The organism is Sphingomonas sp. TDK1, from assembly GCF_001650735.1.
In the GTDB taxonomy this organism is placed as follows: Bacteria; Pseudomonadota; Alphaproteobacteria; order Sphingomonadales; family Sphingomonadaceae; genus Sphingomonas.
This window is the reverse complement of sequence record NZ_LXVY01000044.1, coordinates 113,956-335,297: the sequence shown is the minus strand read 5'-3', so window position 1 is coordinate 335,297 and position 221,342 is coordinate 113,956. Positions and strand designations below refer to the sequence as shown.

The following is a 221,342-nucleotide window of genomic DNA, read 5'->3' as shown; positions in this document are numbered from 1 at the left end:
AGATGTGTATAAGAGACAGGTGCGAACACCGGACGGTTACGATAGCCCGATTAAGAGGGCAAGATAAAAGCGGTGCCTCCAAGCGGCCCCGAAAGTGGCGACTGCACGTCGTTTTTGATGGAGGCATGCCCATGGCGATGCCTCCATCGGAAAGGCTTGGTCACTGGAATGTCAGCATTTCTGCGGCTTTCCGGCTCCCCCGAATGGAGGCCCTTGAAGGGCTGCGCTGGCGCACCCTCATCTGGCGCTTTCCAGCATGGGACAGCGTCATGGCCGAGGATCCATTCGAGCTATGGTTGGGGCGGGTCGGCGCGGATCGACCGTTCGCGCACCAGCTTCGCAAGGCGACCAATCTCGCTGGCGGCGCAGCACGATCTTCCGCTGCGCGCGCCAGGCATTTCGATGGCAGCAGGATCGGTCGCGGTTCGGGCGTGGGCCGGGTACTTGGGTCTTCCGATCGCTTTGCCGGAATTCGGGCGCGCCGGGTCGTCGTGAAAGCGCGCTTCGTGAAGCTGGCCGGCAAGGGCGCGAAGGGCGCTGTAGCGCACCTGCACTATCTGCAGCGCGACGGCACCACGCGCGAGGGTGAACGCGGCACGCTCTATGCTGCTGATCACGATGTTGCGGACGGCAAGGCATTCCTCGGACGCAGCACTGGCGACCGGCACCAGTTTCGCTTCATCGTCGCGCCCGAAGATGGCGTGCAATATGACGACTTGAAACCGCTGGTGCGCCGTTGGATGGCGCAGGTCGAACAGGACCTCGGCACGAAGCTCGACTGGGTGGCCGTCGACCATTTCAACACCGGTCATCCGCATGCCCATGTGCTGGTGCGCGGGGTCGACGATCGTGGCCAGGATGTGATCATCGCTCGTGAGTATATCAGCCAAGGGCTCGCCGCGCGGGCGGCGGAGCTGGTCAATCTCGACCTCGGACCGCGCACCGATCGTGAAATTTTCGAGGGGCGTCAGCGCGAGGTCGGCCAGGAGCGATTCACCAGCATCGACCGCAGGTTGCTGATCGCGCGTGAGGCCGACGGGCTGGTGCCCTCCTGGCATGGTGACAGCATCGAGCAGGGGCTGCGCGCAGCGCGCCTGGGCACGCTAGCGCGGATAGGACTAGCAACCGAGGAGGTGAAAGGGCGCTACCAGCTCGCCGACGATCTGGAAGCAACGCTGCGTGACATGGGCCGACGTGGCGACATCATCGCGACCATGCACGCGCAGCTGAAGGCACGTGCGCCCGAAGTGCATCCGCAGGACTATGCGATCTACGAACCAGCCGAGGGCAAGCCGCTGATCGGCCGTGTCGTGGCGACGGGACTGGCCGACGAGCATCGCGACCGCCATTACCTGATCGTGGCAGCGACCGACGGGCGCAGCCACTATGTCGAGCTGGGCAATCGGTCGCTCTCGGAAGTGAGCGATCGCCCCGAGATTGTGCGGGTGTCGCCGGTCATCGCTGGCATCCGCGACGTCGATCGGACGGTTGCTGAGGTCGCTGCCGCCAATAGCGGCATCTACAGCGTCGACGGGCATCTCCGCCACGACGTCAGTGCCAGCCAGCGTTTCGCCGAAGCGCATGTCCGGCGGCTGGAAGCGTTGCGACGGGGCGGGGGCGAGGTCGAGCGCATGCCGGACGGCAGCTGGAAGATCGGCGCCGATCATCTCGACAAGGTGCTGGCCTTCGAGCGACGGGCGGCTGCGGCACGGCCCGTTGAGATCGAAACGCTTGCCGAGCGCCCGGTCCTGGAACTGGTCCGCCACAACGGCGTGACCTGGCTGGACGAGCAGCATGTCGCGAAGGAACCGGAGGCGCTGGGCGGCGGGTTCGGGGCACAGGTGCGGCAGGCATTGGTGCTTCGCCGCCAGTGGCTGATCGAGGAGGACCTCGCCTGGCGCGATGGCGATACCGTCCGCTTCCGCGCCAATTTGCTGACCGACCTGCGCCGTCGCGAACTGCGACAGGTGGCGGATCAGCTCTCGAAGGAAATGGGTCTCGGCTATGCCGAGCATCGCGATGGCCCGATCGAAGGCATTTATCGCAAGGCGGTGCAGGTGGGCGCAGCGAAATACGCGGTGATCGAGAAATCGCGCGAATTCACGCTCGTGCCGTGGCGGCCCGTGCTGGAGAAGCAGATCGGTCGCACCGTTTCCGGCATCGATCGCGGCGGCACGACCAGCTGGACATTCGGTCGCCAGCGTTCGGGGCCAGAGATCGGCGGGTTCTGAGAATCCCCGAAGAGGTACGGCGATTCACCAGCGAGGACCTGTAACGGAAGCGTGAACAGGCGGATTCTGCACCACATGCAGACCCGCAAGACCCGCCACCAATTCTATCTTCCCGACGAACTGTCGGCGAAGCTCGACGCGATGGCTGCGCAGCCGGGGTCGTCGAAGACTGCGATTCTGACCGACGCGCTGACCGCATGGTTCGATCGCCGTGCCGGCCATGAACTCGACCAGCGCTTTGGTCCCCGGCTCGACCGCCAGAACCGCGCCGCCGACCGGATGGAGCAGAAGCTCGACTATCTGACCGAAGCCCTCGGGCTCTTCGTCCGCCACCAGCTCACCCTTACGGCGCACCAGCCGGCCTTTGATACCGAGACGCAGCGTCTCGGCCGGCTTCGCTACGACGCCTTCGTCGAGCTCGTCGGCCGTGCAATCGCCCGAGGGGACACGAACAACCGCATCGCCAACCGTCAATCCCCAGAAGTGGGGAGGGGCAGATGAAGGAGCATACCATGCGCCCTACGCCGCGCCGGCCGAATGCCGATCTGTTGCCCATCACGCTGCGGATTGCTGATGCCTGCCGCATCACCGGCATCGGCCGCTCCAAGTTCTACGAGCTGATCAAGGCTGGTGAGATCGAGGTGATCAAGGTGGGGGCGATCACTCTCGTGCCGATGACCAGCATTGATGCGCTGCTTCAGCGTGACCGTCCGGCTGCGTGCGATCAGGCCCGCCCGCCCTTGGCCGAAGTGAGGCACCCATTTTTGGCCAACGCCATTCTGACGGCGAGCCTTGCCTCGACCCCAGAGGCGGTTCGGTGCGATCTTTCGACAGCGGACGAGGGGAGGCGCAGGAAAGCTGAAGATGGCATTGTAGAGCGTATGATCTTTGCGCTCTATGATCGAGACGACGGGGCCGGCGTGGATCGTTCATCCCACCTTACGCCCTCTCGTTGACATAGCTTTGGCTCCGGCCTCTCCTATGGAACATTTCTAAAGCTGACCTGCGAGATAAGACTCAATTTTGGACTTTGCTGCCATTCAAAAGCCACGGGCAGAACGTCAGCTCTTGTCTGGAGCAGTCATTTGGCGTTCGCCCGAGTGGCATTGAGAGCAACAGAAGCTGGCCCGTTAGCATCTCCGCTCACTTTTCCGGCCAGACTTAGGCCGCACGTTCGGCCGCCGCTTCGTTCGCCGGGACCGCGTCCTTGCGAGCTTCCCAGGTCGCCACAAGAAAGGTCGCCATCGACCCTGCAAGATTGACCGCCAGTTCGGCGTGGCGCGGCGCGGGCTTCGCCTTACGCGGGCCGCTGCTGTGTGCGTCGCCGAGCCTGTTGCGCAAGGCACCGAGCGATTCGACGATCGACTGGCAGTTGCCGAGGATCTGCTTGAAGACCGGCTCGCTATGCCCGTCCGGCGCCAAGTTCAGCGCCTTCGATAATTTTCGGTAGAGCTGCGGCAGATCGTCCTGATCCGTTGCCGGCGCCTCCAGCGTCGGCGCGAGATCGTCCAGGAGCCACCGGAAGACGTCTTCGAGCAGCGTGCGCGCCAGCGTGATGGCGCCTGCCGGATCCGTCGCGCGACGATCGAGCGCCGCCTCCCAGCGCGCATGGACCTGCTCGGGCTCGAATCGCGCGAGCGTCCCGGAGATGCTGGCTTCGGCCGGCGAACCAATCGCGGCCGCTTCGACCTTGTAGATCACGCTTCCCGACAGGCGGCCCGCGCGCTGCAGGCGATAGCCGTCATGGCGCAGATGCTCGTTAATGCCTTCTACCCGCGCCAGCTGGACCGTATCGGGGACAGTGGTCGGATGAACCAGCGCTTCGAGTACGCGAAAGAACAGCACCTTCGAGCAGTCGATCAGGCCGAGATGCTCGAGCAGTTCGCGATTGCTCCAGTCGTCGTTCCTTACCGTGTGCTGGAGGACATCCTCACGCAGGCTGCTGTGTTCGCCCCAATCATTCTGAAAAACCGACGGCATCGCGCCGAGCGGCCAGATCGTCTCCAGAAAGGTCAGCTCGTCATACTCGCTGCAAAGATACTGGCCGTCGAAGAGACTGATGATCCGGCGCCGCGTCAGCGCCGAGACCATAGGCCCGTCAGCTTCCTCGGCCTTGGCGAGCAATTCCGACAAAGCGAAATCCGCCTCTTCGGCCAGGAGCGCGTGGATCATCGGCAGCAGCTTGGGCGCCGGCACCTCCATCAGCCGGGAATGCGCATATTTGAACTTGCTGCGCATCGCCTCGTCTTCCGTCCCCGCCTCAAGACCGAGCCGTACGCACAACGCGGGCACGTCGTAGGCCTTGGCACCGGCAATGATCTCGGCCGCGCGTGTACGGATCGCTTTGATCAGGGACGGATCGGCCCCCATGCCTTGAAACCCTCTTTCACCGGACGAAGCACAGACAGGCGCGTCCATTCATGACGATCGGTCGAGCGTGAGGACGTGAAAGGTCAGCGAAGGCGGTAGCCGTCCATGTCCTCGCTCAGCGCCGCGAGCTGATCGAGCGCCTCATTGCGGGTCGCATCACGCTTGATTCGATAGGCCTCGATATCGGCCGCGCGCAGCCTGCGATGGCTGCCGACCTTGACCCCGGGCAAGGTGCCGCCATCGACCAGGCGTACGACATATTGTCGGGAGACGTTAAGTCGCTCGGCCGCTGCCTGCGTCGTCAGCATCTCGTCGTCGGCAACCACCGATACCTGCCGGCCTTCCGCCATGAGTGTAGCGGCGCGCGCCATGACGTCCGCGAGCGACGCTGGCAGTTCGAGCTGACGCCCAGTCGCGTCGATGACATGCACCGTGGTGCGCGCCTTGCCCTTGCTCCCGGTCGCGAACATGCCCGCTAGGTGCGTCACCACTGTCCGTTCGCCATGGGCAACCGATTTGCGACCCTTGCGGGACTCGGAGGTTCGGACATCTGCCATGGAGGTCAATATGGCGAACAAACGACCCAAACGCAACCAACAGGAGGTGAGGAGCAGGTCGACGACTGGAGCACATCGGAGCACGTGTCAGCACAGGTTAGCACTGTAGCATCACGGAGTACATAGCCGCCTCGCCTAAACCACGGGCAAGCCTCAGAAAATTGATCCCCTGTCGCCGCATATGGCGTACCGCCTGCAAGCCTCGTGACTCACATGAGTCAGCTTACTAAGGTTGAAACGCCGGTTCGATGTCGGCCAGCCGGCGTGATGCCTTGCGTATGGCTCTATTTGTACTGGAAATCAATGAGATAATCCGATCACGAAATCAAAGTGAGGATTGAAGCGATGGCCACATTGAAGGGGAAAGCAGTTCGCTCCAAGGATATCGAGCTGCGCGACACCTATTTCGAGGATGCGGCCGAGCGGCTGTGGGATCGCGGCAAGCATCATGGGTTCGCGACCGTGCCTAAGACGATGCCGCTCCTCATGCGGGCGCTCGACGAGCTCTCCAAGGGGAAGCCGCTGGGCTACACCTATTTCGCCCTGTTCTGCGCGACTTGGGACAATGGCTTGGTCCGGCTCGGCCGATCGACCTGCCTTATGCCTCCGGCTTTACCGGCCCGCGCGGTGTGCGCGGCTGGCAGGAGCGTATGAAGCTGCTGGAGAGTTTCGGGTTCGTGGAGATCCGCCCGAGGGGCGGACAGAAGTTCGGCCTGGCCTTCCTGCCCAATCCCAACATCGTGCTGCTCGACCTGTGGGAGAAGAAGCAGGCGCAGGGGAACGGACCCTTTGATCCCCCCGGTCTCGGCGGGCTGCAGGATGCGACCATGAGCGCCTTCCTCGAGCGTGCGATCGACGTGGGAGCGAACGACGTCACGCGCAAACACGCCAAAATCAATGCGGCGAAGCGCAGCGCAGCCGAGGACGAGGCCGCGCAGCCGAGGACGAAACGGGTCCGGACCGCGAAGTCCGCGAAGGAATAGACAGTCATGCTTCTGGCTGCGGTTCTCGACGCCAATGTGCTTTTCCCCATGATCCTGCGGGACACGTTACTGCGCGTGGCAGCGGCGGGGTGTTTCCGGGCGCATTGGTCCGAACGGATTCTCGATGAGATGTCGCGCAACCTGGTCGAGGATCACCGCGTCACGCTGGAGAACGCCGAGCGCTTGCAGCGTCAGATGGCGACCGCGTTCCCGGACGCGGCCGTCGAGGACTGGGCGCTGCATGAGGGTGCGATGTCGAACGATCCGAAGGATCGGCATGTCGCGGCGGCGGCGGTTGCGATCGGCGCGGACCTGATCGTCACCGCGAATCTCAAGGATTTCGTCCCGCTGCCCGACGGCCTGCGCGCGATCGGGCCGGACGCCTTTCTGTGCGATCGGTTCCTGGCCATGCCTGAAGCCATGCTGGCCGCGCTCGATCGGCAGGCGGCCGGGTATCGCAATCCCCCGGCCGGACGTGCCGAACTGCTCGACTGGCTGGAGCGCGACGTGCCCGATTTCGTGGCTGCCGTCCGAGCGCAAGAGGCCATCGGAGGGGCGTAAGCTCAATTTCTTTCGAACCCCAATCGGCTTCCACGATGCCTATGTTGCGACGCCAAGCCAGAAGACCGCGCGGGCGGCCTGGGGCAGCGACGCGGACCTGCTCGCGCGCGGGAGCGCCGAGCACAGTCCGGAGGTCAAGCCGGAGACAGGTCTTGCGCTAAGCAACCTCTGACCAAGCGGCCGACGCTTCCAAGATTTAGGCGATCCGCGCCGGGGGCCACTTCCCAAAATATGGCATCGAGCAAACATGGCGTTGCAAATACATAAAGATGTCATTCTTCCCACCCGCCGCCCAGCGCCAGGAAAAGGTCGATCTGTCGATCGACGACGGTTGCGCGGGCGGTGGACAGGCTAGCCTGGGCATCGGCGTACCGGGCCTGTGCGTTCAGGACGTCGAGGAAGGGCGTGCGGCCGAACCGCTGGAGCCTTTCGGCATCACGGCTGGCATGGGCGGCGGCGCCTTCCGCCCGCTCCAGATCCCGCAGCCGGTCCGTCGCCCGCGCATATGCCGATAGCGCCGTCTCGGTCTGCTGCAGCGCGGTCAGCACGGTGCCATCGAAGCCCGCGAGCGCAGCGTCGGCATCGGCACCGGCCTGATCGATCCGGGCACGGACCGCTTTCCTGTTCGGGAACGACCACGACACGAGCGGGCCGAGGCTGAACCCGAACGAAGTCGATCCCAAAGCGCGGCCTACCGAAGCAGCGGTGCCTGTCGATCCACCGATGCTGACCTTCGGGTAGAGTTCGGCCTCCGCGATGCCGATGCCCGCAGTGGTGACCGCGAGCACGCGCTCGGCCCCTCGCACGTCCGGGCGACGCCGGAGCAGCATCGCACCGTCCCCGACCGGGATCGGCCGCGCCAGCGCCGGGATCGCAGCGCAGGCCTCGAGCTCGCGTGGATAGTCGGAGGGCGTCCGGCCCATCAGCGCGGCCAGTTCGAACAACGCTGCCTTTCGGTCCGCAAGGATGTCCGGAAGGGCTGCCTCACTGGCGAAGGCGGCGGCGCGTGCCCGGTCGATGTCGAAGCGCGTGCCGCGTCCCCCACGCGCCGTGCGCACCGCCACCGCCAAGGTCGCGCGCTGGATCGCGGCCACCCGGCGCGCCGCTGCCAGGGCCACGCCATCGGTGCAGACCCGTGCATAATTCCGGGCAATGGCTGCCGCGACCACAACGCGCACCTGATCGCGCGCCGCCACCGCCGCCTCTGCTTGCGCCGTAGCGGCCTCGATCCCGCGCCGGATACCGCCCGCGAGATCGAGCGGGTAGCTGGCATCGAAGCCGAGCGCATAGCTGAAAGGCGCCGGCAGGGCGGCAGTGGGGCCGCCGATCCGACCGCCCGACGCCTGGCCGCTCAGGCCGGTGCTGACGGTCCGTGCGGCGGCGGCTTCGCGAACGATCGCGCTCGCGCGGCGGAGATTCGCGTCGGCAGCGCGCAGATCGGTGTTGGCGGCCAGCGCCTCCTCGACATAGCCGTCGAGCCGGGGATCGCCGTAGAGCCGCCACCAGCGCGGCGGCAACGCGGCCTGCGATACGCTCATATCCTTGCTTCCCAGGAACGGTGCCGCCGCTTCGGGTCGGTTGACGATTGCGGCCGGGGGAATGCGATAGTCCGGCCCGGCGACACAGCCGGCGAGGAGCAGGGCGGGGAGGGCGGTGAAGACACGCTTCACGACCGCCGCCCTCCTACCGGCGCCGCGACGGCGGGAAGAAGCTCCACCGTCGCCGTGCGTCCCGCGATCAAGCGTGTGCCGGCAGGCACCCGGTCGATATGCACGCGAACGGGAATGCGCTGGGCAAGCTGAACCCAGGAAAAGGTCGGCGCGACTTTCGGCAGCAGATTGCCGGTATCGTCGCGCTGATCGTCGGCGATCGCGGCGGCGATGCTCTCGACATGTCCGGCGATCTCGCCATCCTCTCCCATCAAACGGACGCGCGCGCGGTCGCCGATCGCCACCCGGCGCAGCTTGGTCTCTTCGAAATAGCCCTCGACCCGAAGCGAGGCCGTGTCGACCAACGCCATCGCCTGCGTGCCGGCGGCAAGATAGTCGCCGGGGTGGATGTCTAGGTTGGTGACGATGCCCGCCACGGTGGCGCGGATCTCGGTCCGCTCGATATCGACCTTGGCGACATTGCGGTCGGCGATGGCGCGGGTCAGCGCGGCCTCCGAGGTCCGGACCCTGGCAGCGCTCTGTTCGCGCGCTTCGGTCGCGACGAGGTCGCCCAACGCCACGTCGCGGCGCGCCTCCTTACGCGCCTGTTCGAGCTGCGCTCGCGCCTCGGCAATGGCGGCATCCGCGCGCTCGATCGTGGCGGCGAGGCGCGGCCGGTCGAGCACGATCAGGAGTTGACCGGGCCGGACGGTCTCATTGTCGCGGACCATTACCTGCGTCACCAGTCCACCGACATCGGTCGAGACGCGAACGACATCCGCGCGGATGCGGCCGTCGCGCGTCCAGGGCGTCTGCTGGAGCCGGTCCCAGAGCTGCCAGGCGACCAGCGCGGTAATAGCGACGACGGCAAGCGTGATGCCGTAGCGCGCTAGGACGGAGAGAATGGACTTCATAACAGGGTTCCGGTCACAGGCAGGCCCGCAGGAGCAGGCCGTAGAGGAGGAGGAACACGGCGAGCTCGGTGAGCGCCGGCAAGGCGAGGCGGCGCGACAGGCCGGTGACGGCGAAGAGCCGCAGCAGGAGCACTGTCGCGATAAGGGCAAGGCAGGCGAGCGCCAGCAGTCCCGGCACCAGCACGCCCGCGATGTCGAGGTCGGGGATCATGCCGCGCGCTGCGGATCGGTTGTGGCCGCCAGCGCAAAGCGGAGGTCGAGCAGCGGATCGAGCAGCCGCAACCTGCCTTCGTCCGCATCGGCCGCGACGCGAGCGATCAGTGTTTCGAGGCGCTGGTGCAACGCCGCCACCGCGTCGGCATTATCATCGCGGCTGTTTGCCAGTCCTTCGGCGAGCGCCCCGAGCAGTTGCCGTGCGTGTCGGTCGATCGCGTCAGAGGCAGGGACCAGCGCGCGATGCAGCCGGGCAACCGCATGCCCGATGCGAAGATAGCGGAGCATCGCATCTAGTGTGTCGGCGCGAAGGCGCGTCGACGCGGCAAGCCGCGGCAGTTGCAGCGCGGTGCGATCCACCATCAGGCTCGTCCAGCCGGCCTCGGCCGGGCCGTGGCCGCGCGCGCGTCGGGCGACGTCGCGGCGGCTCAGCCACAGCAGGCGGTCGATCGCCGCATCGGCAGGCACGGTCTGGAGCAGGGTCATGCTTGCGGCCCCGAACCCGGTTGCCACGAACAGCGCCACGCTGCCGTTGAGGGCATCGGCGAAATCGGCGCTATACTGTGCACCCAACCCGGAGAGGATCGGGATCGTCAGCGTGATGCCCAGCGCCATATAGGCCGTGGCCGGCCGGGGCTGCAGTGAGCCGCCCCACAGAAACGCGGGGGCGAGCACGACGACCAGCATCGGGAAGTCGGTGACGCGCGGCAGGATGATGAAGCTGTAGGCCAGGCTCAGCACCACACCGTAGAGCGAGCCCAGCATGTATTTGCGCACATTCGGCGCAGGCGCGTCGACATTGCCGAACAGCGCGCAGGTAACGCCGAGCACCGATACTGCCAGCCCACCGTCCGGCCAGGCCGACCAGATCCATAGAAGGCAGCCGGCAAGGATGCCGAGGGTTGCACCGATCGCGGCACGTGCCGCCATAAGCGGGTCGCGGTGATGGACATAGCCCGTTGCCGGCATGCCACCGAACCGCGATGCTCGATTTCGGGCCGGGCGGGCGTTCGCGACTTCGCGCCCGAGCAGGTCGCCCTCGTGGAGCAGCCTGACCAGTTCAGCGAGGTGGCCGGCGAGATTGCCGGCGAGCAGCTGTCCCCCTTGCGCCGGTTCGGCATAGGTTTCTGCTCGCAGCTGATTCGCCCGGTCGATCAGATGGGGCGCGGTGGCGTCCGTCTCGGACGAGGGCGCCGCGTCGATCCACTGGCCGATGTCGTGCCGCAGCGCCGCCAACGCTTCGTCGTCGTGAATCGCCGCCAGCCGCGCCTCGATCTCGGTCGCCAGCGGGAGCAGCCGCGCCAGCCGATCGTGGAGGTGCCGCAACGTCGCACGGCGTGGGCGGGCGATCGCCGGGTCGTAGGGGAGATGCATTGCCAGCCCGTTCAGGGCGAGCAGATCGAGCGCCAGCCGGTGGCGGTCGGCCTGCTGTCGCGGGTCCGTTTCGCCGCGCAGTAGGTCGCCGGCCAAACGCCGTGCATCGCGCAATGTCGCTGTCACCTTGGCCACGAGTTGGCCGGTCATTGGCCGGGGCAGCAGGAAGCGGTGGATCAGCACAGCACAGAGAATGCCAAGCCCGATTTCCTGCACGCGGACCAGCGCGGTGTCGAAGATCGCGTCCGGCTCGGCGACGGCGGGAAAGCCGATCAGGCTGGCGGTATAGCCGGCCAGCACGAAGGCATAGGCGCGCGGCGTGCGGTCGAGCAGCGACAGGAACAGGCAGAAGCCGATCCAGCCGGCCAGCACCAGGCTGCAAATGATGGGCTCGGCGACAAAGGTAGGAAGGATTACCACCGTCGCCGCAGCGCCGATCAGCGTGCCCACCATGCGGTAGACGCCGCGGCTGAGCGACGCACCGGCCGAGCCTTGCGACACCAGATAGGCCGTGATGATTGCCCAGGACGGGCGGGGAAGCCCGATGCGCAGGGCGATATAATAGGCCAGCATCGCCGCCGCGAAGGTCTTGGCGGAGAACAGCAGCGCCTCCGCATCGGCGCGCAGCGCCGGCGCGCGCAGGAACGTGCCGATCGGCGGCAGCGTCAGTCGCGGCCCGACCCAACCATAAGTGTAAAACAGCCAGATACCCATCGGCTTGTTGATAACGATTCTTAGATCGTTATAAATTCGGTATCCTGACAATCAGTCCCTGAATTCGGTCAATCGCATGCTGTCCCCGCAACCCGCCATCGCCGCCTTCGATCCTGACGCGACCGACCGGCCTGCGATTGCCCGCAATCTCGATTTCGCGGACTATGCCGCAGAGGTGCCCGCGCATGTGCACCGCAAGGGGCAGATGATCTTGGCGCTGCATGGCGCGGTCACTTGCACCGCGGACGACCAGCTCTGGATAGTACCGCCGAACTGCGGAGTCTGGATTCCGGGGGGCACGCCCCACAGTGCCCGCGCCACGCTCAACGCGCGGCTGAGCTATCTGTTCGTCGAGCCGGGGGTGGCAAGCCTGCCGGACCATTGCTGCGCGTTGTCGATATCCCCGATGATCCGCGCGATGATCGATCGACTGACCGAGGAAGGCGCCAGCTATCCGCCGGACGGCCATGCCGCACGGCTGGCGCGCGTGCTGCTCGATGAATTGGCCGAGATGCCGCACGAACGGTTCAATCTGCCGGTTTCGACCAACCCGAAAATCCGGACCATTGCCGATGCGCTAACGTCCAACCCGTCGGACCGCGCTACACAGGCGGAATGGGCGAAGCGCGTGGCGTTGGGCGAACGGTCATTGTCACGGCTTATGATCCGCGAAACCGGTCTCACCTTCGGTCGCTGGCGCCAACAGCTGCATCTGATCATCGCGCTTCGGGAGCTGGCAGGAGGGGCATCCGTGCAAGGCGTGGCTGCGGATCTGGGCTATGAGTCCGTCAACGCGTTCATCACCATGTTCCAGAAGGCGTTGGGCAGTACGCCCGCGCGCTTCTTCGCCGGAAGGCGGCAGAATCGGGCTTAATCTTCAAGATCGCGGAGCGGACCAAGATCTGACGGGAGGATAGGTCCGACGTGCGCTTTCAGCCACGTGCGTCCGCACGTGCATATTTGACGTATATTTGACAAGTTTGCTGCTGATCCAGCTAAGCCATTGAAAAATAGCGAACCCGACAGGATTCGAACCTGTGGCCTCTGCCTTCGGAGCGCGCGCTGTAGAGCCGGACAGCCGCTGGTATGCTCAACGATGGAAGGTGGGCGGGCATCAGCAGAAGCATCCGTTCCGGAGCGCAGCCGGTCGGAGCTATCCTGTTGCAGCTGCCTGACCTCGACGCTCATTCATCGTACGCTGCGCTGCAAATTGCACCGGAACAGTAGCGAACGGCACCAGAAGGTCACTGATGCGCGAGACCGGAAAGGCGGAATGTAGCGGCTGACCCCGCATAGGCTGATCTGGCGGGCGGAGGCCCGCATGACCCCTACCAAACTGCTCATCGGACAGATCCTGATCGTGCTCGTCATCGTGTCGGCGGGGGTCTGGTTCGCGACGCAGTGGGCCGCGGCGGAACTGGCGTATCAGCCCGAACTGGGCCGGCCCTGGTTTGTCGCCTTCGGGCGTCCTTTCTATCGACCCTGGGCGTTGTTCGGCTGGTGGTTCTCGTTCGAGGCCTATGCCCCGACGATCTTCGAACAAGCTGGCGCCATTGCGGCTACGAGCGGTTTGGTCGGGTGCGGGGCAGCAATCTGCGGGTCCCTCTGGCGTGCCCGTCAGCGGCGCCATGTCACGACCTACGGCTCCGCCCGCTGGGCAACCGTTCAGGACATTCGCGCCGCTGGGCTTGTCACGGACGCCGGTGTGTTCCTCGGTCGCATGGGTCAGCAGTATCTGCGCCACGACGGCCCCGAGCACGTCATGGCGTTCGCGCCGACCCGGAGCGGCAAGGGCGTGGGCCTGGTCATACCCTCGCTGCTCGGCTGGACCGGCTCGGCGGTCGTCCACGACATCAAGGGCGAGAACTGGCAGCTGACCGCCGGCTGGCGCCAGCGCTTCTCGCATTGCCTGCTGTTCAATCCGACGGATGCGCGCTCGGCGCGGTACAATCCGCTGCTCGAGGTCCGTCGCGGCAAGGATGAGGTCCGCGACGTCCAGAACATCGCCGACATCCTGGTCGATCCCGAAGGAGCGCTGGAGCGCCGGAATCATTGGGAGAAGACCAGCCATTCGCTGCTGGTCGGCGCGATCCTCCATGTCCTCTACGCCGAGGAGGAAAAGACGCTGGCCCGCGTCGCGTCCTTCCTTTCCGATCCGCAGCGCAAGTTCACCGACACGCTGGACCGGATGATGACCACCAATCATCTCGGAACCCCGGAAGCGCCGGCGGTGCATCCGGTAGTTGCATCGGCGGCACGCGACGTGCTGAACAAGTCCGAGAACGAACGCTCCGGCGTGCTGTCGACCGCCATGTCGTTTCTCGGCCTCCACCGGGATCCGACGGTCGCGGCCGTCACGTCGCGCTGCGACTGGCGCATCGCCGATCTGGTCGAGGCAGAGGCGCCGGTGTCGCTCTACCTGGTGGTGCCGCCCTCGGACATCAGCCGCACCAAGCCGCTGATCCGTCTCGTGCTCAACCAGATCGGCCGTCGCCTGACCGAGCATCTCGAAGCCGAGAAGGCCGCCAAGACTGGTGGCCGCCACAAGCTGCTGATGATGCTCGACGAGTTCCCGGCGCTGGGGCGCCTCGACTTCTTCGAGACCAGCCTGGCGTTCCTCGCCGGTTATGGCGTCCGCGCCTTTTTGATCGCCCAGAGTCTCAATCAGATCGAGAAGGCATATGGCGAGCACAACGCCATCCTCGATAACTGTCATGTCCGCATTGCCTTCGCGACCAACGACGATCGCACGGCGAAGCGCATTTCCGATGCCCTTGGTACCTCGACCGAGCAACGCGCGATGCGCAATTATGCCGGGCATCGGCTGGCGCCCTGGCTCGCCCATGTCATGGTCAGCCGGCAGGAGACGGCGCGGGCGCTGCTGACGCCCGGCGAAGTCATGCAGCTGCCGCCGACGGAGGAGCTGGTGCTGGTGGCGGGTACACCGCCGATCCGTGCCACCAAGCTGCGCTACTACAAGGATGCAGTCTTCAAGGCCCGGATCCTGCCGCCGCCTGTGCTCAGTGATGGCGATTATGCCGATCGGCCTGCGCCGCGGGCGAATGACTGGGCCGGCGTCGTCCGTGACACGGATACGCGCCTCGCAGGAGGTGCGGCAGAGCAGCGCGAGGATGAGGACGGTGGGCGCGAGCAGGCGCGTCATCCTGGGCAGGAGCTTCCTGCGAAGCCGGCGGTAGAACCCACGCCCACCGAGGTGCTCGGGCTCGGCCAGGACGAGGACGATCCGGCTGCCGACCAGCGTGCCATGGACCGCGCCGGTGCCTCCGGCATCGCGCGCGCCGCCTTCGCGATGGACGCAGGGGCGGATGGTACCGGCGGGCATCGGGCCGGCGACCTGCAGTTGGAGCTGTGACCATGGTCGAGAAGGTCCGCCACCAGCTCTTCCTGCCAAAGCCGCTCAGCGATCGGCTGGAGGCCCTTGCGGCGAAGCCGGGCGCATCGAAGTCTGCGATCCTCGCGGATGCCGTCACTGCCTGGCTAAACCGGCGCGGCGTGTCCGAACTGGAGGAGCGTTTCGGCCTGCGGCTGGACCGCATGACGACGGCGATCGGCAGGATCGAACGGAACGAGCACGTCCTGCTCGAGACCCTCGCACTGTTCGTCCGCTACGAGCTTGCGATCCACGCGCCGCTTGCCGATAGCGACCAGGCGGGTCGCGCCATGGGGGCGAAGCGATTCGAGGCGTTCGTCACCCAGGTCGGCCGGCAGGTTGCGGCTGGCCGCAGGACGATCGGCGCCTCGGAGCCCGGCCAATGACCGCCGGTATCGCCAGCGACCGGCGCCGCGCGATGCTGCGAACAGCCATGGGCCCGGTGATGGCCGCAGCGCTCGCCGATCCGCGCGTCACCGAGATCATGGTCAACCCGGACGGCGCGCTCCGCCTGGACCGGTTGGGGGAGGGGCGCTCCGACACCGGCATTCGCATGGAGGCCGCGCAGGTCGAGCGGATCATCCGGCTTGTCGCGGCGCATGCGCGCGCCGAGGTGCATGGCGAGGCGCCGATCGTGTCGGCGGAACTCCCGCCCCACGAAGAAGGGCAGGCAGGGGAGCGGTTCGAAGGCGTGCTGCCGCCGGTGTCCACCGCGCCGTGCTTCTCGATCCGCAAGCCGGCCGAGCGTCTCTACCGGCTCGACGACTATGTGGCCGACGGGGTCATGACGCGGCTGGCCGCCGACCGGCTGAAAGCCTGTGTCCTCCTGCGCCACAATATCCTGATCGCCGGTGGCACCAGTTCGGGCAAGACCACGCTCGCCAATGCGCTGCTCGCCGAGATGGCGTGCCTCGACGAGCGCATCCTCCTGATCGAAGACACGCGCGAGCTGCAGAGCCCTGCCCCGGACACAGTCGCGCTGCGCACCCGGCCCGGGGTCGTGACCATGGCGGACCTCGTCCGCTCGACCCTCCGGCTGCGCCCCGACCGCATCATCGTCGGTGAGGTCCGCGGGCCCGAGGCACTCGACATGCTCAAGGCGTGGAACACCGGCCACCCCGGCGGCATCGCCACGGTCCACGCCAATAGCGCGCTGTCCGCGCTCACCCGCATCGAAGGCCTGGTGCAGGAGTCGGTGATCACCGTGCCGCGCCAGCTCATTGCCGAGGCGATCGACGTCATCGTGTTCGTCTCCGGCCGCGGTCTCGACCGGCGTGTCTCGCAGGTCGCCCGCGTCGCCGGGCTCGACCCAGACACCGGCAGCTACGCGCTCGCCGACCTTCTCTTGCCCTCCAGCCCCGAAGGAGATTGATCATGCAATTCGCCAAGATCCCTGCACGCCGCGCGCGCCTCGTCGAGCTTGCCGCCATCGGCATCGCATTTGCCACCTCGGCCCATGCCGCGGGGTCGGGGATGCCGTGGGAAGAACCGCTCCAGCAGGTGCTCGAGTCGGTCCAGGGGCCGGTCGCCAAGATCGTTGCCGTTATCGTCATCATCACGACCGGCCTGTCGCTGGCGTTTGGCGAGAGCAGCGGCGGCTTCCGGCGGCTGATCCAGATCGTGTTCGGGCTGTCGATCGCGTTTGCCGCCTCCAGCTTCTTCCTCAGCTTCTTCAGCTTCGGCGGGGGAGCGCTGGTCGCATGAGCGACACCGGCCAGCACCTGCCAGGCTTCGAGGCGCCGATCCATGCGAGCCTGGGATCGCCGATCCTGCTCGGCAGCGCCCCGCGCGGGCTCGCGATCGTCAACGGGACCGTCGCCGCGGCGGTCGGCCTCGGGTTGCAGCAGTGGTTGGCCGGGCTCGTGCTCTGGGCCGTCGGGCACAGCATCGCCGTGTTCGCTGCGCGGCGGGACCCGGACTTTGCGCCCGTCCTGCTTCGCCACCTCCGGCAGAAGGGATATTTCGCATGCTGAACCTCGCCGAATATCGTCGCCGCGCGGATCGGCTGATCGATCATCTTCCCTGGGCGGCGCTGGTCGCTCCCGGCGTCGTCCTCAACAAGGATGGCAGCTTCCAGCGCAGCTTCCGCTTCCGCGGACCCGATCTCGAGTCCGCCACCGAGGCCGAGCTGATCTCGGCCTCCGCGCGCGCCAACAATGTGCTCAAGCGGTTCGGCAGCGGCTGGGCCCTGTTCTTCGACGCCGAGCGGCGCGAGGCGGGCGCCTATCCCGACAGCGATTTCCCCGACGCCGCATCCTGGCTTGTCGACCAGGAGCGGCGGGCGGCCTTCCTCGTCGAGGGCGCCCATTTCGAAAGCTGCTACCACCTGACCCTGGTCTGGCTGCCGGCGCCGGACAGCGCCGAGGCCGCCGGACGGACGCTGGTCGAGCGGCCCGATGCCGGGTCGGGTCGGGACTGGCGGGGGGCGCTGGCGCACTTCATCGCGGAGACCGATCGAGCGCTCGACCTGTTCGCGAGCTTCATGCCCGAGGTTCATGCGCTGGACGACAGCGAGACACTGACCTTCCTGCACGGCACGATCTCGACGCGGCTGCAGGATGTCGCTGTGCCGGAGACGCCGATCTACCTGGACGCGCTGCTCGCCGATACGCCGCTGACCGGCGGGCTGGAGCCGCGACTGGGGGACCACCATCTCCGCACCCTGACTATCCTCGGGTTTCCGAGCATGAGCCGCCCGGGCATCCTCGATGCTCTCAATCACCAGGACTTCGCCTATCGCTGGGTCACGCGCTTCATCGCCTTGGACAAGGGCGACGCCACCAAGGCGCTGACCAAGATCCGTCGCCAGTGGTTCAACAAGCGCAAGTCGATCACCGCGCTGCTCCGCGAGGTGATGTACAACCAGCCATCGCAGCTGCTCGACACCGACGCCGACAACAAGGTGGTCGATGCCGACCTGGCGCTCCAGGTGCTGGGCGGCGACCATGTCGCCTTCGGCTACCTGACCACCACCATCACGGTCATGGACACCGATCGCGCCCGCGTCGAGGACAAGGTCCGACAGGTCGAGCGGATCATCGGCGGACTCGGCTTCACCTGCATCCGCGAGGGCGTCAACGCGGTCGAAGCCTGGCTCTCGTCGCTGCCGGGGCAGGTCTATGCCAATGTCCGCCAGCCGCTCGTCCATACGCTGAACCTTGCCCACCTGATGCCGCTGTCGTCTGTCTGGCCGGGACCTAGCCGCAATGCGCATCTGGATGGCCCGCCGCTGCTCCACGCCAGCACCGCCGGGTCGACGCCGTTCCGGCTGTCGACCCATGTCGGTGATGTCGGGCACATGCTGGTGGTGGGGCCGACCGGCGCGGGCAAGTCGGTGCTGCTGGCGCTGATCGCGCTCCAGTTTCGGCGCTACGCGGACGCGCAGGTCTATATCTTCGACAAGGGCTTCTCGGCGCGTGCCACCGTGCTGGCGATGGGTGGCGCGCACCATGCGCTGGGAATGGGCGCCGAGGCCGGCGACACGCTGGCCTTCCAGCCGCTGCGCCGGATCGACGATGCCGCCGAGCGCAGCTGGGCTGCCGAATGGATCGCGGCGCTGCTCGCGCACGAGAAGGTGCTGGTCACGCCCGAGGTCAAGGACGCGGTCTGGTCCGCGCTGAGCAGCTTGGCGTCGGCGCCGGTAGAGGAGCGCACCCTGACCGGGCTGGTGCTGCTGCTCCAGTCGAACGCGCTGCGCACCGCGCTTAGCGCCTATACGCTCGAAGGTCCCTATGGCCGGCTGCTCGATGCGGCCGAGCAGCAGTTCGCTTTCGCCGATGTCCAGTGTTTCGAGACCGAAGCGCTGATGGGCCAGGCCGGCGTGGTCGCCCCCGTGCTGACCTACCTGTTCCACCGACTGGAGGAGCGCTTCGACGGCCGACCGACGTTGCTGATCCTCGACGAGGCCTGGATCTTCCTCGACCACCCCCTGTTCGCCGCGCGCATCCGCGAATGGCTGAAGGTGCTGCGCAAGAAGAATGTCGCCGTGCTGTTCGCGACCCAGAGCCTTGCCGACATCGCATCGAGCAGCATTGCGCCCGCCATTCTGGAAAGCTGTCCGCAGCGCATCCTGCTGCCCAACGACCGGGCGATCGAGCCCCAGAGTCGCGAGGCATATGTGCGGTTCGGGCTCAACGACCGGCAGATCGAGCTGGTCAGCCGCGCCACGCCCAAGCGGCACTATTACCTGCAGTCCGCACGCGGCAATCGGCTGTTCGAGCTGGGGCTGGGGCCAATCGCCCTGGCCTTGTGCGGCGCCTCCGATCCCGGGACGCAGGCCCGCATCGACGCGATGCTCGCCAAGGGCGGGCACGCCGACTTCGCCGCGCGCTTCCTCGTCGATCGCGACCTCGACTGGGCCGCCGAACTGCTCGCCACCTTCCCCGACCGCGAAGAAAAGGAGTGATGTGATGCGTATCCGCACCCGCAAATATCTGGTCGCGAGCGCCCTGGGCCTCGGCACGGCCGGATCGTTCGCCATGGCGCTGACCTGCACGCCGGCCCGCGCGCAGTTCACCGTGTTCGATCCCAGCAACTACAGCCAGAACCTGCTGACCGCCGCGCGCACCCTCCAACAGATCAACAACCAGATCCAGTCGCTCCAGAACGAAGCGACCATGCTGATCAACCAGGCGAAGAACCTGACCCGGATCGACTTTCCCGAGCTTCAGGCGCTCACCCAGACGCTGCAGCAGGTCGACCGGCTGATGGGGCAGGCGCAGGGGATCCAGTTCCGGGTGTCGGGGCTCGACCAGCAGTTCCGCCAGCTCTTCCCGCAGAGCCTCTCGGCGGCGCTCCGGACCAACGCGCAGGTCGTCGCCGCGCGCGCCCGGCTCGATACCGCCATGGCCGCCTATCAGCAGACGATGACCGTGCAGGCGCAGGTGACCGAGAATGTCACGGCCGATGCCCAGGCGCTGAGCGGGATCGTCGCCAAGAGCCAGGGCGCCGAGGGCGCGCTCCAGGCCCAGCAGGCGACCAACCAGCTGCTGGCGCTGGCCGCCAAGCAGCAATTCCAGATCCAGAACATGATGGCCGCGCAGTACCGCGCCGAGGCGATCGAGCAGGCGCGCCGCGCGCAGGCCGAGATCGACGCGCGCGCGGCAACCCGCAGGTTCCTCGGCTCCGGCTCGGCCTACACCCCCAGGTAGCGCCGCCGGTCAGGGCGGTGGCGGTCTTGCCTCCCGCCGCCGTCCGCCGCGGGGCGGGGCTCTCACCCCCGGTCCCGCCTCGCGGCATTCCTCCAGCGCAGGACATCGCCACCGTGAACGACCTCAACGTCATCGATCGCTTCCTGGCCGCGTTCACCCGCTACATCGACAGCGGGTTCGGTCTGCTTGGCGGGGATGTCCGCTTTCTCACGGCTACCCTGATCGGCATCGACATCACACTTGCCGGGCTGTTCTGGGCGATGGGCGGCGAGGACAATGTCATCGGCCGGTTCCTGCGCAAGATCCTCTATATCGGCGCCTTCGCGTTCATCCTGAACAGTTTCTCGACGCTCGCCGACATCATCTTCCGCTCGTTCGCGCAGGCCGGGCTGACCGCCGGTGGGGGCACGCTGTCCGCCGAGGATCTGCTTAAGCCCGGTCGTCTCGCCGGCACGGGCTTCGCCGCCGCATGGCCGCTGCTCGACCAAGTGTCGCAGCTGATGGGCTTCACGACCTTCTTCGACAATTTCCTGACGATCGCGGTGCTGCTGTTCGCCTGGGCAGTCGTGATCCTGACCTTCTTCCTGCTCGCGGTGCAGATGTTCGTCACGATCGTCGAGTTCAAGCTGACTTCGCTCGCCGGCTTCCTCCTTGTGCCCTTTGCGCTGTGGAACCGCACCAGCTTCCTCGCAGAGCGGGTGCTCGGCAATGTCGTCTCGTCCGGCATCAAGGTAATGGTGCTCGCGGTCATCGTCGGCATCGGCGCCAATTTCTTCAGCGAGTTCACCAGCGCGCTGCAGGGCCAGGAGCCCGATATCGGCCAGGCGATGAGCCTGATGCTCGCCAGCCTGACCATCTTCGGGCTGGGGATCTTCGGACCCGGAATCGCTTCGGGCCTCGTGTCCGGTGCGCCGCAGCTCGGCGCGGGAGCAGCGCTGGGCACCACGGTCGGCGCGGCCGGCATGGCGATGCTTGCCGGGGGTGCTGCCGTCGGCGGTGCCCGCATGCTGGGCGGGGCCGCGCTGGGGGCCGTCCGCGCAGGCACCGCGATGGGATCGGCTGCTTCCACGGCCTATACGCTGGGCAAGGAAACCGCTGTGGCGCCGACCATGTCGGCGGGGCTGGGCGGGGTGGCCCGTGCCGCCGGCAATGCCGCACGCGGACGGGTCTCCAGCGCGCTGGGGCTAGGGGAGGCGGCGTCGCGCGGCCGGGCAGCAGCCTGGAATGCGCTGAATCGCACCGGCGGCGATACCGCCTCGCAGTCGGCCGCCGAAGAAGCCGTGCCTGCATGGGCCCGCGCCATGCAGCGCCAGCAGACCATCCGTCATCACCGCCAGGTCGCCTTGCACGCTCTCCAGCAGGGCGATCGCGGCGGCGCATCCGCCACTCTAGACATCAAGGAAAGGGACTAGCTGATGGTCTTCAGACGCGCCGTCCAGCGCTATGGACGAACCCCCGAACCGGAGACGCCGTACCAGCGAGCCGGGCAGCTCTGGGACGAGCGGATCGGCTCGGCCCGCGTGCAGGCGCGGAACTGGCGGTTGATGGCGTTCGGGTGCCTTGCGCTCGCCACCGGCCTGTCGGGTGCGCTCGCCTGGCAGTCGGCGCAGAGCCGGGTGACGCCCTATGTCGTCGAAGTCGATCGGCTGGGGGAGGCGCGTGCCGTCACCGAGGCCGAGGCCGGGTACCGCCTGACCGACCCGCAGATCGCCTGGCACCTGTCCCGCTTCATCGCCAATGTCCGCGGCCGCTCGCTCGATCCGGTGCTGGTGCGTAAGGACTGGCTGGACGCTTATGACTTCGCCACCAAGCGCGGTGCGCAGTTCCTCGGCGACTATGCCCGCGCGGCCGACCCTTTCGGGGCCATTGGCGAGAAGACGGTGACGGTGCAGGTCACCAGCGTGGTGCGGGCATCCGATCGCTCGTTCCAGGTCAAATGGACCGAGACCGCGTTCGAGCGCGGCGCCGAGGCCGGCACGTCGCGCTGGACGGCTATCCTGACCGTCGCAATCACGCCGCCCAAGGATGCTGACACGCTCCGCCGCAATCCGCTCGGTGTCTATGTCGATGCGATCGACTGGAGCCGGGAACTGGACGCGCCGGCCGCCCCGAAGCCGGCAGCCACGCCGATGCTCCCGTCGTTCGCCCCCGCCTCGGCGCCGACCAGTCCCCCAGTCGATCCCGCTGCCCCGGCGCAGCCCAGGAAGGAGGTCCAGTCATGAAGCTTTTGCTCGCCCTAACGGCGGTGTTCCTCGCCATGGAATCTGCATTGGCCCAACATGCACCGCCGCCTCCGGCCAAACCGATCCCGGCGCCGACCGCCACCGCGTCCCCGCCTGCCAAGCCGCCGGTCCGCAAGCAGGTGCGCAAGTCTTTCAGCCCCGGCGCCGCGCGCGTCGCTGCTGCCAATCGCGCAGCTACCCAGCAGCCGCAGGCCCAGGGGTTCGTCAACGCGGTCCAGATCTATGCCTTCAGCGAGGGCATGATCTATCAGGTTTATACGGCGCCGGGTGCCGTGACCGACCTTGCCTTGCAGCCGGGCGAGAACCTCGTCGCTGTCGCGGCGGGCGATACGGTCCGCTGGGTGATCGGCGACACCAACAGCGGCACCGGCGCCGACAAGCGCACGCATATCCTCGTGAAGCCCTCTGCGAGCGGCCTTGCTACCAACCTCGTCATCACCACCGATCGCCGCAGCTATCATCTCCAGCTTACGGCCACCTCGCGGACCGCCATGGCCGCCCTGTCCTGGACCTATCCTGCAGACCAGCTGATCGCGCTCCGGCAGAAGGAAGCCCAGGCCGCTGCGGTAGCCCCGATCGCTGCGGGCCTGTCGGTCGACAGCCTGCACTTCAATTATTCGGTGACTGGCGACAGCCCGGCATGGCGCCCGCTCCGCGCGTTCGACGACGGGCAGCAGACCTTCGTCGAGTTCCCCGCCAGCATCGCGGTCGGCGAGGCGCCGCCGCTGTTCGTGATCGGCGCGGCGGGAGAGGCCGAACTGGTCAACTACCGGATACGCGGACGCTTCTATGTCGTCGACCGGATCTTCGAGCGCGCCGAACTGCGGCTCGGCACCGGCAAGCAGCAGGTCGTCCGCATCGACCGGGTCGGCGAGGTCGCGGCACCGAAAGGCAAGCGCTCATGAGCGATGATGCTGTCCCGCCAACCCCAAAGTTCGACCCCGAATCGCTGGCGATCCGGGTCAAGCCGCCGCGCGCCATCCGCTTTCGGCGCGGCGTGATCATCGCTATCGCGGCACTGGGTTCGGTCGCCCTTGTCGCCGTGGCATGGAGTGCCTTGGGATCGCGCCTGCGGCAGGCGGTAGCCGAGCGGAAGGAGCTATCGGAACCGAGCAGACAGCCGCCGCCCGATACCTTGAACCGCCTGCCGGCAAGCTATGGTGATGTTCCAAAGCTCGGGCCGCCGCTGCCAGGTGACCTGGGGCGCCCCATCCTCGAGCGCCAGCGCCGCATGGCGGCCGAGGTGGAGGCGAATGACGCGGACGGGCCGGGGAGGGTGGAGGCACAGGCCGCGGCGCAGGAGCGCGAGCGGCAGCTTGCCGAGCTGAAGGCAGCACGCGCATCGGGACTACTGGTGCAGAACCAGAGCAGGCCATCGGCGCCGGTGTCAGCGGAGATCGCTGCTCCGCCGACACCCGTGACCACGGAAGCGCCAACGCTGGCAATCGACCCGGAGCGCGATCCCAATGCGCAGAGCCGCAAGGCCCAGTTCATCGCCACGCGCGACACATTGGCTGACACCAATCCGCACAGGCTGGAAGCCGCGCCGTCCCCCTATCTCCTGTCGGCCGGCAGTGTGATCCCGGCGAGCCTGATGTCCGGTCTGCGGTCCGATCTGCCTGGCCTGGTGACGGCGCAAGTGACGGCGAATGTGTTCGACAGTCCCACCGGGCGCATCCTGCTCATCCCACAAGGTGCGCGGCTCGTCGGGAGCTACGACTCCGTGGTCGCGTTCGGGCAAAAGCGTGCGCTGGTCATTTGGCAGCGCATCCTGCTGCCGGACGGCAGCTCGCTCCGGATAGACAACGTGCCGGCGACCGATGCCTCGGGCTATGCCGGCCTGCAGGACAAGGTGGACTTCCACACCTGGACGCTGCTCGAGGGGGTCGCGCTGTCGACCCTGCTCGGCGTAGGCTCGGAGCTGACGGTTTCTGGTGACAGCGATCTGGTCCGGGCGATCCGACAGTCAACGCAGCAGAATGTCGCACGCGCGGGCGACCAGATCACCTCGCGTAATCTCAACATCCAGCCGACGCTCACAATTCGCCCCGGCACGAACGTGCTGCTCGTGGTCCACAAGGACCTGGTCCTCGCGCCCTGGCGCGGATAGGAGGCCGACATGCCTGATTTGAAACTGGCAAAGCTACCGGATCGAAAGCCCGTCAAGCTGGCGATCCTCATCACTCCCGACCTGCACCAGCGGCTGCAGGACTATGCTGCGCTATATGCCGACACTTATGGGCAGAAGGAGGAGATAACGGATCTAATCCCGGCCATGCTGGCGTCCTTCCTCGATAGCGATCGGGGGTTCCTGCGGGGGCGTGGAGCCAGCCGGTGACATCCGGACCAAGCGGTGGAAGGCTCGTTGCTGGCCAGCTTGCGATTTTCGGCCCTGCCGGAAGCGGAGCCGATCTCGCGAGAGTGTCCGATCCCATAAGAACGTTCGTCGAAAGGAGCGGAGGGGCGCGTATGGACGCGCCCCTCCGCGTCGGCCGGCCTATGACTGCCAGCCTGGCGGGCTCCGTACGGGTTCGCCGTCATCCCCGCCACCGCCCTCGATCCGCCCCACCGTGCGGCGTCTCCGGCGGTCCCCGCGCTTATTGGGTCCGGGTCCCCATCATCCCGCTACTCCGCCGCCTCAGCTACGGGCGCGATCGTCTCGATTTCCCCGATCGTTTGAAGTTCCTTCAGGTATTCGGGCCGGTGCTGGGCGATCCACCGCACGATTCGGTCGTTCCCGAGCAGCGTGCGGACATAGGCACGCGCCACTGTAAGATGCAGCGTGTCGACGCCGTATCGATCTTCAACAGACTTGACCTGCATCTGGAGACCGACAAGCTCTCGCTCCATTCGGGCCATCTGTTCGCTGGAAACGGACGCGGGCCGCTTTGCGGGAACATGCACCAACTGATCTTCCGCCGTGGCCGCGAGCATTGCTTTGGCGAACACGACCGTGAAGTTCTGCTGTCCCGTCATGAGCTCTGCGGCCTCGATCTGCCGTATCGGGGACATGCGCCGGAGGACGTCGAAGACGGCTATCGGGCAGGGCGCGTCTTTCAGGATGTCGATGACCTCGCTGCAGATCCCATTTAGCATCCGCGAGCGCCGATGGATGGATGCAACCTCCAGTCCAAGGGCTTCCGCGATCTTCGCTTCCGGCACGCCCCGCTCGATTGCGCGTCGGACCATGCGATGTTCCTGGATTGCCGCCAGACGATTTATTCGCTTGTTGTAGGTGTAGCTCTCATCATCCGTCGAGATGATGCAATCCACCTCGAGTACTCCAAGATCGCGCAGCGCTTCGATACGTAGATGACCGTCAAGCAGCAGGAACTTGCCGCTCTGCGTCGGATTGGGAGCAACAACCGGCGCCTCGACAAGCCCGATCGCGCGGACCGAGCTCATAATCTGAGCGTACTTCTTGCTCTCCTTCACGCCTGAGCGGAGCGCTTTGAGCGGGATCAGGTCTGACAACAGGATCCGCTTCGTTTCGTCCTGGAAGGAAAGCTTGATCGGGTGGCGCGAGGTCATGATAGGCTCTTTCCATATACACGTGCCGCCAACGCCCTAGGCATCGTGTCCAGTCCTTCAGCCCTCAGCAACGTCCCGAAGCTTTCCTCGCTGACGAGATCCTTCAGCGCTTCGATGACGAACAGCAGGCGCGCCTGGGTAAAATCCGACTTCTTGACCAGGACACGCTGCTTCTCCGCCTCCTGTTGATAGAGGCGCACCATCTCCGTCGCGGTGATGCGCCGCCGTGCGGTGCGCCTTCCCAAGCCGCTGTCGGGAACGCCCCGGCGCTGTCGCAGTCGCTGATCGAGCATTCGGCGAACGGCGCTCAGCTTCTTGCCTTTCAGCTTGCCGCCTTCATAGGCTTCGAGCAGCAGGCCCTGGGCATCTTCGGACTGGGCCCGGGCTATGTCGATCGCCAGGCTCACCGGGATCAGACCGGTCTCCACGGCCGCCAACAGCCGCTCCTCCCCACGTTCCAGAAGCTGACCGATCATGTTCGCCCAGCTCGGCGTGCAACCGATCTTCTCCGCAATCTGCACATCGTTGTACCCGCGGCGACGCAAGGAGCCGATCTCGTGCATGATGTCGATCGATCGATGCTGCCGGCGCGCAATGTTTTCGACCAGGCTCATGACCAGGCATTCGTCTTCTTCGGCGTCGATGACGACCGCCGGAATTTCCGACGCGCCGAGCATCCGCAGTGCTTCCAGTCGGCCTTCCCCGCAGATCAGATCGAACGTGTCGCCGTTACCGGTCGGATTGCGCCGGACCGTTACGGGGCGTTTAAGGCCGATCGCGTCGATATTGTCGACGATCTCGCGATGCTGCCGCCGGTTGCGGGCCCTTGGGTTGAGCACGTTGATCCGATCGATCGGTATCGATGCGATGCGCTGAGCATGTCTGGGAACGGTCATGCCGCCACCGGAAGGCGGATGCGCCTGGCGAGTTCGTAAAGGGGGTCGAGGGTCTCAAAGCGATAGGCGTCGAGCGACAGCCCATTTTCCTCAGCAAGGCGCACGTCTGCACTGGCCCTGTCGATGCGGGGGAAAAGATAAAAATCGAGGGGGCCTTCGTTGCGGGCGTCCATCCGGATCGCAACGGTGATGTCGGGTGCAACGCTCGTGTCGAAGCGGATATTCCACCGCAGCGACCCCGCCTGGGTTCGCCTGCAGCGCGCGATGAGGATCGAGACGGACATCTCATTGTGCACCGTAAGGAGCCCGTCGGCTGAAACGCGGGACACTGGTGCTCCGACCGCTGCGAATCCATCGACGACTTCGTCGATGACCTGCGGGTGCATTCGCCTGAGGGCCTGGTTGATGGCGATGTAACGATAGTCGCGTCGCGGCCGATATCCGACCAGGCTGTATGCTCTCAGCAGGCTTCCGAACCGCGAACGATAGCTGCTGCTGGACGGCAAACCGTCAGCCTCGTCGATGATCATCCCGGACAGCAGGTTCTCGGCTTGGAACAGGCTTCGAAGGCCCTCCAGCATCTCTTCGTCGCTCAGCCGGAACGCACGTGCCCTGATGATCGCCTGCGCCGCTTCGAACAGATCCCTGTCGATCAAGGCAGGGAACGCATCTTCGGCGCGGATCCACATGGCTGGATCGTTGCGGACCCGCTTCTTCTTCAGCTTGAAGGAAACGCGGTTCCAGACATTGTTGCCGATGTACTTTTCATTGATGAGTATCTGGTGGACGGCGCCGCGGGTCCAGGGGCGGCCGAGATCCGTGACCAAGCCCCGCTCGTTCAGAGCCGCGGCGATATCGCGTTCGCCCAGCCGATCATGCACGAATGCTCGGTAGATTTCGCGGACGATCGCGGATTCTTTGTCCGGACCGGGGGCCAGCACCACGCGGTCCGTATGGATGCTTTTCTGCTCGCCACGCTCGAGTTCACCCTTGATAGCGCCCGATTGGTCGACGAGCACCCGGCGCAGCCCGAAGCCCGCTGGGCCCCCTTGCCGAAAACCGAGTTCGATCAATCTGCATTGGCCGGCGAAAACCTTGGTAGACAGTTCCCGGCTGTATTCCCCCGCCATGGCCCGCTTAACGCCTTTGACGATCGTCGAGATTGGACTTCCATCATTCTCGAACTGTTCGGCGCAATAGTGAACGGCGATCCCAGCGCGGCGGCAAATATACTCGTAATAGGCGCTCTCGTCGGCATCCTGAAAACGACCCCACCGGCTGACGTCGTAGACGAGTATTGCTTGGTAGTCTGCGATACCGGCGCTGACTTCATCGATGAGGCGTTTGAGTGCATCGCGACCATCGATGCGGAGACCGCTCTTGCCTTCATCTGCGTAGGTTCGAACGATCGAGAAGCCTCGCGCGGCGGCGTAGTGACGGATGGCCTCCGCTTGGTTTTCGGTGGAGTAGCGCTGATGGTCCGTCGACATACGGACATACTCGGCAGCCCGCATACGGGTCGGTTCGTCTGAATGCTGGGTCTGCGGGACTAGCCAACTCTCCACGCACTGGACCTCACTGTTCATCGTGCGGCGCGGTGCCTGACGATTCCCGGGTTGGTTGGACGCAGGACTGATCCCGCACGTGTGACGACATAGCGGGAAAGGAATGGAAAGGTGTTTCCGAAAACGGGCAGCAATTTACATTCCGGCAGCGACGAGGCCGATCTGGCGCTACTGATTTCGCGGGCGCTATTGGCAGAACTGGGTGCAAGCCACCGGGCAACGAAAACGGCGATGGGGTGGACAGGTGCAAGCGAGCGGACGGTCAAACACTGGCTGGCGGCTACCCACGTGCCCCAGGGGAACCACCTTGTGTCACTCGTCCGGCACTCCGATCAGGTTCTCGGCGCAATTCTTGTGGCGGCGGGTCGAGGAGATTTGCGGATTTCGCTGGAGTTGAACTTGGTGCGGGTCAAGCTTCTGGAACTTGCCGCATTGCTTGAACGCGCTTGAAGACAGAGGGGCCCCTTTCGATCAGAAAATCGAGAATCGACCGCGAATCATGCTTCAGGAAGTACCAAAATGGTTCGTGGGGCGAGGGTTCGTGTCCGGGTTTCGGACCGAAATTTTTGGTGGGCCACGAGTGGGCCACGGCATTTTGGGGATTTGAAAAGTGGCGGTTTTCTGGGGTTTCTGGAGGTAGATGTGAGTCCGGCCAGGGGCTTGCAATGCGCTTGGTCGATTTCCGCTCCCGACCAGATCGCGACGTTCGTTTTGGTGACGCGAACGTCGCAAATTGACAAGAGCCGTCATTCGCGCGCTGCGCGTCGACGCGCGAGATCCTCGAGCCACGCGGGCAAGGTCTCATAGGTCGGCATTGGATCGTCGGCGGCCATGATCAGTGAGTGCGACCATAGAATGTCGGTGTCATAGTAGTGGCGGCAGTCCATCGCGCCATCGACTTCCAGCCAGTGGCTGGCCTCGGGGAGCAGTTCGGTCGGCAATGGATGGCGCGCGAACGGGTTGTGAAAGACTTCCAGTTCGGCACACCATGGTTCCCAACCCTTCGAGCGCGCCGGGCTTGCGATCATAAAAGCGCCCGTATCGCACACAGCGGCCAACATGCGATTGCATGCCGCGCGTCAGCGCGACGCGATTGAATTTGCTGAGCGCGCAGGCGTTGGTGAAGATGACCGCTGACAGCTCGGCATGGGCATTATTGCGGAACAGCCCTGCCGGAAATTTCGAGGGACCAAGCAGGCGTTTGACCTCATAGCCAGCGGCGACGCGCTTGCCGTTGATCTCGATCGGTTCAGCTCGACATGCTCGACGCCTTCGAAGCCGATCGCCAGCAGCGCCGGGCCGCCAAGCCCTACTTCGGCCACGCACGCCGCCAATCGCTCGACGCTCGCGACAATGCGGCCTTCAAGGTCGCGGCCATCTACCATGATCTGAGGATCATCATCGATCCGTGATCCGATCGTCGCCTCCAGCTCGATCGCGCCCGGTCGCACGAGTCGCATTCGCCAGCGCGACTCGGCATTGGGCTTGCCGACCCCGCGCGGTACGTCGGCGCTCCACCATTGATCACCAGCGGCATCGGTCACGACGCGCGCGTGGACGTCAGGCGCAATGCTCCATCCGTTTGTGGGGCCGTCAAGACAGGTCACACATCCAAGACTCATCGTGGAAACGGATTATACCAGGTTGCGCGGATAAGAACCCATCGCTGCCCCATATCGTCACCCCGGCGAAAGCCGGGGTCCATTGGGGTCTCGCTGTCGGCTTTCACTGTGACCGAGAGGCGAATGGATCCCGGCCTTCGCCGGGATGACGGCGTGCGGCATGGTGAGTCCGCCTCAATGCACGTTGGTATTAGATCTCGGCGTTCACGCCAATGCAGCCGGACCGACAGTCGAGTTTTAACCGGGTGCCAACCATCGCCAAGCTGGCAGAGACATTGCCGCTCTCTTCAGGGGGAGCTATCACGTCGAGGCATGAAGCCGAGACCTGCGAGCAACGCGACGATCAGGTGGATGCATTGCGACGGCGAACGACCGTTTGGGCATTGGTATATTCAAGTAGCCCTTCCACGCCGCCTTCCACCCCGAGTCCCGATTGCTTCATCCCGCCAAAGGCAGCGAGGGGGCTGAGATGCTGGGTCTCGTTGATCCACACCGTGCCGCTGGCGATCCGCCGTGCCACCGCGAGCGCGGCATCCTCGTCGCTGCCCCAGACCGAGGCGCCCAACCCATAGTCGCTTGCATTGGCGCGGGCGATCACCTCGTCGATATCGCGAAACTTCACTAGCGGCAGCACCGGGCCGAACTGTTCCTCCTGGACGATCCGGCTCGTTTCGGGCGGATTATCGAGGATCGTCACCGGGACGAAATAGCCTGGTCCTTCATGCGGCGCGTCGCCGGTCAGGAAGCGATAGCCCTGCTCGCGCGCATCCGCGATCAGATCGAGCACCCGGCGATATTGCACGGCATTGTTGATCGGCCCCAACTGCGTTCCCTGCTCGGCACCGTCGCCCAACCTCACCGTGCGTGCATAGGCGACCAGCGCGTCCTTCAGGCGATCATAGACCTGCTCGTGCACATACATGCGCTTGGTGGCGATGCAGACCTGCCCGTTATTGGCGAAGGCGGCCCAGAACAGCCGCTCGGCCAGCGCCTCCACATCCGCATCGGCCAGCACGATCGCGGGATCATTGCCGCCCAGTTCCAGTGTGACGCGCTTGAGCGTCGCCGAGGCGCTCTGCATGACCCGGCGGCCGGTGGCGGTCGAGCCGGTGAAGCTCACCTTATCGATGCCGGGATGTTCGGTCAGCCAAGGGCCGAGCCGGTCGCCGCCGCTGATGGTGTTGAGCACGCCGGCGGGCAGGATCGCCGCCGCCAGTTCGCCGAATTTCAGCGTCGTCAGCGGCGTGAAGGGCGAGGGTTTCAGCACTACGGTGTTGCCCGCCAGCAGCGCCGGGCCCAGCTTGAACATCGCCAGCACCATCGGGAAATTCCACGGCGCGATCGCGCCGACCACGCCGATCGGCACGTGCCGCGTCTCGCTGTAGCGTTCGGCGCTGTCTTCGTTGACGGTTACGGGCAGGTCCAGGGTCGCCGCCCCTTGCAGCCAATAGGCGGAGGCGAGGATCTCTGTACGGGCATCAGCATGAGGCTTGCCCTGCTCCGCGGTCAGGAGGCGGGTGAAGCCGTCGATTTCGGCCATCAGCGCATTGGCCAGTTGCTCCAGCAGCGCGCGGCGCGTCGCGATTGGCGTGTCGGCCCAGCCCGGGAAAGCCGCGCGTGCCGCAGCGACGGCCGCATCCAGTTCGGCGCGTGTGGCGTCGGGGGCCTGCGCGATCGGCGCCTCGGTGGCCGGATTGAGCACGTCGAACCGGTGCTCGCCGGCAACCGCGCGCCCACCGATGGTCATCGAAAACAGCCCGTCAAACTGCATGTCACTCTCCTGTGCGTCGGCGCGATGCCGGGGCCGCGCTCTTGAATGGGGGCGTATCAGATCGCCCGGCGCTTGCCGCCCGCAGCGCAAGAAATGTCAAAAAGCGCGGCAAGTCGGTGCAACGCGCTGGGCGGCGGGCTGGGCTACACCCTCGAGTGGAAGAGGCCGCAACAGAGCCTCATCGAAAAATGGAGAGGCACCATGAAGGCCAGCATCATCGCTGCGCTGCTTGCAGGGGTCGCATCGATACTTCCCGTGTCGGCCTATGCGCAGTCCGCAGCGGACACCGACCCGGCTGCACCCGATCAGACCACGCCGTCGGCGCAGGCGAGCGCGGCGGGCGACGGGGAGATCATCGTCACGGCACAGCGGCGGGCGGAATCGATCCTCACCGTGCCGATCGCCATTTCGGCGATCGGGGGCGACACGCTGGCCAGCAAGGGAATCGTCAACTCCGCCAGCCTGGCGACGGCGGTGCCGAACCTTCAGGTCAGCAGTCCCTATGGATCGACCCAGCCGAACTTCTCGCTGCGCGGCATCAGCGTTGCCAACGAGTACAACTCGAACCAGGCGTCGCCGATCGGCGTGTATGTCGACGATGTCTATCTCGCGAGCCGCACCGCGCACGGCATGGGCCTGTTCGACATGGAACGTGTAGAGGTGCTGCGTGGGCCGCAGGGCACGCTGTTCGGCCGCAACACGACCGGCGGCGCGATCAACTTCATCACCAAGACGCCGACGCTTAGCGGCAACCAGGGCTATGCCGAGGCCGGCTACGGCAATTTCAACACCGTCACTGCCCAGGCCGCGATTGAAGCGACGATGGTGGAAGATGAACTGGGCGTGCGGATCGCCGGCAACTATGTGAAGGGCGACGGCCAGATCCAGAATGTCTATCCCGGTGGCCGCGATGCCAATTCGCAGGACACGCTGCAGGGCCGCGCGACCCTGCGCATCCGGCCGGGCAAGGGGCCGCTCGACATCAAGCTCAAAGTCTATGGGGGGCGCGATCGCGCCAGCCAGGCTGCCGTGCAAGGGCTGCTGCCCTATCGCAGCGGACTCGATTTTTTCCAGGTCAACGAGAACCGCATCGGCCTGAACAAGACCGAGGCCTATGGTGGATCGGCGACGATCGCCTACACCATCTCGCCGGCGCTAACCTTCACCTCGATCACCTCGCGCGACGGCGGCAAGCAGAATCTGCAACAGGCTGCCGACGGATCGCCGCTCGATATCCTCGACATCAACTGGCAATCGAAATTCCAGCAGTTCAGCGAGGAGGCGCGCTTCAACTATGATGCGGGCAAGCTGAAGCTGGTAGGCGGCGGCTTCTATGGCTGGGACGAGACGATCACGGACAACACGTTCAACATCGGCCAGGCGATCGCGCCGACGATCAACGGCGGCTTCTTCCAGCATTATCGCCAGGTCCGCCGCTCCTATGCGGTGTTTGCACAGGGCGATTATGCGCTCACCCCAAAGCTGACCCTCACGCTCGGCGCCCGCTATACCTGGGACCGCAGCCAGTATCGCGACGGCTATGCCTATCTCTTCGCCGGCAATGTCGATGGTGCCCGGACGCCGCTTGCGACGACGGTGCCATGCCCCACCGTGCCTGGCACCTGTGCCTACAACCCCGCAGCGCGCTACCAGCTTGATGGCCGTAACAATGCGCTCACTGGGCGGGTGTCGCTCAGCTATACCTTCGACAACGGCACGCTCGTCTATGCCAGCTATAATCGCGGCTATCGCTCTGGCGCGTTCAACGGCGGCGGCTATACCTCGTCGGCGGGCATCAACTACATCAATCCCGAACGGGTCAACGCCTATGAGGTGGGCCTGAAGGGCCGCTATCTCGACAATGCACTGACCCTGTCGATGGCCGGCTTCTACTATGACTATCGCAACCAGCAGGTGCAGGACACGCGGCCGGGACCGGTCTCCTTCCTGGTCAACGCGCCCAAGGCCGAAGTCTATGGGGTGGAGGGCGAGGCGCGGCTTCGCGTGGCGCCGACGCTGACCCTGAACGCTGCCGCCGGCTATCTCCATTCGACCTACAAGGAACTGACCCTTCAGGGCACCAACCTGTCCGGCAACGACCTGCCGTTCGCGCCGCGCTTCACGGCGCAGGCGGGGGCGGACCTGACCCTGTTCCGGCGGGGTACCACCGGCCTGACCCTTTCGCCCAGCGTCGCCTATTTCTCACGGCAGTATTTTTCGCCGTTCAACGCGGTGAACGCCGTGGGCACGGCGCAGCAGAACCGCGAACTTCAGCAGGAAGGCTATGCCAAGGTGAACCTAACCGCCGCACTTACCGTCGACCGCTTCACCTTCAAGGCATTCGCCAACAACCTGCTCAACGCGCGCACCTATGCCTATGGGCTCGATCTTCGCGGTGCCGGCTTCCCCTACAACTTCCTGGTTCCGGCGATGCCGCGAACCTATGGCCTCTCCGCCCGGGTGAGTTTCTGATCATGGCAACATTGCTGCAAGCCGACCTGAAGGATCCAAGCCTGTACGAGGCTGGGGTTCCCTGGGATCTCTTCGCGGCGCTGCGCCGCGAAGATCCGGTCCACTGGACGCCCGAAACCGATGGCGACGGTTTCTGGTCGGTGCTGCGCCATGCCGATATCGTCGAGGTATCGCGCCAGCCCCAGCTATTCTCCTCGGCGCACGAAAATGGCGGGCACCGCATCTTCAACGAGAATGAAGTGGGGCTCACCGGCGCAGGGGAGTCGGCGATCGGCGTACCGTTCATCTCGCGCGATCCACCGGTACACACCCGCTACCGCAAGTTCATCATGCCTGCGCTGGCGCCGGGCCGGCTGGGCGACATCGAGACGCGGATCCGCGAGCGCGTGACGCGGCTGGTCGACGCGATTCCGCTCGGCGAGCCGGTCAATCTTGTACCGCTCCTGTCGGCGCCGCTGCCGTTGATGACACTGGCCGAACTGCTCGGCGTGTCGGGCGATCTGTGGCCGAGCCTTTATGATTGGACCAACGCCTTTGTCGGCGAGGACGATCCCGAGTTCCGCCAGAGCCCCGAGGCGATGGCCGCAACCCTCAGCGAATTCTTCGCCTTCGCGCAGGAGCTGTTCGAGGCGCGCCGCGCCGAACCCACGTCGGACATCGCCTCGCTGCTCGCCAATGCCGAGATCGACGGCGTACCGGTGCCGTTCCGGGATTTCATCGGCAACCTGATCCTGGTGCTGGTCGGCGGCAACGAGACCACCCGCAATTCGCTGAGCCACAGCGTCGCGGCCTTTTCGGCAAACCCAGACCAGTGGCAGGCGATCCGTGCCGACCGCAGCCTGCTCAAGACCGCGACGGCGGAGATGGTGCGTCATGCCAGCCCGGTGATGCACATGCGCCGCACCGCGATGGAAGACACGGTCATCGGCGGGCAGAAGGTGGCGAAGGGGGACAAGGTGGTCCTCTGGTACATTTCCGCCAATCGCGACGAACAGGTGTTCCCCGATGCCGATCGCTTCCTGGTCGGACGCAAGGGCGCGCAGCATGTCGGTTTCGGATCGGGGCAGCATGTCTGCGTCGGCTCGCGGCTGGCGGAGATGCAGTTGCGCGTCGCCTTCGACATGCTGGCGGATCGTGTTACCTCGTTCGAGGTGCAAGCGCCGCCGCGACGGTTCCGGTCGAATTTCATCAACGGCCTCAAGAACCTCGACGTCATTCTGCGGCCTGCCTGAGGAGAGGTGCGATGGCGAACCGGCCGATGAGCAACGAAACCATCATTGCGGATACGATTGGCCGAGCGCCCGATCGCAGCGTGAACATCGGCGCCTGGCAATTCGCCCGCTGGCGCCAGTTCATCGGCAGCTACGAGCTGCCCGCGCTGGTGGATCCGGTGTTCGTCGTCCATGTCGGCGGCAAGCCCGATACCCGGTTGTGGGAAGCCGACCATTGGAGCGCCTCGCGCTCGATCCCGGGCTGCGCGACGATCGTGCCCGCGGGATGCCGCACCGGCTGGCGGATCGACGGGGAGCTGGACGTCGTCACCGTCTCCGTGCCGGTCGCGCAGTTGCAGGACCAGAGCGCCTATAACCAGTTCCGCGAGATGCGCTTCGCCTTTGCCGATCCGCTGGGCATCGCATTGACCCGGCAGATTCTGGGAGAGCTCTACGGCGCGCCCACGCCCGAACGCACCGCCTATATTGGCACGCTGCTCGATGCGCTGAAGGCGCATACCCTGCGCGGAACCACGCCGGGCACCGAGGGCGCGTTCCCCAGCGCCGACTTCTCCGCCTATCGCATCCACCAGATTATGAACGATATTCTCGCGCGACCCGAAGCCGAGCACAGCCTGGAGGCGCTCGCCGCCAAGGCGGGGCTGACGGCGTCGCACTTCTGCCGCGTGTTCAAGCGCGCGACCGGCATGTCGCCGCACCAATATGTGATGAAGGCGCGGCTCGACCGCGCCCGCGATCTGCTGGGGCAATCCGACCTTTCGGTCGCGCAGGTCGCCGACATGACCGGCTTCACCAGCCAGAGCCACTTCACCCGCGCCTTCCGCCAATATGCCGGCCAGACGCCGAGCAGCTGGCGACACCCCTCCCAATAATCCGAGGAAAGCATGCAGACACTCGCCGCCGTTGCCCGTGAACCCCATGGGCCCTTTTCGATCGAGACGGTGGCGGTGGAAGCGCCGCGCGCCGGCGAGGTGCTCGTGCGCATCGTCGGGGTTGGCCTGTGCCATACGGATCTGGTGTTTCGAGACCAATTCGTGCCCTATCCGCTGCCGGCGGTACTAGGCCATGAGGGCGCGGGGATCGTCGAGGCGGTGGGAGAAGGGGTGACGGACCTGGCGCCCGGCGACCGCGTGGTGCTCGGCTTTTCGAGCTGCGGCCACTGCCCGCGCTGCGACGAGGGGTTGCCCAGCTATTGCCGGGAATTCCCGCCGCTCAACTATGCGGGGATGCGGCTGGACGACGGCTCCAAGGCCTATGCGAACGGCGACGAGGCGATCGCCTCGCACTTCTTCGGCCAGTCGAGCTTTGCGGGCCATGCGGTGGTGCGCGCGCGAAACGTGGTGAAGATCGAGGACCCGGAGGCGCCGCTCGAAATCCTCGGGCCGCTCGGCTGCGGGTTTCAGACCGGGGCGGGCGGCGTGATGCGCTCGATGGCGTGCTCGGCGGGGTCGAGCATCGCGATCGTCGGCGGCGGGCCGGTTGGCCTCGCCGCGGTTATGGGTGCCGTGATCCAGGGCTGTTCGACGATCGTGCTTATCGAGCCGGTTGCCGCGCGGCGCCAGCTTGCGCTCGACTTGGGGGCGACGCAGGTGATCGATCCCGCCGCTGGCGACGTGACCGAGGCATTGCGCGCCTTGCTGCCGGACGGCGTCGACTTCGCCTTCGATACGAGCGGCCGGGTGGAGGCGATCCAGGCGGTGCTCGGCGCCCTTACGTCGCGCGGGATGCTCGGGCTGGTCGGCGTGCCGCCGCGCGCCGAGGATGCGCTGACGATCAATCTTGCCGGCATGATCACCTATGGCCAGCGGGTAGTGGGAATCATGGAAGGTGACAGCGATCCGCAGCGCTTCATTCCCGAGCTGGTCGCCGCGCATCGCGCCGGGCGTTTCCCGTTCGACCGGCTGGTGAAGACCTTCCCGCTCTCCGCGATCAACGAGGCGATCGACGCCCAGAAGCGCGGCGAGTGTGTGAAGGTGGTGCTGATCCCCTGAATCGCGAAGCCCCCCGTCAGACGGCGGGGGGCATGTAGCGCTCGCGCAGCAGCCGCTTGAACAGCTTGCCGGTGGGTTCGCGCGGCAGGGCGTCGGTGAAGTCGATCCGGCGCGGCGTCTTGACCGGGCCGAGTTCCTGCCGGGCGAAGGCGCGCAGTTCCTCGACCAGCGCGGCGTCGGCGATCGCCGAGGGGGCGGGCTGCACCACCGCCAGCACCATCTCGCCCATTTCCTCGCACGGCACCCCGATCACCGCCACGTCGGTGACGGCGGGATGCGTGACGAGCAGGTTCTCGATTTCCTGGGGGTAGATGTTCACGCCCCCCGAGATGATCATGAAGCTCTTGCGATCGGACAGGAACAGATAGCCGTCGGCATCGACATGGCCGATATCGCCCAGCGTCGCCCAGCCGCGCGCGTCATGCGCTTCCGCGGTCTTGGTGGGATCGTTGAGGTATTCGAAGACGGGGCCGTCGCTGAAGAAGATCGCGCCGGTCTCCCCTGGCGGCAACTCGCGCCCCGCCTCGTCGAGCACGTGCAGTTTGCCGAGCACCGCGCGGCCGACCGATCCCGGTTTTTCGAGCCATTCCGCGCAGGAGAGGGCGGTGATTCCGCAGCATTCGGTGCCCGAATAATATTCATGGACGATCGGCCCGACCCAGTCGATCATCGCCTGTTTGACCGGCACGGGGCAGGGCGCTGCGGCGTGGACCACCGCGCGGAGCGACGAAAGGTCGTGCGCCGATCGTATGGCCTTCGGCAGCTTCAGCATCCGTACGAAATGGGTCGGCACGAAGGTGGCGTGGGTGATCCGGTGGCGCGCGATCAGGCGCAGCGTTTCCTCCGCATCAAACCTCGCCATCACCACCACCGTGCCGCCGAGCTGCTGCACCGCCATCGCCCAGCGTAGCGGCGCGGCATGATAAAGCGGGGAGGTGGAGAGATAGATGGTGTCCTCGCCCATGCCGTACAGCGTAGTGCCCATCCGCATCAGCGGCGTCTCGGCGCCGATCGAGCCGGTGGGCAGCGCGGGCTTCACGCCTTTCGGGCGGCCCGTGGTGCCCGAGGAATAGAGCAGGTCGGTGCCGGCGCTTTCGTCGGCGATCGGAGATTGTGGGTGCAGCGATGCCGCCGCCCGCCAGTCGCCCAGCCGGTCGTCGCTGCCGGTCCAGCGATAGGCCACGAGTTCCGGCAGCTCGGCAAGCGCGGTGCGGGCGAGCTCGGCATGCTCCGGGGAGGCGAGCAGCAGCCTCGCGCCGCAATCGCGCAGGATATAGGCGATGTCGCGCGGGCTCAGCTTGTTCGAGATCGCCGTCTGGTACAGCCCGGAACGTTGTGCCGCCCAACCGAACACGAAGACTTCGGGCGCATTGGCGAATAGCGTCGCAACCACGTCGCCGCGTCGCAGCCCCAGCGCGCGCAACTGCCACGCGCTTTGGTTTGACAGCGCGTCCAGGGTGCCGAAGCTGATCGTCTCGCCGGTTTCGGCCAGCACTAGGGCGGGCCTGTGCGGATGGCGCGCGGCATGATCGGCCGGGTGCATCGTTCCTCTCCTTCACTGTTCTGCGAGCGAGGAACCACGCGCATGGTCGGGGCAGCAACGGGCGCGCAAGAAATGTCAAAATCCGCGCATCGCCCGGGCAAAGCCCAAAGGACCACCGTCCGCTATTCCGGTTCCAGCGGCAATCCGGCCAACGGATGCCGGTGGAGAGGCGATGTGATTCTCACCGAAGACCAGCGACAGATCCGCGACTCCGTCCGCGCATTCGCGCAGGAACGCATTCGCCCGGACAGCGGAAGGTTCGAGGCCGAGGGCGGCTTCCCGCCCGCATTGTTCCGCGACCTGGGGGCGATGGGCCTCATGGGCATGACCGCGCCGGCCGAGTGGGGTGGAGCGGGAGCCGATAGCGTCGCCTATGCGCTGGCGCTGATCGAGCTCGCCGCGGCCGATGGCGCGCTTTCGACCATCGTCTCGATCCAGAACTCGATCCTGGTGAACGGGCTGCTGCAGCATGGATCGGCGGCGCAGCAGGCACGCTGGCTGCCGGCGCTGATCGCGGGAGAAGCGATCGGCGCCTTCGCGCTTACCGAAAGCGAAGCGGGCTCTGATGCCGCCGCGATCCGCACCCGTGCCACCCGCGTCGATGGCGGCTGGCGGATCGACGGCGCCAAGCAGTTCATCACCTCGGGGCGGATCGCCTCGGTCGCGATCGTGATCGCGGTCACCGATCCGGCGCTAGGGCGCAGGGGCATCTCCGCCTTCCTCGTACCAACCGACACGCCTGGGTTTTCGGTCGACAAGGTCGAACACAAGCTGGGGCAGGGGGCATCGGACACCTGCGCGCTCCGGTTCGATGCCTGTGTGGTGCCGGAGGATGCGCTGTTCGGCGCCGAAGGCCGGGGCTATGCGCTGGCGCTGGCCAATCTGGAAGCCGGGCGCATCGGCATCGCCGCGCAGGCGGTGGGCATGGCGCAGGCGGCGCTCGCCATCGCGACCGGCTATGCGCGCGAGCGCCGCAGCTTCGGCAAGCCGATCCTCGAACACCAGGCGGTAGGCTTCCGTCTTGCAGATCTCGCCACCCGGCTGGAGGCGGCGCGGCAGCTGGTGCTCCACGCTGCTGCACTGAAGGATGCCGGTGCGCCGGCGCTGGAGGCGGCGTCGATGGCCAAGCTGTTCGCCTCGGAGACCGCCGAGGCGGTGGTCTCGGGCGCGCTCCAGACGCTGGGCGGCTATGGCTATCTGGAGGAATTCGGCATCGCCCGCATCTATCGCGACGTCCGCGTCTGCCAGATTTACGAGGGTACGTCGGACGTCCAGCGCATGGTGATCGCCCGTGGCCTCTGAACGCGACGCAATTGTGGTGGCGGGCCATGCCCGCACGCCGATGGGTGGGTTCCAGGGTGCCTTCGCGCCGCTCGGCGCAGTCGATCTCGGCGCGGCGGCCGTGCGCGCTGCAGTTGCCCGAGCAGGTGTTGCCGATACGGCGGTCGAGCGCATCTATATGGGCTGCGTGCTGCCGGCGGGGCTCGGTCAGGCGCCGGCGCGCCAGGCAGCGCGCAAGGCCGGCCTGTCGGACTCGGTCGAGGCGACGACGCTCAACAAAATGTGCGGATCGGGCATGCAGGCGGTGATCCTCGCTGCCGAGACGCTGGCCGCCGGCGCTGCGGACTGCATCGTCGCGGGCGGCATGGAGAGCATGACCAACGCGCCCTATCTGCTGCCCCGGCATCGCGCGGGCGCGCGGATCGGGCATGGCCGGGTGCTCGATTCGATGATGCTCGACGGGCTGGAGGATGCCTATGCCCCCGGCAAGCCGATGGGCGCCTTCGCCGAGGAGGCGGCGCGCCATTATGGCTTTGGGAGGGAAGCGCAGGATGCCTTCGCGCTCGAAAGCCTCGACCGCGCCCAGCGCGCCGTCGCGTCGGGTGCCTTTGCCGGCGAGATCGTGACCGTCCCCGTTCCGGGCCGCAAAGGGACGATCGAGGTCGCAACCGACGAACAGCCCGGCAATGCCCGGCCCGACAAGGTCCCGTTGCTGCGCCCGGCCTTTTCGCAGGACGGCACGATCACCGCCGCGAGTTCGGCGTCGATTTCCGATGGTGCGGCGGCGTTGGTGCTGACGCGCGTGGACAAAGCGGATCGGCTTGGCCTCGTGACGCAAGCCCGCATTGTCGCGACCGCGGCGCATGCCCATGCGCCCGAATGGTTCACCACCGCCCCGGTGTTCGCGGTCCGCAAGGCGCTCGATCGCGCCGGCTGGACCGCTGCCGAGGTGGACCTGTTCGAAGTGAACGAGGCGTTCGCGGTCGTCGCCATGATCGCGATGCGCGAGCTCGGCATCGATAGCGACCGTATGAATGTGAACGGTGGCGCGACGGCGCTCGGCCACCCGATCGGCGCCAGCGGCGCGCGGATCCTGGTCACCCTGATCGCCGCGCTGCGCGCCCGGGGCGGCCGGCGCGGCATCGCTTCGCTGTGCATCGGCGGCGGCGAGGCGACGGCGGTCGCGATCGAACTGATCTGATATCGAGGAGGAATCGACAGCATGGACATCAACGGCGTTCCCGCCATCGTCACCGGCGGTGCATCGGGACTTGGCGGCGGCACCGCCCGCAGGCTTGCCGCTAGCGGCGCGAAGGTCGCGATCTTCGATCTCAACGCCGATCTCGGCACGGCGTTGGCGGCGGAACTCGGCGGCCATTTCGTGCGCGTCGACGTGACCGACGCGCAGGCCGTGGCCAACGCCATCGCGGAGGCGGAGGCGGTCAACGGCAAGGCGCGCATCCTGGTCAATTGCGCCGGCATCGGCCCGCCCGCCAAGGTGATCGACCGTGATGGCAATGCCCTGCCGCTCGCGTCCTTCTCGAAGATCGTGACGGTCAATCTGGTCGGCAGCTTCAACGTGCTGTCGAAGTTCGCCGCCGCCCTGCACGCTGCGGACCCGATCGGTGAGGAGCGGGGCGTGATCATCAACACGGCCTCGGTCGCGGCCTATGACGGGCAGATCGGCCAGGCCGCCTATGCGGCCTCGAAGGGCGGCGTGGTCGGCATGACGCTGCCGATCGCGCGCGAATTCGCGCGCTACGGCATCCGAGTGATGACCATCGCGCCTGGCATCTTCTGGACGCCGCTCCTCGAAACGCTGCCGGCCGAAGCGCAGGCAAGCCTGGGCGCACAGGTGCCGTTCCCGTCGCGGCTGGGCCAGCCCGACGAATATGCCCGGCTGGTCGAGGCGATCGTGACGAACCCGATGCTCAACGGCGAGACGATCCGGATCGACGGTGCGATCCGCATGGCGCCGCGATGAACCCGCCGACGCCGCGCGCGGCCGAGATCGGCGCCCGCGTTGAAGCGTTCGTGCGCGAGCTGGTCGTGCCCTTTGAGCGCGATCGTCGCCGCGACGCCCACGGCCCCAGCGATGCGATGGTCGCCGAGCTGCGCCAGCTGGCCCGCGCGGCGGGCGTGCTGACGCCGCATATCCTCGCGGACGGCACCCATCTCACCCAGCGCGAGACCGCATACGTGCTGTGCCTGTCTGGCCTGTCGCCGCTGGGGCCGGTGGCGCTCAACACCGCCGCGCCCGACGAAGGCAATATGTACCTGCTCGGTAAGGTGGGCAGCGCCGAGCAGAAGCGCCGCTTTCTCGATCCGATGGTGCGTGGCGAGGTCCGCTCGGCTTTCTTCATGACCGAGCCGGCGGAGGAAGGCGGCGCCGGATCCGACCCGTCGATGATGCAGACCACCGCGGTGCTCCACGGCAACCATTGGGTGGTGAACGGGCGCAAGGCGTTCATCACCGGCGCGCAAGGTGCGGGGCTGGGCATCGTCATGGCCAAATCCGCCGATGGCGCCTGCATGTTCCTGGTCGACCTGCCCGATCCGGCGATCACGATCGAACGCGTGCTCGACACGATCGACAGTTCGATGCCGGGCGGCCATGCGGTGGTGCGGATCGACCATCTGCGCGTGCCCGCCGACCAGATGCTTGGGCATAGCGGCGAAGGTTTTCGCTATGCTCAGGTGCGCCTGGCGCCGGCGCGGCTGTCACACTGCATGCGCTGGCTGGGGGCGTGCATCCGCGCGCACGAGATCGCCACCGACTATGCCTGCTGCCGCCAGGCGTTCGGCAAGCTGCTTATCGACCATGAGGGCGTCGGGTTTCAGCTCGCCGACAACCTGATCGACCTCAAACAGGCCGAGCGGATGATCGACTGGTGCGCCGGCGTGCTCGATGCAGGTGAAGCCGGCGGCATCGAAAGCTCGATGACGAAGGTGGCGGTTTCCGAGGCGCTGATGCGCGTCGCGGATCGCTGCGTGCAAGTGATGGGCGGCACCGGGGTGACCGGCGACACCATCGTCGAACAGGTGTTCCGCGAGATCCGGGCTTTCCGGATCTATGACGGCCCCAGCGAAGTGCATCGCTGGAGCCTCGCCAAGCACATCAAGCGCACATGGAAGGAGCGCGCATGACCGCGTCCAGCATCACCGTCGAACGCGACGGTCCGCTTACCATTGTCACGCTCGCGCGGCCGGAGGCGCACAATGCACTCCACGCTGGGGCGCACGAGGAACTGGCGGGGGTGTTCGACGCCTTCGCCGCCGACCCCGATCAATGGGTGGCGATCATCACCGGCACCGGCGAGAAGGCGTTCTGCGCCGGCCATGACCTGAAGCAGCAGGCGGCGGGCGGCGGCCTCAAGACGCCGCGCAGCGGCTTTGCCGGGCTCACTGCGCGGTTCGGCATGACCAAGCCGGTGATCGCGGCGGTGAATGGTGTGGCGATGGGCGGCGGCTTCGAGATCGCGCTCGCCTGCGACATCGTCGTTGCACACGCCCGGGCGGTGTTCGCGCTGCCCGAGCCGCGCGTCGGGCTGGCGGCGCTTGCCGGGGGCATGCAGCGGCTGCCTCGCGCGATCGGCCTCAAGCAGGCGATGGGAATGATGCTCACCGGCCGGCGGGTCTCGGCCGAAGAGGGGATGCGGCTGGGCTTCGTCAATGCGGTGACCGAGGGCGATGTGCTGGCGCTCGCCCGGCAATGGGCCGCGGACATCCTGGCCTGCAGCCCGATGGCAGTGCGCGCTACCAAGGATGCGGTGCTGCGCGGGCTGGAGACGCCGGTAGAACGGGCGATGGCCGAGCAATGGTCCTATCCCGCGCTCGCGGCGATGCTGGCATCGCAGGATGCGGTGGAAGGCCCTGCCGCCTTCGCCGAGAAGCGTCCGCCGGCCTGGAAGGGGTGCTGACCATGGCGACCCCGCTCGATCAGGCGAGCAATGCCGGCACCACGCCGGTGCGCGAGGGGCACCGCTTCGACGAGGCCGCGCTCGCGCGCTGGATGGCTGCGGAAGTGGAGGGCTTTGCCGGGCCGCTCGTCGTCGAGCAGTTCAAGGGCGGCCAGTCTAACCCGACCTATCGGCTCTCCACGCCGAAGCGCCGCTATGTGCTGCGCCGCAAGCCGCCGGGCCCGCTGCTGAAGGGCGCGCACGACGTGCTGCGCGAGGCGCGCGTGCTCCGCGCGCTCGCGGGATCGCACGTGCCCGTCGCGGCGGTTGTCGGTGTCTGCGCCGACGAAGCGGTGATCGGCTCGCCCTTCTATGTGATGGACCTCGTGGAGGGCCGCATCTTTTGGGACGCGACCTTCTCCGATGTGCCGGTTATGGAGCGCTCCGCCTATTTCCATGCGATGAACGCGACCATCGCCACGCTGCACCAGCTCGATCCGGCGGTGATCGGGCTGGCCGATTACGGCAAGCCGGGCAATTACTTCGCACGCCAGATCGGCCGCTGGACCCGGCAATATCTCGACGACATCGACGCCGGCCGCGATGCGGACATGGACGCGCTCGTTGCGTGGCTGCCCGCGCACATCCCCGAAGGTGACGAGACCCGGCTGGTGCATGGGGATTTCCGTTGCGACAATCTGATCTTCCATCCCAGCGAGCCGCGGATCGTCGCGGTGCTCGACTGGGAGTTGTCGACACTCGGCCATCCGCTCGCCGATTTCGCCTATCACGCGCTGATGTACCGGATGCCGCCGGATATCGTCGCGGGGCTGGGCGGGGCGGACATCGCTGTGCTGGGGATCCCGGACGAGCAGGCCTATGTCGCCGCCTATTGCGCGCGCACAGGCCGCGCCGGGCTGCCCGACTATGACTTCTACGTCGCGTTCAATTTCTTCCGGCTGGCCGCGATCTTCCACGGGATCAAGGGACGGGTGATCCGCGGCACGGCGGCCTCTGCCCATGCCCGCGAACGTGCTGCCAGCTTTCCCCGGCTCGCGCGCCTCGCGCGCGCCGCGATGGAGGCGTGCCAATGAGCCCGATCCTGCTCGAACGCGATGGTCCGGTGGCGCAGATCCGGCTCCATCGGCCCGAGGCGGGCAACGCAATCAACCTCGCGCTTGCCGAGGCGCTGGCTGAGGCTGCGGTCGAGGTGGCGGCCGATGCGACGATACGCTGCGTGGTGCTGACCGGTACCGGCCGCATCTTTTGCGCCGGGGGCGACGTCGCGGCGATGGCAACCGCGGGGGCCGAGGCGCCACGCCTGCTGCGCGGGCTGATCGATCCGCTCAACCGCGCGATCCTGACGCTGATGACGATGCCCAAGCCGCTGCTGGGAGTGGTCAACGGCGCGGCGGCGGGCGCCGGGCTCAGTCTCGCGTTGATCGGCGATGTCGTAATCGCCGCGCACTCGGCCCATTTCACCGCTGCCTATACCGGTGTGGGCCTAACCCCCGATGGCGGCATGAGCTGGTTCCTGCCGCGCCTGATCGGCCTGCGCCGCGCCCAGGCGATGATCCTCACCAACCAGCGGCTCGATGCCGAGGCAGCGGAGCGATCGGGCCTCGTCACTGCCACCGTCGACGATGCAGCGCTGGCGGAGGAGGCGGCGGCTTGCGTCGCCCGGCTGGTCGCCGCGCCCGCGGGAGCACTGGGTGCAGCGCGCGGACTGTTGCTGGACGGCGGAGCGGCATTGCTGCGCGACCATCTCGAAAGCGAGGCCGCCACCATCGAACGCAGCGGCGCACAGGCGGAGGCCCAGGAGGGGTTCGCCGCCTTCGCCGCCCGCCGCAAACCGAATTTCCAGGGAGTCTGAGCATGGCCGAAGCCTATATCGTCGAAGCCGTTCGCACCGCCGGCGGCCGCCGCAACGGTCGCCTCGCCGGGGTGCACCCCGCCGATCTCGCCGCCACCGTGCTTAATGCGCTGATCGATCGCAGCGGGATCGATCCGGCGGCGGTGGACGACGTGATCCTCGGCTGCGTCACCCAGGCGGGCGAGCAGGCATTTGCCTTTGCCCGCAACGCGGTGCTCGCCTCGAAGCTGCCGGCCAGCGTGCCGGCGGTGACGATCGACCGGCAATGCGGCTCGTCGCAACAGGCGGTCCACTTCGCGGCGCAGGCGGTGATGTCCGGCACGCAGGACGTGGTGATCGCGGCGGGCGCCGAAAGCATGACGCGAGTGCCGATGTTCTCCAACCTGTCGTTCCACCAGCGCGAGGGGATCGGCATCGGCCCGGTCAGCCCCAGCATCGCCGCGCGCTTCGGCGTGCGCGAGTTCAGCCAGTTTCAGGGCGCGGAAGCGATCGCGCGCAAGCATGGCTTCGATCGCGAGACGCTCGATCGCTATGCGCTCGAAAGCCACCGCCGCGCCGCCGCCGCCACCGATGGCGGCGCCTTTGCCGACGAGATCGTGCCGGTGCCGGTCGACGGCGGCCTGCATGTTCGAGACGAGGGCATTCGCTACGATGCGACGCTGGAAGGCATAGGTGGCGTGAAGCTGTTGCAGGAAGGCGGCGTCATCTCCGCTGCCAATGCGAGCCAGATCTGCGATGGGGCGAGCGGCGTGCTGGTAGTGAGCGAACGCGCGCTGAAGGCGCACGGGCTGACGCCGATCGCGCGGATCGTCGACATGACCGTTACCGCCGGCGATCCGGTGATCATGCTCGAAGAGCCGTTGTTTGCCACCGATCGTGCACTCGCCAAGGCGGGGCTGTCGATCGACGATATCGACCTATACGAAGTCAACGAAGCGTTCGCGCCGGTGCCGCTCGCCTGGCTGGGCCATGTCGACGGCGATCCCGCGCGGCTGAATGTTAACGGGGGGGCGATCGCACTCGGCCATCCGCTCGGCGCCAGCGGCACCAAGCTGATGGCGACGCTGATCCACGCGCTGCGCGCGCGCGGTAAGCGCTATGGCCTGCAGACTATGTGCGAAGGCGGTGGCATCGCCAACGTCACCATCGTCGAGGCGCTGTGATGGCCCTCCGCACGCGAATTACCGAGCTGCTCGGCATCGAGCACCCGATCGTGCAGGGCGGCATGATGTGGGTGGGGCGGGCGGAGCTTGCCGCTGCCGTGTCGAACGCCGGCGGCTTGGGGATGCTCACCGCGCTGACCCAGCCGACACCCGATGACCTTCGTCGCGAGATCGATCGTTGCCGCGCGATGACCGATCGGCCGTTCGGGGTGAACTTGACGATCCTGCCCGCGGTCTCGCCGCCGCCCTATGCCGAGTATCGGCAGGCGATCATCGACAGCGGCGTCACCATCGTCGAGACCGCCGGCCATCGCCCGCAGGAACATGTCGAAGCGTTCAAGGCGCGCGGCATCACCGTGATCCACAAATGCACCGCCGTCCGCCATGCCCTTTCGGCCGAGCGGATGGGTGTGGACGCGATCTCGATCGACGGGTTCGAATGCGCCGGCCATCCCGGCGAAGACGATGTGCCTGGTCTGGTCCTGATCCCGGCCGCTGCCGATCGGGTGCGGGTGCCGATGCTTGCGAGCGGCGGCTTTGCCGATGGGCGCGGGCTGGTCGCAGCGCTGGCGCTGGGAGCGGAGGGCATCAATATGGGCACGCGCTTCTGCGCGACCGTGGAAGCGCCGATCCACGATGCGGTCAAGCGCTTCCTTGTCGACAATGACGAGCGCGCGACCAACCTTATCTTCCGCCGTTTCGGCAATACTGGACGGGTGGCGAAGAACAGCGTGTCGGATGCGGTGGTCGCGCGTTCTGGCGCGCCGGACACGGTGTTCGAAGATATCCGCCCGCTGGTTTCCGGCGCGCGGGGACGGACAGCGCTGGAAACAGGCGATCTCGATGCCGGACTCATCTGGGCGGGGCAGGTCCAGGGGCTGATCCATGACGTGCCGACCTGCCGCGACCTGATCAGTCGGATTGTCACCGAGGCGGAAGCCCTGATCGCTGGCCGGCTGGCCGCATGTGCAACCGTGGAACATGGGGTGGAAATCACATGATCCGCCAGTTCACCGTTATCGGCCGCGACGGAGCGCCATGCGCGCTCCCTCTCAGGTACCAGCACCTCATCCTCCCCAAGCAACTCGCCAGGGATGACGGCCAATCGGTAGGCACCCTCCACCCCAACTGCGCTATCAAAAGGCCGAGCGAGCACGGCGAACCGATCGGCGGGGGCCGGCGCGTCGCGAGCATGGTCGATGACCGCGCGAACGACGCCGCGAAAATCCGCCCAGCTTTCCGAACGCCGAATCCACGTCCTCGACATGGCCGACCATCCAGGACGGTGTACTATGTTCCCGATAGACGAGAGCCTGGATGATGAGCTCGCCACCTCCCTCGTGCTCACCGCGATCGGGTTCGGTGGTTTGGACGACGGACAGTTTCCAGGATTCCCTTAATCAGAATGCGTTAGTGTTTTCTCGGCGGTGGTCATTTCGGTCTGAAAAAGCGTTAGCGAATCACTTTTGCAAAGTACCAAATGGTTTCGGGCGAGGGTTTGTGTCCGGGTTTCGGACCAGATTTTTTGGTGGGCCACGAAGGGGCCACGGATCGCAGGCTCCGCTAGAACCCACGCTTTTCTGCGGGCTACAGCGCCAGATGTGAGTCCTGTAAGCGCACCAGTACATATTGAGAACATTGTAGAAAACCGCGGAAAACTGCGGTAAAATGTCTCCTGCGGGTCCCGTGGTTTCCCATTTTGTTCCACCGTGGCCCACCCAAAGTGGGCCACGAATCGGTGGGCCACGGAGATCGCAGGAAGGCGTGGCCCACCATGCTTACGAACGTCGAGATTCGCGCCCTGAAGCCTACGGCACGTCCGTTCCAGGTTCCGGACGGCGAGGGCTTGTATCTTCTCGTGCAGCCTTCCGGGGCACTGTCGTGGCGGTTTCGCTACAAGGTGTATGGTATCGAGCGGAAGCTGTCGCTTGGTAGCTTCCCCAAGGTTACCCTCCAGCAGGCGCGCCAAAAGCGAGACGAGGCGCGCGCCGAGCTCGCTGACGGCTTCGATCCGGTCGAGCAGAAGCGACAGAAGCAGCTTGAGGCGGAACTGGCAGCGAAGACCACCTTCGAGCTGGTCGCCAATGAATATATCGAGAAAATGGAGCGGGAGGGAAAATCGGCGGCGACCCTCAAGAAGGCGCGCTGGTTTCTCGAACTGCTGGGCGGGATCGCCCGCCGGCCCATCGCGGCCATTACGCCGCACGAGTTGCTGGATGTCCTAAAGCGCGTTGAACGTCGCGGGCATCATGAAACGGCGGTGCGGCTGCGCTCCTTCGCAGGTCGCGTGTTTCGCTATGGCTTCGCGACCCTGCGTACGGAGAAGAACCCGGCAGACATTCTCCGGGGTGCGCTCACCGTTCCACGCGTGAAACATCACGCGGCGATCGTTCAGCCGAAGAAGGTCGGGGAACTGCTTCGCGCGATCGAAGACTATCAGGGGCGCCCCGAAACGCTCTACGCGCTGCGGATCGCACCGCACGTGTGCCTACGGCCGGGTGAGCTCCGGCAGGCGAAATGGAGCGAGATCGACTTCGCCGAGAAGGTGTGACGCGTGCCTGCGGAGCGTATGAAGAGGAAGCAGCCGCACGCTGTGCCGCTATCCCGGCAGGTGCTGTATCTGCTTCAGGATCTGCGGTCGCTTGCCCGCTCAAGCGAATTCCTGTTTCCCGCGCTGCATACGACGTTGCGTCCGATCTCCGACAACACGCTGAATGTCGCACTTCGGCGCCTGGGCTTCGAGCATGACGAAATGACCAGCCACGGCTTCCGCGCCATGGCGAGCACGCTGCTCAATGAATCCGGCCTTTGGCACCCCGATGCGATCGAGCGTGCATTGGCGAACGGCGAAAGGGATCGTGTCCGGGCAGCGTACCACCGGGGGCTCATTGGGATGAGCGGGTCCGCATGGCGCAGTGGTGTTCTGACTACCTCGATCAGCTTCGCGTCGGCGGTGCGGTGATCAAAGCCGAGTTTCGCAAACGCGGATAGACGGAAGTTTGCGGTGACCTGGCCGGTTTGGAATGGCCCTTCGATCAGGCTGCTTGCAATACGCTTGGCCGATTTCTGGTCGCGACTAACTCAAGACGTTCCCGACCAGCGCGCGACGTCCTCCTTGTCCTCCAATCTCGCGACTAAGTGTTGATTTCGCACTCCACCACCCCCCCCTCATTATCCGGTGCTATCAGCGCCGATGTTGAGCGTCGCCCTCGCGATGACGGCTTGATGTGAGCCATGTTTCCGCAATGCGCCACGCCCGCTCATCGTCAACATCGATCCATTCAAGATCGCTGCAATCTTTGATGCCGGCGGCCCCGTCGGATGCCAGACGCCGCATCCCTTCGGTGAGAGATGGCTTTTCCAGTCCGCGAAGTGCATCGAAGAGGCCCTTGCCGACGGTGAAGACGCCTGTGTCGAAGCAATCGTAGAGGGCCAGGCCCTTGCCGATGCCGACCAAGCGATCGCCCTCCGTCTGAACGCATGTCACATCGTCAAGATCGACCCAATCGTTATCGAGCCGACGATCGATCCCGAGCGACGCACCGCCGCCCGTCGCGGTATCCGCCATGCGCCGGTAGAATTGCGGTTCGACCAGGTGATCGCACATCGCAAGGATCGCCTCCGCACCGTTCAGCAGGGGCTCCGCTGCGAGCAACGACGACCCGTTGGGATGCCGGTTGTCTTCTACCCGTACGGTCTCGACACGGATCGGCCAGTCGTTCGCCGCGACATAGGCTTCGATCGTCTCGGCCTCATAGCCGACGACCACGATCGTGTGCGCAAGCCCCGCCTGCGCCATGCCGAAGACGGCGTGGGCAAGCAGGGTCTGCCCGTCAACGAGGCAAAGGGGCTTGAGCGGCGCGACAGCGCGAAGGCGCGAGCCTTCGCCTGCCGCGAGAACAATGCCGGTGTCGATCATTCCGCCGCAACGGCAATGAACTCGTCGACTGCGCGCGCTGCCAGATCATCGGTCATCTGGAAACGCGGGTGCTTGCAGAAATAGGCCGATGCCGCATCGATCGGCCCCGCCAGGCCGCGATCCTTGGCCAGCTTGGCGCACCGGATCATATCGATGGCGACGCCGGCACTGTTGGGGCTGTCCTCGACGGAAAGGCGCAGCTCGAGGTTCATCGGCACGCCGCCGAACATCGTGCCTTCCATCCGCAGGAAGCAAACCTTGTTGTCATTCTGCCACGGCACATAGTCGGACGGGCCGATATGAACATTCTCGTCTTCCAAACGCTCCGCCGCGACCGACTGCACCGCCTCGGTCTTCGAGATCTTCTTGGAGGCTAGACGGCGGTGATTCGACATGTTCAGGAAGTCGGTGTTGCCGCCGGTGTTGAGCTGATAGGTCCGCTCCAGCTTGACGCCCCGCTTGGCGAACAGATCCGTCAGCACGCGATGCACGATGGTGGCACCGAGCTGCGCCTTGATGTCGTCGCCGATGATCGGCACGCCAGCCTTGGTGAAGCGTTCCGCCCATACGGGGTCACTGGCGATGAACACCGGGATGTTGTTGACGAAGGCCACACCCGCCTCGAGCGCGCATTCGGCGTAGAACTCGCTGGCAGCCTGCGAGCCAACCGGCAGATAGTTCATCAGCACATCGGTCTTGGTCTCGCGCAAGGCGGCAACCACTTCCGCCTTGGTTGCTTCGCGCTCGCTAGAGAGCAGGAAGGTCCGATGATCGTCATAGTCCGCCATATGCTCGGCGACGCCGTCGAGAACGTGCCCCATCTGCACCTTCGTCCCGGTATGCGGCACGGTTTCGCAGAAAATCGCGGTGCAATTGGGCTTGGCGAAAATCGCTTCCGATACGTCCTTGCCGACTTTCCGTTGATCAACGTCCCAAGCCGCGACGACACGGATATCATTCGGCTTATAGCCGCCCAAGTCCCAATGCATGAGCCCGACGGTCTCATTTGCGCCCTCGCGATAGTAGGAAAGCCCCTGCACGAGAGAGCTGGCGCAGTTTCCCACACCAACGACGGCGATATTGATGGCCGACATTACTTATTTATTCCTTTGATTTTTGAAGAGCGATCCATCGATACTGTTCCGAGGCGATTTTCGACCATGCGATGCTGGAATAGTCCGAAGACGAGGATGATGTTCAGTGGAACGAGTTCGAACCACCAAAACAGGCGTGGGTTGCCGACAAGGCAGGCAAGGAAAATCGCATAGACCCGAACATTGGCGGACAGCAGGCTCATCAGCCGCATGGGCTTGGCGGCCAGGGCTCCATAGGTCGCCGCAAGGTCTGCGGGAGCACGGTGATGCTGCAGTACGTCGTCGAATCGTGCGGCGACACGATCCAGCATGCCCCAGCCAAAATCATACAGGCGAATGAGCGGATTGCGGCTCGGCGCAGGAAGCGCGATCATCGCCACCGCCTTGCAACGACGGTGAAAGCGGGTCCGTTCGCTCTCGTACAGGTTTGACTGTACCATGTGGGCAACGCCGGCGGCGACCGCCAATGCCCAGCCTTCCAACGTGCCGATCGACAGGGCCAGCGAAACATAGATCAGGATGAAAACGCCATGGTCACACAACCCGTCCAGCACGCGCCCTAGCGGACTCGCGGTGCCGGTTGCGCGCGCGATCATCCCGTCCAGGCCATCGGCGACGAGCCAGCCGACGGACAGCAGCAAGCCGGCAAGGGCGAACGGCCAGATTTTCCACTGCGCGTAGGCGAGCGCCGCCACCATGCCCAGGGCGAGCCCGCCCAGGGAAACGGCATTGGCAGAGATCCCGCGCGCGAGGAACCAGGGCAGCAGGCGGCGCGCTGCTGGATGGATAATCCACAGGTTTGTCGGATCTTCTATCCGACGGTCTCGTGACAGGTCGGTGATGGCAAGTGTCATTGAAGCGTAATCTAGGGGTTAGGGTGCCCCTTCAGCAAGCGATTTGCAGCGGCCCGTCACCGACGCTCAGGCAGGCTCCCAAAGGCGGTTGCGGCGGTGGTCTGTATCCGGTGCCCGCCGGTCCACGGATTGGCGGTGACTTTCGTTGGAGTTTGCTGATAAGGAACGATTTGCGCCTGCCAAACCCGCCCTTTCGACATCTCCGGACGGTCGGAATGTCGGCGACAGTCGACCCATATCCGTGCCGAATGCAGCGAGACACACTGCCATGAATGTCCAATAATGGGTGTTTCTACTCTGATGGCGGCGCTGCTTGTGGCCAGCGGCCCCGCAGAGGCGGGCGCGGCAGGCACGCCGGACGAACTAATCGCGGTGCCGGTCCTTTCCGTTGTATTGCCCGCTGTGGATGCCCAGTCCACCGAGTCGGCGCAAACCACGGTTGCGCCGAGTCAGACCGCGCCTCAGGCCTCCAGCGCTGCACCCGAGCCGGGGCAAGCCACGGTTGCGCCGAGTCAGGCCTCGTCGCAAGCCGACGGCACCGCACCCGAGCAAGCCCCACAGGCGAATCCGGAAGATGTCGAAATCGTCGTCAGCGCGAGACCGCGTCCGCCCCGCGAGGATCCTCTTCAGGAAGTGAACCTGAAGACCTATGCCGTCGTGCAGGCGGCCGACAAGCTGGTCGTCGCACCCGCGGCCAAGACCTATTCCAAAATAGTACCGTCCTTCATCCGCGCCGGATTGCGGCACTTTTTCAATAATTTGAACGAGCCGGTCGTTTTCTTAAACTATCTCCTGCAGCACAAGATCGGGAAAGCATTCGAGACGGTTGGGCGCTTTGGAGTCAATTCCACGCTCGGCATTGCCGGCGTGGTCGACGTGGCAAAGAAGAAGCCCTTCAAGCTCCCCAAAAGACGCAACAGCTTTGCCAACACGATGGGCTTCTATGGCATCAAGCCGGGGCCCTTTCTTTTCCTTCCGCTCATCGGACCGACGACGGTGCGTGATCTCGTCGGCCTTTCGGTAGACAAGCTTTTACTACCCTCGACCGTCGGGAAGCCCTTCAACCGCGTCTGGTATACGTTGCCCGCCACCATCATCGGAACCTTGGACGACCGGGTTGAATTCGCCGATAAGTTGCAGAAGTTCCGCGATTCGTCGGATCCATATGCGGCCTCGCGCGCATCCTATCTCCAGTCCAGGCAGGCGGAAATCGACGCGTTGCATGTTCACGGCCATCGCAAGCGCAGGCCGGAGGTGCAGCCGGACGCGCCTGCAACGCCGCCTCCCCCGAATGGCACCAAATGACCGTTGACGGGTGGTCGGCTGAGGCACCGGACGCGCAGAGTTCTGAGGGAAATCGACGGCTCCATCGCGGAGCACTGGCGGTGGGTGGCGGGTTCGCGATCAAGTTCGGGGCCCGCATTTCGTTCTTGTTGGTCGCGGCCGTCCTATATGGCGCCACGCTTTACGGTGCGTACAGCGTCGCGCTCGCCATCGTCGAGGTTTCCATTACCATCGGCGGGGCGGGCATGAAGACCATGCTTTTCCAGATCCTGGAAAATACGGAACATTCGACGTCGCCGGGTGACCGTCTGCTCGAAACGGGCCTGATCGTCGTCGGCGTCAGCGCGCTGGTAACGACGCTGATCGTTTCATGCATATTGCTCTTGCCAGGGCTGGGACTGGTTGGCTGGACCCTGTTGTGGATGGCGCCGCTCATCACTGGGCAAGCGTTGCTGGATCTCCTGCTCGCCGCCACACGCTGGCAGGGTCTTGTTCGCTACGAGGTGCTCTGCAGAAGCATCATCGAACCCTATGTGGCGGTTCTGATATCCGTGGTCGCCTTCTGGTTTGGCGCCCCGCAATTCGGCCTCGTGATAGGCTACGCCGCGGGGACGCTTGCGGCAATTGTCGTTGCCCTGTCAGCAGTGCTGCGGAGCTTTAACATGCGAGGCGTGACCATAAGGCCCTCTGATTTTCAGCAGCTGTTCAGCACGATGCGCCACAACAGCTGGGTGACAGGGACGGACTGCGTCACCGCGCTTGCAGAACGCGCAGACCTGTACATCGTCGGTTTGATGTTGGGCGATGCTCCGGCAGGCGTTTATGGTGTGGCACGGCAGGTCTGCACACCGCTTCGGCAGGTGCGGCAGTCCTTCGATGCGCTGTTGACACCCATCGTTGCGCGGGAGTTGAGACTTTCCGGACTCGGCCCGGCGAGGCGTACCATCGCTGGCGTGAGCAGGAAGATATTGGATCTGCAGTTGCCGACCTTTCTGCTGATCGCCGGCATGGGAGCGGCGATACTCCGTCTGCTGGGCGGCTATTATCCTGCCGCCTATGCTCCAATGCTGATCCTGTGCCTTGCCGAGATTCTGCAGGCCAGCTTTGGCATTGCCGATCTGCTGTTTGCGTATCGCGCACCGGGGCACGGGCTTTTAGTAACGGTAGCAGGCGCAGTAATCGGCATAGTGGCTTCCTTTCTCCTGGCAAGTTTCGGGATGGTCGGAATCGCCTCGGGGCTGTTGTTGGGATACATCGCCAGGGCCTTGATCCGGCGGAGGATGATACATTTACTCTTTGCCGTTTCCTCCCCGCTACGACCGCTGATCCCGACAGCCATCGCCTTCGCTGCTGGCGGAGCAGTGGTGCTAATAGCGGTCGAAATCTCCTATCTAACGTCGTTAGTGCCTGCTATTTTCTTTACGGCTGTGGCGGTAGCCATTTTCTTTACGACGCGAAATTTCGTGGAACGTGGATTTCATCTTCGGATGGTCTGACGAGTGGATGAACGTATCTTTTCCTATCTTGGGAGCCGGTGAGGGGTGGTTGCAACTATGCGCCAGCCAAATTTCCTATCACGTACCCGTCGACCTTGTGACCGGCGTTCTGGCGTGGACGGCGCCCGACGAACGTAGCTGCGCGATACGCGGTCGTAGTGCGTTCATGTGTTAGCGGCTCCCGTAGCGTTGGAGCTTTCCCTCGCTTCCTGTCTTTCGATGAGTGACCGCGGAGGCTCTAGGCGTCGACTCCTGGCAAAACCTGCCGTTCGCCACGTAATGCAGTAATGGCGGATTTGTCCCAAATAGCGCCGGTCGATGTTTCCGGCAGCAGTCGACCACCCTAAGCCATTCCGATGTGAAAGCCGGAATGTCGCCTCACGCCGGAACCGGCCATTCGTTCTGCCATATTCTCTCTATCTCATCCGTTTCGCCGGATAAGTGTTTTCACCGCGAAGCAGAGCAAATCCGGTGATTGCACCGTCGTTGCCGCGTTCGAAGCGGATCGACATGTCCTGTGCGGTCATGAAGAACGACGCCTTCGATTCCGCGAACATCTCCATGCGTTTGGCCCCGAACAACTGGCTTTGAAAATACAGGCGGTCTCCTTCGGCGATGACGTGCGCGGGCAGGTCCAGCAGTTGATAGTCGCCCGCAACCTGCATGTTGACCGCCGCGTCACCGGGAAGCGCGGCTTTCTCGACCACCTTGAAATCGGGCCAGCCATATTCGGCGGCAATGCTGGACAGGATTTCCGCGATCAGCGCCGCGCCGGTATCGCTGTTGGTCATAACGATCGCGCCCTGGCCCGCGCGGGTGTACCCATATAGCTGGGATCGGAAGCCCATGGTGCCGCCGCTATGGCTGAAGCTCGTCCGGTCGCCCAGCGTCTCGACGAAGAAGCCAAGCCCATATTCGCCCAGGCCGCGCGTCAGCATGGTGGTCGTCATCGCGCGCGACAATACAGCGTCGGACTTCCCCGCTTCCGCCTTCTGCACCTCGAGCACCACACGCGCCAGATCACTGGGCGTGGTCCACAGGCCTGCCGCGGCGGATTCAGGATAGTTGTGCCATCGGCCCGCGATGGCCGTGCCGGCGCCGACATAAGCAGTGGCGGCCAGGTCGCGCCGGGTGTCAGGCAACGGCACGGCGAAACTGCTTTCGGACATTCCCATCCGATCCAGCACCGCCGCCTGCATGTATCGGTCAAAGGGCTGGCCGCTGGCTTCGCTCATCATGACCTGAACGACGGTGTAACCGCCTCCCGAGTAGCGCCAGGCGCTTCCCGGAACCAGATCGACACGGACCGGATCGGAGTTGGCGGGTGGAACGCCGTCCAGCACTTGCACCAGCGTCGGAAGCGCCTGCCCCTGCGCGTAGCCCATGAAGCCGTGGACGGTGAGGCCGGCGCTGTGATTGAGCAACATGCGTAGGGTAATCGCCTTTTGGCGGGCAAGATCGTTCTGCGGGATCTTCCACGCGATAAGCTGGCGGTTGGCCTCTTCGTCCAGCGACAATTTACCCTGCTCGACAAGGCGCAAAGCCCCGATGGCAGTGATTGCCTTGCTGATCGAGCCGGCCTGGAACAAGGTTTTTGTTGTCGCCGGCCGCTGACTGGCAATGTCGGCCATGCCATAGGCGCGCGCCCATTCGATGCGACCATTGTTGATCAAGGCGATGCTGACAGCGGGCACCTGATAAAATGCCATGCGCTCGGCCAGCGCCATCTTCTGATCCGGTGCGCCTTTGATTACCACGGGCGCCGAAAGCCCCTGTTCCACCCGGCCGATTCTGGCTTGGACCGCCGAGGGTGGCACTTCGTCGGAAGCAGATGGATGGCTTTCCTGCGCGGTTGCGCACGGGCTCCACAGCAGGAGCGCTGCGCAGGTCAACAACGAAGACGTTTTCATGCAGGATTTGCCATCGCAAGGGAGAGGCCGGGCGAGATGCGTGGCGCAATAGCTATCTGACCGCTGCGTACGCACACCGCTTCGTTGCATCGCCTGCATGCATTGTCAAAGCAGCCCTGGAGCATTCACAGTGGGTGTGCGCCTGCGTTTCGCGAACATCTTGAAATGAGAGGTGTGGTCCCGGGACCCGGCGACAATTCCGACAGCAGGCGACCACCATGTGCCGCCCCCAGCCTCCGTTACAACGACAGCTCCTGAGAATAGCTGCCATTGCCATTCCTTCCATTTGTTCGGCAGCAGCGCGCCTCAATCTCGATCGTTCGAGGTGTTGTCGCGCCGTCCCGATAGACGTCGTTGCTCATACGCTGCTTGCGGCTTTCAAGCTGGCACTTCTGCCGAGCGGCGCCCAACGTTGCTGGTGAGGAAGCGTTGAGCTTCATCCCTTTTCGGCGGCGGCCCGGGAAGCGCATTGCCAGTCGGGTTGCCGCGCAGCTTTATGGCGGCTGGTCGTCCAAAGCGCCACCAGGCCCATCAGCGATGTCACGGCGCCTGCCAGCGCCACGGCCGGATAGCCGAGTCCGGCAGCAATCACGCCGCCCCCCAGCGCGGCACCGAACGCATTGCCAAGATTGAATGCGCCGATATTGACCGCCGAGGCGAGGTTCGGGGCGTCTGCTGCCGCCGTCATAACGCGGACCTGTAGCGGCGGCACAAGCGCAAAGCTTGCGACACCCCACAGGAAGATCAGCACCGCGCTCGGGCCGGCCTGCGGCATCAGCAGGGCGAAGGCGATCAAGATGGCGGACAGACATCCCAGCGTGATCAGCAAGGTGCGGTCGACCGAACGATCGGCGAACCGGCCGCCCAGCCAGTTGCCCGCCGTCAGGCCCACGCCATAGAGCATCAGCATCGCGGTGATGAAGCCCAGCGACGCATGCGTCGCGTCGCGCAGGATAGGCGTGATGTAGGTGAACACGGTGAACATCGCGCTCGATCCGATCACGGTTAGCGCCAGCGCACCCAGCACCCGCTTGCGGGCGAGTACCCGCAGCTCTGCGAGCACGTTGCCGCCCGCGGGTGCAGGGAGGGCAGGCAGGGTCACGCGAAGTGCGGCCATCGTGAGCACGCCGAGGCCGGCGATGCCCCAGAAGGACGCGCGCCACCCGAGATGCTCGCCGACCCAGGTGGCGAGCGGCACACCCACCACATTGGCGATGGTCAGCCCCATGAACATAGAGGCGACCGCGCTGGCCCGGCGCTCGGGTGCGACCAGCCCTGCCGCCACGACCGAACCCACCCCGAAAAAGGCGCCGTGGTTGAACGAGGTGAGCACGCGCGCGACGAGCAGCAGCGCATAGCTGTCGGACACCGCCGCGAGCAGGTTGCCCGCGGTGAAGATGCCCGCCAGGCCGATCAGCAGCATCCGCCGCGGCACCCGGCCGGTGGTCAGCGTCATCAGCGGCGCGCCGAGCATCACGCCCAGCGCATAGGCGCTGATCAGCAGCCCCGCCGCGGGGATGGAAACCTGCAGATCCTTTGCGATGACGGGCAGCAGCCCCATCGGCGCGAATTCGGTGACGCCGATGCCGAAGGCACCGACCGCGAGGGCCAGCAAGCCGAGTTGGTTCTTCATACGAGCCTCGGTGCCAGGCGGGCAAAGCCCTCCTGCTGGCGATAGGGGGTATGCGGATAGGGTGGCAGCACCTCGCTTGCGCGATCGAGCGTGGCGATCTGCTCCGCGCTGAGCGCCCAGCCGACGGCACCGAGATTCTGGCGAAGCTGCGCCTCGTTGCGCGCGCCGATGATCACCGACGACACGGTGGGGCGCTGGAGCAGCCAGTTGATCGCGATCTGCGGCACGGTCTTGCCGATCTCGGCGGCGACCGCTTCGAGCGCATCGACGACGCGGTAGAGATGCTCGGCCTCGACGGGCGGCGCGAACTGTTCGGTCGCATGCAGGCGGCTGCCGTCGGGGATCGGGCGATCGCGGCCGATCTTGCCGGTCAGCCGGCCCCAGCCGAGCGGGCTCCATACCAGCGCGCCCACGCCCTGGTCGGCGGCAAGCGGCATCAGATCCGCCTCATAGGCGCGGCCGATCAGCGAATAATAGACCTGGTGCGCCACCAGTCGCGGCCATCCATGGCGCTCCGCCACGGCCTGCGCCTTCATCACCTGCCAGCCGGGATAGTTGGACACACCGGCATAGCGAACCTTGCCCGACGCGATCAGCAAGTCGAACGTGCCCATCACCTCCTCGGTCGGGGTGGAGGCGTCGAAGGCGTGGAGCTGGAGCAGGTCGATATAGTCGGTGCCCAGCCGGCGCAGCGCATCCTCGACGGCCCGGATCAGGCGGGCGCGGGAGGCACCCCAATCCTGCGAGGCGTCGCCCATCGGTAGTCCGGTCTTGGTCGAGACGAGCACCGCGTCGCGGCGGCCGCGGATCGCCTCGCCCAGAATCTCCTCCGAGGCGCCACCCGAATATACGTCTGCAGTGTCAAACAGCGTCACGCCGGCATCGAGGCAGATGTCGATCAGTCGCCGTGCCTCGGCCGCATCGCTCTGGCCCCAGGCGCTGAACAGCGGCCCCTGGCCGCCGAAAGTGCCCGCGCCGAAGCTGAGCGCGGGCACGCGCAGGCCCGATCGTCCCAATTGCCGATATTCCATGCTCACCATCCTATTGCTTGTTCGGAGGCAAAGATGGACGGTGCGGCAGTGTCGGTGTAGCTGGAGCGAACGCGAAGGATTTGTGCAATGGACGCAAAGATGAGCGGCGGCAGCGACCGGGCGCATGCGCTCGCACTGTTCGCTGCGGTGATCGAGCTAGGCAGCTTCTCGGCGGCCGGCCGGAAGCTAGGCATGAGTCCTTCGGCCGTGGCGCGCGCAGTCGACCGCATCGAAGCGCGACTGGGCGTGCGCCTGCTGCTGCGCTCTACCCGGGCGCTCACGCTCACCGCCGAGGGCCACGCCTATCTGCAGGCCGCGCGCCGGATTCTCGCCGATCTCGACGACGCGGAGCAGCAGATCGCCGACCAGGGCAGTCCGCGGGGGCGACTGCGGGTCAGCGCGGCGCTGTCACATGGGCGGCTGTGCGTGGTGCCACTCCTTGGCGAGTTCGCCGCGCTGTACCCCGACATCCTGATCGACATCGCATTGACCGATACGCTGGTCGACATCGCCGCCGGGCAAGCCGATGTCGCGGTGCGGTTTGGACCGTTGCCGGACAGCTCCCTCACCGCCCGCAAGCTTGGCGAGACCCGGCGGGTGATCGTCGCCGCGCCCAACTATCTCGCGCGGCACGGAATGCCGCAGGTGCCCGAGGACCTGTTCGCCCATAATTGCCTGAATTTCAGCTTTCGTCGTTCCGAACCCGTTTGGCCGTTCCGCCGCGATGGCCATGACTTCGCGCTACCGGTGCGCGGTGGATTGGAAGCCAATAATGGCGAGACGCTCGGGCAGCTGGCGGCAATCGGGGTCGGCATCGCGCGGGTGGGTGCCTTCAGCGTGGTCGAGGAGATCGCAAGCGGCGCGCTTGTGCCGCTCCTCGAGGCGTTCAACCCCGGCGACGTCGAGCAAATCCACGCGGTGTTCGTGGGCGGGTCGAATGTGCCGGCGCGGGTACGGGTGTTCGTAGACTTCTTGGCCGCCAACCTCCGATAGCGCCTTGCTCTAAGCCAAGTACGTCGCGGCGTTCAGCGCTCAGAAGCAACCTAGCAGATTACGACCAAGAACCTCCGGCAGCTCCCGACCCAGACTGTGCGAAAACGCAGCAGAAGTGGTAATGTGGTCCGACAGTTTGGAGGGGCGGATGGGTCGCTTCATTGCCGGCGCGGATCGTACGCAGACGACGCTGTTTCCGCCATGCATGGACGATTGGATCGAGGAGGAGAATCCCGTTCGGGCGGTCGATGTCATCGAGTGGGCGCAGGACAGGGGTGGTCGGCTACAATGTTCAGGTGGCGGTAGACACAGACCACCATATCATCGTCACGCACGAGGTGACGAACGTAGGAACCGCTCGGGCGCAACGCAGCGGCATGGCAACCAAGGCCAAGGCAGTTCTTGGCATAGAGCAACTCGATGTGGTGGCCGATCGCGGCTATTTCTCCAGCGAACAGATACTCGCCAGCGAACAGGCCGGCGTCACCGTCACTCTGCCAAAGCCGTTGACCTCACAGGCCAAGGCTGCGGGACGGTATGGCAAGCAGGATTTCGTCCATATCCCCGATCAGGACACGTATCGCTGCCCAGCCGGCGAGGCGCTGACATACCGCTACACCAACTTGGAAGTGGGTTTGACGGTAAGCCGATACTGGACAAGCGCGTGCCCAAGATGCCCCCTCAAGGCGCGTTGCACACCGGACCCGGAACGTAGGGTCACACGTTGGGAACATGAGCACATACTCGAAGCCATGCAGCAGCGCTTGGACGCAAACCCCAACGCAATGCGGGTACGGCGCCAGACCGTCGAACACCCCTTCGGCACGTTGAAGTCGCGCATGGGTGCATCGCACTTCCTCATGAAAACCAAGCGTCACGTTTCAACCGAGATGGCGCTCCACGTTCTCGCATATAACCTGACCCGCGCGCTCAGCATCCTCGGGGCCCGGAAGATGCTAACCGCAATTGCCACCTGAGTGCGCGTCGCTCGATGGGCTTGCGCGTCTTTGCGGGCGTGCCTTTGATCGCGTCACGCCGTTTTCACACAGCCTGGAGCGGAAGCTGTCGCTTGGTAACTTCCCCGAAGTAACTCTCCAACAGGCACGCGTGGAGCTCGCCGACAGCTTCGATCCGGTCGAGCAGAAGCGACAGAAGCAGCTCGATGCGGAACTGGCGGCGAAGACCACTTTCGAGCTGGTCGCCAATGAATATATCGAGAAGATAGAGCGGGAGGGAAAGTCGGCGGCCACCCTTTAGAAGGCGCGCTGGTTTCTTGAACTGCTCGGTGGCGTCGCCCGCCGGCCGATCGCGGCGATCGCACCGCACGAGCTGCTGGATGTCCTGAAACGCGCTGAACGTCGCGGGCATCACGAGACGGCAGTGCGGCTGCGCGCCTTTGCGGGCCGCGTGTTCGGCTATGGCTTCGCAACGCTGCGCACCGAAAAGAACCCGGCGGACATTCTCCGGGGTGCGCTGACCGTTCCGCGCGTGAAGCATCATGCGGCGATCGTTCAGCCGAAGGAGGTCGGGGAACTGCCTCGAAGACGATAGAGGGCGCCCCGACACGCTCTTCGCGCTGTGGCCCGCTCTGCACGGCGAGGGCCCGTATCCGGTTTTCGGACCAGATTTTTGGGTGGGCTACGAAGCACTCGCGGATCGGGAATTCGCCGGCGCTCACGCTTCTTTGGGGGACACCGCCAATGGGAGTCCCACGAGCTTTCGACTTAAGACGCTTCCGCACACGGTCGGTAGTCATGCCTTTACCGGCGTACGTGGCGATCCAAAGCGACGAGCGCATCGCAAGGGCGCAGCTTTTCCTGAAACCAGCAAATCCTGCCGCACCACTGACAACACGCCGCTACTCCTATGGGGTGTCGGCATTCTTCCTTGTCAGTGCTTCCCGCAGCCGCTCGACCGCTTCGGCTGCGGTCGGTGAAAGGCCGGGTGCGGCTTCGAGCAGGCTCGCCTTCATGCCAGGGTCCCAGAACAGCGTGATATGTTCGGCGGTCGCGGCAGCGGCCTCCGCCTCGCCCATCGTCACGAAATTGGCTGCGATCTGATTGGCCATGCGAATGAGCGGATCGTGCTCCCTCATTCGGCCGCCTCGGTTTCGATCCGGCGCGAGCGGGTGGCGAGCGCCTCATAGTCTTCCTGCCAAGCGCTGGGCCCGTTGGAGGCCGAAACCTGCACCGCCGTTACCTTGTATTCCGGGCAATTGGTCGCCCAATCCGAATAGTCGGTGGTGATGACATTGGCCTGGGTCGCAGGGTGGTGGAAGGTCGTGTAGACGACGCCCGGCGCCACGCGATCGGTGACGACGATGCGCAGGGTCGTCTCACCCGCCCGGCTGGCCAGGCGGGCCCAGTCGCCGTTCTTGAGTCCCCGATCCTCGGCATCCACCGGGTGAATTTCGAGAAGATCCTCGGGATGCCATACCACATTGTCCGTGCGCCGCGTCTGCGCGCCGACATTATACTGGCTCAGAATCCGCCCGGTGGTGAGCAACAGCGGAAAGCGCGGGCCGGTCTTCTCGTCGGTCGGGATATAGTCGGTGACCACGAACTTGCCCTTGCCACGCACAAAGCCGTCGATGTGCATCACCGGCGTGCCCTCTGGCGCGGCTGCGTTGGCGGGCCATTGGATCGACCCCATCGCGTCCAGCCGCGCGAAGCTCACGCCGGCGAAGCTCGGCGTCAGCCGGGCGATCTCGTCCATGATCTCGCGGGGATGGGTGTAGTGCCAGTCGAGACCCAGCGCATTGGCGAGGCGCTGGGTCACTTCCCAATCGGCCATGCCGTTCATCGGCGTCATCACCTTGCGTACGGGCTGGATGCGACGCTCGGCGTTGGTAAAGGTGCCATCCTTTTCGAGGAAGGTCGAACCGGGCAGAAAGATGTGCGCGTAGTTCGCCGTCTCGTTCAGAAACAGGTCGTGGACGATGACGCATTCCATCGCGGCCAGCCCGGCCGAGACGTGCTGGGTGTTGGGATCGGACTGGAGAATGTCCTCGCCCTGCACGTACAGCGCCTTGAACGTGCCGTCGACCGCGGCGTCGAGCATGTTGGTGATGCGCAGGCCCGGTTCCGGATCGATGGCGACGCCCCATGCATCCTCGAACAGCGCGCGGGCGGTCGCGTCAGACACGTGCCGATAGCCGGAAAGTTCGTGGGGGAAGCTGCCCATGTCGCACGCCCCCTGGACATTGTTCTGCCCGCGCAGCGGGTTTACGCCGACGCCCTCGCGCCCGATATTGCCGGTCGCCATCGCAAGGTTGGCGATCGCCATCACGGTCGACGAGCCTTGCGAGTGCTCGGTAACGCCCAGGCCATAATAGATCGCCGCATTGCCGCCGGTGGCATAGAGCCGTGCCGCCTCGCGCAGCGCGGCGGGATCGACCATGGTCACGGGTGCCAGCGCCTCGGGCGCGTTGCGCGATTGCGAGACGAACTCGGCCCAGTGCTGATATTCGTCCCAGTCGCACCGTTCGCGGACAAAGGCTTCGTTCGCCAGCCCCTCGGTCACGATGACGTGCGCCATTGCGGTCAATACCGCGACGTTGGTACCCGGCCGCAGCGGCAGGTGGTGTGCCGCCGCGATGTGCGGGGACCGCACGATGTCGATCCGGCGCGGGTCGATCACGATCAGCTTCGCGCCCTCGCGCAGCCGCCGCTTCATGCGGCTGGCGAAGACCGGATGGCCGTCGGTCGGGTTGGCGCCGATGATCAGGATGACATCGGCCTGCATCACGCTGTCGAAATCCTGGGTGCCCGCGCTCGTCCCGAAGGTGGTCTTCAGCCCATAGCCGGTCGGCGAGTGGCACACCCGTGCGCAGGTATCGACATTGTTGTTGCCGAACCCGGCGCGGATCAGCTTCTGGACGAGGAAGGTTTCTTCGTTGGTACAACGGCTCGAGGTGATGCCGCCGACCGCGCCGCGCCCATATTTTGCCTGGATGCGGCGGATTTCGGATGCGGCATGGGCGAAGGCTTCGTCCCAGCTGACTTCCCGCCAGGGCTGGTCGATCGACGCGCGGATCATCGGGTTGAGGATGCGTTCCTGGTGGTTGGCATAGCCCCAGGCGAAGCGGCCCTTGACGCAGCTATGCCCGCGATTGGCCTTGCCGTCCTTCCACGGCACCATCCGCACCAGCTGCTCGCCGCGCATCTCGGCGCGGAAGGTGCAACCGACCCCGCAATAAGCGCAGGTGGTGACGACGCTGCGGTCCGGCGTGCCGATTTCGACGACCTTGCGTTCCTGCAGGGTCGAGGTCGGGCAGGCCTGGACGCAGGCGCCGCACGAGACACATTCCGACGAAAGGAAATTGTCCGCGGCGGTACCTGCGGAGATTTTCGACGCGAAGCCGCGCCCGTCCATGGTCAGCGCCAGCGTGCCCTGGACCTCGTCACAGGCGCGGACACAGCGCGAACAGGCGATGCACTTGCTGGGATCGAAATCGAAATAGGGGTTGGACAGGTCTTTCGGCTGGTCGCGGTGATGTTCGCCCGCATAGCCATAGCGGACCTCGCGCAGGCCGACCGCACCCGCCTGATCCTGCAGCTCGCAATCGCCATTGGCAGGGCAGGTAAGGCAGTCGAGCGGGTGATCGGATATGTACAGCTCCATCACGCCCTTGCGCAGCTTGTGCAGCGTCGGCGTCTGGGTGCGCACCACCATGCCGGGTTCGACCGGCGTCGTGCAGCTGGCGGGCGTGCCGCGCCGGCCGTCGATCTCCACCAGGCACAGCCGGCAGGATCCGAATTGCTTCAGACTGTCGGTGGCGCACAGCTTGGGGATGGCGGTGCCCAGTTCGGCCGCCGCGCGCATCACCGTGGTGCCGGCGGGCACGGTGGTTTCGCGGCCGTCGATGGTTAGCGTGACGCTGGTCGACGCGTCGGACGCGGGGGTGCCGAAATCGGCCTGGGGTTCATAGCCCATCCTGTTGCTCCAGCCGCGCACGATCGTTGCGGCGATTCAAGGTGTCGGGAAGAGGGGGACGGCGCCGCATCGCGCGCGCGGATCCGGTTCGTGAGGTTTCGATCATGCTGTCGCCTCGGCCAGGCGAAGGCCGAAATCCTCGGGGAAATGGTTGATCGCGCTGAGCACCGGATAGGGCGTGAAGCCGCCAAGGGCGCAGAGCGACCCGAATTTCATCGTCTCGCACAGGTCGGCGATCAGCGCGAGATTGGCGTCCGGCGCGTCGCCGGCGATCACCTTGTCGAGCGTCTCGCGCCCCCGTACCGATCCGATCCGGCACGGCGTGCACTTGCCGCAGCTCTCCGCCGCGCAGAATTCGAAGGCGAACCGCGCCTGCTTCGCCATGTCGACCCGGTCGTCGAACACGGTGATGCCGCCATGGCCGATCAGCCCGTCCACCGCCGCGAACGCCTCATAGTCGAACGGCGTGTCGAAAAGCGCGGGTGGAAAATAAGCGCCCAGCGGCCCGCCGACCTGCACCGCGCGAACCGGCCGGCCGCTGTCCGTGCCGCCGCCGATGCGTTCCACCAGCTCGCCCAGCGTGATCCCGAACGCGGTCTCGAACAGCCCGCCATGCTTGACGTTGCCCGCCAGCTGGACCGGCATCGTGCCGCGCGACCGGCCCATGCCATAGTCCGCATAGGCCTGGGCGCCCTGCGCCAGCACATAGGGCACCGCGACGAGGGTCAGCACATTGTTGATCACGGTCGGACAGCCGAACAGCCCCATATGCGCGGGCAGGGGAGGCTTTGCCCGCACCTCGCCGCGCTTGCCCTCCAGGCTGTTGAGCAGCGAGGTTTCCTCGCCGCACACATAGGCACCTGCCCCGACACGCACCTCGATCTCGAATGGCGCGACGATCGCGGCGGCGAGACGCACCGCCGCCTGCATCTTGGCGATGGCATGCGGATATTCGGAGCGGATATAGACGAAGCCCTTGTCGGCGCCGACCGCCAATCCCGCGATTGCCATGCCTTCGATCAGCAGGAAGGGGTCCCCCTCCATCACCATTCGGTCGGCAAAGCTGCCGCTGTCGCCTTCGTCGGCATTGCACACGATATATTTATGCGGGGCCGCCGCGCGGGCGACGGTGCTCCACTTGATCCCGGCCGGGAAGCCCGCGCCGCCGCGGCCGCGCAGGCCCGACGCGGTCACCTCCGCGACGACCGCCTCCGCCCCCATCGCCCGTGCGCGCTCGAGACCGGCCCAGCCTCCCGTCGCGGCATAATCCTCAAGGCTCAACGGCCGTGTCCGTCCCGCGCGCGCAAAGGTCAGCCGGGTTTGGGCGGCGAGGAACGGATGCTCGGCGATGCGGCCGATGCACAGTGCTTCCGCTTCGCCCGCCAGGATCGCCGCGACATCGCCGACGCCGACTGGCCCATAGCCGACGCCGTCAATGTCGACGAGCGGCTCCAGCCAGTGCATGCCCCAGCTCGAAGTCCGGACCACCGCATGCCCGCGATCGGCGAACGCCTGCGCGACCGCGTCCGCCCCGCATGCGAGCGCAAGCGCGTCGTCCGAGATGCGAACCTGCATCACAGCGCTCCGATCAGCGCGGCGACCTTGCCGCCGTCGAGCCGCGCATGCACCGCGTCGCCGACCATCGCGTTCGGTCCGACCGAGCACAGCCCCAGGCAATAGACCGTCTCCACCCGCACCCGCCCGCCGGCGACGCGCTCGGCTTCGGCTGCCAGCGCGTCGCTGCCCCGCGCCTGGCAACTTTCCGCGCGGCACAGCTTGATTGCCGGACGCGGATCGGGGGTGCGGCGAAAGTCGTGATAGAAGCTGACGACACCGGACACCTCGGCGCGGCTCAGGTTGAGATGCTGCGCGATGGTGCGGATCGCCGCTTCGGAGACATGGCCGAAGGCCGCCTGCACGTCGTGCAGGATCGGCAGCAGGGCATCCTGCCTAGGGGGGTGCGCGTGCAGAATGTCGTCCAGATCAGCCATCGTTCCTCCACCGGCGACTGTGTCGGGCGGTGGCGACAAACTCAAATCAAACTTGGCGATAAGTGATAGCCATACTCTATCAAGCCTGGGTCAGCTTCTGCGCGACGGCTAGCGCGGCCCGCGCGACCGGTGCCATCGGTTCGGCGGCGGCGACCAGCATGCCGATGCTGTTGGTCTGGGGCAGGTCGGCGATCGGGATCAGCCGCACGCCGGTGTCCGGCGCGATGAACGCCGCATGGCTGTCCGTGACGATGCTGTTCAGTCCGCCATGCGCCACCAGCGACAGCAAGGCGAGATAGGAATCGGTCGTCGCCACCGGCTGCACCTGCACGCGCAGCCGCGCGAAATGAGCGTCGAGGATCCGGCGGTTCTGCATCCCCTGATGCAGCAGGCAGAGCGGTTCGCCGACCGCCTCGGCCAAGCTGACGCTGTCCTGCTGGGCGAGCGGGCTTCGCGGATGCGCGGCGAGGCAATAGCGTTCGTGATAGAGCGGCGCCGCCGTCACCCCGGCGGGGGCGTCGCCGGTGAGATAGGTCAGCCCCGCGTCCAGCTCGAATCCCGTGATGCCGCGAAGGATATGGTCCGAGGTCAGCTGTCGGATCGCGACCCGCAGGTCGGGATAGTCGGCCGTCAGCGCGCGCAGGAACCGCCCGGTATAGGGCATGGCGGCGGGGATGCAGCCCAGCCGCATCTCGCCGCGCAGCGACCCGGCCGCGTCGATGGCGAGGCGCATCTCGTGGTGCGCGGCGACCAGCCGGCGCGCATGCGAAAGGATCGTCTCGCCCTCGATCGTCAGCGCCACGAAGCGGCGGTCGCGCTGGACCAGCCGCTTGCCCAGTTGCGCCTCTAGTGTTGCGATGGCCGTCGACAGGGTCGGCTGGGTTACGTTGCAGCGCGCGGCGGCGCGCGCGAAATGCTGTTCCTCGGCCAGCGCGATGAAATATTCGAGGTGCCGCAGTTGCATCACCACCATCGCTAGGGGGGATCCCGGGCGTCGTAAAGGGAAGCGGCGGTGTCAGTCCTCGGGGGCGATGACGACCCGCAGCCCTGCCACCGCCGGGGTCAGGCGAATCTGGCAGGCGAGGCGCGAGGTCGCCTGACGATGGCTGCTGCTCTCGAGCAGATCGTTCTCGTCTTCGCTCGGCGGCGGCAACGCGGTAGCGGAGTCCGCATCGACATAGACGTGGCACGTCGCGCAGGAGCAGCAGCCCCCACACAGCGCCAGCAGCTCATCGATGCCCTGCTCGCGGATCGCTTCCATCAGCGTCAGCCCGTCTTCGGCCTGTAGGGCGCGCTGCGTGCCGCTGCGATCGGTGACGAGGATTTCAGTCATTGGAGGCGTTCCCGCTGAGCCGTTGCCCATGCCAGTGGAGATGGTCGGCCATGAAGGTCGAAATGAAATAATAGCTGTGGTCGTAGCCGGGATGGATGCGAATGGTCGCGGGCTGGCCGGTGCGCTTGCAAACGTCTTCGAGCAATTCGGTCTTCAGCTGCTCGGCAAGGAAATTGTCGGCACCGCCCTGGTCGACCAGCAGATCGGGCAGGCGTGCGCCATCCTCGATCAGCGCGCAGGCATCATAGGCGCGCCAGGCGCTACGATCGGTGCCCAGATAGCCGTTCAACGCCTTCTCGCCCCAGGGGCAGTGCATCGGGCTGACGATCGGCGAAAAGGCGGATACCGAGCGGAAGCGGCCGGGGTTGCGCAGCGCGATGGTCAGCGCGCCGTGCCCGCCCATCGAATGGCCGGTGATTCCCTGTCGCTGCATGTCGACGGGCAGGTTCCGTGCGACCAGCTCGGGCAGTTCGCGTTCGATATAGCGCCGCATTTGATAGTGGCGGCGCCAGGGCGCCTGCGTGGCATCGACATAGAAGCCGGCGCCCTTGCCGAAATCATAGGCCGCGTCATCGGGAACGTCGTCGCCGCGCGGCGACGTGTCCGGCGCGATGAAGATCAGGCCGAGTTCGGCGCAGACACGCCGAAACTCGCCCTTTTCCGTTACATTGGCATGGGTGCAGGTCAGCCCCGAAAGATACCATAGGACCGGCAGGCGCGCACCGGGCGCATGCGCCGGCACGAACGCCGAAAAGGTCATCGGGGTACCCGTCGCCTCGCTCTGGTGGGTGAAGACGTGCTGCGTCCCGCCAAAGCTGAAATTCGAACTGACCTGCTCCATCATATGGCCTTTCAGACGAAGGTGTAGGCGCAGATCTTGTTGCCGCCCGGATCGCGAAGATAGGCAGCATAGGCGCCGGGAAGATGATTGCGCGGTCCCGGCGCGCCCTCGTCGGTGCCACCCGCCGCCAGGCCTGCCGCATGGAAGGCATCGACGTCCGCCGGGCTGGCAGCGGCGAAGCCGATCGTCACGCCGTTGCTGGTCGGCGCCTGGCCGTTGCCGGGGCGGACCAACAGGAACGCCGGCTTGTCCTTGCCGTAGAGCATCCAATTGCCGTCGTTGAACGGCCCGAGATTCTTCACGCCGAGCGACGCCAGCGCCGCGTCGTAGAATTTCACCGACGCGTCGAGGTCCTTTGCGCCGAGCATCGTGTGCGAGAAGACGCCGTCACCAGAAATAACCGACATTTCGTATCTCCATCAGTTGGGAATTAGTACACGACGACGCTGCGGATGCTCTCGCCCGCGTGCATCAGGTCGAAGCCCTTGTTGATTTCTTCGAGCGACAGGACATGGGTGATCATCGGATCGATCGCGATCTTGCCTTCCATGTACCAGTCGACGATCTTCGGCACGTCGGTGCGGCCCTTGGCGCCGCCGAACGCGGTGCCGCGCCAGTTGCGCCCGGTCACCAGCTGGAAGGGCCGCGTGGAAATCTCCTTGCCCGCCTCGGCCACGCCGATGATGATCGACGTGCCCCAGCCGCGATGGCAGGCTTCGAGCGCGGTGCGCATCACCTCGGTGTTGCCGGTCGCGTCGAAGCTATAGTCGGCGCCGCCGTCGGTCAGTTCCAGCAGCTTGGCGATCGTCTCCTCGCGCGAAAGGCCCTTGGAGTTGAGGAAGTGGGTCATGCCGAACTGCCGGCCCCAGGCCTCGCGCTCCGGGTTGATGTCGACGCCGATGATGCGGCCGGCACCGGCCAGCTTCGCGCCCTGGATGACGTTGAGGCCGATGCCGCCCAGGCCGAACACGACGACATTCTCGCCCACCTGCACCTTGGCGGTGTTGACCACCGCACCGACGCCGGTGGTGACGCCGCAGCCGATATAGCAGCTGGTCTGGAACGGCGCGTCCTCGCGGATCTTCGCCACCGCGATCTCGGGCAGCACGGTGAAGTTCGAAAAGGTCGAGCAGCCCATGTAATGGAAGATCGGCTTGCCCTTGTAGCTGAACCGGGTCGTGCCGTCGGGCATCAGCCCCTTGCCCTGGGTGGCGCGGATCGCGGTGCACAGGTTGGTCTTGCCGCTGAGGCACGACTTACACTGGCGGCATTCCGGCGTGTAGAGCGGGATGACGTGATCGCCGGGCTTCACGCTGGTCACGCCGGCGCCGACCTCGCGGACGATGCCGGCGCCTTCATGGCCGAGTACCGAGGGGAAGATGCCTTCGCTGTCGAACCCGTCGAGCGTGTAGGCATCGGTATGGCAGATGCCGGTCGCCATGATCTCGACCAGCACTTCGCCGGGCTTCGGTCCCTCCAGATCGAGTTCGACGATCTCCAGCGGCTTCTTGGCTTCGAAGGCGACGGCGGCGCGAGTCTTCATGATGGTCTCTCCTTGGCTCGACCAGCTAGCATTATCCCACCGGTGCGATAATATACTCATTTCGCAAATGAGTATGCCATTTCGAGGGGTAATATGCGCCAATGGGCCGGGATCGAGGAGTTCGTGGCGGTCGCGCGAACGGGCAGCTTCACCGCAGGCGCAGCGCGGCTGGGGATGTCGCCGACGCATGTCAGCCGCGCGATTATTGCGATCGAGCAGCGGCTCGACGCGCAACTCCTCTATCGCACCACCCGCACCGTCCGCCTGACCGACACGGGCAGGGCGTTTCTCGAACGCTGTGAGCGAATCCTCCGCGAGCGGGACGAGGCGTTCGCCCTGGTCGGGGGCAAGGGGGAGCCGCAAGGCGAACTGCGGGTCACCTGCTCCACGACGATGGGGGAACGGTTCGTGGCGCCGATCCTGCGGCGCTGGTCGATCCGGCATCCGCGGCTGTCGCTCAACATCGAACTGACCAATCGAGTGATCGATCTGGTCGCGGAGGATTTCGATCTGGCCATCCGCACCGGCAGTGTCGACGATCCGCGGCTGACCAAGACCCGCGTGGCATCGCGCACGCTCTATACCTGCGCGGCGCCCACCTATCTCGCGCGCCGCGGCACCCCCCGCGACATCGCCGATCTTGCGGAGCATGAGTGCATCATCGGCAGCGCCTCGACCTGGCACTTCCGCGCGACCGGCCAGGCGGTGCTGCACCGACCGACGGGAAGCTTCCGCTGCAACAGCGGGCATGCGGTGATCGAGGCATGCGTATCGGGGCTCGGCATCTGCCAGCTGCCCGACTTCTATATCCTGCCCTATCTGCAGCACGGCATGGTCCGCCTGGTGCTGCCGGAGGCGCAGGCCGCGGACGAACCGATCTGGGCGGTCTATCCGCAGCACCGCCACTTGCTGCCCAAGGTCCAGCAAGCCGTCGCCACGCTGGTGCACGAACTGGCTGCGGCGATGAACCAGCCGCACTTGCGCGACCTTGCGCCGGCCTAGGTCGGCGCGCCGACACATGCGGCAGCCGTGAATACGTATTCTGGATAAGCCTGAGCAGCGCGGCGCGCTAGCCGATTCTCGGGCTCCTGGCGCTGGATCGGACGACCAGCGTGCCTTCCACCACCGAGTGGGTGATGCGTTCGGGTTCGTCGCGAAGTTCGCGGATGATGTCGATCGTCCGATCGACCATGGTCGCGACCGGCTGTGCGAACGTTGTCAGCGAGAAGGCGGGCCAGGCCGCGATCGGCACGTCGTCAAACCCGACGATCGAGATGTCGCGACCGGGTTCCAGCCCGAATTCGAACCGCGCGACGTTGAGCGCGGCGATCGCCATGTGATCGTTGCAGCAGAAAATGGCATCCGGTCGATCGGCGCGGGTCAGCAGCCGTCGCGTCGCCGCGGTAGCGGGGTCATGCTGGAAATCGCCGCGCTCCTCAATCGGCTTGGGCAGCCCATGCTCTTCGAAATACGAAAGAAATCCGTGCTCGCGTTCCCTGCTGGTCGAGCTGCCGGCAATGCCGCCCATGATGGCGATGCGCGCATGGCCTCCCGCATGCAGAAAGGCGGCGAGCGTGCGTGCGCCGACAATGTTGTTGCCGACGACGGAAGACACCTCGGGATCGTCCGACCGCCGGTTGAACAGGATGACGGGCACCTGCGCGCGTCGGCATTGTGCGGCCAAGGCCGAGGTCAGCGTGGCGGAAAGCAGAATCAGCGCGTCGAGCCGGTAGTGCAGCACTTCCTGGATTTCGGCGTTCAGCGTCGTCGAAAGGTCGATGGGGAACAGAAGGAGGCGGTAGCCGGCCCGTTCCAGCGCGTGGGAAAACAGTTCCAGCGCCTCGGCGAAAAACGGGTTGCGCAGATTGCCGACGCCGATGCCGACGATGTTGGACCGGCCGCTGATCAGCGAGCGCGCGATCAGATTGGGCTGGTACCCAAGCCGCTCGGCGGCGGCGAGAATCTTCGCGCGGGTGCCGGATGCGACGCTCGCGCCCGGCGTGAAGGCGCGCGACACGGCCGATTGCGACACGCCGGCCTCGCGCGCCACGTCGTGGGCCGTCACCAGCGACCGCGTCCCGTTGTTCTTTTTTCGAACGACCATGCCTCGTCTTGCCGACACATGCCTTCAGCATCAAGTCCCCCAGGGCGCATTGCATACGCTTGCAAAGCGTCGCGATCAGCGGTAGCGAGGCACAAGAGGTGCCGGAAGGGCGCCCGGCTGGAGAGACTCGTGTTCGAACCATTTCCCGGTAATTACATTTGGAACCTGGGCGTGAACCTCGCGCTGATCGGCGGCGGCAATCACGGCGAAGTCGATATCGCCTGCCGCCCGATCCGGGAGGCTGCGGCGCAGGGTGCGGATGCCGCGACCGCCGCCTTTTTCGAAAGCTGGCTGCGCGTCGCCAACCAGCTGGTGGCGAATGCCGCCGTCGACGAAAAGGCTGGGCGATCCTGGTCCGCGGCGGCCAAGCTGTTCCGGGCCTGCGGGTATTTCCTCAACGCCGAGCGCTTGCAGGCCCGCGACTATGCCCCGCGCTGGCAGGCCTATCGGGATGGTCTGGACTGTTTTCGGCGCTCGATCGAACTGGGCGGGGACCCGGTCGAATTCGTCGAGATCCCCTATGGCGACAGCACCTATCCAGCGCTGTTCGTGCGCGCCCCGGCCACCGCCCAGGGCCCGGCGCCCTGCATCGTCAGCTGCAACGGGCTGGATAGCATGAAGGAGCAGATCTACGGCAACGGCTTTGCCCAGGCGCTCGCGCGCCGCGGTATCTCTACCTTGCTGCTCGACCAGCCCGGGACCGGGGAGGCTCTGCGCCTGCGCGGCCTGACCGGGACGCATGCCGCCGAGCGCTGGGCCAGTCCCGCGGTCGATTATCTGTCGACCCGATCCGATGTCGATGCCGCGCGGATCGGCATGTTCGGCCTGTCGCTGGGCGGCTATTACGCCCCCCGCGCCGTCGCCTTCGAGCCGCGGTTCAGCCTGTGCGCGGTGATGGGCGCCAATCACGATTGGGGCGCGATGCAGCAGCGGCGCATGGCGCGCGAGGGCGAAAACCCCGTTCCCCATTACTGGGACCATGTGATGTGGGTGTTCGGCCAGCCCGACATCGACAGTTTCATGGCCTGGGCACCCAACATGTGCCTGGACGGCGTGGTCGAGAAGATCGTCGCGCCGTTCCTGGTCACCCATGGTGCGGGCGACCGGCAGATCCCGGTCGAGCATGCCCATCGCTCCTACGATCAGGCGACCGGTGCGCGCGAACGCGCGCTGCGCATCTTCACCGAACAGGATTTCGAGATCGAGCATTGCGGCGCCGACAACGGCACGGTCGCCCGCGACTTCATTGCGGACTGGATCGCCGAGCGTTTCGGCGGCCGTACCGGCTGAACGGAGAGGAACAATGGCGATATTGGGCGTAGAAAGCGTCGAGTTCGGGGTGGATGATCTCGAACGCTGCACCCGCTTCTGGCAGGATTTCGGGCTCAACCCGGTGGCGCAGGACGCGGCGGAAAGCATCTTCGACGTACCGAGCGGCTCGCGGATCATCGTCCGCAAGGGCGACGATCCCCGCCTGCCGCCGCGCAACTTTCCGGGCAACGGCATTCGACGCACGATCTGGGGCGTCGACACGGCGGAAAGCCTGGACCGCTATGCCGAGCGTCTGGCCGCGCGCGTCGACGTGCAGCGGGAGGCGGACGGCACGATCCTGTTCCAGACGCCCGACGGCCAGCATTGCGGGCTGCGGCTGTGGAGCAAGCGCCCGGTCCTGTCCAACCCCGATCCGGTCAATGCGCCGGGGAACATCAAGCGGCTGAACCAGTGGCGGCAATGGCGCCACAAGGCGATCCCGAAGACCATCAACCATGTCGTCTTCTTTTCGCCGGATTATGTGAGCGCGTTCGAATTCTACCGCGACGTCCTCGATTTCCGCTACTCGGATCATAGCAAGGGCGTCGGCATCTTCGCGCGTGCGGACGGCACCAACGAGCATCACAGCATCTTCTGGGTGAATTGCGACCTGCCGTTCGCGCCGGACCAGCATGGTTTCATGCACATCGCCTTCGGCCTCGACGATATCGACGAGGTCATGCTGGGCGCCAATCTGATGGAGCGGCGCGGCTGGAAAAATAACAGCATGAACAGCTCCGGCGGCATCTCTCGTCACCGGATCTCGTCGGCGATCTATTATTATCTCGACAATCCGAACGGCGGCGAGGCGGAATATCACGCGGATACCGATTATCTGGATGACAATTGGGTACCGCGCGCCTGGGACTTCAAGTTCGGATCGCTGCTGTGGTCTGCGAACACCCCGCCGATCTTCGCGGCCGACAACATCCCCTGGGACGTGACGTTCGACCAGGACCAGCGCTCGTTCGAGCCCTACCGCAAGCATTTGTCGAACCCGGAAGCGGCGCGGCTCGCCGCGCTGACCCCGGACGACGAACACGCCCTCTGACGAAGGAAAGAGCATGGCCGAGAGCTTTCGACGCATCGTTACGACGCATGATTCCACCGGGCGTTCCGTCGTCCGCAGCGTGGACACGCTGACCCCGCAGCCCATCGCCGGCGGCGTCGCCGATTTCCAGCTGGTCTGGACGACGCCGACCGTTCCCGCGGACAATAACGGCGACGACGACGGCGCCGCGCGGGAGGCCGGCCTCACGCTGCAGGGCGGATCGGTGATCCGCATCGTCGACATGATGCCGGGCCAGGCGTCGCCGATGCATCGCAGCTTCTCGATCGACTATGGCATCGTCCTGTCGGGTGTGCTGGAGTTGGAACTGGACGGCGGCGAGGTCGTCGCGCTCGGTGCGGGGGACATCGTCGTCCAGCGCGGCACCAACCATCTCTGGCGCAATCCGTCGCCCGACACGGTCTGCCGGATCGCGTTCATCCTGATCGAAGCCGCGCCCGTCGTCGTGGACGGCAAGGTGCTGGAGGAACTGCACCCCTGATGGCCCAGCGGCACATCCTCGTCACCGGGGCGAACGGCTTCATCGGCAGCCGGCTGGCCACGCAGCTGATGGAATCGCCAGACTTTGCGGATTGTCGCTTCACGCTGCTGGATCTGGCGCACGCGACGCCCTCCACGGATCCGCGCGTGCGGCAGCTCGCCGGTGACCTGAGCGACCCGGCCACTCTGGATTCGGCGATCGGGGGGCGGGCGGACCTCGTCTTCCATCTCGCCGGGATTCTGGGCGGGGCTGCCGAACAGGACTATGCGCTCGCCCGGCGGGTGAACATCGACGCAACGCTGACTCTGCTGGAGCGGCTGCGCGACGCCGAGAATCCGCCGCGCGTGGTGTTCGCCAGTACGATCGCCGTGTTCGGACCTTGCGGGGGCGCGCCGATCGACGACGATACCCTGCCGCTACCGACGATGACCTATGGCGCGCAGAAGCGGATGATCGAAATCGCCGTGGAGCAGTTCAGTGCGCGCGGCTGGATCGACGGGCTGGCCCTGCGCCTGCCCGGTATCGTCGCGCGCAAGGATGCCGATGCCCGGCTGAAGTCCGCCTTCCTCAACACGATGTTCCACGCGTACGAGGCGGGCCGCGACATCGTCCTGCCGGTGTCGCCCGACGGCACGACCTGGCTGATCTCCGTGCCGGCGTGCGTCGAGGCGTTCGTTCATGCGGCGCGCTTGCCGGGCGGCACGATCGGCGCGCGTCGCGCTTTCACCCTTCCGGCGCAGCGCGTACGGATCGATGGGCTGGTCGCGGCACTGGCACGCCGCTTTCCGACGAGCCACAGCCAGGTAACCTATCAGCCGGACGCAGCGCTGGAACAGTTGTTTGCGCGTCAGCCGCAACTCACGACCGCCTTGGCCGACGCGCTGGGGTTTTGCCATGACGGCGATATCGATCGGCTGGTGGCACGCGCACTTCAGGCCTGATCGTCACCTCGAGCACTAAAAAAAGGGGGTTCCGCCGCAAGCGGAACCCCCTTTTCCATGGGCCATGCGGCCCGCTTCAGAAGTTGAAGCGGGCGCGGGCACCCACCGTGCGCGGCGGGCGGATCGAGGCAAGCACCATGCCGCCGGGTGCGGCCAGTGCATTGGCGGACGAGATGAACGGGTAGCGGAATGCCTGGGTCAGCACCCCCTCATTGGTGATGTTGCGGACATAGGCGCTGATCGAGAAGCGGCGGTTCTCGGTGGTGTAGCTGAGGTCCGCATCCACCGTCGCGTAGCTGTCCTGCTCGGTCGTCGGAATGAACTCGATCGACAGGTACGAGCTCGATGCGAACTGCCCGGTGACACCGGCGGTAATCCGCGCGCCGCTCGCAAGGTCGAAGTCGTGGCTATAACCGGCCGTGCCGGTCCAGGTCGGCGACCGCACCAGCTGGAAGCCCGCGCAATCGACCTTCTGCGCGCCGTTGACCAGCGGGCCCAGCGCGCAACCCGTTGCCGGCGGGCCGAAGACCGCCGTGGGATGCGTATACACGAAGGTGTCGTACTTGCTCTTGTTGTACTGCACCTTGAGCGTGAGGGTGTCGTTCGGGTCGGGCCGGAACTGCACGTCCACATCGGCGCCGTAGCTTTTCGCGCGGCCGGCATTCTCGGTCACGAAGGTGAAGAAGCCGGGCAACGTCGTCGGCGCGAGATGCGCTTCCTGATGGTCGCGATACTTCCAGTAGAAGGCCTCGATGTTGAGCTGCAGCCGGTTGTCGAGGAACCGGTTCTTGATGCCCATGTCGAACGCGGTCAGCTTTTCCGGCAGGAAGGTGTTGGGGGCCGGCGCCGCGAAGAAGCCGCCCGATTTGAAGCCGGTGCTGACATTGCCGTACAGCATCGAGGCCGGTGCCAGATCATATTCGAAGCCGGCCTTCCAGGTCCAGCTATTGTAGCTCAGGCGGCCGCCCAGCTGCACGTCCAGCCGGCAGAACAGCGGCGGGCTGGGCGTGGAGGGATCGAACACCGCGGTGCCCGAGCACAGGGGCGGGGCTGCGTTGGGAAAGCCGTAGGAACTGGTGAGACCGGCCTGCCGCTTGCGCTCATAGGTGTAGCGCAGGCCGCCGGTGAGGCGGAGCGCATCCAGCACGCGCAGCGTTGCCTGGCCGAAGCCCGCATAGCTCCGGATCTGGGATGCGAAGTTGGGCACGGTCTGCGCGTTTACGCCTTGCGAGACATATTGCAGGCGACGGCCGTCGATGTTGCTCTGTTCCTCGTTGAAATAATAGCCGCCGATGACCCATTTCAGCGCCGGGGTCTCGTTGGACAGGCGTGCCTCGACGCTGGTCTGCCGATCATGTTCGTCGTCGTTGACCTGGAAGCCGGGGACATAGGTGCGGTCGGACAGTTTGGCGTCGCGATAGGCGGGAATCAGGGTCAACGTCGCCGGGCCGAACTTCCAGCTGAGCTCGCCGGAGATCGCGTAGACGTCGATCTTTGCGAAGCCGTCGTCGGCGAATCCGGTCAGCAGGCCCCCGATGCCCGGCTCATTGCGGACGATACGGACCACGGCCGGGTCGCTGATCCCGCGCCAGCGGCTGCCGGGCAGGCTGGGATTGAGGACCGAGCCGGCGCCCTTGCCGCCGACGCCCTGATAGCTGCCGGTCAACAGCAGCGACACGTCGGCGTTGGGCTCCCAGAGCAGGTGCACGCGCGCGCCGCCCGAATGGTCGTCGTCATAGCCGTTGCTGAGATAGCCGTCGCGCCGCGTGATCTGTCCCGACGCGCGCAGCGCCGCCGTTTTCCCGATCGGCAGGTTGAGCGCGGCGGTCGCGCGCCACAGATCATAATTGCCGACTTCGCCTTCGGCGAAGCCGCTGACCTGGCCGAGGCGGGGGCGGGCGGTGAGGAAGTTGATCGCGCCGCCCGATGCGTTGCGGCCGTAGAGCGTTCCCTGCGGCCCCTTCAGAACCTCGACCCGGTCCAGGTCGTAGAGCGCGCTGCGGGTCGCCCAGCCGCGCGACACATAGACGCCGTCGATGTTATAGGCGACGGCGCCCTCGGCATAGCTGTTGGCGGCATAGTTGCCGACGCCGCGGATATAGGTCTGGGGTGAGTTGCCGCTGGTCGCGACCGACACACCCGGCGCGATCGCGCTCAGATCTTCGGGCTTGCTGATGCCGCGCCGCGTCAGATCGTCTGCCGAGATCGCCTGAATCGAAAGCGCCGTGCGCTGCACATTCTCTGCGCGGCGCGAGGCGGTGACGATGATGTCCTGAACGCCAACCTGTTCGTCGGCCGGCGGCGTCGCCGGCGGAGCCTCCTGGGCCAGGGCCGCGCCCGAGCTGAACAGGCAGGTGGTTGCGAGTAACCGGCGAATCATGATCCTCTCCCATTTTTTTGATGCATTATCGGGAGAGGGCGGCAGAAGCCGCATACGAAACCATTTCCTCTCCCAGCAGACGTTCTTTGCGCGTCGGCTTCCCGTCACATAGCACGTTTTTCATGCGGTGGAATACGTATTCATTTTTTATTGCAATCTGCCCTTCGTTGCGACAAGAAACGTCCAGACGCCTCCCGCTGAGAAAGGCGCTTTTGAATGCAGATGGAGAGAGGCCTGTGTCGTTTCTGAAAAACACCTGGTATCTGGCTGCCTGGTCGGAGGAAGTAGGCGCCACGCCGCTTGCCCGTACCATCGCCGATGTGCCGATCGCCCTGTTTCGAGACGAATCGGGGGCCGCGGCCGCCGTGCTCGATATGTGCCCGCATCGTTTCGTGCCGCTGTCGCGCGGCCGCGTCGAAGACGGGGTGCTGGTGTGCGGCTATCATGGCCTGGGCTTCGGCCGCGACGGCGCCTGTCGGCGCAATCCGCACGGTCCGATCGTGTCGTCGCTGGCGGTGCGGGCATTCCCGCTCGTGGAGCGGCACGCCGGGCTGTGGCTGTGGCTGGGGGATCCCGCCGCGGCCGATCCCGCGAAGATCCCCGATCTGAGCTTCATCGATCAGACGCCGCCCGAGTCCCGTGCTTCCGGCTACCTGGTCAACACGGCCAATTATCTGTTGATGGTCGACAATATCATGGACCTCAGCCACGCCGACTATCTGCATCCCGATACGCTGGGCGGCGGCATCAATACGCGCACCAAGGGCAAGGTCGAGGAGCAGGGCGACCGCGTCACCATTCGCTGGCACGCGGACAACGAGCTGCTGCCGCCGGTCCAGAACGCCTTCCTGCCGGAGCCGGGCCAGCGCGCCGATTTTCGGAACGAAGTGACCTGGCACCCGCCCGGCGTGATGGTCCAGCGGCTCGCCTTCGGCCCGACGGGGCGCATGGCCACGGAAGGGGCCGATAGCCTGACCGTGCATGCCATGACCCCTGAGAGCAAGGATCGCACCCATTATTTCTTCTGCCACACCAGCGATGCGCTGCGCGGCAATCCCGGGCTGACGCCGCAGATCCGGGCGGTGCTGCTGGCCGCCTTCGGAAACGAGGATTCGCCGATGCTCGCCGCGCAGCAGGAGCGGATCGGGGATGCCGATTTCTGGTCGCTCAAGCCGGCATTGCTGCCGATCGACACCGGGGCGGTGCAGGCACGCCGGCGCATGGACCGATTGATCGCCGAGGAGCAGCGCGCCTGAACAACGCTCCGGCGGGCAGGAAGATTCACGGCGGACGATGCGACGGGGCGGCACCCGAATGCCGTGCCCCGTCGACGACAGCACGAACGCAGGACGGTCGTCCGATCCGCGACGCGCACGAAGAGAAGGTACGGAAAGCATGATGAACGAACGACGCCATTTCCTCGTCGTAGGGGGTGGTCCTGGCGGCATGGCGGCCGCGCTCTCGCTGCGTCAGAACGGCGCGGACGTCGACCTGATCGACATCGATCGGGAGTGGCGCGCCGTGGGTGCGGGAATCACCATCACCGGCCCGACCCTGCGCGCGTTCGACCGGCTGGGGGTGCTGCAGGACGTGGTGGCGTCCGGCTTCATGTCGAATCGCGTCAAGTTCTTCACGGGCGACGGCGTGTTGATGCACGAGATGCAGACGCCTTCGCTGGAGCCCGATCTCCCCCCGGCCGGCGGGATCATGCGGCCGGAACTGCACCGGATCATGGCGAGCCATGTCCGTGCCCATGCCGTGGACGTCCGGCTCGGCATCACCGTGGATGCGCTGGAACCGCGCACGGACGGAGTCGACGTCTGGTTCAGCGACGGTAGCACGCGGCGCTATGACGGCGTCGTCGGCGCCGACGGCTATCACTCGAACCTTCGCGGCATGATCCTGCCCGAAGCGCCCGCGCCCCAGTTCACCGGGCAAGGCTGCTGGCGGATGGTCGCGGAACGGCCGGCGGATCTTACGGGGGCGGAGATCTATTTCGGGCCCGGCTACAAGGTCGGGGCGAACCCCTGCTCCTCCGAGCATTGCTATGTGTTCGTGACCACCGCGATGCCGGGCAATCCGTTCATCGCCGACGATGCGCTCGCCCCGCACATGCGCGCCTTGCTGGCGCCGATCGGCGGGACCCGCATTCCGGACATGCTGGCCGCGATGGGCCCGCACTCCCAGGTCAATTATCGTCCGCTCAACGCCTTGCTGCTCCCGCCGCCCTGGCATGTCGGTGCGATCGGATTGATCGGCGACGCGATCCACGCGACCACGCCCCATCTGGCGTCCGGCGCAGGGCTGGCGGTGGAAGATGGGCTGCTGCTCGGCGGCTATCTGGCGCAGGCGGACGATGTCGAGGCAGCCTGGCGCGATTTCGAAGCGCGGCGCTGGGAGCGCGCACGCATCGTCGTCGAGAACAGCCTGCAGATCTGCCGCTGGGAATTGGAGGGCGGCCACGACCAGGACGTCGCGCGCCTGATGGCCGAAAGCGTCGCGCAACTCGCAAAACCGATGTGAGGCTGCCGGTTCCCCGCCGGCCGCTTCGGTGCCCGCGGTCGACCGTCAATCAGAAGGAAAGATGCCATGACGGATTTCGCGGAAGGCCAGCAGCGGCTGGCGGGCAAGGTGGCGGTAGTGACCGGTGCTGCGGCGGGCATAGGGCAGGGCTGCGCGCTGATGTTCGCGGCACAGGGTGCCACGGTCTATGCGCTGGATATCGACGAGGCGGCGGTCAGGGCGACGGCGGCGCAGGCCACGGGGACGATCCACGCGCACAGCGTGGATCTGCTCGATGAAGCCGCGACGCGTGCATTGATCGACGACATCGGCGAGCGGGAAGGCCGCATCGACGCGCTGGTGCCCGCAGCCGCGGTGTCGCGGTTCCGCTGGATCGAGGACATGACGTTCGCCGACTGGCGACACACGATCGCCGGCGAACTCGACATCGTCTTCCTGGTGACGCGCGCGGCATGGCCCTGGCTGAAGCGCAGCGCAAAAGCCTCGATCGTCAACTTCGCTTCGGCAAATGCCTATATCGCGCTCAACGGATCGCCCGCGCTGGCGCATTGCGCGGGCAAGGGCGGCGTGCTCGCGATGACGCGCCAGCTGGCGATGGAGGGGGCGCCGCACGGTATCCGCGCCAACAGCATCTCGCCAGGCCTCATCCTCTCGCAACAGACCCAGAGCTATATGGCGACCGACCCGACCTTCGAGGCCGAGGCGACCAAGCGCATGATGATCAAGCGCATCGGCCGGCCGCAGGACATCGCCTGGGGTGCCGTTTGGCTGGCGTCGGACGAGGCAAGCTATGTGACCGGGGCGGACATTTCGATCGATGGCGGCGCCACCGCCTGGTGAGCCGCCGTCTTCATCCCCATCACGAAAGGAACCTCTGACATGAACGACGCCTATCGGCTCGACGGCAAGACCGCGGTGGTTACCGGCGGCGGCGGCGGGATCGGCAGCGTGACCTGTGCGCTGCTCGCCGCCCGCGGCGCGCGCGTGGTCGTCGCGGATATCGATCTCGATCGCGCGCAGCAGGTTGCGCAGGCCATCGACGGGGCGGACAGCCTGGGTGTCGACCTTGCCGACGCGCAATCCATCCAGTCCGGGATGGCGCAGGTGGTGGCGCGGCACGGCGGCGTCGACATTCTCGTCAACAACGCGGCGATGCTCGATCCCGAGGTGGCGATGAAGGACATCTCCGTCGAAACGATGGACGTCGATGTCTGGGACCGCATCTTCGCGGTCAACATGCGCGGGACGATGCTGATGTGCCGCGAGGCCCTGCCGCACCTGCGCGCGCGGCGTGGCAACATCGTCAATGTCGTGAGCAACCTCGCCCTACAGGGCCATGTGCTGCAGGCGGCCTATGCCGCGTCCAAGGCGGGCGTCGTGCAGCTCACCCGTTCGATCGCGGCGAGTCATGGGCGGCAGGGGGTGCGTTGCAATGCGGTGGCGCCGGGCATGACGCTGACGCCGGCGCTCAAGGCCAATTTCCCCGCGCCGCTCCGCAAGCTGATCGAGGACGAAACGTTGAGGGAGCAACTGGGCGAACCCGAAGACATTGCGGAGGCGATCGCCTTCCTCGCTTCCGATGCCGCGCGCAACTTCACCGCGCAGGTGCTGGTCTGCGATGGCGGGCAGTCGAGCCATGTGCCGGCATTTACCGGCTTCAGGGACGCGCTCGGCCTCTGAGCGCTACGGTGCGCGCCCGCGTCCCTCTGGGCTCGTGCGCGCACCGCCGCCGCTTGCCGACTCGCCGCAGGGTGACGCAGGACCGATTTCTTGTCATTCGGGACGCCATGCCGACCCGATCCCCCGCTTCGCGCGCGCCCGAGCCGTTCGACCTCGGTAGCTATGTGCCCTTCTATCTCAGCGCGATCTCCAATCGATGGACGTCGACATCGTCGCGCATCTACCTGCGGCGCTTCGGCATCGGCATCGTCGAATGGCGGGTGCTGGCGGCGCTGGCGGCGAAAGGGCAGGCCAGTTCGCTCGACATCGTCAATCTGGTCGGTCTCGATCCCGCGTCGGTCAGCAAGGCGATGCGAACGCTGGAGGCGAATGGACGCGTCGCACCGGTGCAAGGGCGATTCGCCGGTCGGACCAAGCCCTACCACATGACGCCGGACGGGATCGCGCTGTTCGAGAAGGTGCGCGAGGCCGCCCGCGCGCGGGAAGCCCAGCTGCTCGCCGGCTTGAGCGAGGCCGAGCGCGGCGAGTTCCTGCGGCTGCTGCGCAAGATTCACGAGGGATTGCCGCAGCTGTCCGAGGAAGCGCAGTTTTAAATGGACATGCTAATTTAGCATACTAATTTAGCCACAAGCGCGATGCCGCGCAGGTTGGGAGAGGATGGATGGCTGTTGCGACCATCGAGAGCGCACGGGTGCCGACGATCGACATCGACGTCTTTGGCGAGGAATTTCTGGCGGACCCTTATGGCTATCACGCGCAGGTGCGCGATGCCGGGCCCGTATTCTATCTCCGCAAATACGGCATTTACGGCATGGCGCGGCACGCCGAGGTCAGCGCCGCGCTGAAGGACTGGCAGACATTCATCTCCTCGCGCGGGGTCGGTCTCAGCGATTTCGCGACCGAGAAGCCGTGGCGACCGCCGTCGCTGCTGCTGGAAACCGATCCCCCGGTGCATGATCGGACGCGCCGGCTGATGAACCAGGTGGTCAGCCTTGCCGCGCTGCGGAAGCTGCAGCCGCTATGGCAGGCGGAAGCCGACGCGCTGGTCGACACCTTGCTCGCGCGGCGAAACGTCGACGGCGTCACCGATCTTGCCCAGGCCTATCCGCTGCGCATCTTCCCGCCGACGATCGGTCTGCCGGAGGAAGGGCGCGAGAATCTGTTGTCCTACGCCATGGCGACGTTCAACGCCTTCGGTCCGCGCAACCGGGTCTTCACGGACTCCGAGGCCGCCGCCGGTCCCGCTGCCGCCTGGGTGGCGATGGCGTGCAAGCGTGCGAACCTGTCCGCATCGGGCTGGGGCGCGGACGTCTATGCCGCCGCCGATGCGGGTGCGTGCACCGAAGACGAAGCGGAGCGGCTGGTGCGCTCGTTTCTGTCGGCGGGCGTGGACACGACGATCAACGGCATCGGCAACATGCTCCACGCCTTTGCCCGGCATCCCGAGCAATGGGCCAAGCTGCGCGCGCAACCAAGCCTGGTGAAGCGGGTGTTCGACGAGGCGCTGCGCTGGGATTCGACGGTCCAGACCTTTTTCCGCACCACCAGCCGCGCGGTGACGGTGGGCGACGTGGCGATCCCCGAAGGCAGCAAGGTCCTGTTGTTCTTCGGTGCCGCCAACCGCGATCCGCGCAAATGGGACGATCCCGAGCGGTTCGATATCGAGCGCGTGGCGAGCGGCCATCTCGGCTTCGGCTTCGGGATCCACCAGTGCCTGGGGCAGATGGTGGCGCGGATGGAAGCCGAGGCGGTACTCAACGCCTTGCTGCCGCGGGTACGGCGGATCGAGCTGACCGGAGAGCCGGTCCGCATTCTCAACAACACGCTGCACGCCCTCGGCTCGCTGCCGATCGCGCTGATCCCGGAATAGCCGAGGCGCGTCGCGTGCCGACCCGGGCAACAGCGGGTTTCGGGTTTTGAATCGCTTTCCAGGCCAAGGAGCAGTGGATGCAATATGATGTGGTGATCGTCGGCGCGGGCCATGGCGGCGCGCAGGCGGCGATCGCGTTGCGGCAGAACAAGTTCGACGGCACGATCGCGGTGATCGGCGACGAGCCCGAGCTGCCCTATGAACGCCCGCCGCTCTCCAAGGAGTATTTTTCGGGCGAGAAGGCGTTCGAGCGTATCCTGATCCGTCCCGCGGCCTTCTGGCAGGAACGCAGGGTGGAGATGCTCCTCCAGCGCCGTGTCGTCGCGGTTGATCCCGCGGCGCACCGCGTCACCACGGCGGACGGCGCGACGATCGGCTATGGTCGGCTCATCTGGGCAACGGGCGGCAGTCCGCGCCGGATCGGCTGTGCCGGCAATGATCTGGCCGGGGTCCACACCGTGCGCACCCGCGCCGATGCCGACCGGATGCTCGCCGAACTCGACGGCGTCGCGCAGGCGGTGGTGATCGGCGGCGGCTATATCGGGCTGGAGGCGGCGGCGGTCCTATCCAAGGCCGGCAAGAAGGTCGTGCTGCTCGAGGCGCAGGACCGCGTGCTGGCGCGCGTCGCGGGCGAGTCGCTGTCGCGCTTCTACGAGGCGGAGCACCGCGCGCACGGCGTCGATGTCCGGCTGGGCGCGGCGGTGGACGGTATCGAAGGCGACGGCAAGGTCAGCGGCGTGCGCCTGGCGGACGGCGAGGTGATCCCTGCGCAGATGGTGATCGTCGGCATCGGCATCGTGCCCGCGGTCGAGCCGCTGCTCGCGGCGGGGGCGGCGGGCGGCAACGGCGTCGCGGTCGATCCGCAATGCCGAACCTCGCTGCCCGACATCTTCGCGATCGGCGACTGCGCGCTGCACGCCAGCCGCTTTGCCGGCGATACGCCCATCCGGCTGGAATCGGTGCAGAACGCCAATGACCAGGCAACTCTGGTCGCCAAGACGATGATGGGCGAGGCGGTCCACTATGACGCGGTGCCGTGGTTCTGGTCGAACCAATATGATCTCCGCCTGCAGACCGTCGGCTTGTCGACCGGGCATGACGCCAGCGTGCTGCGCGGCGATCCTGCACGCCGCAGCTTCTCGGTGATCTATCTGAAGCAGGGCCGGGTGATCGCGCTCGACTGCGTCAACGCGACCAAGGACTATGTCCAGGGGCGCAAGCTGGTGGTCGAGCGGCACGCGCCCGATCCGGCAAGGCTGGCGGATCCCGACACGCCGCTCAAGGACTTGGGCGACGGCTGAGCGGCATCAGCGGGACCGCCACGGACGTGGATCGGCAGCGGCGGCGCGGCGCTGCCGCTTCGCTTGCGGACCCGGGATCCAGGCGGCAAGACGGCGCCTCCCTTCCGGAGCCTCATCCTTGTCGAAGCCAGCGCGTCCCAACCCCAATGCCAAGCAACAGGCCGCCGAAGCCCGCTGCGCCGCCATGGTGCATCATGCGCGGACGCTGATCGCCGAGCGTGGCGTGGAAAGCATGAGCGTCAACGAGGTTCTGCGGCTTTCCGGCGGATCGAAGGCGACGCTCGTCAAATATTTCGGCGGTCGGGATGGCCTGATCTCCGCGGCGATCGACCAGGAGGTGGAAGGCGCCATGGCCCTGCTGCGCTTCGCCGATCCCGAGACGGCCAGCCTGCCGTTGGCGGACGGGCTCCGGCAGGTGCTGGGCGGCGTGCTGCGCTTCTACATGCTCCCCGCCTCGCTCAAGCTCTACCGCGCGGTCGTCGCGATCGGCGTGCGCGAGCCGGGTACGGCTGCGGCATTCTACGATCACGGCCACCGCGTCCTGGTCGACGCCATCGCCGCGTTCCTGCGCGGGCACGCGGCGCCGACGAAGCGCGAGACCGCCGCCTTTGCGGACATGGCGGACCAGATTCTCCACGCGATCCGGGCCGGCTTGCATGAGCGCGCCGTTCTCGGCCTCGAGACGGCGGCAGTCGAGCAGGCGACGATCGACGCGCGGGTCGGGCGGGCGCTGGACCTGTTGCTGCCGGGGATCGAGGCCGCCCTGCACGATTGACAGCCTGACTCCTATTTTATATGTACCATCGGTACATATAAAATAGGAGAGTGAGATGAGCTGGTTGCGCAACGCCTGGTATATGGCGGGCTGGGCCGAGGAAGTCGGCGATGCCGGCCTTTCGCGAAAGATTCTCGACAAGCCCATCTTCCTGTTCCGCAAACAGGACGGCACGCTGGCGGCGCTGCAGGATCGCTGCCCGCATCGCTTTGCGCCGCTCTCGCGCGGCGGGCGCGACGGCGACAATGTCGTTTGCGGATATCACGGCCTCACCTTCTCCCCGGAAGGCAAATGCGTGCACAACCCCTTCTCCGCACGCATTCCCGCCGGCTCCGACGTCGCCGCCTTCGCCGTCGAGGAACGCGACGACATCGTCTGGCTGTGGGGCGGGGCACGCGAGGATGCCGATCCGGCGTTGATTCCAGACTTCGCGTTCGTGCCGGACTCGCCGCACAGCCGCACCATCCGCGGCTACACGTTGATGCAGGCCAATTACGAATATGGGACCGACAATCTGCTCGATCTCTCGCACATCGAGTTCGTGCACCGGGGAACCTTCGCCGGGGGTGGCGTGATCTTCGCCGGCACGCACAAGGTGGAGGTGGACGGCGATACGCTGCATTCGAACTGGTGGATGCCGAACATCGCCCCGCCGCTCGCGGCGCAAGGGGCGTTTCCGCCGGAGGCGCGCGTCGATCACTGGCTGGACATGCGCTGGAACGCGCCGGCCTCGATGCGGCTCAACGTCGGCGTCGCCCCGCACGGCGCGGGGCGCGAGGCCGGGTTCGAAGTGCCGCAGGCCCATATTCTCACCCCCGCGGACGAGCACACCACCCACTATTTCTGGTCGTCGACGCGCGGGAACGATCTCGACAATCCCGAGGTGGACGCGATGCTGACCGCGCTGTTCCGCGAGGCGTTCGATCAGGAAGACAAGCCGATCATCGAGGCCGCCTATGCGAATGTGCGCGGGCGCGATTTCTGGCAGGAGAAGCCCCTGTCGCTGGGCATCGACCAGGGTGGCACGCGCGCACGGCGGATGCTGGAATCGATGCGCGCGCGCGAAGTGGCGGCGGTGCCGGCCTGATGGTTCGGTGAAGCACGGCCGGCTGGGCACAGCCGGCTGCGTGCGCCGTCCGCATTTAGAACGGATCGTCAGAAGACGATCGCTTTTCATCGATGCGCTCGGAGTGCATACATATGGAAGAAGCGGCGGCCCCGGCGCAGGCAGGGGACCACAAGCCGCTCATCCACGAGAGGAGCTTTGAGATGGTAGCTGCGACCACCGGCCCCAAAACCGCACCGCCGGCCTCCGCGTCGACCGCGGTGCCGTGTCCGCCGATCGCACCCCAGGCGACCAAGGTCGCGCCTTCCCCCTGGACCTTCGCCATGGCGCATGGCGTCGCGCTCTGTCGTCTGTAACCTGGTGCACCGACGAAACGGCCCTGCGGTTTGGTTCCCGCAGGGCCGTCTCGGGGGTGTTCGATAGAGATCTTAGAAGCGGAGGCGCATCGCGGCCGATAGCGTGCGGCCGTTGATGACCCGGGCGTTGACGATCCCGTCCGCGGGAATGGAACCCTGGGTAGTTTCGGTCACGCCGAGGGTATTGAACAGGTTGCTGCCGTTCACCGAGAAGGTGATCCGTTCGATCGGTCGATATTCGATGAACGCGTTGACCGTAGTGAAGGCCTGCATTTTCAGCTTGTTGACATCCTGTCCATAGCTCGAACCGGTGTAGACGACCGAGGAGCCGAAGGTGACGGGACCGAGGTCCACCACCGGCATCGCCTGCGCGATCAGGCTGGGCTGATGCCGCGGCGTATTGCCGGCGAGCGTCGCGTCGGTGCTGTCGTTCTGGATTTCGGCATGGGTATAGGTCGCGGCCGCCGTGAGGCTGAACGGACCGTGCTGGTAGCTGCCCTCGAATTCTGCACCATAGGTGCGGTAGCTGCGCTGGAACGGCTCGACCGCCAGCACACCGTTCGCGCCGGCCTTGATCTGGAAGTTCTGCTCTGCGGTCTTGGCCAGGAATGCCGTCAGGTTCAGCGTCAGCGCATCGGTGCGGAACTTTACGCCGGCTTCGGCCTGGCGAACGGGGTCGTACGTGTCCTTGTTGCTCGCGGGCTTGCCGGTGACGGCGTTGATGATCGGGGTGAAATAGAGCGTGTCGGCAAGCGCGCGGGCGCCCTTGCTGTAGCGGGCGAACACCGCGAGATCGTCCGCGATGCGGAAGTTCACGCCCATCGAATAGCTTACATAATGATAGCGATAATCGATGGGGGCGGGCTGATCCGCCTGGATCCCGTCCGCTACCTGTTCCGGTATGCTGATGACACCATCGCCGTTGATGTCGATCGGACGCCAGCGCGTACGACCGCCCCCCAGCTCGGTGCCGAAGCGCTGCCCTTTCACGCTGCCGCGGTCGTAGCGGACGCTGCCGCCGATCGACAAACGACCCTTGTGGAAGTTCAGCGAGCCGTAGGGGGCGGTGATGTCATAGTCGACGTCCGCGTAGCGATTGCTGATCGCCGTGAACGGGAAGGTGCTGAACGCCGCAATGCCGCCTTGGGTCAGTTTCACTCCGCCGGCGGTACGAAGATCCAGCAGCGCGGAGTTCGGTCCGGCGAAATCCTGATACGCCACGTCCATCGACAGGATCGTGGTGAAATTCTGCAGGGATTTGTACACCCCGCCGGTCAGGGTCAGATCGCCGCCGCCAACCTTCCAGACGCGCGATGCGCGGAAATCGTTGACGAAATAATCGGCCTTGGGGCTCCCGCCGTTCAGCAGCGCCGTATAGGCGGCTAGGCCATTGCCGTTCAGCGTCGCGGCGTTGGTGATGGTCTCGCCGGCGCGCGGGCCGGTGGCGAAGCTGAACTGCGCACCCGGGCCGCCGAAGAGCGCCGCCAGCGCCGGCGCGGACGTCACCAGCACCGGTGTGGCGCCGCCGACGCGGCTGCTATTGCTGCTGTAGCGCATGCGATTGAAGAACGTCCATGCGGCGATGTCGAACTTGGCTTCCAGGCCAAGCGCCGCGGATTTGACGCGCCACGCCTGAGACAATTCGCCGCGCACGATCCTCGGATCGACGCCGACGCTGAGCACGGCGGGCAAGTTCTTCGAGATGGTGTTGTTCACCCGCGGGTCGAAGCCCGCGATCGGCGTGTAGGTCGGGTCCGAATCGCTGCCGGTCACCCGCATCGGTCCGGCGACATAATTGGCCTCGCGATCGTCGAGCAGCTTCGCGTTCAGGCGAACATAGCCGTTCGCGAACTCGCGGGTGACGTTCAGCTTCACCTGTCCGCCATGGAGGCCGCTGGCGGCGGCGTCGCGCGCACCCGCGCCGCTCCGGTAATAGCCGCCCAGGTGAAAGCGCAGATTGCTCGACAGGCGACCGCCATATTCGAAATCGCCGCGCTTGCTGTCGTAGTCGCCGATTCCGGTGCTGAGCTGGATCGTGCCGCCTTCCTCTTCTCCCGTCTTGGAGATGAAGTTGATGACGCCGCCGGGAGAATTGGAGGCGAACGTCGATGCCGACCCGCCGCGGATCGACTCGATCCGCGCGAGGTTCAGATCGGGGCGGACCAGCATGTCGTTGAAGAGCTCGACAAAATCGCCGAATTCGAGAACCGGCAGCCCGTCCTCCTGGAACTGCAGCCATTTGGAGCCCGTGCCGGCGAGCGGCAACCCGCGAATGGTATAGTTGGCGTGGCCGCCATTGCCGGAGTCTTCCACGCGAAGCCCTGGCACGGTGCGCAGCACTTCTGCCAGTGTGCGCCCGCCGATTTCCGCAACCCGATCCTCGTCCATCGCGCTGGTGGAGATGGCGCTGTCGAGCAGGTCGCGCCCTTTCGCGACGCCGGTGGAGAAGACGACCTTTTTGGCGGATTGCGGGGTCTGTTTGTCGTTCGCGTCCGCCGGGGGCGGCGTGTTCGGCGTAACCGACTCGGCCAAGCCGGGATTGGAAACGACCAGAAACGCCACTGACGCTAGTAATGCCACTTTCATGCAATCCTCCCGCAGTTCATTTGCTTGCAGGCGGAGGTAACGCGAGATGGCTGTCAAACCTTACAAAGGCGGCTCGGAATCATACGTATGCAGAAAAATTTCCGGTGATATAAATATTATAATAGCGGGTCTGCGCGTGTGGCTGCGCGCGCGGCCTGCCGGCTTCTTAGGGCGCGGCCCGAAAACGGAACCTTGCGCTGGCGGCAAGAGGCGCGCCGAGGATGTGCGCGCTGCCGCCGGCGCTATACGCTTCAAGGAATATCGCCAATTTCCGCGCCTATCGGCCAGTGGTTCGGCCGCTGCAGCAATTGATAGTTTGTTCGTCCGAACCCTTCCGCCGGGGAAATAGGATCGGGAAGAGGGTCCTTCGGAGCGGGCGGGACCGCCCGTGACTCTCGATATCCGGCCTCTCCCAAGGCCTTGCACGGCGTGCAACCGTATGCATTATTGCTTGCGCGGTGCCGCTGCTCTGCTAAGTCGGATCGTGTCATGCGGTGTGCGGCAAGGCTGAAGACATGGTCTGCATGTCGATGGGCTCTCGCCGGCCGCCGAGGGGCAAAAAGCACCCTTCGCCTCTTGCCCGACGGCGTCCGTCCGAGGGCGACGACTTTGCCTGAAGCGCCGGGCGGGGCCGATCGGGGTTGCGTGCCGGCGGACGAAGGGCGGAGGCGCCATGATATGGGAGAGGTCCGATGAGGCTTGCGACACTGCGTGATGGAACGCGCGATGGGCAGCTGGTGGTCGTTTCGCGCGACCTGACCCGCACCGTGGCGGCGAGCGATGTCGCGGGGACGCTGCAACAAGCGTTGGATCAGTGGGCGACGGCCGCGCCCGCGCTGCATGCGCTGGCGGATGCGCTGGAAAATGGCGATGCCGAGGGCGCCGTGCCCTTTGACCAGGCGGCGGCGATGGCGCCGCTGCCGCGTGCCTGGCAATGGCTCGACGGTTCGGCATATGACTGCCACGGCGAACTGATGGCGAAGGTGTTCGGCCTGGATCCGACGCCGATCGATCGCCCGCTCATGTACCAGGGCGTATCGGACCATTTCTACGGCCCGCGCGACGAGGTCCCGTTCGCCTCGGAAGAGGACGGGATCGACTTCGAGGGGGAGTTCGGCGTCATCGTCGACGAAGTGCCGATGGGGACGTCCGCCGAGGCAGCCGCCGCGCATATTCGTCTGGTGGTGCAGATCAACGACTGGTCGCTGCGCAAGATCGCGCCCATCGAGATGCGAACCGGTTTCGGGTGGGTACAGGCCAAGCCGCCCTGCGGTATCGCGCCGGTCGCGGTGACCCCGGATGCGCTGGGCGCGGCGTGGCGCGACGGCCGGGTCGACCTGAACCTGCTGGTCGATTGGAACGGGGCGCGCTTCGGTGCCGCCAACGGCTATCCGATGTCGGCTTCCTTCCCCGAACTCGTCGCCCATGCGGCGCGCACCCGTACGCTATGTGCCGGGACGGTGATCGGTTCGGGCACGGTGTCCAACGCCAATTTCCGCGAGATCGGTTCCTCCTGCATCGCCGAGCGACGGGGCATCGAACTGATGGACGAGGGCCAACCCCGCACTGCGTTCATGGCGTTTGGCGACATTGTGCGGATGGAGGTGCGCCAGCCCGACGGCGCGCCCGTTTTCGGTATTCTCGAGCAAAAGGTGGTGCGGGCGCGATGATCCGTGAAATAGCGCAGATCGAGATCGACCCCGCCAGGGCCGACGACTTCGAACAGGCGGTGGCCGGCGCGGAACCCTTGTTCTGGCGCGGCGGCTGTCTCGAATTTTCGTTGCATCGCTCGATCGAGAAGCCCGGCCGATATCGGCTGCTGGTCGGCTGGGAGTCGGTCGAGGCCCATAATGTCGATTTTCGCGGTTCGCCCGATTTTCAGCACTGGCGCGCGGCCGTCAGTCCCTTTTTCCTATCGCCGCCCGAGGTCGAGCATCTCGATCAAATCCTTCCTCGAACGCAGGGTTGAAACATGGCCGAGTATTTGAAGCGCGGGACGAGCGCCGAGGTTCGCGCGGCGGCGGACCGAAAGGTTCGGGATACGGTCGAGGCGACGCTTGCCGATATCGAAGCCCGCGGGGACGCCGCGGTTCGGGATCTCTCGATCAAGTTCGACGGATGGGATCGCGAGGACTATCGCCTGTCGCAGGCCGAGATCGACGACTGCCTCAACGCGCTGACCGCGCAGGAGATCAAGGACATCGAATTTGCCCAGGCGCAGGTTCGAAACTTTGCGCAATACCAGCGGGAAAGCGTGAAGGACATCGAGGTCGAGACGCTGCCGGGCGTGGTGCTGGGCCACAAGAACATCCCGGTCAATGCGGCCGGCTGTTACGTGCCGGGCGGGAAATATCCGCTGCTGGCGTCCGCCCATATGAGCGTCATCACCGCGAAGGTGGCGGGGGTCCCACGTGTCATCACCTGCGCGCCGCCCTTCGAGGGCAAGCCTGCCCGCGCGATCGTCGCCGCGCAGGCCATGGCGGGCGCCGATGCGATCTACGCGCTGGGTGGTATCCAGGCGGTGGGCGCGATGGCGCTGGGAACCGAAACGATCGAGAAGGTCGACATGCTCGTGGGGCCGGGCAACGCCTTCGTCGCCGAAGCCAAGCGCCAGCTCTTCGGGCGCGTCGGCATCGATCTGTTTGCGGGGCCGACCGAGACGATGGTGATCGCCGACGAAAGCGTCGATGGTGAAATCTGCGCGACCGATTTGCTCGGCCAGGCCGAACATGGTCCCGACAGCCCGGCCATTCTGATCACCAACAGCCGCAAGCTCGCCGAGGAGACGCTGCGCGAAATCGAGCGGCTGCTGCACATCCTGCCGACCGCCGACATCGCCGCCCGCGCCTGGGAAAGTTACGGCGAGGTGATCGTCTGCGACGATTATGAAGAGATGTGCAAGGTCGCCGATTTCTACGCGAACGAGCATGTTCAGGTGATGACCAGGGATCCCGACTATTTCCTGAAGAACATGACGAACTATGGCGCGCTGTTCCTCGGGCCGCGCACCAACGTCGCCTATGGCGACAAGGTGATCGGGACCAACCACACGCTGCCCACCCGAAAGGCGGCGCGCTTCACGGGCGGTCTGTGGGTCGGGAAATTCCTCAAGACCTGTACCTATCAGCGCGTGGAAACCGACGAAGCGTCGGCGCTGATCGGCGAATATTGCTCGCGCCTGTGCGCCCTGGAAGGGTTTGCGGGGCATGGCGAGCAGGCCAATGTGCGCGTGCGCCGCTATGGCGGTCGCAACGTGCCCTATGCCGGTGCCGCCGAAGCATTGGCACCGGTGCGATGACGCTTCCGCAGACGCCGTCCTTGCGCCTGGACGGCCGTCGAGCCGTCGTCACGGGGGCGGGGCGGGGCATCGGCCTCGCTCTCGCCGCCGCCTTGGGGCAGGCGGGGGCGGCGGTGACGCTGGTCGCGCGCTCGCCGGACGAAGTGGGGAGCGCCGCAGCCGCCATCGAGGCCGCCGGGGGCAGGGCGGAGGCGGCCCAGCTGGATGTTGCCGATCTGGACGCGGTGGCAGAGTTTTTCGCCGGCCGGCCGGCGTTCGACATTCTGGTCAACAACGCCGGCACCAATCGCCCCAAGCCGATATGGGAGGTGACTCCGGCCGATTATGACGCCGTTCTCGACCTCAATCTTCGGTCTGCCTTCTTCGTCGCCCAGGCCGCGGCAAAACGGATGGTCGAGGCCGGGACGCAAGGCAGCCTGATTCACATCGGCAGCCAGATGGGCCATGTCGGCGGCCCGAACCGCTCACTTTATTGCGCGTCGAAATGGGGACTGGAAGGGTTGAGCAAGGCGCTCGCGCTTGATCTGGCCCCGCACGGAATCCGTTCGAACACGATCGCGCCGACCTTCATCGAAACGCTGATGACGGCGCCGTTCCTGCGCGACGACGGCTTTCGCCGCAGCGTGCTCGAGAAGATCAAGCTCGGCCGGCTGGGCCGGGTGGAGGATCTGATGGGAGCTGCGGTCTTTCTGGCATCCGATGCATCTGCGTTGGTCACCGGAACGAGCCTTATCGTCGATGGCGGCTGGACGGCGGACTGACGGGGTTCGTATCGATTGCGTGCGCAGCCGTGGGTAGATGTATGAAGGCCTGAATGCCCCAACCACAGGCGGCTTGTTCGACCGGCAGGCCGTCCGCTGCGCGCCTCCCACAGGCGGAGGATTTCGGCATCCGCGTGCCGGCGCCTTGCCCGGCAGGCTTCGGGCGGCCGGAAAAACGCCGCTCAAACGCCTTTCGGTCGCAGGCGTGCCCGACACGGAACCTCGTGCAGCGCCCGCGACAGATGCCCCCGGGCTCAGGCGGCGTCCGCGACGGCGACTCGCATATCACCGAATGCCTCCGCCACGACCTGATCGATCTGTCGGACGATGCCCCGGGTAAGGCCGGGCGGCACCGTCACGGTGAAGCCGCGCGCGACCAACCCGTCTATCGCCCAGCGCACGCAATAGTCTGCGGCAACACCGATGACGGTCACATCCGTGACGCCGTGCGCCGTGAGCCCGGTGAAGAACGCGTCGCGGGCACCTGTCTGCCCTGTCTCCATGGCTTCGATGACGACATCGGGCTCCGCCCACATGTCGAACACCCCCTTCTCCAGCCGGTAGACCGGAATGCCCGGGGGTACGGCGGCGGCATCCAGCACGTTGCGCCATCCCGGCGTTCCGAGAACGCAGTGCAACGGAAACTGCTCGGCCTCGGGAGAAGCGGAATAGTGTTCCAAGCTATGGGTATCGAAGGTGAAAAGCACACCTGCGGTGTCCTTGGGGTCCAGCGCGGCGAGCCAGCGCTGCATCGGCGCGATCAGCGCCTCTGCGCCCTCCACGGCGAGCGCGCCGTCGGCGAGCATGAAGTCTGCCTGGGTGTCGACCACCACAACGAAGCGGGTCATCCTTACATCTCCTTCCGCCGGTATCTGGAGGATCGCCGGCCAATACGCAAAGTCCGACCCGCATCGTGCCGGGCAATGCCCCTTCCGCATGCCGCCGAAGGTGGAATGGGGGCGATCAGACGGGCCGACGCAATGCCTGCGACAGGTCTTGGGGGGAGCTCGATCCGTCGCTGGATCTCCAGCGGTTGCAATTGATGTCAAAGCGGGAGCGGCTTGGCCGCCCCTCCAGACGAAACGAAGTCCCGGCGATTGGCGCATTTGGCCGCTCCGTCATGTACAGCGCACCCGCAGCGGGTGTGGGGCCATTTTGCCGTGCAATAGGCATCACCTTCGGGCCATCTACCGGAAGCTTCAGAAAAATTTCTGACTGTGCAAGCGCAGCAAAAACCGGACCACCTACCTGTCGTCTTCGTATGCATTTACAAAATATTTAGATTCTTTTTCATCAATAAATGTACGTATTTGCGAAATTTGCAAAGTAAAATACGTATACGATCGCCTTTGTGGATGATGTTGCAATATGTGTCCCTTTAAAAGCTCATTAACATAGCGGATGCTAGCGGGCGCCCATCGCAGCACCCGGCGATGGGTGTGTGCAAGCGACGAAAAGTCGCTGCTGCGTTAAAGGGATGGGCTCGATGATTTTGATGAATTCCGCAATTTCCACGCTGCGGTATGGCATTTCGACTGCCGCGCTGCTGACCGCGATCGCCGCTCCGGCATATGCGCAGGACACGACGCCGGCCCAGGTTGCGGACACTGCCGCTCCCGTCGCCGATCAGGCGGCAGCGCCGGAAGCGCAGGACCAGCAGGCCCCCGCGGAGCCCGCTTCGCCGGCCGCCGGTGGCCAGGGCGCCACGATCGTCGTCACCGGCACGCTGTTCCGCGATTCGAACGCGAGCTCGATTTCGCCCGTCACCGTGCTGAGCTCGGCGACGCTGCAGCGCGCGAACATCACGACCGCACAGGACGCGATCCGCTCGGTTTCGGCGGACAGCGCCGGCTCGATCTCCACCGGCTTCCGCAACGGCTTCTCCGCCGGTGGTGCCGCCGTGTCGCTCCGCGGCCTGGGCGTGTCGTCGACCGTGGTGCTGATCGACGGCCTGCGCTCCGCCAACTTCCCGCTGAACGACGACGGCCATAACGCCTATGTCGACCTCAACTCGATCCCGTTCAGCATCGTCGACCGCATCGAAGTGCTGAAGGACGGCGCGTCCTCCACCTATGGCGCGGATGCGATCGGCGGCGTCGTCAACCTCATCAGCAAGAAGAACTTCAAGGGCCTCGAAGGCTCGGTGCAGGGCGGCACGACCGGCCATGGCGACGGTTCGCACTATCGCGCGACGCTGACCGGCGGCGTGGGCGACTATCGCGAGCAGGGCTGGAACTTCTACCTGAACGGTGAATACACCTATGACGGGTACATCACCAATCACTCGCGCGGCTATCCGTTCAACACGCTGGACCTGCGCCCCAGCGGCCTCGACGATCGCAACCGCAATGACGACACGATCACCGCGCAGAACCCGCAGGCAGTCGTCACCCGCGTGCGCCAGACCGATCTGAACAACCCGCTGTCCGGCCAGGTGGGCGCGCCGATCAACGGCCAGTATCAGCTGCTCAACCCGAATTCCTGCCCCTTCGGCACCTACACGGTCGCCACCAAGGACGAGCAGGGCACCGGCTGCGCGCACAATATTCCCGACGAATATTCGATCATCCAGCCGAAGCAGCAGCGTTACTCCGCGACCGGGCGCCTGAGCGTGCGGCTGAGCGACAATTGGGAGGCGTTCGCTTCCGGCAGCTATTCGCACTCCGAAGTCAGCATCATGGGCACGCCCTCGGGCATTCGCCAGACCCAGCCCTTCGGCGGTTCGGCGGCGCTCGCGTCCAGCAGCCCGGGGATCGTGCTGCCGGTCTATGTCTGCGCGTCGGGCGTGAACTGCGCCACGGCTGCAGACCGGAAGCTGAACCCGAACAACCCCTATGCCGCCGCCTATGCGAACGACCCGAACAACGGCGCCGCGCGCATCTATTATCTGTTCGGCGACATTCCCGCCGGCAGCTTCCGCTATGTCGACGTGTTCCGTACCACCGCGGGCATCTCGGGCGATCTCGGCAACGGCTTCAAGTTCCGCCTGAACGGCGTGTACGCGCGTGACAATTTCAGCGTGACGCAGCGCGGCTTCATCAACATTCAGGGCCTGCTGAGCGCGATCAACACCGGTGCGTACAACTTCGTCAATCCGGAGCAGAACACGGCGGCGGTACGCAACCTGATCTCGCCGGAGCGCACGACGCCGTCCTATTCGACCGTCGCCACGATCGGCGGCTCGCTGATCAAGTCGCTGATGGAGCTGCCGGGCGGCACGCTCAACATCGGCGGCGGCTTCCAGATCCGTCGCGAGACGCTGATGAACCGCAACCAGAATGCGGACCTGTCCTATTATGCGCTGACCACCTCGTCGGCGCAGGGGCACCAGACGGTGACCGCCGGCTTCTTCGAAATCGACGCGCCGTTCACGCGCACGATCGACCTCAACGTGTCCGGCCGCTACGACCATTATTCGCAGGGCTACAGCCACTTCTCGCCCAAGGTGGGCGCGAAGTTCACGCCGATCGAGCAGGTGTCGTTCCGGGCGACCTATTCGCAGGGCTTCCGCGCACCGACCTTCGCGGAATATAATCCGGCCAGCAGCTATGCGGGCTTCTCGTCCTACACGCCGGATCCGAAGTCGGCCTTCGTGCTCGCCCACCCGGGCAACGCCGCCTACACGACCACGTACAACATCGGCAGCGGCGCGACGGGCAATCCGAACATCCTGCCGGAAGTGTCGCGCAGCATCACGCTCGGCACGATGCTGAAGCCGACGCGCTGGTTCAACATGACGGTGGACTATTACAACATCAAGAAGTCCAACCTGATCGTCAGCGGTCCGCTGCGTGCCCAGGCGATCGAAGCCTATTACGGGCAGACCACTTCGGCCGCCGGTTGCGCCGCGCTCGCGGCGGTCGGGCCGGGCTACAAGTGCAACATCATCGATGCGCCGGATCCCATCAATCCGAACGCGCTGCCGCGCCTGCTGGTGTTCGACGTGCCCTATGTCAACGCCAACTATCAGGTCAGCTCGGGCATCGACATGCAGGCCACCGCGAACCTTCGCGTTGCCGACAACGTGCGCCTGATCAGCCGTGTCGACGTCACCCGCGTGCTGCGCCTCGACCTCGTCACGCCGTCGGGCGTGGTGCAGAAATATGCCGGTACGCTTGGGCCCTACCAGCTCTCCTCGGGTGGCGGCACGCCGCGCATCCGCGGCAACTGGCAGAATGCGCTTGAAATGGGCAAGTTCTCGCTCACCGCGACGACCTATTATGTGGGTCGGATCAAGCAGGTCGCTGCCGATGACATCAAGCCGGGCGCCAATGGCGCGATCGACCTTTCGTGCGCCAACACCAAGGCCCCGATCGTCAAGGGCGGCGACAAGAGCTACCAGTGCTACATTCGCCCGTTCATCTATGTCGACCTGAACGCGGCGGTGAAGGTTAACGACCAGTTCCGCTTCTTCGTCAACGTCCAGAACCTGACCGATGCGCGCGCGCCGCTCGCTTCGGGCGCCTATACCAGCAACCCCAACTACCTCAGCAGCTGGCATTATGCGGGTCTCGTCGGTCGCAACTTCAGCGCCGGCGCAAACTTCAGCTTCTGATCCGATGTCCACCGGGACGGCGCGCGCGTTGCCCCGGTGGTGAAGACCGCAGCGCCCTTCGCCCGCCCGGCCTCCGCCGGTGCAGGCGGAGGGCGTTTCGCGTTCCGGGGCGGCGGTTAAGTGGCGCTGTCGCCGATCGGCCAATGGGCATCGAACCACGGGCCGATCAGCCCGGCGACCACCTCCGGACGCTCCACCGGCAGCATGTGGCCGGCATCCGGCACCACATGCAGCACCGCTTGCGGCGCGAGGTCGCGCATGTCGGCATGCTGCGCCGGGGGCGACCAGCGATCCTGTTCGGCGGCCAGCAGCAGCAGCGGCGCCCGATAGGATCGTAGCGGCGACACGGCATCCGGCCGGGCCAGCAGCGCTGCGATCTGCCCCTCATAGCTCTCCCGCGCATTCGCGGCGACCATTGCGCGCAGATCGGGCATCAGCGCCGCCACCTGATCCTGGGGCGCACCCATCATCGGCGGGAGCCAGGCATCTGCCAGCGCCGCCATGCCGTCGGCGCGGGCGCGATCGATCAGGATCTGGCGGTTGGCGGCCTCGCCCGGCGCGGGCGGATGGACGCCGGTATTGGCAAGTCCCAGCCCGACCACCCGATCCGGCGCCTGCCGTACCGCTTCCAGCGCGACCCTGCCGCCCATCGAATGGCCGATCAGCACGAGCGGCCCGGGCACGGACTGCAGCACCTGCGCGGCCATCGCTTCGATGGCGCGGAATCCGGGAAAGGCCAGGATCCGCGCGTCGACATGCGCGGGCAACGCGTCGCGCACCGGCTGCCAGACGCGCGCGTCGCACAGCAGACCGCAAAGCAGCACAAGGGTAGGGCGGGGTTGGGCATGCATTGGTACGAAGGCTCCTGTCAGGGTCGCGCCGAGCGGATGGCAATGCCGGCGACAACGGCATCGCCGCCGATCGGCTCGAAGTCGAGTGCCAGCCGGCCGCCGCTGCTGGTCACGGTGAAGCTGCGCGTCACCGCCTTGTTCGCGCCGCCTGCCGCCTGCATCGGCGCGAGGGCATCGATCACCCGCTTGCCGTCGGCCAGGACGGCGAAGCTGCGCGTCGCGCCCTTTGCCGCATCCGGCTCGAAGCTGGCGATGGTGACGGCCCAGTCGCCGTCGGGCAGCGGCACCTCATAGCCGAACCGGCCTTCGCGATAGCTGCCGAACAGCGCCGGGATGTCGGTGCCCTCCACCTTGGGGGGCGGCGCGAAGGGGTTGCGGCCCGCCAGCACCTTGGCGGTGCCGCCGCGGAAGAAATTGTCCGAGCCGTAGCGGTTGCCGCCCATCGTCCCGCCGACCAGCGCGCCGGAGTCGATGAACACCCCCCGGCGCGGATCGGGCGCGGTCCAGTCCAGCGCGTCGCTGATCTGCTTGCCGCCGATGGTGGCGGTGGCGACGAGGTGGTTGGCGCCCGGCGTCAGCGCCACGCCCGGCCACAGGCAGATGCGATCTGGGCACGCGACCTCGCCCACCGGCTTGCCGTTCAGCGACAGCGATACGCGATCCGCATTGGAATAGCCGCGCACATCCACCACCGCATAGGCGCGATCGGCGTAGCGCCGTCCGTTCAGGTGAAGGACAGGGGCGGCCGACCAGCTGGCCTGGAGGAAATAGAAGGCGTCCTTGCGCGTCTTGCGGTCGTAGGAGACCAGCCCTTTGGTGTTGATGTCGGTCGCGTCGCCTTCGTTGCGCATCGTGGTGGCAAAGTCGAACAGGTTCCACAGCCAGCTGGCGGCGAGGTATTTCCGCTGGGCAATCGCCTTCCAGTTCCGTTCGATGGCGAGGCTCTGATATTCCTCCGGCTGCGGCCGGCCATAGGCAGCGACCGGGCCGCCGAGCGCATTGTCGCTATGCTGGGTCATCGCGCCGCCCGCGCCATATTCGCTGAGCCCGATCGGCAGCGTCGGATGCCGCGCATGCATCGAATCGAGCGCCGGGCCGATGCCGTCCAGATCGCCATAATACCAGCCATAATAGCGATTGAGCCCCATCACTTGGGTGATGCCGTTGAGGCTGGGCGCGCCTTCCATCGACAGGATGGAGGGCGTATCCTCGCAACAATCGGCATAGACGGTGGGGCGGCTGGGATCCTCGGTGCGCGCCAGTCGGTCGAGCCGGCGCAGCATCTCGCCGGACTGGGCCGGCTTTGCCGCGCCGCCCTTGCGCATGGCGTCGATCGCGGCGCCGATATCCGCCTCGTTGCCGACCGACCAGAGCAGGATCGACGGGTGGTTGACGTTCTGCCGGATCAGCTCGCGCAGCTGCTCCTCGGCATTGGCGATCGTCGCGGCCGCCGGGGCTTCGCTGGGGTCGACATTGGCTTGATGCACGAAGGGCAGCTCCGCCCAGACGACCATGCCGGCGCGATCGGCTTCGTCGCTCCATTCCTGCGCGTGCTGATAATGGGCGTGGCGGAGGGTGTTCGCCCCGATCTCGATCGCGAAGGCCATGTCGCGGGCATGGTCCTCCGGCGTGAGCGCCCAGCCCTTGCCCTGCACGTCCTGGTGGCGGGAAACGCCGTGCAGCGGCGTCACCTTGCCGTTGAGCAGGAAGCCCCGATCGGCATCGAAGGCGAAGCTGCGGATGCCGAGCGGCTGGACCTGCCGATCGATCACGCGGGTACCGTCGCGCAGCTCGCTGACCACGCGGTAGAGATAGGGATCGTCGCGCCCCTGCCAGAGGTGCGGCGCGGGGACGGTAAGGTTATGCGCCACCGCCAGCGCCTCGCCCGTGGCGAGCGTGACCGGCGCGCGGTCGGTAGCGACAGGCTTGCCGGCGGCGTCGTGGATGGTGGTCACCAGCGTCAGCGCGCGGCGTCGCGTGCCGAGATTGCGCAGCAGCGTCTTGGCGGCGACCTCGGCGCGTTCCGCCGAGATCCGCGGGGTGTGCAGATACACGCCCGGCCCACCATGATCGGCCAGATCGATATGCGCATCGTCCACCGCCAGCAGGCGCACGCCGCGATAGATGCCCCCCTGCACGAAGAAGTCGCCGCCCAGCGGGATCACATGCTCGGTGCTGCTGCCGGGGGCGGAAGCACTATTGTCGGCGCGAACGGCGAGGCTGTTGCCGCCCGGCTTGAGCACGTCGGACACGTCGAGGCGGAAGCGACCGAAGGCGCCGGCATGGGTGCCGACATGGCGGCCGTTGACCCAGATATCCGCGATCTTCGAGACGCCGTCGAATTCGAGAAACAGGCGGCGGCCCTTCAGCGCGGCGGGAACGGTGATGGTGCGCCGATACCAGCCCTTGCCCTGGCGCATGTTCGCGTCGGGCGACCGCGTGAGCGCATAGGCACCCACCTTGTTCCAGGTGTGCGGCACGGTGACGGGAAGCCATGCCGCATCGTCGAAGCCGGGCGCGGCCGGGGCCTCGTCGGCAGCGCCGAACTGGAATCGCCAGCCCTGGGAGAGATCGAGAACGGTACGCGGATCGCTGCTGGCAGCCTCGCCTCGCGCGCGCGCCGGCGCCTGCGCGACGGCGGGAATCGGAAGAAGGACCGCGCCGCAGCCGAGCAGGGCAAGAGCCATGGGCGCACGCTTCAACATCGTCATCTCTCCCCCATCTGGTGCCGCCCAGCATTCTGGTTCGCGGATGCCGCACGCGCGGCGCCGCCAGCATGCAGCCCGCGCGCAAGGAATCAAGCGGCGCGTTGCTTGACGCTGCGGAGGGTAGGATCTTGCAGGGCCCAACCGGACCTAGGGCGCGTTCCCGGCGCGCGGATGGGCAGGCGAGGGGGCGGCCCCGTCCCCGCTCCAGCCGTCCCCGCTCCAGCCGCCCCCGATGCTGCGCGTCACCGCGATGAAAGCCGCCAGCCGGCGGAAGCGGAGATCGACCACATCCAGCCGCGCGGCGAGCAGCGTCCGCTCCGCATCGAGCTGCTCGAGATAGGAGGCATAGCCTGCCTGATAGCGACGGCGGGCGGCGCGATAGGCCTGCTCCAGCGCCGTCACCTGGCGTTCCGCCGCCGCCTGCTCCTCCGATACCCGCTGGAACGATGCCATCGCGTCCTCGACTTCGCGGAAGGCCTGCAGCACGGTGGCCTTGTAGGCATAGGCGGCCTCGTCGCGGCGGGCCGCCGCCGCATCCCGCCCTGCGCGAAGCGCGCCGCCCTGGAAGAGCGGGGCGAGGATCGAGCCGCCTGCCGAGAAGAGCGAGATGGGATCGGCAAGCAGCGTCGACGCCACGCCCCCCAAGCTGCCGGCAAGCTGTACCCGCGGCAGGAAGGCGGCACGGGCGGCCTGCAGGCGCTGGTCGGCGGCCGCCAGGCGGCGTTCCGCCGCGGCGATGTCCGGTCGCTGCCGTACCACCTCCGATGGAAGCGCTGCCGGTACCGTAAGTTCGGGATCCGGCGAAGCGGCGGTGCGGGCGATCGCGCCGGGCGCGTCGCCCACCAGCTGGCGGAGCGCATTTTCCTGCTGCGTGCGCGACAATAGCGTCGCCGGCTCCAGCCGGATCGCCGCTTCCAGCGCCGCTTCCGCCTGCTGGTCCTCCAGCCTGGAGCCATAGCCCGCGGCGAACCGGCGCCGGATCAGGTCGCGCTCCTGCCGACGCTCGGCGATCGTCTCGCGCACGATGGCCAGCCGGGCATCCGTGGCGCACAGGCGCACATAGCTCTCGACCACCCCGGCGATCAGCGCGATGCGCACGGCATCCCGCGTGTCCGCGCTGGCGAGCCAGTCCGCCCGTGCGGCCGCAGTCCCGTGCCGAAGCCTGCCGAACAGGTCCAGCTCATAGGCGGTGTCGATCTCGACCTGCCCCCGCTCCTGATCGACGCCGAGGCCGAACGGGCTCACGCTGCGCGCGCTGCTGCCCGTCCCGGCGAGCGCCGCGCTGGGGAGCGCTGCCGCGGCGGTGCTGCGCAGCTGTGCGCGTGCCTGCGCGATCCGGGTAGCGGCGATCTGCAGATCGGTATTGCCGGCAAGCGCGCGTTCGACCAGCGCGTCCAGCGCGGGATCTCGAAAGGCGCGCCACCAGTCCGCCGTGGCGGGGGCACCGGGCGCGGTGTCGCCGCGCCAGCCCAGCGGCACCGGGGCGGCAGCGTCCGGGGGTGCCGGCCGATCCGGCCCGGCACAGGCCTGGAGCAGCAGCAGCGCCGTCACCCCAGCCGCGATGCTGCGTCGCTTCATCGCCCGCCCGCCGTATCGATGCGGGTTTCCACCGACATGCCCGGCCGGAGACGCTCGGCCAGGGGCTGGCCGGGATCGACGGTGATCAGGATGCCGATCCGCTGCGGCACCTTCACGAAATTGCCGGTGGCATTGTCGGGCTTCAGCACCGCGAATTCCCAGCCCGTTGCCGGTGCGATCCGGGCAACATGGCCGTTCAGATGCTCTCCGCCCAGCGCATCCACCCGGAAGCGCACGGGCTGGCCCGGACGCATATGGCTGGTCTGCGCTTCCTTGTAGAGCGCGATCACCCAGCGATCGGGCGGCACCAGCTCCATCAGCGCGGTGCCGTTGGTGACATATTGGCCGCGCCGCACATGGATTTCGCCGAGCTGCCCAGCCTCGGGCGCGCGGATCACGGTATGCAGCAGGTCGATCTCCGCGAGTTGCAGCTGCGCCCGTGCCGCCTCGACCTGCGCGGCGAGGCCGCCGCGCCCCACCTCTACGGTTTTCAGATCCTGCTGGGCGACGCGGGTGTTCGCGGTCGCACGGCGCACGCCCGCCTCGGCCTGCGCAAGGGCTGCCGCAGCCTGGTCGCGCTCGCGTAGCGAGATCGATCCGTCGCCGGCCAGGTCGCGCGCACGCGCCATGTCGGCCTTGGCGCGGATGAGCTGCGCCACCGCATCGGCGGCGGCGGCGTCCTGCCCGGCAATCTCCGCCGAGCGGGCGGACTGCGCCTGGCGGCTGTTCGCCAGCGCGGCGAGCTGCGCATCGAGATTGGCCTGCGCCTGCGCCACCCGCGCCCGGTAGATCGCATCGTCGATCAGCGCGAGCACCTGCCCCGCCTTCACGGCCTGATAGTCGCGGACCAGCACCTCGGCGACATAGCCGCTGACCTGCGGGGCGATCACGGTGGTGCGGCCGCGCACCAGCGCATTGTCGGTCTTCTGCACGCTGCCGGTGAACGGCCCGATGCCCCAGAGCTGGAGCACGGCGCCGATCGCCACCAGCAGCGCCAGCGCGCAGAGCGCCGTCACGACCGGGTGGGGTCGGGGCGGATGCCACACATCGGCGGCGGTCGCAGGTGCAGGTGCAGGTGCAGGTGGGGGCGGGGGCGGGGGCGGCGAGGCGGCGTTCTGGCTCATGGCGTGGCTCCGGCGGGCGGCGCGGCACGGAGTCGGCGCGCTTCCTGGACAAGGATGAAGAGGGCGAGGAAGGCCGCGAGCGCGAGTGCGAGCAGCGTCACCACCCAGAAGGTGTCGTTGAAGGCGAGGATATTGGCCTGGGCCTGCAGGGCGCTGCCCAGTCGCGCGCCTGCCTGCGCGGCGGCGGCGGCGGGATCCGGCAGTACCGGCGCGATCTGCGCGTCGCTGGCGGCGATGCGCTGTGCGGCCAGCGGGCTGCCGGTCGGCAGTGCGTCGGAAAGGATGCCGGCGTGCACGCGCGCGCGGATGGTCTGGACGCTTCCCAGCAACGCCGCTCCGGCAAGTCCGCCCAGATTTTGCGTGGTGCTGAACAGCACGACGAAGCTCACCAGATAGGTCGGCCCGCGTCCGCGCACATGGGCGATGCCGAACAGCAGTGCCGGACCCAGGAACAACACCGTGCCGATGCCGAGCAGCGACTGGCTGAGATAGAGCTGCGTCGCCCGCGTATCGCTGGTCGAATGCGTGTCCAGCCACGCCCCGAGTGCGATCACCAGCGCCGACACCAGCATCATCGGCAGCAGCCGGTCCGGCTGGGCCAGCCATGCCGCCAGGGCAATACCGCCGATCATCGCCACCAGCACCACGGCGAAGAGCCCGTGCATCTGGTCGTTGGTAAGCCCGCCGAGCGCCAGCAGACCGACCGCCGCATAGGTCTGCTCGGTCAGCGCGATCCGGACGACCAGCGCGATGCCGGCGATCAGCAGGATGTCGGCGGTGCCGAACCAGCGTATCTGGAGCAGCGGCTGCGCGCGTCGATCCTCGATCCACAGGACGAGGCCGAGCAGCAGCAGCGACCCCGCCACCATCCAGCCCAGCCAGGGCGCGTCGGTCCACCAATAGAAGCGGCCGAACGCCAGCGCGCTGCACCCCAGCAGCATGCCGGCCATGGCAAGCACGATGGTGAGCGCGTCGAGCGGCTGGAACGCCTTGCTGCGGTCGGTAGGGGGCAGGGGCAGCAGCGTCGTGAGTGCCCAGGCGGCGAGGGCCAGCGCGAGCTCGATCCAATGCACGCCCGCCCAGTGATCCGATGCCACGCTCTCCAGCGGCACCATCCGTGCCAGCGGGATGGCGAGTTGCGGCAGGCTGAACCCCACGATCACCGCTGCCGGCCGAAGCCGAAGCGGGAAGACCTGGAACACGCTGTACAGGCCCAGCGTGGTGAGCCCGCCCGACGCGACCCCGCTGATCGCCCGGGCGAGGATCGTGGTCCCCAGCGAGGGAAAGCACAGCGCGATCACCTCGCCCAGGATCAGCGTGCCGAGGATCGCGTGCATGCAGGCGGGGATGCCGAACTGGATCCGCGCTTTAACCAGCAGCAGGTTGGCGGTGGCGTTGAACGCGACGAATACCGCGAGCAGCAGGTTCGCCTCGGCCACGTACAGCCCCATGTTCCCGGCCATCGAAAACAGGTTGGTGGTGATCAGCGCGTTGCCGAGCCCGCTCGCCATCGCCAGCACCATCGCCGACAGCGCATAGACGCAGCGATTGCCGAACGACAGTCGCGGCGAATAGGGCGCGCCGGGGAAGAGCGGGTGTTCTTCCGGCGCGAAGATGTAGCTGCGTTCGACCATGGGCTGCGCGGCGCTCCGGTGGGGCGCCGCCGTGCCAAGTCACGGCCGCGCCTTTCCCCGCCATCTTCCCGAGCGCGCGGCCCGATCCAAGCTATCCCTGAGTTTGCCTCTCCCGGCGGAGCCACGAGGTGCGGCCGCTTCGTGCGGCCCCGCCGCGGTCAGCGAGGCTCGGCGACCAGCCCGTGGCGCACCAGCATCGCCTGCGGATCGGCATCGCGGCCACGGAAGGCGCGGAAGCTGTCCGCCGCCGGCCGGCTCGCGCCGCGCGCCAGCACTTCGTCGCGGAAGCGATCGGCCGTCGTGCGGTCGATCAGCCCGGCCTCGGCGAAGCGCTGGAAGCCGTCCGCCGCCAGCACTTCGGCCCAGAGATAGCTGTAATAGCCCGCCGCATAGCCGCCCGCGAAGATATGGCTGAAGGCATGGGGGAAGCGGTGCCATGCCGGCGGGCGCACCACCGCGACCTCGTCGCGCACCGCCTCGATCACTTCCATCGGGTCGCTGCCCAGCGTGCCCAGATGGAGCAGCAGGTCGAACAGCGCGAACTCGATCTGGCGCACCACCGCCATGCCGGAAAGGAAGCGTCGGGCGGCGATCAGCTTGTCGAACAGCGCGTCCGGCAGCGGCGCGCCGGTCTCGTGATGGCCGGACATGCCGCGCAGCACGTCGCGATCCCAGGCGAAGTCCTCCATCAGCTGGCTCGGCAGTTCCACCGCGTCCCATTCGAAGCCGCTGGTGCCGGCGATGTTCGGGCGATCGACGCGGGTGAACAGGTGGTGCAGGCAGTGTCCGGTCTCGTGCAGCAGCGTCACCACTTCATTGTGGCTGAGCAGCGACGGTGTCTCGTCGGTATTCGGGGCGAAGTTGCAGACGAGATAGGCGACGGGCACGCGGTGGACATTGCCGTCGTTCAGCCGCGGCCGCGCCTGCGCCATCCAGGCACCGCTGCGCTTGCCGGCACGCGCGTGGAGATCGAGATAGACGCCCGCGAACACCGCGCCGCTTTCGTCCGCGACATCGTAATAGCGGGCGTCCGGATGATAGACCGCGACATCCTCCCGCGCCACCAGCCGGATCGCGAACAGCCGTTCGAGCAGCTGCTGCCATCCGCTGATGACCCGCTCGACCGGGAAGTGCGCGCGTACTTCCTTCTCGTCCACGGCATAGCGGGCCGAGCGCAGCCGGTCCGAGGTGAAGGCGATGTCCCAGGGCTGGAGCGTCTCGATTCCCAGCGTCTCGGCGGCGAAGGCGGCAAGCTCGGCGACCTCGCGTTCGGCGGCGGGCTTTGCGCGCTTGCCGAGATCGCGCAGAAAGCTGAGCACCTGGCCCGCATCGGGCGCCATCTTGGTGGCGAGCGACCGCGCTACCGGGTCGGAGAAGCCGAGCAGCTGGGCCGCCTCGCGGCGCAGCGCGAGCAGGCTGGCGATCCGCGCCGAATTGTCGAACTGGCCGGCATGGGGCCCCTGGTCGGAGGCGCGGGTGCCATAGGCGCGGTAGACGCGCTCGCGCAGGCCGCGATCCTCGGCGAAGGTCAGCACCGCGATGACGCTGGGCGCCTGCAGCGTCACCACCCAGCCGGGCAGGTCGCGCGCCTTGGCCGCTTCGGCGAAGATCGCCAGGTCCGCAGCCGAGATGCCGGCGAGCAGCGCGGGATCCTCGACATGCTCGAACCACGCATCGGTCGCATCGAGCACGGCGTTGCCGAAGGCGGTGGACAGCGCCGAAAGCTCGACCGAGATCGCCGCGAACCGCGCGCGCGCCTCCGGCGGCAGGGCCACGCCGGAGAGGCGGAAGTCGCGGACCATATGCTCCACCGCGGCGCGATCCGCCACGGGGCGGGCCGCGAAGGCATCGGAGGCGGCCAGCGCCTCCAGCACTTCGTACAGCGCGGCGTTCTGCATGACCTCCAGCTGATAGGCGACCAGCCGCGCCTGCCCGGCTGCATAGGCCTCGCGCAGCGCCGGCGTGTCGGCCACGCCGCGCAGGTGCGACACGGTGGACCAGAGGCTGTCGATCGCGGTTTCCGCGCGCTCCAGGGGGAGCCAGACCGCGTCGAAGCTGCGCGACTGGCTGGCAGTCACGGCGCGGACCGCCGCTTCGTGCTCGGCGATCACGGCATCGAGCGCCGGCGCGATCGCGTCCGGCTGGATCTCTCCGAAGCGCGGCAGCGCCAGCGTGTCGAGCAGAGCATTGGTCGTCATCAGGTCGTCCATCCTCGAATCGCGGCGGGAGCGCCCGCCCGGTGCCGGTGTCGTCCGGCGTCGAGGCGATGTGGTGGGAGCGTTGCCGCCTGTCCAGATGGCCATGCGCATCCCCCCTTCCCGAACGGCAAATTGTATGCCAAGGATACAGTGAGCACAGCGACGGAGAGGATCGGATGGTCACCAAGGACGGCGTTTCGTACCGGGTCGAGGATCGCATCGCCTGGGTCTATTTCGCCCGGCCGGACAAGCGCAACGCGATGAACCCCGCGCTCAACCGGCGCATGGCGGAAGTGTTCGACGAGCTGGAATATCGCGACGATGTCGGCGTGCTGGTGCTGGGCGGCGAGGGGAGTGCCTGGTCGGCGGGCATGGACCTCAAGGAGTATTTTCGCGAGACCGAGGCGCAGGGGCTGGGCGGAATCCGCAAGTCCCAGCGCGAAAGCTATGGCTGGTTCCGCCGGCTGCGCTGGTTCCAGAAGCCGACGATCGCGATGGTGAACGGCTGGTGCTTCGGCGGCGGCTTCGGCCCGCTGTTCGCCTGCGACCTGGCGGTGGCGGCGGACGAGGCGCAGTTCGGCCTGTCGGAAATCAACTGGGGCATCCTGCCCGGCGGTGGCGTGACCAAGGTGGTGGTCGACCTGCTGCCGATGCGCGACGCGATGTGGCTGACGCTCACCGGCGAGCTGATCGACGGCAAGCAGGCCGCCGCCTGCCGGCTGGTGAACGAAAGCGTGCCGCTGGAGCGGCTGGAAGCGCGCACCCGCGAGATCGCCGAGCTGCTGCTCAAGAAGAACCCCGTGGCGCTCAAGTTCGCCAAGGATGCGGTGCGCCGGGTCGGCAACCTCACCTATGACGAGGCCGAGGATTATCTCGTGCGGATGCAGGAGGCGGCCAATTTCCACGACAAGAGCGAAGGCCGCAAGGAAGGCATCCGCCAGTTCATCGACGAGAAAAGCTACAAGCCCGGGCTCGGCGCCTATGACCTCAATCGCAGCTGAACGGCGCGTGGATGCGCCGCAGCAGCTGGAGCAGGGTCGCCCGCTCGGGCTCGTCCAGCGCCGCCAGCACCGGCACCTCGGATTCGCGAAGGCGCGCGATCATCTGCGGCAGTTGCGTCTCGCCCTCGGGAGTCAGGTGCAGGGCATGGCTGCGCAGGTCACGCCCCGGCCGGCGCTCGACGAGTCCGCGATCGACCAGCAGGTTGACCAGCTTCATCGCGCTCGCCCGGTTGATCGACAGCGCCCGGCCGAGCGCCGACTGGTCCAGCCCCGGCTGTGCCCGGATCAGCGCCAGCGCGGTCACGCGGGCGGGCGAGATGCCGTACGGCTCCAGCGCGGCATGCGCGGCCTCCATCAGCCGCAACCGCGCCATCTGCAGCTGATAGCCGATCAGCGTGTCGAGTTCGTCGTCCTGGGAAGCGGCTTGGGTCATCTTGTCCGGTCGGTATGCCTGGGATACATTTGAGCAAAATAGAAGATCCGCCGCGGCGAGTCGCGGCCTGTTTTAGGAGAATGGCTTTGGAACGCACCTTCAAGCTGTTGATCAATGGCGAAGCGGTCGACGGCGCCGCGCAGTTCGACGTCATCAATCCGGCCACCGCCGAGCCGTTCGCACGCTGCCCCAAGGCGGATGCCGATCAGCTCAACGCCGCCGTCGCCGCCGCCAAGGCCGCCTTCCCGGGCTGGGCCGCGACGCCGATCGAGGAGCGCGCCGCCAAGATCGAGGCAGTCGCCGCGCGCCTGCAGGAGCGGCTGAGCGAGTTCGCCAGCCTGCTCACCACCGAACAGGGCAAGCCGCTCGACCAAGCGACCGGCGAGGTGATGGGCACCGTGTTCACCCTGCGCGCCTTCACCCAGATGCGCCCGGAAACCAAGGTGCTGCGCGACGAGGGCGGCAACCGCGTGGTCGAGCATCGCACGCCGCTGGGCGTGGTCGCGGCGATCACGCCGTGGAACTTCCCGATGATCCTCGCGGCCAACAAGATCGGCCCGGCGCTGGTCGCCGGCAACACCATGGTGCTCAAGCCCGCGCCGACCACGCCGCTCACCTCGCTGCTGATGGGCGAGATCTTCGCCGAGCTGCTGCCGCCGGGCGTCATCAACATCGTCTGCGACCAGAACGACCTGGGCGCGCTGCTCACCGCGCATCCGGATGTCGCCAAGGTCGCCTTCACCGGCTCGACCGCGACCGGCAAGAAGGTGATGGCCAGCGCCGCCGACGGCGTGAAGCGGGTGACGCTGGAGCTGGGCGGCAACGACGCCGCGATCGTGCTCGACGATGTCGAGCCGGCGCTGGCCGCCCAGAAGGTGTTCCAGGGCGCGATGTACAATGCCGGGCAGATCTGCGTCGCGGTGAAGCGCGCCTATGTGCCGGAGGGCATGTACGAGGAATTCTGCGACGAAATCGCCGAGCTGGCCCGCAACACGGTGGTCGATGACGGCGCCAAGCAGGGCGCCAAGGTCGGCCCGGTGCAGAACGCCATGCAGTTCGAGAAGGTCAAGGCGCTGATCGCGGACGCCAAGCAGCGCGGCACCGTGCTGGCCGGCGGCGATGCGCTTGATCGCCCGGGCTATTTCATCCCGCCGACGATCGTCCGCGATCTCGACGACGATGCCCCGCTGGTGCGCGAGGAGCAGTTCGGCCCGGTGCTGCCGGTGCTGAAATATCGCGACATCGAGGAGGTGATCGCGCGCGCCAATGATTCGGAATACGGTCTTGGCGGCACGATCTGGGGCCGCGACGTGGCGCGCGCGACGGAAGTGGCGATGAAGATCGACAGCGGCACGGTGTGGGTGAACCAGCATCTCGCCATCGATCCGCGCATCCCGTTCCGCGGATCCAAACAGTCGGGGCTGGGCGGCGAGCTCGGCCAGTCGGGGCTGCACGAATATACCCAGGCGCATATCGTCAACGCGGTCGAACTGGAGCCGGCCGCCTGAGCGCGGTCGAACATTTCACCACCCAGGCGGTGCCGCCCCAGCGGCGGCATCTCTTCTGGCGCGACATCGTCGCCGAAGCCTTTCCGGGCATGACCGCCATCGCCCCCGAAGGCATCCGCGCCGATCTCGCCCGGTGGTACCTGGGGCCGGTGGGCCTCGCCCGGGCCAGGAGCGCGCGCGCACAGGTGCGGCGCGAGGGCAATCGCGACGGGCACAACCTGCTGCTTCATCTCCAGCGGCGCGGGCGGCTGACGATGCTGCACGGCGATGCGGCCGTGTCGGGCGGGATGGGCGACATCCTCGTCGCGGACGACAGCCGACCCTATGCGATCGACATTTCCGACGCCAACGAATGCCTGATCCTCCAGGTGCCGGCCGCGCTGCTCGGCGACGGCATCGGGCTCGGAACGCTGCACGGCCGGCTGCTGCCGGGGCAGGATCCGCATGTCGCCTTCCTCAATCACATGCTGCTGGGGCTGTGGGACCAGCGCGCGATGCTCGGCGATGTCGATGATGGCGTAGGCAGCCTGCTGGTCGATGCGACGCGGCTGGTGTGCCGCCAGCAGCGCAGTGCGCCGTTCGTGGCGGTAGGAACGGAAACGCCGGTGGCCTATGCGCTGCGGCATCTGGGCGATCCCGAACTCGGCACTGCGTCTCTGTGCGCGGCGACCGGGCTCAGTCCGCGCGCGGTGCAGAAGGCATTCCTGCGCGAAACCGGCCTCACGCCCACCGCCTTCATCACCGATCGTCGGCTTATGCGCGCGGCGGAACTGCTGGTGGCGGAGCCCGGTCGCAGTGTGACCGACATCGCCTTTGCGCTCGGCTTCAACGACGCGGCCTTTTTCAGCCGCTGCTTCCGCCGTCGCTTCGGCACCAGCCCGCGCGAATGGCGGTGCAGGGGTGCGCGTCCGTCCTGATCGCGGTGCGCACCCGTCCAAGACGGGGCGCCGGTGTCGCGCTAGCCTCCCCCCATAAAGCGCCGAAAAGGCGCGCCATCAGGAGAGGAAAAATGCGCATTGGTCTCGCCACGGCCCTGCTTGCTTCGGCGGCATGGGCGGCGCCCGTCTGGGCCCAAAGCACCGAACAGCCCACGCAGCCGGAAGCCAAGGCACAGGATGGCGGCATCGCGGAAATCGTCGTCACCGCGCAGAAGCGTGCCGAGAATGTGCAGGACGTGCCGATCGCCATCTCCGCTTTCGGTGCGGATACGTTGAAGGAGCGCGCCGTCGGCAGCGTCGCCCAGCTCTCGGCGATCGCGCCCAACGTCAATCTGGATGCCGGTACGCCGTTCTCGGGCTCGCCCGCGGTGCTTTCGGCCTATATCCGCGGCATCGGCTCGGACGATTTCGCCTTCAACATCGATCCCGGCGTCGGCCTTTATCTGGACGGCGTCTATCTCGCCCGCACGGTGGGCGCGAACCAGGATCTGATGGACGTCGCCCGCGTGGAAGTGCTGAAGGGCCCCCAGGGCACGCTGTTCGGCCGCAACACGATCGGCGGCGCGATCTCGATCGTCACCCGCGATCCCGGCAAGGAATTCCGCGTCCAGGGCGACGTGACCACGGGCAGCTACAAGCGGCTGGGCGCGCGCGGATCGGTCGACATCCCCATCACCGACGGGCTGGGCGCGATCCTCAGCTTCGGGGTGCAGTCCCGCGACGGCTATCTGGAGCGCATCCCCTATCCGGACCAGCGCGCCAACAACACGCCCTCCTATACCGCCTTCTCGGCGGCGGGCTATGGCAACGGCCAGCGCGAAGGCGGCAACGACAACTGGAACCTGCGCGGCAAGCTGAAATGGGCGCAGGGCGGGCCGTTCACGCTCACCCTGTCCGGGGACTATAGCCGCGACAAGGGCACCAGCGCCAACAAGCTGCTGGGCACCGCGGAGACCGTGCCCGGCAATTTCGCCGGCACGAGCAACCTGCCCGGCACGGGGTTCGACCCCACCGGCACGACCGGCTTCAACTTCGCCGGGCTCTACAATTTCTGCATCGGCGCGACTTCGGCGCAGATCGCCGCGCGGGGTGCCCAGGCGCTGTGCGGCACCTCCGGCACGCAGTTCAACCCGCGCTTCCAGGTGCCGAGCTATGCCGGCGTCAATGTCGACGGCAATCCGGCGAACAACCGCCTGCCCTGGGACAGCCGCTACGTCCTCGCCGATCCGGACAAGAGCTATGCCACCGGCAACAGCTTTTCCGACCTCAAGAACTGGGGCTTCTCGGGCGTCATCGACTATGACCTGAGCGACAGCATCGCGCTCAAGTCGATCACCGCCTATCGCCAGCTCGACTGGGCTGCCGGGCTCGATGCCGACGGCTCGCCGCTCAACTTCCTCCAGCTCAGCTTCACCATGCACCAGTGGCAGTTCAGCCAGGAAGTGCAGCTGCTCGGCAAGGCGCTCGACAACAAGCTCAACTACGTCCTCGGCGGCTATTACTTCAAGGAAGCGGGCAACCTCCACGATTACGTGACCTTCGCCGAGGGCCAGGTGCAGGTGGACGGTCCCAACCGGCTGGAGACCGCCAACTATGCCGCCTTCGGCCAGATCGACTATCGCCCTACCGATTGGCTCGGCCTCACCATCGGCGGTCGCTACACCAACGAGAAGAAGCGGTTCGAGGGCGGCCAGCAGGAACTGAACGGCTTCAACTACAAGCTGTTCGGCTGTTCGGATGCCAATGGCAACATCACGCCGAACGGCCCGTTCCCGCTCGCGCCGGTGACCTGCCAGACGGGGCTCGGCTATCCCGATCCCAGCAATCCGGTGCGGGTCTATGTGCCGGGGTTGAATCGCAAGAAGTTCAGCGATTTCTCGCCCAAGTTCGGCGTGCAGCTGCACCCGAACGACAATGTGATGGTCTATGGCAGCTGGTCGCGCGGCTACAAGACCGGCGGCTGGACCACGCGCCTCACCAACCCGCAGGGCAATGTAGCGCCCGACTTCAACGAGGAGACCGCGACGACCACCGAGATCGGCGTGAAGTCGACGCTGCTCGATCGCAAGCTCCAGCTCAACGCCGCCGCCTTCAACACCGAATACAAGGGCATCCAGCTCAACATCCAGATCGGCACCTCGCCGACCATCGCCAATGCCGGCAACGCCCGGATCCGCGGTTTCGAGCTGGAGGCGATCGCGGCGCCGGTGCGCGGCCTCACCGTCAATGCCTCGCTCGGCTATATCGACGCCTATTACACCAGCGTCTCGCCCGCCGCGGCGGCCGTGGGCGGCCCCAACCCGTTCCAGGCCGGCACCGTGGTCGGCGCGCCGCTGCCCAAGACGCCGAGCTGGAAGACCAACATCGCGCCGCGCTACGAAACCCGCATCGGCAACGGCGCGTCGCTGATCTTCCTCGCCGACTGGAGCCATGCCAGCAGCGTGTGGAACGATACCCAGCGCACCTACATCCTGCGCCGCGGCGCGATCGATCTGGTCAATGCCAGCATCGCCTATCAGGAGCCGCACGACCATTGGACGCTCACCGTGGGCGGCACCAACCTGACCGACAATCGCTACCTCACCTCCGGCGGCTCCAACATCGCCGACGGCACCTTCTTCGGCACCTATAGCCGCCCGCGCGAATGGTATGCGCGCTTCGGCTTCAAATTCTAACGGGAGCGCATTCATGGACATCCAGGCAGCCGTCACCGAGGCGGCAGGCGGGGACTTCCGCATCGAGACGGTCCGGATCGACGCGCCCGGGCCGGACCAGCTGCTGGTGCGGATCGTCGCCTGCGGCGTGTGCCATACCGACATGGTGATGCGCGACGGCGCGCTGCCGGTGCCGTTCCCCGCCGTCTTCGGCCATGAGGGCGCGGGCGTGGTCGAGGCGGTGGGACCGGGGGTGAGCGGCCTCGCCCCCGGCGACCATGTCCTGCTCAGCTTCGACAGCTGCGGTGCCTGCCCGGCCTGCCACGATCACCAGCCCGGCTATTGCCCCGAATTCTTCCCGCGCAACTTTCTGGGCGCGCTGGCACCGGCGCAAGGCGGACTGTGGCGCGGGCCGGAGCGTGTGGGCAGCAACATCTTCGGCCAATCCGCCTTCGCCACCCATGCGCTCGCCCACCCGCGCAACGTGGTGAAGGTGGATACCGATCTGCCGCTGCACCTGCTCGCCCCGCTGGGCTGCGGCATCCAGACCGGGGCGGGCACCGTGCTGGAGACGCTGAAGGTCGGTGCGGGCGATACGATCGCGATCTTCGGCGCGGGTGCCGTCGGTCTCGCCGCGGTGATGGCGGCGGGCATCGCGGGGGCCGGGCGGATCGCGCTGCTCGATCGCCACGCCCACCGGCTGGCGCTTGGCCGGGAGCTTGGCGCGACCGACATCGCCACCAGCCTGGAGGCGCTCTCGGGCCCCTTCGACCATATCGTCGATACCACCGGCGTCCCCGCCTTGCTGGGGCCGGCGGTGGACCTGCTCGCCGCACGCGGCACGCTGGCCCTGGTCGGCGCCTATCCGTCCGATCCGAAGCTGACCGTGGAGGCGTCCGCGATCATGAGTCTCGGCCGGCGCATCGTCGGCGTGGTGGAAGGCGGCATCGATCCGCAGCGCTTTCTCCCCGAGCTGATCGAGCATTATCGCGCCGGCTGGCTGCCGATGGAGAAGCTGGTGCGCACCTATCCCTTCGCCGAAATCGGGCGTGCCGTGGCGGACTCGGAAAGCGGTGCGGTGATCAAGCCGGTGCTGCTGATGGAACCGGGCGCATGACCGACGCCACCCCCCGCGACGACGTCGCCGCGTTCCTCGCCTATCTCGCCGAAAGCGCCGCGCCGCCGCTCTCGACGCTGCCGGTGGAGGCGGCGCGGCTGGTGATGCGCGCCAATTGCGCCGTCGCCGATGCCCCGCCGGTGCCGCTCGCCCGGATCGAGGATGCGGTGGTCCCCGGCCCGGCGGGCGTGCTCGCCGCCCGGCTCTACGATCGCCGTGCCGAGCGCGGCGACACGCCGCTCATCCTGTTCTTCCACGGCGGCGGCTTCGTGATCGGCGATCTGGAAACGCATCACAGCTTCTGCACCTGGCTGGCCGACACGCTGGACCTGCCGCTGCTCGCGATCGACTATCGCCGTGCGCCCGAACATCCTTTCCCCGCCGCCGTCGACGATGCCGAGGCGGCGGCACGCTGGGTAGCGCAGGAGCCGCAGGCGTTCGGCTTCCGCGTGACCGGGCTGATCCCGTGCGGGGACAGCGCCGGCGGCAACCTCGCCATCGTGACGACCCAGCGGCTGGACGAGCGGCCGGCCGGATTGCCGGTGCGCGCCTGCTGGGCGCTCTACCCCTATGTCGGCGGCGGGACGGACTGGCCGTCCTTCCGCGCATTCGGCGAGGGCTATTTTCTCAGCCGCGCCGATATGGCCTGGTTCGATGCGCAATATGGCGCGCCGGAAGGCGATCCGCGCCACGATTGCGTGCATGGGCCGACACCGCCGGTGCCGCTTCTGGTCCACACGGCAGGGCTCGATCCGCTCCGCGACGCCGCCCTTGCCTATGCCGATCGCGTGGCGGCGACCGGAACGCCGGTGCAGAGGCCGGAGGCGTGCGGCATGATCCACGGCTTCGTCAATTTCCGCCAGGCGCTGCCGTCCGCGCAGAAGGATTGCGCCGAATTCGCGCGCGCGGCGAAGGCGATGCTGGCGGATCTGCGGGCGCGCTAGACATTCTGGGCGGGCGGACGTCCGCCGTGGCGGGCGATCCGCTGCCAGCCGAGCCCGCCATACAGCAGGCCGAGCCCCGACAGGATCGCCAAACCGGGTGCCACATCGGCGAGCGTGGCATGCATCTGGTTCAGCGGCACGAACACATGCACGCCGCTGGTCGATGGAATGGCCTGGGCCAGCAGCTGGACGAAGCGCGGCATCTGGTCGAGTGGCCAGGCGGTGCCGGACAGGAAGAAGAAGGGCGCCGAGGTTGGCCCCAGGATCACCATCGCCCGCTCGGAGCGATCGAAGAAGCTGCCCAGCCACAGCCCCAGCCCGGCGACCGCGGCGGACAGGAGCGGCGTCGCGAACAGCATGCCGCCCACATTCTCGTCCCGCGGAATGCCCTGCACCCAGAAGATGAAGCCGAACAGGAAGAGGCAGGTGCAGATGCCCACCGAGGCGAAGGCCGCCCAGGTGCCGAGATATTCCGCCCGGCCCATCCGCCAGCTGCCCTGGCTGCGGCGGCCGCCCATGAAGGTGGCTGCGCCGAACAGCAGGGTCTGCTGGACGATGACGATGGCGACCGCGGGGAAGACATAGCCCTTGTACCCCGCCGTCGGGTTGAACAGCGGTTCGCGGATCACGGTGACCGGCGGTCCGCCCCGCACGATCTGGCCCAGCACCGCCAGCTTCTCGACCGCAAGGTGGCGCAGCACCTCCGTCACCGCTTCGCCGATGGTGCTGGCGCGCAGCAGGTAGGAGGCGTTGACCCACACCGCGATGCCGGCGCCGGGCGCGCCCGTGCGCAGCTGGCGCTCCAGCCCGCGCGCGATCAGTACCACGCCGTCTGCCTTGCCGGCGCGCAATGCTGCCTGCGCCTCGGCCACGCCGGGCGCCCGATCGACCACGACCACGGCGCGTGTCGCTTCGAGATCGCGGACCAGTTCGCGGCTCAGCGCGCTCGCATCCTCGTCGACCAGCACCACCGGCAATTGCTGCGCGACTTCCTGGCTATAGGGCGCCGGATAGTAAAAGGCATAGAGCACCACCGCGAGCAGCATCGTGCTCAGCAGGGTGCGCGACGCCAGCACCGTCGCCCAGGTGGCGCGGAAGGCGCGGCCGAAGCTCATCGTGCCTGCCGCCGGATCAGCAGCCACGCCGCACCGCCCGCAACCAGCACATAGGCGAGCAGCGCCAGCATCGGCGGGGCGATGGTTCGCAACTCCTGTCCGCCCAGCTGGCCGGTCTGGAGGGCGAGATAGTGGGTGAGGGGCAGCACCTCGCTCCAGAACCGCGCAAAGCCGCTGCCGCCGTTGAGCGGCAGGGTGGCGCCCGCATAGGCCAGCGCCGAGCCGGCATAGACGGCGCACACCGAAAGCGCGGTGGCGGTTTCGCGCGTCGCGGCGACCAGCAAGGCGGAGATGGCGGCGGTGCCGGCGTAGAACAGGGCCTGTCCCGCCACGATCGCGGCGATACTGCCTTCCACCCGCCATCCGCGCGCCAGCGTGACGAACAGCAGCCAGGCGACGCCCCACAGGCTCGCCGCCGCGACATAGGGGAGCAGCTTGCCGAGCAAGGCGGGCAGGGCCGCGCCGCTTCGCCGGGCCCAGCCGCCGAGCGAACGTGCCTCCAGCTCGCGACCCAGCGCCATCGCCGAGGTGACCGCCGCGACCAGATGCAACACGGCCGGATAGATCAGCGTGCTCAGGAACCATTCAAAGCTGGATGCCGCATTGTTGAGCGGCACGGCCTCCACCGCGAACCGCCGGGCGGGATCCGGGGGCAGGGCGTGGCTGGCAAGCTGGTCCACCACCAAAGTCGCGGCGGCGGACTGGATCGCGCTCGCCGCGCCGCTCGCCGCCTGCGAGCCGGAGGAGAGGAAGCTGGCATTGTAGAGAATCCGGATCACCGGCGTGCGGTGCCGGGCAATGCCTTTCCCCAGATCCTTGGGCAGATGCACGAAGCCGTTCGCATGGCCGCGTCGCACCGCATCCACCGCCTCCGCCTCGCTGGCGCGCATGCCGGCGATGCGGACCAGCGGCGTCGCGTCGATCGCGCGGAGAAGGGTGCGGCTGGCGGAACTGCGATCGTCATCGACGACGATGATCGGCAGCCGCCGCATCGATCCCTGCCAGAACATCGCGCCGACCAGCAGCAGCAGGATGCCGGGGATCAGCGTCAGCCCGGCCAGGTCCCAGCGGTCCCGCGCCAGATGGCGCAGCTCCGCCCGCAAGGCGTGGCCGAACGCGCTCATTGCGGCCAGTCGAACAGCACGCTCATGCCGGGGCGCAGGCCGGCGATGGGGGCAGCGGGGCGCAGCTTCACCTCGAAGGCGCGGACGTCATAGCCCGAGGCCTGACGGGTCGCGCGCCACGTCGCGAAGTCGCCGCGCGGGGCGATCTGGTACACCGCGAAATCGCCGTCGCGGCCGAGCGCGGGGATATGCCCGCGCAGCCGCTTGCCCATGGCGATGCCCCGGAAGCGATCCTCGCGCACGGTCAGCGCGATCCAGGGATGGTCGATGTCGAGCACCTGATAGGTCGGGATCACCGGGCTGACGACCTCGCCCGGCTGCACAAGCTTGCGCGACACCTCGCCATCGATCGGCGAGACGAGCTGCGTCTCGCGGCCGAGCGCGGTGGCGGTCTGCAATGCGGCTTCGGCGATGCGGACCTGGGCATTGGCCGCCTGCTTGTTCTGCGGGCGGGCGCCGGCGAGCGCCTTCAGATATTGCTGGCGCGCGGCCTCGGCCTGCTTGGCGCTGGCGTCGCGCGCCGCGGCTGCCTCGTCGCGCCGCTGCGCCGCGACCACGCCCTGCGCATAGAGGTTCGCGGTGCGCCGGCTGGTCACCGCGGCGAGATCGGCCGCCGCTTGCGCCGCCTGCCAGGTGGAGCGCAGCGAGGCGATGTCTTCCTGCCGGGCGCCTTCGTTGGTTTCCGAGGCGATCGCGCGGGCGGCGTCCACCGCGCCTTGGGCCTGCGCCTTGCCGCCGGCGATCTCGGGGCTCGACAGCGTCGCAAGCAGCATGCCGGCGCGGACCCGCTGGCCTTCCTCGGCGACCAGCGTCTCGACGCGGGCGAGCGCCTTGGTGGCGACGTTGACCTCCTCGGCATCGACCATGCCCTGCAACTGCTCGGGTGCGGGCCGGTTGGCGAGCCACAGCCCGACGACGATCAGCACCAGCACCGCGACCCCGGCGATGGCCGCGAGGATGGTCTTGCGGGGGCGCGGCGCGGGCGCGGTCTCGTCGGTCATTGCTGGTCCTCCACGTGCCGGTCGGCACGCGCCATGAAGTCGCTATAGGCGTCGACGCGGTGGCTGGCGGCGAGCAGCGCCATCAGCCCCAGATCGTATTCATAGGCCGCGGCGAGGCGCTGGGTGCGCACTGTAGCCAGCGCCGCCTCGGCATCGATCAGCGACGACGAGGCGACCTCGCCCTCGCGGAAGGAGAGCTGCTGCACGCGGAGATTTTCGCGCGCGGCGGCGAGATTGGCGTCGAGCAGCAGGAAGGAACGGCGCGCCGCCTCGGCGATGTTCCAGGCGCGGACGATCTCCCCCGCCACGTCGCGGCGCGCTTGCGCGGCGGCATCGGCGGCGGCGGCTTCGTTCTCGCGGGCGGCGGACAGCGCCTTCCGGCGATCGAAGTTGGAGAGCAGGGTCATGCGCAGCGAGACGCCGGCGATCCAGTCGGGTTCGGTCGGCAGCGCATTGTCGCGGTTGGCGTTGTAGCTGCCGAAGGCGAACGCCTGGGGACGATAGCGCGACCTGGCCAGGTCGACGCCTGCCTGCGCCGCGCTCTTGGCGGCATCCGCACCCTCCGCGCGCGGCGACTGGTCGACGCCGTCGAGGAAGCGCTGGAGCGGCGGCAGCGGCTCGGAATGGACGAACAGCGGGGTCGAGGCGGTGATGCCCGCCGGCTGGTCGAGCAGCCGCGCCAGCGTATCGGTGGCGATCGCCTCCTCGCTGCGGGCATGTTCATGCGCGCGCTGGGCGGTGTTGCGGGCGACTTCCACCTCCAGCACCCGGGCATGGGCGAGCACGCCTTCCGCCTCCAGCTTGCGCGCGTCGGCGAGGTGGCGGTCAAAGGCGTCGAGCTGCTCGCGCGTGGAAACGGTCAGCTGGGCGGCGACCTTCTGGCCGAAATAGGCGCGCACCAGATTGACGCGGGAGAGATCCTGCCCGCCCGCCTGCCTGGCGCGGGCGATGCCTACCGCCGCATCCGCCCCCTTCTGCACCGCCGGGATCGCGCCGCCGGTATAGAGCGGCATCGCCGCGGTGATCGCCGGGCGGAACACGGTGTCGCGGGTCTGGACTTCGAGCGTATCGGGGATCGCGCCGAACAGCCGGGGCAGGGCCGCGCCGATCCGCTGGGTCACCTGCGCGACGATCTGCGCGCTCGTGCCGGAAAATTGCCCGCCGAGCTGGTCGAGAAAGCCGTTGGTGGCGCCCAGCGCGTCCGCCTTGGGTTCGGACAGGTCGACCGACAGCGTCTTCTGATATTCGATCACGCTCGCCGAGGCGGTGACCACCGGGCGGCGCAGCGTGCGGGTGGCGGCGGCGAGGTCCTCGCTGGCGCGGACGGCATGTCCCTCGCCGCTCAGGCCCGGTGAGGCCCGGTCGAGACGCGCGAGCGCCGCCTGGAAGCTTAGCGAGGGCGGCGGCGCGTCCTGCGCCAAGACGCGGGGCGCAGACGCCAGTAACGCGGCGAACAACGCTCCGTCACGCCAGTGCCGGCGCCGTTTTCCGCCCACCGCCGGCTGGTCTGCGGTTGCCACCTCTTGCCTCGCCCCCTTGCGCCCTGCGCCAAGATCGATGCGATTTCGCAACGACATCGCGCCCGTCGTCTGCGCATATTTGCAGCGTCGATCGGGCGCAATCGAATTTCTCGGGCACGACTGGGGCAGAACCCCGCATCGGGTAATCAGTCGCGGAACAGCAAAGGCGCCATTTCGTGCAGGCTGCGCCGCCAGGTCTGGAATTCATGGCCCGTGCCCGGCGAGACGTAAAAGGCGCTGGGAATGCCCGCCGCCTTGATCGCCGCGGCATTGGCGCGCGGATCGACCTTGGGACCGCCCGGCGGGCCCGAGCGACCGCCCTCGATCTCGCGGCTGCCGAAGCTGACGAAGGTCAGCTTCACCTTGTCGCGATAGCCGGGCGTGGTGTTCACATCCTCCAGCGAGACGGTGCCGCCGCTCAGCAGGCCGATATAGGCGAAGCGGTCGAGATTCTTGAGCGCGATCAGCTTGGTCTCGAACCCGCCCATCGACAGGCCGGCCATCGCCCGGTGCTTCTGGTCGGCCAGCGTGCGGTAGTGCGCGTCGACATAGGGGACCAGCTCGTCCAGCAGCACCGTCTGGAACGGCTTGATGTCGAAGCTGGCGAGCCCGCCGGGCTGGCCCGGCCGCACGTCGTTGGTCATGCCATAGGTCATGACGATCAGGAACGGCCGCGTCTTCCCCCCGGCAAGCAGGTTGTCGAGGATCAGATTGGCATGGCCCTGATTGCTCCACGCCGTCTCGTCCTCGCCCCAGCCATGCTGGAGATAGAGCACCGGATAGCGGGTGCCGGGGTTCTTCTCGTAGCCGGGCGGCGTGTAGACGAAGGCCCGGCGCTGCGTGCCGGTGCTGGGCGAGGGGAACAGGATCTGCTCGACATGCCCGTGCGGCACGTCCTTCAACGCATAGAAATCGGCGTCGTGCGCCGGGATCTCGATCCCGCTCTCCCAGCGGGTCGACCCGTAGAAGTTGAGCGTGCCCGGATCGTTGAAAATACCCCCGTCGATGGTGAGGTGGTAATAATGGAACCCTTCGTCCATCGGGCCCTCGGTGGTGCCGGTCCAGCTGCCGTCGGCCGCCTTGGTGAGCGTGGTGCCGCCGCGGCCGCCCAGGCCTAGGCTCACCCTCACCGCGCTTGCTTCTGGTGCGACGACGCGGAAGCGGACATAGCCCTGCGAATTGACCTGCGGATATTGCTGCCCCGGCTGATTGAGCGTCGAGGGCTTGAAGTCTTCGGCGATCGGCGCCGGCGCCGTCTGCGCCTGCGCGGGTTGCACGATGAGCATGGCCGCAGCCATGGCGGCGAAAGCGATCTTCACGGCAGTTCCTCCCCTAAGTGCTGCCGGCCCGCGGGTCGGAAGCCCTGGATGTTAGCGCGCACATTAGGACAGTTTAGTCCGAGAAAATCAAGCGTTGCGAAGCCCCGGCGCAGGTCTTTGTCAAACGATGTAAGATGCTGCCAAATAAAGATTATGGTCCAAGGCGGCGATCCGAAGGCCCGCGGCAATCGTTTCGTCAGTTGACGGCGCAGTCCAACGCGGCCTAGCCATGCTGTTACCGATAACAACGGCGGACGCGACGAGTCGCCGGGGAGAGGAGACAAAGGCGATGGGCAGGCCCCGTTCGGCTGCGCGGTTTTGCGCGATGGCATCTGCATGGGTGCTGCTCTTGCCCGCAGCGCTGCATGCGCAGACCGCGGGCATGGTGGAAGAGAAGCTGCCGCCGCCCACCGGTCTCGCGCCCTATTTCACGCCGGCCTCCGCCGATCCGATCGCGCCCGACGCCGATGGCTTTCTGCGTCGCTGGCTGCTGCTTGAACCGGTGGTGAAGCCCAACCGCACCAATACCGGCTTCACCCCCAGCTATGTCCGCGAAGCGCTGGCGCCCGCCACCTATCCGGGCACGTTCGATCGCGTCCCGCGCGACGGGGAGGGGGCTGCAGGCGGCCTGCGCTGGCACGCACTGGATTCCAGCCTGTTCGACGTGAAGCTCTTCTATCTCGCCCAGGGGCTCGGCAAGCCGACCTATGGCGTGATCTTCTGGGCGGTAACGGTGGTGAACGCCCCGCGCGAGATGCGGGACGTGCGCCTGGCGATGGGGTCGAACTCGGCGTCGCGCTGGTGGCTGAACGGCAACGAAGTCGCCGGGCTCTACGGCGATCGGCGGATGGTGATGGACGATGTCCTGTCGCGGCCGATCACCTTGCGGAAGGGGCGCAACATACTGCGCGGCGCGGTCATCAACGGCCCCGGTCTCAGCGACTTCTGCGCCCGGTTCGTCGACGAGAGCGGCAAGCCGATCCGCGACATCACGATCGACGTGAAGTGAGGAACACCATGAAGCTCGCCGCCCTGCCGCTCGCCGCGCTGTTCCTGCTTGCACAGCCCCAGACCGCCTCCGCGCAGCTGGCGGGGCAGCCGTTCATCCACGATCCGTCGACGATCACCTATTCCGATGGCCGCTGGTGGACCTTCGGCACGCGCGGCGGCGGGCTCGTCTCCGAGGATGGCTGGACATGGGCCAGTGGCGGCGAGCGGCCCGGCGGCGGCGTCGCGCCCGACGTGATCAAGATCGGCGATCGCTTCTACGTCGCCTATGCGGTGGGCGGCGGCGGGATGAACGGCGGCCATGCCAGCAACGTCAAGGTGATGTGGACGAGGTCGCTCGATCCAAAGTCCCCCGACTTCGGCTATCACGATGTCGGCGTGGTCGCCTCGACCAACGGCCTGGAGCCGGCCGATGCGATTGATCCCGCCTTCCTGTTCGCCGAGGGGCGGCTGTGGCTGAGCTACGGCACCTATTTCGGCTATATCCGCATGATCGAGCTGGATCCGAAGACGGGCGACAAGATGCCGGGCAGCCAACCGGTCGACGTCGCGATCGACATGGAAGCCACCGCGCTGCTGCACCGCGACGGCTGGTATTATCTGCTCGGCACCCATGGCACCTGCTGCGACGGGCCGAACTCGTCGTACAATATTCGCGTCGGTCGCGCGCGCAGCCCGACCGGGCCGTTCGTCGACAATATGGGCGTGCCGCTTCTCAAGGGCGGCGGCACGCTGGTCGTGGCAGGGCGCGGCCGGCAATATGGGCCGGGGCATTTCGGACTGCTCGACCTTGGCGACGGGGTCGAGAAATTCTCGATGCACTATGAATCCGATCTGGATCGCGGCGGGCGCAGCGTGCTCGGCATCCTGCCGCTGCTGTGGAAGAACGGCTGGCCGGTGGCCGGCGAGAATCTGCCGGCCGGCACCTATGAGATCCAGTCGCAGCGCAGCGGCAGCGCGCTCGAACTGGCGGTGGATTTCGTCCGCATGCCCTTCGACGCGCGGCGCAGCTTCTTCGCCAAGCCGGGCGATCCGACGGGGCCGATCCCGAACCAGACGCTTGCGGAGAACCGGGTCAGCTGGCCCGCGGGCGCGGTCGAGGTCGATCTCGGCGACTATATGATCCGCGCGCACCAGCTATGGGCGATCTCCCCCGCCGAAGGGGCGGGCGGCGCCTTCGGTGCCCCCTATTACAAGATCCTGATCGCCGGCACCGAACGCGCGCTGGCGGTGGGGCCGGAGGGCAGCGTACAGGCGGTGCCTGCCTTTACCGGCGCGCCGGAGCAGCTTTGGCGCATCGACCAACTGACCGACGGCACCTATCGCATCCAGCCCAAGGCACAGGCAGACGCCCGGCACCCCCGCGCACTGGTCGCCATCGGGCGCAGCACGCCCGCGCTGATGCCGTTCGATCCGGCCGGCGATGCCGGCCGCTGGACCTTCCAGCGCCCCTGATCCTTCCGCCGGACTGAAGACCTGCGCACCCCGTGCCCCGGGATGCGCAGGTCATTGTTGTGAAACAAAATATTCATAGTTGCGCAACAACAAATAATTTGTCTGGAACCGTGCCTTCCATCGTCTTCCTCAGATGAAAGCAGGGGTCGCGCGGCAACGTGCGGCGCCTTGTTCACGCCATGAGGAACTGCCGCCCACCGGGCATCGCAACAAGGATCATCTTCACCGAATCTCCAGGTCGCGGGCGGTCCCTCGCGGCCCTTGGACGCATGTAACGCGCAGCTGCTCTGGGACCCAAACGGAGATCGTATGAAACAGGGACGTGTTCAGCAGTATCTACTGCCCAAGGCGGCGCTCGCCGCGCTCGCCATGCTGCCGGTGCAGGCGGCGCATGCGCAGGGTTGGCCGGCACCGGTATCGCCGTTGCCCGAAATGGCGACCGCCATCGACAAGCGTTTCCAGCCGGCGCTCGATTTCGACAAGGACGTGTGCTTCAACGTACCGGCCGTCAACGCTTCGGGCGCGATCAGCGGCAAGGCTTCGACCTATTCGACCAAGCCGCCTGCCTCGTGCCGCAATGCCGACTATCTGCGCACCAGCAACGCCTATTCCCGCACGCGCTGCAACCATGGCTATTGCGCGCATGTCTACGACTATTTCTGGCAGTCGGACTTCTCCCACGCCTATGACTGGGAGACGATCATCGTCTGGACCACGGATGCGGGCAGCAACAGCGCGATCCTGGGCGTCACCCGCGGCAAGCATGGCGACTGGGAAATGCGCAAGATGGCGGATGGCCAGCTGCGCTTCCAGAACGATGGCAACGGCCAGCATGTGAAGATGGTCTTCCATTACGAGAATGGCGGGTTCTCGCACCTGTTCCGCTTCTCGAAGACCGACAGCGGCGACGAGCCGCCCGAAAACGGCACCGGCACCTGGGTGATCCAGCCGCTGGTCAGCTGGAACGGCTTCCCCTCCTATTCGGTGCGGGACGCGGTTTCGAACTATGATTTCGGCAAGGCGAACTTCAAGCTGAAGGACGCGAACTTCCCGTCGCGGCTGTCGGCGGCGATGGACAAGAAGCTCACGCCCGGCTTCGACCCGAACAGCGACAGCGGCTCGGATTCGCCGGGCTGCCCGTCCGGCGCGCGGATCTGCTGATTCCGCAGGGTCCCCGCGTCGCCCTTCGGGGTGGCGCGGGGATCCGTGTTTTCAGAAGGAAGAAGCATGAAGCTCGCCAGAATAATGGTGGCAGGCGGCGGGCTTGGGGCGCTGGTCGGGATGGCCGCGCTCTGGCTGCGATATGGGGCGGACAGCGGCGACGCTTCGCGGGATCCGGGCATGGTGCGGATCGAAGCGGGCGCGCCCGCGGCGGCCGATCCGGCCCATCTGTTCACGCCCGCTGCCATCGTGGAACTGCCGGCGCTGCCCGGGCAGATCGTCGCGCAGGTGAAGAAGGCCTATCCGCTGCTCACCGATGTGGCGTTCCGGTGCGCGGCCAAGGGCTGCGCGGTCACCGCGACCATCCCGCCGCCGACCGACGACGCCTTTCTCGAGAAGCGGCAGGAGATGCTGCTGGGCGGGCTGGCACGGACGCTGGAGACCATGGGCTATGCGGCCGAGGGGCCGGTGCAGATGGAGGAGGAGTCCGAAAATCTGTACCACATCCGGCTGCCGGCGCGGCCGGCGCGGCCGCGCGGCTGAACGCAGGCGGGCGGAAGCGGGGATCGCTCCGCTTCCGCCCGCCATGCTGCAGGGGAAGCCCGCCACGGCCAGGCCGCGGCGGGCTTTGCTGCGTCAGAACTCGGCGCTGAAGCCGAGGGTGAAGGTACGGCCGCTGGTCGTGTAGACCAGGCGCCGCGCGATCGCGCCGCCGGCAAACTGCTCGATCGGCTGGTTGGTCAGGTTGATGCCCTCGGCGATCAGGCGGATGCCGGGGCGCAGGTTCACATGCGCCTGGGCGTCGATGTTGTGGCCGCCGCGGATCCACTCGCCGACATTCCCGACCGTGCCGAGGCCGGTATAGTATTTGCTGCGATACGCGTCCGAGATGCGGGCACCCCACCGCTTGTCCTCGTAATAGAGCGTCGCGTTGGCGGCCCATTTGGAGAGGCTGTAGAGCGGGATCGTCACGAAGCTGTCGCCCACCTTGCCGGGCTGGTTGCCCTCGAACCAGGTGCCGTTGGCGGTGACGCCGAGATGGCTGAGCGGGCCCGGCAGGAAGGTGAAGTCGTGCTGGAAGGCGACTTCGACCCCCTTGATGTCCGCGCCGGGGCCGTTGACCGGCTGGCTCACGTCATAGGGCGTGGTGGCGTCCTGGCCCTGGATCAGCAGCGACAGCGGCAGGCCGGTCTGGCCATAGGGGATCGTCTTGGTGCTGGAGGCGATGTACGAATCCATGTTCTTGTAGAAGAACCCGATCGACGCGAAGCCCTTGCTGTCCATGTACCATTCGAGCGACGTCTCGACCGACGTCGCCTTGTAGGGCTTGAGGAAGGGGTTGCCGAGGCTCAGGCTGCCGCCATTGGGGCGGGTGGTGATCGACCCCGCCGCGGCGAGGTCGCCCAGGCCCGGACGGTTGATGTTGCGGTCGGCGCTCAGGCGGAACACCAGGCTGCGGGTGAGGTCGAGCGCGAGGTTGGCGGCGGGCAGCCAGCCATGGCTGTTGTCCTTGATCACCACCGGCACGAACGCCGTCCCCACCGCGAGATGGCCCGACGAGGTCAGATCGGTCGAATAATAGCGCAGGCCCGCATTGGCCCGCAGCCGCATGCCGGCGACCTGGGTGTCGAGGTCGACCTGCGCGAAGCCGTTCCAGGTCTTCTCGTCGACGGCATAGTCGCTGCCCGCCTGGAGGTTGGCGGCGGTCAGGTCGCGCTTGTCGCCGACATAGGTATAGACCCCGTCGACATTGCCCACGACATATTGGAGCAGCGTCTTCGGCCCGACCAGCTGCTTGATGCCGTTCGGTACCGCGATGTCGGCCGGCACGTTGTGGAACACCTTGTTGACCCAGGTGTAGCCGCTGTTGCTGAAGTGCTTGTACGCGCCGCCCGCCTTGAAGATCAGGCCGTCGCCCAGATCGTAATCGGCGCTGAGCTTGCCGTTGGTATAGCGGTTGACGATCTTGTTTTCCTGCACGTCCAGCCGCTGCACGGCCCAGAGGTTCGGATCGGTGAGGTTGATGCCGTAGCTGTTCACCGAGACCTGGGGCCGCGTGTCGTAGCTGAACGCGGTCTGCTTGGCCTCCATGAACACCTTGTCGAACACCGGCTGGCCGAAGTCCGATTCCTCATAGCCGCCGAGCGCGTTGATCGTCAGCCGCTCGCCCAGCTTCCAGCTCAGGTTGGCGACGCCCTGGTAAAAGTCGGTGTGGTTCTTGACGATATGATGTTCGGAGCGGAGGTCGATGCCGGTAAAGCTTGCCGCGCGCAGCGTGTTGGTGTCGTCGATCACCGCATTGTGGATCACCTGCGTGCCGGTCACGGAGGAGCCGGTCAGCGGGTTGCTGCCCGCCGTGGCGAGCGCATAGTCGTCGCGCTTGTCCCACAGGCGGCCGTAGAGAAAGTCCACGTCCAGCTTGAAATTGTCGCCCGGGTGGTACTGCACCGACGAGGTGATGCCGAGCCGCTGGCGATCGGTGTACCAGGACGAGGGCGACTGCGCGGTCGGCTGGAACACGCCGGCGAGCAGCTTGGCGCGGGTCGCGGCGTCGATCTCCGGTCCGATATTGGCCGCGCCATATTTGGTGGGGCCCCAGCCCCAGTTGCGATAGCCATATTCGTTGTTCTTGATCTTGCTGTACGCGACCGAGACCAGCGCGCCGAAATCGCCCCAGCGGCCCGACGCCAGGCCCACCACCCGCGGGGTGACCCCGGTGGTGTTGGTGTTGGTCTGGCCCTTGGCGGAGACGACGAACTTGTTGCCGGCATAGTCGAACGGCTTGGCGGTGGTGAGCTGCACGGTGCCGGCAAGGCCGCCTTCGTCCTGCTCGGCCGCATAGGATTTCTGCACCGACACGCGGTTGAACAGTTCCGATGCGAACAGGCTGTAGTCGAACGAGCGCGAGCGGCTGACCGAACCGCGATTGTCCATGCCCGAGGCGGTGTTGCCGAGCACTTCCATGCCGTTCAGCTGGGTGCGGGTGAAGTCCGCGCCCAGGCCGCGCAGCGCGATCTGGCGGCCTTCGCCGCTGTCGCGGGTGATGGTGATGCCCGGTACGCGCTGCAGTGATTCCGCCAGGTTCAGGTCGGGAAAGGCGGCGATATCGGTGGCGACGATGTCGTCCTCGGCACCCACGGCGCGGCGCTTCAGGTCCTGCGCGGCGGTAAGGCTCTCGCGATAGCCGGAGACGACGATTTCGGCCGCATCGCTATCCTGCGGCGCTGCGGCCGCGGTCTGCACCGGCGTCTCGGCGACGGGCGCGGGGGCTTCGCTGCGCGCGATGCGGCGCGGCGCGGGTGCAGCGGCGCGCGACGGGGTGAGCACGACGATGCCGCCATGCACGGCGGCGCTCAGGTTCGATCCGCGCAGCAGCTGGTCGAGCGCTGCCCGCACGCTGAGCGCGCCCCGCACCCCGGCGGTACGACGCCCCGCCACCGCGCTCGGCGCGACGACGACCTGCAGGCCCGTCGCCTGCGAAAACTGCGAGATTGCCGTGCGCAGATCCGATGGCGCGATGTCGAAACGGCGCTGCGCCGCCATGGTCGCGTCGGCGGCATGCGCCTGGGCGATGGCGGGTACCGCCAGCATGATGGCTAGGGCCATGCGTGAAATCCCCTGGATATGAGTCATTGTCTTCCCTCCGCTCCGGCGCGGTTGCGCCGCTCGCGAGGAAGACGGGGTCGGATCAGCTTCCGGACAAAAGATTTTTGCTGCAGTGCGGTGTCACGGATGTGACGGATTTGCGTCGTTCCCGGGGGTCGGCACCAGGTGCAGTTGCGGCCCTTGCGGCACAATGCTGAACCCATAGGCGGCACCCATCGCGTCCAGCAGCGCGCGCGGCGAATCCAGGCGGAAACGGCCGGAAACGGCGATGGCCGCCAGCGGCTTCGGCGGCGGCGCGATCAGCGGCCCGCCCCGGCGATTGAGCGTTTCGACCAGATCGCCCAGCGGCATCGCGTCGATGTCGATCCAGCCGTCGCGCCAGTCCTTTTGCGCCGCGTCGAACCGGCTTGGCATCTGCGCGCGGCCCGCCTCGAACCGGGTTCGCCAGCCTGCGGGGACGATCACCGCCCGATCCGCGCCCGCGGCGTCGCCGAAACGCACCTTGCCGCGATACACGGCGAGGCGGACCGCGCCGGCGGCGATGTCGATGTTGAAGGCGGTGCCGAGCACCTGTGTCGCGGAACCCTGGGCGTGGACGGTGAACGGCCGGCGCGGCAGGTGCGCGACGTCGAAATAGGCCTCGCCGCGCTGCATCGCCACGCTGCGGCTGTCATCGGCCAGCGTGACGTCGAGGCTGGTATTGCCGTTGAGGTGCAGTCGGGAGCCGTCGGCCAATGCCACGTCCAGCATCTGGCCGCGGGCCGTCTCGTAATGCCGGGGCGTGGCGGCCGGGCCGCGATACCAGCCCGCCTGCCATCCGCCGATGCCGAGCAGCGCGACCAGCGCCAGCGCCCCCCCGGTGCCGAGCGCGGCCCGGCGTCGGCCGCGCAGCGCCCGGATGTCGCCGTCGGACAGGCGCGGCAGCTGCGCCATGGCGTCCGAAAGGGCGCGATCGTCCAGCATCGCCTGCACCTCGGCGGCGGCAGCCGGCGGCGTCTCGTGCAGCACCGCATCGTCCTCGCGCATCGCCCAGCGGGCGGCGTCGTGCAGCGCGGCGCGGCGGCCGGCATAGGGGCTCATCGCGCCGCGCCCCCGGGCAGCCCGCGCCGTTCGAGCGCGGCGCGCAGATCGGCGACCGCGCGGACGCAGTGCTTCTCGATCGCGGCGACGCTCATGTCCAGGTCTGCGGCGATGATCGCGACCGCGACGCCGTCCAGCCGGCGACGCAGGAAGATTTCCCGGCGGAGCGGGGGCATCACGCGCAACGCGCGGACCAGAATGTCCACCCGCTCGCGATAGTCGAGCAGTTCTTCGGCACGCGGCTGGGTGCAGGGAATGTCGTCGGCAAGTTCCGCCTGCCGCGGCAGGGCACGCATGCGCCGGAAATGATCGAATACCAGGTTGCGCGCCACGGCGAAGCAGAAGGCGCCGACATCGGCGACGCTGCGGGTGCGGCGATAGTCGTACAGGCGGATATAGGTTTCCTGGACGATGTCCTCGCCCTCATGATGGTCGCGCAGCCGAACCCGCACGAACCGCTGGAGCGCGGCATGGAGCGCCACCTCCTCGGCGAGCGCACGGCGCTGCACCGTCAGGCTGGTCAGCTCGTTCATCGAACCGTCCCTGTGCAGGACGATCCACCGGATCGTAGCGCCGTGACCGCCATCGCGATTCGCCCCCTTTCCTGCTGAAGTCGCCCGAGTCCGCGCCACCGCTAGCGGCGGTCGATGAAGCGCGCATGACAATCGGGCGGCATCGCAATGATCGCGATTCTCTTCTAAAGAGCGACAATGACGGACGATTTCACCCTTGCCGGAGGACATGGCCCGCTCGTGGGCGGCGGCGGCACCGGGGATCTTATCCGTGCGAAGGACTGGGCGCAGACGCCGCTTGGTGCGCTGGATACCTGGCCGGCGGAGCTGCGTGCCACGGTGCAGATGCTGCTCTCCTCCCGCGTGCCGATGACGGTGCTGTGGGGGCGGGAAGGCATCCTGCTGTACAATGACGGCTATGCGGAGATCTGCGGGGCGCGGCATCCCGCGGCGCTGGGGGCGTCGGCGCTCGATGCCTGGCCGGAGGCGCGGGAATTTAACCTGCGCGTGATCGAGGCCGGGATGGCGGGCGTGCCGCTCTCCTTCCACCGGCAGGAACTGGAACTGTGGCGCCGGGGGCAGCCCGAGCAGGTCTGGATGGATCTCGATTATGTCCCGCTGCACGACCATCGCGGCCAGCCTGCCGGCATGCTGGCGATGGTGTTCGACATCACCAAGCGCGTGCTGGCCGAGCACCGTCTGGCGCAAAGCGAAGAGCAGTACCGCTTTCTGGACCAGCTGGGCGTGGCGGTGGCGGGCCTGCACGACGCCGACCGTCTGCTGCGCGTTACCACCGAGATGGTCGGCACCCATCTCGGCATCTCCGATTGCGCCTATGCCGACATGGATGCGGATGGGGACGGCTTCACCATCCGCGGCGACTGGCATGCGCCGGGTGCCGCTTCCATCGTCGGCCATTACAGCCTGGCGGCGTTCGGCGAAAAGGCCGTGGAGAAGCTGAACGCCAATCAGCCGCTGGTCATCAACGACATTGCGCGGGAACTTCCGCCGCACGAGGCGCGCGCGTTCCAGGATATCGGGATCGGCGCCACCATCTGCATGCCGCTGGTGAAGAACGGCCGGCTGCACGCGCTGATGGCGATCCATCATGCCCGCCCGCATGTATGGACCAATTATGAGCTGACGGTGATGCGCGCGGTGACCGAGCGGTCCTGGGCCCATGTCGAGCGCGCGGGCGCGGAGGCCAATCTTCGCCGTCGTGAGGAGCAGTTGCGGCTCGCGACCGATGCGGCCGAAATCGGCCTTTGGGACGTGGATGAGGTTGGCGGCACGCTCTATTGGCCGCCGCTGCTGAAGGCGATGTTCGGCATCTCGCCGGAGGTGCCGATCTCCATGGACGATTTCTACGCGGGCCTGCACCCGGACGATTTCGCCGCGACCGCGGCCGCCTATGCCGCCGCCGCCGATCCCGCGAGGCGGGCGCTCTACGATGTCGAATACCGCACGGTCGGCAAGGAAGACGGCGTCATTCGCTGGATCGCGGCGAAGGGGCGGGGCGTGTTCGAGGGCGATCGCTGCGTTCGCGTGATCGGAACCGCGATCGACATTACCCACCGCAAGCAGACCGAGCAGGCGCTGCGCGATCTGAACGAGCAACTGGAGCAGCGGGTCGCCGAGGGGCTGGCGGAGCGCAAGATCCTTGCCGATGTGGTGGAGAACACCACCGCGATCATCTTCGTCGCCGATCTGGAGTTTCGCTGGATCGCGGCGAACAAGGCCGCCGTCGCTTCCTTCGAACGGGTCTATGGCGTGACGCCTTCGCCCGGCGCGTCGATGCTGGACGTGCTGGCGCATCTGCCGGAGGAGCGCGCCAGGGTGCAGCGAACCTGGGGGCCCGCGCTGGATGGCCAGGAATTCACGGTGGTCGAGACATTTGGCGACCCCGCGCTCGATCGTCGCAGCTTCGAGATCACGTTCAACACGTTGCGCGATCCGGCCGGCCGCCGGATCGGCGCCTATCAGATCGTCCATGACGTTACCGATCGGGTGGCCGAGCAGCGCAGGCTGGCCGAGGCCGAGGAGCAACTGCGCCAGGCGCAGAAGGTGGAGGCGCTGGGCCAGCTGACCGGCGGCGTGGCGCACGATTTCAACAATCTGCTGACGCCGATTCTCGGGACGCTGGACCTGCTGGCGCGGCGCGAGATCGGCAGCGATCGCGAGCGGCAGCTGATCGGCGGCGCGCTGCAGTCGGCGGAGCGCGCGAAGATGCTGGTCCAGCGACTGCTCGCCTTCGCGCGGCGGCAGCCGCTGCAACCCACGGCGATCGACGCGCGCGCGCTGATCGCGGGCATGGGGGAATTGCTGGCGAGCACCACCGGCCCGCAGATCCAGGTGGTGCTCGACGTGCCGGCGGATCTCCCGTTCGCGCGGGCAGACTATAACCAGGTCGAGATGGCGCTGCTCAATCTCAGCGTGAACGCGCGCGATGCCATGCCGGACGGCGGCACGCTGCGGATCCGTGCGGCCGCGCGTCGGGTGGCGGAGGCGGAGGGGGGCGATCTGCGCGCGGGGCGCTATGTGATGATCTCGGTCGCGGATACCGGCGTCGGCATGGATGCGGAGACGCGGGCGCGGGCGGTCGAGCCGTTCTTTTCGACCAAGGGCATCGGCAAGGGCACCGGGCTGGGGCTGTCGATGGTGCACGGGCTCGCGCAGCAGCTGGGCGGCGGGATCCGCATCACCAGCAGTCCGTGGCAGGGCACCGATGTCGAGCTCTGGCTGCCCGAAGCGGGGGATCTCGCGGCACCGGCGGTGCGTCCGGCGGACGGGGCGCTGCCGAAGCTCGCGCCGCGCGGCGCCGTGCTGCTTGTCGACGACGACGATGCCGTGCGCGCCAATACCGCGCATATGCTGGGGGAGGGCGGCTTCGAGGTCCTCGAGGCCAATTCCGCCGAAGCGGCGCTGCACATCCTCGTCCGCGGGGTGAGGGTCGCGTTGCTAGTCACAGACCACCTAATGCCCGGCATGGACGGCACGCAGCTGGCGCGTATTGCGCACCTCGAATATGGCGTGCCGTCGCTCATCGTCTCGGGTTATGCCGATGTCGAAGGTGTGGCGCCGGACCTGCCGCGACTGACTAAGCCCTTCCGCGCGGCGGAACTTTTACGCGCGATCGAGGCAATCGGATAGCGCAGCGGCTAGCGTGGATCGCCGCCTTTGCGAAACTCGGAGGGTGTCACCCCGAAGGCGCGTCGAAAGCTGTTCGACAGATGCTGCGAGTGGCTGAATCCGCACATCATCGCCACCTCGGTGATGCTGGTGGTGGCGACCCGCAGCAACATCTTGGCCGTGTGAAGGCGCAGATCGAAGACGAACTGCGCCGGGGTCCGTCCCACCGTCGCCCGGAAGCAGCGGGACAAATGGCGGATGCTCATACCGGTCAACGTCGCCAGGTCGGCGAGAGAGATGGGATATTGCAAATTCGCCAGGACATAGTCCTCGATCATTTTCACCTGTTTCAGGCTGAGTCGCCAGGGCGCGCCGGCCTGACGTTCGGGCATGCCAAAGCCCCGCTGTAGCTGCGCCAGCGCCTGCAGCGCCCAGCCCTCCGCCATCAGCCCGAAGGTCGCATCGTCCTTCCATTGCAGCAGTTCCGGCACTCCGCGGTGCAGGCCGAGGACGTCGTCGCCTACCATCGGCACGTCGATCGCCGACTGGAGACGCCCCTCTAGGAAGTCGCGCTCGATAAAGATGATGTCGTAGTCGCACAAATCCTGCGGATGGAATTCGCCCCGTGCCTGGCAATCCGGCGGCACGATTCCCAGCTTCATCCGGTTGGGATGCACGGCCTGTGCCTTATTGCCGCCGAGATCGGTTTCGAAGAAGTCGAAGCCTGACTTCCACCAGATTAGCGACAGCCGCGGCTGTAGGGAGTTCCACAGGATCGGTTCGGCCGATCGGCGAGTCAGCGATTCTACGACGACCTTGCCACTGCTCCGGCCGGAGAATTTTTCGACCGTGCCGCCGATCTGACGAATATAGCCGGGAACAGGTGCAGGCATGGTCCGATCCGGTGGCGCGAAGGGCCATCCGTATCAGGCATGCCGGGGCGGTGAAAGGGCGTTCAGGCTTCCAGTATCATCTGCTGAATTGTCTCGAGGCTGGCATCGGCGAAGCGGCTTGCTTCGACGATACGATCAAGCAGCGGTGCCACCGCGGCGCTGTCCGCGCCCGCCTTGGCGAGCTGATCCGCGATCAGGTGGACGTTGAGTACGTTCGCACACATCTTCTGCCGTGCCTCATGCGCAACCGCCACGATGTCGTTCTGCGGCGCCGATGCGGCAGGGCCACTTTCCTCTGCGGCCAGTGGCAGTTGAGATTTGAGATACGCCATTGACACCTCCGGGCTATCGCCGCCGCTATGCCGTACTTCCGGTCGCTTGCCTTGCGTCAGCGTGCCACGATGTGCAAAATCTGGCCAAACTCGTGCAGGCACATCGCGCACGTGGCCGATCGCTGCGCCAACGCCCGCCCGCGACTTGCCTCCTCGCCGTCGGAAGATCATGATCCGGCGAACAAAGGGGAGAGGGATGGGAATCGGGCCGCAGCCTCGGCAAAGCGATGGGAGTGCGCGTGCAACGCTGCTCGATCGGCTTGCCCGGCGCTATGCGCGTCCGCTGGCGCGCTTTTTCGAGCGGCGAGTCGCGGTACGCGACGACGTGCCGGACCTGGTGCAGGAAGTTTTCCTGAAGCTCAGCCGCATGCCGGATCCCACCACGATCGACCAGCCCGACCGTTTCCTGTTCGTAACCGCGGCGAACGCGCTCAGGGATCGTGCCCGTCGCGAGGCGGCGCGGGGTGCGGGGTTGCACGAGGTGTGGGATGACGAGGCACATCCAGGTTCGGATTTTTCGCCGCAGCGCGTCTTGGAAGGCAGGGAAGCCGTCACCCGGCTCCGCGACGCATTGCTCGAATTGCCCGAGCGGACCCGCGATATCTTCGTGTTGCGGGTGCTGGAGGGACTGAAGATCGCCGACATCGCCCGGGTGATCGGAATCTCTACCCGGGCAACGGAAAAACATGTCGCGCGTGCGATGGCACATGTGACGGCGGCATTGGAGGCTTGGCGGCATGACTGAATCTTCCAATGCTGCGACCGTCGCGACCGAGGCGGCGCTTTGGCACGAGCGGCTCGCACGCGACCCCGGTGGCGCGCCGTCCGAAGCGTTCGCGCGCTGGCAGGCGGCGGATGCAGCCCATGCGGAGGCGTTTGCCAAGGTTGCGGCCACGCGCGATTGTGCCCGCGCGCTGGCGGCGCATCCGGAACTCCTGTCGCTTCGCCAGGAAACCGCGACGCGACTGGCGGTGCACCGCGCCCGCGCCGCACAGCGCAAGCAGCGGGCTGGGGCGGCGCTTGCGGCCCTGGCGTTGGTCGCACTGCCGTTGACCGGCTGGTACGTGGCCGAACATCGGAATGCCGCACCAACCAAGGAGCTGGCACAGTCCAAAGCGTTCAGCACGGGCGTAGGGCAGCGCCTCTCCATGATCCTCGAAGATGGGTCGCGCCTGACGCTCAATACCGCGACGGCCGTGCATATCGCCTATACCCCGGCCGAGCGGCATGTGATCCTCGAACAGGGCCAGGCTTGGTTCGAGGTTGCCAAGGGACAGCCACGGCCGTTCCGGGTGACGGCGGGCGCGCATGACGTGGTCGCGCACGGCACGGCCTTCGACGTGCGTCTCGACGCCGATCGCACCACCGTGCTGCTGGTCGAAGGCAAGGTGACCGTCGGCGACAAGGACCGGAGCGATCGGGATGGCGTCGCCATGGCGCCGAACGACCTGCTCGTCGCGCGCGGTGGCAGCATGACGCTTCGGCATGGCGGCAATGCTCGGGAGATCGAGGCGTGGCGCGAGGGGCTGGTGGTGTTCGCCGACACCCCGCTTGCCGAGGCGGCCGCCGAGCTCAACCGCTATGCCCCGCATCCGCTGGTCGTGAAAGATGCCCGCGCAGGTGCGCTTCGGGTGAGCGGCGCCTTCCGTACCGGCGAAAGCGCGACCTTCGCCGAGGCGCTGGAGGTGAGTTTTCCGATTCGAGCGGCGACTCGCCCCGATGGCAGCATCGAACTTTCCAGCCGGCGCTGAAATTTTTCGATGCTGGGGTTCGGGTTCGCGACGGCGTTGCGTCAAGGCCGGTAGAAGCGTCGCACCAGACGGCGCCTCGTGAACCGATTTGGGAGGATCCTGATGTCCCGCCGTATTTCCGCCTTCGTCCGCAGTCTGGCACTTGCCGGCGTTGCCGCCTGCGCCCTTGCGCCTGCCCAAGCGGCACCCGCGCCTGATACCGTGAGCCTCACCATCGGCAGCCGCGATCTTGGCGCCGCACTGACCGAATTCGCGCGCCAGAGCGGCCGTCAGATCCTGTTCGCGCCCGAGCTGGTGCGCGGCAAGCGCGCGCCGGAGCTGCGCGGCCGCTACGGCGTGGATCGGGCACTGGCGATGCTCCTTGCGGGAAGCGGCCTGCGCTACCGCACCACCGCCAGCGGCACCTTCGTCGTCGAAGGCGGCGGCACCGAGGGAGCGGCGGCGGCACCCGCCGCACGGCCCAGGCAAGTCCAGGCGGCTGCGGCCGAGGTACAGGAGGCGCCGGCTGCCGAGCAGGCCGATATCGTCGTGACCGGCACCGCCGGTGCGGGCACGCGTCGTCAGGATGCCTCATTCGCGGTGACAACGATCAGTGACGCTGCAATTCAGCGCTTGGCACCGGCCAGCACCGCCGAAGTGCTGCGTGTCGTACCCGGCATCAGCGTGGAGAGTTCGGGCGGCAAGAATGGCGCCAATATCTTCGTGCGCGGTTATCCCTCGGGCGGCGACGCCGAATATGTGACGATCCAGTCCGAAGGCGTGCCGATCTTCTCGCCGCCGACGCTTTCCTTTCTCGAAAACTCGCAGCTGATCCGCATCGATTCCACGCTCAAGCGGGTGGAAGCGGTGCGCGGCGGCACCGGGGCGCTGTTCTCGTCCGGCCAGCCGGGCCTGACGATCAACTTCGTCCAGCGCGAGGGCGGATCGACGCCGGACAACCTGCTCAAGCTCGGCGTCGCCAGCTATGGCGATGTGCGCGCCGACGGCTATCTCTCCGGGCCGATCGGCGCGGGCACGACCTATATGGTCGGCGGCTATTATTCCGCCGGCAACGGTATCCGCAATCCGCGTTTCACCGCCGAAAAGGGTGGGCAGATCACCGCCAATGTCCGGCATGATTTCGACAACGGGTCGGTGCTGGTGTTCGGCCGCTACCTCAACGATCGCGGCCAGTGGCTGCTGCCGATCCCCGTGGTGCAGAACGGCAAGAAGATCAGCCAATATGGCAGCTTCGATGCCGGCACCGGTACGCTGGCGGGCGGCGAGACCCGGCTGGGCGTGCTCAACGACGGCACCCGCGTCGACCTCGCCGACGGACGCGGGGCGGACGTGGTCAATCTCGGCGGCAATTTCGAATATCGGCTGGGCGACGGCTTCAAGCTGCGCGATCGGCTGAGCTGGTTGAAGGGCGATGCCAACACTACCGGCCTCGTCCCCGGGGGCACGCCGCCGCAAAGCGCGGCTGCCTATGCGGCAGGCAAGGGCGGCACGATCGGCAGCCTCACCTTCGTCAACGGCGGCCAGGCGGTCCCCGGTACCACGCAGGTGGTCGAAGCCGGGCTGTGGCGCGTCCAGAAGAGTATCGAGAACTTTTCCAACGATCTGGCGCTGGAGTGGAAGAAGGGCGGCAACACGTTCACGGCAGGCGTCTATTATGCGGCCTATTCCTCCCGCGATCGGTGGAACCTCGGCAACAGCCAGCTGCTCACGGCAGAGCCCAATGCGCGGCGCCTGAACCTGACGCTCGCCGACGGCCGCATCGTGACGCGCAACGGCTTCAGCAGCGGTTCCACCTTCAACGTCGACGCCGATTATGACGGCAAGGACGCGGCGGTCTACGCGGTCGACGAACTGCAGGTGAACGACCAGCTCCGTTTCGATGCGGGCCTGCGCTACCAGCACCATTCGGTCGACGGCACGCTGGAGAACAACGGGACCGCGCCGGCGGGCGGGCTCGATCGCAATCCGAACACGCTCTACGACAATGGTGACGCGGTGCTGAACGGCACCTTCTCGACCATCCGCTATCGCGGCGAGAAATGGTCGTGGACTGCGGGTGCGAACTACGACTTCACCCGCTCGATCGGCCTGTTCCTGCGCTACAGCCGGGGCAACAGCTTCCCCTTCTTCGACAACCTGCGCGACGGCATCACCGTGGCGCCGCGTGTCGATACCTATGAGGGCGGGCTGAAGGTCTCGACCGATCTGGCGAGCGCCTATCTCACCGTGTTCCACAACGACTTCAACGGCCTCGCCACCACGGTGATCACCAGCGGCGCGCCGATCGCCTCGATCGGCGGCGCCCGCGCGACCGGCGTCGAGCTGGAGGGCGAGCTACGCCCGGTGCGCAATTTCACCATTGGCTTCTCGGGCACCTATCTCGACAGCAAGTACCGCGATTTCTTCACCGATAACGGCCGCACCAATCTGACCGGCAACCGGGTGCAGCGTCAGCCGAAATGGCAGTGGCGGGTTTCGCCGGCATATTCGGTGGAGTTCGGCTCCGAGAGCAAGGCGACTCTGTTCACGTCGGTCACCTATATCGGCGATCGCTTTTCGGACGTGCAGAATGCGCAGCTGCTGCCCAACTATTACAAATGGGACGCGGGGCTCACCGTCGACGTTACCAAGCGGATCACGCTGCAGGCGTCGGTCGACAACATCACCAACACGATCGGCCTTACCGAGGGCAATCCGCGCACCATCGGATCGCAGGGGAGCGGGGTGATCCTCGCGCGGCCCATCCTAGGCCGGTCGGCGCTGTTCAGCGCCGCCTACCACTTCTGAACACCCCTGAGGAGCTGGTCGGGCGCAGCGCTCGGCCGGCTTCATGCGTTATACGCCCGATGAGGACGACATCATGATCCGCCGCCTGCTTCCGCTCGCCGCACTGCTGTGCGTGGCCGCAACTGATCCGGAGCCGCAGAGCCCGGCCCAGCTATTCGGCCCGCTGTTCGACGCGGTGCAGATGGCGCAGGTGTTTCCTGACGGAAAGACCTTCGTCGATGCGGTGCCGAAGGAGGACCCGGCAGCGATCCTTGCGGCCTATCGCAAGGCGATGCCGCAGACGCGGGAGGCGCTGAAGACCTTCGTCGAAGCGCATTTCACGCTGCCCGCGGCAGGCAACGGCGCGCCGGCGTCCCAGGAGAAGCTTGGCCTGCGCGCCCATGTGCAGGCGCTGTGGCCGGTGCTGTCGCGACCTGCGCAGCCGCCGGAGCCGGGCAGTTCGGCGCTGCCGCTCCCCGCACCCTATGTCGTGCCGGGAGGTCGGTTCCGCGAGATCTATTACTGGGACAGCTATTTCACCATGCTCGGCCTGAAGGTGGACGGCCAGCAGGCGATGGTGGAGCATATGCTCGACGATTTCGTCAGCCTGATCCAGCGCTACGGTCACATCCCGAACGGCACGCGCAGCTATTATCTCAGCCGCGCGCAGCCGCCCTTCTTCGCGCTGATGCTGGACCTGTCCGACGCACGCGACCCGGCCGTGTTGCGTACCCGCCTGGCCGCGTTGCGCAGCGAATATGGCTATTGGATGCGAGGCGAGGGCTGCGTCACCGCGACCCAGCCGGCATGCGAGCATGTAGTGCGCATGGCCGACGGCAGCCTGCTCAACCGCTATTGGGATGCCCGCGAGACGCCCCGCGACGAAAGCTACCGAGAGGACGTGAACACCGCCAAGACGGCGACCGGGCGGCCGGCCGCCGCAGTCTATCGCGACTTGCGGGCCGGGGCGGAAAGCGGCTGGGACTATAGCTCGCGCTGGCTCTCGGACGGGAAGACGTTGGCAACCGTGCACACGACAGACATCGTGCCGGTGGATCTGAACAGCCTGATCTGGGCGATGGAGCGGGGCATCGCGCAGCGCTGCGCGACGCTGGGCGATCGCGGCTGCGCGGCGGATTTTACGGCAAGGGCGGCACGGCGGCACGCAGCGATCGATCGCTATCTGTGGCTGGGCGCCCAACAACGCTATGCCGATTATGACTGGCGCCAGCAGCATGCGACGCCGGTGCTCTCGGCTGCGACCTTGTTTCCGCTGTTCGTCGGCACGGCGAGCGGCGCGCAGGCGAATGCCGTGGCCGCGACGGTGCGCGCCAGGCTGATGGCACCGGGGGGCTTGCGTACCACCGGCAACCGCACCGGCCAGCAATGGGATACGCCAAATGGCTGGGCGCCGCTGCAATGGGTCGCGATCGATGGGCTTGCCGGCTATGGCCAGCGCGACCTTGCGCGGGACCTTGCCGAGCGGTGGCTGACGGTGGTCGACGGCGCCTATCGCGCCACGGGCAAGATGCTCGAGAAATACGACGTCGAGGAGCAGGTGCCCGGAGGCGGTGGCGAATATCCTTTGCAGGACGGATTCGGCTGGACCAACGGGGTCGCCAGCGCGCTGCTCGAGCGGTATCCGGCGCTTGCCAAGGACCGCTAGGCCAGCGCAGCCTCGACACTCGCAGGTGCAAGCCGGCTGCGGAAGAGTTTGTTCGCATTACGGTGTTCGATCCAGCGACCGGCCAGATACAGCGCGGCGAAGATGCCGGCGAAGCTGTATCCCTGGATGCGAAGGCTGTCGACCGCGAACGCCAGGGCGGCGAACGGCGCGGGGGCGATGAAGCACCAGAGCAGCGGGTGGCTGGTGAGGTCGTAGCGCAGTATCGGACCGTCCTCCGCCTCGGAAATCTCGAGCCTGCCCGTCTCGAACGAGGCAAGCTTGTCCTGCGAGTCAGGATTGTCCTTGTGGAAGACCAGCGCCCCATCTGCTTGCTGCAGGGTCGTACCGCGCTCGGCGAACACCGGGCTCAGGGCGTCGAACACATCCTGCGGGCGCTGCCCATCCAACGGAACCGACCCGCGAACGTGCCAGATCCAGTCGATCGCGCGCATCGGCTTCCAGCTCATTCGGCGGCTACCGCTTCGGGCAGGCGCGGTGCGCGCAATTGCTTCACCCAGCCGACCAACGGCCGGAACGGGTAGACCATCTGCTCCTTGATCCCCAGCCGGCGGCAATCGTCGAGCCCCACATGGGCGGCCTCCGAATCGCGGCATGTGCCGAAGATCCGGTCGATGAAGATGAAGGTGTTGGCGTAGTTGGTCCGGCTGCTGTCGTAATCGGGCGAATGGTGCAGGCTGTGATGCTCGACCGTGTTGAACAGGAAGGACCACCAGCGCGGTGTGTTGAAGCGGATATTCGCATGGGTATAGGCGCCGATCGCCATGCCGATGCCGCCCGCGAGCAGCGCCGCGCGCGGCAGGAAGTCGAAGAAGCCGCCTAGGCTGAGGCCGATCAGGAACAGCTCGATCGGATTGCCGACCGAGCCTTTCAGCGCGTTGAGCTGGGTGATGTGGTGGTGCGGCGCGTGGGTTAGCCACAAGGGCGTCCAGTTGTGCATGCCGCGATGCATCCAGTATTGGCAGAAATCGAAGATCAGCAGGATGGCGAGCGCCTGGAACAGGATCGGGATCTGCCCGGCCCAGGCGGTCTTGAGGTGGAAATAGCCCTTGATCGCGTCGATGATCGCATCGTCGCCGAAATGCTTGCCGGCATATTTGATCAGCGTGTAGCTCATGCCGACATAAAAGAGGTCGCTGGCGAGCTCCTTCCAGGTGAGGCGCCAGTGGCGGTGTCGCTCGCTGATCCGCTCCATGCCAAGCAGGCACAGTTTGAACACGATGCCGATGCCGACAGCGACCGAGGCCTTGGCGATGGAATCCGGTGCCAGCGTCCAGAACAGGATCATCGCCAGCAGTACCGCAGGCTGGAACCAGGTGAAGATGAAGCGCTTTACCGGGCCGCCCTGCACGCCGGTGACCTCGACTCCGTTCGAAACAACTGCATCCATGGTCGCGCCCGGTCCTCGCCCGTGATTCCGATGATTCGAAGATGACCGAAACAGGGGGCACACGCCGTAAGTCGTTTGACGTAGCGGGGGATTTCGCGGCTTGTTCGGGGCCGATCCGTGGCCCAGCATGTTGCCTATGACCCATTTTCAACGCCGCTTTTCGCTCGCGCTCGGCGCGTTTCTGCTGCTCGGCGCGGCGGACCCGAAGCCGCCGGCGTTCGCGCCCTGGATCAACGGCACGGCGGCGCGGGAGCCCGAAACGCAGGTGCAGGCGATCGATGCCGACACCTTCGCGATCCGCCAGTCGGTGAAGACCAATTTCGAGGCACCGTTCCTGTACCTGATCTTCGGGCGCGACCGGGCGCTGCTGCTCGATACCGGGGCAGGCGGCCTGAAGATACGGCCGACGGTCGACCGGCTGATCGCAGACTGGCGGGCCAAGCAGGGCGGCCGCCCGATCCGCCTGGTCGTCGCGCATTCGCACAGCCATGGCGATCATCATGCCGGCGATGACGAATTTCGCGATCGGCCGGACACCGACGTCGTTGGACTCAAGCCCAGCGAGGTGGCGGCGTTCTTCCACTTCAACGGCTGGCCGCAGGGCGTGGCACGCTACGATCTGGGCGGGCGCATGCTCGACATCCTCGCGACGCCCGGCCACCAGCCGGCGCACATCATGGTCTATGATGCGCGGACGCGGCTGCTGTTCTCCGGCGACATGCTCTATCCCGGGCGGCTCTACGTGCCGCTCAACCATTTCGACGATTTCCGCGCGAGTGCCGGGCGGCTCGCGGCGTTCGCCAGGACGCACCCGATCCGGGCGCTGCTCGGCGCGCACGTCGAAATGACCACGACGCCCGGAAAGGATTATCCGATGGAAGCGCCGGTGCATGCCGACGAGCATCCGTTACCGCTCGCGCCCTCTGCGATCGAGGAACTGCGGGCGGCGGTGGCGAAGGCCGGGCCGGTGCCGACGGTCGACCGGCACGCGGACTTCATCGTCTACCCGGTGCCGGTGCGGCCGGATGACTGACCGTCGCCTAAGCCGTCATTCCGGCGAAAGCCGGAATCCATTTCCCTCTCGGCTGAGGCTCCCGCTGCAACGGAACGCCAATGGATCCCGGCTTTCGCCGGGATGACGGTGGAGGGGAGGGGCGCTCAGCCCCGCGCGATATATGCGCGCCAGCCGCCGAGCGCAGTGATGTCCTCCGCACCGGTCATCGCGCGCGGTTCGGCGACAAAGCCCTTGACCTGGCTGCCATCGGCCAGCGTCACCGTGCCGATCGCGAGCGGCGGCGGTACTTCCGTGACGAAGCTGCCGAAGGCGGCCATGTCGAGCTCGTACACTTCCAGCGCGATCGCGGCGCCGTCCTCGCTATGGACCAGCGCCGGCTTCGGCGGCACGCTCTCGGCCATGGCGTAGAGCTTGTAGGTCGGCGCGGTGGTGGTCGCCTCGACGAACTTGGCTTCGCGCGAGGTCAGCTGCCAGTGGAGCGGCATGCCTTCGAGATGGGCGCCTACGACCGCGAGCTTCACCGTTTCCATCCGTCCCTCCAGGTCCAGCGGCGGCGGGGATGCCGGCGCGGGGAAAAATGCGTTGGCCGCGTCGAGCAGCGCGCGGTCGGTGCCCGCCGGGCCCATCAGCGTCACGCCGAAACCGACGCCGCTGGCGTACGTGCCGGCGGGCACGGCGATCGCCGCCATGTCGAGCAGGTTCACGAAATTGGTGTAGGCACCGAGGCTCGCATTCAATCTAATCGGCTCGGCGAGCATCTCCGCCACGCGGTAGCTGGTCGGTGCGGTGGGGAGGGCGAGCAGGTCGACCTGCTGCCACATCGCCTCCGCGAGACAGGCGAGTTCGGCGAGGCGATAGGCACCGTTGAACGCATCGATCGCGCTGTAGCCAAAGCCTTGTTCGACGATCTCGCGCACCACGGGATGGATCGCGTCCGGGTTGTCCAGCAGCAGGGTTTGCAGCGCGGCCGTTCGCTCGGCGACCCAGGGGCCGTCATAGAGCAGGCGCGCGGCTTCATCGAGCGGGGCGAGGTCGATCTCGACCAGCTCGGCATCTAGGCTCGCTAGCGCCTGACGGTAAAGGAACTCGGACTCGATATCGCCGAACCAGCGGCATTGCTCCGCGCGGGGAACGCCGATGCGGCGGCGGGCGCGGGGCACGTCCGGGAGCGCGCGGGAGAGCGAGTCCGTCGCGTCGAAGCCGGCGGCGATGGTATCGACCAGCGCTGCGTCCTCGGTGGTGCTGGTGAACACCGTGATGCAGTCGAGCGTGCGGCAGGCAGGCACGAGGCCGGTGCTGCTCCAGCGGCCCTTGCTGGGCTTGAGGCCGACGAGATGGTTGAACGCGGCGGGCACCCGGCCCGAGCCGGCGGTGTCGGTGCCCAGCGCAAAGGCGACCAGCCCGGCGGCGACTGCCACCGCAGAGCCCGAACTGGAGCCGCCGCTCACCCAGGCGCGGTTATAGGCGTTGCGTGGAATGCCGTAGGGGCTGCGCGTGCCGTTGAGGCCGGTGGCGAACTGGTCCAGATTGGCCTTGCCCACCGGAATCGCGCCGGCGGCCACCAGCTTCGCAACCACGGTCGCAGACTGCTCCGGCTGATAGGCGAAGGCTGGGCAGGCGGCGGTGGTGGCAAGGCCCGCCAGGTCGATATTGTCCTTCACCGCGAACGGCACGCCCGCCAGCGGCAGCGTCTCGCCGGCAGCAACCCGCGCATCCACCGCAGCAGCGGCGGCACGGAGCGCGTCGGGCTCGAACCGCGATATCCACACCGCCGGCTGGATCGCATCATAGGCATCGAGCCGCGCCACCACGTCCTCGATCACCGCCACCGCGCTGCGCCGCCCCGCCTGCACGTCTGCGGCGATGGCCGTAACCGAAAGCCGGTCGAGCGCCGTCATGCCCGCACCAGCGCCAGCACCGGCGAGCCCGGCGTGACCGTCTGCCGCTCGGCGACATAGAGTGCCGCGACCGTGCCCGCTGCCGGGCTGGTCACCGGGAACTCCATCTTCATCGCCTCGAGTACCGCGATCGTCTCGCCCGCGTCGATGGTGTCGCCGACTTCCTTGAGCAGCTTCCACACGCTGCCGCCGAAGGGGGCTTCGACCAGCTCGGCGCCGTCGGGCACCGTCACCGCTTCATCGGCGCTGTCGTCGGCACTTTCGGTGAGGCTGGCGACGCGGTCGAACTCGCCCTTCAACTCCCAGTCGGCGCGCTCGGCGGCGAAGGCGGCGTTGCGCTGCTTCTCGAACGCGGCGATGGACCGCGCATTGTCGGCGAGGAATTCGCGATAGTCGGCGAGGCGGAACTCGGTTTCCTCGATCTTGATCTCGCGCCGCCCGAGCGGGAAGTCGCGTCGCCATTCGGTCAGCTCTTCATGGCTGACCGGGAAGAAGCGGATCTGGTCGAAGAAGCGCAGCAGCCAGGGCTTGCCCTCGGCAAAGGCGCCGGTCTGGCGATAGGTGTTCCACACCTGGATGGTGCGGCCGAACAGCTGGTAGCCGCCCGGACCCTCCATGCCATAGATGCACATATAGGCGCCACCGATGCCGACCACGTTGGGCGGCGTCCAAGTGCGGGCCGGGTTGTATTTGGTGGTGACCAGCCGGTGGCGCGGATCGATCGGGGTGGCGACCGGCGCGCCGAGATAGACGTCACCCAGGCCGTAGACGAGATAGCTGGCGTCGAAGATGATCCGGTGGACCTCCTCGGCGCTTGCCAGCCCATTGGCGCGGCGGATGAACTCGATATTGTCCGGGCACCAGGGCGCGTCGTCGCGGACCACGCGCATGTAGCGCTGGATCGTCTCGTGGATCGCGGGGTCGTTCCAGCTGAGCGGCAGGTGGACGATGCGCGAGGGGATCACGAAATCCTCGAGGTCGCCGAGTTCGTCCTCGATCCGGGTCAACTGCTCGATCAGCGCCGCCTCCTTCAGGCGGATGCCGTCGATATGCACCTGGAAGGAGCGGATGCCGGGCACGATGTCGAGAATGCCCGGCAGCGCGAGTTCGGCGAGCGCGGTGGTCGCGGCATGGACGCGCAGGCGCAGTTCCAGGTCCAGCGTGATCGGGCCATATTCGACCAGCAGGTTGCGGTCGCCCTGGCGGCGGAAGAGTACGCGCGGGCGGCGGCCCTTGGCGGGGAGGTCGACCAGGATCGCGTCGCGCCCGCCGCCCTTGGCCGGGCTGGTGGCGGTGGCGGCGCGGCCCTCGATCCAGGCTTCCTCGGCTTGTGCTGCGGCATCGGCCTCGTCGAGGCTCACCTGCTCGAACTGGATGCGGTCGCCCGGGGCGAGCTGGCCGACCTTCCACAGATCCGCTGCGATCACCACGAACGGGCAGACGAAGCCGCCGAGCGAGGGACCGTCGGGGCCGAGGATGATCGGCATGTCGCCGGTGAAATCCAGCGCGCCGATCGCATAGGGATTGTCGTGGATGTTCGACGGGTGGAGCCCCGCCTCGCCGCCGTCCTTGCGCGCCCAGTGCGGCTTGGGGCCGACCAGCCGCACGCCGGTGCGGTTGCTGTTGTAATGGACCTTCCACTCGGCGGAGAGGATCGTGTCGACATCCTCGGGCGCGAAGAAGTCGGGCGCGCCGTGGGGGCCGTAGAGGACGCGGATCGTCCAGTCGGGGCCGAGCTGCTCCTGCGCGATCGCGCGCGGGCCGGGGATCACCGCCGGCGCATGATCGGTGAGGTGCAGCGTGTCGCCGACGCGGAGCACGCGCCCGCCATGGCCGCCGAACTCGCCGAGATCGAAGGTGCTGGCGCTGCCGAGATAGCTCGGCACGTCGAGCCCCCCGGCGAACAGGATATAGCCGCGCATGCCGCCGCCGGTGACGCGGCCCAGCGCCAGAATCTGGCCCTCGGCGATCGCGATCGGCTTGTTGCGCGGGACCGGCGTGCCGTCGAGCGTGGCGGCGAAGTCGGCGCCGGTGAGGACGATGCGGGTCGCGGTGTTGAACTGGAGCGTCGGGCCGGTGGCGGTCACTTCCAGCCCCGGCGCCGTGCTGTCGTTGCCGAGCAGCATGTTGCCGAGGCGGAAGGCGCGTGCGTCCATCGGGCCCGAGGGCGGCACGCCGATGTCCCACAACCCGACGCGGCCGGGATAATCCTGCACGCTGGTCGCGGTGCCGGCCGAGCGGACGACGATGCTCTGCGGGTGGTGGACCACGCTTTCCAGCGAGCGGGTCGAGACATCGCCCGTCACGAAGTCCTCGCTCCGCGCCACGTCGCGCAGCCAGCGGACATTGGTCTCGATCCCGGCGAAGCGGGTATGGTCGAGCGCCGCCTGCATCGCCGCGACGGCGGACTCGCGGTCCTCGCCGTGGACGATCAGCTTGGCGAGCATCGGATCGTAGAAGGAAGATACGGCGCTGCCCGATTCCACCCAGCTCTCGACGCGGACGCCTTCGGGAAAGGCGACGTCGGTGAGCGTGCCGGAGGCCGGGCGGAAGTCGACCGCCGGATCCTCGGCATAAAGGCGCGCCTGGATCGACCAGCCCTTGGGGGCGGGGACGGGGGTGTCGAGGAAGCTGTAATCGCCGCCTGCGCCGCGCACCATCCACTCGACCAGATCGACCCCCGTCACTTCCTCGGTGACGCCGTGCTCGACCTGGAGCCGCGTATTCACTTCGAGGAAGAACCAGTCCTCGCGCGCGGGATCGTACAGGAACTCGACGGTGCCCGCCGAACGATAGTTCGCGGCCTGGCCTAGCCGCACCGCTGCTTCGATCAGCGCCGCGCGGATAGGTTCGGGGAGGTGCGGGGCGGGGGCCTCTTCCACGACCTTCTGGTTGCGGCGCTGGAGCGAGCAGTCGCGTTCGCCGAGGGCGACGACGCGGCCCTGGCCGTCGCCGAAGATCTGCACCTCGACATGGCGGGCGCGCGGCACGAAGCGTTCGAGGAACAGCCCGGCATCGCCGAAATTGCCCGCACCCAGCCGTGCCACCGCCGCATAGCCGTCGCGCACCGCCTGTTCGTCGGTGCACACCCGCATGCCGATGCCGCCGCCGCCGGCGGTCGCCTTGAGCATCACCGGATAGCCGATGCGCTCCGCCGCTTCGAGCGCGGCCTCGACGCTGTCGAGCAGGCCGGTGCCGGGGGCGAGGGGGACCTTCTCCGCCTCGGCGAGCGCGCGGGCGCTGTGCTTGAGGCCGAAGGCGCGGATGCTGTCCGGGGTCGGGCCGATAAAGGCGATGCCGGCGGCTTCGCACGCCTCGGCGAAGGCGGCGTTCTCGGAGAGGAAGCCATAGCCGGGGTGGATCGCGTCCGCGCCGGTCTCCTTCGCCGCCGCGAGGATGCGAGCGACGTCGAGATAGCTTTCCGCCGCCGGACCCGGGCCGATCCGCACTGCGATATCGGCGAGCGCGACGTGGCGCGAGGCCTCGTCGGCATCGGAGAACACCGCGACCGAGCGGATGCCCATTTTCCTGAGCGTGCGGATGATCCGGCAGGCGATCGCCCCGCGATTGGCGATCAGGACCGTGCGCACCCCGCTCATGCGGTGACGATCATGCGGACGGGGGTGGGATTGAAGCCGTTGCAGGGATTGTTGATCTGCGGGCAATTCGAAACGACCACGGTCACATCCATTTCTGCGCGAAGGTCCACGGTCAGGCCGGGCGCCGAGATGCCGTCGACGATGCCCAGCGCACCATCGGCCTCGACCGGCACGTTCATGAAGAAATTGACGTTCGATACGATGTCGCGCTTGCCGCGACCGTCGCGAAGATTGGCCTCGAGGAAATTGTCGACACAGGCGTGCTGCGCCTTGGTGTGGTGGCCGTAGCGCAGCGTGTTGGACTCGCACGAACAGGCGCCGCCGATCGTGTCGTGATACTCGACCGCCGTCGCGGTGATCGTCATCATCGGCCGGCCCTCGTTCGAGCGCAGCACGCTGCCGGTGCGCAGGAAGATGTTGGCCTGCGCCGCGATCGTGTCCTGCGCGCTGTAGCGCTCGGCATCGTCGTGGGTGGCGTAGAGCAGGAAATCGACCGCCTGGTTGCCTTCGAGGTCGACGACGCGGAGCGTCTCGCCGGCCTTTACCCGGTGCAGCCAGGGGGCGCGGGCGGGGACGATCTCGTCATGGATCACCCGGCCGGTGAGGCCGGCAAGCGCCATATCCTGTTCCATCAGCGGCGGACCCAGTCTTCGGTGTTGAGGAAGGCGCGTTGCCGCTCGGGCGTCGCGTTGCGGATCGGATCGTTCTCCGCCGTCACCGGCCCGCGCCAGGCGGTGGCGCGCAAGGGGGTGACGGTCCAGGGCCGGGCATCGAGCACATGCGGGCAGTTGGCCAGCAGGACGATCAGGTCCATCTCGGCGCGCAGCACCAGGGTGCGGCCGGGGGCGAACGGCCCAAGCTGCGGCTCGGTGGTGCCGTTGGCGGCGATGCGGACGCCCTTGAACAGATTGATGCACGGATGCACGTCGCGGCGCGCGAGGCCGTGCTTGGCCGCACCGAGCAGCAGCCGATCGCGCGCGTTGGGGAACGGCCCCGAATTGCTGCCGTCGCCATAACGGCGCGCGTTCGACGCGGCGTTGGACGCGCCGCAAAAGGCGTCATGCGTGCCCGCGCCATCGTACTCGATGCTGGCGAGCACCCGGCCCATGTCCGAGAGGAACAGGCTGCCCTCGCCCAGATAGGCGTTCCACTGCACCTTCACCGTATCGGCGACGTTGAGCCGTTCGGTCGGCATGGCGGCGTTGAACAGCTGGAGCGAGGCGCACGCATCGCCGTGCAGGTCGATCAGCCGCAGCCGGGTGCCGCGCGCCAGCACGCGGCTGGCATAGCCGCCGGCGGCGATCGTCTCTTCCCAGACCAGATCGTCCGCGCCGACGCCTGCGGGCAGGTCGTCCGCACGTGGCGGCAGGATCGGCATCGCCTCTACGACGGTGCCGGCCATCGCCCGCGCATGGTCGCGCGCGGCATTGGGGTCGGCGAGTATGCTCATGCCGCCTTGCTCCCTTCTGGGGCCGCCGCCTCGTCCTGCTCGTGGAGCGGGGGCAGCAGCGCGGTGGTGGTGAAAAGGCGCAGTTGCTGCACGCCGCGCACCTTGCGCAGCGCGTCGCACAGGTCGCGCAGCCGGCGCGCCGGCCCCTGGACCAGCAGCACCTCGAGCGACTGGTCGTCCTCCAGAAACACGTGCTGGGAGGAGATGACCTCCTTCAGATACTCCGCCTGGGTCTGCGCCAGCTGGTGGCGCACGCGGCCCAGATCGGCGCGGTACACGAGGGTGATCGTGCCCGCGAGCATCTCCTCGGGGCGCGAGGCGGCGCTCTGCTCGGCGAGTTCGTCGCGGATCAGCTCGGCGATCAGCTGCGAGCGCGAGGGGAGCCCCCGGTCTTCCACCATTTCGTCGAGCTGGCGGAAGAGTTCGGCGGGCAGGCTCATGCTGAGCCGGGCGAGGGAGGAGGAGGGTTCCTTCACAGTGATTCCTCTTTCCCGGTTATTACTGATTCTGTCAATCGTAATACTTCTTGCTGCGCCTCGACAATCGCCTCGCGCCGCTTGCGGGTGAGGTGGAGGTCGTAGACGGCGGTCGCGCCGAAGCGGTGCGGGGCGTGCGGATCGACGCGGCGCTTGTCGAAGGTGAGCACGCGGGTGCCGAGGTTGAACGCCTCGGAAATGTCGTGGGTGACCATCAGCACGGTGAGCGCATGCTCCTCCCACAGCTTGAGGATCAGCCGGTGCATGTCCTGGCGGATGCCGGGATCGAGCGCGCCGAACGGCTCGTCGAGCAGCAGCACGCGGGGGCGCGCGATCAGCGCCTGGGCGATGGCGAGCCGCTGCTGCATGCCGCCCGAGAGCTGGGCGGGGTAGAGGTCGAGCGCATCGCCCAGGCCCACTTCCGCCAGCATCGCGGCGGCCTCGTCGCGGGCGCGGCGGCGGGCGGCGCCGAACAGCCGGGCAGTTAGCGGCGCACCGACGCATTCGCGCTCGAACATCACGTTGCGCAGCGCCGTCAGGTGCGGGAACACCGAATAGCGCTGGAACACCACCCCGCGATCGGGGCCGCATTCGCCGGGCAGCGGCGTGCCGTCGAGCAGGATCTTGCCCCGCGTGGGGCGTTCCTGGCCGAGTGCCAGCCGCAGGAAGCTGCTCTTGCCCGCGCCCGAAGGTCCGACGATCGAGACGAAGCTGCGCTCGGCGATGTCGAGCTCGACGCGCTCCAGCACGACCTTGTCGCCATATTCGAGCCAGACATTCTGGAAGGATAGGAGTGCGCTCATCGGCCGGCTCCGTGCGCCCAGGCAAAGGCGCGCTTGCTGAGCTGGGCCAGCGCCACGTCCATCAGGATGGCGAGGATCGAGATCCAGGCAACGTACGGGATGATGATGTCCATCGACAGATAGCGCCGCACGAGGAAGATCCGGTAGCCGAGCCCCACGTCCGACGCGATCGCCTCGGCCGAGATCAGGTACACCCACGCCGGCCCCAGCGAGAGGCGGATGCCGGCGATCAGCCGCGGCAGTGCCTGGGGCAGCGCGACGCGGAGGGCCAGCTGCCAGCTGCTCGCGCCGAGCGTCTGCGCCTTGATCAGCTGTTCCTGGGGGATGGCGGTGATGTGGTCGGCAAGGTCGCGGATCAGGAAGGGGGTGACGCCGATGACGATCAGCGCGACTTTGGCGGTGTCGCCCAGCCCGAACACGATGAACAGCACCGGCAGCAGCGCGATCGGCGGGATCACCGCGATGGTGGTGACGAAGGCGCCGAAGGTGGCGCGGGCGGCGGGGAGCACGCCCAGCACCATGCCGACGAGCAGTGCCGACAGCGCGCAGATGCCGAGCGCCATGCCCAGCCGTTCCAGGCTGGCAAAGGTGTCCGCCCAGAAGATCAGCCGCCCGCTCAAGGGATCGGCCTGGGCGAGCAGGCCGTGCATCGCCTCGACCATCGCGCCGGGCGTCGGCAGCAGCTTGTCCGACGGGTTCTCGGCATGCCGCGCTGCCGAGGCGAAGAGGTAGACGATCGCCACCAGCAGCAGCGGCAGGCTCCCCAGCAGCCAGCCGGTGCGGCGGCGGGGACGGATGTTCACCCAGCGCATGCGCGAACCGTCCTCAGAGCTTGCCGGCCGCGGCCAGCTCCATATAGGTCGGGTCGAAGCGCAGCTTCACGTTGTTCGCGTCGCCGATCGTCTTGCCCGGCACCGATATGCCGATCGCATCCGCCGACTTGGCACCCTGGCCGAACAGCCCCTTGGAGAAGCTGAAGTCGCGCACCTTCACCATGGTGGCACCGATCGCCGGCGACTTGACCGCCGCCACGGCATCCTGCGGCGTGCCGTAGAGATGGGTGGTAGTGAGCTGCGCGTCGAACGCCTGCGGAGTCGCGCCGGCGAGCTTGGCCATCGCCGCGCGGGCGGCGGCGCCAGCGGCGTCCTTCTTCTGCATCAGCTGGATCGTCTCGTACCAGATGCCTGCCAGCGCCTTGCCGAGGTTGGGATTGGCCTTGAGCGTCGCGGTGTCGACCGCGAGCAGGTCGAGGATCTCGGCGGGGATCTGGCTCGAATCGAACACCTTGGTCGCGCCGGGGAGCTTGGCGACTTCGGTCAGCTGCGGGTTCCAGGTGACGACGGCGGTGGCGGCGGGGTTGGCGAAGGCGCCGACGATGTCCGCGTCCGAGGTGTTGACCGTCTTCACGTCCGAGAGCTGCAGCCCGACCGTGGAGAGGCCGCGCGCGAGCAGATAGTGCGAGACCGACAGCTCGACGAGATAGACGGTGCGGCCCTTGATGTCCGCCAGGCTCTTGGCGTTCTTGAGGACGATGCCGTCATTGCCGTTCGAATAGTCGCCCAGGATGATCGCGCTGGTATCCTTGCCGCCCGCGGCGGGGATGGTGAGCGCGTCCATGTTGGTGACGGTCACGCCGTCGAGCTTGCCGGCGTTGAACTGGTTCACCGATTCGACGTAATCGTTGACCTGGGTGAAGTGGATCTTCACGCCGTATTTGTCGGCCCATTTCTTCACGATGCCGGCCTGTTCGGCATAGGGCCAGGGCATCCAGCCCGCATAGATCGACCAGCCGATATTGAACTCGGTCCGCGCCTTTGGTGCACTGCCGCTACCGCCGCACGACGCCGTCGCCAGCATCGCCGCCGCCGCTACTGCGATCCGCGCCTTCGATACCCATTTTGCCATGATCGACCCCCATCTTCGCAGCGCGAGAAAGCGCGAATTTCAGCCGCCGGATGGTCGCGCCCGATATTACGTTTGCTCAATCCAGTAATACGACTTATAGGCATGTCGTATGGCATGTGTCACCCCAAATCGTGATGCTGCAATGCGTCATTCAGGCACTGACGAGCCCCGGTTTCGGGGCGCCGCCGCCGCGCGTCCTTGCAGGCGAAGGGGCTGAAGCGGCATGGCGATGGCGCGCATTCTTGGGACGATCTGCCTGGGGCTCGCGCTCGCCGTCGCCGCGACCTTTGTCCGGCTGTTCCTGAGGGCGCGCGCGGGCCACCGCGCCGCGGAGGAGGCGAATCGGGCGCAGACCGAGCGGCTCTGCGCCGAGATCGCAGCCCACCGGGAAACCGAAGCGGCGCTGGCCAAGGCCAAGGACGCAGCGGAAGCGGCCAATGCCGCCAAGACGCGCTACCTCGTCGCGGTCAGCCACGAGATCCGCTCGCCGCTCAACGCCATCTATGGCTATGCCCAATTGCTCGAACGCGGCGACTCGATTCCACCGCGCGAGGCGGGCGGGGTGATCCGCCGCTCGGCCGAGCATCTGACCAACCTGGTCGAGGGCCTGCTCGACATCTCGCGCGTCGAAAGCGGCGTGCTGCAGGTGCGGCAGGAACTGGTGCGGCTGCCCGCGCTGCTCGACCAGGTGGTGGAGATGTTCCGCGTCCAGGCCTCGGCCAAGGGGCTGTCGCTCGACTATGTGGTCGAAGGGCGGCTGCCCGCCTATGTCCGCACCGATGAGAAAAGGCTGCGGCAGATCCTGATCAACCTGCTGTCCAACGCGATCAAATATACCGAGCAGGGCGGCGCGACGCTCACGGTGCGCTATCGCAGCCAGAGCGCGGCGATCGAGGTGCGTGACACCGGTCCGGGCATTCCGCCCGAGGACCTGGAACGCATTTTCGAGCCGTTCGAGCGCGGTCGCGCGCCCGATACCGTGATGCAGCCGGGTATTGGCCTGGGCCTGGCGATCACCCGCGTGTTGGCGCGCATTCTCGGCGGCGAGGTGACGGTGACGAGCGAGCTGGGCAAGGGCAGCAGCTTCCTGCTCCGCCTGCTCCTGCCCGAGCCGATCGAGGCGCCGGCGGGTGCGGCCGCCTATCGCCGCGTCACCGGCTATCAGGGACCGCAGAAGACGATCCTCGTGATCGACGACAGCCCGGCGCAGACCACGGTGGTCAACCATCTGCTGCGCCCGCTCGGCTTCTCGGTGTTCGAGGCGAGCGGCGGTACCGCAGGTCTCGCGCTTGCCGAACATTGCTCGCCCGATCTCGTGCTGCTCGACATCCAGATGCCGGGCACCAGCGGCTGGGATGTCGCCGAGCAGCTCCGCGCGCGATTTGGCCCCGCCCTGCGGATCGTGATGGTCTCGGCCAATGCGCATGAATTCCATGCCGGTCGCGACGGCCGCCGCGCGCACGACGCCTTCCTCACCAAGCCGGTCGATCTCGATGCGCTGCTCGACATGATCGCCCGCCAGCTGGGGCTCGACTGGATCGTCGAGGATGCCGAAGCGGCCGCCGCGCCGCCCCGTCCACCGATGGCACTGCCCGAGTCGGCCGCACCCTATCTCGATGCGCTGCGCCGCTTTATGAAGCTCGGGCATGTGCGTGGAATCGAAACGACACTCGTGACTCTGGAGAGGGACGTCCCCGAAAGCGCCGATCTCGTCGCGCGGCTGCGGCCGATGCTGGAGGCGTTCGATCTGCGCGGGCTGGCAAGGACGCTCGACGATGTCGGCTAGCGATCCCGGCGCCACGATCCTGGTGGTGGACGACACCCCCGAATCGCTCCGCTTCCTCACCGCGACGCTGGAGCAGGCGGGGATGACCGTGCTGATCGCGATCGATGGCCTCGCCGCGCTGGAGCTGCTGGAGCATGGCACGCCTGACCTGATCCTGATGGACGCGGTGATGCCCGGGCTCGACGGCTTCAGCACCACGCGGCGGATCAAGCAGGACGGCCGCTTCCGCCATGTGCCGGTGATCTTCATGACCGGACTGACCGAAAGCGAGCATGTCGTGCGCGGGCTCGACGCCGGGGCGGTCGATTATGTCCACAAGCCGATCGTGGTCGACGAGCTGCTGGCGCGCGTTTCGGTGCACCTTGCCAACGCCCGAATCGCGCAGAGCAGTCAGCTTGCACTCGACACAGCGGGCAGGCCGTCTTTCGCGGTAGATGCCGAGGGACAGACGGGCTGGCTGACGCCGCTCGCCGCCGATACGATCGAGCGGCTGTTCCCCGATTGGTCGCCGCGCGCGCTGGACCTGCCCGACGAACTCGCCGCGATCGTCCGGCGTCTGCAGGATCCGGCGGTGCCATCCGGCGCGCAGGCGACGCTGCAGATCGGCAACAGCACGCTGCAGTGCAGCTTTCTCCGCCAGACCAGCGCGCGCGAATGGCTGTTCCGCCTGACCGAGAAGCGCGAAGGCGATGCCGAACGCGTCCTCGCCGAGCGCCACGGCCTCACCTCGCGCGAGGCGGAGGTGCTGGTGTGGCTCAGCCGGGGCAAGCAGAACCGCGAGATCAGCGAGATCCTGGAGATCAGCCCGCGTACCGTGAACAAGCATCTCGAACAGATCTTCCAGAAGATGGGTGTCGAGAATCGCGCGTCGGCGACGGCCATCGCCGTGGCGACGCTCGCCGGATGAGCGCGGCGGCGGCGCGGGCGGCGCTGGAGCAAGGCGATCTCGACTCGGCAGCGCGGCTGGCCTCGGCGGCGCTGCCTTCCGCCGATGCCATTTTCCTATTGGGCGTGATCGCGGCGGAGCGGGGCCGGATCGGCGAGGCGATCCGGCAGATCGAGACGGCGGTGGCGGAAGCCCCGCGCGGCGAATATCGCGCGCAGCTCGCCCGGCTCTACACGCTGGTCCGGCGCGACGGCGATGCGGCTGCCCAGCTCGTGGCGGCGGAGGCGGACCCGCCCGCGGACGCGCTTTCGCGCGACACCATCGGCTGCGTCTATGCCCGGCTCGGCGACCATGAGGCCGCACTTCCGCACTTCGACGTCGCGGTGGCGCTGGCGCCGGAAAACGATCAGTTCCTCTACAACCACGCGGCGACGCTGAGCTTCCTCGGTCGCGTCGATGATGCCGAAGCGGCGCTGGAAACGCTGCTCGCGCGCAGCCCCGACGATGCGCGCGCGCACCATCTGCTCGCCGGGCTGCGCAAGCAGGCGCCGGAGCGCAATCATGTCGTCAGACTCCAGGCTGCGAAGCTGCGCACGCGAGGCCCGGACCGGCTGCTCACCGGCTATGCGCTCGCCAAGGAGCTGGAGGATATCGGGCGCGGCGACGAGGCGCTGGCGTGCCTGCTGGAGGTGAATGCCGAACACCGCGCGGCACTCGGCTACGATCCGGCGCGCGACGCAGGAATCGTGGAGGCGGTCGTGGGAAGCTGGCCGGCCTTCGCCGCTGCGCCGGTTGCGGACGCACCTGTCGAGGCGCCGATCCTCATCATCGGCATGCCACGCACCGGCACGACGCTGGTCGACCGCATCCTCGCCGCGCACCCAAGGGTGGAAAGCGTCGGCGAGCTCCAGGCGTTCCCGCTGGCGGTGAAGGCGGCGTCCGGCACGCGCAGCCGCACGGTGCTTGATCCGGAGACGCTGCATGCCGCGGCGAACAGCGATCTGGGGGCGATCGGCCGCGACTATCTGGCGCGCGCCGCGCATCATCGGCGGATGCCCGAGCGGCGTTTCGTCGACAAATTCCCAGGCAATTTCCACTATGCCGGCGTCGCCGCGCGGGCGCTGCCCAACGCGGCGATCGTCTGCCTGCGCCGCAACCCGATGGACACGGTGCTGGCGAACTTCCGCAACCTGTTCGCGATCAGCTCGCGCTACTACGACTATAGCTACGACCTGCTCGACATCGCCGCCTATGTCGCCGGGTTCGAGCGGCTGATGGCCCTGTGGCGCACGGCGCTGCCCGGGCGCATCCTGGAGCTTCGCTACGAGGACATCGTCGCCGATCAGGAAGATGCGACGCGCCGTCTGCTCGCACATTGCGGGCTCGACTGGTCGGATCGCTGCCTCGATTTCCACGCGCAGGGTGGAGCGGTTTCTACCCCCAGTGCCGCGCAGGTCCGTCGCCCGATTTACCGCGATTCGGTCGCGCGATGGCGGCGGCACGAGGCCGTGCTGGCGCCGGTTGCCGCCTATTTCCAAGCGCGCGGGATTGCGGTCGACTAAAGGGCGCGTACGTCAAACGCCTCATGGTGCGCTGCGGCGCGCAGCGCCAGCGTTGCGGGCATGGGATTCCGCTCACGCCTTCTATGGGCTACCGCCCTGCTCGCGGCACCTGCCGCACATGCCGGGACATTGCCCAGCGCCAAGCTGGTCCGTTGCGACGCCGGGGACTGTCTGCTGATCCGCGGCGCGCGCAGCACGACGGCGTCCACGATCCGCATCAACGATCGTTTGGTCCCGGCAAGTGGCGGCAGAAGCTGGAAAGTTCGGGTGCCTGTGGCGACGGTCCGGGAATGGGCCTTCCCCTATACCCGAAGCCTCGCGGTCGCCGTCATCGACGCGCATGGCCAGATTGAGCAGCACGAAAAGGTGCGACTGCCGGTCGGCCTGCTGGGTCACGCGACCGAGTTGGCCTCGCTGGTAGTACGCGCGCGTTGATGTGTAATAACAGGAGAGTCCTGGGTTTTCGTATGAAGAAGCGATAAGAGTGTAATAACCAGTTGCTGCATTGCGGGACTTTGGATAGGTTGATGCTTCCGAAGTATCGTCGGTTGTTCGGTGTAAATTTACTTGCCGTCCGTGTTTTCTGTGACTAGATGCGCTGCAACCGCTCGGTTGAGGCGGCGTTTGGTTGCAGGAGATTGCCATGAAGATGCTCGTCGCGGCCGCCGCCGCTCTCTCGATCAGCACTGCCGCTTTCGCCGGCACCACCGACACTGGCTTCGGCAAGCCCTCCGCGACGCTAACCCTTGCCGGCCTCGATCTCGCGACTGCCGATGGCCAGCAGCGCCTCGCCACGCGCGTGGATCAGGCTGCGCGCGCAGTGTGCGGCGACAATCTCGCCACCATCCATCCCGATCTCGAAGCGCGGGCCCGCGCCTGCCGCGCGGATGTAGCCGAACAGGTCCGCACCCAGATCGAATCGCGTGTCGCCCAGGCGGCCAAGCCTCGCGGCGTGCAGGTCGCAGCGCTTCGCTGATCCGGCCCGGGGCGGCGCTTTTCCGGCTGCGCATGCCCTGAAACGGCTGCGTGGCCAGAGGCTTCGGGCCCGCTACGTCATTCGGACACCTGTGCCGGCGCGCGCGCCTGCATAGGCTCCCGATCGAAAGAGGCAGAAGCGGGCCGTTGGGCACCGCTTCGCCAGCGATCGGGACGAAAAAGCATATGACCAAAGGGCTCGTGAACCTGATTCCGCCGATGACCGTGGTGGCGGTCGTCTGCTTCTGGGCGTTCGCGCCCGCGGCCATCTTGGCCAATCCCTGGACGATCGTGATCGTCTCGTCGCTGATTACCCTGTTCATCCAGGGGCTTGAATTCGTGTTCGAGCGGCATGCCGGCTGGCGGATGAGCTGGCGCGAGTTCTGGACCGATCTGTTCTATGTGGTGCTTGGCTCCACCGCCATTTCCTGGGTTTCCCGCGCGCTTGCCGATACACCGCTGCTCGCGCTCAAGCAGTCGCTGGGCATCGCGACGCCGTGGCTGATGCACTGGCCCTTCCTGGCGCAGGTCGCGCTGGTGATCTTCCTGATCGAGTTCGGCCAATACTGGATGCATCGGCTGATGCACAATTCGGCGCCCTTCTGGCTGACCCACGCACCGCACCATCACATTACCCAGCTTAATGCGGCGAAGGGCTTTGTCGGCAATCCGATCGAGCTGTTCCTGATCAGTCTCAGCGTCGTGGCGCTGTTCGATGTGCAGTTGACCGCGATCTTCTGCGCGGTGAGCGTGCTGGGCGTAGTGTCGGGTTTCGCGCACGCCAATGTCCGTTCGGACCCGCCGATCTGGTACAGCTTCGTGTTCACCACGATCCGCCACCACAGCCTGCACCATTCGGTGCCTTATGAGGACACGCGCTGCAATTACGGCAACTCGCTGATCCTGCTCGATCGCATCTTCGGCACCTTCAAGGAGGGGGAGGCCTCGGTCGTCGGGCAGGACGAGCGGCGGCGGCTGTCGATCCGCGAGCAATGGCTGTTTCCATTCCAGCCGATCCTCGCGCGGCTGAAGCAGCGCTCGACGATCACCACCGACGTGGCGGCAGGCTGAGCGCGATGGCCTGGATCCCGATGCTCGCCATGCTGCTCTCCGCTGCGCCCGCTGCTGCCGATCCGCAACCCAAGGAAGCGCAGGTGCTCGCCGTGCCGGGTTTCGCCGATTTCCTCGCGGTGGATGGCGACAGCGTCTGGGCTACCAACAAGGGGCGGGTGGAACGCTGGTCACGCACCGGCAAGCTCGCCGAAGTGGCGATGACGCATCCTTGCGGCGCGATGGCGATCGCCGACGGCGCGCTCTGGGTAGCGGATTGCAAGGAAGGCACGCTCAATCGAATCGACCTCAAGACCGCCAAGCTGTTGGCGGTGATTCCCACAGGGATCGCCAATCCGGCGGGCGAACTGAACGTTGTCGCGGGCGCGGGTTCCATCTGGGTGGCGAGCGACAATGCCGGCAAGATCGCGCGCGTGGATCCGGCGGACAATCGCGTCGTCGCATCGATCGCCGTGGATCCGGGCACGCATTATCTTGCCTTTGGGTTGGGCGCACTCTGGGCGGTGAGCAGCGGCCAGCAATCCCTCCAGCGAATCGACCCAGTCACGAACGCGGTGACCGGCCGCACGAAGCTCGGCAAGCAGCCAGGCTTCCTTGCCGCGGGCGAAGGCGCGGTGTGGGTGCAGGAACAGGGGGACGGCACGCTTGCGCGGATCGATCCCGCCACGGTGGAGGTTTCGGGCCGGGTGAAGGTGGGCACGGACCTGCTCTACGGCGATATCGATACCGGCGGGGGCGCGGTATGGTTGCGGACCACCGCCGACCAGACCTTCGTGAAGGTGGATCCCATATCGCTTACGATCCTGGCGCGACTGGGCAAGGCGAGCGGCAGCGGTGCGCTTCGCTTCGCCGGAACGGGACTGTGGACCAGCGCGCATGACGTCCACACGCTGTCTTGGTGGAGCCTGGCATCCGAGGGGGCCGGCGCCGCGCAATAATCGCAGCGTTGCTGTGCACACGCCGCGCGCCTGCTGAGGGTGCGCGGCGTTTTTGCGTACGTCCCCGTTCGGGAATGCTGCGGTGCGGTACGTCAAACGCCCCATGGCGAACCGCCGCTTTTACCCAAAGTCTGAGCGTAGAAGCCCGCCGCACCAACCGGCGGCCAGGGACCGGATAACAAAAAGGGGGCTAGGGTGGCACGATCGATTTCCCGCGCGGCGTTGCTGGGTGCAACCGTTCTCGCAAGCTTCGGCGCAACCCGCGCGGCGGCGCAGACCGAGGGTGCCGGCGCCGCGCCGGCACAGGCGCAGGAGCAGACCGGCGGCAGCGCCAACGAGATCATCGTCACCGGCAGCCGCCGCAGCGTCACGCTGCAGGATGCGCCGATCAACATCAGCGCGGTCTCAGAGGAGATGCTGACCCGCCAGCGTATCGACGATGTGCGCGGACTGGCCGCTTTCACGCCCGGCCTCACCATCGTCGACACCGGCCCGGCGAGCACCGGCAACATCGTGCTGCGCGGCCTTTCCTCGGGCGATACCAGCGCCACCGGATCGGACGCCAACAACGCCGTCGGCGTCTATCTGGGCGAAGTTCCGCTCTATCTCGATTTCAAGCTGATCGACATCGCCCGTGTCGAAACGCTGCTCGGGCCGCAGGGCACGCTGTACGGTCTCGGTACGCTGGCGGGCGCGGTGCGCTATATTCCGAACCGGCCGAACACCAGCCGCTTCTCGGTCGATCTGCACGGCCGCGGCTATGCCCAGTCGCACAGCAGCGACTTCGGGCGGACCGGCGATGCCGTGGTCAACGTGCCGATCCTCAGCGACCATGTCGCGCTGCGATCGGTGGTCGGCTATTACGACAATGCCGGTTTCATCGACTATAACTACATGTTGCAGCGGCCCGGGGTTTCCGATCCGCAGCCGGTGCGCGGGACGACCGCGGCGCAAGGCTCGCTCGGCACGCTCAAGGACTATGCCGCCAATTTCAAGCGCGCAGACGACGTCAATTTCGAGCACACCTTCACCACGCGCAACACGCTGCTGCTCGAATATAACCCGAACCTGAAACTGTACCTCACCTACGCGCACCAGGATACCAAGACCAACGGCCGTCAGGCCAATGGCGCGGGCGTGCTGGGCACCGGCAACTATGAAGGGCCGTGGCGCTATCTCGAGCCGTTCCACCGCAGCGCGGACCTGTTCTCGGCCGAGTTCAACCTCAACCTGTTCAACGTGGCGCAGCTGGTCAGCACCACCGCCTATACCGAACAGAAGATCGAGAATGTCGACGACAACACCGATCTGCTGCTCGACCTGAACTATGGCTATGAGGCATTTCCGGCCTTCTCGTCCTTCGCCAACAACCATCGCAAGTACAAGCAGTTCAACCAGGAGGTCCGTCTCGTCTCCTCGCATGGCGGGCCGGTGAACTGGGTGATCGGCGGCTTCTACAACCGGCTGAAATATGCGAGCGACCGCCAGGAATATACGCCCGGCTTCGCGGCGTTCGCCGGCGTGAACCGGCCCGACGACCTCGAATATATCTCCTTCGTCAATACCAAGACGGTGGAGAAGGCGGTCTATGGCGAAGCCTCGCTGCACGTCACGTCCGCCTGGCAGGTGACGGGCGGCCTGCGCTACTTCAAGTACGACGCTACCGCGACCGGCGGCACGGACACGCCGCTGTTCGGCGGGGGGCTGACCCGCACGCCCTATCCGTTGATCCAGTTCGATCCCAGCCGCGTGCGTTCCGGCAGCACCGGCGACGACGGTTTCGTCTGGAAGGCCAACACCTCGTACAAGTTCAGTCCGGAACTGATGGCCTATGCCACCTACAGCACCGGCTATCGCATCGGCGGCGTGAATCGCGTGGCGCCCTGCGTCGTGCCGCTGCCGCCGGGTCAGAATGTCTGCGCGCTGCCGAACGAGCTCGTCTATGGGCCGGACAAGACCCGCAACATCGAAGTCGGCGTGCGCGGGTCGTTGCTCGACAAGCGGCTGCAATTCACCCTTGATGCCTTCCGGGTGGAGTGGAGCGACGTGCAGGTGCCCAGCCAGACGGTGAACGGCGCCGTCGGCATCACCACCAATGCGGGCGCGGCCGAATCGAAGGGGATCGAGTTTACCGGCTCCTTCAAGGTCCTGCCGCAGCTTACCCTGCAGGGCACCTATTCCTATACCGACGCGCACCTGACCGAGGATGTCGCCAGTCTCGTCGTCAGCCAGGGCGTGCGCTATGACGCGAAGAACGGCGATCGGTTGCCCGGCTCGGCCAAGCATTCGGGCAGCGCGCAGCTGACCTATACCTATCCGCTGGCGCAAGGCGGCGAGATCGAGGCGACCTGGGCGGCGACCTATATGGGCGACATCTATTCGCGCGTCGGCCTGCGCGGCAACGGGGAGGCGATCCCGGACTATATGACGCACCGTGCCTCGGTCACCTATCGCGGCAGGATGTTCGAGGTCGGCCTGTTCGCGGACAACATCTTCAACAAATACGCCTATACCGCGATCAGCAACGACATCAGCTCGTACAATCAGGCGCGCACCGGCGTGGTCGAGCGCTACTATGCCCGATCGGTGCTGACGCCGCGGCGGGTCGGGATCGACTTCCGCATCCATTACTGATCGCTGGCACTCCGCCGGACATCCCCTTTCTCCCGCGGGAGGCGCTGCGACGCGCCTCCCGTTCCCCTTCGTTCAAGGTGAAGACATGCTGAAATTGCTGGTAACCCCGCCCGCGGGTGCGCAGACCGTTGTCGAGGCGCAGGACGGACTGAGCGTGATGGAGATCATCCGCGACGCCGGCTTCGAGTCGCTGCCGGCCTTTTGCGGCGGCTGCTGCTCCTGCGCGACCTGCCACGTCTATGTCGATCCCGCCTTTGCCGCGCTGCTGCCGCCGATAAGCGACGACGAGGATGCCTTGCTCGACGGTGCCGAGCAGCGCCGGCCCACGTCGCGGCTCTCCTGCCAGATCGCCTTAGGCCCGGCGCTGGACGGCCTGGTGGTGGAGATCGCGCCCGATCTGGGCTGATCGCCGGGTCAGTGCGGCGCGATCTCCGGATGCTGCAGCTTGTCCGGCTTGCGCATCCCATGGATCGCCCGGAGCATATCAACGTCGATCAACCCTGCGGAGGTCTGTAGGAGGCCGCCCGGGTCTTGCCGGTTCCACGGACCTGACGCGGGAAGCGAGCGGCGTGGGACATGCCGCCGTCGAAACTGTGCGTCGCGCCTCAGCCGCGCACGTCTTCCTGCACCATGTCGAACTCGCGCACACCGCGCAGGCGGCGGGCGTTGCTGACCAGCTCGCGCAGCTTCTCGCGGCGTTCGCGGGCATATTCGACGTCGCGGATCACCAGCGGGCCGCCGCGCGTGGTCTCGTCCGACGAGGTGATGGTGAGCGTGCCGATGCCGGAGATCTGGTTGACGATCGAATAGTCGAGCCGCACGTCCTTCACGCGATACAGCTCGATCTCGTCGATCGATTTGCGAACGATGCCGCGATAGAGGACGATGCGGTCCTCGGTCACTTCGTACAACGTCGCCTTGTTGCCGATCCAGCGCACCGCAAGGATCACGAAACCGACGCCGACCAGGCACAAGGCGAGGGTGCCCCAGCCGGCGAAGGAGCCTTTCAGCCAGCCTGCGGTAGAGGATTGGAAGCGATCGATCAGCTGCGCCATGATCGCATCATAGCGGGCCGGCGAATGGCCGCAAAGAGGATGTCAGCCGGCTTGCGGCGTCAGAAATCGGATCAGTTCCTCGCGGCTGACCTTTTGGTCGCGATCGGCATCGGCGGCGGTGAAGCTGCCGTCGATCCAGCCGCGCGCTGCGGGCGATTCTGCCTTGAAGTCCGCCTCCTTCGCGGTGCGCAGGGCAACAAGCCAGCTGCCATATTCGGCCTTGTCGAGCACGCCGTCGCCATTGGCGTCGTAGCGCGCGAACTGGGCGTCGACGGGCAGTTTCGCGGGGTCGGGCCGCGGCGTCGGCTGGGCAGCTTCGGCGGCAGCCGGGGGCTTCGCCGGCATATCCGGCGCCGCCATCGGCCGATCCGAGGGGACGGGCTGGGTGCCCGGCATCGCCTGGTTTGCGGCGGGCGTCTCGCCGGAATGTGCGGGCTGCGCCGGCATCTGTTGCGCCGGGGCGGTGACCTGCAGGGCGGCGGCAAACAACAGCGGCGTCAGCATGCACATTCTCCTCGGCGGGGATAACGGCCGGGCTGCGCCTTCGGTTGCCGCTCTGGCCGCTTCTTGCTAGGCGCGGCGGCGATCCGCCCGGGCTGCCGGGCACTCCCTTTCCGCACAGAGGAACGCCATGGTCCCCCGTTATGCCCGCGCCGCGATGACCGACATCTGGTCGCCCGAGACGCGCTTCGCCATCTGGTTCGAGATCGAGGCGCATGCAACGCAAGCGCTCGCCGATCTCGGCGTGGTGCCGCAGAGCGCCGCCAAGGCGCTGTGGGACTGGTGGGCGACCAAGCCGGCGATCGACGTCGCCGCGATCGACGCGATCGAGGCGGTGACCAAGCATGACGTGATCGCCTTCCTCACCTGGGTGGCCGAGCAGGTGGGCGACGAGGCCCGCTTCATGCACCAGGGCATGACCAGCTCCGACGTGCTCGACACCTGCCTCGCGGTGCAGCTCGCCCGCGCCAGCGACCTGCTGCTGGCCGATATCGACGCGCTGCTCGACGTGCTCGAGCGCCGCGCCCGCGAACACAAGATGACGCCGACGATCGGCCGCAGCCACGGCATCCATGCCGAACCGGTCACCTTCGGCCTCAAGCTTGCCGAGGCGCATGCCGAGTTCCAGCGCAACAAGGCGCGCCTGCTCGCCGCGCGCGCGGACATCGCCACCTGCGCGATCTCGGGCGCGGTCGGCACCTTCGCCAACATCGATCCGCGCGTCGAAGAACATGTCGCGGAGAAGCTGGGCCTCAGCATCGAGCCGGTCTCGACCCAGGTCATCCCGCGCGACCGTCATGCGATGTTCTTCGCCACGCTGGGCGTGATCGCATCCTCGATCGAGCGGCTCGCGGTGGAAATCCGCCACCTGCAGCGCACCGAAGTGCTGGAGGCAGAGGAGTATTTCTCGCCGGGGCAGAAGGGCTCGTCGGCGATGCCGCACAAGCGCAACCCGGTGCTCACCGAGAACCTGACCGGCCTCGCCCGCATGGTGCGCGGCTATGTTACCCCGGCGCTGGAGAATGTGGCGCTGTGGCACGAACGTGACATCAGCCACTCCTCGGTCGAACGCTATATCGGCCCGGATGCGACGATCACGCTCGACTTCGCGCTCGCCCGCCTCACCGGCGTGGTCGACAAGCTGCTCGTCTATCCGGTGCGGATGCAGAAGAACCTCGATCGCATGGGCGGCCTGGTCCACTCGCAGCGCGTATTGCTGGCGCTGACTCAGGCGGGCGTGAGCCGCGAGGACGCCTATCGACTCGTTCAGCGCAACGCGATGAAGGTCTGGGAATCGGATGGCGAGCTGTCGCTGATGGAACTGCTCAAGGCAGATCCTGAAGTCACTGCGGCGCTCAGCCCCGACGTGATCGAGGAGAAATTCGATCTCGGGTATCATTATCGCCATGTCGACACGATCTTCGCGCGTGTTTTTGGTAAAGCATGATTTGAGGCCGCTTCGGCCATAATGGAACGGATCCACGGCAAGCGGTTTTTGCTTGCCGTGGATCGCCCCCTGATGACAATTTCCGTCGCGTGAACCTTACGCATCGCCGATTGCGGGAAGCGACGGGGGCCGCGCATGCGCGCGTCGACACGTTGTTCAGCCGCTTCGATCTCGCGCGCCGCGACGATTATGCCGCTCTGCTCGCCGCCCATGCAGAGGCGTTGCTGCCAATCGAAGCGCTGCTCGATCAGGGCGGCGCGGGCGCGGTTACCGCGGATTGGCCGCAGCGTCGTCGCGGCAGCGTGATCCAGGTCGATCTGGATGCGCTCGGCGTCGTGCTGGACAGCGCGGATGTCGAGGATGCCGTACCGTCCGATGCCGCGATGGCGGGCATGCTCTATGTGCTCGAAGGCTCACGTCTGGGCGGTCGTTTCCTTGCGCGCAGCGTGCCGGAGAATTGGCCGCGCGCCTATCTGGGGAGCCACCAGCCTGCGCATATGTGGCCGGAATTGCTGGCAAAACTGGATGTGCTGCTGTACGAGCCGGAAACATTGGAAGCTGCCGTCACCGCCGCCAACCAGACCTTCGGGCGGTTTGAGGCCGCCGGCACGAAGTGGCTGGCGAAGGTGAGTTAAGCGGGTGGGCGATGTCGGGTTTCAGGTCGATCTGACCAATTGCGATCGGGAGCCGATCCACCAGCTGGGCGCAATCCAGCCGTTCGGCTTTCTCATCGCCTTTTCGAGCGACTGGCTGGTCAAGCGTGCATCGGCCAATGTCGTGGCGCATTTCGATGTTGCTGCCGAGGAAATGCTCGGCACCCATGCGAGCGAGTATCTCGAAGACGATGCGATCCATGCGCTGCGCAACCGGTTGACGTTGCTGCGCGGCGAGGATGCGCTGGAGCGGATCTTCGGCATCAAGGCCTTGCGGACTCGCGGCCGCACCTACGACCTCGCGCTGCACATGATCGGCGACACGATCGTGGTCGAGGGCGAGCCCTGCACCTCGGACGCCACCGGCGACACCGCCAGCACGTTGCGGGCGATGATGGGGCGGCTGGACGAGAAGGAGAAGATCGCCGACTTCTTCCGCGAAGGCGCGCGACAGGTGCGGGCGGTCACCGGCTTCGATCGGGTCATGGTCTATCGCTTCGAGCGTGATGGATCGGGCGTGGTCGTGGCGGAAGCCGCGCGCAGCGGCATCGGCAGCTTCATGGATTTGCGCTACCCCGCGAGCGACATTCCCCAGCAGGCGCGCAAGCTCTATCTGCGGACCCCGTTCCGGATCATCGCCGACGTGGCAGCCGAGCCGGTGGCCATCCTGCCGCAACGCGACGAATTCGGCGCACCGCTCGACCTGTCCTTGTCGGTGCTCCGGTCGGTTTCGCCGATCCATATCGAATATCTGAAGAACATGGGCGTGAAGGCCTCGCTCTCGATCTCGATCATCGTCGAGGGCAAGCTCTGGGGCCTGTTCGCCTGCCACCATTATGGCGGGCCGCGGTGTCCGGGGTTCGAGCGCCGCTCGATGGCCGAGCTGTTCGGCCAGATGTTCGCGCTCAAGCTGGAAAGCCGCGAGCGCAAGGAGCTTTCGATCTACGAGGCGGCTGCGCGCGCAACCAGCGACCGGCTGCTCGCGGCGGTGGCGAGCGACGGCGGGCTGCTCGACGATCCCGAATGGCTGGGCAGTCGGCTTCGGGAAGTGGTGCCGTGCGACGGCATCGCGATCTGGATCGGCGGCAAGGTGGCGTTCAGCGGGATCACCCCGCCACCCTCGTCCTTTGCGGCGATCACGCGGCGGCTGAACGCGATGGCGGCGGGCCGCGTGTTCGCGACCGACCATCTGGCCGAGGTGCTGCCGCAGGCGGCCGACTATGCCGATGTCGGCGCGGGCCTGCTGGCGATCCCGATCAGCCGGTCCCCACGCGATTACGTGCTGCTGTTCCGCCAGGAACTGGTCCGCACCGTCAACTGGGGCGGCGATCCGCACAAGCCGGTCGATTTCGGCCCGAACGGCGCGCGCCTGACTCCGCGGCAGAGCTTCGAGACCTGGAGCCAGGAAGTGCGCGGCCGTTCGCTGCCTTTCACGGAGGTGGAGCTGCGCATCGCCGAGGTGCTGCGCGCCTCGCTGATCGAAGTGGTGCTGCGCCTGTCCGACGATGCGCAGGAGGAGCGCAAGCGCGCATCCGAGCGGCAGGAACTGCTGATCGCCGAGCTCAACCACCGGGTCCGCAACATCCTGGGGCTGATCCGCGGACTGGTGCGCCAGTCCCGCGCGCCGGGCATGGATGCGGCGGCCTATATCCGCCTGCTGGAGGGGCGGATCGAGGCGCTGGCGCGCGCGCACGACCAGATTACCGAGGATAACTGGTCGCCGGCGCCGCTGGGGCGCCTGCTGCGGACCGAGGCCGCGGCCTATCTGGGCGGGCGTTCGGGGCGGCTGGATCAGGACGGTCCGATGGTGCTGCTGCGCCCGGCCGCCTTCTCGACCATGGCGCTGGTCTTCCATGAATTGATGACCAACTCGGCCAAATATGGCGCGCTGTCCGACAGCGGCACCGTGTCGGTCCGCTGGTGGCTCGACCCCGAGGGTGATTGTCGGATTGAGTGGCGCGAGCGCGGCGGACCAGCGGTGCAACCGCCGACCCGGCAGGGCTTCGGCACGACCATCATTCAGCGTTCGGTGCCCTATGACCTAGGCGGCAAGGCGACGGTGCGCTACCCGCTGACCGGCCTGGAGGCCGAGTTCTGCATTCCTGCGCGGCACGTGGTGCTCGACGGTGACGCTGCGTCGAAGCATGCGCGGGACGTGGAAGAGGTGCCCCCGGCTCCGGCAAGCGGTGAAATGCGCGCGGTGCTTCAGGGGCCGGTGCTGCTGGTCGAGGACAGCCTGATCATTGCGATGGACGCGGAAGATATTCTGCTTCGGCTGGGCGCCCAACGCGTTGCAACCGCCGCCTCGATCGCGGGCGCGATGGAGGAGATCGCGTCTGAACGGTTCGACGTGGCGATCCTCGATGTAAACCTCGGCGCCGAAACCAGCCTGCCGATCGCCGATCGTCTCCGCGCCGAAGGCATCCCCTATGCCTTTGCCACCGGCTATGGCGAGCAGCTGCAACTGGACGAAGACCATGCCGGTGTGCCGGTGCTGCAAAAGCCGTACACGGCGGTGAACATGGCGCGGATGCTGGAAGGGCTGCTGGGGCGATAGCGCGTTCGAGCGCGCGTGTTGGAAATACCCTCCCCCGCCGGGGGAGGATACGGTTCCTTTATTGCCCCTTGGGCAGCTTGATCCCCAACAACACCAGTCGCTCGCCGGTAATGCCGAACCAGTGCGGCACTCCCGCCGGCACGAGAATCACGTCGCCGGGTGCGAGCGCGCGGGTCGTGCCGCCTTCGATCTTGCTGCCTTCCACCAGCGTGGCGTTCCGGGTTTCCCGATCGGGCATGGTGCCGCCGGAAATCAGCGTGCCGGCGCCCTCCAAGACGATCGCATATTCGGCCTGGTCGGGGTGGACGGCAGGTTTGCCCGGCTTCTTCCAGATCTCGATCGCGGCGTTGTTGCTGCCGTCACGCACCAGCGGTTTCCAAGCGAAGCCCTGGTCCGGCTTCATTTCGGCGAGCATGGCCTTCAGTTGCGCTTGCACGTCCTTGGCGGCGGCGAACGACGTGGGGTCGGCGACGGCGGTCTGCGCGGGGGCGGGGGCAGAGGTCCCCAGCGAGGCGGCCGCGGCAAGGGCGCTGAGCACAAACTTCACGACATCTCTCCCGATAGGCGTTTGAGAACGCTTGGCGTTCGTTCGTCGCCAACCTGCCACAGCCGTATCAGCCCCGCCAGCGCAACCGCTCGACCAACAGTGCGAAAGCGGGCGTGGGCTGGCGGCGGCTGGGATAATAGAGGTGGTATCCTGCAAAGGGCGGCGAAAAGCAGGTGAGCACCGCCTCCAGCGCGCCGCTGTCCAGATGCGGCTTCAGTATCGCGTCAGGCAGGCAGGCGATGCCGAACCCGTCGATCGCCGCGCGCACGATCGGGAATACCGAGGAGAAGGTGAGCGGGCCATTCACCCACACCTTTCGTTCGCGGCCGTCCTGCTCGAATTCCCAGGCATAGAGCCCGCCATAGGTGGGCAGGCGCAGGTTGATGCAGGCATGGTCGGTAAGGTCTTCGATCGCCTTCGGGCGCCCGGCGCAGTCGAAATAGGCCGGCGATGCCACTGCCAGCATCCGCGCGTCAGGGCCGATGGGTACGGCCACCATGTCCTTGGCGATGATGTCGCCGAAGCGGACGCCTGCGTCGAATCGCTCCGCGACGATGTCGGTCAGGCGATAATCGGTATCGATCTCCACGCGGATGTCCTCAAATTCGCGCAGGATCGGAGCGAGCCGGGGCCAGAGCAAGGTCTGCATCGAAAGCTCGTCGGCGCTGATCCGTACCAGCCCGGCCGGTTTGTCCCGCAGCGCGCTCAGCGCCGCGACTTCGGCCTCAATTTCATCCAGCCGGGGGGAGAGGGTGGCGAACAGGCGCTCGCCGGCTTCGGTGAGGTTCACGCTGCGCGTGGTGCGGTGGAGCAGGCGTACGCCCATCCGCTCCTCCAGGGCGCGCATTGCATGGCTCAGCGCTGAGGGCGTGACACCGCTCTGCGCTGCGGCGCGGGTGAAGCTTTTCTGCCGGGCGACCGCGAGGAAGGCGGCGAGTTCGGAAAGCTGCTGGCGGTTCATTGTTGAATTGTATTCAGCACCGCATGCAGCTTCCAGTGTCTAATCGCGCTCTGTCGGCTGCCCCATCTGGGGAAAGAGAGGTCGCGTGACCTCACATCCGATCAGTTCCTAGGGGATCCGAAACATGGCCACCAAAGCCTATGGCGCCTACGCCGCAGACAAGCCGCTCGAACCGATCGACATCGAACGCCGCGCCCCCTGCGATCATGATGTGCAGATCGACATCCTCTATTGTGGCGTCTGCCACTCCGACCTGCACCAGGTTCGCTCCGAATGGGATGGTACGCTCTATCCGTGCGTGCCGGGGCACGAGATCGTCGGGCGGGTGAGCGCCGTGGGCGGTCATGTCTCCAAGTTCGCGGTCGGCGATGTGGTCGGGGTCGGCTGCATGGTCGGTAGCTGCCAGCATTGCGCCTCGTGCGACGAAGGGCTGGAGCAATATTGCGAGAACGGCTTTGTCGGCACCTATAACGGCCCGACGCCGGACGCCCCCGGCCACACGCTGGGCGGCTATTCGCAGCGCATCGTCGTCAGCGAAAACTTCGTGCTCAAGGTCGGGCATGGCGAGGAGCATCTCGCCGCCGTCGCGCCGCTGCTTTGCGCGGGAATTACCACATGGTCGCCGCTCCGCCACTGGCAGGTCGGCCCGGGCAAGAAGGTCGGTATCGTCGGCATCGGCGGGCTCGGCCATATGGGCGTGAAGCTGGCGCACGCGCTGGGCGCGCACGTCGTCGCTTTCACCACGTCGGAAAGCAAGCGCGCCGATGCGCTTGCACTGGGTGCGGACGAGGTCGTCGTCTCTCGCGATGCCGAAGCAATGGCGGCGCTTGCCAACAGCTTCGACTTCATTCTCGATACGGTCGCGGCGAGCCATAATCTCGACGTCTTCACCACCCTGCTGAAGCGCGACGGCACGCTGACGCTGGTGGGCGTGCCCGAGCATGCGCATCCGTCGCCCAACGTCGCGGCGCTGATCTTCAAGCGGCGCTCGATCGCCGGCTCGCTGATCGGCGGCATCGCCGAAACGCAGGAGATGCTCGATTTCTGCGCCGAACACGGCATCGTCGCCGATATCGAGATGATCCGCGCCGACGAGATCAACGCCGCGTACGAGCGCATGCTCAAGAGCGACGTGAAGTACCGCTTCGTCATCGATATCGCGTCGATGGGCTGAAGTCCGGCGGGGGCGGCATCTACGTCGCCCCCGCATTTCCCTTTCCGCCGCATGCACCCTACATCGCGGCGATGCATTTTCGCGCCGAAGCCATCCTGCTCAGCGTTCGCGCCCACGGCGAACACGGCGCGATCGTGCGGGCGTTGACCGAAAGTGACGGCGTCCAGCCCGGCTATGTCCGCGGCGGCCGATCGCGGGCGCTGCGGCCGGTGCTGCAACCGGCGAACCTTATCCAGGGCGAATGGCGCGCCCGGACCGAAGAGCAGCTCGCGGGGCTCACCGTCGAACTCCTCCACAGCCGCGCCCCGGTGTTCGGCGAGCCGCTCCCCGCCGCCGCGCTCGCCTGGGTGACCGCGCTCACCGCCGCGACGCTGCCCGAAGGGCTGCCCTATCCTCGACTCCATGCCGCGCTGGGCGGGGTGCTCGACGCGATCGAGGCCGCACCCGCCGCGCGCGGCTGGGCGGTCGCACTGGTGCGCTACGAGCTGCTGCTGCTCGCCGAACTCGGCTTCGGTCTCGATCTGGAGCGCTGCGCGGCGACCGGGGCGCGCGCGGACCTCGCCTTCGTCAGCCCAAAAAGCGGCATCGCGGTCAGCCGGGCGGGAGCGCTCGGCTACGAGAATCGTTTGCTCGCCCTGCCGGCGTTCGTCACCGAAGGCGGCGCGGCGGACTGGGAGGACATCCTTGCCGGCCTGAGGCTCACCGGCCATTTCCTGGCGCGCGACTTGTTGATCGGTCGGGGCGCCGATCTGATGGCTGCGCGCGCCCGCTTGGTGGACCGGTTGTTGCGAGCAGTTGCATGAAAGCCCTCGGGGCGGCTAAGCGCCGCTCTCAGGACATGCTGCTTGCGTGGGGATTGGAATGCCGTTGATTGCTGTACTGCCGGGTGACGGGATCGGCCCCGAGGTGACTCGCGAGGCGCGCCGGGTGCTCGAGGCGCTGGATCTCGGCCTCAGCTTTGAGGAAGCGCCGGTCGGCGGCGCCGGCTATCTCGCCTCCGGCCACCCGCTCCCCGACGACACGCTGGCGCTCGCCAAGCGCGCCGACGCGGTGCTGTTCGGTGCGATCGGCGATCCGCGCTTCGAGAAGTTGGAGCGGCACCTGCGCCCGGAAGCTGCATTGCTCGGCATCCGCAAGGCGCTCGGCCTCTTCGCCAATCTTCGACCGGCGACGCTGTTTCCTGGACTGGAAGACGCCTCGCCGCTCAAGCCGGAGGTGGTGAACGGCCTCGACATCGTCATCGTCCGCGAGCTGATCGGCGACATCTATTTCGGCGAGAAGGGCCACCGCACGACGTCCGAGGGCCTGCGCCAGGGCTATGACGTAATGAGCTATGACGAGCAGGAAGTGACGCGCATCGCCCGCGTCGGCTTTGAAATGGCCAAGCGCCGGCGCAAGAAGCTCTGCTCGGTCGATAAGGCGAACGTGCTCGAGACCTCGCAGCTGTGGCGCGACGTCGTCACCGCGATGGGCGCCGAATATCCCGAGGTCGAGCTGACCCATATGTATGTCGACAATGCCGCGATGCAGCTGGTGCGCGCACCGGCGACGTTCGACGTGATCGTCACAGGTAACCTGTTCGGCGACATTCTCTCCGACCAGGCGAGCATGTGCGCCGGCTCGATCGGCATGCTGCCCTCGGCATCGCTCGCCGCTTGGTCGGGCGCGAACGGCATGTACGAGCCGATCCACGGCAGCGCGCCGGATATCGCCGGCCAGGGCAAGGCCAATCCTTCGGCCGCCATCCTTTCCGCCGCCATGCTGCTGCGGCACTCGCTGCGCGACGAAGCCTCGGCGCAACGCATAGAAAAAGCGGTTGCCGCAGCGCTCGCCAAGGGTGCACGGACGGCCGATCTCGGGGGTACTCTTTCTACCGCGGCCATGGGGGACGCGGTGCTGCTGGAGCTTCAGTGAGCGACACTCTGCTCGAACTTGCGGTCGTTATTCCCACCTTCAACGAACGCGCCAATGTTCCCCTGCTGATCGCCAAGCTGGACGCGGCCCTTGCGGGTCGCGCCTGGGAAGCGATCTTCGTCGACGACGACAGCCCCGATGGCACCGCCGATGCCGCGCGGGAGCTTGCGCGGCTCGACCGCCGCGTGCGCGTCATCCAGCGGATCGGCCGGCGCGGCCTCTCCTCGGCGTGCATTGAGGGAATGTGCGCCACGGCGGCGCCCTGCGTCGCGGTGATCGACGGCGACCTACAGCATGACGAGACGCTGCTGCTCAAGATGCTCGACGCACTCCAGGCCGATGCCGCGCTGGACGTGGTGATCGGGTCGCGCTTCTGCGAAGGCGGCTGCACCGGCGAATGGGATAGCGAGCGCGTGGCGAAGTCCGCATTCGCGACCAAGCTGTCCCGTCAGGTGCTGAAGGCGGATCTCACCGATCCGATGAGCGGTTTCTTCATGATCCGCAGCGAGATCGCACGGGGGCTGGTGCCGGTGCTGTCGGGCATCGGCTTCAAGATCCTGCTCGATATCATGACGGCAAGCCCGAAGCCGCTGCGCTTTCGAGAACTGCCCTACACCTTCCGCGTTCGCACCGAAGGCGAGAGCAAGCTCGATTACGTCGTGGCGATGGAATATCTGATCGCGCTGTACGATCGGATGTTCGGCAAGGTCGTGCCGGTCCGCTTTGCGATGTTCTCGGCGATCGGCGCGACCGGGGCAGCATTGCATCTTGCGGTGCTGTTCGTGCTGTTCCGCATGGCTGGCCTGCCTTTCGTGACGGGCACGATCATTGCCACGATCGTCGCGATGACGTTCAACTTCCTGCTGAACAACGCACTCACCTATCGCGAGCGGCGCCTGAAGGGGGCTGCGGCGCTGCTGGGCGGCTGGGTGAGCTTCTGCCTGGTGTGCGGGGTCGGGGCCGCAGCCAATGTCGGCCTCGCGGCGTTCCTGCACAATGTCCAGCATGGGGACTGGCGCCTGTCCGCACTGGCCGGGATCGCCGTGGCGGCGGTGTGGAATTTCGCGCTGTCCTCGCGCTTCGTTTGGGGGCGGTACTGAGTCCGGATTAATGACTAGCCCCTCCTCCCCGGAGGAGGGGTTGGGGTGGAGGGATTCCAGAACGTTTGTTGGTCTCTGTGAGGCACAGCCCCACCCCAACCCCTCCCCTGAAGGGGAGGGGCTTAAGTTCGCTTATTACACCAGTTCCGCCAGCGCCGCCGGGCTGAAGCCTTGCAACTCCTCGCCCGCATCGGCCTGTACCTTCTGCACCCAATCCGGATTGCTGATCAACGCGCGGCCGACGGCGATGAGGTCGAACTCGTCGCGTTCCATCCGCTCGACCAGCTTGTCGAGATCGCTGTGCTGCGAGGTCTCGCCTCCAAACGCCGCGATGAACTCGCCCGACAGGCCGACCGAGCCGACGCTGATCGTCGCGGCACCGGTGAGCTTCTTTGACCAGCCGGCGAAATTGAGGCCGTCCTCGCCGTCGATTTCGGGAAATTCCGGCTCCCAGAAGCGGCGCTGCGAGCAGTGCAGCACGTCGGTGCCTGCGTCGACCAGCGGCTGGAGCCAAGAGGCCATCTCGTCCGGCGTGGTGGCGAGGCGGGCGCTATAGTCCTGCTGCTTCCACTGGCTCAGGCGCAGGATGACCGGGAAGTCGGGGCCCACCGCGGCGCGCACGGCCTTCACCACCTCGACTGCGAAGCGCGAGCGCTCGGCGATGGTCGCTCCGCCATAGCCGTCTTCACGCGTGTTGGTGCCGGCCCAGAAGAACTGGTCGATCAGATAGCCGTGCGCACCATGGATCTCGACCGTGTCGAAGCCGAGGCGCTTGGCATCGGCGGCAGCCTTGGCGAAGGCCGCGATGGTCGCTTCGATGTCCTGCTCGGTCATCGCGACGCCGCGCGGCTTGCCGGGTGCGACCACACCCGACGGGCTTTCCACGGGCGACTCAGGCTCCCAGTTGCGATCCGGGCCCACCGTCGATCCGGTGTGCCAAATCTGCGGTGCCATCTTGCCGCCGGCGGCATGGACCTCGTCGATCACTTCCTTCCACCCGGCGAGCGCCGCGTCGCCATGGAAGAAGGGAATGTTCGGGTGGTTGCGCGACGCCGGCCGGTCGATCACCGTGCCTTCGGAAAGGATGAGCCCCACGCCGCCTTCGGCCCGGCGGCGGTAATAGGCGGCGTTCGCCGCGCCGGGAATGCCCTCGGGCGCGAAGGTCCGCGTCATCGGCGCCATCACGATCCGGTTCGGCAGATCGAGCGACTTGATGCGGAACGGACGAAAAAGAACGTCGGTCGACGCGGTCATGGGAACTCCGTTGCAGTTTGAAACTTAAACCAAGCTAGCGCCTGTCGGGATCCGTTCAAGATGGCCGCGGGGGTTGGACGAAATTTAGCGCCAGCCCGGGAGCCACATCCAATAGGTGTAGCTCTGCGCATCGTGCAGCGGCTCGGCGGCAAGGATCGGGTAGAAATAGCCGAAGCTTACCAGCGCGAGCGCCAGATACCATTCCTCCCAGCCCTTGGCGCGCAGCCGGTCGAACTGGTGGAAGGTCACTGGCAGCACCAGGCACAGGAAGATCGCCGAGAGGTGGTAGTAATAATAGAAGCCGAGCGACTTGGGGATGATCGCGTAGATCAGTACCGAGAAGGTCCAGAGCAGCGCCAGCGCCAGCGGTCGCCAGGCATGGGTGCGGAACCACAGCACATAGCTGGCGAGGACGGCGGCGAGCCCGCCCCACATGATTACCGGATTGCCGATCAGCAGCACGCCGCGCTGGGCGCCATGGTCCCATTCATAGAAGAACCAGATCGGCCGCAGCATCAGCGGCCAGCTCCACCATTGGGACTGGTAATTGTGGTGGGGCAGGATCTGCGTCTGCGCCGCATACATTTCGCGCTGGAGGGCGAGCAGGCCGGTCAGCCCGTCGGTCGCCCCGGTCAGGTAGAAGAAGGTCGGCAGGAATGTGGCGAAATAGACAGGGATGCTGATCGCGCCGAGTAGGACTAGCCCGGCAAGCGTCGAAAGACCCGGCCAGTGCGGCTGGTCGGCGGAAAACAACGCAGCGCGCAGCGGGCGGCGTGCCCGGCGCGCGTCGCGTATCCGGATGGCGATCAGGGCGAGCCCGAAGGCCGCGATATAGGGGGCGGCGGCCCATTTCACCGCGGTCGCCAGCCCGAGCAATGCGGCGGCGGCGCACCAGCGCCATCGCACCTGCGCGGGCGTGCCCCGTAACGCCCAGAGCAGAAACACCATGCCCCACAGGAGGAAGGCGCCCAAAAAGACGTCGAGCATCGCCGTGCGCGCCTGGACGAACAGGCTCTGGTTCAGCATTGCCAGCGCCGCGCCAGTGACTGCCACGCGCATGCGGCCGCGCATCAGGATCCAGAGAAAGGCGAATACGCCCAGCACGGTCGCGGTGCCGGCGATCGTCGGCATGAGTCGCCAGCCGAACGGATTGTCGCCGAGCAGGTCCATGCCGGCACCGATCAGTTCCTTGCCGAGCAGCGGATGCTCGGTATTGCGCGGGCCGGACAGCTCGATCAGCGACTTGGCAGCGGGCACATAATGGATCTCGTCGAACATGATCCCGCCGGGCTGATCGATGTGCAGCGAGAACAGGAGCTGGGCGGCGGTGCCGATCAGCAGGGCGACAAGCCAGGGGCGGGTGCTGAGAGCCGAGAGGCGGGGGCGCATGGTGCTGGCGTAGCCGAGGCGACGGGCGAGAGGAATAGCCATAGATCCTTCCGCCTCCGGGAGGATCAAAACGCGCCAAAAGGTTGACGCAACGCCCCCAAGCGCCGCAAAGCACGCCCATGAAGCGTCGTACCGGACAGGATCCCAGCGTCACCCGCAACTGGAAGCCCGCGACTCAGGCCGTGCGCGGCGGCACTGCCCGCTCCGAGTTCGGCGAGACGAGCGAGGCGCTGTTCCTCACCTCAGGCTACGCCTATGATTGCGCGGGCGACGCGGCTGCGCGCTTTGCCGGCGAGCAGGCGGGCATGACCTATTCGCGCCTCCAGAACCCGACGGTGGAAATGCTGGAGCAGCGCATCGCCCTGCTGGAGGGCGCCGAGGCGTGCCGCACCATGGCCACCGGCATGGCGGCGATGACGGCGGCGCTCCTCTGTCAGGTGAGCCAGGGCGATCATATCGTCCAGGGTCGCGCCGCATTCGGCTCGTGCCGCTGGCTTACGGACTCGCTGTTACCCCGCTTCGGGGTGACGACGACCACGATCGACGCGCGCGATCCGCAACAGTTCGAGGATGCGATCCGCCCGAACACCAAGGTCTTCTTCTTCGAAACGCCTGCCAATCCGACCATGGACGTGGTCGACCTGGAGGCAGTCTGCGCGATCGCGAAGAAGCACGGCATCGTCACCGTGGTCGACAACGCCTTTGCCACGCCGGCGCTGCAGCGGCCGATGGATTTCGGCGCGGACGTGGTCGCCTATTCCGCCACCAAGATGATGGACGGGCAGGGCCGCGTGCTCGCCGGTGCGGTGTGCGGATCCGAAGATTTCGTCACCAACACCCTGCTGCCCTTTACGCGCAATACCGGGCCGACGCTCAGCGCCTTCAATGCCTGGGTGGTGCTGAAGGGGATCGAGACGCTCGACCTGCGCATTCGCCGGCAGAGCGAGAATGCGCTGAAGGTCGGCAGCTTCCTGGAGGGGCGTGTCCCGCGCGTGAATTTCCCGGCGCTGCCCAGCCATCCTCAGCATGATCTGTTCATGCGCCAGATGGCCGCCGCCGGCCCGATCTTCAGCTTCGAGGTGGATGGCGGCCGAAAGCAGGCCCATGCGCTGCTCGACGGTCTGGCGCTGATCGACATCTCGAACAATATCGGCGACTCGCGCTCGCTGATGACGCACCCGTCCTCCACCACCCATTCCGGACTGGCCGAGGAGAAGCGGCTGGAGATGGGCATCACCGAAGGCATGATCCGCATCAATGTCGGCCTGGAAGATCCCGATGACCTCATCGCTGATCTCGACCAGGCACTGAAAGGCGCGGGCTTGTGAAGGCGCTGTTCACCGACGAGGCGACGACGCGCGACGTCGTTGTTCGCGTGTCGGTGTCCTATCTGCCCGAGCAGTCGGAGCCGCGACGCGGGCGCTGGTTCTGGGCCTACCATATCCGGATCGAGAATGAGGGGCCGGTGGCGGTGCAGCTGCTCACCCGTCACTGGGTCATCACCGATGGGCGCGGCCTGCGCCACACGGTGGAAGGGGAGGGGGTCGTCGGCGAACAGCCGATGATCGCGCCGGGCGCGAGCTTCGATTATGTCTCCGGCTGTCCGCTCTCGACGCCCACCGGCGCGATGCAGGGCAGCTACCACATGATCGCCGAGGACGGCTCGGCGTTCGACGTGACGATCCCCCGATTCGCGCTTATCGCGCCTGCGGTGGCGGGCGAGCAGTGAAGCGCACCCATCTTCCGCTGAACGGCATGCGGGTGCTTGATGCTGCCGCGCGCCATCTTTCCTTCACCCGCGCAGCAGACGAACTGGCGGTGACCCCCGCTGCGGTCGGCCAGCAGATCCGGGCGCTGGAGGATACGCTGGGGGTCGTGCTGTTCCGCCGCACCACCAAAGGGCTGGAACTGACCCCCGAGGCGGAGAGCGGTCTTACGGCACTGCGCAACGGTTTCCTCCAGTTCGAGGAAGCGGTGCGCGCGATGCAGGCGGGGCAATCCTCCAAGTCGCTGACAATCGCGGCGCCGCGGGACTTTACCGCGAAGTGGCTGATGCCGCGCCTGTCGGACATTGCCCGCGCCGATCCGGACCTGCGTTTCGTGCTGGTGCCGGCCGACGATGCGCTCGATTTTACCGAGGCCAATCTCGATCTTGCGATCCGCTGGGGCGAGGGCCCCGGCGAGCATGAGGGCGAGGCGCTGGAAAGCGACGGCATGGTTACGGTGGAGCGGCGCGGCGGCGGCAGCATCGACGTGCGGATTTCCTGGCCCGGCTGCATGGCCGAGGATGCCGGCTCGCTGGTCCGGGTGGCCGATGCCGGCCTGGCGATCGACGCGGCGGCGCAGGGTCTTGGCCGGGCGACCGTGCCCGAATTGCTCGCACGCGCTGATATCGAGGCAGGACGCGTAGCCGTGATCGGCGAACCCAAGGCCTCGCGGCTCGGCTATTGGCTGGTCGCACCGCTGCCGCAGTGGCGGCAAAAGAAGGTACAGACACTGGTGGAAGTGCTGGGGGGCTGAGCGGCGGCCCCGTGGTGAGAAGAGGGGCAGGCATGCGGCGTTCGGCGATACTTGTGGGCGCATTGCTGCTGGGGGCCGCGGCACCCGGCCCTGACCCGATATCGGTACCGGTGGCCGTCGCGCCGGCGTTGGGTGCGCATTTTTCCGGCCGGCTGATCGTTTTCGTGGAGAAGACCCCCGATTCGCCGAGCCCGGACTCGCCGATCGATTTCTCGCCCTTCCAGCCGAGCGGCGCCACGCTGGCCGCGCGCGAGGTGATCGACCTCCAGCCGGGGCGAATAGCCAGCGTCGATGGCGAGACCGATGTCTTCCCGGCGCCGATATCCACGCTCCCCGCCGGCCGCTACCGCGCCCAGGTTATCCTGGATCGCGATCACGACTATAATTACAGCGGCCGCGGACCGGGCGACCTGGTGTCGAAGACCGTCACCTTCTCCCTGCCTGGGAAGATTCCTGTACTGACGCTGGACGAGGAACTGCGGCCGGCGAAAGACGACGGGCCGGATTTGGAGCATGTCCCGCCGGCGATGCGCACCCGGCTTGCGGCGGTCGTCGCGAAGGTCCAGCCGATCGACTTCCAAAGCCCGTCACTCACGGCGTTTCGCGGTGCGCCCACCAATATCAGGGGATGGGTGGCGCTGCCCCCCGGCTATGACGGCACCAAGCGCTTCCCCACCATCTACACGGATGGTGGCTTCGGCAGCACGCTGGCCACGGCGCGAATCAACGCGATGATGGTCACCGCCGATATGGCGGAGTGCAACCTGCCACCGATGATCTGGGTATTCCTCGACCATAGCGGCCCGACCGGCACCAACGAGTTCGCCGACTCGGCGAATAACGGGCCCTGGGGCAGGGCCCTGACGGGAGACCTAATCCCCGCGCTGGAACAACGCTATGCCATGGACGCCAAGCCGAGCGGGCGGTTCCTGACCGGCCACAGCTCGGGCGGTTGGTCGACGCTGTGGCTGCAGGTCCGCTATCCCAAGCTGTTCGGGGGCAGCTGGCCGACATCGCCCGATCCGGCGGACTTCCACGACTTCACCAATGTCGACCTCTACCGCACCGACGCCAATTTCTACCATGGCGCGGACGGCAAACCGCTGCCGATCGTGCGCATGGACGGCAAGGTCGTCGCAACCACCGAGCAGTTCGCCCGCGCCGAGGCGGTGCTGGGGCTGGCCGGCGGGCAGATCGCTTCCTTCGAATGGGTGTTCAGTCCGCGGGGAGCGAACGGGCAGCCGGTGCCGCTGTTCGATCGGGCGACGGGGAAGGTCGATCCTGCCGTGGTGGCCTATTGGCGCGAGCAGTATGACGTCGCGCATATCGTCACGCGGGACGCCGCGAAGCTGAAGCCGGACCTGTCCGGCAAGCTCCACCTGATCGTGGGCACCGCCGACACCTTCTATCTCGATGGACCCGCCCATCGGCTGGAGGCGGCGATGCGCGCGGCGGGGATTCCGGCGAGCTTTACCTTTGTGCCCGGGCGCACCCATTTCGATCTCTATGCCCGGGACGGGGATCGGTCGGCACTGTTGAAGGATATCGCCTGGCAGATGTACGCCGTCGCGCGGCCGGGTGCGGTGCGACCGAAGCCCTAGTCCTGCACCCGTCCGATCGGGACCGGAAGAAGCCGGCCCTGGCCATCGCCGATCACCATGACCTCCACGCCGAATGCATCGCGCAGCGGCTGATGGGCAAGGGCGGCCTCGCTTGGCCCGAATGCGACGGCGCGGCCGTCGCGGAGCAGCAGCACGTCGTCGGCGGCGCGCGCGGCCTGCACCAGATCGTGCAGAACGATCACCACCCCCATACCGTCCGCCGCCAGCCCGCGCAGGCGATCGAGCAGATCCAGCTGGTGGACGGGATCGAGACTCGCCAGCGGCTCGTCGGCGAGCAGCCATTGCGGCTCCCCGGCCAGCACGCGCGCCAGCAGCACGCGGGCGCGTTCGCCGCCGGAAAGCTGGGTGACCAGCCGGTCGGCGAGCGGACCGATCGCCGTCGCCTCGATCGCCGAGTCGATCGCCATGCGATCCTCGGCAGAGAGGCCGGCGAACGGCGACCGGTGCGGCAAACGACCCAGCGCGACCAGATCCGCGACGCGCAGGTCCCAGTGCACGGTCGCTTCCTGCGGCAGATAGCCGATGCGGCGCGCCCGTTCGCGCGGGTCCAGCCGGGCGAGCAGCTTGCCGCCCAGCTTCACCTGGCCCGCGTCGGGATCGAGCAGCCCGGCCAGCGTGCGCACCAGCGACGACTTGCCCGATCCGTTCGGACCCAGGATGGCGGCCACCTTGCCCGGGCGCAGCACGACGTCGAGGCCATGCAGCACCCGCCGCTTTCCGAGGCTGACTGCGAGATCGGAGACGCTCAGTTCCATGTCGACCGCCGGAGCTTGAGGAGCAGCATGAAGAAGAAGGGGGTGCCGAGCAGCGCCATTGCCACGCCGAGCCGGATCTCGCTCGCACCTGGGGAGAGCCGCACCAGGCTGTCGGCTGCGAGCAACAGCGCCGCACCCCCGAGCGCGCTCGGCACCAGCAATGCGGAGGGGCGGGCGCCGGTCAGGGGGCGCAGCAGGTGCGGCACGATCAGCCCGACGAACCCGACGATCCCGGTGACCGCCACGCTCGCGCCGACCGCCAGGCCGGTGCCCAGCACCACCAGCAACTGGGTTCGCTCCAGCCGCAATCCCATCGAACGTGCCGCCGCTTCGCCCAGGGTCAGCGCGTCCAGCGCGCGGCCGGTGAACAGCAGCAGGACGCAGCCGATCGCAATGAACGGCAGCGCCAGTCGCACTTCGGCGAAGCTGCGATCGGTGAGAGCGCCCATAATCCAGTCCAGGATTTCGGCGGTGGCATAGGGATTGGGGCTGATCGAGATGAGGAAACTGGTAAGCGCCGCCCCAAGGCTGGCCAGCACCGTACCGGCCAGGATGAACGCCACCGCGCTTTCCGCCCGCCAGGCAAGGCCGGCGAGCAGCAACATCGAGCCGCAGGCCGCCGCCATTGCGCAGACGAACAGCACCAGCGGAGCGCTGCTGCCCAGCAGGACAATCGCCGCCACTGCACCCAGCGCCGCGCTGGACGAGACGCCGACCACGGCCGGATCGGCAAGCGGATTGCGCAGAAAACCCTGCAGCACCGCGCCGGACAGCCCCAGCGCGGCACCGATCGCGACGCCCAATATGGCACGGGGCAGACGCAGCTCGGCGATGATCCACCAGCGCGGATCGTTGCTGAACCAGGCGGCGGGCGCCACCCAGAATTTACCGGCCATCAGCGAACCGGCGAACAGCAGAGCGACAAGCAGCGCCAGGCCGAGATTGAGCGCTGCTCGGTTCATGGAAAGCTCCGGCGAATGGCGGCGAGGCGGTTCATTGCCGCCGGGATAACGGGGCCGCCGCAATTGACCAGCTGGCGCGGAAACTGCGCTTGGAAAACCGGCAGGCCGGTTTCGGCGATGGCCCGCTTGCGTAGGATCGCCGCCCGCGAGTCCGCGTCGTGGCCGACACCCTCCGGCGCCAGCATGACGCGGGGCGGATCGGCGATCACTCTTTCCATGGGCAGATGCCCTGTATGGGTTAGACCATAATGCGCGGCCTGGTTTGAGAAGCCGGCGTGGGTCATCATGTCGTCGAGCAGCGTCTTTCCACCCGTGACGAGGTTGCCACCGATCCAGAGCAGGGCGGGGGCCGTAGGTCCACGCCAGCGGGCAGCGGCGACGGCGGCGTCGATCCGGGCGTTGAGCGCGGCTCCCCTGGCCTGCTGGCCTACCGCCGCGGCGATTTCGGCCACCTGTGCCTTGCTGTCCTCTATCGACGGCGGAATGGAGAGATAAAGAACCTTGAGGCCGGTACGGGCGAACGCTTCGCGCGTGGAGGGCGCGGTGAAACTGCTCGCAATTACCAGATCGGGTTTGAGGCCGATCACCTCCTCCGCCGTACCGTTATTGCCGCGAAAGCGCCGCGCTACGGCAAGCGGGATCGAGGTGGAATCGGGCGCTTGGGAATAATGGCTGATCGCGGCGATGCGCGAGGGCGGCACCAGTTCCAGCAAAGTCGCGTCGGCACAGGGGTTCATCGATACGATACCCCCGCCACCGGCGGTAGGCGGCGCCGCGCAGGCCCCGACCCACAGGCAGGCAAGCAGCGCGGCGCCGATCTTCACTGGAAGCGCACCCGCACGCCGCCATAGGCGGCGCGGCCATAGGTGCCGTAGCCGGTGATCTGCTGGTAGCGCACATCGCCGATATTATCGACACGGCCATAGACCGAAAGCCGCTTCGTCACCGCCATTTCTGCCCGGATGCCGGCCAGCGCATAGCCGTCGATCGGGGTGGCGTTGCCGACATCGTTGAAGCTGTCGCCGACCATGGTCACCGTGCCGCCGATCGCCAGACCAAAGGGGAAGCGATAGTCGGCCGTCACATTGGCCGTATCGCGCGGGCGGCGCGGCAGGTCTTTGCCGAGATATCCGGCGCTGCGGTTCTCGGAGAGAACATGCGTGAAATTGGCGCGGACGGTGAACGCCTTCACCGGCTGCAGCATTCCTTCCAGCTCGATGCCCTCGGCGCGCGTCTTGTTCAGATTGTAATAGGTCGAGGTATCGAAGTTGTAGTCGATCTGGTTGTCCGCATCGCGGTGGAACCAAGTTACGCCCAGCGCGACCTTGCCGCCGGCGAGCATCTGCCGTGCACCCGCCTCATAGCTCTTCGCAGTTTCCGGCCGCAGGCCGCGGAAGCCATAGGCGCTGTAGAGCTGGTACAGGGTCGGCGCCTTGAAGCCTTCGCCATAGCTCGCATGGAGGAGCGTGTTCGCGGCGGCGCGTACGGCCAGATCCGCGTTCCACGTCCAGTGGCCGCCGAATGTGTCGTGATCGTCGTGGCGAATGCCGGCGTTCAGCGTGAGCGGCGCGATGGGCGTGACGATCGCCTGGCCGTAGAAGCTGGTGATGCCCACGGAGTAGCGCCCCGCGCTGCCGAAGCCCTCGTCGTAGCGGATGCGGCTCTGCTCATGCTCGGCGCCGAATACCAGGCGGAGCTGCTCGGCGAGCGTAGCGTCGCCCTGGTAGGTGTAGCGCTCGGCGCGCCCGCGGTAGCGGTACGCGATCGAGGAGTCGTCATTGTAGCCGTCGCGGTGAATGTCGGAGAGAGTGAAGCCCAGCCGGCTGTGCAGCTTGCCACCGAGCGCCTCGTTCTTCAGGCCCGCATAGCCGTAGATTTCCTGCGTCTTGGCATATTCGTTGGTGTCGCCGAAGGTGTAGGTGGGCGGAGCATAGCCATCGAGATCGACCTTGCTGTCGGCGAAATAGCCGCGCAGATCGAGCGCGAGGCCGGGAATGAGCTTCACCTCGACATTGCCGGTCGCGCCGAACTGCCGGTATCCGTCCGCTTCCTTGCCGTTCGCCGCGGCCGAGATGCCATCGGTGGCAAGATACCCCGCAGTGAGCCCGGCGGTGATCCGGTCGTTGCCGCCGGCGATAGCGGCATTGCCGTCGAACGTCCCGAACGAGCCGCCCTCGGCATTGCCGCGGACATGCAGGCCCTGCGCACCCTGCAGCGTGGTGACGTTGACCACGCCGCCGATCGCCTGACTGCCCCAGATCACGGAGTTAGGCCCGCGCAGCACCTCGACCCGCTCGACCGAACCCGCGAGCAGGCTGGCGAAATTATAGGCGCCGCCGGTGGCGGAAGGGTCGTTGACACGAATGCCGTCGATCAGCACCAGCGTCTGATCGCTTTGCGCGCCGCGAATGCTCAGCGCCGTTGCGGTGCCAAGGCCGCCGTTACGGGCCACGGTGATGCCGGGCGTGGTGGCCAGCAGGTCGGACAGCGCGACGGTCTGGCGCTGCTCGATCTCCTCGCGATCGAGGATGGTCACCGAACGCCCGACAGTGTCGGCGCGCTGCGCGACGCCGCTGGCGACGACGACGATGCGGTCGTCGTCGGGGTCGGCATGGGCAGCGAGCGGTGCAAGCGCAGCGGTCGCGGCAACGGAAAGCTTGAGAAGGTTCATCACTGACACCCGAGATGAGGGGCCGACGGGCCCCGCATGGTTTGGTGTCGCTCACGCGGGGATTTCAGCCCCGATCACCCGGTGCACCCCGCCCGCGTGAAGGAATCGACCGTAGCGGGCAGGTCTCCTGGCTCCCGGGTCATCGCTGGCGCGCCGCCTTCCCGGAACCATGAAGGCTCCAGTGGCAGATTGGCACGCCGGCTCACCGGCTACAGTTGCGGGGGCAGCGCCGGACTTTGGACCGACTTCCCTTTTCACCCTCCCGTCGGGGGAGGGCACCCGTTACGCCGCGCGCTGTAGCGGTAGAAGGGGGGGGCGGCAACCCGGCCCAACAAGCGTCATCCCGGCTTTCGACGGGATACCGTGCTGGGCGCACCTCTCCGGCTCACCACAGCACCCCTTGCTTGTCGGGTTTCGCCGGCTCGGGGGCGGGGTCGCCGATCGATTGCAGCAGGTCGATTTCGATCGTGCGACACATCGAGTTCAGCGGCAGGTCGTGGACGGTATTGGCGAACGGATCGACCAGGTCGTCGCCGATCGCCAGCACCGCGAGGAACATCAATCCCGCGATGGTAGAGCCCAGCGGCGTCGCCACGCCGAGCGTCTCGACCAGCCCGATCGGCAGCAGCACGCAGAAGATGTGCGTGAAGGCGGTCGGCACGAAGCGGAATTGCATCGGCAGCGGCGTGTTCTTCAGCCGCTCCATGCCGCCCTGGGCATTGGCGATATCGATCAGCACGCTTTCCATCGAGTTCTGCTGCATCGGATTGATCCAGCCCTTCGATCGGGCGATCTCGATCCGGCGGCCGGTGCCGTCGACGATGCCGTTGGCGATGTTGGTGCGGGCCAGCGCGAAATCGGCCTCGCCCTTGGAGAGGAAGCGCAGCACCTCCTGGTCTGCCGGCTGGCGGCGCAGCTGGCAGCGCAAGGCGTTCACATAGGCGATCTGGCGCAGCACGATGGTGCGCTTGAGATCCACCGCCTCGCCGTCGGGCAGATAGTTGCGCGCCATCCGCGCCAGGTTGCGGCTCGCGTTGATCATCAACCCCCACAACCCGCGCCCCTCCCACCAGCGCTGATAGGCGGAGTTTGAGCGGAAGCCGAGGAACAGCGCCAACACAGATCCGAATAGCGTCAGCGGCAGCGAAGGTGCGCGGAACGGAAGCACATAGTAGATGATGGTGACGATTACGTCCCAGAGGAACAGTAGCGCCAAGGGCATCCAGATTTCGCGGAGGACCTGTTTGGCGCGGGGAGCGGTGGTGACGATCATGGGCGGACTATACGCGCGAAAACGTTTGTAGGTCCGATCAGCCGTCGTTCCGGTCGGTTGCCGGCGTCGATGCGTGCGACATGGCGGCGGCGGTGCCGCTCCCCGGGCGAAGGTGGAACCACTCTGGGCGGTCAATCGCGATCAGGAAGGCGAGCGTGCCCAGCCCGAACAGCAGCAGCGCGATCGAGCTTCGCAGGCGCTCCATGCGGCGGGTTCGTTCATCCTGGTGCATCGTGGGAATCCTCTTGCAGTGAGGCTCCTCACCTAGGCATCGAATTTAACCTGGAAATGGATACCAAGTAACGTAAGTTTGCGCGGCGCACCAATCGCGCTGCACCGCACCAATTTGTCGGCGAGCTGTGCCGTGCCGGATCGCCCGTCTGCGAAATTCCATAACTTATGTTTCTAACTCAAATACATAAGGTGCCCGTTTCGGAACGCGGCCGGGGGCGGGGCGTTCGGTCCCGGAAACGAGGAGGTCTGAATGACGAAGAAACACCTGTTGATCCTGAGCGCCGCCCCGATCTTCGCGCTCGCTGCCTGCGGCGGCAACAGCAATGGCGGCACCGACGCCATGAACAGCGGCGACACGATCACCAACGTTCCCGCCAGCGAGACAAGCATGGGCGACAATATGGGCGCAATGAACGGCATGGACGGCAACGCCATGGCGGCCGCGCCGATGACCGGGCAGGACTTCGCCAACACCGTCGCGGCGAGCGACGCCTTCGAGATCGCCGCGGGCAAGCTCGCCCAGCAAAAGGCGACGACCGCCGACCTCAAGAGCTTCGGCAAGCAGATGGTCGAGGATCACACCAAGTCCACCGCCATGCTGAAGACCGCAAGCGGCAAGGCGAGCCCGGCGATCACCCCTGCACCGGCGATGACCGACGAGCAGCAGGCGAACCTGAAGACGCTCGAATCGGCGACCGGCACGCAGTTCGACACCGCGTACAAGAACCAGCAGGTCGTCGCGCACCGCAAGGCGCTCGACGCGGTGCAGGCCTATGCCCAGGGCGGCGACGTGGCGCAGCTGCGCGACTTCGCGAAGGATGCCGAGCCCGTCATTTCCAAGCACTACGACATGATCAAGGGCATGTAAGACTCGGGGGAAGGGGCTCAGGCCGCTTCCTCGCTAGCCTTGATCAGCACCGGCGGCGCGACCGTGGCGGACGCGCCGCCGATATGCTTGAGCCGGCCGTCGATATGGCCGCCCTGTTCGACCATGATCGTCTCATATTCGACATCGCCGGTGATCCGCGCGGTGCGCTCGACTGTGAGCTGACCGGCGTGTACCGACCCTTCGACCGATCCCGCGAGCCGTGCGTCCTCGGCCTCGATTCGGCCGAAGATCTGGCTTTCGGCGCCCTGCACCAGGCTGCCGCAGCGGACGTCGCCCTCGATCCGCCCGTCGATATGCAGGTCCGACGTGGCGACGAGGTTGCCGGTGATGACGATATCGGCGCCGAGCACCGAGAACTGCCCACGACGCGCGTTGGCCTGCGCAGTGCTCCCCGCGGACGCTGCGCGATTGTCCCGATTGCGATTGCCGTTGAACATGCGCCACATCCCCATGTTGAACCCATTCGGTAGGCGGGCTAGCACAGCTGTCGTCGGCGATCAGCCCCTGGAAAGGGTTAACGCCAGGGCTGCGGCGGCCCGAGGGGCGGCGCTGTTGACCGGATCGCCCCGCATCGGTATAGGCCGCCCGGTTCCGGGTAGGGCGATTCCTGCCTTGGGTACAAAGAGCTGAACGTTGCTGGAGACGCAATCGCCCGGGGGGCTGAGGCCTTCGGGGCTTTTTCGTATTCTGTCCAACAGGGCTCCAGCAAAGTAACCATCTGAAAGGTGAAGGGCTTCATGCCGACGATTAACCAGCTGGTCCGCAAGGGCCGCGAACCGCAGAAGGCCAAGTCCAAGGTCCCTGCGATGGAACAGAACCCGCAGAAGCGCGGTGTCTGCACCCGCGTGTACACGACGACCCCGAAGAAGCCGAACTCGGCACTTCGCAAGGTGGCGAAGGTCCGTCTGACCAACAGCCGCGAAGTCATCAGCTACATCCCGGGCGAAGGCCACAACCTGCAGGAGCACTCGGTGGTGCTCATCCGCGGTGGTCGTGTGCGCGATCTTCCCGGCGTCCGCTACCACGTCCTTCGCGGCGTGCTCGATACGCAGGGCGTCAAGGATCGTAAGCAGAGCCGTTCGAAGTACGGCGCGAAGCGTCCGAAGTAATCAGGCCATAGTAAGCCCCGGACATGTTCCGGATCGGCTGAAGATCAGAAGGAATTATGTGAGATGGCACGTCGTCGTCGTCCCGAAAAGCGGGAAATCCTGCCCGATCCCGTCTATGGGGATCAGGTTCTGTCGAAGTTCATGAATTCGGTCATGCTGGACGGCAAGAAGGCAGTCGCGGAAGCGATCGTCTATGGCGCTCTCCAGACCGTCGAGCAGCGCGCGAAGCGCGAGCCGATCGGCGTGTTCCATGACGCGCTGAACAACGTGAAGCCCGGCATCGAAGTCCGCAGCCGCCGCGTCGGCGGTGCGACCTACCAGGTTCCGGTCGAGGTTCGTCCGGAGCGTGCGCAGGCGCTCGCGATCCGCTGGCTGATCACCTCGGCCCGCAACCGCAGCGAGCACACCATGGCCGCCCGTCTTTCGGGTGAGCTGATGGATGCGGCGAACAACCGCGGCAACGCGGTGAAGAAGCGCGAAGACACGCACCGCATGGCGGAAGCGAACCGCGCCTTCAGCCACTACCGCTGGTAACTTTCGACCCTACATATTGGGGAGCCGGACGGTCCGGCTCCCCAAATTTTCAAGGAAACCACGATCATGGCCCGCAGCCATCCGCTCGAGCGTTACCGCAACATCGGCATCATGGCCCATATCGACGCCGGTAAGACGACCACGACCGAGCGCATCCTTTATTACACCGGCAAGTCCTACAAGATCGGCGAAGTGCACGAAGGCACCGCGACGATGGACTGGATGGAGCAGGAGCAGGAGCGCGGGATCACGATCACGTCTGCTGCTACCACGTGCTTCTGGCGCGCTGCCGACGGCAAGGGCGAAGAGCACCGCATCAACATCATCGACACCCCCGGCCACGTCGACTTCACCATCGAAGTCGAGCGTTCGCTGCGCGTGCTCGACGGTGCGGTTGCGTGCTTCGACGGCGTTGCCGGCGTTGAGCCGCAGTCGGAAACCGTGTGGCGCCAGGCCGACAAGTACGGCGTGCCGCGCATGTGCTTCATCAACAAGCTCGACCGCACCGGCGCCGACTTCTATTTCTGCGTGAACTCGATCGTCGACCGCCTAGGCGCGCGTCCGGCGGTGCTGTATCTCCCGATCGGCATCGAGGGCGGCTTCAAGGGTCTCGTCGACCTGGTCGAGAACCGCGCGATCATCTGGCTCGAAGAGAGCCTGGGTGCGAAGTTCGAATATCAGGAAATCCCGGCGGATCTCGCCGAGAAGGCCGCGAAGTATCGCAGCGACCTGATCGAGATGGCCGTCGAGCTCGATGACGAGCTGATGGAAGCCTATCTCGAAGGCAACGAGCCGAGCGTCGCCGACCTCAAGCGCCTGATCCGCAAGGGCACGCTCGAGATGGCGTTCGTCCCGGTTGTGTGTGGTTCGGCGTTCAAGAACAAGGGCGTGCAGCCCCTGCTCGACTCGGTGATCGACTATCTGCCGAGCCCGCTCGACGTTCCGGCGATCAAGGGCGTGAAGCTCGACGGCGAGACGCCGGACGAGCGTCCGTCCTCGGATACGGAGCCGTTCGCGGCGCTGGCGTTCAAGATCATGAACGACCCGTTCGTCGGCACCCTTACCTTCGCGCGCATCTATTCGGGCAAGCTCGAAGCGGCCACCACCGTGATGAACTCGGTGAAGGACAAGAAGGAAAAGGTCGGCCGCATGCTGCTGATGCATGCGAACAGCCGTGAGGACATCCAGGAAGCCTATGCGGGCGACATCGTCGCGCTCGCCGGCCTCAAGGATACCACGACCGGTGACACGCTCTGCGCGCAGAACGCCCCGATCATCCTCGAGCGGATGGAATTCCCCGAGCCCGTGATCGAGCTGTCGGTGGAGCCGAAGACCAAGGCGGACCAGGAAAAGATGGGCGTCGCGCTCAATCGTCTTGCCCGCGAGGACCCGTCGTTCCGCGTCTCGTCCGACTCGGAGAGCGGCCAGACCATCATCAAGGGCATGGGCGAGCTCCATCTCGAGATCCTGGTCGACCGCATGAAGCGCGAGTTCAAGGTCGAGGCAAACGTCGGCGCGCCGCAGGTGGCGTATCGCGAATATCTCGCGAAGCCGGTCGACATCGACTATACGCACAAGAAGCAGTCGGGCGGCACCGGCCAGTTCGGTCGCGTCAAGGTCAAGCTGACGCCGGGCGAGCGCGGTTCGGGCTTCGTCTTCAAGGACGAGATCAAGGGCGGTAACATTCCGAAGGAATATATCCCCGCGATCGAGAAGGGCTTCCGCGAGACGGCAGCTACGGGCTCGCTGGTCGGCTTCCCGATCATCGACTTCGAAGTGCTGCTGTATGACGGTGCGTACCACGACGTCGACTCGTCGGCGCTGGCGTTCGAAATCACCGCCCGTGCAGCGATGCGCGAAGCGGCGCAGAAGTCCGGCATCAAGCTGCTCGAGCCGATCATGAAGGTCGAAGTCGTCACCCCGGAAGACTATCTGGGCGACGTCATCGGCGACATGAACAGCCGTCGTGGCCAGATCCAGGGCACGGACACCCGCGGTAACGCGCAGGCCGTCACTGCCATGGTGCCGCTGGCGAACATGTTCGGCTATGTGAACGCGCTCCGCTCGTTCACTCAGGGCCGCGCGCAGTACACGATGCAGTTCTCGCACTATGACGAAGTGCCCGCCAACGTCGCCGACGAAGTGAAGGCAAAGCTGGCGTAATCGGAAAACAGCCGCTATGGGGCCGCGTTCTCGCGAGTCCCCATGGCGGCACGGGAAATTGAATCAGAAGGTAGGAAGACAATGGCGAAGGCAAAGTTCGATCGGAGCAAACCGCACCTCAACATCGGCACCATCGGTCACGTCGACCATGGCAAGACGTCGCTGACGGCTGCGATCACGAAGATCCTGGCGGAGAACGTTGCGGGCAACGCAGCGGTCGATTTCGCGAACATCGACAAGGCTCCGGAAGAGCGCGAGCGCGGCATCACCATCTCGACCGCGCACGTCGAGTATGAGACGAACAGCCGTCACTACGCGCACGTCGACTGCCCGGGTCACGCCGACTACGTGAAGAACATGATCACCGGCGCAGCGCAGATGGACGGCGCGATCCTGGTGGTGGCAGCGACCGACGGTCCGATGCCGCAGACCAAGGAGCACATCCTGCTCGCCCGTCAGGTCGGCGTGCCGACCATGGTCGTGTTCCTCAACAAGTGCGACCTGGTCGACGACGAGGAAATCCTCGAGCTGGTCGAGATGGAAATCCGCGAAGAGCTCTCCAAGCGTGAGTTCGACGGCGACAACATTCCGATCATCCGTGGTTCGGCGACTGCCGCTCTGAACGCGACCGACGACAAGCTCGGCAAGGACGCCATCCTGGCGCTCATGGCCGCTGTCGACGAGTCGATCCCGGAGCCGGAGCGTCCGCTCGACAAGCCGTTCATGATGCCGATCGAAGACGTGTTCTCGATCTCGGGTCGCGGCACCGTGGTGACCGGCCGTGTCGAAACCGGCATCATCAAGGTTGGTGAAGAAGTCGAGATCGTCGGCATTCACGACACCCGCAAGACCACCGTCACGGGCGTCGAAATGTTCCGCAAGCTGCTCGACCAGGGCCAGGCCGGCGACAACGTCGGTGCGCTGCTGCGCGGCGTCGCTCGCGACGAAGTGGAGCGTGGTCAGGTTCTGGCGAAGCCGGGCTCGATCAAGCCGCACACCGAGTTCAAGTCGGAAGTGTACGTCCTGTCGAAGGACGAGGGCGGCCGTCACACGCCGTTCTTCGCGAACTATCGTCCGCAGTTCTACTTCCGTACCACGGACGTGACCGGCACCGTCGAGCTGCCCGAGGGCACCGAGATGGTGATGCCGGGCGACAACATCGCGCTCGGCGTCAAGCTGATCGCGCCGATCGCCATGGACGTCGGCCAGCGCTTCACCATCCGTGAGGGCGGTCGTACCGTCGGCGCGGGCGTGGTTGCCTCGATCGACAAGTAAGCATTTGCGGGCGCAAGCCCGCAGGTGACTGCAAAAAGGTTCCGCCCGGCACTCAGAAAATGAGTGTCGGGCGGTTGCCTTTTTATAGAAGGCCCGTTAAAGGCGCGCCCTTCGAGTTTTGAGTTCAACAGCAAGAGGCGGCCATCCAGCCGCCGTTCCGGTTCAACCGGCGCCGCCCGAATCGCTCTAGCAGCGGATGGGGCAGGGGCCGGGGCTTCGCCGGGATGGCAATTGGGTGCGTTGCCCCGCTCTTTCGCATCGGTAGGACCATGGAAACGCAGAATATCCGCATTCGCCTCAAGGCGTTCGATCACCGCGTGCTCGATCAGGCTGCCGGCGACATTGCCGACACCGCCCGCCGTACCGGCGCCCTCATCCGTGGCCCCATCCCGCTCCCGACTCACATCGACAAGTTCACGGTCAACCGTGGTCCGCACATCGATAAGAAGTCGCGCGAGCAGTTCGAGACGCGCACCTACAAGCGCATGCTCGACATCGTTCAGCCGACCCCGCAGACCGTGGACGCGCTCATGAAGCTCGACCTGGCCGCCGGCGTCGACGTCGAGATCAAGCTGGCCTGAGCCGGCTCCAGCCCCCGCGCTTCGCGGGGGCTTTTGGCGTTCACCCTTTAATGCGGTGGACATGGAAGCCTAGCTGACGTAAAGGCGCCGCTTCTTCGAGATTCGCGACTCCCTCGTGGAGTCGCCATCCTCCTCGACCGGATCGTTTCCCGATCCAACGCAAGGAGTGGCGGGCCGACCAGGCCCGCAGCGACAAGGGATACCGCCGGCGGCTTTCGAGTGGCCGGGCCTGCGTCCCCCGTCTCTTCCATCGCAAGATGGAGGTTCAGCCCGGACGGGGGCTTCGCAGTAAAACATTCAGGGTTGAACACGCACCCGCGGGAATGGTCCCGGGGGTGCCTCTGTAATAGGAGCAACAGGCCGATGCGCACTGGCGTTATCGCGAAGAAGATGGGGATGACCCGCCTGTTCCAGGACGACGGCCGGCACGTGCCGGTGACCGTTCTGGCACTGGAAGGCGTCCAGGTGGTGGCACAGCGCACCACCGACAAGGATGGCTATGTGGCCGTTCAGGTCGGCGCCGGCACGGCGAAGGCCAAGAACGTCGCCAAGCCGCAGCGCGGCCACTTCGGCAAGGCCGAAGTCGAGCCGAAGGCGATCCTCTGCGAATTCCGCGTCGAGGAAGATGGTCTGCTGGACGTGGGCGCCGAAATCTCGGCCGACCATTTCGTCGCAGGCCAGCTGGTCGACGTGTCGGGCCGTACCCAGGGTAAGGGTTTCGCCGGCGCCATGAAGCGTTGGGGCTTCGGCGGTCTGCGCGCCACCCACGGCGTTTCCGTCTCGCACCGTTCGCACGGTTCGACCGGTAACCGCCAGGATCCGGGTCGCGTCTTCAAGAACAAGAAGATGGCCGGTCACATGGGCGACCGCAATCGCACCCAGCAGAATCTGGAAGTGGTCGGCACCGATGCCGAGCGCGGCCTGATCTTCGTCAAGGGTTCGGTTCCGGGCTCGAAGGGCGGCTGGCTGATCGTGAAGGACGCCGTCAAGGTCGCCCGTCACGCCGAGGCGCCGTACCCCGCCGGTCTGAAGGCCGTCGCGAACAGCAACGAGGCTCCCGCCGAAGCGCCCGCCGTGGCCGCTCCGGAAGCCACCGAAGGCCAGGAGGGCTAAGTGAAGGTCAAGGTTCAAACCCTCGACGCCGCCGAGAAGGGCGATATCGAGCTCAACGACGAGATCTTTGGTCTCGATCCGCGCGCCGACATCCTGCACCGCGTCGTCACCTGGCAGCTCGAGAAGCGTCGCGGCACTGCCCGCGGCACCCGCGAGCGTTCGGACGTTGCGCGTTCGGGCAAGAAGTGGGGCCGCCAGAAGGGCGGTGGTACCGCGCGTCACGGCGATCGCCGCGCGCCGGTGTTCATCGGCGGTGGTAAGGCGCACGGTGCCCGTGTTCGCGACTTCAATCCGTCGCTGAACAAGAAGATCCGCGCGCTGGGCCTGAAGATGGCGCTGTCGAGCCACGCCAAGGCGGGTTCGCTGATCGTCATGGACAGCCTGGTCGTCGAGAACGGCAAGACCAAGGTCCTGGCCGGCAACCTCGAGAAGCTGGGCTTCGGCAAGAAGGCCCTTGTGATCGATGGCGACACCATCGAGAACAGCTTCGCGCTGGCGGCAGGCAACCTGCACCAGGTGGACGTGCTGCCGGCGATCGGCGCCAACGTCTACGACATCCTGAAGAGCGACACGCTGGTCCTGACCCGCGCTGCCGTCGAGAAGCTGGAGGCGCGCTTCAATGGCTAAGCAGTCCAAGCCGGTCGACATCCGTCACTACGACGTGGTGCTCGCCCCGCACATCACCGAAAAGTCGACGCTCGTCTCCGAGGCGAACGCCGTGGTCTTCAAGGTCGCCAACGACGCGACCAAGCCGGAGATCAAGGCTGCCGTCGAGGCGCTGTTCAACGTCAAGGTCACCGGCGTGAACACCCTCGTCCAGAAGGGCAAGACCAAGAAGTGGAAGGGCGCGCCCTACCGCCGTTCGGACTTTAAGAAAGCGGTCGTGACGCTCGCCCAGGGCGAACAGATCGACGTGACCACGGGGATCTGAGACCATGGCGCTCAAGAACTATAATCCGACGTCGCCGGGCGTCCGCGGGCTGATCCTGATCGACCGCTCGCAGCTTTTCAAGGGTCGCCCCGTCAAGGCGCTGACCGAAGGCAAGACGAAGACCGGCGGCCGCAACAACAAGGGCCATGTCACCTCGCGTGGTATCGGCGGCGGTCACAAGCAGCGCTATCGCATCGTCGATTTCAAGCGCCGCCTGTGGGACGTCGAAGGCACCGTCGAGCGGATCGAGTATGACCCGAACCGCACCGCCTTCATCGCGCTGATCAACTACGGCGCCGACGAAGCCGGCAAGGATCGTCTGGCCTACATCATCGCCCCGCAGCGTCTCGCTGTCGGCGACAAGGTGATCGCGGGCAAGAAGACCGACGTGAAGCCGGGCAACGCCATGGAGCTGGGCCAGATGCCGGTCGGCACCATCGTCCACAATGTGGAGATGAAGCCGGGCAAGGGCGGTCAGATCGCCCGTTCGGCCGGTGCGTACGTCCAGGTGGTCGGTCGTGACCGCGGCATGGTGATCGTGCGTCTGGGCTCGGGCGAGCAGCGCTACATCCACGCCGCCTGCATGGCGACCGTGGGTGCGGTGTCGAACCCCGACAACCAGAACCAGAACTTCGGCAAGGCCGGTCGTAGCCGCTGGCAGGGTGCGCGTCCGCTCACCCGCGGTGTTGCGAAGAACCCGGTCGACCACCCGCACGGCGGTGGTGAAGGCCGTACCTCGGGCGGCCGTCACCCGGTTACCCCGTGGGGCAAGCCGACCAAGGGTGCGCGCACCCGCCACAACAAGGCGACGGACAAGATGATCATCCGTTCGCGTCACGCGAAGAAGAAGGGCTGATAGATGGCTCGCTCCGTATGGAAGGGTCCGTTCGTGGACCTGCACCTTCTCAAGAAGGCAGAAGCCGCCCAGGATCAGGGCACGCGCGCTGGTCCGATCAAGACCTGGTCGCGTCGCTCGACGATCCTCCCGCAGTTCGTTGGTCTGACGTTCAACGTCTACAACGGCCGCAAGTTCGTGCCGGTGTCGGTCAACGAGGAAATGGTCGGCATGAAGCTCGGCGAGTTCGCGCCGACCCGCTTCTTCCCCGGCCACGCCGCCGACAAGAAGGGTAAGCGCTAATGAGCAAGCAGGCAGCCCCCCGTAAGGTCGGCGACAAGGAAGCCCTTGCCGTCGCCACCCAGATCCGTGGTTCGGCCCAGAAGCTGAACCTGGTTGCCGGTCTGATCCGTGGCCGCACCGCCGCGGAAGCGATGAACATCCTCGCCTTCTCGAAGAAGGCGATGGCGGTCGATGCCCGCAAGGTGCTGGCTTCGGCCATCGCCAACGCCGAGAACAACCACAACCTCGACGTCGACGCGCTCGTCGTCGCCGAGGCGTCGGTCGGCAAGTCGATCACGATGAAGCGCTTCGCGACGCGCGGCCGTGGCAAGTCCACCCGCATCCTGAAGCCGTTCAGCCGTCTGCGCATCGTCGTGCGCGAGCAGGAAGAAGCATAATGGGTCAGAAGAGCAATCCCATCGGTCTGCGCCTGCAGATCAACCGCACTTGGGACAGCCGCTGGTTCGCGGAAGGCCACGACTATGGCCGTCTGCTGCTGGAGGACCTCAAGATCCGCAAGTTCATCCTCAAGACGCTGCCGCAGGCTGCGATCTCGAAGGTGGTCATCGAGCGTCCGGCCAAGCTGTGCCGCATCTCGATCTTCGCGGCACGCCCCGGCGTGATCATCGGCAAGAAGGGCGCGGACATCGAGAAGCTGCGCAAGACGCTCGGCGCGATGACCTCGTCCGACGTCTCGCTCAACATCGTCGAGATCCGCAAGCCGGAAGTCGATGCGAAGCTCGTCGCGCAGGGCGTGGCGGACCAGCTGGAGCGCCGTATCGCGTTCCGTCGTGCGATGAAGCGCGCGGTGCAGTCGGCACTCCGTCTCGGCGCCGAGGGCATTCGTATCACCTGCGCCGGCCGTCTGGGCGGCGCGGAAATCGCCCGCACCGAATGGTACCGCGAAGGCCGCGTTCCGCTGCACACGCTGCGCGCGAACGTCGACTATGCCGAGGCCGAAGCCCACACCGCCTATGGCGTGTGTGGCGTGAAGGTCTGGATCTTCAAGGGCGAAATCCTCGGTCACGATCCGATGGCGCAGGACCGGCTGAACCTCGAGGCACAGACCTCGGGCGTGCGCCCGTCGCGCGACGATCATCGCCGCTAAGGACTAGGACAGAACAATGCTGCAACCGAAGCGCACCAAGTTCCGTAAGGCCTTCAAGGGCCGCATCCATGGCGACGCCAAGGGTGGTACGGCGCTCAACTTCGGCTCCTATGGCCTGAAGGCGATGGAGCCCGAGCGGATCACCGCGCGCCAGATCGAGGCGGCTCGCCGCGCGATCACGCGTCACATCAAGCGTCAGGGTCGTCTCTGGATCCGCATCTTCCCGGATGTTCCGGTTTCGTCGAAGCCCGCCGAAGTCCGCATGGGCTCGGGTAAGGGTTCGCCGGAGTTCTGGGTCGCCCGCGTCAAGCCGGGCCGCATCCTGTTCGAGCTGGACGGCGTTCCCGGTCCGCTCGCCGCGGAAGCGTTCGAGCGCGCCGCGATGAAGCTGCCGATCAAGACCAAGGTCGTCGCCCGCCTCGGCGACACGACGCACCTGGAGGGCTGAGAGAAATGACCAAGGCAACCGACTTTCGGGCCAACACCGACGACCAGCTCGCTGAGCAGCTGGGCAACCTGAAGCGCGAGCAGTTCAACCTGCGCTTCCAGGCGGCCACCAGCCAGCTCGAGAAGCCGACCCGCGTGCGGGAAGTGCGTCGCGACATCGCCCGTATCAAGACGCTGCAGAACGAGCGCTCGCGCTCGACTGCCAAGTAAGAGGACCGAGACCATGCCGAAGCGCGTGCTGACCGGAAATGTCGTCTCGGACAAGGGCGACAAGACCGTGGTGGTTCTGGTGGAGCGTAAGGTGAAGCACCCGCTCTACGGGAAGATCATCCGCCGCTCGAAGAAGTACCACGCCCATGACGAGGCGAATGAGTACAAGGCCGGCGAGACCGTGCGCATCGAAGAGACTGCGCCGATCTCCAAGCTGAAGACCTGGAAGGTGATCGGGCGGGTTGATACCCACGCGACGCCGAACACGGTCGACGCATAATCGTCATCTCCGCTCTTGCGGAGAACTCGAGTTGCGGTCATAGGCCGCCGCTTTGGTGCCCCGGCCGTGAGGCCGGGGTGACGCATTAGAAACGGAACCACCGGGCGCGTCCCGGCAGGCCAAACGAGAAGGAACCGGATCGATGATCCAGATGCAGTCCAATCTCGACGTCGCTGACAACAGCGGCGCGAAGCGGGTGCAGTGCATCAAGGTGCTGGGCGGGTCGAAGCGTCGCTTCGCCGGCGTGGGCGACGTCATCGTCGTCAGCATCAAGGAAGCCGCTCCCCGCGGCAAGGTTAAGAAGGGTGACGTCCACCGTGCGGTTATCGTCCGCACGGCGAAGGACATCCGCCGCACCGACGGCTCGGTGATCCGTTTCGACGGTAACGCCGCCGTGCTGGTCAACAAGAACGAGGAGCCGATCGGCACCCGTATCTTTGGCCCGGTGGTCCGCGAGCTCCGCTCGAAGGGCTTCATGAAGATCATTTCGCTCGCCCCCGAGGTGCTGTGATGGCTGCTGCCAAGATCAAGAAGGGCGACAAGGTCGTTGTTCTGTCCGGCAAGGACAAGGGCAAGACCGGTGAGGTCGTCAAGTCGCTGCCGAAGGACGACAAGGTCGTCGTTTCCGGCGTGAACATTGCCGTTCGCCACAAGAAGCCGACCCAGGGCGAGCCCCAGGGTGGCCTGGTGCGCATCGAAGCGCCGCTGCATGTCTCGAAGGTCGCGCACGTGACCGCCGACGGCAAGCCGACCCGCGTCCGCTTCGAAGAACGTGACGGCAAGAAGGTTCGCGTCGCCGTCAAGACCGGGGAGGTCATCAATGGCTGACAAGTACACGCCTCGCCTGCGCAAGCTCTATGACGAGCAGATCGTCAAAGCGATGACCGAGAAGTTCGGCTACAAGAACGTCATGGAAATTCCGCGGATCGAAAAGATCGTGCTGAACATGGGCGTTGGCGAAGCCACCCAGGACAAGAAGAAGGTCGAGCAGGCCGCTTCTGAAATGGAACTGATCGCCGGCCAGAAGCCCGTCGTGACCAAGGCGAAGAAGTCGATCGCGCAGTTCAAGCTGCGTGAGGGCATGCCGATCGGTGCGAAGGTTACCCTTCGTCGTGAGCGCATGTACGAGTTCCTCGATCGTTTCATCACGATCGCGCTCCCGCGCGTCCGCGACTTCCGCGGCCTGAACCCGAAGTCGTTCGACGGTCGTGGCAACTATGCCTGCGGCCTGAAGGAACAGCTCGTGTTCCCCGAAATCAACTATGACCGCATCGACAAGGTGCGCGGCATGGACGTGATCGTTACCACCACTGCCAAGACGGATGACGAGGCTCGCGAGCTTCTCCGTCTCTTCGGTTTCCCGTTCCCGCAGGCGGACGGCGAAACGAAGCAGGCGGCGTAAGGAAGGAAGAACTTAAGTCATGGCGAAACTGAGTTCGATCAACAAGAACGAGCGTCGCAAGCAGCTGGTGAAGAAGTACGCCGGCAAGTATGCGAAGCTCAAGGCGATTGCGAACGACGAAAGCCTGGATGAGACCGAGCGTCTCATCGCACGGCTCAAGATGGCCGAGATTCCCCGCAACGGGAACCCGACCCGCATTCGCAACCGGTGTGAGCTGACGGGTCGTCCCCGCGCTTATTACCGCAAGTTCCGTCTCGCACGTGTCATGCTGCGCGATCTGGCCAACAAGGGCCTGATCCCGGGTGTCACGAAGTCGAGCTGGTAAAGGACACGCAAGATGGCAGTGACCGATCCCCTGGGTGACATGCTCACCCGCATCCGCAACGGTCAGCGCGCGCGCAAGGACTCTGTCCTCACGCCGGCGTCGAAGTTGCGTGTCCGTGTCCTCGACGTGCTTCAGCGCGAGGGCTATATCCGTGGCTACAGCGAAGAGCAGATGGGCCCCGCGGCCGGCATCCGCATCGAGCTGAAGTATTTCGAGGGCCAGCCGGCGATCAAGCACGTCGCGCGCATCTCGAAGCCCGGCCGCCGTGTCTATTCGGGTTCGCAGGAGCTTCCGCGCGTCCGTAACGGCCTGGGCATCACGATCGTCTCGACGCCTCGCGGCGTTCTGTCCGACGCCGAAGCGCGCGAACAGAATGTCGGCGGCGAAGTGCTCGCGGAGGTGTTCTGATGAGCCGCATCGGTAAGAAGCCGGTTCCCGTCCCCGCGGGCGTGACCGCGACCGTCGACGGCGGGCAGATCTCGGTGAAGGGGCCCAAGGGCACCCTCACCATGCCGCTCGCGGACGACATCAAGTACGAAGTGACCGACGGCGGCATCTCGGTGCAGCCGGCGAACGAGACCAAGCGCGCGCGTGCCTTCTGGGGCATGCAGCGTACCCTGGTGCAGAACCTCGTCACCGGCGTGACCACCGGCTTCACCAAGAAGCTGCTGATCACCGGCGTGGGCTACCGCGCTGCTTCGCAGGGCAAGGTCCTGAAGCTGCAGCTCGGCTATTCGCACGACGTCAACTTCGACATTCCGGAAGGGATCGAGATCAAGACGCCGGATCAGACCACGGTCGAGATCTCGGGCATCGACAAGCAGAAGGTCGGCCAGGTGGCCGCGGAAATCCGCCGTTGGCGCAAGCCGGAGCCCTATAAGGGCAAGGGCATCAAGTACGATGGCGAATTCATCTTCCGCAAGGAAGGGAAGAAGAAGTGATCAGCACCAAGGGTCTTTCGCTTTTCGAAAAGCGTCGTCGCCGCAACCGTACCGCGCTGCGTGCGCGGGCCGGTGGCCGTCCTCGTCTGTCGATCCATCGCTCGGGCAAGCACATCTATGCCCAGGTGATCGACGACGCCGCGGGTCGCACCGTCGCCTCGGCTTCCACGCTCGAGAAGGACGTGCGTGGCCAGACCGGCGCCACGATCGCCGCGGCACAGGAAGTGGGCAAGCGCGTTGCCGAGGCCGCCAAGGCCGCAGGCATCACCCAGGTCGTCTTCGACCGCGGTGGCTTCCTCTACCATGGTCGCGTCAAGGCGCTGGCGGATGCCGCGCGTGAGAGCGGATTGGAGTTCTAAGATGGCCGATGAAATCAACACGACCGAAGCACCGGTCGAGGCGCAGGACGCCGGCCAGGCGGCTCCCGACCAGCAGCAGCAGGGTCGTGGTTCGCGTGGCGGCCGTGGCCGTGGCGGCCCGGGCGGCGGCGGTGACAACCGCGGCCGTGGCGGTCGCGATGGCAACCGTGGTCGTCGCGACGATCGTCGCGGTGGTCCGCAGGACGACGGTGGCGAGGAGCTGATCGAAAAGCTCGTCCACATCAACCGCGTCTCGAAGACGGTGAAGGGCGGCAAGCGCTTCGGCTTCGCAGCACTCGTCGTCGTCGGCGACGGCAAGGGCCGTGTCGGCTTCGGTCATGGCAAGGCGCGCGAAGTGCCGGAAGCCATCTCGAAGGCGACCGCTTCGGCGAAGAAGGCGATGATCCGCGTTCCGCTGAAGGAAGGCCGCACGCTGCACCACGACGGCAACGGCCACTTCGGCGCAGGCCGCGTGACCGTCCGTTCGGCGCCGCAGGGTACCGGCATCATCGCCGGCGGCCCGATGCGCGCGATCTTCGAATCGCTGGGCGTGGCCGACGTGGTGACCAAGTCGGTCGGCACCTCGAACCCGTACAACATGATCCGCGCCACGTTCGAGGCACTGGGTGAGCAGACTTCGCCGAAGTCGGTCGCGCAGCGCCGTGGCAAGAAGATCGCCGACCTGCTCGGCCGCGGTGGTTCGCAGACCGCCGAGGCGGACGCTGCGGCCGTTACGGAGTAAACGATCATGGCGAAGATCAAGATCAAGCAGACCGGCTCGCCGATCCGCCGCACCAAGGATCAGCGCGCGACGCTGATCGGCCTTGGCCTCAACAAGATGCACAAGGTTTCGGAGCTCGAGGACACCCCCGAGGTCCGCGGCATGATCCGCAAGCTGCCGCACATGGTCGAGGTGATCGAGGGCTGAGCCTTCGGTCCGCCGAACCAGGCGACAAAACGAAGAGGGCGGTGGGCAACCACCGCCCTTTTTCGTTTTGTGCGATGTGCTAAAGGGATGTCAGGCTAAGCTACGCGCCGCGTGGCCGTGTGTCGGTCTCGTGCCATCAGAGCGTTGGCCCGTCAGATGGAAATGGCAATGATCGGTGGCCGCTGGATGCCGTCAAGTTCGACATCTCTTTGGATCCTCTCCGGGGTTGTGCTCGTCGCATTCCCAGTTTTGAACTTCGTCTATTGGCCCGAGGTTCTGAGGGCGGGCGTGCTTCCGCCTGATGGTGACAGCATCGCGATCCCGATGTTCGGCAGTATCCTGCTTGCGGCTATGGCGTCGCCGGTCGTGCTCGGTATCGCCTGGCTTTGTCTTCGCCAGTACAATGATAAGACACGCATCATTGCCTTCCGACCTGATCGTCTGGTCCGCAGCATTTTTTCGACGATGGTAATGGGTGGGTTCGCTGGTGTGCTCTTGTTCGACGCGTTGCGCGCGGTTGTTGTCGGGAAGCCCTGGTATGAGCTTCTCTGGTCTGGATACGCGAGCATGGTGGCCGTTTGGCTCTTGATGCTCCGGGCAGCGGTGATCGAGCAGCGGAGTAGGTCCGAGCTCAACAGCGAGTCGATTGCCTAGCTTGATGGGTGCGATGCCGCGGGAGGCAAAGTAGTTGTGCGGTTGCTCAGGGATGCGCTTTGGGTGCTGCTAAAGTCCGGCCTTTTCGCGCGCCGAGCCTATCGCAAACAAGAGTCGACATTCCCCCCGCTCGCCGCTATGACCCCGCGCTTCCCATCAACGCGCGACAAAAGCGAAAGCGAGTGCAAACATCATGAAGCTGAACGAACTCAACGACAACCAGGGCGCCCGTCATCGCCGCATGCGCATCGGCCGTGGTATCGGCTCGGGCAAGGGCAAGACCGGCGGCCGCGGCGTCAAGGGTCAGAAGAGCCGCGAAGGCGTCTCTATCAAGGGCTTCGAAGGCGGCCAGATGCCGCTCCACATGCGTCTGCCGAAGCGTGGCTTCAACAACATCTTCGCCAAGGACTATGCCGAGGTGAACCTGGGCGAGATCCAGAAGGCTGTTGACGCCGGCAAGCTGACCGTGACCGACATCGATCACGCCGCGCTGAAGGCCGCTGGCCTCGCCCGTGGCGGCAAGGACGGCGTCCGTCTGCTCGGCAAGGGTTCGCTCACCGCGAAGCTGAACTTCACCGTGCAGGGCGTCTCCGCCGGTGCGCGCGAGGCGGTCGAGAAGGCGGGTGGCTCGGTCACCGTGCCGGAAATCGTGCCGGCCGCTGACAAGCACAAGGCGAAGCACCGCACAGCCCAGGCCGCTGCCAAGGCCGCCAAGCAGGGCTGACGAAATGCGAAGGCGGGGCTCCCAAGGCTCCGCCTTCCTTCGTGCTGGGCCTGGTAGGCGCGTCGTGAGCGACGCCTTCCACCACGTCCGTCATCCCGGCGAAAGCCGGGATCCATTCGCCACTACGTCATGGCAGGCGCCGCGCCGGTAACCCCAATGGATTCCGGCTTTCGCCGGAATGACGAGGGGTTGGGCGAAGGTCGGGGCAACGCCCGGTTTCTTTCCGCGCCCGCAGCCATTAGACAAGCCGCGCACAACCCCTATATGCGACTCCGCAGGGCGGGGGAGCGCCCGTCACTTATCCGGGACGAAGATACGAAATGGCATCCGCAGCCGACCAGCTGGCCTCCAGCATCAATCTGGCGAAGTTCAGCAAGGCCACCGACCTCAAGAAGCGCCTGTGGTTCACCCTCGGCGCGCTGATCGTCTTCCGCATGCTGAGCTATGTGCCGCTGCCGGGCATCGACCCGACGGCGCTCGGCCTGCTCGCGCAGCAGACGCAGGGCGGCGTGCTCGACTTCTTCAACAACTTCACCGGCGGCGCGCTGTCGCGCATGTCGATCGTGGCGATGGGCGTGATGCCCTACATCACCGCGTCGATCGTCGTGCAGCTGGCGACCTCGCTGTCGCCGCAGCTCAACGCGATCAAGAAGGAAGGCGAGAGCGGCCGCAAGCGGCTGAACCAGTACACACGCTATGGCACCGTGCTGCTCACCGCCGTGCAGGGCTTCTTCCTCGTGCAGGGCCTCGAGGCAGCCGGTGCCGCCAAAGGCCTGAGCCCGGTGGTCGAGCCCGGCCTTGCCTTCACGCTCACCGCCGTGGTCAGCCTGATCGGCGGCACGATGTTCCTCATGTGGATCGGTGAGCAGATCACCAGCCGCGGCATCGGCAACGGCATCTCGCTGATCATCATGGCCGGCATCGTCGCCCGCCTGCCGGTCACCCTTGTCCAGCTGTTCGAGAGCGGCCGCTCGGGTTCGATCGATCCGCTGCGCCTGATCTTCGTGATCGTCGGCGTCGCGATCCTAGTGCTGTTCATCTGCTTCATGGAGCGTGCCCAGCGCCGCATCCTGATCCAGTATCCGAAGCGCCAGACCGCGCGCGGCGTGCAGGCCGAGCGCAGCCACCTGCCGCTCAAGCTCAATACCGCCGGCGTGATCCCCCCGATCTTCGCTTCGTCGCTGCTGCTGCTGCCGCTGACCATCACCCAGTTCGCCGGCCAGTCGGCGGGCGACGGCTGGTGGGGCGAGCTGATCAGCAATCTGAACATCTGGTTGCGCCACGGTTCGCCGATCTACATGTCGCTCTATGCGGCCGGCATCATCTTCTTCTCGTTCTTCTACACCGCGGTGGTCTTCAACCCCGAGGAGACCGCGGACAATCTGAAGCGCTATGGCGGTTTCGTCCCCGGCATCCGCCCGGGCAAGAACACCGAGCTGTATTTCGACTATGTGCTGACCCGCATCACCGTGATCGGTGCAGCCTATCTGACCATCATCTGCCTGGTCCCGGAATGGGCGTTCTCCGCGATGAGCATCCCGTTCCTGATGGGCGGCACTAGCCTTCTCATCGTCGTCAACGTAACCATGGATACGGTGACGCAGATCCAGTCGCACCTGCTGGCCCACCAGTATGGCGATCTGATCAAGAAGGCGAAGCTGAAGGGCGGCCGCGCGCGCTGATTGGCGCGGCGGTACTAGGGGAGGCTCCTGTTGAATATCATCCTGTTGGGTCCGCCGGGGGCCGGTAAGGGCACCCAGGCAAAGCGTCTCGAGACCGAGCGCGGCATGGTGCAGCTGTCGACGGGCGACATGCTGCGCGCCGCGGTGAAGGCGGGGACGCCCACGGGCCTGAAGGCCAAGGCAGTGATGGAGGCGGGCCAGCTCGTCTCCGACGAGATCGTCTCGGGCATCATCGGCGAACGGCTCGACATGGCCGATAGCGAGAAGGGCGCGATCTTCGACGGCTATCCGCGCACCTATGCGCAGGCGGAGTCGCTGGACGGGCTGCTCTCCGAGCGCGGTCGCAAGCTCGACTATGTGATCGAGCTGCTGGTCAACGAAGAGGCGCTGGTCGACCGCGTCGAGGGCCGCTTCACCTGCGCCAAGTGCGGCGAGGGCTATCACGACAAGTACAAGCTGCCGAAGACGGACGGCGTGTGCGACGTGTGCGGCTCGACCGAGTTCAAGCGCCGCCCCGACGACAATGCCGAAACGGTGCGCACGCGCATGGCCGAATACCGCGCTAAGACCGCGCCGATCCTGCCCTTCTATGAGGAGAAGGGGCTGGTCCGGCGAGTCGACGGCATGGCCGATATCGACGAGGTGACGCGGCAGATCGCCGCGGTGCTCGACGGGCAGGGATAACGGGAAGGGCGGGGGAATCCCCGCCTTTTTTGATTCTGGGTAATTGCTATGCCTGTTCCCGCCCACTTGCGATCATTGCCGTTCTCGGGGGGGGCCGCGATAGCTTCGTTCCATGTGGACCTTCTTTCTGTGGAATATTGGGGCTCTTGCCGCCGCCATCTACTGCATAGTCAAGGCTGTAATCGATCTTCGTGCGCGCAGGTACGGCTGGGGGGTCGTCGGCCTGCTAAGTGCCGTGGTGTTCCTGATGACGCCGATCCAAACACACGCGGTGAAAATCGATTTGCCTGCCGTGCGATGAAGACCTTAAACGCCCAATTGCGGACATGATCGAAACCGTGCACCTTGTCAGACATGAAGCCAGATTGGGACGAAGTGCGCTGGGATGAGCCGCTAACGAAGGTGACAGGCCACAAGCTAGCCTCAGAGCCGGAACCAGAGTGATGGTTCGCTACCTCAAGCTTATCCTGATACCTGCGCTCGCCGCGATAGCGGTCATGCTTATGACCGCGCTTATTGCGCACATTCCGAACTTACTTGAACACGCCGACACGATTTGGCGCGTCGGCTTTTCCGCTGCGATGCTCTGTTACTGCGCAGTCTCGTTCATCATTTTCGAGGAGCGGAAGCCGGGCAAGCGATAACGCTGCCACTTTCAATCTACATGACCGCTAACGATCTAGCCCCTCGGCTAGGTCCGCTCCCCGCCACAAGCCGCCGTCATCCTGGCGAAAGCCGGGATTCATTCGCCGCTCGGTCGCAGCAAAAGCCGATAGCGAGGCCCCAATGGACCCCGGCTTCCGCCGGGGTGACAATGTCGGAGTAGCGATGGGCTCTCATCCCTAAAGCTTGGCGTCAGCCGCGTCCCCCTATCCGAAACGGGACGCGCTTCGCCGCCGCACCCCTCGCCGCGCTTGGCCTGCCGGGAACCTTGCTATATAAGGAGGGTTCAGCATTTTCTGGCTCCGCGGCGCTTGACAGTTCGCCTGCGGCCCCGTATCTCGCCCAACTTCCGGAACAGTAGATTACGGCGGCGCTCCCTGCGTGCGTCGTGCGGCTGCATTTCGGAAGGCAACGCTACGAGATGGGGCGCCGCTGCCATGCAGTGCCTCGTGGAGCTGGGAGAATATATTTCATGGCACGTATTGCGGGTGTTAACATCCCGACCAACAAGCGCGTCGTCATCGCGCTGCAGTATATCCACGGCATTGGCCCCGCAAAGGCCAAGGAACTGACCACGCAGCTCGGCATCGCGCCGGAGCGCCGCGTGCAGGACCTGAGCGACCAGGAAGTGCTGCAGATCCGCGAAGCGATCGACGCCGGCTACACGGTGGAAGGTGATCTTCGTCGCCAGGTGGCGATGAACATCAAGCGCCTGATGGACCTGGCCTGCTATCGCGGCCTGCGTCACCGCAAGGGCCTGCCGGTCCGCGGCCAGCGCACGCACACCAATGCTCGCACCCGCAAGGGCAAGGCCAAGCCGATCGCCGGCAAGAAGAAGTAAGCAGCGCTTCCCAGCGCGCACTTCTTCCCCTGAGGCCCAGCGCCTCCAGGCACCAAGCTTCTAGGTCAGGAAATTCCAAATGGCACGTGAACCGCAGCGTATTCGCCGTCGCGAACGCAAGAACATCACCGCCGGCGTCGCGCATGTGAACGCCAGCTTCAACAACACCATGATCACCATCACCGACGCGCAGGGCAACGCGATCAGCTGGTCGTCGGCCGGCATGATGGGCTTCAAGGGCTCGCGCAAGTCGACCCCGTACGCAGCCCAGGTCGCCGCCGAAGACGCCGGCCGCAAGGCCGCCGAGCACGGCGTTCGCACCCTCGAGGTCGAAGTCAAGGGTCCGGGTTCGGGCCGTGAGTCGGCACTCCGCGCGCTGCAGGCCGTCGGCTTTCAGATCACCTCGATCCGGGACGTGACGCCGATCCCGCACAATGGTGTGCGCCCCTCGAAGCGTCGTCGCGTCTGATACGTCCTGCTTGCACCGCGGGCCCTGAGGCGGGTCTGCGGTCTTGCAGTAGTTACCTGGCGGGGAATGCCTCTTCCCCGCCCAACATGAGGAAAGCCCGTGTCGGTCAACGCTAAGAACTGGCAGGAACTCAAGAAGCCCAACGGCCTCGAGAAGAAGCCCGGTGGCGATCCCAAGCGGAAGTCGACCTTCGTCGCCGAGCCGCTGGAGCGTGGCTTCGGCCTCACGCTCGGCAACGCGCTGCGTCGCGTGCTGCTGTCGTCGCTGCAGGGCGCGGCGGTCACCTCGATCAAGATCGAGAACGTGCTGCACGAATTCTCGTCGCTCGCCGGCGTGCGCGAGGACGTGACCGACATCGTCCTCAACGTGAAGCAGATTGCGCTCAAGATGCAGGGCGAAGGCCCGAAGCGTCTCCAGCTGTCGGCCACCGGCCCGGCAGAAGTGAAGGCGGGTGATATCGCGGTTTCGGGCGACATCGAAGTGATGAACCCCGAGCTGGTGATCTGCCACCTCGACGACGGCGCGACGCTGAACATGGAACTGACCGCGGACGTGGGTAAGGGCTATGTGCCCGCCACCGCGAACCGCCCGGCGGATGCGCCTATCGGCCTGATCCCGGTTGATGCGCTGTTCAGCCCGGTCCGCCAGGTTTCGTACAAGGTCGAGAACACCCGCGTCGGCCAGGAGCTCGATTACGACAAGCTCACGCTGACTGTCGAGACCGACGGCACGGTGACCCCGGAGGACTCGCTGGCCTATGCCGCGCGGATCCTGCAGGATCAGCTGGCGCTGTTCGTCCACTTCGACGATTCGTCGATCACCCGGGCAGCCCCGGTCGGCATGGCGCCAGCAGCGGCGCCGGCGGAAGGTGGTGCGGGCGATGCCGCGCAGATCAACCGCTATCTGCTCAAGAAGGTCGACGAGCTGGAGCTTTCGGTCCGCTCGGCCAACTGCCTCAAGAACGACAACATCATCTATATCGGCGATCTGGTTCAGAAGACCGAAGCCGAGATGCTGCGCACGCCGAACTTCGGCCGCAAGTCGCTCAACGAGATCAAGGAAGTCCTCTCCAGCATGGGCCTGCGCCTGGGCATGGAAATCCCGGGCTGGCCGCCTGAGAATATCGAGGAAATGGCCAAGAAGCTCGAGCAGGAGATCATGGGCTGAGCCCATCTCCGCTTCGACTGAAGGTGCAGAAGGGGCTCCGCGGCGATGCGGGGCCCTTTTTGCTGCAGATGCTTCAAAGAGTCCGCGACGAGTTGGGTTGCAGAGACATCGCGTCGCGATAAGATGAGGTCGTGGCTCGGCTAGGTTCCGTCCTCCTCACGCTCGGCGTCATTTTCGCCGCTGAAGCGCTGTATCGATGGTCCAACGGCCTCGGACTGGATTGGGCGTGGGCTGCGGGTCGTGCGTGTTTTTTGCTTGTCGTGGGCGCGGGCTCAAGCCTGGGCTGCTGGCTTGACTCGCGAAAGCGCGGCAGGTCCGAAAATAGCGGCAGTACCCTCCGGAGCGCACTATTCTTCCTGGCGGTCGGTGGTTGGGGTGGCGCCCTCTGCGCGTGGCGTGCTGCGGGCGCGATCTGGTCGGGCCGCATTGTCGTTTCGACCGCCACGGATGCGTCCACATCATGGGCGATCAATCCGTTCGGATTTTGGGTGGCACTGGCGGCGGTGTTGTTCGGCGCGTTCTTCTTCCTGCTCCTGTTCGCGGCAGGAGGGCTGCAACTAGCGCTGTGGATGTCGCGACGCCGACGGCTTCGCTAGGACTTGACGAATCAGTCGATTTACGGTCTTGGGCGCATCTTCACGGAATCGTGACTCGGGTTTTGGGCGGTGGCCCTGTTTCGCCGCCTGGTCGGCAGTACCTTGAACGGCTGCCGGACGAACGAAAGGAAGATACCATGCGCCATCGTGTAGGCGGTCGTAAGCTGCAGCGTACCTCGGCTCACCGTATTGCTCTGTTCCGTAACATGAGCGCCGCGCTCATTAAGCACGAGCAGATCACCACCACCGTCGCCAAGGCGAAGGAACTGCGCCCGTACGTCGAGAAGCTGATCACCCTCGCCAAGAAGGGTGGCTTGTCCAACCGTCGTCTGGCCCATGCGCGCCTGATGGACGACACCCAGCTGGTGAAGCTGTTCGATGTGCTGGCCGCGCGCTATGCCGATCGCAACGGCGGCTACACCCGCATCATCAAGGCCGGCATCCGCGCTTCGGACGCGTCGCCGATGGCGATCATCGAGTTCGTCGACCGCGACGTCTCGGCCAAGGGCCAGGATTCGGGCCCGGTGCTGTCGGACGAGGATTTCGACGAAACCGCCTGATCGGCACTCGTTCGGAACGAAAGGGGAGGGCGGTCGCACCAGCGGCCGCCCTTTTCGTTTGCGCAGTTTTGTTTTCCGAAACCCAAGTTTGGTTTCGCTTGCAATCTCCCCGGCTGATCCCATTTCCGCCGCCGAAGGTTGTACCGCCGCGATAGGCGGTGCTGGAGAAACAGCATGTCTCGCAAGTCCAAGCGGGTGCGCGTGTCTGCCCCCGCCAACATCGGCGCGTGGATCGCCGCGCTGCTTGCGCTGTCGCCACTGGCTGCTTTTGCCTGGGTTATCGAACTTACCGGACTGGCTTGAGGCTCGGGCCGGGGCTCCCTAGGGTGAGCGCATTCTCAGGGGAGCCGTTGAATGCGCCGTGCCTTGTTCCTGCCGTTACTTCTCGCCAGCCCCGCCTTCGCCCAGACCACAAAGCCGGAGAACACCGCGCAGATGACCAAGTTCGCCTATCCCGAAACCCGCCGCGTCGAGGTGGTGGACGAACAGTTCGGGGTGAAGGTCGCCGATCCCTATCGCTGGCTAGAAAACGACGTTCGTAATGACAAGGAGGTAGCGGCCTGGGTCGAGGCGGAGAACAAGGTAACCGACGCCTATTTGGCGACGCTTCCGGGCCGCGACACGTTGAAGGCGCGAATCAAGCAGCTGTTCGATTATGAGCGCTTCGGCGTTCCAAGCCAGCAGGGCGGGCGGTATTTCTATGCCCACAACAGCGGCCTCCAGAATCAAGCCGTGCTATTCGTTCGCGACAGCTTGGACGGGCAGGGCCGTGTGCTGATCGACCCCAATGGCTGGTCGAGGGACGGCGCGACAGCGCTCGCCGAATGGTTGCCGAGCGAGGACGGCAAGCTGCTCGCCTATTCGATCCAGGACGGTGGTACCGACTGGCGCACGATCAAGGTGCTCGACGTCGCTACCGGCAAAGATACCGGCGACACGGTGAGCTGGGCCAAGTTCACCATGGGCGTCGCCTGGGCAAAGGACGGCAGCGGATTCTTCTACTCGCGCTATCCCGAGCCGCCGGCGGACGCCAAGTTCCAGGCGCTCAACGAGAACCACCGCGTCTATTTCCACAAGCTCGGCACCCAGCAGGGTGCCGACCAGTTGGTCTACGAGACGCCGACCGCCCCCAAGCAGAGCCATTATGCCGGCATCACCGACGATGGCCGCTATCTGGTGATCACCACCAGCGAGGGGACGGACAACAAGAACCTCGTCCATATCGTCGACCTGAAGGATCCCGCCTGGAAGGCGAAGACTGTGATCGGCACGCTCGAGCATGACTGGTCGCCGATCGGCAATGTCGGCACCAAGTTCTGGTTCGCCACCGATGACGGCGCACCGCGCCAGCGGATCGTCACCATTGACCTTGCGGATCCTGCCCTGACGCCGCACGAAGTGGTGCCGGAGCAGAAGGAAACGCTTGCCGGTCAGTCAATCGTCGGCGAGCGGCTGATATTGAGCTACATGGTCGATGCGGCCACCGAGGTGCGCCGTTACAAGCTGGACGGCACCCCCGACGGCAAGGTGGCCCTGCCCGGCATCGGCACTGCGAGCGGCTTTGGCGGGCATCCGCACCAGGGCGAAACCTTCTTTGCCTTCACAAGCTTCAACTATCCAACCACGATCTTCCGCTATGATGTGAAGACCGGCAAAGCCGAGCCCTGGGCGCAGCCCAAGGTCGCGTTCAACCCCCAGGACTATGCGGTAGAACAGCGCTTCTATGCCTCAAAGGACGGCACCAAGGTCCCGATGTTCATCGTCAAGAAGAAGAGCGTCACCGGCCCGGCGCCGACGATCCTGTATGGCTATGGAGGGTTCAACATCCCGATTACGCCGGGCTTTTCGGCGGGCAGGCTGGCCTGGCTGGAACAGGGTGGCGCGTTTGTCGTGGCGAATATCCGCGGCGGCGGCGAATATGGCAAGGCGTGGCACGACGGCGGCCGCCTTGCCAACAAGCAGAACGTATTCGACGATTTCATCGGCGCGGGCGAGTTTCTGATCAAGGAAGGCATCACCGGTAAGGGGCAATTGGCGATCCAGGGCGGCTCGAACGGCGGCCTGCTGGTCGGCGCGGTCACCAACCAGCGTCCGGACCTGTTCGCGGCGGCACTGCCAGCAGTAGGCGTGATGGACATGACCCGATTCGACCGGTTCACGGCCGGCCGCTACTGGGTAGACGATTACGGCTACCCCTCGAAGGAAGCCGACTTCAAGCGGCTCTACGCCTATTCCCCGTACCACAACATCAAAAGTGGCGTGGAGTACCCCGCCATCCTGGTGAGCACCGCGGATACCGACGATCGCGTGGTGCCGGGGCACAGCTTCAAATACACGGCGGCACTGCAGCACGCGCAGATCGGCGACCGTCCGCATTTGATCCGCATCGAAACCCGCGCCGGCCACGGCTCGGGCAAGCCGACCGACAAGGTGATCGAGGAAACAGCCGATCTCTGGGCGTTCGCCGCCAAGTGGACGGGGTTGACCATAAAGTAAGCAGGGAGGCCTACCATGTCCGGCGACAACCCGCGACTGGGGCGCCCCCTCACCGACGCCGAGCGCGCGCTGGCCCGAGGCGTGTTCGGCGGCGCGATCGACCTCGACCCGGTGCGCATCTACCGGCGGAAATGGTTTTTCTTCCAGCCGCGCAATGTCACCATGGCGCCGCGCGGGCATCTCCATTTCCATCCGGCGGGAGATGCCTATCGGGACTGCTTTGCTAGCGAAGGGCTGGGGCTGCAGGGGCATCTGATTCATGAGCTGGTGCACGTCTGGCAACACCAGCAGGGGCTGAACCTCGTGCTGCGGCGGCATCCCTTCTGTTGCTACCACTACAGCATCAAGCCGGGCTGGATGCTGGAGCGCTACGGCATCGAGCAGCAGGCGGAGATTGTGCGGCATGTCTTCTTGCTTCGCCGGGGACAGATGGTGCCCGGCGCACCGCCATTGCCTACCTTGGAAAGCATCCTGCCCTTCGGCACCCGTTAAGCGCACGCCTCCGTCATCCCAAACCTTGGTATAGCCGCCCCAAATCAAAGTGATGTTCGACACAGCGGAGGTTCGATTCCGCCGCTGCCCGCGCTGCGCGACAGTCCACCCGGCAAGACGGGATGGAACCATGTACCACCAGGCTTTGATCGACATTGCAGCGGCGACCCCTTCGGGAACCGCGCCTGAATTGAGTGCCCTCCTCGCCGGAGCGATGCGCTCGCTGGACGAGGATCCGTTGCTGGCGCGCCGTTATCTGGAGCGGCTATCCCGCCTGCTGGTTCCGCAGGGCGGGGCTGAGCCTCGCGACTTGCTACCGGAGGGGCCAATGCTGGCGGATGGTGTCGCCAAGGGGGGGCTGGCCGGTTGGCAGTTGCGTCGCGTGGCCGATCATGTGGATGCCTATCTTCAAGGGCCAATCTTCACCGCGACGCTTGCAGAAATCGCTCAGCTAAGCACCGGCCATTTCTGCCGTGCGTTCAAGGTGAGTACCGGCGAAACGCCGCATGCCTATATCGTGCGGCAGCGGATCCGCCGAGCGCAACTGCAAATGCGCGACACCCGCGACACCCTGTCCCAGATCGCTTGCGCCTGCGGGCTGAGCGACCAGGCGCATCTGACGCGCCTGTTTCGCAGACTTGTCGGTACCACGCCGCTCGCGTGGAGGCGGGCCTGGCAGCATGGGGCCTAAGCGAACAAAACAGCGCAAAGATGTTCAAAAGTCAGCGCTAGGATGCATGACCGCATGGCCTCGATCAGCGAGCAGCCTCTCCGGAGCGGCAAAGACCGCGGGATAAGGAGCAGGATGTCGGTATGAGCAACTCGATTTCGGTGCCGATTGGCAGCTGGCGTGGCGTCACATTCACGGCAGCGCAAATCGACGTTGTCGCCTCCGCCGGCGATCTTCTTGTCATCGGCATGCCTGAAAAAATAACAGGCGGTGATCATCGGGGCGGAGCGGAAGCGGTCGATCAGGCCCTACACGGCACGCTTTCCAGGTTACGGGAGGGGGGGATTTTTGGGGGGGGCTTTGGTGAAACCCTGATGCTCACCCGACCGCCTGAGCCCGTCCGCGCGGCGACGTTGATGCTTGTCGGCATGGGAGCGTCGCTCGCCGCCTATCCCGAGGCGGTGGGCAACCTCACGGCGCTCGCCATGCGGGCGGCGCTGCGGATCGGTGCCGCCTCCGTCGGTTGCCTGCTCGGCTGGTCGGAGCTGGACCTGCCGGACGATCTTGTCGTGCCCACGGCCACGGCGATGATGCGAGGTGCGCTTGCCGCGATCGACAGCCAGGGCGATCACGCGGCGATGGCGTGGACCTTCGACATCCGCAACGGCGCCGCCGCCGATACCACCGCAGCCCTGCGCGCCGCGCTGGCGGAATGGTCCTGAGGCATGGATGCGCAGCGCAGCGAAAGCTGCTATACTGCGGTTCGATCTCGGGAATTGGTGGCACCTAGGATGTTGACGAGGGTTTCCAGCGGGCGCGTCCCTGCGCGGGCAACGGCGCCGATCCGCATCCTGATGGTCGATGACCACATGTTGCTGCGCGAAGGCGTGCGCGCGGTGGTCTCCACGCAGGACGACATGGAGATCGCCGGCGAGGCAAGCGGCGGCGGCGAGGCGATCCGGGAATATGCGCGCCTTCAGCCCGACCTGGTGCTGATGGATCTGCAAATGGCCGACATGTCCGGCCTCGATGCAATCACTGCGATCCGTGCCGCGTCGCCCGATGCGCGCATCATCGTACTGACCACCTATTCGGGCGATGGTCGCGCGATCAAGGCGCTGCGGGCCGGGGCCATGGGCTATCTGCTCAAGGCCAGCCTGCGCAACCAGCTGCTCGAGGCGATCCGCTCCGTGCACCATGGGGGCAAGCATCTCGACGCGAGCGTCGCGACGGCGATTGCCCTGCACGTGCTCGACGAGGACCTGACCGAACGGGAAGTCTCGGTCCTTACCCTTGCCGCATGGGGCAACTCCAACAAGCAGATCGCCGCCCGGCTCGAACTCTCCGAAGAGACGGTGAAGGGCCACATGAAGGCGCTGTTCGCAAAGCTTGGCGCCAGTGACCGTACGCATGCCGTCACCCTTGCCGCGAAGCGCGGCCTGATCGAACTGTAAGGCGCCGGCGGAGGCGGCCTATCCGGCTGTTCCGCCCCCATTTTCCTGACATGCGGGCGCGCTCTTGCGCCAGGACGACGCTGCGTGCGGAATCCGACATTTCTGAGCCCAACGGTCCGGGATTGCATCAATCGCGTCCAATATTCGTGGCACGGCTCGGCCTAGCCCCTTGCTGAACGGGAGCCGCTGCTGCCTGCGCCACATGGCGTGAAAGCCGCCGCAGCTCACCTGACTGTTCGATAGAATGGAACGTA

At 66.4% G+C, this 221,342-nt stretch carries 207 protein-coding genes, 2 pseudogenes and 1 riboswitch; of the genes and pseudogenes, 138 read left to right on the top strand and 71 right to left on the bottom strand.

Annotation, left to right across the window (positions count from 1 at the left end; all coding sequences use genetic code 11):
- Nucleotides 1-269: 269 nt before the first annotated feature.
- The 3 genes from rlxS (at nucleotide 270) to A7X12_RS25285 (ending at nucleotide 3,187) form a co-directional block, all read left to right on the top strand.
- Complete coding sequence (gene rlxS / locus A7X12_RS21560) at nucleotides 270-2,231, top strand: relaxase/mobilization nuclease RlxS (protein ID WP_064313517.1); 1,962 nt, start codon at nucleotides 270-272, stop codon at nucleotides 2,229-2,231.
- Between the two features lie 75 nt (nucleotides 2,232-2,306).
- Complete coding sequence (locus tag A7X12_RS21555) at nucleotides 2,307-2,732, top strand: hypothetical protein (protein ID WP_064313478.1); 426 nt, start codon at nucleotides 2,307-2,309, stop codon at nucleotides 2,730-2,732.
- Complete coding sequence (locus A7X12_RS25285) at nucleotides 2,729-3,187, top strand: helix-turn-helix domain-containing protein (protein WP_084445879.1); 459 nt, start codon at nucleotides 2,729-2,731, stop codon at nucleotides 3,185-3,187. Before A7X12_RS21555 ends, A7X12_RS25285 begins: the two co-directional genes overlap by 4 nt.
- 205 nt (nucleotides 3,188-3,392) lie before the next feature.
- Here A7X12_RS25285 and A7X12_RS21545 read toward each other — a convergent pair whose 3' ends face one another.
- Entirely contained in the window at nucleotides 3,393-4,601 is a 1,209-nt protein-coding gene (locus A7X12_RS21545; RefSeq protein ID WP_064313477.1) for an abortive infection family protein, read from the bottom strand.
- 83 nt (nucleotides 4,602-4,684) lie between these two features.
- The gene (locus tag A7X12_RS26060; protein WP_232318636.1) at nucleotides 4,685-5,092 is read right to left on the bottom strand and encodes an excisionase family DNA-binding protein; all 408 of its coding nucleotides are present in this window, start codon (nucleotides 5,090-5,092) and stop codon (nucleotides 4,685-4,687) included.
- 411 nt (nucleotides 5,093-5,503) lie between these two features.
- Between A7X12_RS26060 and A7X12_RS21535 the strand changes: the two genes are divergently transcribed.
- Genes A7X12_RS21535 through A7X12_RS21525 form a run of 3 tightly spaced genes read left to right on the top strand, consistent with a single transcriptional unit; the run spans nucleotide 5,504 to nucleotide 6,702 of the window.
- The gene (locus tag A7X12_RS21535) at nucleotides 5,504-5,812 is read left to right on the top strand and encodes a hypothetical protein (protein ID WP_064313475.1); all 309 of its coding nucleotides are present in this window, start codon (nucleotides 5,504-5,506) and stop codon (nucleotides 5,810-5,812) included.
- Nucleotides 5,809-6,141: a hypothetical protein gene (locus tag A7X12_RS21530; RefSeq protein ID WP_157105678.1), complete on the top strand. Its 333-nt coding sequence runs from the start codon at nucleotides 5,809-5,811 to the stop codon at nucleotides 6,139-6,141. The genes A7X12_RS21535 and A7X12_RS21530 overlap by 4 nt, the downstream gene beginning before the upstream one ends.
- Nucleotides 6,142-6,147: 6 nt before the next feature.
- Entirely contained in the window at nucleotides 6,148-6,702 is a 555-nt protein-coding gene (locus A7X12_RS21525) for a PIN domain-containing protein (protein WP_064313473.1), read from the top strand.
- A 272-nt stretch (nucleotides 6,703-6,974) separates the two neighbouring features.
- On the opposite strand, the gene A7X12_RS21520 is transcribed toward A7X12_RS21525, so the two are convergent.
- Genes A7X12_RS21520 through A7X12_RS21505 form a run of 4 tightly spaced genes read right to left on the bottom strand, consistent with a single transcriptional unit; the run spans nucleotide 6,975 to nucleotide 11,566 of the window.
- Nucleotides 6,975-8,372, bottom strand: a complete 1,398-nt coding sequence (locus tag A7X12_RS21520; RefSeq protein ID WP_064313472.1) for an efflux transporter outer membrane subunit — start codon at nucleotides 8,370-8,372, stop codon at nucleotides 6,975-6,977.
- Nucleotides 8,369-9,265 carry an efflux RND transporter periplasmic adaptor subunit gene (locus A7X12_RS21515; protein ID WP_064313471.1) on the bottom strand — a complete coding sequence of 299 codons (897 nt, stop codon included), beginning with the start codon at nucleotides 9,263-9,265 and terminating at the stop codon, nucleotides 8,369-8,371. Before A7X12_RS21515 ends, A7X12_RS21520 begins: the two co-directional genes overlap by 4 nt.
- A gap of 13 nt (nucleotides 9,266-9,278) precedes the next feature.
- Nucleotides 9,279-9,476, bottom strand: a complete 198-nt coding sequence (locus A7X12_RS21510) for a DUF1656 domain-containing protein (protein ID WP_064313470.1) — start codon at nucleotides 9,474-9,476, stop codon at nucleotides 9,279-9,281.
- Nucleotides 9,473-11,566: an FUSC family protein gene (locus tag A7X12_RS21505; RefSeq protein ID WP_157105677.1), complete on the bottom strand. Its 2,094-nt coding sequence runs from the start codon at nucleotides 11,564-11,566 to the stop codon at nucleotides 9,473-9,475. Before A7X12_RS21505 ends, A7X12_RS21510 begins: the two co-directional genes overlap by 4 nt.
- Before the next feature lie 76 nt (nucleotides 11,567-11,642).
- Between A7X12_RS21505 and A7X12_RS21500 the strand changes: the two genes are divergently transcribed.
- The 13 genes from A7X12_RS21500 (at nucleotide 11,643) to A7X12_RS21440 (ending at nucleotide 24,688) form a co-directional block, all read left to right on the top strand.
- Nucleotides 11,643-12,440, top strand: coding sequence for an AraC family transcriptional regulator (locus A7X12_RS21500; RefSeq protein ID WP_064313469.1), 798 nt, complete (start codon nucleotides 11,643-11,645; stop codon nucleotides 12,438-12,440).
- Between the two features lie 447 nt (nucleotides 12,441-12,887).
- On the top strand, nucleotides 12,888-14,939 hold the full coding sequence (locus tag A7X12_RS21495; protein ID WP_064313468.1) for a conjugal transfer protein TraG: 2,052 nt from the start codon (nucleotides 12,888-12,890) through the stop codon (nucleotides 14,937-14,939).
- Between the two features lie 2 nt (nucleotides 14,940-14,941).
- Complete coding sequence (locus A7X12_RS21490; RefSeq protein WP_064313467.1) at nucleotides 14,942-15,343, top strand: hypothetical protein; 402 nt, start codon at nucleotides 14,942-14,944, stop codon at nucleotides 15,341-15,343.
- A complete protein-coding gene (trbB, locus tag A7X12_RS21485) occupies nucleotides 15,340-16,329 on the top strand; it encodes a P-type conjugative transfer ATPase TrbB (protein WP_064313466.1) in 990 nt (329 codons plus the stop codon). Before A7X12_RS21490 ends, trbB begins: the two co-directional genes overlap by 4 nt.
- 2 nt (nucleotides 16,330-16,331) lie before the next feature.
- Nucleotides 16,332-16,661 (top strand): TrbC/VirB2 family protein, encoded by a 330-nt coding sequence (locus A7X12_RS21480; RefSeq protein WP_064313465.1) that lies wholly within the window; start codon nucleotides 16,332-16,334, stop codon nucleotides 16,659-16,661.
- On the top strand, nucleotides 16,658-16,930 hold the full coding sequence (locus A7X12_RS21475) for a VirB3 family type IV secretion system protein (protein ID WP_064313464.1): 273 nt from the start codon (nucleotides 16,658-16,660) through the stop codon (nucleotides 16,928-16,930). The genes A7X12_RS21480 and A7X12_RS21475 overlap by 4 nt, the downstream gene beginning before the upstream one ends.
- The gene (gene trbE, locus A7X12_RS21470; RefSeq protein WP_064313463.1) at nucleotides 16,924-19,362 is read left to right on the top strand and encodes a conjugal transfer protein TrbE; all 2,439 of its coding nucleotides are present in this window, start codon (nucleotides 16,924-16,926) and stop codon (nucleotides 19,360-19,362) included. Before A7X12_RS21475 ends, trbE begins: the two co-directional genes overlap by 7 nt.
- Before the next feature lie 4 nt (nucleotides 19,363-19,366).
- Nucleotides 19,367-20,107 (top strand): P-type conjugative transfer protein TrbJ, encoded by a 741-nt coding sequence (gene trbJ, locus A7X12_RS21465; RefSeq protein ID WP_064313515.1) that lies wholly within the window; start codon nucleotides 19,367-19,369, stop codon nucleotides 20,105-20,107.
- A 113-nt stretch (nucleotides 20,108-20,220) separates the two neighbouring features.
- Nucleotides 20,221-21,519, top strand: coding sequence for a P-type conjugative transfer protein TrbL (gene trbL / locus A7X12_RS21460; RefSeq protein ID WP_064313462.1), 1,299 nt, complete (start codon nucleotides 20,221-20,223; stop codon nucleotides 21,517-21,519).
- A 3-nt stretch (nucleotides 21,520-21,522) separates the two neighbouring features.
- Nucleotides 21,523-22,329 (top strand): conjugal transfer protein TrbF, encoded by an 807-nt coding sequence (gene trbF, locus A7X12_RS21455; protein ID WP_064313461.1) that lies wholly within the window; start codon nucleotides 21,523-21,525, stop codon nucleotides 22,327-22,329.
- Complete coding sequence (gene trbG / locus A7X12_RS21450; protein ID WP_084445873.1) at nucleotides 22,326-23,255, top strand: P-type conjugative transfer protein TrbG; 930 nt, start codon at nucleotides 22,326-22,328, stop codon at nucleotides 23,253-23,255. The genes trbF and trbG overlap by 4 nt, the downstream gene beginning before the upstream one ends.
- On the top strand, nucleotides 23,252-24,460 hold the full coding sequence (locus A7X12_RS21445; protein WP_064313460.1) for a TrbI/VirB10 family protein: 1,209 nt from the start codon (nucleotides 23,252-23,254) through the stop codon (nucleotides 24,458-24,460). The genes trbG and A7X12_RS21445 overlap by 4 nt, the downstream gene beginning before the upstream one ends.
- 9 nt (nucleotides 24,461-24,469) lie before the next feature.
- Nucleotides 24,470-24,688, top strand: coding sequence for a DUF2274 domain-containing protein (locus A7X12_RS21440; RefSeq protein ID WP_064313459.1), 219 nt, complete (start codon nucleotides 24,470-24,472; stop codon nucleotides 24,686-24,688).
- 287 nt (nucleotides 24,689-24,975) lie between these two features.
- Here the strand turns inward: A7X12_RS21440 and A7X12_RS21435 are convergent, their stop codons facing one another.
- Genes A7X12_RS21435 through A7X12_RS21425 form a run of 3 tightly spaced genes read right to left on the bottom strand, consistent with a single transcriptional unit; the run spans nucleotide 24,976 to nucleotide 28,267 of the window.
- Entirely contained in the window at nucleotides 24,976-25,881 is a 906-nt protein-coding gene (locus tag A7X12_RS21435; RefSeq protein WP_064313458.1) for a plasmid partitioning protein RepB C-terminal domain-containing protein, read from the bottom strand.
- Entirely contained in the window at nucleotides 25,878-26,777 is a 900-nt protein-coding gene (locus A7X12_RS21430) for a plasmid partitioning protein RepB C-terminal domain-containing protein (RefSeq protein ID WP_064313457.1), read from the bottom strand. The genes A7X12_RS21435 and A7X12_RS21430 overlap by 4 nt, the downstream gene beginning before the upstream one ends.
- The gene (locus A7X12_RS21425) at nucleotides 26,774-28,267 is read right to left on the bottom strand and encodes a recombinase family protein (protein ID WP_064313513.1); all 1,494 of its coding nucleotides are present in this window, start codon (nucleotides 28,265-28,267) and stop codon (nucleotides 26,774-26,776) included. The genes A7X12_RS21430 and A7X12_RS21425 overlap by 4 nt, the downstream gene beginning before the upstream one ends.
- Before the next feature lie 186 nt (nucleotides 28,268-28,453).
- Here A7X12_RS21425 and A7X12_RS25275 point away from each other — a divergent pair, with 186 nt between their 5' ends.
- Entirely contained in the window at nucleotides 28,454-28,792 is a 339-nt protein-coding gene (locus tag A7X12_RS25275; protein WP_198162130.1) for a hypothetical protein, read from the top strand.
- A gap of 296 nt (nucleotides 28,793-29,088) precedes the next feature.
- Here the strand turns inward: A7X12_RS25275 and A7X12_RS21420 are convergent, their stop codons facing one another.
- Nucleotides 29,089-29,370 (bottom strand): hypothetical protein, encoded by a 282-nt coding sequence (locus A7X12_RS21420; RefSeq protein WP_064313456.1) that lies wholly within the window; start codon nucleotides 29,368-29,370, stop codon nucleotides 29,089-29,091.
- 231 nt (nucleotides 29,371-29,601) lie between these two features.
- Between A7X12_RS21420 and A7X12_RS25715 the strand changes: the two genes are divergently transcribed.
- Nucleotides 29,602-29,754, top strand: coding sequence for a hypothetical protein (locus A7X12_RS25715; RefSeq protein ID WP_157105676.1), 153 nt, complete (start codon nucleotides 29,602-29,604; stop codon nucleotides 29,752-29,754).
- A gap of 553 nt (nucleotides 29,755-30,307) precedes the next feature.
- On the opposite strand, the gene A7X12_RS21415 is transcribed toward A7X12_RS25715, so the two are convergent.
- On the bottom strand, nucleotides 30,308-31,735 hold the full coding sequence (locus A7X12_RS21415) for an aldehyde dehydrogenase family protein (protein ID WP_064313455.1): 1,428 nt from the start codon (nucleotides 31,733-31,735) through the stop codon (nucleotides 30,308-30,310).
- Between the two features lie 201 nt (nucleotides 31,736-31,936).
- Here A7X12_RS21415 and A7X12_RS21410 point away from each other — a divergent pair, with 201 nt between their 5' ends.
- Genes A7X12_RS21410 through A7X12_RS21395 form a run of 4 tightly spaced genes read left to right on the top strand, consistent with a single transcriptional unit; the run spans nucleotide 31,937 to nucleotide 37,430 of the window.
- Complete coding sequence (locus A7X12_RS21410) at nucleotides 31,937-34,207, top strand: TonB-dependent receptor (protein WP_064313454.1); 2,271 nt, start codon at nucleotides 31,937-31,939, stop codon at nucleotides 34,205-34,207.
- A gap of 2 nt (nucleotides 34,208-34,209) precedes the next feature.
- Entirely contained in the window at nucleotides 34,210-35,439 is a 1,230-nt protein-coding gene (locus A7X12_RS21405; RefSeq protein WP_064313453.1) for a cytochrome P450, read from the top strand.
- Nucleotides 35,440-35,465: 26 nt separating this feature from the next.
- The gene (locus A7X12_RS21400; protein WP_232318635.1) at nucleotides 35,466-36,311 is read left to right on the top strand and encodes a helix-turn-helix domain-containing protein; all 846 of its coding nucleotides are present in this window, start codon (nucleotides 35,466-35,468) and stop codon (nucleotides 36,309-36,311) included.
- Between the two features lie 12 nt (nucleotides 36,312-36,323).
- Nucleotides 36,324-37,430 carry an NAD(P)-dependent alcohol dehydrogenase gene (locus A7X12_RS21395; RefSeq protein WP_064313451.1) on the top strand — a complete coding sequence of 369 codons (1,107 nt, stop codon included), beginning with the start codon at nucleotides 36,324-36,326 and terminating at the stop codon, nucleotides 37,428-37,430.
- A gap of 16 nt (nucleotides 37,431-37,446) precedes the next feature.
- On the opposite strand, the gene A7X12_RS21390 is transcribed toward A7X12_RS21395, so the two are convergent.
- Nucleotides 37,447-38,973: an acyl-CoA synthetase gene (locus A7X12_RS21390; protein ID WP_064313450.1), complete on the bottom strand. Its 1,527-nt coding sequence runs from the start codon at nucleotides 38,971-38,973 to the stop codon at nucleotides 37,447-37,449.
- A gap of 177 nt (nucleotides 38,974-39,150) precedes the next feature.
- Between A7X12_RS21390 and A7X12_RS21385 the strand changes: the two genes are divergently transcribed.
- The 10 genes and pseudogenes from A7X12_RS21385 (at nucleotide 39,151) to A7X12_RS21340 (ending at nucleotide 50,180) form a co-directional block, all read left to right on the top strand.
- Nucleotides 39,151-40,275: an acyl-CoA dehydrogenase family protein gene (locus A7X12_RS21385; RefSeq protein ID WP_064313512.1), complete on the top strand. Its 1,125-nt coding sequence runs from the start codon at nucleotides 39,151-39,153 to the stop codon at nucleotides 40,273-40,275.
- On the top strand, nucleotides 40,265-41,455 hold the full coding sequence (locus A7X12_RS21380) for an acetyl-CoA C-acyltransferase (RefSeq protein ID WP_157105675.1): 1,191 nt from the start codon (nucleotides 40,265-40,267) through the stop codon (nucleotides 41,453-41,455). The genes A7X12_RS21385 and A7X12_RS21380 overlap by 11 nt, the downstream gene beginning before the upstream one ends.
- A gap of 21 nt (nucleotides 41,456-41,476) precedes the next feature.
- Nucleotides 41,477-42,238 carry an SDR family NAD(P)-dependent oxidoreductase gene (locus A7X12_RS21375; RefSeq protein ID WP_064313449.1) on the top strand — a complete coding sequence of 254 codons (762 nt, stop codon included), beginning with the start codon at nucleotides 41,477-41,479 and terminating at the stop codon, nucleotides 42,236-42,238.
- On the top strand, nucleotides 42,235-43,401 hold the full coding sequence (locus A7X12_RS21370; protein ID WP_064313448.1) for an acyl-CoA dehydrogenase family protein: 1,167 nt from the start codon (nucleotides 42,235-42,237) through the stop codon (nucleotides 43,399-43,401). Before A7X12_RS21375 ends, A7X12_RS21370 begins: the two co-directional genes overlap by 4 nt.
- Nucleotides 43,398-44,174 (top strand): enoyl-CoA hydratase-related protein, encoded by a 777-nt coding sequence (locus tag A7X12_RS21365; protein WP_064313509.1) that lies wholly within the window; start codon nucleotides 43,398-43,400, stop codon nucleotides 44,172-44,174. Before A7X12_RS21370 ends, A7X12_RS21365 begins: the two co-directional genes overlap by 4 nt.
- 2 nt (nucleotides 44,175-44,176) lie before the next feature.
- Nucleotides 44,177-45,247 carry a phosphotransferase gene (locus A7X12_RS21360; RefSeq protein ID WP_064313510.1) on the top strand — a complete coding sequence of 357 codons (1,071 nt, stop codon included), beginning with the start codon at nucleotides 44,177-44,179 and terminating at the stop codon, nucleotides 45,245-45,247.
- Nucleotides 45,244-46,026, top strand: coding sequence for an enoyl-CoA hydratase/isomerase family protein (locus tag A7X12_RS21355; protein WP_064313447.1), 783 nt, complete (start codon nucleotides 45,244-45,246; stop codon nucleotides 46,024-46,026). The genes A7X12_RS21360 and A7X12_RS21355 overlap by 4 nt, the downstream gene beginning before the upstream one ends.
- Before the next feature lie 2 nt (nucleotides 46,027-46,028).
- Nucleotides 46,029-47,189, top strand: coding sequence for an acetyl-CoA C-acetyltransferase (locus A7X12_RS21350; protein ID WP_064313446.1), 1,161 nt, complete (start codon nucleotides 46,029-46,031; stop codon nucleotides 47,187-47,189).
- A complete protein-coding gene (locus tag A7X12_RS21345; RefSeq protein WP_064313445.1) occupies nucleotides 47,189-48,190 on the top strand; it encodes an NAD(P)H-dependent flavin oxidoreductase in 1,002 nt (333 codons plus the stop codon). The genes A7X12_RS21350 and A7X12_RS21345 overlap by 1 nt, the downstream gene beginning before the upstream one ends.
- Before the next feature lie 773 nt (nucleotides 48,191-48,963).
- A pseudogene (locus A7X12_RS21340) lies at nucleotides 48,964-50,180 on the top strand (tyrosine-type recombinase/integrase).
- Nucleotides 50,181-50,373: 193 nt separating this feature from the next.
- Here A7X12_RS21340 and A7X12_RS21335 read toward each other — a convergent pair.
- Genes A7X12_RS21335 through A7X12_RS21325 form a run of 3 tightly spaced genes read right to left on the bottom strand, consistent with a single transcriptional unit; the run spans nucleotide 50,374 to nucleotide 53,056 of the window.
- Nucleotides 50,374-51,108, bottom strand: coding sequence for a phosphocholine cytidylyltransferase family protein (locus A7X12_RS21335; RefSeq protein ID WP_064313444.1), 735 nt, complete (start codon nucleotides 51,106-51,108; stop codon nucleotides 50,374-50,376).
- Complete coding sequence (locus tag A7X12_RS21330; protein WP_064313443.1) at nucleotides 51,105-52,202, bottom strand: inositol-3-phosphate synthase; 1,098 nt, start codon at nucleotides 52,200-52,202, stop codon at nucleotides 51,105-51,107. Before A7X12_RS21330 ends, A7X12_RS21335 begins: the two co-directional genes overlap by 4 nt.
- On the bottom strand, nucleotides 52,202-53,056 hold the full coding sequence (locus tag A7X12_RS21325; RefSeq protein ID WP_064313442.1) for a CDP-alcohol phosphatidyltransferase family protein: 855 nt from the start codon (nucleotides 53,054-53,056) through the stop codon (nucleotides 52,202-52,204). Before A7X12_RS21325 ends, A7X12_RS21330 begins: the two co-directional genes overlap by 1 nt.
- Nucleotides 53,057-53,338: 282 nt before the next feature.
- On the opposite strand from A7X12_RS21325, the gene A7X12_RS21320 reads away from it, so the two are divergent.
- Together A7X12_RS21320 and A7X12_RS21315 are read left to right on the top strand one after the other, a co-directional pair.
- Nucleotides 53,339-54,361, top strand: coding sequence for an MlaA family lipoprotein (locus tag A7X12_RS21320; protein WP_064313441.1), 1,023 nt, complete (start codon nucleotides 53,339-53,341; stop codon nucleotides 54,359-54,361).
- Nucleotides 54,358-55,836, top strand: a complete 1,479-nt coding sequence (locus tag A7X12_RS21315) for a lipopolysaccharide biosynthesis protein (RefSeq protein WP_084445867.1) — start codon at nucleotides 54,358-54,360, stop codon at nucleotides 55,834-55,836. Before A7X12_RS21320 ends, A7X12_RS21315 begins: the two co-directional genes overlap by 4 nt.
- Nucleotides 55,837-56,252: 416 nt before the next feature.
- Here the strand turns inward: A7X12_RS21315 and A7X12_RS21310 are convergent, their stop codons facing one another.
- From A7X12_RS21310 to A7X12_RS21300, 3 genes are all read right to left on the bottom strand, one after another.
- Nucleotides 56,253-57,746, bottom strand: coding sequence for a serine hydrolase domain-containing protein (locus tag A7X12_RS21310; protein ID WP_084445864.1), 1,494 nt, complete (start codon nucleotides 57,744-57,746; stop codon nucleotides 56,253-56,255).
- Nucleotides 57,747-58,182: 436 nt separating this feature from the next.
- The gene (locus A7X12_RS21305) at nucleotides 58,183-59,379 is read right to left on the bottom strand and encodes an MFS transporter (RefSeq protein WP_064313439.1); all 1,197 of its coding nucleotides are present in this window, start codon (nucleotides 59,377-59,379) and stop codon (nucleotides 58,183-58,185) included.
- Nucleotides 59,376-60,410, bottom strand: coding sequence for an aldo/keto reductase (locus A7X12_RS21300; RefSeq protein ID WP_064313507.1), 1,035 nt, complete (start codon nucleotides 60,408-60,410; stop codon nucleotides 59,376-59,378). The genes A7X12_RS21305 and A7X12_RS21300 overlap by 4 nt, the downstream gene beginning before the upstream one ends.
- 87 nt (nucleotides 60,411-60,497) lie before the next feature.
- Here A7X12_RS21300 and A7X12_RS21295 point away from each other — a divergent pair, with 87 nt between their 5' ends.
- From A7X12_RS21295 to A7X12_RS26820, 3 genes and pseudogenes are all read left to right on the top strand, one after another.
- Complete coding sequence (locus tag A7X12_RS21295) at nucleotides 60,498-61,403, top strand: LysR family transcriptional regulator (protein WP_064313438.1); 906 nt, start codon at nucleotides 60,498-60,500, stop codon at nucleotides 61,401-61,403.
- A 233-nt stretch (nucleotides 61,404-61,636) separates the two neighbouring features.
- A pseudogene (locus A7X12_RS21290) lies at nucleotides 61,637-62,380 on the top strand (transposase); the annotation flags it as partial.
- Nucleotides 62,381-62,681: 301 nt separating this feature from the next.
- Entirely contained in the window at nucleotides 62,682-62,954 is a 273-nt protein-coding gene (locus A7X12_RS26820) for a phage integrase central domain-containing protein (RefSeq protein ID WP_443029316.1), read from the top strand.
- Between the two features lie 313 nt (nucleotides 62,955-63,267).
- Here the strand turns inward: A7X12_RS26820 and A7X12_RS21280 are convergent, their stop codons facing one another.
- The 9 genes from A7X12_RS21280 to A7X12_RS21240 all read right to left on the bottom strand — a co-directional run bounded on the left by A7X12_RS21280 (nucleotide 63,268) and on the right by A7X12_RS21240 (nucleotide 72,046).
- Nucleotides 63,268-63,498, bottom strand: coding sequence for a formate dehydrogenase subunit delta (locus tag A7X12_RS21280; RefSeq protein WP_232318633.1), 231 nt, complete (start codon nucleotides 63,496-63,498; stop codon nucleotides 63,268-63,270).
- The gene (gene fdhF, locus A7X12_RS21275; RefSeq protein WP_064313435.1) at nucleotides 63,495-66,338 is read right to left on the bottom strand and encodes a formate dehydrogenase subunit alpha; all 2,844 of its coding nucleotides are present in this window, start codon (nucleotides 66,336-66,338) and stop codon (nucleotides 63,495-63,497) included. The genes A7X12_RS21280 and fdhF overlap by 4 nt, the downstream gene beginning before the upstream one ends.
- Nucleotides 66,339-66,440: 102 nt before the next feature.
- Nucleotides 66,441-67,913, bottom strand: a complete 1,473-nt coding sequence (locus tag A7X12_RS21270) for an NADH-ubiquinone oxidoreductase-F iron-sulfur binding region domain-containing protein (protein WP_064313434.1) — start codon at nucleotides 67,911-67,913, stop codon at nucleotides 66,441-66,443.
- A complete protein-coding gene (locus A7X12_RS21265) occupies nucleotides 67,913-68,329 on the bottom strand; it encodes an NADH-quinone oxidoreductase subunit NuoE family protein (protein ID WP_064313433.1) in 417 nt (138 codons plus the stop codon). Before A7X12_RS21265 ends, A7X12_RS21270 begins: the two co-directional genes overlap by 1 nt.
- Nucleotides 68,330-68,408: 79 nt before the next feature.
- Nucleotides 68,409-69,293, bottom strand: a complete 885-nt coding sequence (locus tag A7X12_RS21260) for a LysR family transcriptional regulator (protein ID WP_064313505.1) — start codon at nucleotides 69,291-69,293, stop codon at nucleotides 68,409-68,411.
- A gap of 51 nt (nucleotides 69,294-69,344) precedes the next feature.
- Nucleotides 69,345-69,662: a 2Fe-2S iron-sulfur cluster-binding protein gene (locus tag A7X12_RS21255; RefSeq protein WP_064313432.1), complete on the bottom strand. Its 318-nt coding sequence runs from the start codon at nucleotides 69,660-69,662 to the stop codon at nucleotides 69,345-69,347.
- The gene (gene fghA / locus A7X12_RS21250) at nucleotides 69,655-70,503 is read right to left on the bottom strand and encodes an S-formylglutathione hydrolase (RefSeq protein ID WP_064313504.1); all 849 of its coding nucleotides are present in this window, start codon (nucleotides 70,501-70,503) and stop codon (nucleotides 69,655-69,657) included. The genes A7X12_RS21255 and fghA overlap by 8 nt, the downstream gene beginning before the upstream one ends.
- Nucleotides 70,504-70,514: 11 nt before the next feature.
- The gene (locus tag A7X12_RS21245; RefSeq protein ID WP_064313431.1) at nucleotides 70,515-70,910 is read right to left on the bottom strand and encodes a VOC family protein; all 396 of its coding nucleotides are present in this window, start codon (nucleotides 70,908-70,910) and stop codon (nucleotides 70,515-70,517) included.
- A 23-nt stretch (nucleotides 70,911-70,933) separates the two neighbouring features.
- Complete coding sequence (locus tag A7X12_RS21240) at nucleotides 70,934-72,046, bottom strand: S-(hydroxymethyl)glutathione dehydrogenase/class III alcohol dehydrogenase (protein ID WP_064313430.1); 1,113 nt, start codon at nucleotides 72,044-72,046, stop codon at nucleotides 70,934-70,936.
- Nucleotides 72,047-72,139: 93 nt separating this feature from the next.
- Between A7X12_RS21240 and A7X12_RS21235 the strand changes: the two genes are divergently transcribed.
- Nucleotides 72,140-73,048 carry a LysR family transcriptional regulator gene (locus A7X12_RS21235; protein ID WP_064313429.1) on the top strand — a complete coding sequence of 303 codons (909 nt, stop codon included), beginning with the start codon at nucleotides 72,140-72,142 and terminating at the stop codon, nucleotides 73,046-73,048.
- 67 nt (nucleotides 73,049-73,115) lie between these two features.
- On the opposite strand, the gene A7X12_RS21230 is transcribed toward A7X12_RS21235, so the two are convergent.
- A complete protein-coding gene (locus A7X12_RS21230; protein WP_064313428.1) occupies nucleotides 73,116-74,150 on the bottom strand; it encodes a LacI family DNA-binding transcriptional regulator in 1,035 nt (344 codons plus the stop codon).
- Between the two features lie 129 nt (nucleotides 74,151-74,279).
- Between A7X12_RS21230 and A7X12_RS21225 the strand changes: the two genes are divergently transcribed.
- Genes A7X12_RS21225 through A7X12_RS21210 form a run of 4 tightly spaced genes read left to right on the top strand, consistent with a single transcriptional unit; the run spans nucleotide 74,280 to nucleotide 77,952 of the window.
- Nucleotides 74,280-75,440: an alpha/beta hydrolase family protein gene (locus A7X12_RS21225; protein ID WP_064313427.1), complete on the top strand. Its 1,161-nt coding sequence runs from the start codon at nucleotides 74,280-74,282 to the stop codon at nucleotides 75,438-75,440.
- A gap of 13 nt (nucleotides 75,441-75,453) precedes the next feature.
- Complete coding sequence (locus tag A7X12_RS21220) at nucleotides 75,454-76,512, top strand: VOC family protein (RefSeq protein WP_064313426.1); 1,059 nt, start codon at nucleotides 75,454-75,456, stop codon at nucleotides 76,510-76,512.
- A gap of 13 nt (nucleotides 76,513-76,525) precedes the next feature.
- Nucleotides 76,526-77,011, top strand: coding sequence for a cupin domain-containing protein (locus A7X12_RS21215; protein ID WP_064313425.1), 486 nt, complete (start codon nucleotides 76,526-76,528; stop codon nucleotides 77,009-77,011).
- Nucleotides 77,011-77,952: an NAD-dependent epimerase/dehydratase family protein gene (locus A7X12_RS21210; protein ID WP_064313424.1), complete on the top strand. Its 942-nt coding sequence runs from the start codon at nucleotides 77,011-77,013 to the stop codon at nucleotides 77,950-77,952. Before A7X12_RS21215 ends, A7X12_RS21210 begins: the two co-directional genes overlap by 1 nt.
- Before the next feature lie 76 nt (nucleotides 77,953-78,028).
- Here A7X12_RS21210 and A7X12_RS21205 read toward each other — a convergent pair whose 3' ends face one another.
- Nucleotides 78,029-80,332 carry a TonB-dependent receptor gene (locus A7X12_RS21205; protein WP_064313423.1) on the bottom strand — a complete coding sequence of 768 codons (2,304 nt, stop codon included), beginning with the start codon at nucleotides 80,330-80,332 and terminating at the stop codon, nucleotides 78,029-78,031.
- Nucleotides 80,333-80,568: 236 nt separating this feature from the next.
- Between A7X12_RS21205 and A7X12_RS21200 the strand changes: the two genes are divergently transcribed.
- The 10 genes from A7X12_RS21200 (at nucleotide 80,569) to A7X12_RS25705 (ending at nucleotide 89,903) form a co-directional block, all read left to right on the top strand.
- Nucleotides 80,569-81,588 carry an aromatic ring-hydroxylating dioxygenase subunit alpha gene (locus tag A7X12_RS21200; RefSeq protein WP_064313422.1) on the top strand — a complete coding sequence of 340 codons (1,020 nt, stop codon included), beginning with the start codon at nucleotides 80,569-80,571 and terminating at the stop codon, nucleotides 81,586-81,588.
- Between the two features lie 139 nt (nucleotides 81,589-81,727).
- A complete protein-coding gene (locus A7X12_RS21195) occupies nucleotides 81,728-82,855 on the top strand; it encodes an FAD-dependent monooxygenase (RefSeq protein ID WP_064313421.1) in 1,128 nt (375 codons plus the stop codon).
- A 66-nt stretch (nucleotides 82,856-82,921) separates the two neighbouring features.
- Complete coding sequence (locus A7X12_RS21190) at nucleotides 82,922-83,695, top strand: SDR family NAD(P)-dependent oxidoreductase (RefSeq protein WP_064313420.1); 774 nt, start codon at nucleotides 82,922-82,924, stop codon at nucleotides 83,693-83,695.
- A 39-nt stretch (nucleotides 83,696-83,734) separates the two neighbouring features.
- Complete coding sequence (locus tag A7X12_RS21185) at nucleotides 83,735-84,535, top strand: SDR family NAD(P)-dependent oxidoreductase (protein ID WP_064313419.1); 801 nt, start codon at nucleotides 83,735-83,737, stop codon at nucleotides 84,533-84,535.
- Nucleotides 84,536-84,642: 107 nt separating this feature from the next.
- Nucleotides 84,643-85,128, top strand: a complete 486-nt coding sequence (locus tag A7X12_RS21180; RefSeq protein WP_064313418.1) for a MarR family winged helix-turn-helix transcriptional regulator — start codon at nucleotides 84,643-84,645, stop codon at nucleotides 85,126-85,128.
- Nucleotides 85,129-85,196: 68 nt separating this feature from the next.
- Complete coding sequence (locus tag A7X12_RS21175) at nucleotides 85,197-86,405, top strand: cytochrome P450 (protein WP_064313417.1); 1,209 nt, start codon at nucleotides 85,197-85,199, stop codon at nucleotides 86,403-86,405.
- Between the two features lie 77 nt (nucleotides 86,406-86,482).
- On the top strand, nucleotides 86,483-87,706 hold the full coding sequence (locus tag A7X12_RS21170) for an NAD(P)/FAD-dependent oxidoreductase (RefSeq protein WP_064313416.1): 1,224 nt from the start codon (nucleotides 86,483-86,485) through the stop codon (nucleotides 87,704-87,706).
- Between the two features lie 118 nt (nucleotides 87,707-87,824).
- Nucleotides 87,825-88,481: a TetR/AcrR family transcriptional regulator gene (locus A7X12_RS21165; protein WP_064313415.1), complete on the top strand. Its 657-nt coding sequence runs from the start codon at nucleotides 87,825-87,827 to the stop codon at nucleotides 88,479-88,481.
- Nucleotides 88,482-88,536: 55 nt separating this feature from the next.
- Nucleotides 88,537-89,568, top strand: coding sequence for an aromatic ring-hydroxylating dioxygenase subunit alpha (locus tag A7X12_RS21160; protein ID WP_064313414.1), 1,032 nt, complete (start codon nucleotides 88,537-88,539; stop codon nucleotides 89,566-89,568).
- Nucleotides 89,569-89,750: 182 nt separating this feature from the next.
- Nucleotides 89,751-89,903, top strand: coding sequence for a hypothetical protein (locus tag A7X12_RS25705; protein WP_157105671.1), 153 nt, complete (start codon nucleotides 89,751-89,753; stop codon nucleotides 89,901-89,903).
- A 72-nt stretch (nucleotides 89,904-89,975) separates the two neighbouring features.
- Here the strand turns inward: A7X12_RS25705 and A7X12_RS21150 are convergent, their stop codons facing one another.
- Nucleotides 89,976-92,489, bottom strand: coding sequence for a TonB-dependent receptor domain-containing protein (locus A7X12_RS21150; RefSeq protein ID WP_064313412.1), 2,514 nt, complete (start codon nucleotides 92,487-92,489; stop codon nucleotides 89,976-89,978).
- Between the two features lie 692 nt (nucleotides 92,490-93,181).
- Between A7X12_RS21150 and A7X12_RS21145 the strand changes: the two genes are divergently transcribed.
- From A7X12_RS21145 to A7X12_RS21130, 4 genes are read left to right on the top strand one after another with little or no spacing between them, the layout of a single operon-like run.
- The gene (locus A7X12_RS21145; RefSeq protein WP_064313411.1) at nucleotides 93,182-94,159 is read left to right on the top strand and encodes a fumarylacetoacetate hydrolase family protein; all 978 of its coding nucleotides are present in this window, start codon (nucleotides 93,182-93,184) and stop codon (nucleotides 94,157-94,159) included.
- A complete protein-coding gene (locus A7X12_RS21140; RefSeq protein WP_064313410.1) occupies nucleotides 94,156-94,458 on the top strand; it encodes a putative quinol monooxygenase in 303 nt (100 codons plus the stop codon). The genes A7X12_RS21145 and A7X12_RS21140 overlap by 4 nt, the downstream gene beginning before the upstream one ends.
- Before the next feature lie 3 nt (nucleotides 94,459-94,461).
- Nucleotides 94,462-95,787 carry a histidinol dehydrogenase gene (gene hisD / locus A7X12_RS21135; RefSeq protein WP_064313409.1) on the top strand — a complete coding sequence of 442 codons (1,326 nt, stop codon included), beginning with the start codon at nucleotides 94,462-94,464 and terminating at the stop codon, nucleotides 95,785-95,787.
- The gene (locus A7X12_RS21130; RefSeq protein WP_064313408.1) at nucleotides 95,784-96,548 is read left to right on the top strand and encodes an SDR family NAD(P)-dependent oxidoreductase; all 765 of its coding nucleotides are present in this window, start codon (nucleotides 95,784-95,786) and stop codon (nucleotides 96,546-96,548) included. The genes hisD and A7X12_RS21130 overlap by 4 nt, the downstream gene beginning before the upstream one ends.
- Before the next feature lie 254 nt (nucleotides 96,549-96,802).
- Here A7X12_RS21130 and A7X12_RS21125 read toward each other — a convergent pair whose 3' ends face one another.
- On the bottom strand, nucleotides 96,803-97,396 hold the full coding sequence (locus A7X12_RS21125) for an isochorismatase family protein (RefSeq protein WP_064313407.1): 594 nt from the start codon (nucleotides 97,394-97,396) through the stop codon (nucleotides 96,803-96,805).
- Between the two features lie 647 nt (nucleotides 97,397-98,043).
- Between A7X12_RS21125 and A7X12_RS21120 the strand changes: the two genes are divergently transcribed.
- Nucleotides 98,044-101,103: a TonB-dependent receptor domain-containing protein gene (locus A7X12_RS21120; protein WP_064313503.1), complete on the top strand. Its 3,060-nt coding sequence runs from the start codon at nucleotides 98,044-98,046 to the stop codon at nucleotides 101,101-101,103.
- Nucleotides 101,104-101,219: 116 nt separating this feature from the next.
- Here the strand turns inward: A7X12_RS21120 and A7X12_RS21115 are convergent, their stop codons facing one another.
- The 6 genes from A7X12_RS21115 to A7X12_RS21090 form a co-directional block, all read right to left on the bottom strand.
- The gene (locus A7X12_RS21115) at nucleotides 101,220-101,954 is read right to left on the bottom strand and encodes an alpha/beta fold hydrolase (RefSeq protein ID WP_064313406.1); all 735 of its coding nucleotides are present in this window, start codon (nucleotides 101,952-101,954) and stop codon (nucleotides 101,220-101,222) included.
- A 17-nt stretch (nucleotides 101,955-101,971) separates the two neighbouring features.
- Nucleotides 101,972-104,641: a glycoside hydrolase family 2 gene (locus A7X12_RS21110; RefSeq protein WP_064313502.1), complete on the bottom strand. Its 2,670-nt coding sequence runs from the start codon at nucleotides 104,639-104,641 to the stop codon at nucleotides 101,972-101,974.
- A gap of 168 nt (nucleotides 104,642-104,809) precedes the next feature.
- On the bottom strand, nucleotides 104,810-106,240 hold the full coding sequence (locus tag A7X12_RS21105) for an efflux transporter outer membrane subunit (RefSeq protein ID WP_064313405.1): 1,431 nt from the start codon (nucleotides 106,238-106,240) through the stop codon (nucleotides 104,810-104,812).
- Nucleotides 106,237-107,364, bottom strand: coding sequence for an HlyD family secretion protein (locus tag A7X12_RS21100; protein ID WP_064313404.1), 1,128 nt, complete (start codon nucleotides 107,362-107,364; stop codon nucleotides 106,237-106,239). Before A7X12_RS21100 ends, A7X12_RS21105 begins: the two co-directional genes overlap by 4 nt.
- Complete coding sequence (locus A7X12_RS21095) at nucleotides 107,361-108,998, bottom strand: hypothetical protein (RefSeq protein WP_064313403.1); 1,638 nt, start codon at nucleotides 108,996-108,998, stop codon at nucleotides 107,361-107,363. Before A7X12_RS21095 ends, A7X12_RS21100 begins: the two co-directional genes overlap by 4 nt.
- Before the next feature lie 158 nt (nucleotides 108,999-109,156).
- Nucleotides 109,157-111,196 (bottom strand): M3 family metallopeptidase, encoded by a 2,040-nt coding sequence (locus A7X12_RS21090; RefSeq protein WP_064313501.1) that lies wholly within the window; start codon nucleotides 111,194-111,196, stop codon nucleotides 109,157-109,159.
- A gap of 176 nt (nucleotides 111,197-111,372) precedes the next feature.
- On the opposite strand from A7X12_RS21090, the gene A7X12_RS21085 reads away from it, so the two are divergent.
- Nucleotides 111,373-112,197 (top strand): p-hydroxycinnamoyl CoA hydratase/lyase, encoded by an 825-nt coding sequence (locus A7X12_RS21085; RefSeq protein ID WP_064313402.1) that lies wholly within the window; start codon nucleotides 111,373-111,375, stop codon nucleotides 112,195-112,197.
- Here the strand turns inward: A7X12_RS21085 and A7X12_RS21080 are convergent.
- The gene (locus tag A7X12_RS21080; protein WP_064313401.1) at nucleotides 112,184-112,630 is read right to left on the bottom strand and encodes a MarR family winged helix-turn-helix transcriptional regulator; all 447 of its coding nucleotides are present in this window, start codon (nucleotides 112,628-112,630) and stop codon (nucleotides 112,184-112,186) included. The genes A7X12_RS21085 and A7X12_RS21080 overlap by 14 nt on opposite strands.
- Nucleotides 112,631-112,716: 86 nt before the next feature.
- On the opposite strand from A7X12_RS21080, the gene A7X12_RS21075 reads away from it, so the two are divergent.
- The 5 genes from A7X12_RS21075 (at nucleotide 112,717) to A7X12_RS21055 (ending at nucleotide 119,791) form a co-directional block, all read left to right on the top strand.
- Complete coding sequence (locus A7X12_RS21075) at nucleotides 112,717-114,138, top strand: aldehyde dehydrogenase family protein (protein ID WP_064313499.1); 1,422 nt, start codon at nucleotides 112,717-112,719, stop codon at nucleotides 114,136-114,138.
- 29 nt (nucleotides 114,139-114,167) lie between these two features.
- Nucleotides 114,168-115,055: an AraC family transcriptional regulator gene (locus tag A7X12_RS21070; RefSeq protein ID WP_084445855.1), complete on the top strand. Its 888-nt coding sequence runs from the start codon at nucleotides 114,168-114,170 to the stop codon at nucleotides 115,053-115,055.
- 92 nt (nucleotides 115,056-115,147) lie between these two features.
- The gene (locus tag A7X12_RS21065) at nucleotides 115,148-117,751 is read left to right on the top strand and encodes a TonB-dependent receptor (RefSeq protein ID WP_064313400.1); all 2,604 of its coding nucleotides are present in this window, start codon (nucleotides 115,148-115,150) and stop codon (nucleotides 117,749-117,751) included.
- 13 nt (nucleotides 117,752-117,764) lie between these two features.
- Nucleotides 117,765-118,847, top strand: coding sequence for an NAD(P)-dependent alcohol dehydrogenase (locus A7X12_RS21060; protein ID WP_064313399.1), 1,083 nt, complete (start codon nucleotides 117,765-117,767; stop codon nucleotides 118,845-118,847).
- Nucleotides 118,844-119,791, top strand: coding sequence for an alpha/beta hydrolase (locus tag A7X12_RS21055; RefSeq protein WP_064313398.1), 948 nt, complete (start codon nucleotides 118,844-118,846; stop codon nucleotides 119,789-119,791). The genes A7X12_RS21060 and A7X12_RS21055 overlap by 4 nt, the downstream gene beginning before the upstream one ends.
- Here A7X12_RS21055 and A7X12_RS21050 read toward each other — a convergent pair.
- From A7X12_RS21050 to A7X12_RS21030, 5 genes are all read right to left on the bottom strand, one after another.
- Nucleotides 119,788-120,933: an ABC transporter permease gene (locus A7X12_RS21050; protein WP_232318631.1), complete on the bottom strand. Its 1,146-nt coding sequence runs from the start codon at nucleotides 120,931-120,933 to the stop codon at nucleotides 119,788-119,790. The two genes, A7X12_RS21055 and A7X12_RS21050, sit on opposite strands and share 4 nt — an antisense overlap.
- Entirely contained in the window at nucleotides 120,903-122,030 is a 1,128-nt protein-coding gene (locus tag A7X12_RS21045) for an ABC transporter permease (RefSeq protein WP_064313396.1), read from the bottom strand. The genes A7X12_RS21050 and A7X12_RS21045 overlap by 31 nt, the downstream gene beginning before the upstream one ends.
- A complete protein-coding gene (locus A7X12_RS21040; RefSeq protein ID WP_064313395.1) occupies nucleotides 122,027-123,031 on the bottom strand; it encodes an HlyD family secretion protein in 1,005 nt (334 codons plus the stop codon). Before A7X12_RS21040 ends, A7X12_RS21045 begins: the two co-directional genes overlap by 4 nt.
- Nucleotides 123,028-124,551 carry a TolC family protein gene (locus A7X12_RS21035; RefSeq protein ID WP_232318630.1) on the bottom strand — a complete coding sequence of 508 codons (1,524 nt, stop codon included), beginning with the start codon at nucleotides 124,549-124,551 and terminating at the stop codon, nucleotides 123,028-123,030. The genes A7X12_RS21040 and A7X12_RS21035 overlap by 4 nt, the downstream gene beginning before the upstream one ends.
- A 146-nt stretch (nucleotides 124,552-124,697) precedes the next feature.
- Nucleotides 124,698-125,870, bottom strand: a complete 1,173-nt coding sequence (locus A7X12_RS21030) for an alpha/beta hydrolase (RefSeq protein WP_198162119.1) — start codon at nucleotides 125,868-125,870, stop codon at nucleotides 124,698-124,700.
- A 325-nt stretch (nucleotides 125,871-126,195) separates the two neighbouring features.
- Between A7X12_RS21030 and A7X12_RS21025 the strand changes: the two genes are divergently transcribed.
- The 4 genes from A7X12_RS21025 to A7X12_RS21010 all read left to right on the top strand — a co-directional run bounded on the left by A7X12_RS21025 (nucleotide 126,196) and on the right by A7X12_RS21010 (nucleotide 130,037).
- Nucleotides 126,196-126,879, top strand: a complete 684-nt coding sequence (locus tag A7X12_RS21025; RefSeq protein ID WP_064313394.1) for a hypothetical protein — start codon at nucleotides 126,196-126,198, stop codon at nucleotides 126,877-126,879.
- 8 nt (nucleotides 126,880-126,887) lie between these two features.
- Complete coding sequence (locus A7X12_RS21020; RefSeq protein WP_064313393.1) at nucleotides 126,888-128,333, top strand: family 43 glycosylhydrolase; 1,446 nt, start codon at nucleotides 126,888-126,890, stop codon at nucleotides 128,331-128,333.
- 309 nt (nucleotides 128,334-128,642) lie between these two features.
- Entirely contained in the window at nucleotides 128,643-129,494 is an 852-nt protein-coding gene (locus A7X12_RS21015; protein ID WP_064313392.1) for an NPP1 family protein, read from the top strand.
- 66 nt (nucleotides 129,495-129,560) lie between these two features.
- Nucleotides 129,561-130,037 carry a hypothetical protein gene (locus A7X12_RS21010; protein ID WP_157105669.1) on the top strand — a complete coding sequence of 159 codons (477 nt, stop codon included), beginning with the start codon at nucleotides 129,561-129,563 and terminating at the stop codon, nucleotides 130,035-130,037.
- 93 nt (nucleotides 130,038-130,130) lie between these two features.
- On the opposite strand, the gene A7X12_RS21005 is transcribed toward A7X12_RS21010, so the two are convergent.
- The 3 genes from A7X12_RS21005 to A7X12_RS25270 form a co-directional block, all read right to left on the bottom strand.
- Complete coding sequence (locus A7X12_RS21005) at nucleotides 130,131-133,100, bottom strand: TonB-dependent receptor (protein ID WP_232318629.1); 2,970 nt, start codon at nucleotides 133,098-133,100, stop codon at nucleotides 130,131-130,133.
- A gap of 120 nt (nucleotides 133,101-133,220) precedes the next feature.
- A complete protein-coding gene (locus tag A7X12_RS21000) occupies nucleotides 133,221-134,180 on the bottom strand; it encodes a FecR family protein (RefSeq protein ID WP_064313389.1) in 960 nt (319 codons plus the stop codon).
- Complete coding sequence (locus A7X12_RS25270) at nucleotides 134,177-134,713, bottom strand: RNA polymerase sigma factor (RefSeq protein WP_064313388.1); 537 nt, start codon at nucleotides 134,711-134,713, stop codon at nucleotides 134,177-134,179. The genes A7X12_RS21000 and A7X12_RS25270 overlap by 4 nt, the downstream gene beginning before the upstream one ends.
- 177 nt (nucleotides 134,714-134,890) lie before the next feature.
- Between A7X12_RS25270 and A7X12_RS20990 the strand changes: the two genes are divergently transcribed.
- A complete protein-coding gene (locus A7X12_RS20990; protein WP_064313387.1) occupies nucleotides 134,891-137,842 on the top strand; it encodes a PAS domain S-box protein in 2,952 nt (983 codons plus the stop codon).
- Nucleotides 137,843-137,850: 8 nt separating this feature from the next.
- Here the strand turns inward: A7X12_RS20990 and A7X12_RS20985 are convergent, their stop codons facing one another.
- Nucleotides 137,851-138,714 (bottom strand): helix-turn-helix transcriptional regulator, encoded by an 864-nt coding sequence (locus A7X12_RS20985; RefSeq protein WP_064313386.1) that lies wholly within the window; start codon nucleotides 138,712-138,714, stop codon nucleotides 137,851-137,853.
- Between the two features lie 62 nt (nucleotides 138,715-138,776).
- Nucleotides 138,777-139,046 (bottom strand): hypothetical protein, encoded by a 270-nt coding sequence (locus A7X12_RS20980; protein WP_064313385.1) that lies wholly within the window; start codon nucleotides 139,044-139,046, stop codon nucleotides 138,777-138,779.
- A 196-nt stretch (nucleotides 139,047-139,242) separates the two neighbouring features.
- On the opposite strand from A7X12_RS20980, the gene A7X12_RS20975 reads away from it, so the two are divergent.
- From A7X12_RS20975 to treF, 4 genes are all read left to right on the top strand, one after another.
- Nucleotides 139,243-139,791, top strand: coding sequence for an RNA polymerase sigma factor (locus tag A7X12_RS20975; protein ID WP_084445850.1), 549 nt, complete (start codon nucleotides 139,243-139,245; stop codon nucleotides 139,789-139,791).
- The gene (locus tag A7X12_RS20970) at nucleotides 139,784-140,797 is read left to right on the top strand and encodes a FecR family protein (RefSeq protein ID WP_064313384.1); all 1,014 of its coding nucleotides are present in this window, start codon (nucleotides 139,784-139,786) and stop codon (nucleotides 140,795-140,797) included. Before A7X12_RS20975 ends, A7X12_RS20970 begins: the two co-directional genes overlap by 8 nt.
- 102 nt (nucleotides 140,798-140,899) lie before the next feature.
- Nucleotides 140,900-143,584: a TonB-dependent receptor domain-containing protein gene (locus tag A7X12_RS20965; RefSeq protein WP_084445847.1), complete on the top strand. Its 2,685-nt coding sequence runs from the start codon at nucleotides 140,900-140,902 to the stop codon at nucleotides 143,582-143,584.
- A gap of 73 nt (nucleotides 143,585-143,657) precedes the next feature.
- Nucleotides 143,658-145,229, top strand: coding sequence for an alpha,alpha-trehalase TreF (gene treF / locus A7X12_RS20960; RefSeq protein WP_064313494.1), 1,572 nt, complete (start codon nucleotides 143,658-143,660; stop codon nucleotides 145,227-145,229).
- Here treF and A7X12_RS20955 read toward each other — a convergent pair.
- Nucleotides 145,226-145,696, bottom strand: a complete 471-nt coding sequence (locus tag A7X12_RS20955; protein WP_232318628.1) for a hypothetical protein — start codon at nucleotides 145,694-145,696, stop codon at nucleotides 145,226-145,228. The two genes, treF and A7X12_RS20955, sit on opposite strands and share 4 nt — an antisense overlap.
- Entirely contained in the window at nucleotides 145,693-146,637 is a 945-nt protein-coding gene (locus A7X12_RS20950; RefSeq protein WP_064313383.1) for a sterol desaturase family protein, read from the bottom strand. Before A7X12_RS20950 ends, A7X12_RS20955 begins: the two co-directional genes overlap by 4 nt.
- Nucleotides 146,638-146,773: 136 nt before the next feature.
- Here A7X12_RS20950 and A7X12_RS20945 point away from each other — a divergent pair, with 136 nt between their 5' ends.
- Nucleotides 146,774-147,670 (top strand): MBL fold metallo-hydrolase, encoded by an 897-nt coding sequence (locus A7X12_RS20945; protein ID WP_064313382.1) that lies wholly within the window; start codon nucleotides 146,774-146,776, stop codon nucleotides 147,668-147,670.
- A 125-nt stretch (nucleotides 147,671-147,795) separates the two neighbouring features.
- Here the strand turns inward: A7X12_RS20945 and atzF are convergent, their stop codons facing one another.
- Genes atzF through A7X12_RS20905 form a run of 8 tightly spaced genes read right to left on the bottom strand, consistent with a single transcriptional unit; the run spans nucleotide 147,796 to nucleotide 157,783 of the window.
- On the bottom strand, nucleotides 147,796-149,550 hold the full coding sequence (gene atzF, locus A7X12_RS20940; protein ID WP_064313381.1) for an allophanate hydrolase: 1,755 nt from the start codon (nucleotides 149,548-149,550) through the stop codon (nucleotides 147,796-147,798).
- Nucleotides 149,547-153,149, bottom strand: a complete 3,603-nt coding sequence (uca, locus tag A7X12_RS20935; protein ID WP_064313380.1) for an urea carboxylase — start codon at nucleotides 153,147-153,149, stop codon at nucleotides 149,547-149,549. The genes atzF and uca overlap by 4 nt, the downstream gene beginning before the upstream one ends.
- The gene (locus A7X12_RS20930; protein WP_064313379.1) at nucleotides 153,146-153,781 is read right to left on the bottom strand and encodes an urea amidolyase associated protein UAAP2; all 636 of its coding nucleotides are present in this window, start codon (nucleotides 153,779-153,781) and stop codon (nucleotides 153,146-153,148) included. Before A7X12_RS20930 ends, uca begins: the two co-directional genes overlap by 4 nt.
- On the bottom strand, nucleotides 153,781-154,599 hold the full coding sequence (locus A7X12_RS20925) for an urea amidolyase associated protein UAAP1 (protein ID WP_064313378.1): 819 nt from the start codon (nucleotides 154,597-154,599) through the stop codon (nucleotides 153,781-153,783). Before A7X12_RS20925 ends, A7X12_RS20930 begins: the two co-directional genes overlap by 1 nt.
- Nucleotides 154,596-155,039, bottom strand: a complete 444-nt coding sequence (locus A7X12_RS20920; protein WP_198162134.1) for a CopG family ribbon-helix-helix protein — start codon at nucleotides 155,037-155,039, stop codon at nucleotides 154,596-154,598. The genes A7X12_RS20925 and A7X12_RS20920 overlap by 4 nt, the downstream gene beginning before the upstream one ends.
- Nucleotides 155,040-155,071: 32 nt before the next feature.
- Nucleotides 155,072-155,878, bottom strand: coding sequence for an ATP-binding cassette domain-containing protein (locus A7X12_RS20915; protein ID WP_064313376.1), 807 nt, complete (start codon nucleotides 155,876-155,878; stop codon nucleotides 155,072-155,074).
- Nucleotides 155,875-156,690: an ABC transporter permease gene (locus A7X12_RS20910; protein WP_064313375.1), complete on the bottom strand. Its 816-nt coding sequence runs from the start codon at nucleotides 156,688-156,690 to the stop codon at nucleotides 155,875-155,877. Before A7X12_RS20910 ends, A7X12_RS20915 begins: the two co-directional genes overlap by 4 nt.
- A gap of 13 nt (nucleotides 156,691-156,703) precedes the next feature.
- Nucleotides 156,704-157,783 carry a putative urea ABC transporter substrate-binding protein gene (locus A7X12_RS20905; RefSeq protein WP_064313374.1) on the bottom strand — a complete coding sequence of 360 codons (1,080 nt, stop codon included), beginning with the start codon at nucleotides 157,781-157,783 and terminating at the stop codon, nucleotides 156,704-156,706.
- Nucleotides 157,784-158,012: 229 nt separating this feature from the next.
- Between A7X12_RS20905 and A7X12_RS20900 the strand changes: the two genes are divergently transcribed.
- The 9 genes from A7X12_RS20900 (at nucleotide 158,013) to A7X12_RS20860 (ending at nucleotide 168,041) form a co-directional block, all read left to right on the top strand.
- Entirely contained in the window at nucleotides 158,013-159,569 is a 1,557-nt protein-coding gene (locus A7X12_RS20900; RefSeq protein ID WP_232318627.1) for an ATP-binding response regulator, read from the top strand.
- Entirely contained in the window at nucleotides 159,559-160,476 is a 918-nt protein-coding gene (locus tag A7X12_RS20895; protein WP_064313372.1) for a response regulator transcription factor, read from the top strand. Before A7X12_RS20900 ends, A7X12_RS20895 begins: the two co-directional genes overlap by 11 nt.
- Complete coding sequence (locus A7X12_RS20890) at nucleotides 160,473-162,017, top strand: tetratricopeptide repeat-containing sulfotransferase family protein (protein WP_064313371.1); 1,545 nt, start codon at nucleotides 160,473-160,475, stop codon at nucleotides 162,015-162,017. Before A7X12_RS20895 ends, A7X12_RS20890 begins: the two co-directional genes overlap by 4 nt.
- A gap of 60 nt (nucleotides 162,018-162,077) precedes the next feature.
- The gene (locus A7X12_RS20885; protein WP_064313370.1) at nucleotides 162,078-162,452 is read left to right on the top strand and encodes a hypothetical protein; all 375 of its coding nucleotides are present in this window, start codon (nucleotides 162,078-162,080) and stop codon (nucleotides 162,450-162,452) included.
- A gap of 208 nt (nucleotides 162,453-162,660) precedes the next feature.
- Nucleotides 162,661-162,993: a UrcA family protein gene (locus tag A7X12_RS20880; RefSeq protein ID WP_084445841.1), complete on the top strand. Its 333-nt coding sequence runs from the start codon at nucleotides 162,661-162,663 to the stop codon at nucleotides 162,991-162,993.
- Between the two features lie 185 nt (nucleotides 162,994-163,178).
- On the top strand, nucleotides 163,179-164,063 hold the full coding sequence (locus tag A7X12_RS20875; protein ID WP_064313369.1) for a sterol desaturase family protein: 885 nt from the start codon (nucleotides 163,179-163,181) through the stop codon (nucleotides 164,061-164,063).
- A 5-nt stretch (nucleotides 164,064-164,068) separates the two neighbouring features.
- Complete coding sequence (locus A7X12_RS20870) at nucleotides 164,069-165,001, top strand: Vgb family protein (protein ID WP_064313368.1); 933 nt, start codon at nucleotides 164,069-164,071, stop codon at nucleotides 164,999-165,001.
- Between the two features lie 195 nt (nucleotides 165,002-165,196).
- Complete coding sequence (locus tag A7X12_RS20865; protein ID WP_064313367.1) at nucleotides 165,197-167,635, top strand: TonB-dependent receptor; 2,439 nt, start codon at nucleotides 165,197-165,199, stop codon at nucleotides 167,633-167,635.
- Between the two features lie 85 nt (nucleotides 167,636-167,720).
- Nucleotides 167,721-168,041, top strand: a complete 321-nt coding sequence (locus A7X12_RS20860) for a 2Fe-2S iron-sulfur cluster-binding protein (RefSeq protein ID WP_064313366.1) — start codon at nucleotides 167,721-167,723, stop codon at nucleotides 168,039-168,041.
- A 199-nt stretch (nucleotides 168,042-168,240) separates the two neighbouring features.
- On the opposite strand, the gene A7X12_RS20855 is transcribed toward A7X12_RS20860, so the two are convergent.
- Nucleotides 168,241-168,690 carry a PH domain-containing protein gene (locus A7X12_RS20855; RefSeq protein WP_064313365.1) on the bottom strand — a complete coding sequence of 150 codons (450 nt, stop codon included), beginning with the start codon at nucleotides 168,688-168,690 and terminating at the stop codon, nucleotides 168,241-168,243.
- 42 nt (nucleotides 168,691-168,732) lie between these two features.
- Nucleotides 168,733-169,194 carry a hypothetical protein gene (locus A7X12_RS20850; protein WP_064313364.1) on the bottom strand — a complete coding sequence of 154 codons (462 nt, stop codon included), beginning with the start codon at nucleotides 169,192-169,194 and terminating at the stop codon, nucleotides 168,733-168,735.
- Nucleotides 169,195-169,321: 127 nt separating this feature from the next.
- Here A7X12_RS20850 and purB point away from each other — a divergent pair, with 127 nt between their 5' ends.
- The 3 genes from purB (at nucleotide 169,322) to A7X12_RS20835 (ending at nucleotide 173,848) form a co-directional block, all read left to right on the top strand.
- A complete protein-coding gene (purB, locus tag A7X12_RS20845) occupies nucleotides 169,322-170,638 on the top strand; it encodes an adenylosuccinate lyase (RefSeq protein ID WP_064313363.1) in 1,317 nt (438 codons plus the stop codon).
- Nucleotides 170,639-170,748: 110 nt separating this feature from the next.
- The gene (locus A7X12_RS20840; protein ID WP_232318626.1) at nucleotides 170,749-171,273 is read left to right on the top strand and encodes a biliverdin-producing heme oxygenase; all 525 of its coding nucleotides are present in this window, start codon (nucleotides 170,749-170,751) and stop codon (nucleotides 171,271-171,273) included.
- 4 nt (nucleotides 171,274-171,277) lie between these two features.
- Entirely contained in the window at nucleotides 171,278-173,848 is a 2,571-nt protein-coding gene (locus A7X12_RS20835) for an HWE histidine kinase domain-containing protein (RefSeq protein WP_064313361.1), read from the top strand.
- 58 nt (nucleotides 173,849-173,906) lie between these two features.
- Here A7X12_RS20835 and A7X12_RS20830 read toward each other — a convergent pair whose 3' ends face one another.
- Both A7X12_RS20830 and A7X12_RS20825 read right to left on the bottom strand, forming a co-directional pair.
- A complete protein-coding gene (locus A7X12_RS20830; RefSeq protein WP_064313360.1) occupies nucleotides 173,907-174,395 on the bottom strand; it encodes a cupin domain-containing protein in 489 nt (162 codons plus the stop codon).
- A 67-nt stretch (nucleotides 174,396-174,462) separates the two neighbouring features.
- Entirely contained in the window at nucleotides 174,463-175,356 is an 894-nt protein-coding gene (locus A7X12_RS20825) for a LysR family transcriptional regulator (RefSeq protein WP_064313359.1), read from the bottom strand.
- Between the two features lie 124 nt (nucleotides 175,357-175,480).
- Here A7X12_RS20825 and A7X12_RS20820 point away from each other — a divergent pair, with 124 nt between their 5' ends.
- From A7X12_RS20820 to A7X12_RS20805, 4 genes are all read left to right on the top strand, one after another.
- Complete coding sequence (locus A7X12_RS20820; RefSeq protein ID WP_064313358.1) at nucleotides 175,481-176,530, top strand: NAD(P)-dependent alcohol dehydrogenase; 1,050 nt, start codon at nucleotides 175,481-175,483, stop codon at nucleotides 176,528-176,530.
- Between the two features lie 71 nt (nucleotides 176,531-176,601).
- Complete coding sequence (gene recO, locus A7X12_RS20815) at nucleotides 176,602-177,333, top strand: DNA repair protein RecO (RefSeq protein ID WP_064313357.1); 732 nt, start codon at nucleotides 176,602-176,604, stop codon at nucleotides 177,331-177,333.
- A gap of 58 nt (nucleotides 177,334-177,391) precedes the next feature.
- Entirely contained in the window at nucleotides 177,392-178,444 is a 1,053-nt protein-coding gene (gene leuB / locus A7X12_RS20810) for a 3-isopropylmalate dehydrogenase (protein ID WP_064313356.1), read from the top strand.
- Nucleotides 178,441-179,544: a glycosyltransferase gene (locus A7X12_RS20805; RefSeq protein ID WP_064313355.1), complete on the top strand. Its 1,104-nt coding sequence runs from the start codon at nucleotides 178,441-178,443 to the stop codon at nucleotides 179,542-179,544. Before leuB ends, A7X12_RS20805 begins: the two co-directional genes overlap by 4 nt.
- Before the next feature lie 135 nt (nucleotides 179,545-179,679).
- On the opposite strand, the gene A7X12_RS20800 is transcribed toward A7X12_RS20805, so the two are convergent.
- Both A7X12_RS20800 and A7X12_RS20795 read right to left on the bottom strand, forming a co-directional pair.
- Nucleotides 179,680-180,798 (bottom strand): NADH:flavin oxidoreductase, encoded by a 1,119-nt coding sequence (locus A7X12_RS20800; RefSeq protein ID WP_064313354.1) that lies wholly within the window; start codon nucleotides 180,796-180,798, stop codon nucleotides 179,680-179,682.
- Nucleotides 180,799-180,882: 84 nt separating this feature from the next.
- On the bottom strand, nucleotides 180,883-182,229 hold the full coding sequence (locus A7X12_RS20795) for a phospholipid carrier-dependent glycosyltransferase (protein ID WP_232318625.1): 1,347 nt from the start codon (nucleotides 182,227-182,229) through the stop codon (nucleotides 180,883-180,885).
- Between the two features lie 77 nt (nucleotides 182,230-182,306).
- On the opposite strand from A7X12_RS20795, the gene A7X12_RS20790 reads away from it, so the two are divergent.
- From A7X12_RS20790 to A7X12_RS20775, 4 genes are read left to right on the top strand one after another with little or no spacing between them, the layout of a single operon-like run.
- Nucleotides 182,307-183,515, top strand: coding sequence for a trans-sulfuration enzyme family protein (locus A7X12_RS20790; RefSeq protein ID WP_064313353.1), 1,209 nt, complete (start codon nucleotides 182,307-182,309; stop codon nucleotides 183,513-183,515).
- The gene (gene apaG / locus A7X12_RS20785) at nucleotides 183,512-183,916 is read left to right on the top strand and encodes a Co2+/Mg2+ efflux protein ApaG (protein WP_064313352.1); all 405 of its coding nucleotides are present in this window, start codon (nucleotides 183,512-183,514) and stop codon (nucleotides 183,914-183,916) included. Before A7X12_RS20790 ends, apaG begins: the two co-directional genes overlap by 4 nt.
- Entirely contained in the window at nucleotides 183,913-184,707 is a 795-nt protein-coding gene (locus A7X12_RS20780) for a LysR family transcriptional regulator (protein WP_064313351.1), read from the top strand. The genes apaG and A7X12_RS20780 overlap by 4 nt, the downstream gene beginning before the upstream one ends.
- 32 nt (nucleotides 184,708-184,739) lie before the next feature.
- Nucleotides 184,740-186,308: an alpha/beta hydrolase-fold protein gene (locus A7X12_RS20775; RefSeq protein ID WP_064313350.1), complete on the top strand. Its 1,569-nt coding sequence runs from the start codon at nucleotides 184,740-184,742 to the stop codon at nucleotides 186,306-186,308.
- On the opposite strand, the gene A7X12_RS20770 is transcribed toward A7X12_RS20775, so the two are convergent.
- The 6 genes from A7X12_RS20770 to A7X12_RS20745 all read right to left on the bottom strand — a co-directional run bounded on the left by A7X12_RS20770 (nucleotide 186,305) and on the right by A7X12_RS20745 (nucleotide 192,222).
- Nucleotides 186,305-187,084: an ABC transporter ATP-binding protein gene (locus A7X12_RS20770; protein ID WP_064313349.1), complete on the bottom strand. Its 780-nt coding sequence runs from the start codon at nucleotides 187,082-187,084 to the stop codon at nucleotides 186,305-186,307. The genes A7X12_RS20775 and A7X12_RS20770 overlap by 4 nt on opposite strands.
- Nucleotides 187,075-188,046, bottom strand: coding sequence for a FecCD family ABC transporter permease (locus tag A7X12_RS20765; protein WP_064313348.1), 972 nt, complete (start codon nucleotides 188,044-188,046; stop codon nucleotides 187,075-187,077). Before A7X12_RS20765 ends, A7X12_RS20770 begins: the two co-directional genes overlap by 10 nt.
- Nucleotides 188,043-188,870 carry an ABC transporter substrate-binding protein gene (locus A7X12_RS20760; protein WP_064313347.1) on the bottom strand — a complete coding sequence of 276 codons (828 nt, stop codon included), beginning with the start codon at nucleotides 188,868-188,870 and terminating at the stop codon, nucleotides 188,043-188,045. Before A7X12_RS20760 ends, A7X12_RS20765 begins: the two co-directional genes overlap by 4 nt.
- Nucleotides 188,867-190,717 carry a TonB-dependent receptor plug domain-containing protein gene (locus tag A7X12_RS20755; protein WP_064313346.1) on the bottom strand — a complete coding sequence of 617 codons (1,851 nt, stop codon included), beginning with the start codon at nucleotides 190,715-190,717 and terminating at the stop codon, nucleotides 188,867-188,869. The genes A7X12_RS20760 and A7X12_RS20755 overlap by 4 nt, the downstream gene beginning before the upstream one ends.
- Before the next feature lie 100 nt (nucleotides 190,718-190,817).
- Nucleotides 190,818-191,015, bottom strand: a riboswitch (cobalamin riboswitch).
- 87 nt (nucleotides 191,016-191,102) lie between these two features.
- The gene (locus tag A7X12_RS20750; protein WP_064313345.1) at nucleotides 191,103-191,990 is read right to left on the bottom strand and encodes a bestrophin family protein; all 888 of its coding nucleotides are present in this window, start codon (nucleotides 191,988-191,990) and stop codon (nucleotides 191,103-191,105) included.
- A gap of 37 nt (nucleotides 191,991-192,027) precedes the next feature.
- Entirely contained in the window at nucleotides 192,028-192,222 is a 195-nt protein-coding gene (locus tag A7X12_RS20745) for a hypothetical protein (RefSeq protein WP_064313344.1), read from the bottom strand.
- A gap of 252 nt (nucleotides 192,223-192,474) precedes the next feature.
- Here A7X12_RS20745 and A7X12_RS20740 point away from each other — a divergent pair, with 252 nt between their 5' ends.
- Entirely contained in the window at nucleotides 192,475-193,092 is a 618-nt protein-coding gene (locus A7X12_RS20740; RefSeq protein WP_084445835.1) for a DUF4142 domain-containing protein, read from the top strand.
- Between the two features lie 17 nt (nucleotides 193,093-193,109).
- Here the strand turns inward: A7X12_RS20740 and A7X12_RS20735 are convergent, their stop codons facing one another.
- Entirely contained in the window at nucleotides 193,110-193,550 is a 441-nt protein-coding gene (locus tag A7X12_RS20735; RefSeq protein ID WP_064313490.1) for a bactofilin family protein, read from the bottom strand.
- Nucleotides 193,551-193,850: 300 nt separating this feature from the next.
- On the opposite strand from A7X12_RS20735, the gene rpsL reads away from it, so the two are divergent.
- From rpsL to A7X12_RS20535, 41 genes are all read left to right on the top strand, one after another.
- Complete coding sequence (gene rpsL / locus A7X12_RS20730) at nucleotides 193,851-194,222, top strand: 30S ribosomal protein S12 (RefSeq protein ID WP_010545715.1); 372 nt, start codon at nucleotides 193,851-193,853, stop codon at nucleotides 194,220-194,222.
- A 63-nt stretch (nucleotides 194,223-194,285) separates the two neighbouring features.
- Nucleotides 194,286-194,756: a 30S ribosomal protein S7 gene (gene rpsG / locus A7X12_RS20725; protein ID WP_064313343.1), complete on the top strand. Its 471-nt coding sequence runs from the start codon at nucleotides 194,286-194,288 to the stop codon at nucleotides 194,754-194,756.
- 66 nt (nucleotides 194,757-194,822) lie between these two features.
- Nucleotides 194,823-196,919: an elongation factor G gene (fusA, locus tag A7X12_RS20720; protein ID WP_064313342.1), complete on the top strand. Its 2,097-nt coding sequence runs from the start codon at nucleotides 194,823-194,825 to the stop codon at nucleotides 196,917-196,919.
- Nucleotides 196,920-197,000: 81 nt separating this feature from the next.
- Complete coding sequence (gene tuf / locus A7X12_RS20715; RefSeq protein WP_064313341.1) at nucleotides 197,001-198,194, top strand: elongation factor Tu; 1,194 nt, start codon at nucleotides 197,001-197,003, stop codon at nucleotides 198,192-198,194.
- 269 nt (nucleotides 198,195-198,463) lie between these two features.
- Nucleotides 198,464-198,775: a 30S ribosomal protein S10 gene (gene rpsJ, locus A7X12_RS20710; protein WP_010545719.1), complete on the top strand. Its 312-nt coding sequence runs from the start codon at nucleotides 198,464-198,466 to the stop codon at nucleotides 198,773-198,775.
- Nucleotides 198,776-199,138: 363 nt separating this feature from the next.
- Nucleotides 199,139-199,888 carry a 50S ribosomal protein L3 gene (gene rplC / locus A7X12_RS20705; RefSeq protein WP_064313340.1) on the top strand — a complete coding sequence of 250 codons (750 nt, stop codon included), beginning with the start codon at nucleotides 199,139-199,141 and terminating at the stop codon, nucleotides 199,886-199,888.
- Nucleotides 199,889-200,515: a 50S ribosomal protein L4 gene (gene rplD, locus A7X12_RS20700; protein ID WP_064313339.1), complete on the top strand. Its 627-nt coding sequence runs from the start codon at nucleotides 199,889-199,891 to the stop codon at nucleotides 200,513-200,515.
- Nucleotides 200,508-200,819, top strand: coding sequence for a 50S ribosomal protein L23 (locus A7X12_RS20695; protein WP_010545722.1), 312 nt, complete (start codon nucleotides 200,508-200,510; stop codon nucleotides 200,817-200,819). Before rplD ends, A7X12_RS20695 begins: the two co-directional genes overlap by 8 nt.
- A 4-nt stretch (nucleotides 200,820-200,823) precedes the next feature.
- A complete protein-coding gene (gene rplB, locus A7X12_RS20690; protein WP_010545723.1) occupies nucleotides 200,824-201,675 on the top strand; it encodes a 50S ribosomal protein L2 in 852 nt (283 codons plus the stop codon).
- 3 nt (nucleotides 201,676-201,678) lie between these two features.
- Nucleotides 201,679-201,957 carry a 30S ribosomal protein S19 gene (gene rpsS / locus A7X12_RS20685; protein ID WP_010545724.1) on the top strand — a complete coding sequence of 93 codons (279 nt, stop codon included), beginning with the start codon at nucleotides 201,679-201,681 and terminating at the stop codon, nucleotides 201,955-201,957.
- A complete protein-coding gene (gene rplV, locus A7X12_RS20680; RefSeq protein WP_010545725.1) occupies nucleotides 201,957-202,334 on the top strand; it encodes a 50S ribosomal protein L22 in 378 nt (125 codons plus the stop codon). The genes rpsS and rplV overlap by 1 nt, the downstream gene beginning before the upstream one ends.
- Nucleotides 202,334-203,044 carry a 30S ribosomal protein S3 gene (rpsC, locus tag A7X12_RS20675; RefSeq protein ID WP_010545726.1) on the top strand — a complete coding sequence of 237 codons (711 nt, stop codon included), beginning with the start codon at nucleotides 202,334-202,336 and terminating at the stop codon, nucleotides 203,042-203,044. Before rplV ends, rpsC begins: the two co-directional genes overlap by 1 nt.
- A gap of 16 nt (nucleotides 203,045-203,060) precedes the next feature.
- Nucleotides 203,061-203,492 carry a 50S ribosomal protein L16 gene (rplP, locus tag A7X12_RS20670; protein ID WP_064313338.1) on the top strand — a complete coding sequence of 144 codons (432 nt, stop codon included), beginning with the start codon at nucleotides 203,061-203,063 and terminating at the stop codon, nucleotides 203,490-203,492.
- Between the two features lie 5 nt (nucleotides 203,493-203,497).
- Nucleotides 203,498-203,701: a 50S ribosomal protein L29 gene (gene rpmC / locus A7X12_RS20665; RefSeq protein ID WP_010545728.1), complete on the top strand. Its 204-nt coding sequence runs from the start codon at nucleotides 203,498-203,500 to the stop codon at nucleotides 203,699-203,701.
- Between the two features lie 13 nt (nucleotides 203,702-203,714).
- On the top strand, nucleotides 203,715-203,981 hold the full coding sequence (gene rpsQ, locus A7X12_RS20660; RefSeq protein ID WP_064313337.1) for a 30S ribosomal protein S17: 267 nt from the start codon (nucleotides 203,715-203,717) through the stop codon (nucleotides 203,979-203,981).
- A 142-nt stretch (nucleotides 203,982-204,123) separates the two neighbouring features.
- Nucleotides 204,124-204,492: a 50S ribosomal protein L14 gene (gene rplN, locus A7X12_RS20655; protein WP_010545730.1), complete on the top strand. Its 369-nt coding sequence runs from the start codon at nucleotides 204,124-204,126 to the stop codon at nucleotides 204,490-204,492.
- Nucleotides 204,492-204,809: a 50S ribosomal protein L24 gene (gene rplX / locus A7X12_RS20650; RefSeq protein WP_064313336.1), complete on the top strand. Its 318-nt coding sequence runs from the start codon at nucleotides 204,492-204,494 to the stop codon at nucleotides 204,807-204,809. Before rplN ends, rplX begins: the two co-directional genes overlap by 1 nt.
- A complete protein-coding gene (rplE, locus tag A7X12_RS20645) occupies nucleotides 204,802-205,383 on the top strand; it encodes a 50S ribosomal protein L5 (protein ID WP_010545732.1) in 582 nt (193 codons plus the stop codon). The genes rplX and rplE overlap by 8 nt, the downstream gene beginning before the upstream one ends.
- A gap of 19 nt (nucleotides 205,384-205,402) precedes the next feature.
- Complete coding sequence (gene rpsN, locus A7X12_RS20640; RefSeq protein ID WP_010545733.1) at nucleotides 205,403-205,708, top strand: 30S ribosomal protein S14; 306 nt, start codon at nucleotides 205,403-205,405, stop codon at nucleotides 205,706-205,708.
- A gap of 12 nt (nucleotides 205,709-205,720) precedes the next feature.
- Complete coding sequence (rpsH, locus tag A7X12_RS20635) at nucleotides 205,721-206,116, top strand: 30S ribosomal protein S8 (protein ID WP_010545734.1); 396 nt, start codon at nucleotides 205,721-205,723, stop codon at nucleotides 206,114-206,116.
- A complete protein-coding gene (gene rplF / locus A7X12_RS20630; protein WP_064313335.1) occupies nucleotides 206,116-206,649 on the top strand; it encodes a 50S ribosomal protein L6 in 534 nt (177 codons plus the stop codon). The genes rpsH and rplF overlap by 1 nt, the downstream gene beginning before the upstream one ends.
- A complete protein-coding gene (gene rplR, locus A7X12_RS20625; protein WP_174539078.1) occupies nucleotides 206,649-207,008 on the top strand; it encodes a 50S ribosomal protein L18 in 360 nt (119 codons plus the stop codon). Before rplF ends, rplR begins: the two co-directional genes overlap by 1 nt.
- Before the next feature lies 1 nt (nucleotide 207,009).
- On the top strand, nucleotides 207,010-207,750 hold the full coding sequence (gene rpsE / locus A7X12_RS20620; RefSeq protein WP_064313333.1) for a 30S ribosomal protein S5: 741 nt from the start codon (nucleotides 207,010-207,012) through the stop codon (nucleotides 207,748-207,750).
- 6 nt (nucleotides 207,751-207,756) lie between these two features.
- The gene (gene rpmD / locus A7X12_RS20615; RefSeq protein WP_064313332.1) at nucleotides 207,757-207,936 is read left to right on the top strand and encodes a 50S ribosomal protein L30; all 180 of its coding nucleotides are present in this window, start codon (nucleotides 207,757-207,759) and stop codon (nucleotides 207,934-207,936) included.
- Nucleotides 207,937-208,104: 168 nt separating this feature from the next.
- The gene (locus A7X12_RS20610; RefSeq protein ID WP_157105667.1) at nucleotides 208,105-208,590 is read left to right on the top strand and encodes a hypothetical protein; all 486 of its coding nucleotides are present in this window, start codon (nucleotides 208,105-208,107) and stop codon (nucleotides 208,588-208,590) included.
- Nucleotides 208,591-208,783: 193 nt separating this feature from the next.
- Nucleotides 208,784-209,314, top strand: coding sequence for a 50S ribosomal protein L15 (rplO, locus tag A7X12_RS20605; RefSeq protein WP_064313330.1), 531 nt, complete (start codon nucleotides 208,784-208,786; stop codon nucleotides 209,312-209,314).
- A gap of 320 nt (nucleotides 209,315-209,634) precedes the next feature.
- Entirely contained in the window at nucleotides 209,635-210,996 is a 1,362-nt protein-coding gene (gene secY / locus A7X12_RS20600; protein WP_064313329.1) for a preprotein translocase subunit SecY, read from the top strand.
- Nucleotides 210,997-211,026: 30 nt separating this feature from the next.
- A complete protein-coding gene (locus A7X12_RS20595) occupies nucleotides 211,027-211,680 on the top strand; it encodes an adenylate kinase (protein ID WP_064313328.1) in 654 nt (217 codons plus the stop codon).
- A 112-nt stretch (nucleotides 211,681-211,792) separates the two neighbouring features.
- On the top strand, nucleotides 211,793-211,981 hold the full coding sequence (locus A7X12_RS20590) for a hypothetical protein (protein ID WP_064313327.1): 189 nt from the start codon (nucleotides 211,793-211,795) through the stop codon (nucleotides 211,979-211,981).
- A gap of 142 nt (nucleotides 211,982-212,123) precedes the next feature.
- Complete coding sequence (locus A7X12_RS20585) at nucleotides 212,124-212,324, top strand: hypothetical protein (RefSeq protein WP_064313326.1); 201 nt, start codon at nucleotides 212,124-212,126, stop codon at nucleotides 212,322-212,324.
- A gap of 491 nt (nucleotides 212,325-212,815) precedes the next feature.
- Nucleotides 212,816-213,184 (top strand): 30S ribosomal protein S13, encoded by a 369-nt coding sequence (gene rpsM / locus A7X12_RS20580; protein ID WP_010545744.1) that lies wholly within the window; start codon nucleotides 212,816-212,818, stop codon nucleotides 213,182-213,184.
- 79 nt (nucleotides 213,185-213,263) lie between these two features.
- Nucleotides 213,264-213,653, top strand: coding sequence for a 30S ribosomal protein S11 (gene rpsK / locus A7X12_RS20575; RefSeq protein WP_010545745.1), 390 nt, complete (start codon nucleotides 213,264-213,266; stop codon nucleotides 213,651-213,653).
- A 99-nt stretch (nucleotides 213,654-213,752) separates the two neighbouring features.
- Entirely contained in the window at nucleotides 213,753-214,820 is a 1,068-nt protein-coding gene (locus tag A7X12_RS20570; protein WP_010545746.1) for a DNA-directed RNA polymerase subunit alpha, read from the top strand.
- Between the two features lie 131 nt (nucleotides 214,821-214,951).
- Nucleotides 214,952-215,416 (top strand): hypothetical protein, encoded by a 465-nt coding sequence (locus A7X12_RS20565; protein WP_157105666.1) that lies wholly within the window; start codon nucleotides 214,952-214,954, stop codon nucleotides 215,414-215,416.
- Between the two features lie 137 nt (nucleotides 215,417-215,553).
- Nucleotides 215,554-215,976 carry a 50S ribosomal protein L17 gene (gene rplQ / locus A7X12_RS20560; protein ID WP_064313324.1) on the top strand — a complete coding sequence of 141 codons (423 nt, stop codon included), beginning with the start codon at nucleotides 215,554-215,556 and terminating at the stop codon, nucleotides 215,974-215,976.
- A gap of 174 nt (nucleotides 215,977-216,150) precedes the next feature.
- Entirely contained in the window at nucleotides 216,151-216,279 is a 129-nt protein-coding gene (locus A7X12_RS26655; RefSeq protein ID WP_269747836.1) for a hypothetical protein, read from the top strand.
- Nucleotides 216,280-216,330: 51 nt separating this feature from the next.
- Entirely contained in the window at nucleotides 216,331-218,472 is a 2,142-nt protein-coding gene (locus tag A7X12_RS20555; RefSeq protein ID WP_064313323.1) for a prolyl oligopeptidase family serine peptidase, read from the top strand.
- Between the two features lie 15 nt (nucleotides 218,473-218,487).
- Entirely contained in the window at nucleotides 218,488-218,964 is a 477-nt protein-coding gene (locus tag A7X12_RS20550; RefSeq protein ID WP_064313322.1) for a hypothetical protein, read from the top strand.
- A 130-nt stretch (nucleotides 218,965-219,094) separates the two neighbouring features.
- The gene (locus A7X12_RS20545) at nucleotides 219,095-219,655 is read left to right on the top strand and encodes a helix-turn-helix domain-containing protein (RefSeq protein ID WP_084445832.1); all 561 of its coding nucleotides are present in this window, start codon (nucleotides 219,095-219,097) and stop codon (nucleotides 219,653-219,655) included.
- A gap of 122 nt (nucleotides 219,656-219,777) precedes the next feature.
- Nucleotides 219,778-220,356: a M17 family peptidase N-terminal domain-containing protein gene (locus A7X12_RS20540; RefSeq protein WP_064313320.1), complete on the top strand. Its 579-nt coding sequence runs from the start codon at nucleotides 219,778-219,780 to the stop codon at nucleotides 220,354-220,356.
- A 69-nt stretch (nucleotides 220,357-220,425) separates the two neighbouring features.
- Nucleotides 220,426-221,088 (top strand): response regulator, encoded by a 663-nt coding sequence (locus tag A7X12_RS20535; protein WP_064313319.1) that lies wholly within the window; start codon nucleotides 220,426-220,428, stop codon nucleotides 221,086-221,088.
- Nucleotides 221,089-221,342: the final 254 nt, after the last annotated feature.

Excerpts from the sequence above, each read along its gene's own strand:
- trbE (WP_064313463.1), top strand. The coding sequence starts at position 16,924 with ATGCTGAACCTCGCCGAATATCGTCGCCGCGCGGATCGGCTGATCGAT.
- A7X12_RS20875 (WP_064313369.1), top strand. The coding sequence starts at position 163,179 with ATGACCAAAGGGCTCGTGAACCTGATTCCGCCGATGACCGTGGTGGCG.
- A7X12_RS21375 (WP_064313449.1), top strand. The coding sequence starts at position 41,477 with ATGGACATCAACGGCGTTCCCGCCATCGTCACCGGCGGTGCATCGGGA.
- A7X12_RS20765 (WP_064313348.1), bottom strand. The coding sequence starts at position 188,046 with ATGAACCGAGCAGCGCTCAATCTCGGCCTGGCGCTGCTTGTCGCTCTG.
- A7X12_RS20930 (WP_064313379.1), bottom strand. The coding sequence starts at position 153,781 with ATGGAACAGGATATGGCGCTTGCCGGCCTCACCGGCCGGGTGATCCAT.
- A7X12_RS20755 (WP_064313346.1), bottom strand. The coding sequence starts at position 190,717 with ATGAACCTTCTCAAGCTTTCCGTTGCCGCGACCGCTGCGCTTGCACCG.
- A7X12_RS21160 (WP_064313414.1), top strand. The coding sequence starts at position 88,537 with ATGAGCTGGTTGCGCAACGCCTGGTATATGGCGGGCTGGGCCGAGGAA.
- A7X12_RS21325 (WP_064313442.1), bottom strand. The coding sequence starts at position 53,056 with ATGACACTTGCCATCACCGACCTGTCACGAGACCGTCGGATAGAAGAT.
- A7X12_RS21400 (WP_232318635.1), top strand. The coding sequence starts at position 35,466 with ATGAGCAACGAAACCATCATTGCGGATACGATTGGCCGAGCGCCCGAT.
- A7X12_RS21445 (WP_064313460.1), top strand. The coding sequence starts at position 23,252 with ATGAGCGATGATGCTGTCCCGCCAACCCCAAAGTTCGACCCCGAATCG.
- A7X12_RS20880 (WP_084445841.1), top strand. The coding sequence starts at position 162,661 with ATGAAGATGCTCGTCGCGGCCGCCGCCGCTCTCTCGATCAGCACTGCC.
- A7X12_RS20900 (WP_232318627.1), top strand. The coding sequence starts at position 158,013 with ATGGCGCGCATTCTTGGGACGATCTGCCTGGGGCTCGCGCTCGCCGTC.
- purB (WP_064313363.1), top strand. The coding sequence starts at position 169,322 with ATGGTCCCCCGTTATGCCCGCGCCGCGATGACCGACATCTGGTCGCCC.
- atzF (WP_064313381.1), bottom strand. The coding sequence starts at position 149,550 with ATGACGGCGCTCGACCGGCTTTCGGTTACGGCCATCGCCGCAGACGTG.
- A7X12_RS20535 (WP_064313319.1), top strand. The coding sequence starts at position 220,426 with ATGTTGACGAGGGTTTCCAGCGGGCGCGTCCCTGCGCGGGCAACGGCG.
- A7X12_RS21295 (WP_064313438.1), top strand. The coding sequence starts at position 60,498 with ATGGACGCAAAGATGAGCGGCGGCAGCGACCGGGCGCATGCGCTCGCA.
- A7X12_RS21315 (WP_084445867.1), top strand. The coding sequence starts at position 54,358 with ATGACCGTTGACGGGTGGTCGGCTGAGGCACCGGACGCGCAGAGTTCT.
- A7X12_RS21355 (WP_064313447.1), top strand. The coding sequence starts at position 45,244 with ATGAGCCCGATCCTGCTCGAACGCGATGGTCCGGTGGCGCAGATCCGG.
- A7X12_RS21090 (WP_064313501.1), bottom strand. The coding sequence starts at position 111,196 with ATGACGACCAATGCTCTGCTCGACACGCTGGCGCTGCCGCGCTTCGGA.
- A7X12_RS21120 (WP_064313503.1), top strand. The coding sequence starts at position 98,044 with ATGAATTCCGCAATTTCCACGCTGCGGTATGGCATTTCGACTGCCGCG.
- secY (WP_064313329.1), top strand. The coding sequence starts at position 209,635 with ATGGCATCCGCAGCCGACCAGCTGGCCTCCAGCATCAATCTGGCGAAG.
- A7X12_RS21145 (WP_064313411.1), top strand. The coding sequence starts at position 93,182 with ATGAGGCTTGCGACACTGCGTGATGGAACGCGCGATGGGCAGCTGGTG.
- A7X12_RS21545 (WP_064313477.1), bottom strand. The coding sequence starts at position 4,601 with ATGGGGGCCGATCCGTCCCTGATCAAAGCGATCCGTACACGCGCGGCC.
- A7X12_RS21255 (WP_064313432.1), bottom strand. The coding sequence starts at position 69,662 with ATGACTGAAATCCTCGTCACCGATCGCAGCGGCACGCAGCGCGCCCTA.
- A7X12_RS21535 (WP_064313475.1), top strand. The coding sequence starts at position 5,504 with ATGGCCACATTGAAGGGGAAAGCAGTTCGCTCCAAGGATATCGAGCTG.
- A7X12_RS21045 (WP_064313396.1), bottom strand. The coding sequence starts at position 122,030 with ATGAGCGCGTTCGGCCACGCCTTGCGGGCGGAGCTGCGCCATCTGGCG.
- fghA (WP_064313504.1), bottom strand. The coding sequence starts at position 70,503 with ATGGAGCAGGTCAGTTCGAATTTCAGCTTTGGCGGGACGCAGCACGTC.
- rplB (WP_010545723.1), top strand. The coding sequence starts at position 200,824 with ATGGCGCTCAAGAACTATAATCCGACGTCGCCGGGCGTCCGCGGGCTG.
- A7X12_RS20775 (WP_064313350.1), top strand. The coding sequence starts at position 184,740 with ATGCGGCGTTCGGCGATACTTGTGGGCGCATTGCTGCTGGGGGCCGCG.
- A7X12_RS21345 (WP_064313445.1), top strand. The coding sequence starts at position 47,189 with ATGGCCCTCCGCACGCGAATTACCGAGCTGCTCGGCATCGAGCACCCG.
- A7X12_RS21365 (WP_064313509.1), top strand. The coding sequence starts at position 43,398 with ATGACCGCGTCCAGCATCACCGTCGAACGCGACGGTCCGCTTACCATT.
- A7X12_RS21080 (WP_064313401.1), bottom strand. The coding sequence starts at position 112,630 with ATGACCCAAGCCGCTTCCCAGGACGACGAACTCGACACGCTGATCGGC.
- A7X12_RS20990 (WP_064313387.1), top strand. The coding sequence starts at position 134,891 with ATGACGGACGATTTCACCCTTGCCGGAGGACATGGCCCGCTCGTGGGC.
- A7X12_RS20800 (WP_064313354.1), bottom strand. The coding sequence starts at position 180,798 with ATGACCGCGTCGACCGACGTTCTTTTTCGTCCGTTCCGCATCAAGTCG.
- rplP (WP_064313338.1), top strand. The coding sequence starts at position 203,061 with ATGCTGCAACCGAAGCGCACCAAGTTCCGTAAGGCCTTCAAGGGCCGC.
- A7X12_RS21510 (WP_064313470.1), bottom strand. The coding sequence starts at position 9,476 with ATGATCCCCGACCTCGACATCGCGGGCGTGCTGGTGCCGGGACTGCTG.
- rpsG (WP_064313343.1), top strand. The coding sequence starts at position 194,286 with ATGGCACGTCGTCGTCGTCCCGAAAAGCGGGAAATCCTGCCCGATCCC.
- A7X12_RS21000 (WP_064313389.1), bottom strand. The coding sequence starts at position 134,180 with ATGAGCCCCTATGCCGGCCGCCGCGCCGCGCTGCACGACGCCGCCCGC.
- A7X12_RS20745 (WP_064313344.1), bottom strand. The coding sequence starts at position 192,222 with ATGCACCAGGATGAACGAACCCGCCGCATGGAGCGCCTGCGAAGCTCG.
- A7X12_RS21150 (WP_064313412.1), bottom strand. The coding sequence starts at position 92,489 with ATGAAAGTGGCATTACTAGCGTCAGTGGCGTTTCTGGTCGTTTCCAAT.
- A7X12_RS20895 (WP_064313372.1), top strand. The coding sequence starts at position 159,559 with ATGTCGGCTAGCGATCCCGGCGCCACGATCCTGGTGGTGGACGACACC.
- A7X12_RS21300 (WP_064313507.1), bottom strand. The coding sequence starts at position 60,410 with ATGGAATATCGGCAATTGGGACGATCGGGCCTGCGCGTGCCCGCGCTC.
- A7X12_RS21245 (WP_064313431.1), bottom strand. The coding sequence starts at position 70,910 with ATGTCGGTTATTTCTGGTGACGGCGTCTTCTCGCACACGATGCTCGGC.
- A7X12_RS21215 (WP_064313425.1), top strand. The coding sequence starts at position 76,526 with ATGGCCGAGAGCTTTCGACGCATCGTTACGACGCATGATTCCACCGGG.
- rplC (WP_064313340.1), top strand. The coding sequence starts at position 199,139 with ATGCGCACTGGCGTTATCGCGAAGAAGATGGGGATGACCCGCCTGTTC.
- uca (WP_064313380.1), bottom strand. The coding sequence starts at position 153,149 with ATGAGCGGGGTGCGCACGGTCCTGATCGCCAATCGCGGGGCGATCGCC.
- A7X12_RS21320 (WP_064313441.1), top strand. The coding sequence starts at position 53,339 with ATGGGTGTTTCTACTCTGATGGCGGCGCTGCTTGTGGCCAGCGGCCCC.
- rpsN (WP_010545733.1), top strand. The coding sequence starts at position 205,403 with ATGGCGAAACTGAGTTCGATCAACAAGAACGAGCGTCGCAAGCAGCTG.
- A7X12_RS21440 (WP_064313459.1), top strand. The coding sequence starts at position 24,470 with ATGCCTGATTTGAAACTGGCAAAGCTACCGGATCGAAAGCCCGTCAAG.
- rpsQ (WP_064313337.1), top strand. The coding sequence starts at position 203,715 with ATGCCGAAGCGCGTGCTGACCGGAAATGTCGTCTCGGACAAGGGCGAC.
- A7X12_RS21235 (WP_064313429.1), top strand. The coding sequence starts at position 72,140 with ATGCGCCAATGGGCCGGGATCGAGGAGTTCGTGGCGGTCGCGCGAACG.
- A7X12_RS21205 (WP_064313423.1), bottom strand. The coding sequence starts at position 80,332 with ATGATTCGCCGGTTACTCGCAACCACCTGCCTGTTCAGCTCGGGCGCG.
- A7X12_RS21100 (WP_064313404.1), bottom strand. The coding sequence starts at position 107,364 with ATGAGCCAGAACGCCGCCTCGCCGCCCCCGCCCCCGCCCCCACCTGCA.
- A7X12_RS21210 (WP_064313424.1), top strand. The coding sequence starts at position 77,011 with ATGGCCCAGCGGCACATCCTCGTCACCGGGGCGAACGGCTTCATCGGC.
- A7X12_RS21040 (WP_064313395.1), bottom strand. The coding sequence starts at position 123,031 with ATGACCGACGAGACCGCGCCCGCGCCGCGCCCCCGCAAGACCATCCTC.
- A7X12_RS21095 (WP_064313403.1), bottom strand. The coding sequence starts at position 108,998 with ATGGTCGAACGCAGCTACATCTTCGCGCCGGAAGAACACCCGCTCTTC.
- A7X12_RS20820 (WP_064313358.1), top strand. The coding sequence starts at position 175,481 with ATGGCCACCAAAGCCTATGGCGCCTACGCCGCAGACAAGCCGCTCGAA.
- A7X12_RS21525 (WP_064313473.1), top strand. The coding sequence starts at position 6,148 with ATGCTTCTGGCTGCGGTTCTCGACGCCAATGTGCTTTTCCCCATGATC.
- rpsC (WP_010545726.1), top strand. The coding sequence starts at position 202,334 with ATGGGTCAGAAGAGCAATCCCATCGGTCTGCGCCTGCAGATCAACCGC.
- A7X12_RS25285 (WP_084445879.1), top strand. The coding sequence starts at position 2,729 with ATGAAGGAGCATACCATGCGCCCTACGCCGCGCCGGCCGAATGCCGAT.
- A7X12_RS21005 (WP_232318629.1), bottom strand. The coding sequence starts at position 133,100 with ATGGCCCTAGCCATCATGCTGGCGGTACCCGCCATCGCCCAGGCGCAT.
- A7X12_RS21495 (WP_064313468.1), top strand. The coding sequence starts at position 12,888 with ATGACCCCTACCAAACTGCTCATCGGACAGATCCTGATCGTGCTCGTC.
- A7X12_RS21180 (WP_064313418.1), top strand. The coding sequence starts at position 84,643 with ATGCCGACCCGATCCCCCGCTTCGCGCGCGCCCGAGCCGTTCGACCTC.
- A7X12_RS20850 (WP_064313364.1), bottom strand. The coding sequence starts at position 169,194 with ATGCTGACGCCGCTGTTGTTTGCCGCCGCCCTGCAGGTCACCGCCCCG.
- A7X12_RS25705 (WP_157105671.1), top strand. The coding sequence starts at position 89,751 with ATGGTAGCTGCGACCACCGGCCCCAAAACCGCACCGCCGGCCTCCGCG.
- A7X12_RS20790 (WP_064313353.1), top strand. The coding sequence starts at position 182,307 with ATGAAGCGTCGTACCGGACAGGATCCCAGCGTCACCCGCAACTGGAAG.
- A7X12_RS21270 (WP_064313434.1), bottom strand. The coding sequence starts at position 67,913 with ATGCAGGTTCGCATCTCGGACGACGCGCTTGCGCTCGCATGCGGGGCG.
- A7X12_RS20905 (WP_064313374.1), bottom strand. The coding sequence starts at position 157,783 with ATGGCAAAATGGGTATCGAAGGCGCGGATCGCAGTAGCGGCGGCGGCG.
- A7X12_RS21065 (WP_064313400.1), top strand. The coding sequence starts at position 115,148 with ATGCGCATTGGTCTCGCCACGGCCCTGCTTGCTTCGGCGGCATGGGCG.
- A7X12_RS21130 (WP_064313408.1), top strand. The coding sequence starts at position 95,784 with ATGACGCTTCCGCAGACGCCGTCCTTGCGCCTGGACGGCCGTCGAGCC.
- A7X12_RS21390 (WP_064313450.1), bottom strand. The coding sequence starts at position 38,973 with ATGCACCCGGCCGATCATGCCGCGCGCCATCCGCACAGGCCCGCCCTA.
- A7X12_RS21515 (WP_064313471.1), bottom strand. The coding sequence starts at position 9,265 with ATGAAGTCCATTCTCTCCGTCCTAGCGCGCTACGGCATCACGCTTGCC.
- A7X12_RS21310 (WP_084445864.1), bottom strand. The coding sequence starts at position 57,746 with ATGAAAACGTCTTCGTTGTTGACCTGCGCAGCGCTCCTGCTGTGGAGC.
- A7X12_RS21360 (WP_064313510.1), top strand. The coding sequence starts at position 44,177 with ATGGCGACCCCGCTCGATCAGGCGAGCAATGCCGGCACCACGCCGGTG.
- rplQ (WP_064313324.1), top strand. The coding sequence starts at position 215,554 with ATGCGCCATCGTGTAGGCGGTCGTAAGCTGCAGCGTACCTCGGCTCAC.
- A7X12_RS21085 (WP_064313402.1), top strand. The coding sequence starts at position 111,373 with ATGGTCACCAAGGACGGCGTTTCGTACCGGGTCGAGGATCGCATCGCC.
- A7X12_RS21190 (WP_064313420.1), top strand. The coding sequence starts at position 82,922 with ATGACGGATTTCGCGGAAGGCCAGCAGCGGCTGGCGGGCAAGGTGGCG.
- A7X12_RS21555 (WP_064313478.1), top strand. The coding sequence starts at position 2,307 with ATGCAGACCCGCAAGACCCGCCACCAATTCTATCTTCCCGACGAACTG.
- rplV (WP_010545725.1), top strand. The coding sequence starts at position 201,957 with ATGAGCAAGCAGGCAGCCCCCCGTAAGGTCGGCGACAAGGAAGCCCTT.
- A7X12_RS21220 (WP_064313426.1), top strand. The coding sequence starts at position 75,454 with ATGGCGATATTGGGCGTAGAAAGCGTCGAGTTCGGGGTGGATGATCTC.
- A7X12_RS20985 (WP_064313386.1), bottom strand. The coding sequence starts at position 138,714 with ATGCCTGCACCTGTTCCCGGCTATATTCGTCAGATCGGCGGCACGGTC.
- A7X12_RS21195 (WP_064313421.1), top strand. The coding sequence starts at position 81,728 with ATGATGAACGAACGACGCCATTTCCTCGTCGTAGGGGGTGGTCCTGGC.
- A7X12_RS21330 (WP_064313443.1), bottom strand. The coding sequence starts at position 52,202 with ATGTCGGCCATCAATATCGCCGTCGTTGGTGTGGGAAACTGCGCCAGC.
- A7X12_RS21010 (WP_157105669.1), top strand. The coding sequence starts at position 129,561 with ATGAAGCTCGCCAGAATAATGGTGGCAGGCGGCGGGCTTGGGGCGCTG.
- A7X12_RS20545 (WP_084445832.1), top strand. The coding sequence starts at position 219,095 with ATGTACCACCAGGCTTTGATCGACATTGCAGCGGCGACCCCTTCGGGA.
- A7X12_RS21480 (WP_064313465.1), top strand. The coding sequence starts at position 16,332 with ATGCAATTCGCCAAGATCCCTGCACGCCGCGCGCGCCTCGTCGAGCTT.
- A7X12_RS26655 (WP_269747836.1), top strand. The coding sequence starts at position 216,151 with ATGTCTCGCAAGTCCAAGCGGGTGCGCGTGTCTGCCCCCGCCAACATC.
- A7X12_RS21105 (WP_064313405.1), bottom strand. The coding sequence starts at position 106,240 with ATGAAGCGACGCAGCATCGCGGCTGGGGTGACGGCGCTGCTGCTGCTC.
- A7X12_RS21175 (WP_064313417.1), top strand. The coding sequence starts at position 85,197 with ATGGCTGTTGCGACCATCGAGAGCGCACGGGTGCCGACGATCGACATC.
- A7X12_RS20910 (WP_064313375.1), bottom strand. The coding sequence starts at position 156,690 with ATGCGCTGGGTGAACATCCGTCCCCGCCGCCGCACCGGCTGGCTGCTG.
- treF (WP_064313494.1), top strand. The coding sequence starts at position 143,658 with ATGATCCGCCGCCTGCTTCCGCTCGCCGCACTGCTGTGCGTGGCCGCA.
- A7X12_RS21405 (WP_064313453.1), top strand. The coding sequence starts at position 34,210 with ATGGCAACATTGCTGCAAGCCGACCTGAAGGATCCAAGCCTGTACGAG.
- A7X12_RS21490 (WP_064313467.1), top strand. The coding sequence starts at position 14,942 with ATGGTCGAGAAGGTCCGCCACCAGCTCTTCCTGCCAAAGCCGCTCAGC.
- A7X12_RS21280 (WP_232318633.1), bottom strand. The coding sequence starts at position 63,498 with ATGAGGGAGCACGATCCGCTCATTCGCATGGCCAATCAGATCGCAGCC.
- A7X12_RS21305 (WP_064313439.1), bottom strand. The coding sequence starts at position 59,379 with ATGAAGAACCAACTCGGCTTGCTGGCCCTCGCGGTCGGTGCCTTCGGC.
- trbG (WP_084445873.1), top strand. The coding sequence starts at position 22,326 with ATGAAGCTTTTGCTCGCCCTAACGGCGGTGTTCCTCGCCATGGAATCT.
- A7X12_RS21055 (WP_064313398.1), top strand. The coding sequence starts at position 118,844 with ATGACCGACGCCACCCCCCGCGACGACGTCGCCGCGTTCCTCGCCTAT.
- fdhF (WP_064313435.1), bottom strand. The coding sequence starts at position 66,338 with ATGGGCTATGAACCCCAGGCCGATTTCGGCACCCCCGCGTCCGACGCG.
- A7X12_RS21415 (WP_064313455.1), bottom strand. The coding sequence starts at position 31,735 with ATGCAGTTTGACGGGCTGTTTTCGATGACCATCGGTGGGCGCGCGGTT.
- leuB (WP_064313356.1), top strand. The coding sequence starts at position 177,392 with ATGCCGTTGATTGCTGTACTGCCGGGTGACGGGATCGGCCCCGAGGTG.
- rpmD (WP_064313332.1), top strand. The coding sequence starts at position 207,757 with ATGGCGAAGATCAAGATCAAGCAGACCGGCTCGCCGATCCGCCGCACC.
- rplN (WP_010545730.1), top strand. The coding sequence starts at position 204,124 with ATGATCCAGATGCAGTCCAATCTCGACGTCGCTGACAACAGCGGCGCG.
- tuf (WP_064313341.1), top strand. The coding sequence starts at position 197,001 with ATGGCGAAGGCAAAGTTCGATCGGAGCAAACCGCACCTCAACATCGGC.
- A7X12_RS21530 (WP_157105678.1), top strand. The coding sequence starts at position 5,809 with ATGAAGCTGCTGGAGAGTTTCGGGTTCGTGGAGATCCGCCCGAGGGGC.
- A7X12_RS20920 (WP_198162134.1), bottom strand. The coding sequence starts at position 155,039 with ATGAGCCTGCCCGCCGAACTCTTCCGCCAGCTCGACGAAATGGTGGAA.
- A7X12_RS21060 (WP_064313399.1), top strand. The coding sequence starts at position 117,765 with ATGGACATCCAGGCAGCCGTCACCGAGGCGGCAGGCGGGGACTTCCGC.
- fusA (WP_064313342.1), top strand. The coding sequence starts at position 194,823 with ATGGCCCGCAGCCATCCGCTCGAGCGTTACCGCAACATCGGCATCATG.
- rpsK (WP_010545745.1), top strand. The coding sequence starts at position 213,264 with ATGGCACGTGAACCGCAGCGTATTCGCCGTCGCGAACGCAAGAACATC.
- rpsS (WP_010545724.1), top strand. The coding sequence starts at position 201,679 with ATGGCTCGCTCCGTATGGAAGGGTCCGTTCGTGGACCTGCACCTTCTC.
- trbF (WP_064313461.1), top strand. The coding sequence starts at position 21,523 with ATGGTCTTCAGACGCGCCGTCCAGCGCTATGGACGAACCCCCGAACCG.
- rplO (WP_064313330.1), top strand. The coding sequence starts at position 208,784 with ATGAAGCTGAACGAACTCAACGACAACCAGGGCGCCCGTCATCGCCGC.
- A7X12_RS20825 (WP_064313359.1), bottom strand. The coding sequence starts at position 175,356 with ATGAACCGCCAGCAGCTTTCCGAACTCGCCGCCTTCCTCGCGGTCGCC.
- A7X12_RS20955 (WP_232318628.1), bottom strand. The coding sequence starts at position 145,696 with ATGAGCTGGAAGCCGATGCGCGCGATCGACTGGATCTGGCACGTTCGC.
- A7X12_RS20890 (WP_064313371.1), top strand. The coding sequence starts at position 160,473 with ATGAGCGCGGCGGCGGCGCGGGCGGCGCTGGAGCAAGGCGATCTCGAC.
- A7X12_RS21410 (WP_064313454.1), top strand. The coding sequence starts at position 31,937 with ATGAAGGCCAGCATCATCGCTGCGCTGCTTGCAGGGGTCGCATCGATA.
- A7X12_RS20885 (WP_064313370.1), top strand. The coding sequence starts at position 162,078 with ATGGGATTCCGCTCACGCCTTCTATGGGCTACCGCCCTGCTCGCGGCA.
- A7X12_RS21115 (WP_064313406.1), bottom strand. The coding sequence starts at position 101,954 with ATGCATGCCCAACCCCGCCCTACCCTTGTGCTGCTTTGCGGTCTGCTG.
- A7X12_RS21025 (WP_064313394.1), top strand. The coding sequence starts at position 126,196 with ATGGCATCTGCATGGGTGCTGCTCTTGCCCGCAGCGCTGCATGCGCAG.
- A7X12_RS21370 (WP_064313448.1), top strand. The coding sequence starts at position 42,235 with ATGAACCCGCCGACGCCGCGCGCGGCCGAGATCGGCGCCCGCGTTGAA.
- A7X12_RS20750 (WP_064313345.1), bottom strand. The coding sequence starts at position 191,990 with ATGATCGTCACCACCGCTCCCCGCGCCAAACAGGTCCTCCGCGAAATC.
- A7X12_RS21430 (WP_064313457.1), bottom strand. The coding sequence starts at position 26,777 with ATGACCGTTCCCAGACATGCTCAGCGCATCGCATCGATACCGATCGAT.
- rlxS (WP_064313517.1), top strand. The coding sequence starts at position 270 with ATGGCCGAGGATCCATTCGAGCTATGGTTGGGGCGGGTCGGCGCGGAT.
- A7X12_RS20860 (WP_064313366.1), top strand. The coding sequence starts at position 167,721 with ATGCTGAAATTGCTGGTAACCCCGCCCGCGGGTGCGCAGACCGTTGTC.
- A7X12_RS25270 (WP_064313388.1), bottom strand. The coding sequence starts at position 134,713 with ATGAACGAGCTGACCAGCCTGACGGTGCAGCGCCGTGCGCTCGCCGAG.
- A7X12_RS21185 (WP_064313419.1), top strand. The coding sequence starts at position 83,735 with ATGAACGACGCCTATCGGCTCGACGGCAAGACCGCGGTGGTTACCGGC.
- rpsE (WP_064313333.1), top strand. The coding sequence starts at position 207,010 with ATGGCCGATGAAATCAACACGACCGAAGCACCGGTCGAGGCGCAGGAC.
- rpsH (WP_010545734.1), top strand. The coding sequence starts at position 205,721 with ATGGCAGTGACCGATCCCCTGGGTGACATGCTCACCCGCATCCGCAAC.
- A7X12_RS20915 (WP_064313376.1), bottom strand. The coding sequence starts at position 155,878 with ATGAGCGCACTCCTATCCTTCCAGAATGTCTGGCTCGAATATGGCGAC.
- rplX (WP_064313336.1), top strand. The coding sequence starts at position 204,492 with ATGGCTGCTGCCAAGATCAAGAAGGGCGACAAGGTCGTTGTTCTGTCC.
- rplE (WP_010545732.1), top strand. The coding sequence starts at position 204,802 with ATGGCTGACAAGTACACGCCTCGCCTGCGCAAGCTCTATGACGAGCAG.
- A7X12_RS21420 (WP_064313456.1), bottom strand. The coding sequence starts at position 29,370 with ATGATCGCAAGCCCGGCGCGCTCGAAGGGTTGGGAACCATGGTGTGCC.
- A7X12_RS21015 (WP_064313392.1), top strand. The coding sequence starts at position 128,643 with ATGAAACAGGGACGTGTTCAGCAGTATCTACTGCCCAAGGCGGCGCTC.
- A7X12_RS20965 (WP_084445847.1), top strand. The coding sequence starts at position 140,900 with ATGTCCCGCCGTATTTCCGCCTTCGTCCGCAGTCTGGCACTTGCCGGC.
- A7X12_RS20795 (WP_232318625.1), bottom strand. The coding sequence starts at position 182,229 with ATGGCTATTCCTCTCGCCCGTCGCCTCGGCTACGCCAGCACCATGCGC.
- A7X12_RS20590 (WP_064313327.1), top strand. The coding sequence starts at position 211,793 with ATGTGGACCTTCTTTCTGTGGAATATTGGGGCTCTTGCCGCCGCCATC.
- A7X12_RS20770 (WP_064313349.1), bottom strand. The coding sequence starts at position 187,084 with ATGGAACTGAGCGTCTCCGATCTCGCAGTCAGCCTCGGAAAGCGGCGG.
- rpmC (WP_010545728.1), top strand. The coding sequence starts at position 203,498 with ATGACCAAGGCAACCGACTTTCGGGCCAACACCGACGACCAGCTCGCT.
- A7X12_RS20555 (WP_064313323.1), top strand. The coding sequence starts at position 216,331 with ATGCGCCGTGCCTTGTTCCTGCCGTTACTTCTCGCCAGCCCCGCCTTC.
- A7X12_RS20980 (WP_064313385.1), bottom strand. The coding sequence starts at position 139,046 with ATGGCGTATCTCAAATCTCAACTGCCACTGGCCGCAGAGGAAAGTGGC.
- trbB (WP_064313466.1), top strand. The coding sequence starts at position 15,340 with ATGACCGCCGGTATCGCCAGCGACCGGCGCCGCGCGATGCTGCGAACA.
- A7X12_RS20975 (WP_084445850.1), top strand. The coding sequence starts at position 139,243 with ATGGGAATCGGGCCGCAGCCTCGGCAAAGCGATGGGAGTGCGCGTGCA.
- A7X12_RS20950 (WP_064313383.1), bottom strand. The coding sequence starts at position 146,637 with ATGGATGCAGTTGTTTCGAACGGAGTCGAGGTCACCGGCGTGCAGGGC.
- rplF (WP_064313335.1), top strand. The coding sequence starts at position 206,116 with ATGAGCCGCATCGGTAAGAAGCCGGTTCCCGTCCCCGCGGGCGTGACC.
- rpsJ (WP_010545719.1), top strand. The coding sequence starts at position 198,464 with ATGGAAACGCAGAATATCCGCATTCGCCTCAAGGCGTTCGATCACCGC.
- A7X12_RS20585 (WP_064313326.1), top strand. The coding sequence starts at position 212,124 with ATGGTTCGCTACCTCAAGCTTATCCTGATACCTGCGCTCGCCGCGATA.
- recO (WP_064313357.1), top strand. The coding sequence starts at position 176,602 with ATGCATTTTCGCGCCGAAGCCATCCTGCTCAGCGTTCGCGCCCACGGC.
- A7X12_RS20540 (WP_064313320.1), top strand. The coding sequence starts at position 219,778 with ATGAGCAACTCGATTTCGGTGCCGATTGGCAGCTGGCGTGGCGTCACA.
- A7X12_RS21335 (WP_064313444.1), bottom strand. The coding sequence starts at position 51,108 with ATGATCGACACCGGCATTGTTCTCGCGGCAGGCGAAGGCTCGCGCCTT.
- A7X12_RS21425 (WP_064313513.1), bottom strand. The coding sequence starts at position 28,267 with ATGTCGACGGACCATCAGCGCTACTCCACCGAAAACCAAGCGGAGGCC.
- A7X12_RS25715 (WP_157105676.1), top strand. The coding sequence starts at position 29,602 with ATGCTCGACGCCTTCGAAGCCGATCGCCAGCAGCGCCGGGCCGCCAAG.
- A7X12_RS20740 (WP_084445835.1), top strand. The coding sequence starts at position 192,475 with ATGACGAAGAAACACCTGTTGATCCTGAGCGCCGCCCCGATCTTCGCG.
- rpsL (WP_010545715.1), top strand. The coding sequence starts at position 193,851 with ATGCCGACGATTAACCAGCTGGTCCGCAAGGGCCGCGAACCGCAGAAG.
- A7X12_RS20870 (WP_064313368.1), top strand. The coding sequence starts at position 164,069 with ATGGCCTGGATCCCGATGCTCGCCATGCTGCTCTCCGCTGCGCCCGCT.
- A7X12_RS20945 (WP_064313382.1), top strand. The coding sequence starts at position 146,774 with ATGACCCATTTTCAACGCCGCTTTTCGCTCGCGCTCGGCGCGTTTCTG.
- A7X12_RS21170 (WP_064313416.1), top strand. The coding sequence starts at position 86,483 with ATGCAATATGATGTGGTGATCGTCGGCGCGGGCCATGGCGGCGCGCAG.
- rpsM (WP_010545744.1), top strand. The coding sequence starts at position 212,816 with ATGGCACGTATTGCGGGTGTTAACATCCCGACCAACAAGCGCGTCGTC.
- A7X12_RS21125 (WP_064313407.1), bottom strand. The coding sequence starts at position 97,396 with ATGACCCGCTTCGTTGTGGTGGTCGACACCCAGGCAGACTTCATGCTC.
- A7X12_RS21505 (WP_157105677.1), bottom strand. The coding sequence starts at position 11,566 with ATGGGTATCTGGCTGTTTTACACTTATGGTTGGGTCGGGCCGCGACTG.
- trbJ (WP_064313515.1), top strand. The coding sequence starts at position 19,367 with ATGCGTATCCGCACCCGCAAATATCTGGTCGCGAGCGCCCTGGGCCTC.
- A7X12_RS21110 (WP_064313502.1), bottom strand. The coding sequence starts at position 104,641 with ATGGCTCTTGCCCTGCTCGGCTGCGGCGCGGTCCTTCTTCCGATTCCC.
- hisD (WP_064313409.1), top strand. The coding sequence starts at position 94,462 with ATGGCCGAGTATTTGAAGCGCGGGACGAGCGCCGAGGTTCGCGCGGCG.
- A7X12_RS20735 (WP_064313490.1), bottom strand. The coding sequence starts at position 193,550 with ATGTTCAACGGCAATCGCAATCGGGACAATCGCGCAGCGTCCGCGGGG.
- A7X12_RS21350 (WP_064313446.1), top strand. The coding sequence starts at position 46,029 with ATGGCCGAAGCCTATATCGTCGAAGCCGTTCGCACCGCCGGCGGCCGC.
- A7X12_RS20695 (WP_010545722.1), top strand. The coding sequence starts at position 200,508 with ATGGCTAAGCAGTCCAAGCCGGTCGACATCCGTCACTACGACGTGGTG.
- A7X12_RS20970 (WP_064313384.1), top strand. The coding sequence starts at position 139,784 with ATGACTGAATCTTCCAATGCTGCGACCGTCGCGACCGAGGCGGCGCTT.
- A7X12_RS21140 (WP_064313410.1), top strand. The coding sequence starts at position 94,156 with ATGATCCGTGAAATAGCGCAGATCGAGATCGACCCCGCCAGGGCCGAC.
- A7X12_RS20550 (WP_064313322.1), top strand. The coding sequence starts at position 218,488 with ATGTCCGGCGACAACCCGCGACTGGGGCGCCCCCTCACCGACGCCGAG.
- A7X12_RS21500 (WP_064313469.1), top strand. The coding sequence starts at position 11,643 with ATGCTGTCCCCGCAACCCGCCATCGCCGCCTTCGATCCTGACGCGACC.
- A7X12_RS21230 (WP_064313428.1), bottom strand. The coding sequence starts at position 74,150 with ATGGTCGTTCGAAAAAAGAACAACGGGACGCGGTCGCTGGTGACGGCC.
- A7X12_RS20855 (WP_064313365.1), bottom strand. The coding sequence starts at position 168,690 with ATGGCGCAGCTGATCGATCGCTTCCAATCCTCTACCGCAGGCTGGCTG.
- A7X12_RS21020 (WP_064313393.1), top strand. The coding sequence starts at position 126,888 with ATGAAGCTCGCCGCCCTGCCGCTCGCCGCGCTGTTCCTGCTTGCACAG.
- A7X12_RS21435 (WP_064313458.1), bottom strand. The coding sequence starts at position 25,881 with ATGACCTCGCGCCACCCGATCAAGCTTTCCTTCCAGGACGAAACGAAG.
- A7X12_RS21240 (WP_064313430.1), bottom strand. The coding sequence starts at position 72,046 with ATGAAGACTCGCGCCGCCGTCGCCTTCGAAGCCAAGAAGCCGCTGGAG.
- A7X12_RS21260 (WP_064313505.1), bottom strand. The coding sequence starts at position 69,293 with ATGCAACTGCGGCACCTCGAATATTTCATCGCGCTGGCCGAGGAACAG.
- A7X12_RS20925 (WP_064313378.1), bottom strand. The coding sequence starts at position 154,599 with ATGAGCATACTCGCCGACCCCAATGCCGCGCGCGACCATGCGCGGGCG.
- A7X12_RS20610 (WP_157105667.1), top strand. The coding sequence starts at position 208,105 with ATGATCGGTGGCCGCTGGATGCCGTCAAGTTCGACATCTCTTTGGATC.
- A7X12_RS21395 (WP_064313451.1), top strand. The coding sequence starts at position 36,324 with ATGCAGACACTCGCCGCCGTTGCCCGTGAACCCCATGGGCCCTTTTCG.
- A7X12_RS21265 (WP_064313433.1), bottom strand. The coding sequence starts at position 68,329 with ATGGCTGATCTGGACGACATTCTGCACGCGCACCCCCCTAGGCAGGAT.
- A7X12_RS21475 (WP_064313464.1), top strand. The coding sequence starts at position 16,658 with ATGAGCGACACCGGCCAGCACCTGCCAGGCTTCGAGGCGCCGATCCAT.